This window comes from Mycobacterium pseudoshottsii JCM 15466, from assembly GCF_003584745.1.
Classification (GTDB): domain Bacteria; phylum Actinomycetota; class Actinomycetes; order Mycobacteriales; family Mycobacteriaceae; genus Mycobacterium; species Mycobacterium marinum.
The window spans coordinates 288,358-519,043 of record NZ_AP018410.1 but is presented as its reverse complement, the minus strand read 5'-3'; the positions used below and the strand labels follow the sequence as shown (position 1 = coordinate 519,043).

196 protein-coding genes, 3 tRNA genes, 15 pseudogenes and 1 riboswitch (1 of these 215 cut by a window edge) are annotated in these 230,686 nt (G+C 66.1%); of the genes and pseudogenes, 88 read left to right on the top strand and 126 right to left on the bottom strand.

What is annotated here, in order from left to right; all coding sequences use genetic code 11:
- Positions 1–123: 123 nt before the first annotated feature.
- Complete coding sequence (locus MPSD_RS30390) at positions 124–1,053, top strand: PE-PPE domain-containing protein (RefSeq protein WP_272897061.1); 930 nt, start codon at positions 124–126, stop codon at positions 1,051–1,053.
- On the opposite strand, the gene MPSD_RS02415 is transcribed toward MPSD_RS30390, so the two are convergent.
- On the bottom strand, positions 1,019–2,221 hold the full coding sequence (locus MPSD_RS02415; RefSeq protein WP_420811857.1) for an ISAs1-like element IS2404/ISMul1 family transposase: 1,203 nt from the start codon (positions 2,219–2,221) through the stop codon (positions 1,019–1,021). The genes MPSD_RS30390 and MPSD_RS02415 overlap by 35 nt on opposite strands.
- Positions 2,222–2,586: 365 nt before the next feature.
- Between MPSD_RS02415 and MPSD_RS02405 the strand changes: the two genes are divergently transcribed.
- The gene (locus MPSD_RS02405; RefSeq protein WP_086085757.1) at positions 2,587–4,068 is read left to right on the top strand and encodes a PE-PPE domain-containing protein; all 1,482 of its coding nucleotides are present in this window, start codon (positions 2,587–2,589) and stop codon (positions 4,066–4,068) included.
- A gap of 13 nt (positions 4,069–4,081) precedes the next feature.
- On the opposite strand, the gene MPSD_RS02400 is transcribed toward MPSD_RS02405, so the two are convergent.
- Positions 4,082–4,705, bottom strand: coding sequence for a TetR/AcrR family transcriptional regulator (locus MPSD_RS02400; protein WP_036425926.1), 624 nt, complete (start codon positions 4,703–4,705; stop codon positions 4,082–4,084).
- A gap of 191 nt (positions 4,706–4,896) precedes the next feature.
- Between MPSD_RS02400 and MPSD_RS02395 the strand changes: the two genes are divergently transcribed.
- Positions 4,897–5,022, top strand: coding sequence for a hypothetical protein (locus tag MPSD_RS02395; RefSeq protein WP_012392360.1), 126 nt, complete (start codon positions 4,897–4,899; stop codon positions 5,020–5,022).
- A 44-nt stretch (positions 5,023–5,066) separates the two neighbouring features.
- On the opposite strand, the gene MPSD_RS02390 is transcribed toward MPSD_RS02395, so the two are convergent.
- From MPSD_RS02390 to MPSD_RS02370, 5 genes are all read right to left on the bottom strand, one after another.
- Positions 5,067–6,491 (bottom strand): NAD(P)(+) transhydrogenase (Re/Si-specific) subunit beta, encoded by a 1,425-nt coding sequence (locus tag MPSD_RS02390; protein ID WP_012392359.1) that lies wholly within the window; start codon positions 6,489–6,491, stop codon positions 5,067–5,069.
- Positions 6,488–6,826: an NAD(P) transhydrogenase subunit alpha part 2 gene (locus MPSD_RS02385; protein WP_020785113.1), complete on the bottom strand. Its 339-nt coding sequence runs from the start codon at positions 6,824–6,826 to the stop codon at positions 6,488–6,490. The genes MPSD_RS02390 and MPSD_RS02385 overlap by 4 nt, the downstream gene beginning before the upstream one ends.
- Positions 6,827–6,841: 15 nt before the next feature.
- The gene (locus MPSD_RS02380) at positions 6,842–7,930 is read right to left on the bottom strand and encodes a Re/Si-specific NAD(P)(+) transhydrogenase subunit alpha (protein ID WP_015354153.1); all 1,089 of its coding nucleotides are present in this window, start codon (positions 7,928–7,930) and stop codon (positions 6,842–6,844) included.
- Between the two features lie 244 nt (positions 7,931–8,174).
- Positions 8,175–8,636, bottom strand: a complete 462-nt coding sequence (locus tag MPSD_RS02375; protein ID WP_020785114.1) for a nuclear transport factor 2 family protein — start codon at positions 8,634–8,636, stop codon at positions 8,175–8,177.
- A 74-nt stretch (positions 8,637–8,710) separates the two neighbouring features.
- The gene (locus tag MPSD_RS02370; protein ID WP_036425928.1) at positions 8,711–9,589 is read right to left on the bottom strand and encodes a hypothetical protein; all 879 of its coding nucleotides are present in this window, start codon (positions 9,587–9,589) and stop codon (positions 8,711–8,713) included.
- A 154-nt stretch (positions 9,590–9,743) separates the two neighbouring features.
- Between MPSD_RS02370 and MPSD_RS02365 the strand changes: the two genes are divergently transcribed.
- The 6 genes and pseudogenes from MPSD_RS02365 (at position 9,744) to MPSD_RS02340 (ending at position 19,411) form a co-directional block, all read left to right on the top strand.
- Positions 9,744–10,964 (top strand): acyl-CoA dehydrogenase family protein, encoded by a 1,221-nt coding sequence (locus MPSD_RS02365; protein WP_161628252.1) that lies wholly within the window; start codon positions 9,744–9,746, stop codon positions 10,962–10,964.
- Positions 10,957–11,787 (top strand): tyrosine-protein phosphatase, encoded by an 831-nt coding sequence (locus MPSD_RS02360; RefSeq protein WP_086085756.1) that lies wholly within the window; start codon positions 10,957–10,959, stop codon positions 11,785–11,787. Before MPSD_RS02365 ends, MPSD_RS02360 begins: the two co-directional genes overlap by 8 nt.
- A gap of 124 nt (positions 11,788–11,911) precedes the next feature.
- Positions 11,912–13,565 (top strand): annotated as a pseudogene (locus MPSD_RS02355) (PE family protein).
- A gap of 99 nt (positions 13,566–13,664) precedes the next feature.
- A complete protein-coding gene (locus MPSD_RS02350; protein WP_086085755.1) occupies positions 13,665–15,413 on the top strand; it encodes a PE family protein in 1,749 nt (582 codons plus the stop codon).
- Between the two features lie 169 nt (positions 15,414–15,582).
- Entirely contained in the window at positions 15,583–17,235 is a 1,653-nt protein-coding gene (locus MPSD_RS02345) for a PE family protein (RefSeq protein WP_020785120.1), read from the top strand.
- A gap of 407 nt (positions 17,236–17,642) precedes the next feature.
- Positions 17,643–19,411 (top strand): annotated as a pseudogene (locus MPSD_RS02340) (PE-PPE domain-containing protein).
- Positions 19,412–19,731: 320 nt separating this feature from the next.
- Here the strand turns inward: MPSD_RS02340 and MPSD_RS02335 are convergent.
- Together MPSD_RS02335 and MPSD_RS27960 are read right to left on the bottom strand one after the other, a co-directional pair.
- Positions 19,732–20,934, bottom strand: a complete 1,203-nt coding sequence (locus MPSD_RS02335) for an ISAs1-like element IS2404/ISMul1 family transposase (RefSeq protein ID WP_420811856.1) — start codon at positions 20,932–20,934, stop codon at positions 19,732–19,734.
- 261 nt (positions 20,935–21,195) lie between these two features.
- On the bottom strand, positions 21,196–21,393 hold the full coding sequence (locus tag MPSD_RS27960; protein WP_167470889.1) for a hypothetical protein: 198 nt from the start codon (positions 21,391–21,393) through the stop codon (positions 21,196–21,198).
- A 123-nt stretch (positions 21,394–21,516) separates the two neighbouring features.
- On the opposite strand from MPSD_RS27960, the gene MPSD_RS02325 reads away from it, so the two are divergent.
- From MPSD_RS02325 to MPSD_RS02310, 5 genes are read left to right on the top strand one after another with little or no spacing between them, the layout of a single operon-like run.
- Positions 21,517–22,215, top strand: a complete 699-nt coding sequence (locus MPSD_RS02325; protein WP_020785124.1) for an acyl-CoA dehydrogenase family protein — start codon at positions 21,517–21,519, stop codon at positions 22,213–22,215.
- On the top strand, positions 22,212–26,183 hold the full coding sequence (locus tag MPSD_RS02320) for a non-ribosomal peptide synthetase (protein ID WP_119571695.1): 3,972 nt from the start codon (positions 22,212–22,214) through the stop codon (positions 26,181–26,183). Before MPSD_RS02325 ends, MPSD_RS02320 begins: the two co-directional genes overlap by 4 nt.
- 35 nt (positions 26,184–26,218) lie before the next feature.
- Positions 26,219–30,262 (top strand): non-ribosomal peptide synthetase, encoded by a 4,044-nt coding sequence (locus tag MPSD_RS02315; RefSeq protein WP_265339066.1) that lies wholly within the window; start codon positions 26,219–26,221, stop codon positions 30,260–30,262.
- Complete coding sequence (locus tag MPSD_RS30095) at positions 30,252–31,085, top strand: condensation domain-containing protein (protein WP_262491566.1); 834 nt, start codon at positions 30,252–30,254, stop codon at positions 31,083–31,085. Before MPSD_RS02315 ends, MPSD_RS30095 begins: the two co-directional genes overlap by 11 nt.
- Positions 31,086–31,090: 5 nt before the next feature.
- Positions 31,091–31,816, top strand: coding sequence for a thioesterase II family protein (locus MPSD_RS02310; RefSeq protein ID WP_036426990.1), 726 nt, complete (start codon positions 31,091–31,093; stop codon positions 31,814–31,816).
- A gap of 181 nt (positions 31,817–31,997) precedes the next feature.
- Here the strand turns inward: MPSD_RS02310 and MPSD_RS02305 are convergent, their stop codons facing one another.
- Both MPSD_RS02305 and MPSD_RS02300 read right to left on the bottom strand, forming a co-directional pair.
- Positions 31,998–34,967: a protein kinase domain-containing protein gene (locus MPSD_RS02305; protein ID WP_223161626.1), complete on the bottom strand. Its 2,970-nt coding sequence runs from the start codon at positions 34,965–34,967 to the stop codon at positions 31,998–32,000.
- Positions 34,968–35,161: 194 nt separating this feature from the next.
- Entirely contained in the window at positions 35,162–38,146 is a 2,985-nt protein-coding gene (locus tag MPSD_RS02300) for a protein kinase domain-containing protein (RefSeq protein WP_086084879.1), read from the bottom strand.
- Between the two features lie 608 nt (positions 38,147–38,754).
- Between MPSD_RS02300 and MPSD_RS02290 the strand changes: the two genes are divergently transcribed.
- Both MPSD_RS02290 and MPSD_RS02285 read left to right on the top strand, forming a co-directional pair.
- The gene (locus tag MPSD_RS02290) at positions 38,755–39,330 is read left to right on the top strand and encodes a nitroreductase family protein (protein WP_020785131.1); all 576 of its coding nucleotides are present in this window, start codon (positions 38,755–38,757) and stop codon (positions 39,328–39,330) included.
- Positions 39,331–39,355: 25 nt separating this feature from the next.
- Positions 39,356–39,712, top strand: coding sequence for a DUF6092 family protein (locus tag MPSD_RS02285; RefSeq protein ID WP_015354139.1), 357 nt, complete (start codon positions 39,356–39,358; stop codon positions 39,710–39,712).
- 81 nt (positions 39,713–39,793) lie between these two features.
- On the opposite strand, the gene MPSD_RS02280 is transcribed toward MPSD_RS02285, so the two are convergent.
- From MPSD_RS02280 to MPSD_RS02245, 8 genes and pseudogenes are all read right to left on the bottom strand, one after another.
- Positions 39,794–40,762 (bottom strand): NADPH:quinone oxidoreductase family protein, encoded by a 969-nt coding sequence (locus MPSD_RS02280; protein ID WP_020785132.1) that lies wholly within the window; start codon positions 40,760–40,762, stop codon positions 39,794–39,796.
- Positions 40,763–40,766: 4 nt separating this feature from the next.
- A complete protein-coding gene (locus tag MPSD_RS02275; protein ID WP_011742271.1) occupies positions 40,767–41,627 on the bottom strand; it encodes an SDR family oxidoreductase in 861 nt (286 codons plus the stop codon).
- Between the two features lie 72 nt (positions 41,628–41,699).
- A complete protein-coding gene (locus tag MPSD_RS02270; protein ID WP_020785133.1) occupies positions 41,700–43,184 on the bottom strand; it encodes an aldehyde dehydrogenase family protein in 1,485 nt (494 codons plus the stop codon).
- Positions 43,185–43,333: 149 nt separating this feature from the next.
- Positions 43,334–44,269 (bottom strand): SAM-dependent methyltransferase, encoded by a 936-nt coding sequence (locus MPSD_RS02265; RefSeq protein ID WP_012392340.1) that lies wholly within the window; start codon positions 44,267–44,269, stop codon positions 43,334–43,336.
- Positions 44,269–45,201 carry a class I SAM-dependent methyltransferase gene (locus MPSD_RS02260; RefSeq protein WP_086084892.1) on the bottom strand — a complete coding sequence of 311 codons (933 nt, stop codon included), beginning with the start codon at positions 45,199–45,201 and terminating at the stop codon, positions 44,269–44,271. The genes MPSD_RS02265 and MPSD_RS02260 overlap by 1 nt, the downstream gene beginning before the upstream one ends.
- Positions 45,202–45,223: 22 nt before the next feature.
- Entirely contained in the window at positions 45,224–46,156 is a 933-nt protein-coding gene (locus MPSD_RS02255) for a class I SAM-dependent methyltransferase (protein WP_086084880.1), read from the bottom strand.
- Positions 46,157–46,300: 144 nt separating this feature from the next.
- On the bottom strand, positions 46,301–46,936 hold the full coding sequence (locus tag MPSD_RS02250) for a TetR/AcrR family transcriptional regulator (RefSeq protein WP_086084881.1): 636 nt from the start codon (positions 46,934–46,936) through the stop codon (positions 46,301–46,303).
- Positions 46,936–47,926, bottom strand: a pseudogene (locus MPSD_RS02245) (pirin family protein). Before MPSD_RS02245 ends, MPSD_RS02250 begins: the two are co-directional and overlap by 1 nt.
- A 97-nt stretch (positions 47,927–48,023) precedes the next feature.
- Between MPSD_RS02245 and MPSD_RS02240 the strand changes: the two are divergent.
- On the top strand, positions 48,024–49,469 hold the full coding sequence (locus tag MPSD_RS02240; protein WP_020785137.1) for a chloride channel protein: 1,446 nt from the start codon (positions 48,024–48,026) through the stop codon (positions 49,467–49,469).
- Positions 49,470–49,562: 93 nt separating this feature from the next.
- Here the strand turns inward: MPSD_RS02240 and MPSD_RS02235 are convergent, their stop codons facing one another.
- Complete coding sequence (locus tag MPSD_RS02235; RefSeq protein WP_015354132.1) at positions 49,563–50,474, bottom strand: DNA-3-methyladenine glycosylase family protein; 912 nt, start codon at positions 50,472–50,474, stop codon at positions 49,563–49,565.
- A 72-nt stretch (positions 50,475–50,546) separates the two neighbouring features.
- On the opposite strand from MPSD_RS02235, the gene MPSD_RS02230 reads away from it, so the two are divergent.
- Positions 50,547–50,948, top strand: a complete 402-nt coding sequence (locus MPSD_RS02230; protein ID WP_012392333.1) for a nuclear transport factor 2 family protein — start codon at positions 50,547–50,549, stop codon at positions 50,946–50,948.
- Here MPSD_RS02230 and MPSD_RS02225 read toward each other — a convergent pair.
- The 3 genes from MPSD_RS02225 to MPSD_RS02215 form a co-directional block, all read right to left on the bottom strand.
- Positions 50,935–51,315: a DUF427 domain-containing protein gene (locus tag MPSD_RS02225; protein ID WP_020785138.1), complete on the bottom strand. Its 381-nt coding sequence runs from the start codon at positions 51,313–51,315 to the stop codon at positions 50,935–50,937. The genes MPSD_RS02230 and MPSD_RS02225 overlap by 14 nt on opposite strands.
- A gap of 109 nt (positions 51,316–51,424) precedes the next feature.
- Positions 51,425–52,447 (bottom strand): NAD-dependent epimerase/dehydratase family protein, encoded by a 1,023-nt coding sequence (locus tag MPSD_RS02220; RefSeq protein WP_012392332.1) that lies wholly within the window; start codon positions 52,445–52,447, stop codon positions 51,425–51,427.
- Entirely contained in the window at positions 52,444–52,950 is a 507-nt protein-coding gene (locus MPSD_RS02215) for a nuclear transport factor 2 family protein (RefSeq protein ID WP_020785140.1), read from the bottom strand. The genes MPSD_RS02220 and MPSD_RS02215 overlap by 4 nt, the downstream gene beginning before the upstream one ends.
- Positions 52,951–53,109: 159 nt before the next feature.
- Here MPSD_RS02215 and msrA point away from each other — a divergent pair, with 159 nt between their 5' ends.
- Complete coding sequence (gene msrA / locus MPSD_RS02210) at positions 53,110–53,625, top strand: peptide-methionine (S)-S-oxide reductase MsrA (RefSeq protein ID WP_012392330.1); 516 nt, start codon at positions 53,110–53,112, stop codon at positions 53,623–53,625.
- Between the two features lie 36 nt (positions 53,626–53,661).
- Here msrA and MPSD_RS02205 read toward each other — a convergent pair whose 3' ends face one another.
- Positions 53,662–54,987 (bottom strand): cytochrome P450, encoded by a 1,326-nt coding sequence (locus MPSD_RS02205; protein ID WP_020785141.1) that lies wholly within the window; start codon positions 54,985–54,987, stop codon positions 53,662–53,664.
- 129 nt (positions 54,988–55,116) lie between these two features.
- Between MPSD_RS02205 and MPSD_RS02200 the strand changes: the two genes are divergently transcribed.
- The 3 genes from MPSD_RS02200 to MPSD_RS02190 are packed head-to-tail and all read left to right on the top strand — an operon-like array spanning position 55,117 to position 57,030.
- On the top strand, positions 55,117–55,722 hold the full coding sequence (locus tag MPSD_RS02200; RefSeq protein WP_086084882.1) for a TetR/AcrR family transcriptional regulator: 606 nt from the start codon (positions 55,117–55,119) through the stop codon (positions 55,720–55,722).
- Positions 55,723–55,767: 45 nt separating this feature from the next.
- The gene (locus MPSD_RS02195; protein ID WP_012392327.1) at positions 55,768–55,980 is read left to right on the top strand and encodes a TOBE domain-containing protein; all 213 of its coding nucleotides are present in this window, start codon (positions 55,768–55,770) and stop codon (positions 55,978–55,980) included.
- A gap of 6 nt (positions 55,981–55,986) precedes the next feature.
- Positions 55,987–57,030, top strand: coding sequence for a zinc-binding dehydrogenase (locus tag MPSD_RS02190; protein WP_012392326.1), 1,044 nt, complete (start codon positions 55,987–55,989; stop codon positions 57,028–57,030).
- A gap of 63 nt (positions 57,031–57,093) precedes the next feature.
- Here the strand turns inward: MPSD_RS02190 and MPSD_RS02185 are convergent, their stop codons facing one another.
- Positions 57,094–57,984 carry an alpha/beta fold hydrolase gene (locus tag MPSD_RS02185; protein ID WP_020785143.1) on the bottom strand — a complete coding sequence of 297 codons (891 nt, stop codon included), beginning with the start codon at positions 57,982–57,984 and terminating at the stop codon, positions 57,094–57,096.
- Positions 57,985–58,022: 38 nt separating this feature from the next.
- Positions 58,023–59,264 (bottom strand): sulfotransferase family protein, encoded by a 1,242-nt coding sequence (locus MPSD_RS02180; RefSeq protein WP_036425942.1) that lies wholly within the window; start codon positions 59,262–59,264, stop codon positions 58,023–58,025.
- Between the two features lie 28 nt (positions 59,265–59,292).
- Between MPSD_RS02180 and MPSD_RS02175 the strand changes: the two genes are divergently transcribed.
- Both MPSD_RS02175 and MPSD_RS02170 read left to right on the top strand, forming a co-directional pair.
- Entirely contained in the window at positions 59,293–59,892 is a 600-nt protein-coding gene (locus tag MPSD_RS02175; RefSeq protein WP_020785145.1) for a TetR/AcrR family transcriptional regulator, read from the top strand.
- Entirely contained in the window at positions 59,889–61,001 is a 1,113-nt protein-coding gene (locus tag MPSD_RS02170) for a DUF1214 domain-containing protein (protein WP_020785146.1), read from the top strand. The genes MPSD_RS02175 and MPSD_RS02170 overlap by 4 nt, the downstream gene beginning before the upstream one ends.
- A gap of 1 nt (position 61,002) precedes the next feature.
- Here MPSD_RS02170 and MPSD_RS02165 read toward each other — a convergent pair.
- The 4 genes and pseudogenes from MPSD_RS02165 to MPSD_RS02150 all read right to left on the bottom strand — a co-directional run bounded on the left by MPSD_RS02165 (position 61,003) and on the right by MPSD_RS02150 (position 65,102).
- Positions 61,003–62,051: pseudogene (locus MPSD_RS02165) on the bottom strand (LLM class flavin-dependent oxidoreductase).
- Positions 62,051–62,575: an SRPBCC family protein gene (locus MPSD_RS02160; protein WP_011742291.1), complete on the bottom strand. Its 525-nt coding sequence runs from the start codon at positions 62,573–62,575 to the stop codon at positions 62,051–62,053. The pseudogene MPSD_RS02165 and the gene MPSD_RS02160 overlap by 1 nt, the downstream one beginning before the upstream one ends.
- Positions 62,576–62,844: 269 nt before the next feature.
- Complete coding sequence (locus MPSD_RS02155) at positions 62,845–63,969, bottom strand: fatty acid desaturase family protein (RefSeq protein ID WP_020785149.1); 1,125 nt, start codon at positions 63,967–63,969, stop codon at positions 62,845–62,847.
- Positions 63,970–64,004: 35 nt separating this feature from the next.
- On the bottom strand, positions 64,005–65,102 hold the full coding sequence (locus MPSD_RS02150; protein WP_086084883.1) for a flavin reductase family protein: 1,098 nt from the start codon (positions 65,100–65,102) through the stop codon (positions 64,005–64,007).
- 70 nt (positions 65,103–65,172) lie between these two features.
- Between MPSD_RS02150 and MPSD_RS02145 the strand changes: the two genes are divergently transcribed.
- The 3 genes from MPSD_RS02145 to MPSD_RS28725 all read left to right on the top strand — a co-directional run bounded on the left by MPSD_RS02145 (position 65,173) and on the right by MPSD_RS28725 (position 68,001).
- Complete coding sequence (locus MPSD_RS02145) at positions 65,173–65,841, top strand: TetR family transcriptional regulator (RefSeq protein WP_012392318.1); 669 nt, start codon at positions 65,173–65,175, stop codon at positions 65,839–65,841.
- Positions 65,842–65,971: 130 nt separating this feature from the next.
- On the top strand, positions 65,972–67,780 hold the full coding sequence (locus MPSD_RS02140) for a cyclic nucleotide-binding domain-containing protein (protein ID WP_020785150.1): 1,809 nt from the start codon (positions 65,972–65,974) through the stop codon (positions 67,778–67,780).
- Between the two features lie 35 nt (positions 67,781–67,815).
- The gene (locus tag MPSD_RS28725) at positions 67,816–68,001 is read left to right on the top strand and encodes a cyclic nucleotide-binding domain-containing protein (protein WP_020785151.1); all 186 of its coding nucleotides are present in this window, start codon (positions 67,816–67,818) and stop codon (positions 67,999–68,001) included.
- A gap of 36 nt (positions 68,002–68,037) precedes the next feature.
- On the opposite strand, the gene MPSD_RS02135 is transcribed toward MPSD_RS28725, so the two are convergent.
- Positions 68,038–68,643, bottom strand: coding sequence for a GNAT family N-acetyltransferase (locus MPSD_RS02135; protein WP_086084893.1), 606 nt, complete (start codon positions 68,641–68,643; stop codon positions 68,038–68,040).
- A 161-nt stretch (positions 68,644–68,804) separates the two neighbouring features.
- On the opposite strand from MPSD_RS02135, the gene MPSD_RS02130 reads away from it, so the two are divergent.
- Positions 68,805–70,100, top strand: coding sequence for an acyl-CoA dehydrogenase family protein (locus tag MPSD_RS02130; protein WP_086084884.1), 1,296 nt, complete (start codon positions 68,805–68,807; stop codon positions 70,098–70,100).
- An 80-nt stretch (positions 70,101–70,180) separates the two neighbouring features.
- Here the strand turns inward: MPSD_RS02130 and MPSD_RS02125 are convergent, their stop codons facing one another.
- Entirely contained in the window at positions 70,181–70,636 is a 456-nt protein-coding gene (locus MPSD_RS02125; RefSeq protein ID WP_086084885.1) for a MaoC family dehydratase, read from the bottom strand.
- Positions 70,637–70,672: 36 nt separating this feature from the next.
- On the opposite strand from MPSD_RS02125, the gene MPSD_RS02120 reads away from it, so the two are divergent.
- Together MPSD_RS02120 and ag85C are read left to right on the top strand one after the other, a co-directional pair.
- Complete coding sequence (locus MPSD_RS02120) at positions 70,673–71,170, top strand: metallophosphoesterase family protein (RefSeq protein ID WP_012392313.1); 498 nt, start codon at positions 70,673–70,675, stop codon at positions 71,168–71,170.
- A 352-nt stretch (positions 71,171–71,522) separates the two neighbouring features.
- The gene (ag85C, locus tag MPSD_RS02115; RefSeq protein ID WP_011742299.1) at positions 71,523–72,563 is read left to right on the top strand and encodes a diacylglycerol acyltransferase/mycolyltransferase Ag85C; all 1,041 of its coding nucleotides are present in this window, start codon (positions 71,523–71,525) and stop codon (positions 72,561–72,563) included.
- A 79-nt stretch (positions 72,564–72,642) separates the two neighbouring features.
- Here the strand turns inward: ag85C and MPSD_RS02110 are convergent, their stop codons facing one another.
- From MPSD_RS02110 to MPSD_RS02090, 5 genes and pseudogenes are all read right to left on the bottom strand, one after another.
- Positions 72,643–73,323: a YoaK family protein gene (locus MPSD_RS02110; RefSeq protein WP_020785156.1), complete on the bottom strand. Its 681-nt coding sequence runs from the start codon at positions 73,321–73,323 to the stop codon at positions 72,643–72,645.
- Between the two features lie 114 nt (positions 73,324–73,437).
- Positions 73,438–74,805, bottom strand: a complete 1,368-nt coding sequence (locus MPSD_RS02105; RefSeq protein ID WP_012392311.1) for a maltokinase N-terminal cap-like domain-containing protein — start codon at positions 74,803–74,805, stop codon at positions 73,438–73,440.
- Positions 74,806–76,663, bottom strand: a pseudogene (treS, locus tag MPSD_RS02100) (maltose alpha-D-glucosyltransferase).
- 121 nt (positions 76,664–76,784) lie between these two features.
- Entirely contained in the window at positions 76,785–77,858 is a 1,074-nt protein-coding gene (locus tag MPSD_RS02095; RefSeq protein WP_015354116.1) for a S1C family serine protease, read from the bottom strand.
- Positions 77,859–77,970: 112 nt separating this feature from the next.
- Positions 77,971–78,471, bottom strand: coding sequence for a nuclear transport factor 2 family protein (locus MPSD_RS02090; protein ID WP_011742303.1), 501 nt, complete (start codon positions 78,469–78,471; stop codon positions 77,971–77,973).
- A 61-nt stretch (positions 78,472–78,532) separates the two neighbouring features.
- Between MPSD_RS02090 and MPSD_RS02085 the strand changes: the two genes are divergently transcribed.
- The 3 genes from MPSD_RS02085 (at position 78,533) to MPSD_RS02075 (ending at position 81,762) form a co-directional block, all read left to right on the top strand.
- On the top strand, positions 78,533–78,943 hold the full coding sequence (locus MPSD_RS02085; protein ID WP_011742304.1) for a TIGR03668 family PPOX class F420-dependent oxidoreductase: 411 nt from the start codon (positions 78,533–78,535) through the stop codon (positions 78,941–78,943).
- A gap of 170 nt (positions 78,944–79,113) precedes the next feature.
- Positions 79,114–81,270, top strand: coding sequence for an elongation factor G-like protein EF-G2 (locus MPSD_RS02080; protein WP_086084886.1), 2,157 nt, complete (start codon positions 79,114–79,116; stop codon positions 81,268–81,270).
- Between the two features lie 15 nt (positions 81,271–81,285).
- The gene (locus MPSD_RS02075; RefSeq protein WP_015354114.1) at positions 81,286–81,762 is read left to right on the top strand and encodes a DUF2231 domain-containing protein; all 477 of its coding nucleotides are present in this window, start codon (positions 81,286–81,288) and stop codon (positions 81,760–81,762) included.
- Here MPSD_RS02075 and MPSD_RS02070 read toward each other — a convergent pair.
- Positions 81,759–83,393: a FadD7 family fatty acid--CoA ligase gene (locus MPSD_RS02070; RefSeq protein ID WP_086084887.1), complete on the bottom strand. Its 1,635-nt coding sequence runs from the start codon at positions 83,391–83,393 to the stop codon at positions 81,759–81,761. The genes MPSD_RS02075 and MPSD_RS02070 overlap by 4 nt on opposite strands.
- A gap of 266 nt (positions 83,394–83,659) precedes the next feature.
- On the opposite strand from MPSD_RS02070, the gene oxc reads away from it, so the two are divergent.
- Entirely contained in the window at positions 83,660–85,423 is a 1,764-nt protein-coding gene (gene oxc, locus MPSD_RS02060; protein WP_036425947.1) for an oxalyl-CoA decarboxylase, read from the top strand.
- Here the strand turns inward: oxc and MPSD_RS02055 are convergent.
- On the bottom strand, positions 85,407–86,339 hold the full coding sequence (locus MPSD_RS02055) for a LysR family transcriptional regulator (protein ID WP_036426997.1): 933 nt from the start codon (positions 86,337–86,339) through the stop codon (positions 85,407–85,409). The two genes, oxc and MPSD_RS02055, sit on opposite strands and share 17 nt — an antisense overlap.
- A 415-nt stretch (positions 86,340–86,754) precedes the next feature.
- On the opposite strand from MPSD_RS02055, the gene MPSD_RS02050 reads away from it, so the two are divergent.
- Positions 86,755–87,510: a L,D-transpeptidase gene (locus MPSD_RS02050; RefSeq protein ID WP_036425950.1), complete on the top strand. Its 756-nt coding sequence runs from the start codon at positions 86,755–86,757 to the stop codon at positions 87,508–87,510.
- Positions 87,511–87,561: 51 nt separating this feature from the next.
- Here the strand turns inward: MPSD_RS02050 and MPSD_RS02045 are convergent, their stop codons facing one another.
- Together MPSD_RS02045 and MPSD_RS02040 are read right to left on the bottom strand one after the other, a co-directional pair.
- The gene (locus MPSD_RS02045) at positions 87,562–89,310 is read right to left on the bottom strand and encodes an NRAMP family divalent metal transporter (protein WP_036425952.1); all 1,749 of its coding nucleotides are present in this window, start codon (positions 89,308–89,310) and stop codon (positions 87,562–87,564) included.
- Between the two features lie 107 nt (positions 89,311–89,417).
- A complete protein-coding gene (locus tag MPSD_RS02040) occupies positions 89,418–89,633 on the bottom strand; it encodes a hypothetical protein (protein ID WP_012392300.1) in 216 nt (71 codons plus the stop codon).
- Positions 89,634–89,931: 298 nt separating this feature from the next.
- Positions 89,932–90,102: riboswitch (M-box (ykoK) riboswitch) on the bottom strand.
- 105 nt (positions 90,103–90,207) lie between these two features.
- Here MPSD_RS02040 and MPSD_RS02035 point away from each other — a divergent pair.
- On the top strand, positions 90,208–90,873 hold the full coding sequence (locus MPSD_RS02035; protein WP_015354109.1) for an O-methyltransferase: 666 nt from the start codon (positions 90,208–90,210) through the stop codon (positions 90,871–90,873).
- 3 nt (positions 90,874–90,876) lie between these two features.
- Here the strand turns inward: MPSD_RS02035 and MPSD_RS02030 are convergent, their stop codons facing one another.
- The 7 genes and pseudogenes from MPSD_RS02030 to MPSD_RS02000 form a co-directional block, all read right to left on the bottom strand.
- On the bottom strand, positions 90,877–92,889 hold the full coding sequence (locus MPSD_RS02030) for an SGNH/GDSL hydrolase family protein (protein WP_086084888.1): 2,013 nt from the start codon (positions 92,887–92,889) through the stop codon (positions 90,877–90,879).
- A gap of 237 nt (positions 92,890–93,126) precedes the next feature.
- A complete protein-coding gene (locus tag MPSD_RS02025; RefSeq protein ID WP_012392297.1) occupies positions 93,127–94,347 on the bottom strand; it encodes a CaiB/BaiF CoA transferase family protein in 1,221 nt (406 codons plus the stop codon).
- Positions 94,340–95,275, bottom strand: a complete 936-nt coding sequence (locus MPSD_RS02020; RefSeq protein ID WP_086084889.1) for an SDR family NAD(P)-dependent oxidoreductase — start codon at positions 95,273–95,275, stop codon at positions 94,340–94,342. Before MPSD_RS02020 ends, MPSD_RS02025 begins: the two co-directional genes overlap by 8 nt.
- Positions 95,275–97,130 (bottom strand): annotated as a pseudogene (locus MPSD_RS02015) (flavin-containing monooxygenase). Before MPSD_RS02015 ends, MPSD_RS02020 begins: the two are co-directional and overlap by 1 nt.
- Positions 97,131–97,135: 5 nt before the next feature.
- Entirely contained in the window at positions 97,136–98,317 is a 1,182-nt protein-coding gene (locus MPSD_RS02010) for an LLM class flavin-dependent oxidoreductase (protein WP_012392294.1), read from the bottom strand.
- A gap of 14 nt (positions 98,318–98,331) precedes the next feature.
- Positions 98,332–99,693: an aromatic ring-hydroxylating oxygenase subunit alpha gene (locus MPSD_RS02005; RefSeq protein ID WP_086084894.1), complete on the bottom strand. Its 1,362-nt coding sequence runs from the start codon at positions 99,691–99,693 to the stop codon at positions 98,332–98,334.
- 34 nt (positions 99,694–99,727) lie between these two features.
- The gene (locus MPSD_RS02000; protein WP_020785171.1) at positions 99,728–100,603 is read right to left on the bottom strand and encodes an SDR family NAD(P)-dependent oxidoreductase; all 876 of its coding nucleotides are present in this window, start codon (positions 100,601–100,603) and stop codon (positions 99,728–99,730) included.
- A 136-nt stretch (positions 100,604–100,739) separates the two neighbouring features.
- On the opposite strand from MPSD_RS02000, the gene MPSD_RS01995 reads away from it, so the two are divergent.
- The 4 genes and pseudogenes from MPSD_RS01995 (at position 100,740) to MPSD_RS01980 (ending at position 105,564) form a co-directional block, all read left to right on the top strand.
- The gene (locus tag MPSD_RS01995; RefSeq protein ID WP_036425956.1) at positions 100,740–102,362 is read left to right on the top strand and encodes an SMP-30/gluconolactonase/LRE family protein; all 1,623 of its coding nucleotides are present in this window, start codon (positions 100,740–100,742) and stop codon (positions 102,360–102,362) included.
- A gap of 12 nt (positions 102,363–102,374) precedes the next feature.
- Positions 102,375–103,154, top strand: a pseudogene (locus tag MPSD_RS01990) (GntR family transcriptional regulator).
- A gap of 9 nt (positions 103,155–103,163) precedes the next feature.
- Positions 103,164–104,774 carry an AMP-binding protein gene (locus MPSD_RS01985; protein ID WP_086084890.1) on the top strand — a complete coding sequence of 537 codons (1,611 nt, stop codon included), beginning with the start codon at positions 103,164–103,166 and terminating at the stop codon, positions 104,772–104,774.
- Position 104,775: 1 nt separating this feature from the next.
- On the top strand, positions 104,776–105,564 hold the full coding sequence (locus MPSD_RS01980; RefSeq protein ID WP_020785178.1) for an SDR family NAD(P)-dependent oxidoreductase: 789 nt from the start codon (positions 104,776–104,778) through the stop codon (positions 105,562–105,564).
- On the opposite strand, the gene MPSD_RS01975 is transcribed toward MPSD_RS01980, so the two are convergent.
- From MPSD_RS01975 to clpC1, 9 genes and pseudogenes are all read right to left on the bottom strand, one after another.
- Complete coding sequence (locus MPSD_RS01975; RefSeq protein WP_020785179.1) at positions 105,546–106,007, bottom strand: SRPBCC family protein; 462 nt, start codon at positions 106,005–106,007, stop codon at positions 105,546–105,548. The two genes, MPSD_RS01980 and MPSD_RS01975, sit on opposite strands and share 19 nt — an antisense overlap.
- Before the next feature lie 34 nt (positions 106,008–106,041).
- Positions 106,042–106,911 carry a rhomboid family intramembrane serine protease gene (locus MPSD_RS01970; RefSeq protein WP_036426999.1) on the bottom strand — a complete coding sequence of 290 codons (870 nt, stop codon included), beginning with the start codon at positions 106,909–106,911 and terminating at the stop codon, positions 106,042–106,044.
- A 123-nt stretch (positions 106,912–107,034) separates the two neighbouring features.
- Positions 107,035–108,231, bottom strand: coding sequence for a PE family protein (locus tag MPSD_RS30090; RefSeq protein WP_264000883.1), 1,197 nt, complete (start codon positions 108,229–108,231; stop codon positions 107,035–107,037).
- A gap of 73 nt (positions 108,232–108,304) precedes the next feature.
- Positions 108,305–109,507 (bottom strand): ISAs1-like element IS2404/ISMul1 family transposase, encoded by a 1,203-nt coding sequence (locus MPSD_RS01960; protein WP_420811855.1) that lies wholly within the window; start codon positions 109,505–109,507, stop codon positions 108,305–108,307.
- Between the two features lie 270 nt (positions 109,508–109,777).
- Positions 109,778–110,311 (bottom strand): histidine phosphatase family protein, encoded by a 534-nt coding sequence (locus MPSD_RS01950; protein WP_012396617.1) that lies wholly within the window; start codon positions 110,309–110,311, stop codon positions 109,778–109,780.
- Positions 110,312–110,318: 7 nt separating this feature from the next.
- The gene (locus tag MPSD_RS01945; protein WP_020785181.1) at positions 110,319–111,086 is read right to left on the bottom strand and encodes a CbtA family protein; all 768 of its coding nucleotides are present in this window, start codon (positions 111,084–111,086) and stop codon (positions 110,319–110,321) included.
- A 14-nt stretch (positions 111,087–111,100) separates the two neighbouring features.
- Positions 111,101–111,310: a CbtB domain-containing protein gene (locus MPSD_RS01940; protein WP_015357449.1), complete on the bottom strand. Its 210-nt coding sequence runs from the start codon at positions 111,308–111,310 to the stop codon at positions 111,101–111,103.
- Between the two features lie 179 nt (positions 111,311–111,489).
- A pseudogene (locus tag MPSD_RS01935) lies at positions 111,490–112,416 on the bottom strand (PE family protein); the annotation flags it as partial.
- A gap of 202 nt (positions 112,417–112,618) precedes the next feature.
- Complete coding sequence (gene clpC1, locus MPSD_RS01930; protein ID WP_012396621.1) at positions 112,619–115,165, bottom strand: ATP-dependent protease ATP-binding subunit ClpC; 2,547 nt, start codon at positions 115,163–115,165, stop codon at positions 112,619–112,621.
- 358 nt (positions 115,166–115,523) lie between these two features.
- On the opposite strand from clpC1, the gene MPSD_RS01920 reads away from it, so the two are divergent.
- Positions 115,524–116,726, top strand: coding sequence for an ISAs1-like element IS2404/ISMul1 family transposase (locus MPSD_RS01920; RefSeq protein WP_420811854.1), 1,203 nt, complete (start codon positions 115,524–115,526; stop codon positions 116,724–116,726).
- A gap of 192 nt (positions 116,727–116,918) precedes the next feature.
- Here MPSD_RS01920 and lsr2 read toward each other — a convergent pair whose 3' ends face one another.
- The 13 genes from lsr2 to ftsH form a co-directional block, all read right to left on the bottom strand.
- Entirely contained in the window at positions 116,919–117,260 is a 342-nt protein-coding gene (lsr2, locus tag MPSD_RS01915) for a histone-like nucleoid-structuring protein Lsr2 (protein ID WP_011741818.1), read from the bottom strand.
- A 114-nt stretch (positions 117,261–117,374) separates the two neighbouring features.
- The gene (gene lysS, locus MPSD_RS01910) at positions 117,375–118,871 is read right to left on the bottom strand and encodes a lysine--tRNA ligase (RefSeq protein WP_086085754.1); all 1,497 of its coding nucleotides are present in this window, start codon (positions 118,869–118,871) and stop codon (positions 117,375–117,377) included.
- Positions 118,872–119,019: 148 nt separating this feature from the next.
- Complete coding sequence (locus tag MPSD_RS01905) at positions 119,020–119,811, bottom strand: type III pantothenate kinase (protein ID WP_020785185.1); 792 nt, start codon at positions 119,809–119,811, stop codon at positions 119,020–119,022.
- Positions 119,812–119,813: 2 nt separating this feature from the next.
- The gene (gene panD / locus MPSD_RS01900) at positions 119,814–120,245 is read right to left on the bottom strand and encodes an aspartate 1-decarboxylase (RefSeq protein ID WP_012396624.1); all 432 of its coding nucleotides are present in this window, start codon (positions 120,243–120,245) and stop codon (positions 119,814–119,816) included.
- Positions 120,245–121,192 (bottom strand): pantoate--beta-alanine ligase, encoded by a 948-nt coding sequence (gene panC, locus MPSD_RS01895; protein ID WP_020785186.1) that lies wholly within the window; start codon positions 121,190–121,192, stop codon positions 120,245–120,247. Before panC ends, panD begins: the two co-directional genes overlap by 1 nt.
- A complete protein-coding gene (locus tag MPSD_RS01890; protein ID WP_020785187.1) occupies positions 121,189–122,100 on the bottom strand; it encodes a Rossmann-like and DUF2520 domain-containing protein in 912 nt (303 codons plus the stop codon). Before MPSD_RS01890 ends, panC begins: the two co-directional genes overlap by 4 nt.
- A gap of 102 nt (positions 122,101–122,202) precedes the next feature.
- Complete coding sequence (locus MPSD_RS01885; RefSeq protein ID WP_086085753.1) at positions 122,203–123,555, bottom strand: DUF6779 domain-containing protein; 1,353 nt, start codon at positions 123,553–123,555, stop codon at positions 122,203–122,205.
- A 111-nt stretch (positions 123,556–123,666) separates the two neighbouring features.
- Complete coding sequence (locus MPSD_RS01880) at positions 123,667–124,143, bottom strand: DUF3180 domain-containing protein (protein WP_020785189.1); 477 nt, start codon at positions 124,141–124,143, stop codon at positions 123,667–123,669.
- Positions 124,143–124,670, bottom strand: coding sequence for a 2-amino-4-hydroxy-6-hydroxymethyldihydropteridine diphosphokinase (gene folK / locus MPSD_RS01875; protein WP_011741826.1), 528 nt, complete (start codon positions 124,668–124,670; stop codon positions 124,143–124,145). The genes MPSD_RS01880 and folK overlap by 1 nt, the downstream gene beginning before the upstream one ends.
- Positions 124,667–125,068, bottom strand: a complete 402-nt coding sequence (gene folB, locus MPSD_RS01870; protein ID WP_015357456.1) for a dihydroneopterin aldolase — start codon at positions 125,066–125,068, stop codon at positions 124,667–124,669. Before folB ends, folK begins: the two co-directional genes overlap by 4 nt.
- On the bottom strand, positions 125,061–125,903 hold the full coding sequence (gene folP, locus MPSD_RS01865; protein WP_086085752.1) for a dihydropteroate synthase: 843 nt from the start codon (positions 125,901–125,903) through the stop codon (positions 125,061–125,063). The genes folB and folP overlap by 8 nt, the downstream gene beginning before the upstream one ends.
- Positions 125,900–126,508 (bottom strand): GTP cyclohydrolase I FolE, encoded by a 609-nt coding sequence (folE, locus tag MPSD_RS01860; protein WP_012396632.1) that lies wholly within the window; start codon positions 126,506–126,508, stop codon positions 125,900–125,902. Before folE ends, folP begins: the two co-directional genes overlap by 4 nt.
- 16 nt (positions 126,509–126,524) lie before the next feature.
- On the bottom strand, positions 126,525–128,747 hold the full coding sequence (ftsH, locus tag MPSD_RS01855) for an ATP-dependent zinc metalloprotease FtsH (RefSeq protein ID WP_020785191.1): 2,223 nt from the start codon (positions 128,745–128,747) through the stop codon (positions 126,525–126,527).
- A gap of 242 nt (positions 128,748–128,989) precedes the next feature.
- On the opposite strand from ftsH, the gene MPSD_RS01850 reads away from it, so the two are divergent.
- From MPSD_RS01850 to MPSD_RS01840, 3 genes are read left to right on the top strand one after another with little or no spacing between them, the layout of a single operon-like run.
- Positions 128,990–129,955 (top strand): alpha/beta fold hydrolase, encoded by a 966-nt coding sequence (locus tag MPSD_RS01850; RefSeq protein WP_020785192.1) that lies wholly within the window; start codon positions 128,990–128,992, stop codon positions 129,953–129,955.
- Positions 129,949–131,142, top strand: a complete 1,194-nt coding sequence (locus MPSD_RS01845; RefSeq protein WP_086085751.1) for an LLM class flavin-dependent oxidoreductase — start codon at positions 129,949–129,951, stop codon at positions 131,140–131,142. Before MPSD_RS01850 ends, MPSD_RS01845 begins: the two co-directional genes overlap by 7 nt.
- The gene (locus tag MPSD_RS01840; RefSeq protein WP_020785194.1) at positions 131,142–132,155 is read left to right on the top strand and encodes a zinc-binding dehydrogenase; all 1,014 of its coding nucleotides are present in this window, start codon (positions 131,142–131,144) and stop codon (positions 132,153–132,155) included. The genes MPSD_RS01845 and MPSD_RS01840 overlap by 1 nt, the downstream gene beginning before the upstream one ends.
- Before the next feature lie 31 nt (positions 132,156–132,186).
- Here MPSD_RS01840 and MPSD_RS01835 read toward each other — a convergent pair whose 3' ends face one another.
- The 6 genes from MPSD_RS01835 to MPSD_RS01810 all read right to left on the bottom strand — a co-directional run bounded on the left by MPSD_RS01835 (position 132,187) and on the right by MPSD_RS01810 (position 136,828).
- The gene (locus MPSD_RS01835; RefSeq protein WP_086085750.1) at positions 132,187–133,443 is read right to left on the bottom strand and encodes a PPE family protein; all 1,257 of its coding nucleotides are present in this window, start codon (positions 133,441–133,443) and stop codon (positions 132,187–132,189) included.
- Between the two features lie 12 nt (positions 133,444–133,455).
- On the bottom strand, positions 133,456–133,755 hold the full coding sequence (locus MPSD_RS01830) for a PE family protein (protein WP_012396638.1): 300 nt from the start codon (positions 133,753–133,755) through the stop codon (positions 133,456–133,458).
- Between the two features lie 767 nt (positions 133,756–134,522).
- Positions 134,523–134,807: a WXG100 family type VII secretion target gene (locus tag MPSD_RS01825; RefSeq protein WP_015356960.1), complete on the bottom strand. Its 285-nt coding sequence runs from the start codon at positions 134,805–134,807 to the stop codon at positions 134,523–134,525.
- Between the two features lie 38 nt (positions 134,808–134,845).
- Entirely contained in the window at positions 134,846–135,142 is a 297-nt protein-coding gene (gene esxM, locus MPSD_RS01820) for a type VII secretion system effector EsxM (protein ID WP_012396639.1), read from the bottom strand.
- 131 nt (positions 135,143–135,273) lie between these two features.
- Positions 135,274–136,515, bottom strand: a complete 1,242-nt coding sequence (locus tag MPSD_RS01815; RefSeq protein ID WP_020785196.1) for a PPE family protein — start codon at positions 136,513–136,515, stop codon at positions 135,274–135,276.
- Between the two features lie 13 nt (positions 136,516–136,528).
- Positions 136,529–136,828 carry a PE family protein gene (locus MPSD_RS01810; RefSeq protein WP_020785197.1) on the bottom strand — a complete coding sequence of 100 codons (300 nt, stop codon included), beginning with the start codon at positions 136,826–136,828 and terminating at the stop codon, positions 136,529–136,531.
- 703 nt (positions 136,829–137,531) lie between these two features.
- Here MPSD_RS01810 and MPSD_RS01795 point away from each other — a divergent pair.
- Both MPSD_RS01795 and MPSD_RS01790 read left to right on the top strand, forming a co-directional pair.
- Entirely contained in the window at positions 137,532–138,734 is a 1,203-nt protein-coding gene (locus tag MPSD_RS01795) for an ISAs1-like element IS2404/ISMul1 family transposase (RefSeq protein ID WP_420811853.1), read from the top strand.
- Positions 138,735–139,020: 286 nt separating this feature from the next.
- A complete protein-coding gene (locus MPSD_RS01790) occupies positions 139,021–139,767 on the top strand; it encodes an SIMPL domain-containing protein (RefSeq protein ID WP_086084790.1) in 747 nt (248 codons plus the stop codon).
- 25 nt (positions 139,768–139,792) lie between these two features.
- Here the strand turns inward: MPSD_RS01790 and hpt are convergent, their stop codons facing one another.
- The 4 genes and pseudogenes from hpt to dacB form a co-directional block, all read right to left on the bottom strand.
- Positions 139,793–140,401, bottom strand: coding sequence for a hypoxanthine phosphoribosyltransferase (gene hpt / locus MPSD_RS01785; RefSeq protein WP_020785201.1), 609 nt, complete (start codon positions 140,399–140,401; stop codon positions 139,793–139,795).
- A 53-nt stretch (positions 140,402–140,454) separates the two neighbouring features.
- Positions 140,455–141,426, bottom strand: coding sequence for a tRNA lysidine(34) synthetase TilS (tilS, locus tag MPSD_RS01780; RefSeq protein WP_086084791.1), 972 nt, complete (start codon positions 141,424–141,426; stop codon positions 140,455–140,457).
- Positions 141,405–142,464, bottom strand: a pseudogene (locus MPSD_RS01775) (zinc-dependent metalloprotease). The gene tilS and the pseudogene MPSD_RS01775 overlap by 22 nt, the downstream one beginning before the upstream one ends.
- Complete coding sequence (gene dacB / locus MPSD_RS01770; protein ID WP_051153581.1) at positions 142,461–143,846, bottom strand: D-alanyl-D-alanine carboxypeptidase/D-alanyl-D-alanine endopeptidase; 1,386 nt, start codon at positions 143,844–143,846, stop codon at positions 142,461–142,463. The pseudogene MPSD_RS01775 and the gene dacB overlap by 4 nt, the downstream one beginning before the upstream one ends.
- A gap of 140 nt (positions 143,847–143,986) precedes the next feature.
- Here dacB and MPSD_RS01765 point away from each other — a divergent pair, with 140 nt between their 5' ends.
- Entirely contained in the window at positions 143,987–144,475 is a 489-nt protein-coding gene (locus tag MPSD_RS01765; protein ID WP_020785206.1) for an inorganic diphosphatase, read from the top strand.
- A gap of 8 nt (positions 144,476–144,483) precedes the next feature.
- Here MPSD_RS01765 and MPSD_RS01760 read toward each other — a convergent pair whose 3' ends face one another.
- Entirely contained in the window at positions 144,484–145,560 is a 1,077-nt protein-coding gene (locus tag MPSD_RS01760; protein ID WP_012396648.1) for a DUF475 domain-containing protein, read from the bottom strand.
- Between the two features lie 143 nt (positions 145,561–145,703).
- Between MPSD_RS01760 and MPSD_RS01755 the strand changes: the two genes are divergently transcribed.
- Genes MPSD_RS01755 through MPSD_RS01745 form a run of 3 tightly spaced genes read left to right on the top strand, consistent with a single transcriptional unit; the run spans position 145,704 to position 148,086 of the window.
- Entirely contained in the window at positions 145,704–146,999 is a 1,296-nt protein-coding gene (locus MPSD_RS01755) for an MATE family efflux transporter (RefSeq protein WP_086084792.1), read from the top strand.
- Between the two features lie 35 nt (positions 147,000–147,034).
- On the top strand, positions 147,035–147,748 hold the full coding sequence (locus tag MPSD_RS01750) for a glycosyltransferase family 2 protein (RefSeq protein WP_011741845.1): 714 nt from the start codon (positions 147,035–147,037) through the stop codon (positions 147,746–147,748).
- Positions 147,745–148,086 (top strand): DUF2304 domain-containing protein, encoded by a 342-nt coding sequence (locus tag MPSD_RS01745; protein WP_020785208.1) that lies wholly within the window; start codon positions 147,745–147,747, stop codon positions 148,084–148,086. Before MPSD_RS01750 ends, MPSD_RS01745 begins: the two co-directional genes overlap by 4 nt.
- A 15-nt stretch (positions 148,087–148,101) precedes the next feature.
- Here MPSD_RS01745 and MPSD_RS01740 read toward each other — a convergent pair whose 3' ends face one another.
- On the bottom strand, positions 148,102–149,046 hold the full coding sequence (locus MPSD_RS01740; protein WP_086084793.1) for an NAD-dependent epimerase/dehydratase family protein: 945 nt from the start codon (positions 149,044–149,046) through the stop codon (positions 148,102–148,104).
- A gap of 32 nt (positions 149,047–149,078) precedes the next feature.
- Between MPSD_RS01740 and MPSD_RS01735 the strand changes: the two genes are divergently transcribed.
- Positions 149,079–150,863: a hypothetical protein gene (locus MPSD_RS01735; RefSeq protein ID WP_020785210.1), complete on the top strand. Its 1,785-nt coding sequence runs from the start codon at positions 149,079–149,081 to the stop codon at positions 150,861–150,863.
- A 141-nt stretch (positions 150,864–151,004) separates the two neighbouring features.
- Entirely contained in the window at positions 151,005–152,837 is a 1,833-nt protein-coding gene (locus MPSD_RS30085) for a PE family protein (protein ID WP_119571694.1), read from the top strand.
- A 564-nt stretch (positions 152,838–153,401) separates the two neighbouring features.
- Here MPSD_RS30085 and MPSD_RS01725 read toward each other — a convergent pair.
- The 4 genes from MPSD_RS01725 to MPSD_RS01710 all read right to left on the bottom strand — a co-directional run bounded on the left by MPSD_RS01725 (position 153,402) and on the right by MPSD_RS01710 (position 155,809).
- A complete protein-coding gene (locus MPSD_RS01725; RefSeq protein ID WP_232022723.1) occupies positions 153,402–154,169 on the bottom strand; it encodes an alpha/beta fold hydrolase in 768 nt (255 codons plus the stop codon).
- Positions 154,170–154,350: 181 nt separating this feature from the next.
- On the bottom strand, positions 154,351–154,989 hold the full coding sequence (locus tag MPSD_RS01720; RefSeq protein ID WP_015357480.1) for a Fic/DOC family protein: 639 nt from the start codon (positions 154,987–154,989) through the stop codon (positions 154,351–154,353).
- An 11-nt stretch (positions 154,990–155,000) separates the two neighbouring features.
- Positions 155,001–155,195 (bottom strand): antitoxin VbhA family protein, encoded by a 195-nt coding sequence (locus tag MPSD_RS01715; RefSeq protein ID WP_036427006.1) that lies wholly within the window; start codon positions 155,193–155,195, stop codon positions 155,001–155,003.
- A 359-nt stretch (positions 155,196–155,554) separates the two neighbouring features.
- Complete coding sequence (locus MPSD_RS01710) at positions 155,555–155,809, bottom strand: hypothetical protein (protein ID WP_011741852.1); 255 nt, start codon at positions 155,807–155,809, stop codon at positions 155,555–155,557.
- A gap of 167 nt (positions 155,810–155,976) precedes the next feature.
- On the opposite strand from MPSD_RS01710, the pseudogene MPSD_RS27955 reads away from it, so the two are divergent.
- A pseudogene (locus tag MPSD_RS27955) lies at positions 155,977–156,192 on the top strand (hypothetical protein).
- 10 nt (positions 156,193–156,202) lie between these two features.
- Here MPSD_RS27955 and MPSD_RS01705 read toward each other — a convergent pair.
- Both MPSD_RS01705 and MPSD_RS01700 read right to left on the bottom strand, forming a co-directional pair.
- Positions 156,203–156,278 (bottom strand) — tRNA-Thr (locus MPSD_RS01705).
- A 79-nt stretch (positions 156,279–156,357) separates the two neighbouring features.
- A complete protein-coding gene (locus tag MPSD_RS01700; RefSeq protein WP_036427007.1) occupies positions 156,358–157,563 on the bottom strand; it encodes a DNA polymerase III subunit delta' in 1,206 nt (401 codons plus the stop codon).
- Between the two features lie 155 nt (positions 157,564–157,718).
- Between MPSD_RS01700 and MPSD_RS01695 the strand changes: the two genes are divergently transcribed.
- Positions 157,719–159,308 (top strand): adenylate/guanylate cyclase domain-containing protein, encoded by a 1,590-nt coding sequence (locus tag MPSD_RS01695; protein WP_086084795.1) that lies wholly within the window; start codon positions 157,719–157,721, stop codon positions 159,306–159,308.
- Between the two features lie 10 nt (positions 159,309–159,318).
- Here MPSD_RS01695 and topA read toward each other — a convergent pair whose 3' ends face one another.
- From topA to cspA, 3 genes are all read right to left on the bottom strand, one after another.
- Positions 159,319–162,123, bottom strand: coding sequence for a type I DNA topoisomerase (gene topA / locus MPSD_RS01690; protein ID WP_086084796.1), 2,805 nt, complete (start codon positions 162,121–162,123; stop codon positions 159,319–159,321).
- A gap of 203 nt (positions 162,124–162,326) precedes the next feature.
- Positions 162,327–162,905 carry a hypothetical protein gene (locus MPSD_RS01685; RefSeq protein WP_011741857.1) on the bottom strand — a complete coding sequence of 193 codons (579 nt, stop codon included), beginning with the start codon at positions 162,903–162,905 and terminating at the stop codon, positions 162,327–162,329.
- A 145-nt stretch (positions 162,906–163,050) separates the two neighbouring features.
- Positions 163,051–163,254, bottom strand: a complete 204-nt coding sequence (gene cspA, locus MPSD_RS01680; RefSeq protein WP_007166602.1) for a cold shock protein CspA — start codon at positions 163,252–163,254, stop codon at positions 163,051–163,053.
- Positions 163,255–163,502: 248 nt separating this feature from the next.
- Between cspA and MPSD_RS01675 the strand changes: the two genes are divergently transcribed.
- Together MPSD_RS01675 and MPSD_RS01665 are read left to right on the top strand one after the other, a co-directional pair.
- The gene (locus MPSD_RS01675) at positions 163,503–165,818 is read left to right on the top strand and encodes a DEAD/DEAH box helicase (protein WP_086084797.1); all 2,316 of its coding nucleotides are present in this window, start codon (positions 163,503–163,505) and stop codon (positions 165,816–165,818) included.
- A gap of 491 nt (positions 165,819–166,309) precedes the next feature.
- On the top strand, positions 166,310–167,341 hold the full coding sequence (locus tag MPSD_RS01665) for a PAS domain-containing protein (protein ID WP_011741858.1): 1,032 nt from the start codon (positions 166,310–166,312) through the stop codon (positions 167,339–167,341).
- Between the two features lie 8 nt (positions 167,342–167,349).
- Here the strand turns inward: MPSD_RS01665 and MPSD_RS01660 are convergent, their stop codons facing one another.
- From MPSD_RS01660 to ssd, 7 genes are read right to left on the bottom strand one after another with little or no spacing between them, the layout of a single operon-like run.
- Positions 167,350–167,673, bottom strand: a complete 324-nt coding sequence (locus tag MPSD_RS01660; RefSeq protein WP_020726834.1) for an Rv3654c family TadE-like protein — start codon at positions 167,671–167,673, stop codon at positions 167,350–167,352.
- A gap of 31 nt (positions 167,674–167,704) precedes the next feature.
- On the bottom strand, positions 167,705–167,992 hold the full coding sequence (locus MPSD_RS28700) for a TadE family type IV pilus minor pilin (RefSeq protein ID WP_272890170.1): 288 nt from the start codon (positions 167,990–167,992) through the stop codon (positions 167,705–167,707).
- Positions 167,993–168,027: 35 nt separating this feature from the next.
- Positions 168,028–168,228 carry a DUF4244 domain-containing protein gene (locus tag MPSD_RS01650; protein WP_011741860.1) on the bottom strand — a complete coding sequence of 67 codons (201 nt, stop codon included), beginning with the start codon at positions 168,226–168,228 and terminating at the stop codon, positions 168,028–168,030.
- Positions 168,229–168,252: 24 nt separating this feature from the next.
- A complete protein-coding gene (locus tag MPSD_RS01645) occupies positions 168,253–168,855 on the bottom strand; it encodes a type II secretion system F family protein (RefSeq protein ID WP_020785218.1) in 603 nt (200 codons plus the stop codon).
- A gap of 25 nt (positions 168,856–168,880) precedes the next feature.
- On the bottom strand, positions 168,881–169,684 hold the full coding sequence (locus tag MPSD_RS01640) for a type II secretion system F family protein (protein WP_020785219.1): 804 nt from the start codon (positions 169,682–169,684) through the stop codon (positions 168,881–168,883).
- On the bottom strand, positions 169,681–170,850 hold the full coding sequence (locus tag MPSD_RS01635) for a TadA family conjugal transfer-associated ATPase (protein ID WP_020785220.1): 1,170 nt from the start codon (positions 170,848–170,850) through the stop codon (positions 169,681–169,683). Before MPSD_RS01635 ends, MPSD_RS01640 begins: the two co-directional genes overlap by 4 nt.
- Positions 170,847–171,908 (bottom strand): septum site-determining protein Ssd, encoded by a 1,062-nt coding sequence (gene ssd / locus MPSD_RS01630; protein ID WP_086084805.1) that lies wholly within the window; start codon positions 171,906–171,908, stop codon positions 170,847–170,849. The genes MPSD_RS01635 and ssd overlap by 4 nt, the downstream gene beginning before the upstream one ends.
- A 519-nt stretch (positions 171,909–172,427) precedes the next feature.
- Here ssd and MPSD_RS01625 point away from each other — a divergent pair.
- Positions 172,428–173,285, top strand: a complete 858-nt coding sequence (locus MPSD_RS01625) for an HAD-IB family hydrolase (protein ID WP_020785222.1) — start codon at positions 172,428–172,430, stop codon at positions 173,283–173,285.
- A gap of 492 nt (positions 173,286–173,777) precedes the next feature.
- Here the strand turns inward: MPSD_RS01625 and MPSD_RS01615 are convergent, their stop codons facing one another.
- The 5 genes from MPSD_RS01615 to MPSD_RS01595 are packed head-to-tail and all read right to left on the bottom strand — an operon-like array spanning position 173,778 to position 179,627.
- On the bottom strand, positions 173,778–174,548 hold the full coding sequence (locus MPSD_RS01615; RefSeq protein ID WP_020785223.1) for a hypothetical protein: 771 nt from the start codon (positions 174,546–174,548) through the stop codon (positions 173,778–173,780).
- 11 nt (positions 174,549–174,559) lie between these two features.
- Complete coding sequence (locus MPSD_RS01610) at positions 174,560–176,215, bottom strand: dipeptide ABC transporter ATP-binding protein (protein ID WP_036427009.1); 1,656 nt, start codon at positions 176,213–176,215, stop codon at positions 174,560–174,562.
- Positions 176,212–177,075, bottom strand: a complete 864-nt coding sequence (locus MPSD_RS01605) for an ABC transporter permease (protein WP_020785225.1) — start codon at positions 177,073–177,075, stop codon at positions 176,212–176,214. Before MPSD_RS01605 ends, MPSD_RS01610 begins: the two co-directional genes overlap by 4 nt.
- On the bottom strand, positions 177,068–177,994 hold the full coding sequence (locus MPSD_RS01600) for an ABC transporter permease (RefSeq protein WP_012396670.1): 927 nt from the start codon (positions 177,992–177,994) through the stop codon (positions 177,068–177,070). The genes MPSD_RS01605 and MPSD_RS01600 overlap by 8 nt, the downstream gene beginning before the upstream one ends.
- A 1-nt stretch (position 177,995) precedes the next feature.
- On the bottom strand, positions 177,996–179,627 hold the full coding sequence (locus MPSD_RS01595; protein WP_086084807.1) for a peptide ABC transporter substrate-binding protein: 1,632 nt from the start codon (positions 179,625–179,627) through the stop codon (positions 177,996–177,998).
- 171 nt (positions 179,628–179,798) lie between these two features.
- Between MPSD_RS01595 and acs the strand changes: the two genes are divergently transcribed.
- Positions 179,799–181,781: an acetate--CoA ligase gene (gene acs / locus MPSD_RS01590; protein WP_223161905.1), complete on the top strand. Its 1,983-nt coding sequence runs from the start codon at positions 179,799–179,801 to the stop codon at positions 181,779–181,781.
- An 8-nt stretch (positions 181,782–181,789) separates the two neighbouring features.
- Here the strand turns inward: acs and MPSD_RS01585 are convergent, their stop codons facing one another.
- Positions 181,790–182,488: a chymotrypsin family serine protease gene (locus MPSD_RS01585; RefSeq protein WP_012396673.1), complete on the bottom strand. Its 699-nt coding sequence runs from the start codon at positions 182,486–182,488 to the stop codon at positions 181,790–181,792.
- A gap of 225 nt (positions 182,489–182,713) precedes the next feature.
- On the opposite strand from MPSD_RS01585, the gene MPSD_RS01580 reads away from it, so the two are divergent.
- A complete protein-coding gene (locus tag MPSD_RS01580; protein WP_086084799.1) occupies positions 182,714–183,232 on the top strand; it encodes a phage holin family protein in 519 nt (172 codons plus the stop codon).
- On the top strand, positions 183,233–184,198 hold the full coding sequence (locus tag MPSD_RS01575) for an alpha/beta fold hydrolase (protein WP_015357497.1): 966 nt from the start codon (positions 183,233–183,235) through the stop codon (positions 184,196–184,198).
- Here the strand turns inward: MPSD_RS01575 and marP are convergent.
- From marP to nth, 4 genes are read right to left on the bottom strand one after another with little or no spacing between them, the layout of a single operon-like run.
- Complete coding sequence (marP, locus tag MPSD_RS01570; RefSeq protein WP_086084808.1) at positions 184,191–185,384, bottom strand: acid resistance serine protease MarP; 1,194 nt, start codon at positions 185,382–185,384, stop codon at positions 184,191–184,193. The genes MPSD_RS01575 and marP overlap by 8 nt on opposite strands.
- Positions 185,385–185,389: 5 nt before the next feature.
- Complete coding sequence (locus MPSD_RS01565) at positions 185,390–186,187, bottom strand: NUDIX hydrolase (protein ID WP_036427012.1); 798 nt, start codon at positions 186,185–186,187, stop codon at positions 185,390–185,392.
- A gap of 17 nt (positions 186,188–186,204) precedes the next feature.
- Positions 186,205–186,858 carry a TlpA family protein disulfide reductase gene (locus tag MPSD_RS01560; protein ID WP_086084800.1) on the bottom strand — a complete coding sequence of 218 codons (654 nt, stop codon included), beginning with the start codon at positions 186,856–186,858 and terminating at the stop codon, positions 186,205–186,207.
- Positions 186,859–186,868: 10 nt separating this feature from the next.
- Positions 186,869–187,549, bottom strand: coding sequence for an endonuclease III (nth, locus tag MPSD_RS01555; RefSeq protein ID WP_020785232.1), 681 nt, complete (start codon positions 187,547–187,549; stop codon positions 186,869–186,871).
- Positions 187,550–187,722: 173 nt separating this feature from the next.
- Between nth and MPSD_RS01550 the strand changes: the two genes are divergently transcribed.
- Positions 187,723–188,091 (top strand): hypothetical protein, encoded by a 369-nt coding sequence (locus MPSD_RS01550; RefSeq protein ID WP_051153583.1) that lies wholly within the window; start codon positions 187,723–187,725, stop codon positions 188,089–188,091.
- Between the two features lie 98 nt (positions 188,092–188,189).
- Positions 188,190–188,864 carry a cAMP-activated global transcriptional regulator CRP gene (gene crp, locus MPSD_RS01545; RefSeq protein WP_012396681.1) on the top strand — a complete coding sequence of 225 codons (675 nt, stop codon included), beginning with the start codon at positions 188,190–188,192 and terminating at the stop codon, positions 188,862–188,864.
- On the opposite strand, the gene MPSD_RS01540 is transcribed toward crp, so the two are convergent.
- From MPSD_RS01540 to MPSD_RS01530, 3 genes are read right to left on the bottom strand one after another with little or no spacing between them, the layout of a single operon-like run.
- Positions 188,861–189,667: an MBL fold metallo-hydrolase gene (locus tag MPSD_RS01540; RefSeq protein WP_011741881.1), complete on the bottom strand. Its 807-nt coding sequence runs from the start codon at positions 189,665–189,667 to the stop codon at positions 188,861–188,863. The genes crp and MPSD_RS01540 overlap by 4 nt on opposite strands.
- Before the next feature lie 5 nt (positions 189,668–189,672).
- Positions 189,673–190,128, bottom strand: a complete 456-nt coding sequence (locus MPSD_RS01535; protein WP_011741882.1) for a RidA family protein — start codon at positions 190,126–190,128, stop codon at positions 189,673–189,675.
- A gap of 21 nt (positions 190,129–190,149) precedes the next feature.
- Complete coding sequence (locus MPSD_RS01530) at positions 190,150–190,311, bottom strand: Sp36 family protein (RefSeq protein WP_012396683.1); 162 nt, start codon at positions 190,309–190,311, stop codon at positions 190,150–190,152.
- A gap of 76 nt (positions 190,312–190,387) precedes the next feature.
- Between MPSD_RS01530 and bagA the strand changes: the two genes are divergently transcribed.
- On the top strand, positions 190,388–191,410 hold the full coding sequence (gene bagA, locus MPSD_RS01525) for an ATPase BagA (protein WP_020785234.1): 1,023 nt from the start codon (positions 190,388–190,390) through the stop codon (positions 191,408–191,410).
- Positions 191,407–192,567 carry an ATPase BagB gene (gene bagB, locus MPSD_RS01520; RefSeq protein ID WP_012396685.1) on the top strand — a complete coding sequence of 387 codons (1,161 nt, stop codon included), beginning with the start codon at positions 191,407–191,409 and terminating at the stop codon, positions 192,565–192,567. The genes bagA and bagB overlap by 4 nt, the downstream gene beginning before the upstream one ends.
- A 148-nt stretch (positions 192,568–192,715) precedes the next feature.
- Here bagB and MPSD_RS01515 read toward each other — a convergent pair whose 3' ends face one another.
- Positions 192,716–193,066, bottom strand: coding sequence for a WhiB family transcriptional regulator (locus MPSD_RS01515; RefSeq protein WP_012396686.1), 351 nt, complete (start codon positions 193,064–193,066; stop codon positions 192,716–192,718).
- Positions 193,067–193,426: 360 nt separating this feature from the next.
- Here MPSD_RS01515 and ponA2 point away from each other — a divergent pair, with 360 nt between their 5' ends.
- The 4 genes from ponA2 (at position 193,427) to MPSD_RS01495 (ending at position 198,166) form a co-directional block, all read left to right on the top strand.
- A complete protein-coding gene (gene ponA2, locus MPSD_RS01510; RefSeq protein WP_020785236.1) occupies positions 193,427–195,838 on the top strand; it encodes a transglycosylase/D,D-transpeptidase PonA2 in 2,412 nt (803 codons plus the stop codon).
- A gap of 77 nt (positions 195,839–195,915) precedes the next feature.
- Positions 195,916–196,929 (top strand): metallophosphoesterase, encoded by a 1,014-nt coding sequence (locus MPSD_RS01505; RefSeq protein WP_232022722.1) that lies wholly within the window; start codon positions 195,916–195,918, stop codon positions 196,927–196,929.
- The gene (gene cds1, locus MPSD_RS01500; RefSeq protein ID WP_020785238.1) at positions 196,926–198,032 is read left to right on the top strand and encodes an L-cysteine desulfhydrase Cds1; all 1,107 of its coding nucleotides are present in this window, start codon (positions 196,926–196,928) and stop codon (positions 198,030–198,032) included. The genes MPSD_RS01505 and cds1 overlap by 4 nt, the downstream gene beginning before the upstream one ends.
- A gap of 60 nt (positions 198,033–198,092) precedes the next feature.
- Positions 198,093–198,166 (top strand) — tRNA-Pro (locus tag MPSD_RS01495).
- 36 nt (positions 198,167–198,202) lie between these two features.
- On the opposite strand, the gene MPSD_RS01490 is transcribed toward MPSD_RS01495, so the two are convergent.
- The 8 genes and pseudogenes from MPSD_RS01490 to MPSD_RS01460 all read right to left on the bottom strand — a co-directional run bounded on the left by MPSD_RS01490 (position 198,203) and on the right by MPSD_RS01460 (position 202,576).
- The gene (locus MPSD_RS01490; protein ID WP_020726850.1) at positions 198,203–198,454 is read right to left on the bottom strand and encodes a hypothetical protein; all 252 of its coding nucleotides are present in this window, start codon (positions 198,452–198,454) and stop codon (positions 198,203–198,205) included.
- Positions 198,455–198,524: 70 nt separating this feature from the next.
- Complete coding sequence (locus tag MPSD_RS01485) at positions 198,525–199,895, bottom strand: cytochrome P450 (protein ID WP_086084801.1); 1,371 nt, start codon at positions 199,893–199,895, stop codon at positions 198,525–198,527.
- 39 nt (positions 199,896–199,934) lie between these two features.
- Positions 199,935–200,246 carry a DUF4193 domain-containing protein gene (locus MPSD_RS01480; protein WP_086084802.1) on the bottom strand — a complete coding sequence of 104 codons (312 nt, stop codon included), beginning with the start codon at positions 200,244–200,246 and terminating at the stop codon, positions 199,935–199,937.
- Between the two features lie 89 nt (positions 200,247–200,335).
- Positions 200,336–200,566 carry a hypothetical protein gene (locus MPSD_RS01475; RefSeq protein WP_020785240.1) on the bottom strand — a complete coding sequence of 77 codons (231 nt, stop codon included), beginning with the start codon at positions 200,564–200,566 and terminating at the stop codon, positions 200,336–200,338.
- Positions 200,567–200,736: 170 nt separating this feature from the next.
- On the bottom strand, positions 200,737–201,096 hold the full coding sequence (locus tag MPSD_RS28695; RefSeq protein WP_232022852.1) for an ANTAR domain-containing protein: 360 nt from the start codon (positions 201,094–201,096) through the stop codon (positions 200,737–200,739).
- Positions 201,097–201,102: 6 nt separating this feature from the next.
- Positions 201,103–201,273 (bottom strand): annotated as a pseudogene (locus tag MPSD_RS28690) (PAS domain-containing protein); the annotation flags it as partial.
- A 335-nt stretch (positions 201,274–201,608) separates the two neighbouring features.
- Positions 201,609–202,136, bottom strand: coding sequence for a DUF6328 family protein (locus tag MPSD_RS01465; protein WP_020785242.1), 528 nt, complete (start codon positions 202,134–202,136; stop codon positions 201,609–201,611).
- Between the two features lie 71 nt (positions 202,137–202,207).
- Complete coding sequence (locus MPSD_RS01460; RefSeq protein WP_085981947.1) at positions 202,208–202,576, bottom strand: STAS domain-containing protein; 369 nt, start codon at positions 202,574–202,576, stop codon at positions 202,208–202,210.
- A gap of 159 nt (positions 202,577–202,735) precedes the next feature.
- Here MPSD_RS01460 and MPSD_RS01455 point away from each other — a divergent pair, with 159 nt between their 5' ends.
- From MPSD_RS01455 to MPSD_RS01435, 5 genes are read left to right on the top strand one after another with little or no spacing between them, the layout of a single operon-like run.
- Positions 202,736–203,632, top strand: coding sequence for an STAS domain-containing protein (locus MPSD_RS01455; RefSeq protein ID WP_086084811.1), 897 nt, complete (start codon positions 202,736–202,738; stop codon positions 203,630–203,632).
- Positions 203,633–203,663: 31 nt separating this feature from the next.
- Positions 203,664–204,053: an STAS domain-containing protein gene (locus tag MPSD_RS01450; protein ID WP_012396697.1), complete on the top strand. Its 390-nt coding sequence runs from the start codon at positions 203,664–203,666 to the stop codon at positions 204,051–204,053.
- A complete protein-coding gene (locus MPSD_RS01445; protein WP_036425998.1) occupies positions 204,043–204,453 on the top strand; it encodes an anti-sigma regulatory factor in 411 nt (136 codons plus the stop codon). Before MPSD_RS01450 ends, MPSD_RS01445 begins: the two co-directional genes overlap by 11 nt.
- The gene (locus MPSD_RS01440) at positions 204,446–205,072 is read left to right on the top strand and encodes a SpoIIE family protein phosphatase (RefSeq protein WP_012396699.1); all 627 of its coding nucleotides are present in this window, start codon (positions 204,446–204,448) and stop codon (positions 205,070–205,072) included. Before MPSD_RS01445 ends, MPSD_RS01440 begins: the two co-directional genes overlap by 8 nt.
- Positions 205,069–207,297, top strand: coding sequence for a SpoIIE family protein phosphatase (locus MPSD_RS01435; protein ID WP_086084803.1), 2,229 nt, complete (start codon positions 205,069–205,071; stop codon positions 207,295–207,297). The genes MPSD_RS01440 and MPSD_RS01435 overlap by 4 nt, the downstream gene beginning before the upstream one ends.
- A gap of 19 nt (positions 207,298–207,316) precedes the next feature.
- Here the strand turns inward: MPSD_RS01435 and MPSD_RS01430 are convergent, their stop codons facing one another.
- The 3 genes from MPSD_RS01430 to selD form a co-directional block, all read right to left on the bottom strand.
- Positions 207,317–208,843 (bottom strand): HNH endonuclease signature motif containing protein, encoded by a 1,527-nt coding sequence (locus tag MPSD_RS01430; protein WP_086084812.1) that lies wholly within the window; start codon positions 208,841–208,843, stop codon positions 207,317–207,319.
- A gap of 44 nt (positions 208,844–208,887) precedes the next feature.
- Positions 208,888–209,442: a type 1 glutamine amidotransferase domain-containing protein gene (locus tag MPSD_RS01425; RefSeq protein WP_015357514.1), complete on the bottom strand. Its 555-nt coding sequence runs from the start codon at positions 209,440–209,442 to the stop codon at positions 208,888–208,890.
- Positions 209,443–209,642: 200 nt separating this feature from the next.
- The gene (gene selD, locus MPSD_RS01420; RefSeq protein WP_086084804.1) at positions 209,643–210,656 is read right to left on the bottom strand and encodes a selenide, water dikinase SelD; all 1,014 of its coding nucleotides are present in this window, start codon (positions 210,654–210,656) and stop codon (positions 209,643–209,645) included.
- Between the two features lie 32 nt (positions 210,657–210,688).
- Here selD and MPSD_RS01415 point away from each other — a divergent pair.
- The 3 genes and pseudogenes from MPSD_RS01415 (at position 210,689) to MPSD_RS01405 (ending at position 213,794) form a co-directional block, all read left to right on the top strand.
- Positions 210,689–210,783: transfer RNA gene (locus MPSD_RS01415), tRNA-Sec, on the top strand.
- Positions 210,784–210,832: 49 nt separating this feature from the next.
- A pseudogene (gene selA, locus MPSD_RS01410) lies at positions 210,833–212,091 on the top strand (L-seryl-tRNA(Sec) selenium transferase).
- A pseudogene (locus MPSD_RS01405) lies at positions 212,079–213,794 on the top strand (SelB domain-containing protein). Before selA ends, MPSD_RS01405 begins: the two co-directional pseudogenes overlap by 13 nt.
- Before the next feature lie 252 nt (positions 213,795–214,046).
- Here MPSD_RS01405 and MPSD_RS01400 read toward each other — a convergent pair.
- Positions 214,047–215,129, bottom strand: a pseudogene (locus tag MPSD_RS01400) (MFS transporter); the annotation flags it as partial.
- Positions 215,130–215,281: 152 nt separating this feature from the next.
- On the opposite strand from MPSD_RS01400, the gene MPSD_RS01395 reads away from it, so the two are divergent.
- The 4 genes and pseudogenes from MPSD_RS01395 (at position 215,282) to nrfD (ending at position 221,054) form a co-directional block, all read left to right on the top strand.
- Positions 215,282–215,932 (top strand): TetR/AcrR family transcriptional regulator, encoded by a 651-nt coding sequence (locus MPSD_RS01395; RefSeq protein WP_036426001.1) that lies wholly within the window; start codon positions 215,282–215,284, stop codon positions 215,930–215,932.
- A gap of 82 nt (positions 215,933–216,014) precedes the next feature.
- Positions 216,015–219,208: pseudogene (gene fdnG / locus MPSD_RS01385) on the top strand (formate dehydrogenase-N subunit alpha).
- The gene (locus tag MPSD_RS01380; RefSeq protein ID WP_020785257.1) at positions 219,205–220,095 is read left to right on the top strand and encodes a 4Fe-4S dicluster domain-containing protein; all 891 of its coding nucleotides are present in this window, start codon (positions 219,205–219,207) and stop codon (positions 220,093–220,095) included. Before fdnG ends, MPSD_RS01380 begins: the two are co-directional and overlap by 4 nt.
- Entirely contained in the window at positions 220,092–221,054 is a 963-nt protein-coding gene (gene nrfD, locus MPSD_RS01375; RefSeq protein ID WP_020785258.1) for an NrfD/PsrC family molybdoenzyme membrane anchor subunit, read from the top strand. Before MPSD_RS01380 ends, nrfD begins: the two co-directional genes overlap by 4 nt.
- 10 nt (positions 221,055–221,064) lie before the next feature.
- Here the strand turns inward: nrfD and MPSD_RS01370 are convergent, their stop codons facing one another.
- Positions 221,065–221,529, bottom strand: a complete 465-nt coding sequence (locus MPSD_RS01370) for a GatB/YqeY domain-containing protein (protein ID WP_012396712.1) — start codon at positions 221,527–221,529, stop codon at positions 221,065–221,067.
- Between the two features lie 117 nt (positions 221,530–221,646).
- Between MPSD_RS01370 and MPSD_RS01365 the strand changes: the two genes are divergently transcribed.
- Genes MPSD_RS01365 through MPSD_RS01345 form a run of 5 tightly spaced genes read left to right on the top strand, consistent with a single transcriptional unit; the run spans position 221,647 to position 226,895 of the window.
- On the top strand, positions 221,647–222,789 hold the full coding sequence (locus tag MPSD_RS01365) for a hypothetical protein (RefSeq protein ID WP_020785259.1): 1,143 nt from the start codon (positions 221,647–221,649) through the stop codon (positions 222,787–222,789).
- A gap of 20 nt (positions 222,790–222,809) precedes the next feature.
- Complete coding sequence (locus MPSD_RS01360) at positions 222,810–223,460, top strand: DUF4129 domain-containing protein (protein ID WP_020785260.1); 651 nt, start codon at positions 222,810–222,812, stop codon at positions 223,458–223,460.
- Positions 223,460–224,599, top strand: coding sequence for a DUF4350 domain-containing protein (locus tag MPSD_RS01355; protein WP_036426003.1), 1,140 nt, complete (start codon positions 223,460–223,462; stop codon positions 224,597–224,599). The genes MPSD_RS01360 and MPSD_RS01355 overlap by 1 nt, the downstream gene beginning before the upstream one ends.
- The gene (locus MPSD_RS01350) at positions 224,596–225,573 is read left to right on the top strand and encodes an AAA family ATPase (RefSeq protein ID WP_015357524.1); all 978 of its coding nucleotides are present in this window, start codon (positions 224,596–224,598) and stop codon (positions 225,571–225,573) included. Before MPSD_RS01355 ends, MPSD_RS01350 begins: the two co-directional genes overlap by 4 nt.
- Positions 225,573–226,895 carry a DUF58 domain-containing protein gene (locus MPSD_RS01345; protein ID WP_011741899.1) on the top strand — a complete coding sequence of 441 codons (1,323 nt, stop codon included), beginning with the start codon at positions 225,573–225,575 and terminating at the stop codon, positions 226,893–226,895. Before MPSD_RS01350 ends, MPSD_RS01345 begins: the two co-directional genes overlap by 1 nt.
- A 4-nt stretch (positions 226,896–226,899) precedes the next feature.
- Here MPSD_RS01345 and MPSD_RS01340 read toward each other — a convergent pair whose 3' ends face one another.
- A complete protein-coding gene (locus MPSD_RS01340) occupies positions 226,900–227,892 on the bottom strand; it encodes a stage II sporulation protein M (RefSeq protein WP_020785263.1) in 993 nt (330 codons plus the stop codon).
- 104 nt (positions 227,893–227,996) lie between these two features.
- Between MPSD_RS01340 and MPSD_RS01335 the strand changes: the two genes are divergently transcribed.
- The 3 genes from MPSD_RS01335 to MPSD_RS01320 all read left to right on the top strand — a co-directional run.
- Entirely contained in the window at positions 227,997–228,902 is a 906-nt protein-coding gene (locus MPSD_RS01335; protein ID WP_036426008.1) for an RDD family protein, read from the top strand.
- 133 nt (positions 228,903–229,035) lie between these two features.
- Positions 229,036–229,740, top strand: coding sequence for a PadR family transcriptional regulator (locus tag MPSD_RS01330; RefSeq protein ID WP_012396718.1), 705 nt, complete (start codon positions 229,036–229,038; stop codon positions 229,738–229,740).
- A gap of 282 nt (positions 229,741–230,022) precedes the next feature.
- Positions 230,023–230,686: the 5' portion of an ISAs1-like element IS2404/ISMul1 family transposase gene (locus MPSD_RS01320; protein WP_420811852.1), read on the top strand. The gene runs 539 nt beyond the window's last position; 664 of the gene's 1,203 nt are visible here — the first part of the coding sequence; it begins with the start codon at positions 230,023–230,025; its stop codon lies beyond the right edge, outside the window.

Genomic DNA, 230,686 nt, shown 5'->3' with positions numbered 1-230,686 from the left:
GCTTGCGGAAAATGCCGCGCTGGCCCGCGGATTCGCTCTACTGTCGGTTGCGTACCTCAGCTCCGCCGGTTCCGGGTTTGTCCCGGCCCAGCCGAGCGGCCCCGGTCTAGAAAGGGCGCGGATATGTCGTACGTGATCACGTCGCCCGAGATGTTGACGACCGCGGCAACCGACCTGGACGGGATCGGGTCGGCGATCAAGGCGGCCAGCGCCGCCGTTGCGGGTCCGACCACCGGTGTGGCGGCCGCGGCCGCGGACGAGGTTTCGGGAGCCATCGCAAAACTGTTCGGCATGTTCGGCCAGGAATACCAGTCCGTCGTCGCGCAAGCCGGCGCATTCCAAACGGAGTTCACCCGGTTGCTGGCGACCGCGGGGGATAGCTACGCGATCACCGAAGCTTCCAACGCGCTTGGTGCGCTCAACACGCAAGCCCAGACGTTGCTGGGTGGGGCCTTCGGCACCGCCGCGGTGACTTCGGCGACGGGCCCACTGGCCGCGGGCACCCACGTCGCGTTCGTCATGGGCGGCACCGCAATACCTTGGCCCGACGCGACGTATGTGACGGCGGTCCAAGATCTCTTCATCGATCCCCATTTCCCGGGGTTCACCACACAGGTCCTCTTCACGCCGGAGCAACTCTGGCCATTTACCAGCAATCTGGGCAGCCTGACGTTCGGCCAATCCGTCGCCCAGGGTGTGGCCATATTGCGAGATGCGCTCAGTGCCCAACTCAGCGACCCGGCAAACACCGCCGTCGTCTTCGGCTACTCGCAAAGCGCCACGATTGCCACCAACCAAATACGCGCTTTCATGAGCCAGCTGAATCCGCCCAGTCCCAGCCAGTTGTCGTTTGTGCTGACCGGCAATCCGAACAACCCCGACGGCGGCGTCCTCGAACGCTTCAACGGTCTTTACCTCCCGATTGTGGATGTGTTGTTCAATGGCGCGACCCCGCCGGATTCGCCCTATCCCACCGCCATTTACACCGCCCAATACGACAGGGCTCCGGCGTTGTTGATTAGCAGGCTTGTGAGCTGGGGAATTGTGGATTGAGGAGGTCTAGGCGGCGGTTGGCGGTCAAAGCGGTGATCCGGCAGGCTTCGGCGATGTTGTCGGCGCCGTTGAGGCGGTGCAGATTGATCGCGGTGTTGCGTAGCGTTGCTAGGACCTGTGCGCCGTTTCCGGTATGTGCCCTTTGACGGTCTTCGTCGAAGGTGACGTCGCGTATCCAGTGCAGGCTGTTCTCGATTCCCCAGTGTTGACGCATCCAGGTCATGATCGCGGTAGGGCGGGCGTGCTCGAACGGCAGGCTGCAGATGGCATAGACCACCTCCACGCTGCGCTGGTCGGTGGCGGTGATCAAGCGTTCACGAGTGATCCGGATGATTTGTTTTGCGTAGGGGAAGCCGATTCCTCGTGCAGCGGTGATGATTTGCAGGGTGCGGGTCTCGACACGGCCGTGGCCGCGGGAGTCGTCGGTAGCGGCTGTGGGCACCTCGGCCCAGGGCAGCGCGGTGATACGCGCAAGTATTTTGGCTTGGTTGGACTTGACGATCATCAGGTAGTGCGACTTCAAGGTGGCGCAGATCAACTTCGCGGTGACGACCTGGGTATGCATCGCATCCACGGTGACCAGCCACCGCAAGCTACCCGGCAGCAGCGTGAGCAGGGCACGTACGCAGGGAATTTCATTGCTTTTCTCGGCGACAGCGAGTTGACCGAGCACCAATCGGGCACGGTGGGCGAACACCGACACGAGATGCGTGGCTGTCGCTTTGGCGCGTAAAGCACCACGCAGCATCTTGCCGTCCAACGCGATCGGCACCAATCCACTGGGGTCGCTGCTGGCCACGTGTGCAGTGAAGTAACTGCCCATCCTGGCGTTGAGGTCGGCGGGGTCTAGCCGAGACAAAACAGCGCGGAAGGTCTTCTCACTGGGCCGCCGGAACCGGACCCCTAATTGGGCCAACACATCATCGGGAGCGGTGGCCGCCCATGTGGCAAAACCAGCATAGCCGCGCATCCCCGCGGCAGTGGCCAGAACCGCGATCGCCAACAAAGCCATCAGCGAATACCTCCGACCGCGTGGGTCCCTCGGGTCTGGCACCGAGGCCAACACATCGAGAAACTCCGATCCGATGAGCTCGCTGCGCTCACCAGGACTCCAGCGGTCGAACACCTCTGGAACCGACGACACAGGCAATACTGAAACGGTAGGCACGGGCAACTCCAGACCAACGACGAACAGTAACCAACTCGATCGTTCTCCAGATAGCCCGTGCCTACACTCCGGCCCCAATAGCGCGGCACCAAAGATCATCAACCCAGCTCACAAGCCTGCTAATCAACAACGCCGGAGCCCTGGTCCTGGGATTGATTCCCTCCGCGGTGCGCGGCGGCCGCGCATTCCAGCCGCACCGAAAACGAACGCACAATGTGCCATTGGCGTAAAAGCTTTTTTAAATCGCCCCAACTGTCGACTAGAACCGTTCTACGCTCGCACTAGAACTCAGGTTGCGTGATGACCGGGTTGAGTGTCGTCTCTGAACGACGGTGAAGCGCCCGGATTGCGGGGAAGGCGGCGATATGTCGTATATGCTAACCATCGCTGAATTCTTGAGCACGGCGGCCGCGGATATCGGCGGCATCGGATCGGCGCTCTCCGACGCCAGCTTGGCCGCCGCCGACCCGACGACCAACCTGCTGGCGGCGGCAGCCGACGAAGTGTCGACCGTCGTCTCGAAGGTATTCGGCGGCTACGGGCTGTCGGCCCAGGCGGTCCTGACCCAGGTAAGTGCGTTTCACAACGAATTCACCGAACTGCTGGCCAATGCCGGGGGCATATTCGCCCAGGCGGAGGTCGACAACGCCGAGGCACTGACGAACGCGGTGGGCGAATTCAGCGAGCCGTTCATACAGCTGTGGGACCCGGCTTATACCTATGTCGGCTCCAACATCGCCACCGGACCTAATCCCCAACCAAACGAGCCGTCGCTGACCCCCGAATTCGCGTTGATCATGGGCGGAACCTTCGACCCGCAACCGTTCCCCTTGTACGTGACGACCATCAACAACGCATTCATCCAGCCCTTCTTCCCCGGCGCGACCTCGGTGGGCCTGTCTTATCCCGCACAGTTCTGGCCGCTCACCTCGGGCCTGACGCTCAATCAGTCGGTCGCCGAAGGCGTCATCGACCTGAATAACGCACTCAGCGTGCAGATCAACGGGGGCCAGCACGTCATCAATTTCGGATTCTCACAAAGCGCGGTGGTGGCCACCCAGGAAATGCAGCGCCTGATGGCCCTGCCCGTCGACATGCGACCGGACCCCAGTGACCTGTCCTTCGTGCTGGCCGGCAATCCCGCCACCCCCAACGGAGGGATCTTCATCCGCTTCCCCGGAATGCACATCCCCTTCGTGGACTTGACGTTTACCTCGCCGACCCCGCCGGACACCCCTTACCCGACCACCATCTACGCCACCCAATACGACCCCACCAGTGATTTCCCTCGATACCCGCTCAACATCCTGTCCGACCTCAACACCTTGATGAGCCTCGGCCAACACGAGCTGTATCCGTATCTCGACGTCAGTAACGCCGTCCAGCTGCCAACCTCACCCGACTACACCAGCAACACCACCTACTACATGTTCATGACGAAGAACCTGCCGCTACTCGAACCGGTTCGCGCCATCCCCTTCATCGGCAACCCGATAGCCGACTTCATCCAGCCCGACCTGCGGGTGCTGGTGGACCTGGGCTATTCGGATTGGGGATCCGGCCAGGATTACGCGAACGTCCCCACCCCGGCCACGCTGTTCCCGATACCCAACCCCTTTGTGATCGGCACCGATCTGGTCATCGGGGCCGTGCACGGATCCACCGCCTTGGCGGTGGATCTTGGCCTGCTGCCGGCATCGGCGCTACCGAATGCCTATCCGTATCTTCCGTCCCTGGACACGGATCTGAATTTCTTCCTGGGCCAGCCGGGCGTCACCGACATTTCGTTGGTCACCAATGCCATCGGGCCGGTGCTGCAAAGGCTTCCGGCGATCAACCCCGGCTAGGAACCTGCCGACTTCACGACCCCAGCGGCGACTGGTTGCGAATGGATTCATCGCGAATGAGCCCGCGCAGCAAAGCGGTGCTGAACTCGGCCGCGATCTCTCTGGCCGTACGCCGACCGTGTGGCCGCAGCCAGCGGTAACTACCCAGCGTCATCCCGATATAGCCCAGCGCCACCACGTGCGAATCGCACTCGTAGAACTCCCCGCTGGCGATCCCGCGGTCGATCAGGCCATGCACGTGCTCGTGAACCTGGGCTTCCTTTTCGCGGACCTCGGCAACCTGCTCGGGGGTAAACCACTCGGCGATATAGGGCTGCTCCTGGAAGTACACCGCGGCGCGCTCGGGGTTGTCGGCGATTCCGGTGAGCAACCGGACGGTGTATTGATAGAGCGCCTCGCGAGCCGTCCACGACGGCTCGGCGTGCAACGCGCCCAGGGTGCCCTCGGCGGCCTGGCGGTAGATGTCGAACAGGATCAGCGACTTGCTGGCGTAATAATGGTAAACCGTCGCCTTGTTCAGCCCGATCACGTCGGCGACGTCGTCCATCCGAGTGCCGTGATAGCCCCTGACAGCAAACAACTTAGTCGCTACTGCCAGCAACTCCTCACGACGTGAAAGTCCAGTTTCGGACGGCATTTGCCCTCGCTATCGTCACTGCCTGGCCGAGCCGGGCGGGCCACAGAATCAGGCATTTACCAATCAACTGGTTGGACAGTCTATGCAACGGCTGCACCGCCTGTTGCACCGGCGCGGTTGGGGCTAGACTCGCTAGCGGACGAAGTCGCGAGTCGACTAGCGGACGAAGTCGCGAGTCGAGAGGTGGAGTAATGGATCCGAGTCCTGACTACGACGCTAGCGACGAGATCGAGTTCTTCTTCAACTACCTGACGTGGGGCTTGCGCGGGGTAACCGACGGCAACGGCTACCCGCCACCGGCCTACCCGCCCGTCTAGGCGCCTCGAGAGCCGGGCCCGCCGAGCCCGGCTCTCGAGGCGCGCTACAGCGCCTTGAGTTCTTCGGCGACCTCCGTGACCGACTTCTTCGCGTCACCGAACAGCATCGTGGTTCCCTCGCCGTAAAACAGCGGGTTGTCGATCCCGGCGAACCCGGAGTTCATCGAACGCTTCAGCACGATCACCGACTTGGCCTTGTCGACGTTGAGAATCGGCATCCCGTAAATCGGGCTGGACGCGTCGTTGCGCGCCGCCGGGTTGGTCACGTCGTTGGCGCCGATGACGATCGCCACATCGGTGCGGGCGAACTCGTCGTTGATGTCGTCCATGTCCTTCATGGCGTCGTAGTCGACCTCGGCCTCGGCCAGCAGCACGTTCATGTGCCCGGGCATCCGGCCGGCGACCGGGTGGATCGCGTACTTCACCGCCACACCCTTGTCCTCGAGCAGCGAGGCCATGTCCTTGACCGCGTGCTGCGCCTGCGCGACGGCCAGACCATAGCCGGGCACCACGATCACCTGGTTGGCGTAGGCCATCTGAATCGCCGCATCGGCGGCCGAGGTGGCCTTGACGTGCTTGTCACCGCCGCCGTCAGCACTGGGAGACACGCCCCCGCCACCGAAGCCACCCGCGACGATCGCGGGGATGGAGCGGTTCATCGCCTTGGCCATCAGGTTGGTCAGGATCGAACCCGAGGCGCCCACGATCATGCCGGCGACGATCATCGCGGTGTTGTTCAGCGCCAGACCCGCCGCCGCGGCGGACAGCCCGGTCATGGCGTTGAGCAGCGAGATGACCACCGGCATGTCGGCACCGCCGATCGGCAGCACCACCATCAGACCCAGCACGCCGGCGGCGGCCAGCAGGCCGATCATCCACCACAGCGACACCCCGCCACTGCCCGGATGCGCATCTAGACCGATCACCACCGCTGCCACCACGGCCCCGACCAGCAGCAGCAGGTTGACCGGCTGCTGGGCCTTACCGAAGCCGATCGGCGCGCCGGAGATGAGCTCCTGCAGCTTGCCGAACGCGATGATCGAGCCCCAGAACGAGATCGACCCGATGATCGCCGCAAACAACGAGGCCACCACGATGTGCACGGTCGGCGACTCGCCGTGCTGGAACGCCGAGAATCCCTTGGTCTCGATGAACTCCGACAGCGCGATCAGCGCGACGGTGCCGCCGCCGACGCCGTTGAAGAACGCGACCAGCTGCGGCATCGCGGTCATCTTGGTCAACCGGGCCGGCGGCACACCCAGTGCGACACCCACGACCAGGCCCGCGATGATCAGCACCCACTGATCGGTGTGCCTGATCTTGACCAGCGTGGCGGCCACCGCAATAGCCATGCCCACCGCGGCGATCAGGTTGCCGCGCACCGCGGTCTTCGGCCCGGTCAGGCCCATCAAGCCGTAGATGAACAGCGAAAACGCCAGGATATAGAGGCCGATCACCAAGTAGTTCATTTGGCGGCGGACCCTTCTGCTTTTTCGGCCTTGACGGCCGCGACTTTCTTCTTGCCCTTGAACATGCCCAGCATGCGGTCGGTGACGATGAAGCCGCCGATGACGTTGAGCGTGCCGAACACCACGGCGACGAACAGGATGATCTGTACCGCCAGCGACGGATGCTCGAACTCGCCGAACACCACTAGCGCGCCGAGCACGACGATGCCGTGGATGGCGTTGGTCCCCGACATCAGCGGGGTGTGCAAGGTGTTGGGCACCTTGGAGATGACCGCGAACCCGACGAACCCGGATAGCACCAGGATCGCCAGGTTGGCCAATAGCTCGTCGTACATCGTTGAGCAGTCCTCTCAGTCGTCGCCGCGGGTCACGCAGGAGTCCGCGATGACTTCGTCGTCGAAGTCCGGGGCCAGTTTGCCGTCGGTGAGCAACAGATCCAGCAGCGCGGTGATGTTCTTGCTGTAGAGCTCACTGGCGTGCTCGGGCATCGTCGCCGGCAGATTGAGCGGCGAGGCGATCGTGACATCGTGCTTGACCACGACCCGCCCAGGCTCGGTGAGTTCGCAGTTGCCTCCGGTCTCGCCGGCCAGGTCCACCACCACGCTGCCGGGCTTCATCGCCTCGACGGCGGCGGCGGTCACCAACCGCGGCGCGGGGCGGCCGGGAACCAGCGCCGTGGTGATCACCACGTCGAAACCGCTGATCGCCGCCTCCAGCGCCTTCTGCTGCTGGGCACGTTCCTCGTCGGTGAGTTCGCGGGCGTACCCGCCCTCACCGGCGGCATCGATACCGATGTTGAGCCACTGCGCACCCACCGAGCGCACCTGGTCTGCCACCTCGGGACGCACGTCGTACCCGGTGGTCCGGGCGCCCAGCCGCTTGGCCGTGGCCAGCGCCTGCAGACCGGCCACCCCGACGCCGAGCACCAAGACGGTGGCCGGCTTCACCGTGCCCGCCGCGGTGGTCAGCATCGGGAAGAACCGAGTCGATTCCGAAGCCGCCAGCAGCACGGCCTTGTAGCCGGCCACGTTGGCCTGCGATGACAACGCGTCCATCACCTGGGCACGCGAGATACGCGGGATGGCTTCCAGCGCAAAGGCCTGGACACCGGCTTGCTTCAACGCACCGATTGAGTTGTCGGCATTGCGGGGGGCCAGAAAGCCGATCAGGGTCTGCCCGCTGCGCAGCTTGCCGACCTCGTCGGCGCTCGGCGGTGCGACCTTGACGACTACGTCGGCGGCCCACGCATCACCGATGGTGGCGCCGGCTTCGGTGTAGAGATCGTCGGGCAGCAGCGCTCGCTCACCGGCGCCGGATTCCACCACCACGGCCACCCCGCTGTTCACCAGCGAGCCGACCGCCTTGGGTACCAGCGCGACGCGGCGCTCGTCGGGCGTGGACTCGACCACCACGCCCACCGTCGTCTGCGGATCTGTCATGGCGCGTCTACTTTCCTCTAAACTCTCCGGCGCGATTCATCTGCCGTTTTGCTCGGCTGCGCGCTTGGCTATCTTAACGTGTGCCAGCCGAAACACCGATTTGCGCTGTCCACGGGGAGCTGATCGCGAAGCATCAACTCAACGCTTGATGGTGCGCCGTTCACCCGGCCTCCGGTACCGGTCCAGGTGTTGTGGCGCCACAAGATGGCGTTGTATTTTCCGCCGCGTCACACCGGCTGGCCGCTCACCACATCGGGATCTCTTGGCCGTGTTCAGCGGCCGGTCGCGGGCCGAAGAAGCGTCGCTGCGGTTCGGTGATCGCCACATCGTTGATGCTCGCCTCGCGGCGGGCCATCAGTCCCGAGGGGGTGAATTCCCACAGTTCGTTTCCGTAACTGCGGTACCACTGACCCGTGGCATCACGCGACTCGTACTGGAACCGCACCGCAATGCGGTCCTCACCGAAGCTCCACAGGCTCTTTCGCAGCGAGTAGTCGAGTTCGCGCTGCCACTTGCGGGTCAAGAAGGCGACGATCTGTTCCCTGCCGACGACGTACTCGTCGCGATTTCGCCACCGCGAGTCCACTGTGTAGGCCAGGCTGACCCGCTGCGGGTCGCGGGTATTCCACGCGTCCTCGGCGGCCTGGACCTTCTGGGTAGCGGTTTCGAAGGTGAACGGCGGAAATGGGGGCCGGCTCTCAGTCATGGGGTTCATCGTGCGCCTCGACCGACGCGACACTGAAGCGGTTGCGCGGACACGCCGCAGCAAGTCGCAACCCCTTATGTCTCGCGATGGCCCCGCAGGGCCAGGGCTTGGCGGACCCGACGGACGACGTCTTCGGGTGCGTCCCCGGCGATCACCCGGATGACGATCCAGCCCAACTCGTCGAGCTTGCGCAGCCGCCACTGGTCGCGGGCATATTGCCGGCGGTCGAAGCGATGCTGGTCACCGTCATACTCGGCAGCCACTTGGTATTTCTGCCAGCCCATGTCGAGCACCGCGACCAGACGCCAGTTCTGGTGCACCGGTATTTGGGTGACGGGAACGGGCAGGCCCGCATCGATCAAGACCATCCGCAGCCAGGTTTCCCGGGGCGAGGCGGCGCCCGCGTCGACCAGCGGAAGCGTGGCGCGCAGCCGCCGCAGCCCGCGCGCTCCCGAGTACCGCTTGGCGAGCAGCAGCACATCCTCGCCGGAGAACGCCGTCGCCCGCATCAACGCGTCCAGCCGCGCCACCGACTCGCCGCCGGGTAGCTGCCGCCCCAGGTCAAAGGCCGTCCGCGCCAGCGTGGTCACCGCCAGCCCGGCAACACGCGTCACCTCGTCGGGCTCGATTCGCTGATTGCGCGTGATCACCCCGGCCGGGGGATGGGGGTTTCGCCAGATCAACTCGACCGGCTCGTCGTCGCCGATCCAGTCCGAGCCATGCAACCCGGCGGCCGCAAGCCCGCCCAGCACGCCCCGCCGGCCCGTCCATAGCCACGCCGCCTTGCAGCGCGTTCGAAACGACGGTGCGGCGTGGGCGGGCAGGTAGACGTCGGGGTAGATGGCGCGGAATTCGGTTCGCAGCCGATACGGGCTCAGCCTCCCCCGCCGCACCGCCTCGCTGCCCACGAACACGTCTTCGCTCCTGGCGGCCCTGGCCTCCCTGGCGTCCATGACCAGACCCTGGCAGGACCCGCCGACAGCCCCGCCCAGACTTAAGCCATTGCGATACCCAACGGCGTGTCTTGGCAGGCGTTTAAGTGTCGCGTTGACGACCTCAGATTCGGCGCCGTGACACGTGTCCTATCGTGGCGGAATGGACTTCGCGATGTCGGCCAAGGCCATCGATTACCACCAGCGGTTGTCCGACTTCATGACGGAATACGTATTTCCGGCCGAGGCGGATTACGACAAGTACCGCGAAGACGCCGGTCCGAACGATCACACCGTCCCGCCCGTCGTCGAGGAACTCAAGGCCAACGCCAAGGCGCGCGGCCTGTGGAACCTGTTTCTCCCGGCCGAGTCCGGCCTGACCAACCTGGAATACGCGCCGCTGGCCGAGTTGACCGGGTGGAGTCTCGAGATTGCGCCAGAGGCACTCAATTGCGCGGCGCCGGACACCGGAAACATGGAGATCCTGCACATGTTCGGCACCGACGAGCAGCGCCAGCAGTGGCTGGACCCGTTGTTGCACGGCGAGATTCGCAGCGCCTTCTCCATGACCGAGCCGGCGGTGGCCAGCAGTGATGCCCGCAACATCGAGACCACCATCTCGCGTGACGGCGCCGACTACATCATCAACGGCCGCAAGTGGTGGACGTCGGGTGCCGCCGATCCCCGCTGCAAGATCCTCATCATGATGGGCCGCACCAACCCCGATGCGGCCGCCCATCAGCAACAGTCGATGATCCTGGTCCCGATGGATACCCCGGGGGTGACGATCGCCCGGTCGACGCCGGTGTTCGGCTGGCAGGATCAGCACGGCCACTGCGAGGTGGTCTACGACAACGTCCGGGTGCCGGCCACCAATTTGCTCGGCGAAGAGGGAACCGGGTTCGCGATCGCGCAGGCGCGCCTGGGACCAGGGCGCATCCACCACTGCATGCGAGCGCTGGGCGGGGCCGAACGCGCGTTGGCGCTCATGGTGGACCGCGCCCGCAACCGGGTGGCATTCGGTCGGCCGCTGGCCGAGCAGGGCATGGTGCAGCAGGCGATCGCCAAATCCCGCAACGAGATCGACCAGGCCAGACTGCTGTGCGAGAAGGCGGCGTGGACGATCGACCGGCACGGCAACAAGGAAGCCCGCCATCTTGTGGCGATGATCAAGGCGGTGGCCCCTCAGGTGGCCTGCGACGTCATCGACCGCGCCATCCAGGTGCACGGCGCCGCGGGCGTCAGCAACGACACCCCGCTGGCCCGGCTGTACAGCTGGCATCGCGCGATGCGAATTTTCGACGGCCCCGACGAGGTGCACATGCGATCCATCGCACGTGCCGAACTCGGACGGGAAAAATCCGCGTTCGCGGCGGCGGTCACCTCCCATGGCTGAGACCGGTCCCGAACTTCCGGGCGCCTGGAATTTTCGCGACGTTGCCGACAGCACGGCGGCGCTTCGCCCGGGACGGCTGTTCCGGTCCAGCGAGCTGAGCGGTCTTGACGATCAGGGCCGTGCCGCCCTACGCCGATTCAAGATCACCGACGTCGCCGACCTGCGCTCGTCGCGCGAGGTCGCCCGGCGCGGGCCGGGGCAGGTGCCGGCCGGGGTCGACGTCCACCTGTTGCCGTTTCCCGATCTCGCCGACGACCAAGCCGGCACCGACGACAACGCGCCCCATGAGACGGCGTTCAAACGACTCCTGACCGACGGCGACGCGGGTGAATCCAGCGAGGCGATCGATCAGGTCGCCGCCCGCCACATGGCCGACGAATACCGGCAATTCCCGATGCGCACCGGGGCCCAGCGCGCGGTACACCGCGTGTTCACGCTGCTGGCCGCGGGGCGCCCGGTGCTCACGCACTGCTTTGCCGGCAAAGACCGCACCGGCTTTGTGGTCGCCACGGTGCTCGAAGCCGTCGGCCTGGACCGCGAGGTGATCCTGGCGGATTATCTGCGCAGCAACGACGCGGTTCCGCAGCTGCGTGACCGGATCTCGGAAATGATCCGAGAGCGCACCGACGTCGAACTGACGCCCGAGGTAGTGACCTTCACCAAGGCCCGGTTATCCGATGGCGTCCTCGGCGTCCGCCCCGAATACCTGGCCGCGGCATGGCAGACGATCGACGAGACTTTCGGCTCACTGGATGGCTATCTAGCCGACTCCGGCATCACCGAAGCCGACCGGCACCAGCTGCGCAGCGCGTTGCTCGGCTGACGCACCACGGGTCGGCGCTGATTGCTCCAAAAGCCCGAACGCGAGCGTGGAATCGCTTTACGCTCAACGGGTACCGGCATTGCGGGGTGAGTAACCGCCCCCGCTTGCCAGGAGGGACAGCGCGTTGTCGTACGTAGTTGCGCAACCGCCGGCAATAGCGGCGGCGGCTACTGAGCTGACGGGTATCGGTTCGGTCCTGAGTGAAGCCACCGCCGCTGCGGCGGGCCCCACCACCGCGATCCTGTCGGCGGCCGCCGACGAAGTGTCGACCGCCATCGCGCAACTGTTGGGCACGTTCGGCGCCGAATATCGGCGGGATCAGCACACAACTGGCCGCGTTTCACGCGCAGATCGCTCAGCGGCTGGCCACGGTTGCGAATTACTACATCAATGCCGAAGAAATCAACAACGCCGCCCTGCTAGAAGAAGCGACCGCTGGACTTTATTCGCCGAATTCGCCGCCGACTGTGCCGGCCGTGTTCAACGACTACGTCGCGATCGCCATGGGCGGAACCGGAACACCAATTCCTTCGACCAGTTACCTCGACGCCGTCAACACGCTCTACATTCAGCACATTGCGCCCGGCGCGATCGCCAAAGCGCTGTTCACCCCCGAACAGCTGTACCCGATCACCGGCGTCAAGAGCCTGCCCTTCCAGACCTCGGCACAAGAGGGCCTGAAAATCCTCGACATCTCGATCTGGAACGAAATCAATGCCGGAAACCATGTGACGGTTTTCGGCTATTCCCAAAGCCCGGTCATCGCCTCGCTGGAAATGCAGCATTTCATCTCCCTGGGCCCGAATGCCCCCGACCCCAGCCAGATCAATTTCATCCTGACCGGCAACGAGATGAATCCGAACGGGGGCATCTTGGCGCGTATCCCCGGTCTCAATGTCGCGAGCCTGGGTCTGCCGTTCTACGGGGCGACGCCGGACAATCCCTACTACACGACGACCTACACCCTCGAGTACGACGGCTTCGCCGACTTCCCGCGCTACCCGCTCAACGTCCTGTCCGACGTCAATGCCGTGTTCGGCATTCTCACGGTGCACCGAACCTACCCGGACCTCACTCCCGAACAGATCGCCTCGGCCACGCTGCTGCCGACCGAAGGTCCGACGACGGGCACCTATTACATGATCCGCACCGAGAATCTGCCGCTACTGGACCCGGTGCGCGCGATCCCCGTGATCGGAGAGCCGCTGGCCGCCCTGGTCCAGCCGGACTTGAAGGTGCTGGTCAACCTCGGCTACGGCGACCCGAACTACGGCTACTCAACGAGCCCGGCAAACGTTCCCACCCCATTCGGCCTGTTCCCGGACGTCTCCCTGCAGGTTGTCGCCGATGCGCTGGTCGCCGGAACACACCAGGGCATCAACGACTTTGGCGCCGCCCTGCCGACCGCTTTGAGCACCACACCCCAGATCGCTCCGCTGGAATTCCCGCCGTACGTGCAGTCGGTGCTGCCGCCCGCGCCGCCGCCGATGCCGGCCACGCCGATCAACATCGCCAACACGCTTGCCTCTGTCGTCTCGACCGGCTACTCGGTTCTGCTGCCGACCGCGGACATCGGTCTGGGATTCGTCACCAGCCTGCCCGCCTACAACCTCACCCTGTTCCTGAGCCAGCTGGCGCAGGGTGATCTCCGGGCCGCGATCGAACTGCCGCTGGCCGCCACGTTCGGGCTGGGCGCGCTGGGCGGCATGATCGAGTTCATCGCGGTGATGGAAGCCGCGGCCGAGATCGCCCAGGATCTGCAGAGTCTGTATCTCTAGTGGCCGCTCGGCGCCAAACGCCCGACAGACCGGCGAGACGGACTTAGGCTAGCTGGGCCACCCTTGCCAACCCTGGTTGTTGGGAGGACGAACGAACCCATGACGTACGTGTTCGTTGAACCAGAGACCATCACCACGATGGCCGCGGATCTCGAGGGCATCGGTTCGACGATCGACGCCGCCAGCGCCGCGGCCGCCGGCCCGACGTCAAGGCTGGTGTCCGCTGCCGCCGACGAAGTTTCGACGGCCATTGCCGGCCTCTTCGGCGGTTACGGCCAGCAGTACCAGGCCGTCGTCGCCCACGCCGCCGCGTTTCATCAGCAGTTCACGCAGACCGTGGCGGCCGCCGGGCTGGCCTATGCCCAGACCGAGGCTTCGTCGGTCGCCGCAATCTCCAACGCATTAGAAGCGTTTGGGACACAAGCCCATTCGCTGCTGGGAGGTGGCAATGCCGCGGCATCGGCCACGCCGTCCGCCTCGATCACCACCACCCCACTGACGGGACCCACGGTTTCGTTGGTCATGGGCGGCAGCGGGAACCCGTTGCCCGGGCCCGACTACTTGGCGGACTTCTTCAACTACATCACCCCGCAATTCGGTGTCACCACAAGTCAGGCACTGTTCACTCCCGAGCAGCTCTACCCGCTCACCGGCGAGAAGAGTCTGCCGCTGGCCATATCGGTGAGCCAGGGCGTCCAGATACTGCACAACGCGATCCTGGGTCAGATCGCCGAAGGCAACAGCGTCGTCGGCGGCGGCTATTCACAAAGCGCGATCATCGCTTCTCTGGAGATGCAAAATCTCGCGGCCATGCCGCCCGGCACCGCTCCGACCGCCGACCAACTCGGCTTCTTACTGCTGGCCAACCCGATGAACCCCAACGGCGGCCTGCTATCGCGCTTCGCCGGGCTGGCCCTGCCCAGTCTGGGCGTGGACTTCTACGGCTCCACCCCCGCCGACACGATCTATCCGACCTCGATCTACACCCACGAATACGACGGGTTCGCCGACTTCCCGCGCTACCCGCTCAACATCGTGTCGGATCTCAACGCCATTGCGGGCATAGCGTTCGTGCACACCGATACCCCGACGATCAATCCCGAGACCCTTCCGCCCGGCGACCTGATCAAATTGGACACGTCTGCCGATTACACCGGTAACACCTCGTATTACCTGATCCATACCGAGCGACTGCCACTGTTGGAACCGCTGCGGTTCATCCCGGTAGTCGGAAATCCGTTGGCAGATCTACTGCAACCGGATCTGACGACGATCGTCAATCTCGGCTACGGAGATCCCCGGTACGGCTACTCGACCGCGCCGGCCAACATCGAGACACCGTTCGGCCTGTTCCCGGAGGTCGACCCGAAGGTGGTCGCCCAACAGCTGGTCATCGGTACTCAGCAGGGATTCCACAGTGCCGCACACGATTTGGTCGCACCGCAGCCATCACCACCCACCCCGCGCCTGTTCCTGGACATCCCCAATCCGCTGGCGTCGATCGCGTTGCCACCGCCGCCCAGCTTGGTGGCACCGATGTCAATCGACGGCTTCATCAACGCCCTGCAGACGGCAAACACAACTGTCACCAACGCTTTCACCGACGTCCTGGCAACCAGCTACGCGAAGCTGCTGCCTACCGCTGACATCATCAATGCCGGCCTCACCACGGTTCCGTCCTACAACGTCAATCTATTTCTGGATGGGATCGAGCAGGCGGTCGATGGCGATCCCATCGGACTGATCAACGCCATCGGGTATCCGATCGCGGCCGACACGGCGTTGCTCGGACTGGCGGGCGGCCTTGAAGCCCTGGTGCTCTTGGGCGCCATTGTCACCGACTTCTAGCCGCCTACCAGCGGTAAAGCCCGGGGGCGAGACTCCTCCCGAAAATGCGACGCCGGGGTTCTCGCTCCCGCTAGGCTACTGAAACCGCCCCGCCGCCATTGCGAATTGCCGGCAATTCGCAAGGCAGCAACAGGCCAGAAAGCTTGGGTCGTCGGGAAGGACGAGACCAATGTCGTATCTGCTCGCTGAGCCGGAATTGCTGGCCTCGGTCGCCACCGAGATCGACGGGATTGGATCGGCGATCAGCACCGCCGGCACGGCCGCGGCCGGCCCGACCTCGAGTCTGCTGGCGGCCGCCGGCGACGAGGTATCGGGGGCTATCGCCAACCTGTTCAGCGTTTATGGCCGGGAGTGCCAGGCCGTCCTCGCACAGGTCGAGGCGTTTCGCAGCGAATTCGCCCAGACATTGGCCGCCGCGGGGGTCGCCTACGCGCAGACCGAGGCCGCCAGCCTCGCCGCCCTGCGCGACGCGCTGGGAATACCCAGCGCCGCGCCGGCCGTATCGAGCGCGAGCACAATTCCGCCATTCACGGCAAACCTCACCTCATTGTTCTTGGGGCCCACCGGAGTTCCGATTCCCGACGAATCGTATGTGCAAGCCGCCAACAATCTTTTCGTCCGCTCATCCGATATTTTGCGCCCGCTGTATACACCGGAAGAGCTTTATCCACTCACCGGCGTGAAGAGCTTGACCCTCAACGCCTCGGTGGAGGAGGGCCTGACCATTCTCGACAACGCGATCATGGCGCAGCTCAGCATCCCCGGAAACAGCGTCACCGTGTTCGGCTATTCGCAAAGCGCGATAATCGCATCGCTGGAGATGCAAAAACTCGCCGCCCTGGGGCCAAGCGCACCGACCGCATCCCAACTCAACTTTGTGCTCGTCGGCAACGAGATGAACCCGAACGGCGGAATGCTGGCCCGCTTCCCGGATCTATCCCTGCCGAGCCTCGGTTTGACGTTCTATGGCGCCACACCTTCCGATACGATTTACCCAACCGCGATTTACACCCTCGAATACGACGGATTCGCCGACTTCCCACGCTATCCACTGAATTTCATCGCCGACCTCAATGCGGTGATGGGCATCCCCTTCGTACACGTCAAATATCTGGACCTCACCGCGGCACAGGTCGACAGCGCGATCGAATTGCCGACGTCGCCGGGCTACTCGGGCGTCACCAGCTATTACGTGATCCCGACGGAGAATCTGCCGCTGCTAGAACCGCTTCGAGCGATTCCGGTGATCGGCAACCCGCTGGCAAACCTGATCCAGCCGGACTTGAAGGTCATCGTCAATCTGGGCTACGGCGACCCGAACTACGGCTACTCGACCAGCTACGCCGATGTGCGCACGCCGTTCGGCTTGTTCCCCGACGTCAGCCCGAGCACCATCGTGGACGCCCTGGCCGCGGGAACCCAGGAAGGCATCCAAGATTTCACCGCCGACCTGCAAGCCATGTTCGGACAACCGATTCCGACCCCCGACATCGTGCCGCCAACCCCGGCCGACATCCTGGGCAAGTTGTCAGAGCTGCCGTCACCGGCACAGGTGGTGAATACTTTGACCGCGGTGGTCGCAAACGACTACGCGGTGCTGCTACCCACCGCCGACATCGGGCTTGCCGTTGTCACCACGTTGCCCTTATACAGCACCCAACTTTTCTTCGACCAACTCCTGCAAGGCAACCTCATCGATGCGTTCGGGTACCCGATCGCAGCCACGGTGGGGTTGCTCACGATCGGCGGGGCGGTCGAATTCCTCACCATCGCCGCGGCAGCGCAGACGACTGTGCAAGACATCGGCTCCCTCATCCCCTGAGGCCGGCCACCGGCCCACCGGCACGCACCTCCATGACTTCGCCGGCCATTGTTTCCGCCCCATCTCACAGGTATGACGTCCCGGTTAACGCAAAACCCGGACGCGGGCCCCGGTAGCGCCATAATCTGTCCCTGGCCGCTTCGGCCGAGGTGCGAGTCGCGGCGCGGCCGGAAAAGAGGTCCGCTCGCCGGGTAGGACAACCGCCAGGTAGCTACTCGACAAGCCGCAGCCCATCGGCACCCCAGTTCGGGCCGGCCCAACACATCTGACGCACAACGCGCAGCAACACTCACAGGGAAACACACGATGCGGTCGACCGGACAGATTTACCCCGACAACATGACGAGCTGCGCGACGACCGGCGCGGGACCAGAGCGAAACGCCCTGCATCTGAAGGGAACCAGTCAATGACGTACATGATGGCGCAGCCGCAGCTGTTGACCTCCGCGGCCGCAGATGTGGAAGGTATCCGTTGGGCGCTGACACAGGCCAATGCCGCCGCGGCCGGGCCGACGACGAGTTTCGTTGCCGCCGCCGCCGACGAGGTGTCCACGGCCGCCGCGAAGCTGTTCGGCGGGTACGCCCTGGAATACCAGTCCGTCATCGGCCACGTGACCGCATTTCATGAGGAATTCGTCCGGACATTGGCCGCCGCCGGCACCGCATACGCGGGGGCCGAAGCGGTCAATACGGCAACGATCTCTGGTGCACTGAACGCGCTGAGGACACCCATCCAGTCACTGCTCGGCGGAGGTGCGGCCTCGACGGTCGCGGCGGGAGGTGCGGCGGTGGCGCCCGCGGCACTGGCCGACCCATTCGTCGCGTTGATCATGGGCGGCAGCGGCACGCCGATTCCGCCGCCGGATTACCTGCAGGACGTCGCCCCCTACATCCCCGGCATGCCCACCCAATTGCTGCCGCTGAACACACCTGAGGGGCTGTATCCGCTCACCGCCATCAAGGATCTGCCGCTGAACACGTCGGTGGCCAACGGCGTTCAAATACTGGACAACGCGCTTTTCGGGCCCCAGGGCCTGATCACCTTGGGCAACAACGTCAACGTCTTGGGCTACTCGCAAAGCGCCGTCGTCTCTTCGCTGGAGATGCGCAATCTGCAAGCACTCGGCAGCCCGAACACCGACAATCTCGCTTTCACCCTGCTGGGTAATCCGATGGCCCCCAACGGCGGCCTGCTGTCGCGCTTCCCCGGGTTGTCGCTGCCCGCGCTGGGCCTGGACTTCTACGGAGGGACACCGTCGAACACCGGCTACGAGCTGAATCAGTACACACTGCTGTACGACGGATACGCCGATTTCCCGCAGTACCCACTCAATTTGTTGGCCGACCTCAACGCATTCGCCGGCATCCAATTCGTCCACGGCGACTACCCGGATCTGGATCCAAACAACCTTCCTGCGGGCTACAACCTGGTGCAGTTGCCGGTCTCCCCGGGCAACAACGGCCTCGGGAACTACTACATGATCACCTACCCGGGCCTGCCAATCCTGGAGCCGCTGCGGGCAATCCCGGTGATCGGCAATCCGCTGGCGGATCTGGTCGAGCCCAATCTCACCTATCTGGTCAACCTCGGTTATGGCGATCCCAATTACGGTTACTCGACCGGGTATGCCGACGTAACCACACCGTTTGGCCTGCTCCCCCGATCGACCCGGTGGGCTTCGCCGGTGCCATGGTCAACGGCACCCAACAGGGTGTGACCGCCTTCGTCAACGACATCAGCGCAATTCCGGCGACACTGCCCAGCCTTTCGCTGCCGGACTTTTCGCAGACCGGCGGTTCGCCGGTGCCGTCGACCTTGCCGGCCGTGCCGACCGTCACGAATGCCTCGATCAACGGATTCATCGACGCCCTCCAGGCGGCCAACACGAATATCGCCAACGCCATCACGAATGTGTCCGCCGACACCTATGCCGCGTTGCTTCCGACCGCCGACATCATCAACACCGTGTTGACCACTGTTCCGTCTTACAACGTCAACCTGTTCCTGGACGGAATCCAGCAGTTCGTCAACGGTGACCCCGTCGGCCTGATCAACGCCATCGGCTATCCGATCGCTGCGGATGTGGCCGTGGCGGCGCTCGCCGGCGGCTTCGAGGTCATCGTCCTGGCCGACACCGCCCAGGAGGTGGTCAGCGACATCGTCGGCGCGTTCTAAGCGATTCTCTGCCCATTGTGGGGTCTGCCGTTTGTGTCCGGTTTGTGTTGCCGTGGGCCAGGCGGAAATGGTATGCCCGAACAAAAATTTGACCGCAAGGCATTTATTCGAGCGGTGCCCGCTATCCTCGCGCGGGCGCGGATCACCCCGCGGGCCAACGCGAGCGCCTGCTCCGCCGAGTTGCTCACAACTGACTCCCGCGGCAGGCCGCCACGGCCTTGATGCCGAAGAACGTGTCCGGCGCGGGCAAGGAGATCACCGACGCGCCGGACGGGTTCAATGCGGCGTTGGTGACCCCCCCAGGGCTCCGGCGTTGTTGATTAGCAGGCTTGTGAGCTGGGGAATTGTGGATTGAGGAGGTCTAGGCGGCGGTTGGCGGTCAAAGCGGTGATCCGGCAGGCTTCGGCGATGTTGTCGGCGCCGTTGAGGCGGTGCAGATTGATCGCGGTGTTGCGTAGCGTTGCTAGGACCTGTGCGCCGTTTCCGGTATGTGCCCTTTGACGGTCTTCGTCGAAGGTGACGTCGCGTATCCAGTGCAGGCTGTTCTCGATTCCCCAGTGTTGACGCATCCAGGTCATGATCGCGGTAGGGCGGGCGTGCTCGAACGGCAGGCTGCAGATGGCATAGACCACCTCCACGCTGCGCTGGTCGGTGGCGGTGATCAAGCGTTCACGAGTGATCCGGATGATTTGTTTTGCGTAGGGGAAGCCGATTCCTCGTGCAGCGGTGATGATTTGCGGGGTGCGGGTCTCGACACGGCCGTGGCCGCGGGAGTCGTCGGTAGCGGCTGCGGGCACCTCGGCCCAGGGCAGCGCGGTGATACGCGCAAGTATTTTGGCTTGGTTGGACTTGACGATCATCAGGTAGTGCGACTTCAAGGTGGCGCAGATCAACTTCGCGGTGACGACCTGGGTATGCATCGCATCCACGGTGACCAGCCACCGCAAGCTACCCGGCAGCAGCGTGAGCAGGGCACGTACGCAGGGAATTTCATTGCTTTTCTCGGCGACAGCGAGTTGACCGAGCACCAATCGGGCACGGTGGGCGAACACCGACACGAGATGCGTGGCTGTCGCTTTGGCGCGTAAAGCACCACGCAGCATCTTGCCGTCCAACGCGATCGGCACCAATCCACTGGGGTCGCTGCTGGCCACGTGTGCAGTGAAGTAACTGCCCATCCTGGCGTTGAGGTCGGCGGGGTCTAGCCGAGACAAAACAGCGCGGAAGGTCTTCTCACTGGGCCGCCGGAACCGGACCCCTAATTGGGCCAACACATCATCGGGAGCGGTGGCCGCCCATGTGGCAAAACCAGCATAGCCGCGCATCCCCGCGGCAGTGGCCAGAACCGCGATCGCCAACAAAGCCATCAGCGAATACCTCCGACCGCGTGGGCCCCTCGGGTCTGGCACCGAGGCCAACACATCGAGAAACTCCGATCCGATGAGCTCGCTGCGCTCACCAGGACTCCAGCGGTCGAACACCTCTGGAACCGACGACACACGCAATACTGAAACGGTAGGCACGGGCAACTCCAGACCAACGACGAACAGTAACCAACTCGATCGTTCTCCAGATAGCCCGTGCCTACACTCCGGCCCCAATAGCGCGGCACCAAAGATCATCAACCCAGCTCACAAGCCTGCTAATCAACAACGCCGGAGCCCTGGTGCCCCCCCGAATTCATCAGTGCCGAGAATGCGCGAATCACGCCGTGCCGCTTTCCATTTCGCTACAGCGCACCAACACCCACCCGCGCGGGAGCATAAAGCGACGGCCTACCTGCGTCAGCGCGCCGAATCCCGCCGGCCAACGGATACCTGCGGGTATGGACGAAAGCGATGCGGCTCGTGACAGTGGGCTGAATTCATCCGGTCGGCGTCGACGGCGGCGGTGTGGCCGCGGTCGGCAACCACCGGGTGAATTGTGACGACGACATGCTGCATATCAATTGACATTCCGCAATATTCATCATCTACGCCCATATTCGGGCGCTACCTACTATTCTCGCGAGTGCCACATCGAAAGGCTCCCGCCGTCTTGCAAGTCCAGCACGCCTTGCGGCGTGTGCGGATTGGGTGCTCCACGATCTACCCGAGGGTTCTTGCATGACGGTGAGAGCGGAGACGTCCGTCTCCGACGACGGTGAAAATCCCGAAACGGGTCGCGTGGACGGTCATCAGGTCGGACCGACCGCACCGCTGGACCCGCAGCTTGCCGAGTTCACTGACAGCGTCGCGCACTTCGGGCACGTGTCATCGACGGAACCCGGCGACCGGGTGGATCTCAAGGCCCTGCTGCCGGATGTGGAACGGACCGCCGGCACCGACGTGGGCCATGCCGCCGTCTTGACCGTGCATCACGCCGCTCTGCAAGCCGTCCTTCGGCACGGACACGAGGAGCTGCGGCGGCGCTACCTGGATCAACTGCTCGCCGGCAAGACTCTTGCAGCACTGGCCATCACCGAGCCGGAGGTGTCGAGTTCGAATCCACGGATGTTGGCGAGCAAGGCGACTCGCGATGCTGACGGCTGGGTTCTCGATGCCACGAAATCGTGCATCACCGCGGCCGGTTGGGCCGGCCTGTTGGTCACCGTTGTCCCGTTCACCGTCGACGAGGGCACAGCGCTGACCGCGGTGGCGGTTGCGGCAGACAGCCCCGGGGTGACCATCGCGCCCCGCGAGGACACCATCGGACTGCGGTCGGTGCCAGTGTGTGGCATCCGCTTCGATGGCGTCCGGATCGAACCCTGGCAGATTCTCGGCGAGATCGGCGGGGGCTCGATGTCGTCGGCGAAGGATTCTTGATCGGGCGGATCTGCACCGGCGCAATCTCCGCGGGCGTGATGAAGCGTTGCGCGCAAGTCATGTATCGCTTCGCATCCCGCCGTGAGGTTGCCACCGGCCGACTCATCGCCGACCCGGTGGTAGTGCGCCGAATCGGCCGGATTACTTCGGAGATCACCGCAATCGAGGCGGTGCTGGCCGATATCGCCGCTAATCCCGCGGTGCCCCAGGATGTTTCGCTGGCACTCAAAGTGGCGTCATCGGAATTTGCCTATCGCGCCGCCGACGACGCCGTCCAAATGCTGGGCTGGCGGGGATACGTCGAGAACCATCAGGTGGCACGTCTGCTTCGCGACGCGCGCTTCCTGCGCATTGGCGAGGGCCCGTCGGAGGCCTTGCTGACCGAGTTGGGGGCACGACTGGCAGCCCGCTCCGACACCATCTATCACTGGATTGACGAGCGCACCGCCAACGCGGACCTGATCAGCAGGCTGCGCGAGGCCGTGGACGAGCTTGTCGTCGACGAGTCGGTCAATGCCTTCTATCATCTTGGCTGGCTGTGCGTCTGGGCCGTTCTCGAGGCGGTTGCCGAGCCGGGCTCTGCCGCGATGGCGTTCATCGCCGACGCCTGGCACAGCGAACGGGCGCGCGCGGGAGCCTCGGCAAGGCTCGAGGAGGCATTCGAGCAAGTCTTGCCCACCTACGCCGAGGCGGTCGGCACGCTCGATGAGAATCTGACCTCGCGGGCGGCGGTGGTCGACCACCTGCTGGCGCCGGTGGTCGACCTGGGCCAGCGCGGCGAACCCATAGTCGGCCCGGATCGACCGGGGTGGCACCACACCGTGCATGGGCTGGTCTATCGCCAGATTGACCGCACGCCAGATGCCGTCGCGCTCGAAAGCACGGGCCTGTCGATCACCTACGCCCAACTCGGCGAGCACGCCGACGCACTCGCCGGGCGACTCGCCGAACTCGGCGTGCTCAGCGGCGACGTCGTCGGCGTGTTTCTCAGCAACAGTGTTCATGTTGCGGTGGCGGCTCTGGCCGTTCAACGAGCCGCCGCCGTCCTGCTCATATTGAATCCCGCCCACCCGATCAGCCGGGTGGCCGGCATGCTCGCGGATGCCGCCGCCCGGTGCGTGATCATCGACGCCGAGACCCGCGAAATTCTTCCCTCCGACGCACCGGAATTGATCGAGGTCGACAACATCGGCGAGGTGGCGGTGCCACCGATGAGTACCGACCCAGATGCGCCGACATACGTCAATTTCACCTCCGGCTCCACCGGCCGGCCCAAGGCGGTGATGGGTGCGCACCGTGCCTTCGCAAATCAGCTGCTTTGGCGGCGCGACGAGTTCGACCTCGGCCCCGACGACGCGATTCTGCAGAGCGCTTCCCCCGGTTTTGACATCTTCTTGTGGGAACTGTTCGGACCGCTCGTCGCGGGGGCCCGGTTGGTGTTCATGGATGCGGCTCGGCGGGAGTGGAACCCGTCGACCATCGTCGAACATGTTCTGCAGTTTGAAATCACCGTGCTACAGATCGTCCCCTCGCAGTTGGACGTCCTTCTCGACGAGCCCAGACTCAGCGAGTGCCAGAGCCTTCGGTACGTCTTCTGCGGTGGCGAGCCGCTATCGCTGGCCACCGCACGCCGATTTGCCGAGATCCTCCCCCATGCCCAGCTGGTGAACCTGTACGGTCCGACCGAGACGGCGATCGACGCCCTGTACTGGCGCGCCGACATAACCGATCAGGCATCCTGGGCACCGATCGGTCGACCGATCGCCAATGCGCGGCTCTACATCGTCGACACCGAAGGCGACCTGGCCGTCGAGGGACAGCCGGGCGAATTATGGATCGGCGGCGCCGGGGTTGCGCTGGGCTACTTGGGTGCGCCGGCCCTCACAACTCAACGTTTTCGTCGCGACGTACGCGCGCCCGAGCAGGGCCTGCGGGTGTACCGCACCGGTGACCGAGTGCGCCAGCGCGCGGACGGAACCGTGGAATTCCTGGGGCGCCTCGACCGCCAGTTGAAGGTCCACGGAGTGCGGATCGAGCCAGGCGAGATCGAACGGGCGCTCTGCGGGCACCCGGGCGTCCAACATGCGGTGGTCGACGTACGTGAACGCGCCCCCGGGCAGAAGGCCCTGATCGGGTACGTCGTCGCGGGCACACCCAACAAGATCCTGGACCCGGAATCCGTGCTCGATCATGTCCGCGACAAGTTGCCCACCACAATGGTGCCGGCCGCGCTCGTGCTGCTCGATTCGCTGCCGCGTACCCCCTCGGGAAAGGTGGATCTAGCCGCACTGCCGTCCGCATCGTTCGACGATGCCGGGCCCGGCGCCGGGCCGCTGCCAGAGGACTTGATCCCGCTCGCGCGTGTGTGGGAGGAGATTCTCGGCACCCCGGTAACCAATGCCGACGCCAACTTCTTCAACATCGGCGGGCATTCTCTCGCGGCTCTGCGCGTCATCATGCGGCTTCGGGAACGCATGGGTGTCACGCTTCAGATGCGGGACTTCGTGCGCGCCGGTAGCCTCACCGCCCTGGCCGCGCTCATCGAGGAGAAACGCGGCCAGGCCGAGCCCATCGATGACGCCGCGATCACCGGACCCGTGCCGATCGACCGCACCAAACCGCTGCCGCTGTCGCCCGTGCAGGCGAATCTGTGGTACCTGCAGCAGCTCGTGCCGACCATGGCGGCATACAACATTCCCGAAGCCGTTCGTATCCGAGGCCCGGTGGACGCCAAACGGCTACGGGCGGCGTTCGCCGAGGTGGTCGCTTGCCACGAGGCGCTGCGAACGGTTTTCCCGGCGCGCGAGGGCCAACCGGTGCAGGTCATCCTGCCACCGGGGCCCGTCCAGTTGGAGCATGCCGACCTCACCGACCTACCCGCCGATCAGCGGGAGGCGGCCGGTCAAGAGCGCATCGCCAAGTTGGCCGCGCGCCCGTTCGACCTCTTCCGCGACTCCCCGGTGCGGGTACTTTTGGTCACTCTCGCCGACGACGACCACTACCTGGCCTGGGTACTACACCACATCGTTGCGGACGGCTGGTCGGCCGCGGGCCTGCTGCCCGCCGAGATGAGCAAGGCCTACGCGGCGCTGGATGCCGGCGAGCGGCTACCGAGCCTGGACGTCCAGCCCGTTGACTACGTGGAGTGGGCCGGCCGGCTACTCAGTACCGAGCGGCGCGGCGAACTCGAGGATTTTTGGCGCGACCACCTCGACGGCGCACCACCGGAGATCGAACTCCCGCGCGACTTCCCCCGCCCCGCGCTCGGCAGTTTCCGGGGCGGCCGCGTCCGGATCGCCCTGACCGAGGCCGACCGCCAAGCCGTTCGCGCCCTGGCCCGCCAGCACAGCGCGACTCCCTACAGCGTGCTCGTGGCCGCGTTCATGGTGTGGATCGCTTCCTACGGCAGGCAGCGCGACATGGTTGTCGGGGCAGTGACCGCCGGGCGCAACCACCCCAGCGTCGAGCGCACGATCGGCAATTTCGCCAACATGGTCGCGTTGCGCTGCCAGTTGGGGGACGATCCCACGTTCGAAGAGCTCGTGGTGCGTACCCGCGACGAGATTCGTACGGTGGTCGACCACGCCGCCTTGTCCTTCCCGGAAGTCGTCAACGCGGTCAAACCCGAACGCGTCGGCAGCCGCAATCCCGTCTTCCAGGCCGCCGTCACGCTCTACGACGGTGATGTCACGCCTCTCGAAGTTGAGGGCGCGCACGTGCATAACCTGCCCGTCGACCCAGGATCAGCAAAGTTTGACCTGTTGGCGTCGTTTGTTGACGAGAGCGCCACCCTCAGCGGCTTCCTCGACTACGACGCCGATCTGTTCCGGGCACGTACCGCGCAGCGGCTTGCCGCCGAGTTCACCGCCGCCCTCCGGGAGCTGGTAACGAACTCGGCGTGCACGGTGGAGGAGCACGCCGAGCGTGTCCGGCCGGCCAGGACCGGAGCCAAGAACCGGCGCCGCTGACACAGGCGCAGCGCCGGATCTGGCTGCTCGACCGAATGAGCGGTGGCGGCAAGGAGTTGTGCTCGCAGCGGTACTTCAACCTGCTCGGCGATATCGACGCGGTGCGGCTGCGCAAGGCGCTCGAACTTCTGGCCCGGCGGCATCCCTCGCTGGCCACCATATTTCCCGAGCGCGACCAGGGTGTCGTGCAAATCATCGGGTCGCCGGGCCGGGTGCAGATGCACGACCTGCGTGACCGCGACGCAGCCATCCGCGAACAGCTGGCGCAGGACTTGATCGACGCCGATGCGCGCCGCCCGATCAATATCGCGGTCGATCCGCCGTTTCGGGCGATGATCATTCAAATCGACGACGACCGGCTGATCCTGGGGATGAATTACCACCACATCGTCGCGGATTTCTGGGCCGAAGCCCAATTGTTCGGCGAGCTCTCGGCGATCTACGCCAACCCGCGTCATGGCGCGTCAGGCCCTGGCCGGGACATCACGATGAGTGAGCTGGCTCGGGCGCAGGTTGCGAGATCGGCTGGGCCGCATAACAAGCAGAGCCTGGCGTATTGGGACCGCACCCTGACGGGCATGCCCGCGCGCCTGGAACTACCCACCGACCGGCCGCAGACCACTAGTCCCTCGTTCCGTGGCGCCCGCGTCAGTCTGCAGTTGGAGAATGACGTCCGGATTGAGCTCGATGAGGTTGCCGGCCGCCTGGACGTGGATCGCTCGACGATCATCTTGGCGATGTGGCAATACCTGCTGCACCGCTACACCAGCCAGGACACGGTGGTCGTCGGCGTGCCAACCCCGAACCGGCCGCCTTCGGTGCCGTCGACGACCATCGGATACTTTGCCGACCTGTCGCCGATTCGCGCCGACTTCGCCGAGGGCTTGACGCTGGCGACACACGCCGCCCGCACGGCCGCGCGTCTGGGCGAGGCGCGCGCCCACGGCGATGTGTCTTTCGATGACCTACTGGAGCGGTTCGGCCCGCAACTGGCCAAGTCCGCACAGCTGATCGAGGTGTCCTTCGTACCGGAAATATCGGGCTCGTCGGGCCCGGTGATCGACGGTGTACGAGTAACCGCCGTGCCACACGATCCCGGCCGCGCCTTGTTCAAGTTGGGGCTGAGCGTGGAGCCCGACGCTGCGGGCGGCCTCCACCTGGTCTTCGATTTCAGCGTCGCGCTGTGGAACACCGACACCATCGAGCGGATGGCCGGCCACCTGGTCACCCTGTTGAAGTCCGCGCTGGCTCAACCGCGGATCGCGCTCGCAGGCTTCTCGATGTTGACCGATGACGAGATCGACGAGTTGGAAGTCCTCGACGCACGCCGCGACATTGCTCCGGCCTACCCGACGCTGCACCGCGGATTCGAGGTGCAGGCCGCAGCACACCCGGACGCAACGGCCGTGCGGTTTGCCGGCCGTGACCTGAGCTATGCAGTTCTTGACGCCGAGTCCAATGCCCTGGCCGCCCTGCTGATCGATAGCGGGGTCGCACACGGCGACAAGGTGGCACTGCTGCTGGAGCGAACCGACCGCCTACCGGTCGCGATCCTGGCCATCCTGAAGACCGGCGCTGCATACGTGCCCATCGACCCGAGCTGGCCAGCCGCACGCGTCGAGCTCGTCTTGAGCGATTGTGGTCCGTCGATGATCGTCACCGAGTCAGCCCTGCGGCACGTGGTGTCTGCACATGGCGCGCCAACGATCGAGGTCGACGTCATCAGTGCAACCCCCGCCCCAGCACGGCACGTCGAGGTGTCCGCCGACGACACCGCCTACGTGATCTACACCTCGGGTTCGACCGGTCGGCCCAAGGGCGTTGCGGTGACCCATCACAACGTCGTGCGGCTATTCAGCGCGACCGACGAACTCTTCGAGTTCAACAGCGACGACCGGTGGACGATGTTCCACTCGGTGGCGTTCGACTTCTCCGTGTGGGAGCTCTGGGGGGCGCTGCTGCATGGTGCGTGTGTGGTGGTCGTGCCCTACCTGGTGACCCGCAATCCCGCGGAATTCCGCGAGCTGCTGTCCAACGAGCGGATCACCGTGCTCAGTCAGACTCCGTCAGCGTTTCGTCTGGTCCGAGACGCCGACGCCGACATTGAAGGTGCCGCGAGCAGACTTTTCCTGCGGTATGTGATCTTCGGCGGGGAGATGTTGACGTTCGCGGACCTCATCCCGTGGGTCAAGGCCCACGGTGATGAGCATCCTGAGTTGATCAACATGTACGGCATCACCGAGACCACGGTGCATGTCACATTCCGCCGGCTGATGCGCGCCGACATCTTCGGTGCGCACAGCTCCATCATCGGTCGCCCGGTACCTGACTTGGAGTGTCTGCTGACCGATTCGGTGGGCAACCTGGTCCCCTACGGCGTGCCAGGTGAGATCTGCGTGGGCGGGCCAGGCCTGGCGAATGGCTATCTTGGGATGCCCGAACTGACCGCGCAACGTTTCATCGAGCACCCGTTCCGCGCGGGCGAGCGACTCTATCGGTCCGGGGATAGCGGTCGACGGCTATCCAACGGGGAGATCGAGTATTTCGGCCGCTTGGACCACCAAGTCCAATTGCGCGGTTTCCGCATCGAACTCGGCGAGGTCGAGACGGCGGTCCTCGGACTCGAACAGGTAATGGCTTGCTACGCGATGGTCCGGACCGAGGGCGGCGAACCCCGCCTGGTGGCCTACGTTGTCACGCGTGGGGGCGAGGAACTGCCGGTTGCCCAGACCCGCCGAGCCCTCACTTCGCGTCTCCCCGACTACATGCTCCCGTCGTCCTTCGTCACCTTGGAATCCTTGCCGCTGACGGTCAACGGAAAGATCGATCGAGCGGCCCTTCCAGCGCCCAGAGAACCGCAGGCCCGGACTGGTCCGAGTGCGCCGGCGGCAGGTGACACCGTCGAAGAGCTCACGGTACGAATTGATCTCAACGACACGATCCGGATAGCGCGGGACGCGACCATCAAGCTCATCAAGAAGTCGACGGATGACGTGGGGCCGGTGCTCGACCGGATCTGCGGTGTGTTCGCCGAGGTCTTGGAGCTGTCCTCGGTCGCCGCCGACGACAACTTCTTCGACATCGGCGGCGACTCGATGATGGCCGTGCGGGTATCGGCCAAGGCCAAGGCCCTCGGTCTGCAGCTGTCAGTCCAGGATGTCTTCCGGCACCAGACGCCCGCGGAACTCGCCACGGGGCTGGTACCAACCGAGACACCGCAGCAACCGGCGAGGATAGAACGCAAGGCCAAGCGGCTGCTGGTCCCGGAGGGCCCGGAAGGTGCCTTGCCCGCCGATGTAAGCGACGCCTATCCGCTGTCGGCGCTGCAGGCCGGCATGCTCTTCCACAGCCGCATCGACGGGCCGAGTGTGTACCACGACGTGGTCAGCTACCTGGTGCAGTCGCCGTGGGATGAGAACGCGTTTCGCTCGGCGCTCTTCGAGATGACGCTGCGCCATCCGATCCTGCGCACAACGTTTGATTTGTCGGCTTATTCGGTACCGCTGCAGCTGGTGCACGAGTCCGTGTCGACGCCGCTGAAGGTCTTCGATCTGTCCGGTCTGACCGAGGCCGAACAGGAGGCGTCGCTGTCGGAGTGGATGGAAACTGAGGCCCGTCGCCCGATAGAGTGGCGCACTCGCACGCCGCTGGAGTTGATAGTCCATGTGCGTGGCGAGGACCGGTTCGACATGAGCCTGAGTTTCCACCACGCCTTGCTCGACGGGTGGAGCGTGGTGGAGTTGCAGCGCGACTTGCTCTGCAGCTACGACTCTTTCCGGACCGCCGGGCAGCCGCCGACCCGCGAGCGTCTGCAAACGCACTTCCGTGACTTCATCATGCTCGAGAGCGAGGCAGAGGGCAGCCCGTCGCGGGCGTTCTGGCGACACCAGTTGCAGGGGCTGATCCCGTGTCTTTTCCCGGCCACCCGCTCAGGGACCAGCCGCCTCGAGGTGATATTCCACGAGTTGCCAAGCGAGGCTGAGGGGCGCCTGCGCGATCTGGCACGACAGCGGCGAGTAATCAATCAAGAGCACCCTTCTTGCGGCGCACCTGGTGGTCATGGGCCGGATGGCGGCTAGCGATGATGTGGTGACCGGACTGGTGGTCAACGGCCGCCCCGAGACCGAGGACGCCGAGAGTGTGCTGGGCATGTTCCTCAATACCGTCCCGCTGCGGATCAGATTGAACGCTGCGAGCTACGCGGCGCTCCTCGACGGCGTGTTCGCCGCGGAGCACGATGGCCTGCCCCACCGCCGGGTGCCGCTACGAACGATTCAACGCGACAACGGCATCGGAAGGCTCTTCGATACGGCGTTCAACTACGTGGATTTGGATCCCGCGAAGGCCGAAGACTCCGTAACCGAACAAGCCACGGTGCTGCGCCGCAAGATAATTGAACACACCAATCTGCCGTTCGTCATCGTCTTCAGTCGCGAAGCGGGGGCGCTCGGAATAGGGGTGGAGTTCGATCCTCGATTGCTTGCCGCCGATTACGTCCACATGATCCTCGAGGCCTACGAGGAAGCCATCGCCGCGCTCGCGGACGGGGGATCGGCGCCGCTGCCTGATTTCGCCAGCGAAACACGACTGCACTGCCTGCACGCCAGTCGTCGGGTCGCGCTACGCCAGGCCGCCAACGCGCAAGCCGCGGCCCGCGCACATCTAGGGCGAATCTGGGAGGACGTCCTGGGTAGGCCGGTGGGTGCCCACGACAGTTTGCAGGACAGTGGCGGCGACTCGATTCAGGCGTTGGTGGTCAGTGAGCGCATAGCGGTGGCGTTCGGTTGCGAGCCGCCGCTGCGAGAACTTCTCAATGGAGCCACCGTCGAGCGACTCAGCTATTGGCTGGCACGACCGCATGGTGCACCCCCGAAGGGTGCGACCGCCCGGCGCAGCGGCTGAGCGTGATGCCGCCGGCGCTCCGGGTCTACTGTGTCCCGCACGCGATTGGCAGTGCGTCGCTCTATGGTGAGTGGTCTGACCGGTTGCCGTCCTGGGTTCGGGTGGTGCCGCTCGAGTACCCGGGTCACGGGCGGCGGTTCGGCCAGCCGCCACTGACCGCCATCGGCGAGATCGCCTGCGTGTTTGCTCGAGAGCTCGCGGCTGATCTTGACGGACCGTACGCATTGTTCGGGCACAGCATGGGCGCCCTGGTGACTTTTGAGCTGGCCCGAGAACTGAGGCAGCAACGCGCGCCGCTGCCGGTGAAGCTTTATGCAGCGGCCAGCCGCCCCCCGGTCGTTTTTTGGCCCCCTAATCGTGGGCAATATCTTTCGGCCTTGTCCGACAGTGCGCTGCTCAGCCGCCTCAACAGCTTCGGAGGTACCCCCAGCGAACTCTTGCACAACGCTGAGTTGATGGATCTCATGCTGCCGATCGCGAGAGCCGATCTGACCGCCTGCGAGGAATATCTGTACCGCCCGGCACCGCCGTTATCGTGCCCGATAACAGCACTGGGCGGGGTTGGCGACGTCACCTTCGACCAATCCGAGCTGACCCGATGGGGCGAAATGACCAGCGCGACATTCGAGGTGGTGGCCATGCCCGGTGGTCATTTTTTTGTCCGTACCGCAGCCGCCCTGTTGTCCTGGCTCGCCGAGGACTTTCGACGCGTGCTCGGATTTTCGCGCTGACCGGCCGGGCCGATAAGCATCCAGACTGCGATTGCCGCGAAAGGGATACGCGTATCCCAGGTCTTGGACACCGATCTCGCCGCGGCGCCCACCCGTGATGGAGGCGCCCGCTGCGCCCGGCGAATACCCACCCCATGGCGAGGAGCCGGATCGCCTTGCGGCCGGGAAGGAAAGCTCCGCGCTACGGCTCGGTCAGCGCAACGTCCGCCGCCTCGTCGAAGCTCAGCGACTCACCTTCGACGCAGGCAGCCTCAAAGACGGCGTCGGATAGCTCTTCCCGTGCCGCGCGTTGGCACTGCTGGTGCATGGACCCCACCAGCGCTATGACGGTGGATCCCGCTCCGCTGGAGCGGCTCAGCGCGGCGGCCGCTGCCATCAGCACCACGGCACGTCGCAGGTTTCCGTTGGCCCCGGCGGTCCAGGCCAGCCCCTCCAGGTAGCTGGCCCCCGACCAGGGATCATCGATCACCTGGCACAGTTTCAGGCCCTCCCGCAGGCTGCGCTCGGCGGACCCGGTGTCGCCCAGCATCAGGTGGCTCACCGCCAGGGCGCTCAAGGAGTATGTCCGCATCTGGACTTCGACACGCGATTCGGACACCGAGTGGGCTTTCTCCGCCCAGCGCAGTGCGGGTTCAGGATCGCCAACTGCCAAGTGGCGCAGCGACATCAGCCACATGCCGAGCACTTGCAGCTCAAAGTCGCCCGCGGCCAATCCTTGCTCGGCATCGGTCTGGACCTGCTCAACCTGCCCTTGCAGCAGAGCGCCGAGGCCCCGCGCAACCCCGAGCAGCGATTCGGCAATGGGGTCGGGCACCGCCGCGCCGTGTTCGTGTGCTTGCGCCACACATGATTGTGCGGTCGGCCAGTCAGTCTGTAGGACGGCAAACATTGCGAGGGCGGCAAGGGCGGCGATCCGTGCACCGGATGGCTGAGCGGAGGTCGTCGTGCTCAACGCCCGCTCCACCCAAAGCCTTCCGACCTGTAATTTCCCTGAGGCGACAAAGAGATTGCGGAGCTTGGCCGCCATCAGCAGGACGCTCTCCGGAGCCTTTTCCAGCCCGAACTGCAGCGCCTCCTCGATATTGGGAAGTTCGCTGCGCAGGCGGTGAATCCAGTCGACCTGCTTTTGACTGAACCATTCGAGGTGAGCCTGGGTCACCAGCCGCTCACACCAGTCGAAGTGTGACTGTTGCAGGCCTTGGTACTGCTCAGCGTCGATGCGTGAATTGCCATACTCACGCATCGTGCTCAGCAGCCGAAACCGCACCGCACCATCATCTTCGGTGCGAATGAGGATCGACTTGTCCACCAGTGCGCAAAGTTCGTCGAGCAGGTCGTCGGCGTCCATGTCTTGCGGGGCGACGTATTGGGCCGCGTCGAGGTCGAAGCTGCCGGCGAACACCGATAACCGCGCCCACAACTGTTGTTGGATGGGCGTGCAGTGGTCGTAGCTCCAATCGATGCAGTAGCTCAAAGTTTGCTGACGGGTTGGTGCGCCGCGCTGGCCACGGGTCAGCAAGCCAAAGCGGTCCGAGAGCCGGTCGGCGATCTGCTCGACCGACATGGCACGCAGGCGTGCGGCGGCCAACTCGATTGCCAACGGCAATCCGTCGAGCCGCTCGCAAATACGGGCACCCGCGGCCGCGTTGCGCTGGGTCAAGGTGAAGCCGGGTCGGGCAGTGCGGGCACGCTCCACGAACAAAGCCACGGCGTCATAGCGGGCTACGCTGCTGCGGCTGGAAACGGACGCTGCGTCAGGGTAGGGCAGTGGGGACAGGGCCAGCACCGCCTCCCCGCCGATACCGAGGAGTTCGCGGCTGGTTGCCAGGATGTGCAGCTGCGGGCAGCCTTGCAGCAGTGTGTCAATGAGCTGGGCGGCGTGGTCGATGACGTATTCGCAGCCATCGAAGATCACCAGCGCATCGCGTTCGGCGAGGGCGTCGGTGAGCACCTCGGTCAGCGGTCTTGCACCCTGATCCCGAATACCCAACATGCGCGCCGCCAGCCCGGCCAGTAGCGCCCCGTCGCTGAGCTCGCCGATGTCGACCAGCCACACGCCATCGTGGAAATGGGACACATGTTCCCCGGCAGCCTGCACCGCCAGGGAGGTCTTGCCGACCCCGCCCACCCCGGTCAAGGTGACCAGTCGCGACGTCGAGATCAGGGCACCAAGCTCGGCGAGTTCGGCCTGGCGCCCGACAAAACCCGCGAGCTTCGCGGGCAGATTTCCTCGAGTTTGTCTTGCCGATACGTGCCAGGCTGATTCGCTTGAGACGGAGGTGGACCGCTTGCCGCCCTCCAGCGCCATTGCGTCGACGGCCTGGCCATGGGCGGCCTGCAGACTCTGAATCGCCTCACCAAGCTCGACCATGGTGGGTCGAGCCGCTGGGTCACGAGACAGTGCCCTGTTCACCACCGACGCGACGTCTTCGGCGACGTCATACTCGGCTAGATCGGGAACTGGATCGTTGGCCACCCGGAATATCTGCGCGATCACCGATTCGCCCTTGCGGCGCTCAAAGGGAGCGTGACCGGTCAGCGCGCAAAACAGCGTCGCGCCCACCCCGTATACATCCGACGCACGATCGGGTTCACCGCCGCGAGCCAGCTCGCTGGCGGTAAAGGCCGGGGAGGCGGTGAACAGGCCGGTGGCTGTTCTGAATCCGCCGGCCATGTGGGCGAGCCCGAAATCGGTCAGGGCGGGCTCGCCGAAATCGGTGAGCAACACATTGGCCGGTTTGATATCCCGATGCAGGATATCCAGCCGGTGTGCCGATTCCAGCCCCGCCGCCAGGGCGACGCCGAGCTGCAAGACGTCCGCCAACGATAGCCGGCCCAACCGACTGATTTCGGTTTGCACGGAACCCCGCCGGCAATACGGCATCACCAGGTACGGGTGGCCGTCGCGGGTTTCACCGATCTGGAGCACAGAGACGATGTTGGGATGCCCGGTCAGCTTGGCCATCGCCCGCTGCTCACGCTCGAAGCGAGGCCGGTTCTCGTCAAGGTCGATGGTCAGCACCTTGATCGCCACTACCCGATCCAGATCGACTTGCCGGCAGCGATACACGACACCGAAACCGCCGCGACCGACTTCCGCGGCGTCGGCAAAGCCATCCACGTTGAGCTGCTCAGCCAGAGGGTTGATCAAGCCACACGCCTTGCGTCGAACAGTCTTGCTCGCTAATTGACGAGTGTAGTGATTCTGTGACCGGTTCTGACCGCGATTCACCGATTCGATCGGTGCGCGATGTAGCCGACCCCGACCACTATGAGCGGTCCGATGCGTCGCGGCTTGGTCAGTGCGGCGGGCACGCCACGCATGGGCCGGCAAACTTCAGAGAGCTACCATTCGTGGCCCAACGCAAAAGCCACTGCCTCATCGAAGGTTAGTGATTCTCCCTGAATGCGAGCGCTTTCAAACTCCGTCTCGGATAATTCGGCGCGGGCCCGACGTTCGCAGTCGGCATGAAATGGACCCATCACAGCAAAAAATGTTGTGCTGGAACCGGTAGTTATCTGGCTGATCGTGGCGGCTGCCGTCATCAGGACCACCGCGCGTCGCAGATTGTTGTTGGCCGCCGACGTCCAGGCCATCCCCTCCAAGCATTGGGCGCCAGCAAAGGGGTAGTCGCTGGCGCGGCACAGCTCGAGGGCTTTCCGGAGCGCACTATCGGCGTGTTCAACATCGCCCCGCGTGAGCCAGCCGACTACGAGTGCACTCACAGTGAACGTCCGCATCTGCACCTCGTGGCGTGATTCGGCCAAGGCGTATGCCCGTTCAGCCCAGTGCAGCGCCTGATCGGCGTCACCGACCAGCGCGGAGTGAAATGACATCACCCACATGCGCCCAATTCGGACCTGGTAATCGTCATAATCGCCGGTGATGGCAAGTCCGCGTTCGGCACTGACGCGGGCCTGGTCGATTTCGCCGCGCAGTAAGGTCGAGAACCCGTCGTAGCCGCAGAACAAGCCATCCATCTCGGGATAAGGCTCGAGCTCGAGCAGGTTGCGGGCCTCGGCCAACCACTGCGTCACGGCCGGCCAGTCCATCTGAAAGTAAGCGAAACCGACTCCGGTGGTAAGCCCCCGGATCCGGTTCTTTGTTGAGCTCTCGGGGGTAGCGCTCAATGCCCTATCGAGCCAGCGGCGGCCCTCCTTCAGTTTGCCGGAGACAATAAAGAGCATGCGCAGGTCGGCGACCATTTCCAGGGCGGTGTCGGGGGCATGAGTCAGGCCGAACTGCAGGGCTTCCTGGACGTTGGGCAGCTCGCGGCGCATGCGGCGGATCCAGTTGACTTGGTGCTCGCTGAACCATTCGGCGTGGGCCTTGGCCACTAGTTGCCGATACCCATCGAGGTGGCGTTGCCGTAGGAGCTGGTGGTCGGCCGCGGTCAGGCACGATGCGCCGTATTCGCGCAGTGTGGCCAGCAGTCGAAAGCGCACTTCGGCGTCGTCGTTGTTGTCGATGCGGCTCAGGATCGACTTGTCGACCAGTTCGCAGAGCTGGTCGAGCAGGTCATCGGGGCAGGTGTCGGGGGCGCAGACGTGGTGGGCCAGGTCCAGGTCGAAGCTGCCGGCAAATACCGAAAGGCGCGCCCAGAGTTGTTGTTCGGCAGTGGAACAGCGCTGGTAGCTCCAGTCGATGCAGCAGCGCAGAGTTTGTTGATGCGTCGGCGACCCGCGGTAGCCGCGGCTGAGCAGCGCGAAGCTTTCGGAGAGCCGGGCGGCGATCTGTTGCACCGACATGGCACGCACGCGCGCGGCGGCGAGTTCGACGGCCAGCGGGACCCCGTCGAGGCGCGAGCAGATGAGCGCAATGGCGCCGGCGTTGTGCTCGGTAAGGGTGAAGCCGGGCCGAGCGGCTTGTGCCCGCTCAACGAATAGAGCTACCGCGTCGTAGTCGGCGAGAGCGGCTCGGCTGGTGCCGGTGGTGGTGTCTGGGTAGCGCAGCGGGGAGACGGCGAACACGGCTTCGCCGTCGAGGCTGAGTAGTTCGCGGCTGGTCGCCACGATCTGTAACCTCGGGCAGCCGCGCAGCAGGGTGTCGATGAGCGCGGCGGCCTCGTCGATGACGTGTTCACAGTTGTCGAACACCAGCAACATTTCGCGTTCGCCGATGGCGTCGACCATCACCTCGGGCAGCGCCCTGCTGCCCTGATCGTGGATTCCCAGGGCGCCCGCGGCCAGCCCGGGCAGCAGGGCGCCGTCGCGCAACTCGCCGATGTCGATCACCCACACCCCGGCTGGGTAGTCGGCGGCCCGGGTGCGCGCGGCCCGCAGCGCCAGGGTGGTCTTGCCGACCCCGCCGACCCCGACCAGTGTCACCAACCGCGCGGTCGAGAACAGCTCGGCCAGCGCCGCGAGTTCGGCGGCGCGGCCGACGAACTCGCTCAACGGAGCAGGCAGGTTGCCCCGGACTCGCGGCGGCGGCACGGGTCGGGCGGCGGCGGTCTTGCCCGTGTGCTTGGCGCCCTGCAACGCCATCGCGTCGATAGCCAAGCCGCGGGTGGCCTGAAGCTCTTGCAGCGCCTCGCCGAACTCAACCATGGCCGGGCGGGCAGTGGGTTCGGGTGCGAGCGCCGCGCCAATCACCACGGCTAGGTCGTCGTCAACGCCGTATGCGCGCAGGTCGGGCGCGGACTCGGTGGCGATGCGCAGCAGCTGCGCCATGAGCACTTCCCCGTCGCGGCGGGCAAACGGTGGTTGGCCGGTCAACGCGCAAAACAGGGTCGCTCCCAGCCCGTAGACGTCTGAGGCCTGGTCGGGTTCTTTGCCGCTGAGGACTTCCGGGGCGGTGAAGTCCGGGGTGGCTGAGAAAACGCCGCTGGCGGTGTGGAATCCGCCGACCATGTGGGCGATCCCGAAATCGGTCAGGGCCGGGTCACCGAACTCGGTGAGCAACACATTGGCCGGTTTGACATCACGATGAACGATGCCGAGCCGGTGGGCGGATTCCAGACCCGCGGCTACCGCCACCCCCAGCCGCAGCACCTCGCTGACCGCCAACCCGCCGCACTCGGTGATCACCTCCTGCACCGATCCGCGCGAGCAAAACGGCATCACCAGGTACGGATAGCCGCCGGGCGTGTGCCCCACCTGCAGCACCGAGACGATGTTGGGGTGGCCGGTCAATCTGGCCATCGCGCGCTGCTCACGCTCAAAACGTGGCCGGTTCTGTTCCAGATCAGCGGTCAGCACCTTGACCGCCACCACCCGATCCAATTCCACCTGCCGGGCCCGGTACACCACCCCGAAACCACCACGGCCCACCTCGACCGCGTCGGCAAACCCATCCGCGCCCAACTGCCCGATCAGCTGACTAACCATCCCACGATCCGCAATCGCGCATCCCGCCCTCGTCGAGCAATCACCCTGAGTAAACGCCGGTTAAAGCACTCTACCCGGCCATCGGCCGGTTCCTCGTCTCACCAAACCTTCGTCCAGCAGGTGCGCGCGGATCGGGATGTTGCCGGCTCGGCGATAGAAATTCACGTTCGCCTGGACAACACTCGCGCCGGTCTTGGACGGGCGGATTCCGCCGCGGTGGGCGGTGCTGGCCAACCGACTCTTCAATCTCAGACGGATAGTTGCGATTTCGTGCAGCAACTCCGAGGTCTCTGACCGCTACAGCACTCGGTGGCCCCACCAGAGGCATCAACCATTGCGACGATGACTCGACCGCACCCGGCAAACACCCTCCGCCTGGCGCGTCAGGGTGCCAAGCATCACGGTCTGTGATAGTCAGGAAGCGGACAGCCCAAGGTTCGGCACGAATCCTTGACCTGGTGGCCAGCGGCGACACGTGATGCGCGCGATCTCGATGACGTTATGAGAAGTCATGACGTTTGCGTCGCTGATTATCTGGCGAAGCGCTGTCGGCTTGGCGGGCTGGCGGTGGAGGGGCTCGCTCAGACTTTGGACCGGGCTGGAGGCATATGGGTACCAGTGCTGATCACGACCACAGAGATCTGAAATTGTGGGACGCCTTCCGTAAAAGGCGCACTCACCGCGACTTCGAGCAAACAGAGCTTTCGACTGAAGCAATCGGTGCCCTGGTCGAGGCGGCGGCAAGTGCCCAGACATTCCGGCCGGGAGTTCGTCACATCGTCGTGGTTACCGAGCCCGCCTCGGTCGCAACACTCGGCGACGTCGTGCCCGGCTGGGTCAGCAACGCAACGGCGGCCATTGTTCTGTGCACCGATGTCGACAAGGCGGCTGCATTAGCGGGATCGCGCGCGGTGGACATCTACACGAAACTCGATGCGGGTGCCGCCCTGGCGCATATCACCCTCGCAGCAGTCGGACTCGGCGTCGGAATCTGTACCGTCGGCAGCTTTACCGAGGGCGCGGTCCAAGCGGTACTGGATATTCCTGATCACATTCGGCCAGATGTCGTCATCGGCATCGGTATTCCGATCCGCAACCCACTGCCCGCCCCGCCCCGCGCCGCGTTCCAACCGGGGGTGCATTACAACCGGTTCGGGAAGCCGACCGAGAGCACCGCACCATGAATTGTGTAGAAGGGCGGGGATTTCCGTGAAGAAGCCCACACAGGACGAACTCGTCTCCATCGTCGCGTACCTTCTTGGATCGGCGGCGCTCACAGATCAAGAGGCGCCCGCGATTACCGCACTGCACTTCGTCGGCGCCGGCATGCGAATCCTTGAAATCGTGGCGCAGGAGACCGATGACGATTTCGCACAGGCGAAGATGAAAACGATCGAACAGCGAATACAACAGGTGCTCGGCGATCCGGCCGCGCTGTCGGAATACCTTCACTGCATCGCGAAGGAGTTCGCCAAAGAGGTCGCGAACCGACGCCAAGTAGCAGCGGGTTCCGGGCTGCCCAGCGATCGGGCGACCGAATCGCCCACCGAGCCACCAACCTCATAGCATCGTTGCCTTCGCGGCCTCGTCGTCCCACCTCTGTCCGACGAGCCGCAAATCACGCCGGCACGGGCCGGCCCCCACCCGCTACGGCTCCAGAACGATCTTGCCCAGCACGGCGCCGTCGGCCAGACTCTGCAGCGCGGCTTGCGCCTCGCTGAGCGGAAAACGCTGCGGCGGAGGCGGTCTCAGCCCCAGGGAAACCAGGTGATTGAGCCCCCAGGAGAACAAGTACACCGAACCGGGCACCCGGTTGAGGTATTCGCCCCACGCGACACCCAGCACGCCGACGTTGCGCCGCAGCAAGCGATTGACCGCGAGCGTCGGGATGCTGCCCGCGGCGAAGCCGATCGCCACGAGCTTGCCGTCGATCGCCAGCGCGCGAATCGCATCATCGAAGACCGGGCCACCAATCGGGTCGACCACGATATCCACGCCCCGCCCGTGCGTGTGCTTGTGCACCTCCTCGACCCAGCCCTCGGTCAAGGGCAGCACCACATCGGCTCCCACCGAGGCGACATAGTCGATCGCACCCTCCCGGTGCACCACGGCTATCACCTGGCCGGCGCCCATCGCCTTGGCGATCTGGATGGCCGCCGTGCCAACTCCGCCGGCACCACCGAGCACCAACACCGTCTCACCCGGCCGCATCGCGGCCCGGCGAGCCAGCGCGAAGTACATGGTGTTGTAGTTGACCAGCAATGACACCGCTTCGGCGTCATCGAGTTCGGCCGGGCTACGCACCACGTTGGAAACCGGAACCGCCACTTGTTCGGCGTAGCCACCGAGTACGCCGAACGCCGAAACCCGTTCTCCTACCCGAAAGCCCGACCTCGCGGGCGCCGACCGCACGACACCCGCGGTTTCCAGCCCCGGCACGAACGGCGGCGGCAGCTTCAGTTGGTATTCGCCCTTGGTCAGCAGCAGATCCGGAAAGCACACCCCGGCCGCCCGAACATCGATGACGACGTTGCCGCCGCCATCTGAGACGTCGTCTACCTCGGTGTAGACCAGGCCGGACGGACCAGAAAGCTCTTGTACGACACAAGCTTTCATATAGTTACAGCTTGAATCCGGCTTTTTGCGCGCCGGACAGATCGGTGATCTGAGCCCACTGCGCCGCAATGTCCTGCACCGACGGCGGCGTCTGGAAGTTGGCGCCGTCGTTCTGGAACAGCGCGGCGCGCTGCACCTTGCCGCCGCCGACGATGAACACCGACCCGTTGTCGGCGCACTCCTCGGTGCACAGGTAGGCCACCACGGGCGCGACGAATTCCGGCGTGAGCTTCTCGAGCACCTCGGGGGGCATGATGTCTTGGGTCATCCGGGTGGCCGCGATCGGGGCCACCGCGTTGGAATGGATGTTGTACTTGGCGCCCTCCAGCGCCAGGGTATTGATCAGGCCAACCAGCCCGAGCTTGGCCGCGCCGTAGTTGGTCTGCCCGAAGTTGCCGAACAGGCCGCTGGTGGAGGTGGCAACGACGACCCGGCCGTAGCTCTGCTCGCGAAAGTGTGGCCATGCCGCGCGGACGACGTTGTAGCCGCCGTAGAGATGCACCTTCAACACGGCGTCCCAGTTCTCCGACGTCATCTTGTGGAAGGTTCCGTCACGCAGGATGCCGGCGTTGCTCACCACACCATGCACGGCGCCGAACTCGTCGAGCGCGGTCTTGATGATGTTCGCCGCGCCGTCTTCGGTGGCAACACTGTCGTAGTTGGCGACCGCGCGACCGCCACCCTCGCGGATCTCGGTAACAACCTGATCGGCCATCGCCGATCCGGCGCCCGTGCCGTCGCGAGCCCCACCGAGGTCGTTGACGACCACGCTGGCTCCCTCTCGGGCAAGGGTGAGCGCGTATTCGCGGCCCAGTCCCCCACCGGCTCCGGTGACGACGACGACGCGATCCTGTACTCCGGGCATCAGGTTCCTCTCTGTTGACACGGTCGGGTTCGGCCCGGCACCAGGCCGAAGCCGTTGGGCATGGGCGTCAGGCTAGAACAGCCGGCGAGCCAGCTTGAAGGCCCGCTCGGTGTAGGGCGGGTAGATGATGTTGGAGAGGTCGGGGCGAGTCGGCTTGGTCAACACCGACTTGCGGTGACTGAACTCATCGAAGCCCCACTTGCCGTGGTAGGCGCCCATGCCCGAGGCGCCGACACCGCCGAATGGCAACTTCGCCGTCGACACCTGGAAGGCGAGGTGGTTGACCATCATGCCGCCCGCGGGCACCTCGTTGATCACCCGTTCGCGGATTTCGCGCGACTTGGTGAACAGGTATGCCGACAACGGCTTGGGCCGTGAGTTGACGAAACCGATGGCATCATCCAGCGATTTGACGGTGAGCACCGGCAGGATCGGCCCGAAGATCTCGTTGGTCATCACCGGACCGCTCGGATCGGGGTCGACGACCACGGTCGGCTGAATGCGCAGGCTCTCCGCCGTGCACTTGCCGCCCACCTCAACCTTGCACTTACCCCCGGCCTTGGCTTCGGATTCGGCAGCCGCGATGTAGCCGCTCAACCGGTCGAACTGGCGCCGGTTGACGATCCGCAGCCCGTCGGGGTCGTCTTGGGAGCGGAACTTGGTGACGGCGGCGCCGATCTTGCCCACGAGTTCGTCCCGAATCGTTGCGTCAGCCAGCACGTAGTCGGGAGCAACACAGGTCTGGCCGCCGTTGAGCAGTTTGATCCAGGCGATCCGCTTGGCCGCGACATCGATGTCGGCGTCCGCGGCTACGATCACCGGGCTCTTGCCGCCGAGTTCGAGGGTGACCGGGGTCAGATGCGGCGCGGCGCCTTCGTAGACCTTGCGGCCGATCTCGGTGCCGCCGGTGAACATCACCCGATCCAGGCCCTGCCCAATCAGCTCCTGGCTCACCGCGCCGTCGCCTTCGATCACCGCAATCGCGTCACGGTCCAGATAGCGGGGCACCAATTCGGCCATCAAACGCGACGATGCCTCGGCGATTTCGGAGGGTTTGAGAACGACGGTGTTGCCGGCCGCGATCGCACCGACCGCCGGACCCAGCGTCAGATAGAACGGATAGTTCCAGGCGCCGATGATCAGCACGGTGCCGTACGGCTCGTACTGCACCCAGCCCCGGCCGGGCAACTGCGGCGCTTCGAGCAAGACGTGCTTGCGCCGCATCCACTTGCGTACCTTCTTGGCCGCGTACTTCGCTTCGGCGATGGTCGTTGCGATGTCGGCGATGAACGCCTCTACCGGGTTGCGGTCCAGATCCTCGACCAGCGCTTTGGTGATGGCGTCTTCGTTTTCCTCCATCAACCTTTGCAGCTGCAGCAGTTGCTGTTTGCGCCACTGCACGTTGCGGGTCCGCCCGGAGGCAAACGTCTGGCGCAGCCGGGCGACGGTGGCACCGACATCGGTTGGCTTGGAATCGTCGGACGGGGCTCGAACTCCGCCGGCTCCGTTTGCTCCGCGCTCCTGAGCTTTGGCTGCAACCGATTCGGTGGTCATCATTGTCCTTCCCTTCCGGCGGTGCCCAGGCTACGTCGCGTGGTCGCACACCGGTGATAACCGCGATCCTAGTCACCCGGCCAGCGCAGCAATAGAAAGATCGTGCCGGATCCGGGCATCCGCCCGCACAACGCCAACGGTCGACGGATTCGTCAGGGCTTACCCGCGGTCACGAAACGGTTGACGAACGGCCCTTCCTGCGAGTGCGCCGTCCGGCCCAGCCGGAGGGCTTCCGCGCCCGCCTGGACCGAATCCGTCGTCCAGCCGTGCGCGGCGAACCAATCGGCGGGGTCGGGCTGGCCTTCGTCGTCGAACCACAGGTCAAAGGGATCAAACGAGGTGTCCTGACCGCGGGCCTGGCGCTTGGCGCGCTGCCGGGCCCACCTCTGGGCCCGTTCTTCGGCCGCTCGGCGAGCGTCCTCGTCTACCCCGAACATCTCGACGGCCACCCGGCTGCCGGTCGCACTGTTGGCGTCGATGGCGGTGAACAGCGCGTGTTGGGCGGCCGCCGGCAGAAACGGCAGCAGCCCTTCGGCCAGCCAGGCCGTCGGAAGCGACGTCTGAAAACCCGCGTCACGTAACGCCTGCGGCCAATCGTGGCGCAGGTCGACCGGTACCGCCCGCAGCGCAGCGACCGGTGCGGCGCCATGGCGGGCCAGGGTGTGTTCCTTGTAGTCCAGCACCTTGGGCAGATCGATCTCGTAGACCGTGGTACCGCCCGGCCAGTCCAGCCGGTAGGCGCGGGAATCCAGACCGGCCGCCAGAATGACCACCTGGCGGATCCCGGCCGCTACCGCATCGATGAAGTAGCTATCGAAGAAGTGGGTGCGCACGGCCAGATAGTCGGTCATCTGTTGGGAGTCGACGGTGAAGTCGGGATCATCGTCGTCATCGGTCTGCGCCCACCAGGCGGCGACCTGTTCGCGAACCGCCGCCAGCTCGGGGGTGGAGACCAACGGCTCGGCGAACTGGTCACGGATCAGTGGGGTCTCGCTGGCGGTCTCGGCGGCCCGAGCCAGCGCGACCATCACCGCGGTCGCTCCGACACTGGTCGCGATGTCCCAGGAATCGTCGGCGGTGCGCGGCATTACAGCCGTTTCGCGGTCACGAAGTCGGAGTAGGCCTGCTTGTCGTCGGCCATCGGCACGCCTTCGACCCAGCGCCCCACCCGGTGCATCTCGTCGCAGGCGTTCTGGGCGTTGGCCCGCCAGCCATGCTCGTTGAGCCACTGTCCGAGCAGCGCGCGGTCCGGGTCGTGGTAGATCAGCTCGTGCACGTCGATGGTTTGTTCGAGGCCGAGTGTCTGGGCGACCTTTCTGAATCGCTCCCGCATTTGTTCGCGCCGCTCATCGGCGTGGTTGCCCGCGGTTTCGGCCGCAATGCGGCTGCCCGCGCAGCTGAGTTCGCCAATTTGGGTGAACAGCCGGTCTTGCGCCTCGGCGGGCAGGTACATCAACAAGCCCTCGGCCAGCCATGCGGTTCGCGCACTCGGATCGAACCCGGCGGCGCGCAGGGCACTCGGCCAGTCCTGGCGCAGGTCAATGGCCACCTCACGGCGCTCGGCCGCCGGCGTTACCCCGTTTTCGGCCAGGGTGGCCGACTTGTAGGCCAGCACCTGAGGCTGATCGATCTCGTAGACAGTGGTGCCCGCCGGCCAGTCCAGCCGGTAGGCGCGCGAATCCAGTCCCGACGCCAAGATCACGACCTGCCGGATCCCGGCCGCGACCGCGTCGGCGAAGTAGGTGTCAAAGAAGTTCGTCCGGACCGCCTGGTAGCTGCGCATGTGCTCGACGGTGGCGGCGGTTTCGGCATCGATGGCCTCGACTTTGGCCACCATCTCCTGATCGAGCATCGCTTCCCAGATGACGCCGGCATTGGCGTTGGTGACCAGCATCCTGGCGTACGGGTCGCGGATCAGCGGCTCGGGCTTGCTGGTTTCGACGGCCCGGGCCGCTGCCACCATGACAGCGGTCGCGCCGACGCTGGTTCTGATGTCCCACGTGTCGTCGTGGGTGCGCATTGTGCTCATCGCGTCCTCCGCTCTATCGCGAAATCTCGAGTGATGCTCGTAGCAGTGTGGTCGTGATCGCCTCGTCCACCAGGTCCTCGGGAACCGGCCGACCCAGCCGGGCCATCTCTTCCCGGTTGCTCACGCTGTACACCTGCCAGCCGTGATTGGCCAGCCATTCGGCCGCGTCCGCGCGGCCCGGTTCACGATAGCTCAACGCCTCGACGTTGATGTCCAGACCCAGCCGGTCGCGCATCCGATTCCAGCGTTGCTTGTTGCCGGTCAGGTTCATCGTGAACGACTCGACGGCGATGCGGCTGCGCGGCGCGCTGAGGTCCGTGATCATCTCGAAGAGTCGGTCCTGGGCATCGCCGGGCAGATATGGCAGCAAGCCCTCGGCCAGCCACGCCGTCGGCCGGTCCCGGTCGAATCCGGCGCGCAGCAGCGCGGCCGGCCAGTCCTCACGCAGATCCACCGCGACCCCATGTCGTGTCGCGGCGGCGGTCACCCCGTGTGATTCCAGGATCTGGGCCTTGTACTCCAATACCTTCGGCTGGTCGATTTCAAAGACCACGGCCTCGGGCGGCCAGTTCAAGCGGTAGGCCCGGCAATCCAGCCCCGCAGCCAAGATCACCGCTTGCTCGATCCCGGCACCGGCAGCGGCAGCGAAGTACTCATCGAAGAAGTGGGTACGCACCGCCTGGTAGTCACAGCCGAGCCGGTGCAGACGTTGCCCGTGCGGGTCGTCATCGAGCCAGCCGATGTCGGGATCGGCCAACCGGGCCCACGCCGGGCCGGCCGATGACACCAGGATCGGGGCGAACTCGTCGCGAATCAGGGGATTGGCACCGGCCGTCTCGACCGCCCGGGCGGCGGCGACGCCCAATGCGGTCGCGCCAACACTTTCGGTGACGGTCCAGCTGTCACCATCACTACGCAGGGAGTCGACCTCATCAAGTTCTGTCATGACCAAACCATGCTACCTAGTAAGTTAGGCAACCTATACTCTGTGTGGCCCAGGTCACGGCAAGCGGATCCACCGTTGGGGCTACAACCGGGCCTACACCGGCAATTGGCCAGTAATCCAGCAATTACGCCTGCGACCGCTCCGCTAGGACCGCGGCTTCCACAGCGTGCCGGCCATCATCTTGCACAGCGTGTCCAGGATGTTTTCCATGTCCCGGTAGCTGCCCACAAACCCGGCATAGAAGCCCACGCCGCACAGCAGGAGCAACAGCGCCTCCGCCAACTGAGACGCGTCAACCCCCGCCTCGAGCTCCCCCCGCTGGATCGCATCGCGAACGGCGGTGTCCAGAAATTCGCAGGTGGCCGCGACCGCGTCGTGGTCACTGCGCCGCAATTCCGGATGCCGCTGCGATTCGAGCACGGCCGTGGCCAGGAACGCCGTGGTGGCGGGATGGGAGGCATCGGCCTCCTTCGCCACCATCACGAACGTGCACAGCTGCCCCAGCAGGGTCTGCACCGAGCGAGCCCGTTCAACACCGGCGGCGACGACCAGTTCGTTGGTCTGAACCACCACTTCGCGATACAAAGCCTGCTTGCTGGCGAAGTAGTGATTGATCGCCGGCCGGGTCAAATCGGCACTGACAGCAATCGCCTGGAACGTCGCCCCGTCATATCCGCGTTCACTGAACACTTCGCGGGCAGCACCAACGATGCGCCGGCGGGTGTCGTCAGCTTTCGCGGCGGGGGGACGGCCTGGACCTCGGCTGGCCGTTAACTGCATCACTCAAGTGTGCCACCGCCGCGATGCGGCTCCAGCGCGTTCGCCGGGATGCTACGGAACTTCCCAGATTGATAATCCTCGAAGACCTCGATCACTTCGGCCTTGGAATTCATCACAAACGGCCCGTAGTGAACGACCGGTTCCCGGATCGGACGACCGCCCAAGATGAGCAGTTCAAGAGCCGTACCACGATATTTGTCCGGCGCAGAGTCGGCGACGACGGTAATCCGGTCCCCGGCACCCATGACCGCCAGTTGCCCCAGGTGAATTGGGTGGCCGGCCGGCCCCACCGCGCCACGGCCAGCCAGAACGTACACCAGCGAATTTAGATCACGCTGCCATGGAATGTTCAGCTGAGCACCAGCGTGGACAGTCGCGTGCGCGAGGGTGATCGGCGTATGGGTGATTCCGGGCCCGCGATGGCCGTCGATCTCGCCGGCGATAATGCGAACCAGAGCCCCACCATCCGCGGACGCGAGCAGCTCAACGTCGCCGCCTTCGATGGCCTGATAGCGCGGTGGCGTGAACTTCTTTTTCCGCGGCAGATTCACCCACAACTGAATGCCGTGGAACGTTCCGCCGCGCAAGACGGTATCGACAGGCGGTGTTTCTATATGTAGGACGCCCGATCCGGACGTCATCCATTGCGTCGCACCGTCGGTGATCAGGCCTCCGCCGCCATGAGAATCCTGGTGCACGAGTTTCCCGTCGATCATGTAGGTGACCGTCTCGAACCCTCGGTGCGGATGCCAGTCGGTGCCCCGAGGCTCTCCCGGCTCGTACTCCACTTCGCCGATCTGGTCCATGCGCACGAACGGGTCCAGGTCGGCCATGCCGACCCCCGCAAAGGCCCGGACCACCGGGAATCCCTCACCCTCGTAGCCGCGCGGGCCGGATGTGTGTGATCGAACGGACCGGACGCTCCGTGTCGACGGGCCGGGGCGGACGCACCCGGGGCAACGTGAGCGTGTCTGCGGTAACAGCGGGCATCACTACCTCCTATTCAAACGACTACCGGTATAACCGGACTAGAGTCCGTTTATTCCGGTCTGTCATAGGATGGTCAAATGCTTGTCAGGGCCGTGCTGTGAGCGACCAGAAACCAAACCCCAACGAGTCAACAGAGGTGTCTCCCGCCGCCGCCGGCGGGAGATTCGGCGCCTCGATCAGGAATGCTGGCTACCTACAAAAGTGGTTCCTGTTGGGCATCACGATCGGTGGGATCGCCGGGCTTGGCGCGGTGGTCTTCTATCTCGCGCTGAAATACACCGGCGAGTTTCTGCTCGGTTACCTTGCGGACTACCACATCCCGACGCCGGTCGGGGAGGGCGGCAGCCACGGGTCCAGCGGTTTCGTGCGCCCCTGGGCGATTCCGCTGATCACCACCGGTGGTGCGCTGCTCTCGGCATTCATCGTGGCCAGATTCGCGCCGGAGGCCACCGGGCATGGCACCGCCGAGGCCATCGAGGCGGTACACACCAATCCCCGCAGCATCCGCAGCCGGGCGGTCCTGGTGAAGATGGTGGCCAGCGCGCTGACCATCGGATCGGGTGGTTCAGGTGGCCGGGAAGGCCCCACCGCACAGATCTCGGCCGGCTTTTGTTCCTTTCTGACCCGCCGGTTGGGCCTATCCGACGAGGACGGCCGGACCGCGGTGGCCCTCGGTATCGGTGCGGGCATCGGCGCTATCTTCGCCGCGCCGCTGGGCGGAGCGGTGCTGGCCGCGTCGATCACCTACCGCGATGACTTCGACTACCGCAGTCTGTTGCCCGGTTTCATCACCTCCGGCACAGCGTACGCGGTGCTGGGCGCGTTCATGGGTTTCGACCCCCTGTTCGGCTACATCGACGCCGAGTATCGCTTCGAAAAGGCCTGGCCCCTGCTGTGGTTCGTGGTGATCGGGGTGGTCGCCGCGGCCATCGGCTACCTGTACGCGCGGGTGTTTCACGCGTCGGTGGGACTTGCGCACCGCCTGCCCGGTGGTCCGGTCATCAAGCCGGCGGTCGGCGGACTGCTGGTCGGGCTGATGGGACTCTTGATTCCCCAGATCTTGAGCAGTGGCTACGGCTGGGCGCAGCTGGCGGCCGATCGCAATGCACTCATGGCAATCCCGTTGTGGATCATCATCGTCTTGCCGGTCGCCAAGATCCTGGCCACCTCCCTGTCCATTGGAACCGGTGGCTCCGGCGGGTTGTTCGGCCCGGGAATCGTCATCGGCGCCTTCGTGGGGGCCGCGATCTGGCGACTGGGCGAGCTAACCGGACTGCCCGGTGTGCCAGACGCGCCGGGAATCTTCGTCGTCGTGGCGATGATGACCTGTTTCGGCAGCGTCTCACGTGCCCCACTGGCCGTCATGATCATGGTCGCGGAAATGACCGGCTCCTTCTCGGTGGTGCCCGGGGCCATCCTCGCGGTCGGGATCGCATCGCTGTTGATGTCTCGCACCAACGTCACCATCTACGAAGCGCAGCGGCTCAATCGCGAAACCGCCGAAGCCGAACGCGCAGCTAGGGCCGCCGACCGCGGAAACTGACGCGACACCGCGGGATTGGGCCGCACATCGGCGCCGGTTGCCGGGTCTTCGCGTCTGAGCCTCGATGGGGCCCCGACGGCTGCCACGACATCTTCAGAGCGAGCGGATGTTCTGCACCGGTAGCCGCGGCCCGCGGCGGGGCTCGCGCGCCAGTCCGCTGGCCTCGAGCAACCGAACCACCCGATGCCGGTGAGGCCGCATCGGTTCCAGCAGCTCCAGCATGCCGGCGTCATCGACCGGATGGCCCAGCAACGTCCAGCCGATCATCTTCGGGATGTGGTAATCCCCCACCGATACCGCGTCAGCATCACCGAACGCGCGTTGCACGGTCTCGGCGGCAGTCCACACCCCGACGCCGGGCAAGCTCGTCAGCGCGGCCAGGGCCTCCCCCGCGGGCCGCGTGACAAGCCGTTGCAGTGCCGACGCCCGCTGCGCGCAGCCCACGACCGTCCGTGCCCGCCCGGGATCGACGTTGGCGCGGTGAAACTCCCAGGACGGAATGGCCCGCCACGCATCCGCCGACGGCGGCACCCGCATCCCGTCCGGCGCCGGACCGGGGGCCGGGGTCCCATACCGCGTGACCAACAACCGCCAGGACCGAAACGCCTCCGCGCCGGGCACCCGCTGCTCGATGACCGCGGGAAGCACCGCCTCCAGCACCTGTCCGGTGCGCCCCAACCGCAAATTCGGCAGCCGTCGGTGCGCGGCGGCAACCGTCGGATCCCGCGGTACGAAATCCGCGGCGTCGTCGTCGGCACCCAGCAACGCCGGTAGCTGATCGATGAATTCCTCGGCGCCGCTCCCCCAGGCCTCGCAATGAGCGGTATCGGGCGCGCAGCGGCTGAACCGGGCGGCGACGGGGCCGGAGCCCAGCAGGCTGGTACGCCAGATCGTGCCGTCCCCCGGGACCCGAAAGCACGGGTCCCCGCGGCCGCGGCGAAGCGGCGCCAGGGTGTGCCCGAACCCAGCGGCCCCAGCGAACGTGACCGTGCGCTCAATCTTCACCTGAGAACTCCGTATTCCGACGGCCCGGTCAATTGACCGCAAACTGGCTTCCGAGACAGGATGACTTACGTGATGACGCCGTTCGATGACCCGCAGGCAGAACTGGCGTGGATGTTTCTGCAAAGTATGTGCGAGGGCGGGGATCTAGACGAGGGTTTCGCGCTGCTCAGCGACGATTTCACCTACTGGAGCATCATCACCCGCAGCGCGTTCGAAAAGGATGCGCTGCGCCGCGCGGTGGAACAACGCAAGAAGGTCTTCGAGATCAACATCGACCTGCGGCGCTGCGTCAACGAGGGCGAAACGGTGGTGATCGAGGGACAGTCCGAGGGCATGACGGCCACCGGCGTGCGCTACGACAGCCCGTTTGTCTGCATCTTCGAGACCAAGGACGGGCTGATCGTCTCGCTGCGGGAATACAGCGACACCCAGTCCTTCGCGGCGGTGTTCCCGGCCGGCGCTAATCCGGTATGACGCTGATTTCTGCCTTGTTGGGGTAGAAGGCCACGCGCCCGGCGATCTCGGCAACCGCGGGATAGGGCTGTTCATAAGTCCAGATCACATCCGCGACGGTGTCGCCGGTGCTGGTGGTCACGCTGTAGTAGCTGGCATCACCCTTGAACGGGCAATAGCTGCTGGTGTCGGTGCTGGTCAACCGGTCAGCAACCACGTCAGCACGCGGAATGTATTGCACCGCAGGCAAAGTAGCCTCGCGCAATTCCAGTGCCGCGGCGGTGTCGGCAATGAGCTCGCCGTTGACCCGCACCTGAACCCGTCCCTTGGTCGGCTCGATGGTGATCGGGTGCCCCGCCGAGGGCTCTAGAACTTTTCGATGGCTCATGGTCAGTACCTCCTCGGATCCGAGTCTTTGGTCTGCAACGCTCGATGGCGTTGCAGACTTCCCACCTTTGGTCCGGTGTTCGCACCGCTCGGGCGACGCGATCCCGCGGCTACTCCGACTGTCCCGTCCTGGCGCCTTGGGTGTTCTTGCGCATCGACGCCCAGAACCGCGCTGCCTCGCGTATCGATTCCTCGACGGGCCGCGGCTGCCAGCCCAACTCGCGCACCGCCTTGGCGTGGTCGACCTCGGCCTCGGCGCGCATCATCCGCACCGATTCCAGGCTGAGTTCGGCGTCTTTGCCGGTGAGCCGCGCCCGCAAGCTGCCCAGCGCACCCAGGGCATAGAGCGTCGGCACCGAGATCGTCCGTTGCGGCGGTGCTACCCCGGCCTCGTCGGCCGCGATCCGCACCACCTCTTTCAACGCGATCATCCGCTCGGAGATCAGGTAGCGCTGGCCGCTGCGCCCGCGTTCGGCGGCCAGGATCATCGCCCTGGCCGCATCGTCGACACCCACCACTTCCAGCTTGATGCCGTTCATCAAGAACGGCAGCTTGCCGAACACCGCACCGGCGATGAAGGCGCCGTGTGGGGTGCGACCCCAGTCGCCGCTGCCGTAGGTCGTCGAGACGCACATCGCCACCGCGGGCAGTCCATGTTGGGCCACGTAGTCCATGACGAGATCTTCGGCCTGAACCCGGGATTGGACGTAGGACGAGACCCGCCGTGACCCGATCCGATCCTCCTCGGTCGCCACGTGCCCATGCCGACGATCCACCGTCGCATAGCTGCTGGTGAACACGAAGCGGCGCAGGCCGGCGTTCTTGGCGACGTCGAGGACATTACGCAGGCCTTCGACGTTGGTGTGAAAAAGCGGCGCCGGGTCGCGTAACCAGGCGCGCGCGTCGACCACGCAGTAATAGACGTCGTCACAGCCCTGCATTGCCTCGCGCACCACGGCCGTGTCGAAGATGTCGCCATGGAATCGGGTGACCGGCAGGTCGTCGATGCTGCGGGTGTTGGCGGTGGGCCGCACCATCACCCGTACCTGCGCGCCATCCTCGATCAGCATGCGGGTGACGTGCGAGCCGAGAAACCCATTGGCGCCGATGACGAGTTTGGGCCCGACACTCATTGCGAGCCCCCGTACTGCTGCATCCAGTTCGCGGCGGCTTCATCGATCGTGCCCAGCTCCGCGGCCTTTCGGCACCACTTCAGCCCGGCTCGCAGAAAGCGCAGCGGGTTGTAGATATCTTCTTGACGGCACCACTGGCCGTCGCCGGCATAGGTGATGATCGAAATGCTGGTCGCGCTGATCACGCTGCCGTCACCCGGATCGCGCATCGGGTTGTCCAGTTCCAGAATGATCCGTCCGGTGGACTCGTCGATGACCGACCACAACGACGGGAACGCCACCATGTGACTGCCCGGAAAGGTCGTCATCGTTTGCCAAATCCAGGCGCGCACTTGCTCGCGGCCGTGCATCGTGCCGGCCGCATGTTCGATGTACTCGACGTCTGGCGTGTAGTGCTGCACCCAGGCATCCCAATCCCGCGACGCGGCCGCGCGGACAACGGTGTCCTCGAACTTCTCGAAGGCCGCCGCCAGTTCGCTGCGAGAAAACTCCGGCCCACTCACCACAAGACCATGAATCTGCTGGAAGAGCGAATTTCTTGGCCGGCATCGGATCTCACGTCAAGCTTTCTGACACCGTTACACCACATCGCCGGAGTGTAGCCTGGGAACGGCCTGGGTCCCTGGGGTACCCGGAGTCCCCGGCTGGCGAGGAGGACCACGATGACGAGCCCGCAAAAGGCAATACTGGCCGGTGGCTGCTTCTGGGGAATGCAAGACCTGATCCGCAAGCAGCCCGGTGTGATCGCGACGCGAGTCGGCTACAGCGGCGGCGACGTCGCCAACGCGACGTACCGCAACCACGGAACTCATGCCGAGGCCGTCGAAATCATCTTCGACCCCCAAGCCACCGACTACCGCACGCTGTTGGAGTTCTTTTTCCAGATCCACGATCCGACGACGCCGAACCGCCAGGGCAATGACCGCGGCACCAGCTACCGGTCGGCCATCTATTACCTCGACGACGAGCAGAAACGAGTCGCGCTGGACACCATCGCCGATGTCGAAGCGTCCGGCCTGTGGCCCGGCAAGGTGGTGACCGAGGTAAGCCCGGCCGGGGACTTCTGGGAGGCGGAGCCCGAACACCAGGATTACCTGCAGCGTTACCCCAGCGGTTACACCTGCCACTTCATCCGGCCGGGGTGGAAGCTGCCGCGACGGGCCACCGCCGGCCAATAGCCGCGGCGCCGCTGGCCCTGAAGCCCGGCCCCGGGATCAGCGACGGTGCACCACAATCCGGCCACCGTTCTTGGGGGTGTAGGCCACACCCCGGCAAAACAGCCGCTCGCCGGCAGCGGTGGTCGGTTCGATGGTGAAGTTGCGCAGCACCGTTCGCAGCACCACGTCCATTTCCATGTTGGCGAACGCGGCACCCACGCACCGCCGGGTTCCGCCACCGAACGGGATCCACCCGAAGGTGGACGGTCTACCACCAATGAAACGCTGCGGATCGAAGCGCTGCGGGTCTGGGAAAATGTCGGGATTGGCATGCATATGCGCGATGTTGACGAGGATCGATTGCCCGCGCGGAATCATCCACTGGCCAAGCTGGTATTGCGGCGCATAGACGTGCCTGGCCGCGAAATCGATGACCGTCCTGGCTCGCTGCACTTCCAGGATGGTGGCCTGGCGTAGCTCGCCCCCCGCATCCTCGGCCTCGGCCACCAGGGCCGCCAGCAGATCGGGGTGGCGGGTCACCCGCTCAAACGCCCACGACAACGTGGACGCCGTCGTTTCATGCCCCGCCGCCAGCAATGCCAGCAGCTCGTCGCCAATATCCTTGCGCGACATACGTGAACCATCGTCGTAGGTGCTGCGCAGCATCAGGGCCAGCACGTCGGTCCGATCCGAGAAGTTCGGGTCCGACCGCTCCTGGTCGATCAGCCTGTCGATGATCACGTCGTACTGGCGCCGATACTCGGCGAGCCGACCCCACGGGCTGAAGCGGCCGTATCGCCGCTTCGGCTTCGGCATCGACGCCAGCCGTGAGCCCAGTGTGGTCCAGGGCGGAATGATCCGGCGCAGTTCGTCGAGTTCGGCGCCATCGGCACCGAAGACCGCGCGCAGGATCGCGTTGAGGGTGATGCGCATCATCGACGGCAGCGTCGGGAAAAGTTGCCCCTCGGGCCAATTGGCGGTTTCGCGCAGGGTCTCTTGTTCGATGATGATTTCGTAGTTCTTCATGCTCTTGCCGTGAAACGGCGGCGCCAACAGCCGCCGCCGGCGGCGGTGGTCGTCCCCGTCGAGCCCGAACACCGAGCCAGACCCGAACATCCGACTCAAATTGGGCTGGATGTTGCCCAGGTCCTCCGGGCTGGCGGTGAAGACCTGCTTGGCCAGTTGTGGGTCGTTGACCACCACCATGTGGCCATAGATCGGGACGTTGAGTGCGAAAACGTCGCCGTTGCGGCGGCTCAGCCAGTCCATCATCCGCCGCCGGGAGGTGGCAAAGGCCAGGCCCTGTAACAACTTCGGAATTCGGGTCGCTTGCGCCATTTTGACCGCCGGCACTGCCGGCGCGTCGGAGATCGCTTGATTCATGGGGGTATCGCTCCCAACACTTGCCCCCGAAACGGGGTTGGTACCACCGTGTACCACTCGCTTTTCTAGTACGGTACTCTTTGGTACCAGTCCTGACAAGGAGTTCGGGTCGACCGAGGAGGCGCGCTCGTGACGGCAGCTGCTAGCAGCCCGGCGGCCCTGGACAGCGACCCGTTTCGGCAGCGCCTGCTCGAGGGCTTGGTCGCCTCGATCGGCGAACGTGGCTACCACGCCACCACCGTCGCCGACATCGTGCGCCACGCGCGAACCTCCAAACGCACGTTTTACGACCGGTTCGAAAGCAAGGAACAGTGCTTCCTGGACTTGCTACGGGCGGACAACGAGCGACTCGCCAAGCGGATCCGCGCGGCCGTCGATCCCGAAGCGGACTGGCAGGCCCAGATACGCCAAGCCGTCGAGGCCTACCTGAGCCACATCGAATCCCGGCTGGCAGTCACCTTGAGCTGGATCCGCGAATTCCCCTCCCTGGGACCCATCTCCTACCCCGTCCAAAGGCACGGGATGAACCTGCTGACCAGCCTGCTCGTCGAGCTCAGCGCCAGCCCCGGATTCCGGCGGGCCGGCTTGCCCGCGGTGCCCGGGGCACTGGCGGTGATCCTGCTGGGGGGTTTGCGTGAACTGACCGCGCTGACCGTCGAGGACGGACGAGACATCCGGGAAATCGTCGAACCGGCGGTGGATGCGTCCATCGTATTGGTCGGCCCACGGCACTAGGCGCGGTGCCCGACTGTGTAGCTCTAGTAGACGGAGGACCTAACGATGCGGCTGTCGACCCGAAACCAGCTCAAGGGCACCATCATCGAGGTGGACCTCGGCGCCGTGATGGCGGTTGTGAAGGTGCGGCTCGACGGCGGCGACCAGGTCATCACCTCCTCGGTCACCAAGGATGCCGCGACCGACCTCGGCCTCGCGGTCGGCCAGCCGGCGACGGTGTTCATCAAGTCCACCGAAGTCACAATCGGAGTCGAGTAGTCCGACATGGCGGCCACGATGCGAGCCGAGCGCTTCTACGCCGATTCCAAAACAGTTGTACTCGAAGATGTTCCGATACCGGAGCCGGGGCCGGGCGAGGTCCTGGTCAAAGTGGCCTACTGCGGGATCTGCCACTCCGATCTGAGTCTGATCAACGGCACCTTCCCCACCCAGGCGCCAGTGGTGACCCAGGGGCACGAGGCGTCGGGCACCATAGCCAAACTCGGCCCCGAGGTTGACGGCTGGTCCGAGGGCGACCGCGTCGTGGTGGCCGCCGGCCGGCCGTGCCAGAGCTGCCCGAACTGCCGACGCGGTGACACGGTGAATTGCCTGCGGATCCAGCTGATGGCGTTCGCCTACGACGGGGCCTGGGCGGAGTACACCGTGGCACAGGCGGCCGGTCTGACCCGGGTGCCCGACAATGTTTCGCTCGACCAAGCCGCGATTCTGGCCGATGCGGTGTCCACACCGTTCGGTGCGGTGGTGCGGACCGGCAAAGTGGCCGTCGGGGAATCGGTCGGGGTGTGGGGCGTGGGTGGCGTCGGAACCCACATCGTGCAACTGGCCCGTTTGGTCGGCGCGGTGCCGGTGATCGCCTTGGACATCAATCCCGTGGTGCTCGACCGGGCGCTGGAACTGGGCGCCGACTACGCCTTCGACTCCCGCGACGACCAACTGCACGACAAGCTCGCCGAGATCACCGGCGGCCGCATGCTCGACGTGGCGTTCGACGCGGTCGGTCTCAAGGCCACCTTCGAGCAGGCGCTCGGATCGCTGACCGCCGGAGGCCGGCTGGTCGGTGTTGGCATGAGTGCCGAATCACCGACCGTGGGACCCACCTCGATGTTCGGACTGACCCACAAGCAGGTACTCGGTCACCTCGGCTACCAGAACGTCGATATCGAAACCCTGGCGAAGCTGGTTTCACTTGGGCGCCTGGATCTTTCGCGCTCCATCAGCGAGATCGTCCCGCTTGAAGACCTGCCGTTGGGTATCGAGAAGCTGGAACGCCAGGACGGCAACCCGATCCGCATCCTGGTCCAGCCCTGACGAGCACGCGCCTCCACGACACTTAAACCACGCACCCGACGCGCCGAGAAGTGGCGCAACGGTTTAAGTCTCGATACGAAGGAACGCGCGCAGCCGGTCCAGTACCAGATCCGGCCGCTGCTCGACGATCCAATGGCCCACCCCGTCGACGAACTCGACCTCGAAATCGCTGATGTGGTCCTCGTATCCGCGCAACAGCTGCGGGGTGAGCACCGGGTCGTCGGTGCCGTGTAACCAGCGCACCGGAACATCGACCCGAGCGTCGGCGTATTCGCCGCGCATCCAGGGCAACGCTTCCGAACTCTGGAACGTGCGATACCACCGCGAGCCCGCCACCGCGTGCCCCGGCTGGCGCATGCGTTCGACATACATGCGAACATCCTCGTCAGCAATGGTGAATCCCCCACCGACCCAAGACGTCAGCACCCGAAAGTAGCGAGCCTTGGGATCCGCGATCACCCGGGGGCCGATGACCGGCAGCAAGATGGGGATCTGATACCAAAACCGCCAGATGTCGCGCACCATGCCGAGATCGCGCGGGAACCACGTCGCCGCAGTGTTCATTCCGAAGAATCCGGTCACCTTGGCCGGGTAGCGCAGCATCATGATGAACGCCACCGGGCCACCCCAGTCGTGGGCGACGAGGCGCACCGAGGCGATGCCCAGCCGATCCAGCACACCCGCCAGATCGTCGGCCATCTCCTTTTTCGTGTAGCGCGAGCGCGGAGCCGAACTCCATCCGGCGCCACGCAAGTCGGGACACAACACCCGATACCCGTCCGCGGCCAGCGGACCGATCAGCTCGTGCCATTCCCACCAGTTCTCCGGAAAGCCGTGCACCAGCATCACCGCCGGGCCATCGGCGGGGCCGGCGTCTGCGACATGGATCGTGATGCCACCGTCGAGATCGACAAACCGGTGCTCGACACCGTCGAGGGCGGGAAGAGTGCTCATGTGTTGAGAAGGTAGTGGACGCGGCGGATCCCGGTCGGCTAACTGAGGAACCGCTTCAGGTAGGGCGCAAAGCGAGCCCGCAGACTCTCCTCGGTCAGCCCGAACATCTCGCAGGATGTCTGCACGGTGCCCAGCCGGCCTCGTTGGTGGCCCGCGAGGTAGCCGGCCGTTGCGGTGCGCGCCGAGTCGGTGAATGGCTCGCCGGCCAGCGCGTATATCCGCTCCGCGACGCCGACCTCGTCGGCCATGAAGTCGTCGAACCGAATATCGATCGAGCGCTCGGGACCGATGGTGTCGCGATCGCGCACGAGTGTGGCGAGCATCCGGTCGAGGCGATCGACCCAGTAGTGGGCGATCCGCTCGACCGGGACCGGCCAGCGGTGCATCCGGGCCGAGTAGGTGATCATCGCGAGCATCGACAACGCCACCGGCACCGGGTCACGGTGCGTGAACAACACGATGCTGCCCGGGAACACCCGATCCAGCACCGGAACCTGTTCCAGATGCTGGGGCGACTTGAGCAGCCAGCGCCGGCCGCCACGCAGGAATTGCATCGCCTTGAGCTGGGTAGCCAGGTATTGATAGTGCGGCGTCTGGTCGTGGGTCTGGTAGTAGTCGCGCCAGCGGGGCACGTGGCCAAGCGTTTCGAAGAGCATCGTCGAGAAGTCATTGGCCAGCAGTTGAATCTCTTCGTGGACGTGGTCGGCGGTCATCTCGTGCATCAGCGAAAAGTGCGGCATCACGGTGTTGATGACCCCGACCGCCACATCCATGCGGACCCGCCGCGGGTCCGGCTCCACCCCCGCCTCTTGGGGCAGGGGAAACGGCTCCACGCTCTCCCAGTACGGCATGGTCCGGAATGTGGTCGGCGCCGCGAGCATGTTGTGCAGGTGGGTGGTGCCGGTGCGGGGCAGACCAGCGATCACCACCGGCGGTTGCAGTTCGATGTCGTCGATCTCCGGATGCCGGTGGCGCAGGTCGCTCAACAACAGCCGGTTCTTCAGCAGCTGCAATAGCTGCCCATAGAAGTTGACCACTCCGGCCGGCTGCATCCCGTCGATCTCGGCCAGGGCGGCCAGATAGACGTCGAGCCTTTCCCGGTAGTCGCCTTCGCCGAAATCGTGCAGCCCGGTGTCGGCGCTGGCCTTTGCGTGCAGCGCGTCGGAATCCAACGAACAGTCCGGGGCGAGGGCGGCCATCATGTCGAGGATCTGCTGAGCCTCGACACTGAACTGAGGCCGGGACAGATCGTCGAGGCGCACGAGCGCGGCTTTCGTCATGGCAACTTATGTTACTCTGAGTTTCGTAATGGTAGCTGATTTTGGCCGGCCTCGTGACCCGCGCATCGACGGCGCCGTGCTGCGCGCGACGGTCGAGCTGCTCGCCGAAACCGGATACGCCGGGCTGCTGGTCTCCGCCATCGCCAAACGCGCCGGCACCAGCAAGCCCGCGATCTACCGGCGCTGGCCCAGCAAGGCGCACCTGGTGCATGAGGCGGTGTTCCCGATCGACGCCGCCACCGCAGTCCCCGATACCGGATCACCGGTCGACGATCTACGCGAAATGGTGCGGCGCACGACGGCCGTGCTGAGCACCCCGGCCGCGAAGGCGGCCCTGCCGGGGCTGATCGGCGAGATGGCCGCCGACCCAACGCTGCATTCCGCGCTGCTGGTGCGATTCGGCGAGATCTTCGGGCATGGGCTCACCACCTGGCTGGACAATGCCGCGGCCAGGGGCCAGGTCCGGGCCGATGTCACCGCACCCGAACTGGCCGAGGCGATCGCCGGCATCGTCCTGATCGGTCTGCTGACCCGCCCGGGCGAACTCGAGCCCGGCGTCGGGGACGCCTCGATCGACCGCACGACGACGTTGCTGCTGAAAGGAATCCGGAAAGGAACCCCGCAATGACATACGAGTCGACCGCCGCGTGGCAGGAGCTGCTGGACATCCTGCGCACTCTGGACAGCTCGTTCCTCGAGGGAGAGCGCGCCGTCACCGACGACCGTCACGTCGCCGACGGCTACCGCATGCTCGCCACCACGCTGGGCGTCGCCTTCGACGCCTACCTCTTTCCCGAGCCCGGTCGGCCCCAGTTCGTCGCGGTGAACACGCCGTTTCGCCGCGACCGCAGATGGGGCGGCGACAACACCGACGCCTACTACTTCATGTGCCCGGTCGACCCCGATCGCCGCTACCGCATCAGCGGCAACAAGGGCGACAGCGTGTACTTCTCGGTGACGGCCTACAACGAACCAGCACCGGGCGCGTGGTCAGACCGGATCGTTGCGATCGTTCGCGATAGCGATCTCGACGTCGACGCCGACGGCAACTTCTCCTTCGAACTGGGCCCCACCCCCGACGCGGCGGTGTTGATGACCCGCGACTACCAGGCCAACCCACTGACCGGGCGCCCGATCACCTGGCACATCGAGGCGCTCGACGAGCCCGACCCGATCCGACATGCAGATCCGCAGACCGCTGCCGGCCTGCGGTCGGTTGCGACCTGGTTGCGCACCATGTTCGCCATCATGCCGCTGCCCGTTGGGACACGGGACCAGGACTTGCCAGACGAACACGCGCTTGGGCACAACACCGCCCACGCCGCGAACCAGTTCGCCGACCCCTACCAGGTGCCCGACGCCAACTTCGGCTGGTCGGCACGCGACGCGTGCTACTGCTACGGCAGTTTTGTGCTCGACGACGACGAGGCGCTGGTCATCACGCACCGACCGCCGTCGTGCCGGTTCTGGAACCTGGTGGTGTGGAACCAGTTCATGGCCACCTGTGGCGCCGCCGATGCCCGGTGCTCGGTCAACGGCCACAGCGCCATCGCCAACAGCGATGGCTCGGTGACCGTGGTGCTCTCCCGCGGGGTCACCACACACCCGAACTCGCTGACCACGCTGGACTATCCCCGCGGCAATCTCGCCTTCCGCTGGTTTCTCGCCGACGGCGTGCCGGCGCGGCCGGAGGTGAAGCTGGTGAAGCTCGCCGATGCCCCGACCGAGGTGGCTTGAATCACCCGACCGCACGGACCAACTCGATGGCCCGGCCCAGCGTGGAAAGCTTGGCGTCCATCGTGTCGCCCGCGGGATAGAGCCGCACCGTGTTCACCCCCGCGTCGCGCCACGCCACCAGCCGGGACCGGACCATCTCCTCGGTCCCGATCAGCGTGGTGGCCAGCACCATCTCGTCGGTGACCAGCCTGGCCGCCCCTTCCGGTCGCCCCGTTGCCAGCGCTCGCGTACCGCGGCCGCGACCTCCGACCAGCCCTGCCTGCTGTAGGCCTGGTTGTAGTAGTTGGTGCTCGCCGACCCCATCCCGCCCAAGCTGAATGCGAGTTCCGTCTTGCGCGCCGCGACCATGTCCCGCAGCTCTTCGACACCGGATGCGAACGCCACTTCAGCGCCCTGGCAGAAGTCGATGTCGGCTCGGCTGCGACCAGCAGCGGCCAGCCCGGCATCCAGGTGCGTGAAATACGCGTCACCGGCGCCTTCGGGAACGAAGCTGGTACCCAGCCAACCGTCGGCAATCCGGCCGGTCAGCCGCAACATGGCCGGCGACAACGCGGCCAGGTAGATCGGAATGTCGTACTCGGGACGAGTCGACAATCGCATGGGCCGTGCCTCCCCGCCCCGGCGGGGAATCTGAAACTCACTGCCGGAGTAGCTGACTTTGCCGCCCGCGAACACCTGCCGCACGATCTCGACCGTTTCCTTGAGCCGAGCCAGCGGCCGGTCGAACGCGACACCGTGTAGACCTTCAATCACTTGTGGGCCGGATGCCCCCAACCCGAGTAGAAAACGGCCGCACGACAGATTGGACAGGGTGATCGCCGTTTGCGCGACCAGCACCGGGGATCGGGTACCAACCTGCAGCACCCCCGAACCGAGCTGCATCCGTTCGGTCCGGGCCGCTATGTAGCCCAGCGCGGATGGCGCATCGCTGCCCCACGCTTCGGCCACCCAGCAGGTGTGTAGGCCGAGCTTTTCGGCCTCGACGACGAAGTCGACCGTGTCCTTGCCGTCCTTGCCGCCGGACAGCTCGACCGTCGTCGCCGTACGCATCAACGCACTCCGTGCTCAGCCAACCTCTTGATCGCGGCCAGGGTCTTGTCGATCGCCGCCTCGAACTCCCGCAGTCGCACGAAGACGATCTTTTCTTCCTTGTCCGGCATCGCATCGATGGCGTTGGACAATCCCGAGCGCCCTGGCCCGATCTGCGTCCGGTAAGTCAGGTTGGTGCCACCGTCGCGGGGGACCAGACGAAACCGCCACACCGCGGCCGGATAGTCGGGTTCACCGACGGCCCAAGCGAATTCGCGGGGCGGATCACATCGGACAACTTGGGATGTACTGGTCCATTGCCCGAACGCCTCGTGTTGGTTGTGTCCGATGAACCGGGCGCCGACGCGTGGTTCGCTGACGCCGCCAACCCACTCCACGGCCTGCAGCTCGTTGCTGAGCGTCGGCATCAGCGCGATGTCGGAAATGAGGCTCCAGACCCGTTCGGGCTCGGCGTCAATCCACGTCGAGGCCTCCACGGTCGGCCTGTCCGCATAGCGTGCGCCCGTCCACTCCACGGATCCCATTGTCCTCCAGCGGGAACGTGCAATAGACGTGAGCGTCGCCACCACGGCCGCTCGACGGGGATTTCAGCCCTGCGGGTTCGCCGGCGATGCACGCAACGATCTGCGAGAACTCATCTGGCGTTAGGCAATTCCGCTGCCGGTGACCACGCTTGGGCCCAACGTACCGGTTTGGTCACGATTGGGGGAGCACATCGACAGCTCGCCGATGTCCACTTTCTGGACAAGGCTTGGTGCGGGTGCCGGCGTCGTCGGTAGCCACCGACACGGTGCTAGGCCAACGCGTGCGCTTCCTGTCGATCGGAGCCACGGAATGCCAGTTTGACGATCTTGCGAACAACCGTGCCGAACTGGCGCAGCAGCGGGCCCCGGTTGTAAGGAATGCCGTAGCGTTCGCAGATCTCCTGCACCTCGGGGGCAATCTCGGCGTACCGGCGGGCCGGGATGTCGGGGAACAGATGGTGCTCGATCTGGTGGGACAGGTTGCCCGACAGCAGGTGGAAGGTCTTGCCGCCGGTCAGATTGGCCGAGCCCAGCACCTGGCGGAAATACCACTGCCCCCGAGACTCGTTCTGGGTTTCTTCGACGCTGAACTCCTGGGTGCCGTCGGGGAAGTGGCCGCAGAAGATGATCATGTACGACCACACGTTGCGCATCAGGTTCGCCGTGAGATTTCCGGCGAAAACGAACGGCGCAAACGGCCCGGCCAGCAGCGGGAAGGCGACGTAGTCCTTGAGGGTCTGACGTCTGGTCTTTTTCCAGATCTCCGTCAAGGTCTCACGCTTGTCGCGGAGCGTGATCTCGCCGGAGCGAATGCGCTCGGTCTCCAGTTCGTGCAGCGCGACGCCGTACTGGAACAGCACCATCAACAGGAACGCGTAGACGGGGTTGCCCAAATAGTACGGCTGCCAGGGCTGGTCTTCGCTCATCCGGATGATGCCGTAACCGATATCGCGGTCCATTCCCACGATGTTGGTGTGGGTGTGGTGCATGTAGTTGTGCGAATGCCGCCATTGATCGGCGGGGCAGGCGGTGTCCCACTCGAAGGAGCGCCCGGAAATCGCGGGGTCACGCATCCAGTCGTACTGGCCGTGCATGACATTGTGGCCAATCTCCATGTTGTCCAGGATCTTTGACAAGCCCAGCATTGCGGTGCCCGCCAGCCAGGCCGGTGGCAGTATGCCGGCGAACAGCAGTGCGCGTCCACCGACTTCCAGCGCCCGCTGAGCCTTGATGACGCGGCGGATGTAGTCGGCGTCCGCTTCGCCGAGGTCAGCGATCACGCGTTCCTTGATGGCGTCGAGTTCGCGGCCGAATGCCTCGGCTTGTTCGGGCGTCAGGGCGAAATTTGCGCGGGTTGCGGTTTCTGCAATGGTTGCGATGTTGTTGTTTCCCATGGGTTTCCCCTCCCAAGGTTGATGTGGATTGATGGCTAGAGCGATAGGTCGACGTCACCGACCGGAACCGATACACAGATCTGGACGTCCTCGTCCGGAGCGACCGATACCGCACCGGTGACCAGGTTGCGCACCGTGCCGGAGGTCTTGCGCCTCGTGCAGGTGTGGCAGATGCCCATCCGGCAGCCGTTTTCCGGTGCCAGTCCGGCCGATTCGGCCTGTTCGAGCAGCGAGCGGCCGTCGTCGACGACGTCAATGCCGCTGTCTGCGAACCTCACCCGGCCGCCGGATGGTTGCGCGGGCGCTTCGATCGGCGCCGGCACGAAGCTTTCGGTGAACACGTTTTCACAGTTCTCCCGCACGGCGTCCACCAAAGTGGTGGGACCGCAAACGAACACCGCGTCCGGGGCGTCCATCGCGGCGGCCAGGTGATCCGGGCCGAATCGGCCGACGAGGTCGCCGCCACCCGATTGGGTGTAGCCGTGCAGGACCCGCACCCCGGGCAGTACGGCCAGCTCGGCGCGATAGCAGGCCTCGGCGGGATTGCGCGCGTAGTGGATGAAGGCGATCTCGGCACCGTGAATGTGCAGATGGTGCTGGGCAACCAGGGTGCGCAGCATCGCCAGCACGGGCGTGATGCCGCTGCCGCCGGAGACGAAGAGGATGCGGCGCGGCCGGCGCTGCGGCAGCACGAAGTCGCCGCCGACACCGGCCAGGCCCACCACCATGCCGCGACGGGCATGGTCATAGAGATAGGTCGATACCAGCCCGCCGTCGTGGCGACCGATGGTCAGCTCGAGAGTCTCGCTGCCTTCGGCGTTGGCCGGCGAATAGCACCGGGTGTGACGTCGGCCGTCGATATCGACGGTGAGGTTGACGTACTGACCGGCCAGGGGGCCGGTACCCGCCGCCATGGCCGAGCGGAACGTGTCATTGGGGGCCAGCGTTAGGGTGACGCTGCGCGGCGTGGTGCGCCGCACGTCGATGAGCTTGGCGCGGGCCTCGCCCAGCGTCCACGTCGGCTCCACCAACTCGGTGTATCGATCGATTCCGTGCGGACCGGTGAGCAGGTCGACCAGGCCGGAACCCAGGACCCGCTTTGCCAGAGTTTGGGTCAAAGTTTGAGTGAACATATGTACACGGTGTGACGTGACGGCGCTGGTCGTCAAGGTTTTTCCGCAGCTCTGTGGTAGGGTTCACATAGTGAATGAACGTACTCCTAGCTCACGCCCGCACCGATCGGGCCGCTCCCGGGACAGCCCGTCACGCGAGGAGCGCAAGGAGGCCACCCGGCGTGCCATCATCGCCGCCGCCCTCAAGCTGGTGCATGATCGCAGCTTCAGCGCGCTGAGTCTGCGTGAAGTCACGCGCGAAGCCGGAATCGTGCCAGCCGCGTTCTACCGCCACTTCGAATCGATGGAAGCCCTGGGCTTGGTTCTCATCGACGAGTCGTTCCGAACGCTGCGCGACACCCTGCGCGGCGCGCGGGCGGGCCGCCTGGACCCGAACCGGGTGATCGAATCGTCCGTCGAGATCCTGATAGGCAGCGTTGCCGAACGCCGCGAGCACTGGCGATTCATCGTGCGCGAGCGCTCCACCGGCCTATCGGTGCTGCGCTACGCCATCCGTACCGAGATCCGGCTGATCACCTCGGAACTGGCCACCGACCTGGCGCGGTTTCCCGGGCTCAATGAGTGGAGCACCGAAGACCTCAACATCTTGGCGACGCTGTTCGTCAACGCCATGATTGTCACGGCCGAGGCGATCGAGGACGCGCAGAGCTCCGAGGCGCTCGAGGAGATCCGTAGGATCGCGGTCAAACAGCTGCGGATGGTCGCAATCGGTGTCGCCGGCTGGAAAAGCAGGCCCTGAGTCCGTTTCGGGCTGATGCCGCTTGATCACCCAGGCCCCGAACCGCGTTCGGGCGGCTATCGATTGAGGTGCGCGCTGGCCCCTCGGCAAACGAGCACTGCGCCAGATTCAAGCCGCTATAGTTCTACGCGTGGCTCTGGCCGCGACTCGCAAGTTGGTGCGCGATCCTCAGCTGCGCAGACTAATGGCGGTATGCGCCACCTTTCTCACCAGTAATTCCGCGCACGGCGTGCTGCTCACCGTCTTCGCCTTCTCGGTGGGCGGTGCCGCCACCGTCGGCGTGGTGACCCTGGTCCGGATGCTGCCCAGCGCACTTCTGGCGCCGCTGGCGGCAACGCTGGCCACCAGTCCACGCCCCCAGGTACACCTGGCAATCGGGGTTGGCGCCCGCGGGATGACAACGATCGCCACCGTCATCGTGGTGGTGTCCGGGGCGCCGCTCGGTGTCGTCTTGGTGGTGCTGGGCGTCGACTCGCTGATGTCGGCGGCCGTGCGCTCCCTGCATGCCGCGCTGGTGGTGCGTCTGGCCACCAGCGTGGCCGAGGCGGCAACCGCCAACGCGGCGACCGGGGTTCTTCTCTATGCCAGCGCCCTGGCCGGGCCGGCGCTGGCCGGGGTGATGCTGGCCTTCGTCGGCGTCGGCTGGGCCTTGACCCTGCCGGCGGCGCTCTTCGTCGTCGGCGCCCTGACGGCGCTACGGATCACCGTGGCGCCCATCGATGACATGCCCGATACCGGCGGTGCCCGGCCATCCGGCGGTGTCGCGCGCGTCCAGCTCAGGGCGGTCGGAGCCGGGTTTCGCGCGATCATCGAAAGCCGTCCGGCCGCCGCAGCGGCGACCCTGTTCCTTCTCACCATGACGCTGCTCGACGGCTTCTGGTACGTCGCGAGCGCGCCGTTGGCCGCAGACCAATTTGGGCTCGGCCCAAGCGGTGTCACGACGATCATGACCATCTACGGCGTCGGCGGCCTGCTCGGTGCGGTGGCAATGCTGTCGATCGCGGGACGGGGCGGGCTGGCCCGCATGTTCACCTTGGCCCGGCTCAGCGAGGCGCTCCTGCTCGCGGCGATCGGTGCGGCCAGTCTGCCCGCATTGGGCCTGGTGCTGGCCGCCGGCGTGGGTGGTGGAAGCGCGGCCTCGTGGGCCATCGCACCGACGCTTGTTCAGCGCAACGTCAACAGAGCCTCGATGGTGACCGCGGCGGCCAGTCTGCAGAGCGTGTCACGGCTGGCGATCGCCGCGGGTGCGGGGATCGCGGCGGTGCTGGTCGGCTCGTTGGGGCTGACCGGCGCCCTGGCCATCGTCAGTGGTGCCGCGGCGCTCATCACGGTGCTGGCCTGGCCACAGGTGCGCCGCGCCGACAAGCTCAGCGACGACGACAGCGCCAAGCTTGCGGTGATCCGGGCCACCCCGGTGCTGGCCCCGCTGCCCGCACTTGCTCTCGAGCAGCTCGCGCGCACGGCGACGCGGATGGCCGTGCCTGCGGGCTCCGACGTGATCCGCCAGGGCGACCGAGGCGACCGGTTCTACATGATCGCCAACGGCCTGGCCGACGCCACCGTCAACGGTCGCCGGGTGGCCACCCTTGGTCCCGGCGGGTCGTTCGGGGAGATCGCCTTGCTGCACGACGTGGCGCGCTCGGCCACCGTGACAGCGCGAAAGGACCTCGACCTGGTCGCGGTGGATCGTGCCGAGTTCCTCGCCGCGCTGTCCAGCAACACGGCAGCCGGTCTGCGGCTGGGCGGGCTCGCCCGGACCCGGCTGGGCACCGTGCCCGTCGAGGAGCGCCTCATCGAACTCGGCCCGGATCCCGCACTGAACAGCCAGTCGCTGTCTGAGCTGCTCGCCGCGCAGCCGGCGCTGGCGGGCATCGGCGACGGCGCGCTGCGCGAACTCGCCGACACCGCCAAGGTGCTGGCGGCCCCGACGGTGCGCTGATCACCTGCGAGGGCGACCACGGCGATACCTACTACGTGATCCTCGAGGGCGCCGCCCAGGTCCTCGACGACGACACCGCGGTGCACCACCTCGGCCCCGGCGAGGGCTTCGGCGAGCAGGCGATCCTGCGCGACGTCCCGCGTACGGCGACCGTGCGAGCGGTGGGCGACACCACCCTGGTGGCCGTGGATCGCGAGGCGTTTCAGCGCGCGCGGCGTTGACACCGGCCGCAGCGACGGTGCCGTGACTGGGCCGGCTTACCGCGGGTCACGCCACATCGGCCAGATCGACGGACCACCGTGCGGCAGCGCGATCTCACCGGTAACGGTGAAACCGAAACGCTGGTAATAGGGCACATTTTCGGGCTTGCTCGACTCGAGGTAGGCCGGGCAGTACTCGGCGTCGCAGCGGTCCAGCCGCGACCGCAGCAGCGCCTGACCGAAACCCTGTCCGCGAACCGTCGGGTCGCTGCCGACGGCGGCCAGATACCAGTGTGGTTCTTCGGGGTGTGCGCGCTTCATCGCCGACTGCACGGCACGTCCCACCCCCGTTCGGAACCCGAACACCCGAAGCAAGGCCGGGGTCATCGCCAGTTCCCCGAGCCGTGTCTCGCGCCATTGGTTCGGCGGATCCCACAATGCCGCCGCGCCGATAACCGGTCCGTCGCAGGCCACCTCAACGCCACCGCGGGCCAGATGGTGGTGGCGTGTCATGGCCGCGAACAACCGGCACAATTGCGTGGTCCGGGCCCGGTCACCGGGAAACAGCCACGTCATCACGGGTTCGTCGTAGAAAGCCCAGGCCATGGTTCGGGACAGCTCACGGATATCGGCCTTCTGCGCCGGACGCGCCTGTGGGGTCATCTCAGCGAGGGTATCTGGGACCGCCATGGCATCGCCGGGTCACCGCACCGCCGGGCGGCCCGATCCCGCCTGATACCCAGCAGCTCCACCGCGCCCTTACGATGGGGTGGCTCCATCATCGATGCCGGTGCGGCGCTGCGCCGGGGAACGGTTGGCCTACGGTGTGGGACTTCGAAACAGACCCCGAATACCAGGCGAAGCTGGACTGGGTCCAAGAGTTCATGGTCAACGAACTCGAACCACTGGATCTGGTAGCTCTCGATCCCTATGACAAGAAGAACCCCGAGATGATGGCCGTCCTTCGGCCGTTGCAGCAGCAGGTGAAGAACCAGGGGCTCTGGGCCGCTCACCTGCGACCGGAACTCGGCGGGCAGGGGTTTGGCCAAGTCAAGCTTGCGCTGCTGAACGAAATCCTCGGACGCTCGCGCTGGGCGCCCTCGGTGTTCGGTTGTCAGGCACCAGACTCGGGTAACGCCGAGATCCTGGCGCTGTTCGGCACCGAGGACCAGAAGGCCCGCTACCTGCAACCGCTGCTGGACGGCGAAATCACCTCCTGCTACTCGATGACAGAACCTCAGGGAGGTTCGGATCCAGGGTCGTTCGTCACGGCCGCCACCCGCGACGGAGACAGCTGGATCATCAACGGGGAGAAGTGGTTTTCCACCAACGCCAAGCACGCCTCGTTCTTCATCGTGATGGCCGTGACCAACCCGCAGGCCCGCACCTACGAGAAGATGTCGCTGTTCATCGTCCCTGCGGAGACACCCGGCATCGAGATCGTCCGCAACGTCGGCGTCGGGACCGAGTCGAGCAAGCACGCCAGCCACGGCTACGTCCGCTACCACGATGTTCGGGTGCCGGCCGATCATGTGCTCGGCGGTGAAGGCCAGGCGTTCATGACCGCGCAGACGCGACTCGGCGGCGGTCGCATTCACCACGCGATGCGCACAATTGCATTGGCACGACGAGCCTTTGACATGATGTGCGAACGCGCCGTATCCAGGCAGACCAGACACGGCCGGCTTTCCGACTTGCAGATGACGCAGGAGAAGGTCGCCGACAGCTGGATCCAAATCGAGCAGTTCCGGCTACTGGTGCTGCGCACGGCGTGGCTGATCGACAAGCACCACGACTATCAGAAGGTGCGTCGCGACATCGCGGCGGTGAAGGTCGCAATGCCACAGGTGCTGCACGACGTGGTGCAGCGCGCCATGCACCTGCACGGCGCGCTCGGCGTTTCCGACGAGATGCCGTTCGTCAAGATGATGGTGGCCGCCGAATCGCTGGGCATCGCCGACGGCGCCACCGAACTGCACAAGATGACGGTGGCACGCCGGACACTGCGCCAATACGAGCCTGTTGCAACGCCGTTCCCGTCACAGCACATACCCACCCGGCGAGCGGCGGCCGAAGCGCGGCTGGCCGAGCGCCTGGAACACAGCATCGCGGAGTTCTGACACCGGACGCCGGCCGCTGGGCGTCCGGATGCCGAAAAGTGGTGCGGCGAATGGATTCTCACGGCTCCCGCCCCGACCGGTCAGGTGACGTACCGGACGACGCTTTCTGCCACACAGGCCGGCTTACCGGACCCTTCGACCTCGACGGTCGTGGCAACCGTCGCCTGGACCGCGCCGTTGCCGACGTCTTCAACACCGACCAGCGAACTCTGGGCGCGCACCCTGGAACCGACCGGCACCGGGGCGGGGAATCGAACCTTGTTGAGCCCGTAGTTGATTGCCAGCTTTATGCCCTTGACCGTGTACATCTCGTGCTGCAGGCGAAGTAACAGCGACAGGGTCATGAAGCCATGTGCGATGGTGGTGCCGAATGGCCCTTTGGCCGCTCTTTCCGGGTCGACATGGATCCACTGATGATCGCCCGTCGCATCGGCAAACAGGTTGACGTCTTCCTGCGTGATCGTCACCCAGTCGCTTTGCCCGATGGTTTCACCCGCAGCGGCAGCGAGGTCGGCGACGGATTCGAAGGTGCGCATGGCTGTCTCCTCTGCTCGTGGGTAAGCATAGATGTTGTGAAGCTACTGCTGATCGCCGATACGCACGTCCCCAAGCGTGCCCGCGACCTACCCGACCAGGTATGGAAGCAAGTCGCCCGGGCAGACGTGGTGATCCACGCGGGCGACTGGGTAACCGTCGAGTTGCTCGACGAACTGCAGAGCAGGGCGGCCCGGCTGGTGGCCTGCTGGGGGAACAACGACGGACCCGATCTGCGCAGCCGGTTACCGGAGCGGGCGGACGTCGTGCTGGCGGGTCTGCGCTTCACCGTCGTTCACGAGACCGGCGCGGCGGGCGGTCGCGAGGCCCGGATGTCTCGGCTCTATCCCGATAGCGACGTACTGGTGTTCGGTCACAGTCATATCCCGTGGGACACCACAACCAGCACCGGTTTACGGCTGCTGAATCCGGGGTCTCCCACCGATCGTCGCCGAGCTCCCCATTGCACTTACATGACCGCGACAATCGAAAGCGGCGCGCTTGCCGGGGTCACCCTGCACAACATCGAAAAGTAGCCGCTTCCATCGCACATATTCTTCAAATAGCAACGACTACAATGGTTTTGAGTTGCGCGACAAAGTCACTCGCAAGTGTCGACGACAGGCAATGACCACCCGAAACATCGCGCATTCGCGTTACCGAATTACGAAGCAAATAGTGCATCGCGGCCGAATTCTTCAAGTTTTCAACACCAATCTGAGCATCAATCGTTATCGTGTCGAAACGACTCGGCGCCGATTCTCAATCGTTAGATAACCGCGACATTCTTCTCCGGCCGCGACAGACGAATTGGGCCGCGGCCCTGTGTTTCACTCGCCCAGACAGATTTGACCGTGCCGTGCGGCAGATGAAAGTTGGGTAGGAGCTATGAAGTTCGTTGAGAAGTTGCGTGGCGCAGCGGCCGGCGCTCCGCGCCGGCTGACCATCGCGGCCATAGGGGCTGCCCTGTTGTCCGGACTTGTTGGGGCCGTGGGTGGCGCGGCGACCGCCGGGGCATTTTCCAGGCCGGGTCTGCCGGTGGAATACCTGCAGATTCCGTCGGCTGCGATGGGCCGCGACATCAAGGTTCAGTTCCAGGGCGGTGGAGCGCACTCGGTCTACCTGCTCGATGGGCTACGGGCGCAGGACGACTACAACGGTTGGGACATCAACACTCCCGCCTTCGAGGAGTACTACAACTCCGGGTTGTCGGTGGTGATGCCCGTCGGCGGCCAGTCCAGTTTCTACAGCGACTGGTACCAGCCCTCTCAGGGCAACGGTCAGGGCTACACCTACAAGTGGGAGACCTTCCTGACCCGGGAGATGCCCGCCTGGTTGCAGGCCAACAAGGGCGTCTCGCCAACCGGCAATGCGGCGGTGGGCCTTTCGATGTCGGGCGGTTCGGCGCTTGTTCTGGCTGCCTACTACCCCCAGCAGTTCCCCTACGCCGCGTCCTTGTCGGGATTCCTGAACCCCTCCGAGGGCTGGTGGCCGACGCTGATCGGTCTGGCGATGAACGACTCGGGCGGCTACAACGCCAACAGCATGTGGGGCCCGTCCACTGACCCGGCCTGGAAGCGCAATGACCCGATGGTCCAGATTCCGCGCTTGGTCGCCAACAACACCCGCATCTGGGTCTACTGCGGCAATGGCACCCCCAGCGACCTCGGTGGCGACAACATGCCGGCGAAGTTCCTGGAAGGCCTGACACTGCGCACCAACCAGACCTTCCGGGACACCTACCTGGCCTCGGGTGGGCGCAACGGGGTGTTCAACTTCCCGACCAATGGCACTCACTCGTGGCCCTACTGGAACCAGCAGCTGGTTGCCATGAAGGGCGACATCCTCAAGGTGCTCAACGGGCCTGCCGTCCCGGCGGCTCCGGCTGCCCCGGAGGCTCCCGCCGCCCCGGTCGCTCCGGCCGCCTGAGGGGCTCGCTAGCTCCAAAACCTGCATCGGCAGCAGCGCAACGGCCAGCGCTGCTGCCGATGCTTTTTTGGTGGCGCGGCTACTTCAACAGGGCCCGACGGTCGGAGTGGAAATAGGTGAAGCCGGTTGTCAGCGCACACACCGTTGAGGCGACCGCGAGCATCTGGGTTCCGCTGACCACCAAGCTGATGGTCCCACCCACGGTGGCGCCGAGAATGAAGCTGGCAAGCAACATGAAGTAGCCGAGCCAGTCCGCCGCCTGTCCGCCGGCGATATGGCGTTCGATGCCCTGCCCCATCTTGACCAACGTCCCGGTCACGTAACTCAACGGCACCGACACCTCGCCGTCCTTGACGAACGACGTGTTCAGCGAACCCACACCGAAGACCACGAGCATGATCGGCAGGAAGTCCAGCTGGCTGCCTTCCCATCCACCGATGACGATGTCCAGGGCCGTCGCGGCGACCAGGCTGAAGGTGGTCAGCACGGTCGGGCCGTGCGGGTGATCCACCCAGAAGTGCCGTTTGCACACCGATGCAACCACGACTCCCACCAGGAAACACACCAGGAGCAGCCCCGCCGTGACCGAAAGCCACACGTCGTCCCGAAAGTAGCCCAGCACAGCGCGTTGGGCGTTTCCCGTCATGAATGTCACGAAGTAGCCGGCAGAGTGGGTGAAAGCGGTTGCACCCAGCACGCCGGCCAGCACCGCCAGCACCCAGGACAGTCGCGCCTCGCTGTCGAAAATGTCACTCCTCACCCAGCCATGCTGTCAGACCCGTTCGACGACCGCAGAAATCAGCAGGCCAGACCATGCCCGTTCGGGCGCGCCACAGTCACCGGCCGGGCGCCGGCGGCCGGTGCGCCCGCCGACCTAGGTGGCGGTGAGCCGCGCGATCGAGCGCAGCGGGATCGGCAGCCAGCCGGGCCGGTGCCGCGACTCATAGCCGGCCTCATAGACGGCCTTGTCGAGTTCGTAGGCGGCCAGCAGCAGCTCCGAATCCCGCGGATCGTTTCCCGAGGCGGCCGCATAGCCTTCGCAGAACGCGGTGCGGTTGCGGGTGATCCATTCCCGGGCGCGAGCCGCCAGCTGCTTATCGTCGGCGTGGTCGACCAGCGGCCCATAGGCGGCGTACTCGAACGAGCGCAAGACCCCCGCGACGTCGCGCAGCGGCGAATCGGGGGCCCGCCGCTCCCGCAGCGGCTGCCCCGGTTCGCCTTCGAAGTCGATCAGCACCCAGCTCTCCGGCGTGCGCAGAACCTGCCCCAGATGCAGATCCCCATGCACGCGCTGAACGCTGATCGTCTCGTCGACCAGCTTGACGAACCGTTCTTCGATGGTGCCGGCGTACTGCTGCAGTTCGGGCACCGCCGCAGCGGTCGACGACAACCGCGCCAGCACGTGGTCCACCGGGAAGGTGGCCTGTGCCGTCCCCAGCTGCTCGGCCAGGGTCGCGTGCACCGACGCGACCGCTTCACCGAGCCGGCGGGACTCGCCGGCAAAGTCGCCGCCGACTTCGTGTGCGTACAGGTCGCCCTCGGCGAACAGGTCACGGACGCTGGCGGTGGCCATCGCCCAGCCTTCGGCCGCGTTGGCCGCGTAGGCGGTTGCCATGCCCAGCGGGCACGCGGCCTCCGGGGGCTCGCCGGGGATGCCGATTTCGTAGGTGCCCAGCAGCCGCGCCACGTGCGGATTGTGCGCCCGGCCCAGCACCCGGTTGAGTTCGATGTCGGGATTGATCCCGCTGCTCACCCGGCGGAAGACCTTCAGGATCGCGGCCTGCCCGCGGTCGAATATCACGCTGGTATTGCTTTGTTCGGCGTCAGAGACCCGCGGGTAGGCATCCAGCGGCAGCTCGACATCGGGCTCGCGAGCGAAGCTGACCTGCCCGTCGGACGAACTTCGCACGGCCGACGAGTCGATCAGCGAGAGCAGAACCTGCGGCGCCACCGGGTCATAGAGGGCGTCGAAGCCGGTGTGGTCGTCGGCGGAGCCGATGGTGGCCAGCGTGCTGAATTCCGAGACCGGCCCGGCATCCCAGCGCACCAGCACCTGGTAGCGCTCCGCGGAGCCGTCCGTGTAGCTGACATCCACCAGCACCAGGTCCAGATCATCGCGCAGCGCCACCACCGCACCCGGTTCGGCGGCGGCCAGTTCGCGGTTGCGTCCGGCGTACCAGCGTTGCTGCGGGAGCCATTCCGACCAGGGCAGCTTGGCTGCAAGCGTGGCTGGCGAGTTCATTTAGCGCCGCTCCTTCTCATTGCTTGGTCCCCCGCAAGCGGGCGGTGCCCCCAGTGCATCGTCACCGGCGCGGTCATCGTTCCTCCTCGGATGCGGACAGCTGAAACCAGTAGAACCCGTGCCCCGGAAGGGTGAGCAGGTAAGGCAGGTGCCCGATTTTGGGAAATTCCACTTGCCCGGTCAGCTCGACGGGCGTGTAGCTGTTCCACTGCTGCAGGTTGAGCTCGATGGGCTGCGGGAAGCGCGACAAGTTGTTCACACACAGCACGACGTCCCCGTCTTCGCCGGCCGGTCCCGGGGCCTCGCGCACGTAGGCCAGGATCGACGGGTTGGAGCCGCCCAGCTCCTGGAACGTGCCGACGGCGAACGCGTTGTGGCGGCGTCGTACCGCCAGCATGGTGCGGGTCCAGTTCAACAGCGATGTCGAGGTGTCCCGTTGCGCCTCGACGTTGACCGCCTGATACCCGTAAACGGAGTCCTGGCTTGGGGGCAGGTACAGCCGGCCCGGGTTGGCGGTGGAGAAACCGGCGTTGCGGTCCGGGGTCCACTGCATCGGAGTCCGCACCCCGTCGCGATCCCCCAACCAGATGACGTCGCCCATGCCGATTTCGTCGCCGTAGTAGAGCACCGGCGAGCCGGGCAGCGAGAGCAGCAGCGCATTGAACAGCTGGATCTGGTTGCGGTCATTCTCCAGCAACGGCGCCAGCCGGCGGCGGATCCCGACGTTCGCTTTCATCCGCGGGTCCTTGGCGTACTCCGCGTACATGTAGTCGCGTTCTTCGTCGGTGACCATTTCCAGCGTCAACTCGTCATGGTTGCGCAAGAAGATTCCCCACTGTGCCATATCGGGGATGGGCGGGGTCTTTGCCAGAATCTCCGAGATCGGAAACCGCGATTCGCGGCGGACCGCCATGAAGATGCGCGGCATCAGCGGGAAGTGAAAGGCCATATGGCATTCGTCGCCACCGGTGCTGGCCTCACCGAAGTACTCGACGACGTCGGCCGGCCACTGATTGGCCTCGGCCAGCAACACCCGGCCCGGGAATTCGTCGTCCACCACCTTGCGGACGCGCTTGAGGAAGGCGTGCGTCTCGGGCAGGTTCTCGCAGTTGGTTCCCTCCCGCTCGAACAGGTAGGGAACGGCGTCCAACCGGAATCCGTCGATCCCCAGGCCCAGCCAGAACCGCAGGACGTCGATCATCGCCTCTTGCACGGCCGGGTTGTCATAGTTCAGGTCCGGCTGATGGGAGAAAAACCGGTGCCAGTAGAACTGGCGGCGCACGGGATCGAAAGTCCAGTTGGACTCTTCGGTGTCCACGAAAATGATCCGGGCGTCGGTGTATTTCTCGCTGCTGTCGCTCCAGACGTAGTAGTCCCCGTAGGGGCCGTCGGGGTCGTGCCGAGACTCCTGAAACCACGGGTGCGATTCCGAGGTGTGGTTCATCACCAGGTCGGTGATCACCCGGATGCCGCGCCGGTGGGCCGCGTCTACCAGGGCAACGAAGTCGCCGACGGTGCCGAACTCCGGCAAGACCTTGTAGAAGTCCCGGATGTCATAGCCGCCGTCACGCAGGGGCGAATCGTAGAACGGGGGCAACCAGATGCAATCGATACCCAGCCACTGTAGATAGTCCAGGCGCTGCATCAGGCCGCGCAGATCGCCGGAACCGTCGGCGGTGCCGTCGTAGAACGCCCGGACCAGTACCTCGTAGAAGACCGCGTGTTTGAACCAGGTTGGGTCGGCGGGCAACGCGGCCGCGTTGCCGAAATCCTTGGCATCGGGGTGTTCGACCACACCTCCCTCGACGTGGCTGCCCTCGGCTGGATTGTGCTCGATGGTGTTGGTTGCCTCGTTCATCAATTCCACGATGCCACGGGTACCCGAGGCGCAACCATAAGAATCACGCCAAGATCGATGCGCGCAATCACGCCCGGTGCCATGCGAATTGGCTGACCGACGCGAAGAAGCCGCAGCGAGATCAGGCGGGCGGGCCCTCGGCAAGCGTCACGTTTTCGGTGCGCTGCCCACCCGAACTGGATGTCCAGCTGATCGAGACGATGTCGCCAGGGTGGTGCCCGTTGAGCGCATCCGACATCGCGGTCGCCGAGTTGATCGGGGCGCCGCCGAGTGCGGTGATGATGTCGCCGGTGGAGATGCCGACCACCGCCGCCGGAGCGCTGCCAACCACGCGCGCAACCTTGGCCCCGGTGCCGTTGTTGTCGACGACACCCAGACCGAGGAAGGCGGTGGGCCCGATGTGCACCGTGGGCGACCCGCCGCCGGAGCGGATCTGTCCGGCGATGCCCATCGCCTGTCCGATCGGGATGGCGAAGCCCGTTCCGCCACCGGACATCTGGAAGTTGTCGGAGGCGGCGGTGTTCATGCCGACCACCTGACCCATGTTGTTGACGATCGGCCCGCCGGAGTCACCGGGGGCGATCGCGGCGTCCACCTGAATCAACCCGTTGAGCGTCTCTTCGGCGCCGGTCAGCGCGTCGGATGCCTCGACGGTCTGGTCCAGTGCGACCACGCGTCCGGGCACCGCGCGGGGCGTACCGCCCTGCCCGCCGGTGTTGCCCATCGCCACGATCGGCTCACCAACGGAGACGCCGCCGCCGATCGCGGCGGCGGGAAGGCCACCCGCGCCGCGCATCTGCAGCACCGCGACGTCGCGGGTGCGGTCGTAACCGACCACGTCGACACCGTAGGTGCGGCCGTCACCGACACTGAAGACGGAGATGTCGGTGGCGCCCGAGATCACGTGGTTGTTGGTCAGCACGACGCCGGCGGGATCGATGATGATGCCCGTTCCGGCCCCGACCGCGTTGTTGTAGCCGAGCTTGGTGTTGACGTTGACGACCTGCGGGCCGACCTGCGCGACCATCGCCGAGGGGTCAAGCGGCAGTGTCGGGAAGTCGGCGAACCGATCCAGCGCCAGGTTCGACGGCGCCGCGTGCGCCGGCGCCGGCACGGTGGCCAGGCCCAGTCCCAGCACGGCCAGTACCGCCACTAGCCATGACCACCTCGGTGAGTGGTGGCGCAATTTACTCATCCCGCATCCTCCTGCGTCGGGGTAAGAATCAGAGAATTGTCCCAGCCTTCAGGTCCGGGCAGCAAAACCTAGTCTTACGAGAATAGTCCAAGGATAGCGATGTGTGGCCTTGCTAAGGCCCAGATCGCCGGTTATTCGCCGAGGTCGACGGACCGGGCTCCAGCGCATACCTGAGATGGTGGCTGACGTCACCCACCATGTCGATCAGAGTCAGGTCGCGGTAGGAAAACCGCCATTTGCCGTCGACGCAGGCGAAACGGTCGTGGTAGCGGCCCGTGACGATCGGCTGTAGCGGGAAGTCGTCGACCTGCTGAAAAACGGTGTAGTAGCTGCGACAACGAGCGATTCCGCACTGCGGGTCGATCTCGATGATCGGATTGCTGACCACGTGCTTGGTGCGCGGCGTCCCGTTGGGATACACAATGATCAGGGCCTCCCAGATCTTCAACAATCCCGCCGCATCGACGGTGTCCTGACCGCCGTCCTGATCACCGTCCGCGGCGATTCGGATGCGGGCGTGCTCGAAGAGCGCGGCGGCCGCCGGCAAATCGCCGGCGTCGATGCATTCGGCATAGCGATAGAGCAGGTTGGCGATCTGAGTCTCCGCCCGCATCGAGCAACGGTAGCGCGCCGGCCAGACCGACCGGCCCCACTCCGGGCCGTAGGCTGGGCCGGTGGGCGAAGTGTTCGACCCCGCGGTCAGGTTCACCCAATCCCCGGTGGCGCGGTTGGCAACGGTCACCCCCGAGGGCATTCCCCATGTGGTGCCGGTGGTTTTCGCGGTCGACAACGACCTGATCTTCACTGCCGTCGACGCGAAGCCGAAATCCACCCGCAGGCTGCGCCGGCTCACCAACATTGAGCGCACGCCGCAGGTCAGCCTGCTGGTCGATCATTACGACGACGACTGGACGCAGTTGTGGTGGGTCCGCGCCGACGGAGTCGCCCAAATCCATCCGGCCGGAGCGGTGCTGCACACCGGTTACCGGCTGCTGCGCGCAAAGTACGCCCAATACCAATCGGTGCTGCTGGATGGGCCGGTAATCTGCGTAGCCGTGCGGCGCTGGTCCAGCTGGCACGCGTGACCCGCCCCGCGCGTTGTGGCATCTGGTCTCCGGTCCGCTCCGGTAGGCGCCCGTTACCGACCCTTGTGTTGCGGGGCAGTTGAGAGAAAAGTTGCTACTGCGTCCTATGGGCTGGAACACACCGCGTACGGGAGTGGGCGGACAACCCCGGGAAGAACGGGAGGCAAGTCATGGCCGACAGAGCGGGTAGTTCCTCGGGTTCGGGAACTGCGCCTACCGCCGAAGGTCCGGACGCTATCCGCAACGTGGTTCTGGTCGGACCGTCCGGGGGCGGGAAAACCACCCTCGTGGAAGCGGTTTTGGTGTCCGCCGGAGTGCTCTCTCGCCCCGGCTCGGTAACCGACGGCACCACGGTCTGCGACTTCGACGAAGCGGAGATCCGTCAACAGCGCTCGGTCGGCCTGGCGGTCGCCGCACTGTCACACCAGGGCATCAAGGTCAATCTGGTCGACACCCCCGGCTATGCCGACTTCGTGGGTGAACTGCGCGCCGGGCTGCGCGCCGCGGACTGCGCGCTATTTGTCATCGCGGCAAACGAGGGTGTGGACGAGCCGACGAAGTCGCTCTGGCAAGAATGCAGCCAGGTTGGCATGCCGCGGGCGGTGGTGATCACCAAACTCGACCACGCGCGAGCGAACTACGCGGAGGCGTTGGCTGCCGCCCAGATCGCGTTCGGGGACAAAGTACTGCCGCTGTGTCTACCGACCAGCGACGGCTTGATCGGCTTGTTGTCCCAAACCCAGTACGCCTACGCAAACGGCACGCGCTGCGAGACGGCACCCGGAGCTTCGGACGCGGACCGGATAGAGGAGGCCCGCGGGTCCCTGATCGAGGGAATCATCGAAGAGTCCGAGGATGAGTCGCTGATGGAGCGCTACCTCGGTGGCGAGCAGATCGACGAATCGATCCTGATCGAGGATCTGGAGAAGGCCGTTGCGCGGGGCTCGTTTTTTCCGGTGATCCCGGTGTGCGCCAGCACCGGTGTCGACACGCTGGAACTGCTCGAAGTTGCCACGCGGGGCTTCCCCTCGCCCCGCGAACATCCGCTGCCGGAGGTCTTCACCCCACAGGGCGCCACCCACGCCGACTTGGCCTGCGACGTTGACTCGCCATTGCTCGCCGAAGTGGTCAAGACGACGTCGGACCCCTACGTCGGCAGGGTCAGCCTGGTCCGGGTCTTCGCCGGAACCATCAAGCCCGACGCCACGGTTCACGTGTCAGGTCACTTCTCATCCTTTTTCGGCAGTGCCAACGGGAACGGCGCGGCCGCCAGCACACACCCCGACCACGACGAGGACGAACGCATCGGGGTGCTGTCGTTTCCGCTCGGAAAACAGCAACGTCCGGCCACCAAAGTGGTGGCCGGTGACATCTGCGCGATCGGCAGGCTGAGCCGGGCCGAAACCGGCGACACCCTGTCGGACAAGTCCGAACCGCTGGTGCTGAAGCCCTGGACCATGCCGGAGCCGCTACTACCGATGGCCATTGAAGCCCATGCCAAGACCGACGAGGACAAACTCGCGGTCGGACTGAGCCGGCTGGCCGCCGAAGACCCAACGCTGCGCATCGAGCAGAACCAGGAGACCCACCAGATCGTGCTCTGGTGCATGGGCGAGGCCCATGCCGGCGTGGTACTCGACGCGCTCGCCAACCGATACGGCGTCACCGTCGACACCGTCGAGCTGCGGGTGCCGTTGCGCGAAACCTTCAGCGGCAACGCCAAGGGGCACGGCCGGCACGTCAAGCAGTCCGGTGGGCACGGCCAGTACGGGGTCTGCGACATCGAAGTGGAACCGCTTCCGGAGGGCTCGGGGTTCGAGTTCCTCGACAAGGTGGTCGGTGGAGCGGTGCCACGTCAGTTCATTCCCAGCGTGGAGAAGGGCGTCCGAGCCCAGATGGACAAGGGCGTGCACGCCGGGTACCCGGTTGTCGACATCCGGGTGACGCTGCTCGACGGCAAAGCCCACAGCGTCGACTCATCGGATTTCGCCTTCCAGATGGCCGGTTCACTGGCGCTGCGAGAGGCGGCCGCCGCGACCAGGGTGACGCTGCTGGAACCGATCGACGAGATCGCGGTGCTCGTGCCCGACGATTACGTCGGCACCATCATGGGCGACCTGTCCGGACATCGCGGCCGGGTGCTCGGCACCGACACGGTGGGCCACGAACGCACGGTGGTCAAGGCCGAGGTGCCGCAGGTCGAATTGACCAGGTACGCCATCGATTTGCGCTCCCTGGCCCACGGGGCGGCGTCGTTCACCCGCTCCTTCGCCCGCTATGAGCCGATGCCCGAATCCGCCGCCGCCCGCGTGAAGACTCACGCATAGCGGCCCGGCGGATTCATGTCGACCATCAACGGACTGCCCGCGCACATCCTGCTCAATCACCTGGTCGTGGTGCTGGGTCCGCTGACCGCGATCCTGGCCATCGTGTGTGCCTTGTGGACACCGGCACGGCAGCGATTTGTCTGGCTGACGCTGCTGCTGGCGGTCATCACACTCATCGCGACCCCGATCACCGCTGACGCCGGTGCATGGCTTCAGGCTCGGCTGGGCCCGTCACCGATGGTAGAAAAGCACCAGGAACTCGGTGAGACCCTGACCTATTTCATGGCGGTCCAGGCGTTGGCCGTCGCCCTGCTGGTGGTCATGCATGTTCGCCGGGAACGGGGGCGTGCGGTCAACACCGCGACGCACCTGACGATCACCGCGCTGGTGATCGTTGCCGCCGCGGCCACGCTCGTCGCGACCTACCAGGTCGGCGATTCCGGCGCGCAGGCCGCCTGGGGTTCCATCGCTTCGGCGCTGGGACCCTACTAGGCCTGCCCGCCGAACTGTTGGGCCACCGCGCGCCGGTCCAGCGACCCCTTCGCGGTATGCGGCAGCTCACTGGCCATCTGGAAGGTGGCCGGAATTTCGAAGGACGCCAGCTTCTCCCGGCAGAATTCGGTGAGTTCCTGCGCAGTGGGCGCGGGCTCACGCGGCACGATCACCGCCGCGACCGCTTCGCCGTAGAGCGCGTCGGGGACGCCGAAGACCGCGTTCTCCTGCACCCCGGGGTGGCTGGCCAGCACCCCTTCGACGCGTTCCGGGGAAATCTTCTCCCCGCCCCGGTTGATCAGTTCCTTGATCCGGCCGCGGATGCTGAGGTCGCCCGCCTGCGACAGGGTTCCGAGGTCGCCGGTGCGTAGCCAGCCGTCGGTGAAGTTTGCCGCGGTGATCTTCGGGTCACCGAGGTAGCCGCGCACCACCGTGGGGCCGTGCAACCAGACTTCGCCGACGGCGCCGGGCCCGACCGGATGCCCGTCGGGCCCGACGATCCGGATTTCGGGCCCCGTTGATCGACCGACCAGACCGGTTGACTCAGCGGGGTTTTCGTCGCAGCCGCTGCCCTCGACACCGGTGCTTGCCACCTGGTGGGTGGCCTCGGTCATGCCGAATGCGCACAACACCGGGGCGGAGAACTCGTCATGCAACGCTTGCGCGGTTTCGGGCGTGAGTGGCGCGCTGCAACTGCGGATGAAGCGCAATGCGGCGCGAGTCCGGCCGGACGAGTCGGCTTCCCGTTCCGTCTTGGCGCGCTCCAACAAGATCTGGTGGATCGTGGGCACCGCGGTGTACCAGGTGGCGTGCGCGACGTGAATGTCGTCCCAGAATGTGTGCGCCGAGAATTTTCCGCGAGCCGGCAGCAGCACCGTGCCCCCCGAGACCAGGGTCGACAGCAACGCGGCCATCAGGCCGTGGCCGTGGTACAGCGGCATCACCGCAACCGTCGCGTCCTGTGGGCTCAGCCGGTATCCCGCGATGATGGACCGTATCGAGGTGGCGATGTTGGCGCGCGTCCAGGGAACCATCTTCGGCAGCCCCGTGGTTCCCCCGGTGAACATGATCATGGCGTCGTCGGCCCGCGACCCCTGGGGCGCCGACGCCACCGCGGTGGGCTCGCCGGCGGCGTCCAAATGGACCGACAGAATGCCGGTATCGCGCGCCACACTCACCGCGATCGGCCACCATCGAACCGCCGGTTCATCCCGGTCGCCGGGTCCGGTGCCGTCGATGAGCACCACGCGTGCCCCTGCGGCCCCGGCGCGGGCGCGTTGGTCAGCGACCGGCAGCGCCGGATCCAGCGGAACGACGATCAGATTCGCGCGTGACGCGGCCAGCAGCGCGACCACGAACTCGAGGTTGCTGCCCGAGCGCAACGCCACCCGCTCCCCCTGCCGCAGGCCGGCCCGAGTCAGCTGCCCGGCGAGGTCGTCGACCAGGCGGACCAGGTCGCGATAGCTGACCGCGACACGATCGGCGGTGAAGATGACCGCGGTTGCCTCCGGCAGCTGGGCCGCCGCCAGCTCCACCAGATCCGCCAGCCGAGGGCCGGCGGCCGAGTCGCAGGGTTGGGTCCCGACGTGCGCGGGCACTGCCTGGCCGCCGGTGATCGAGTCCGATGCCATCGCGTGCACTCCCTCCAGGTATTACCGGTGCAGTTGGCACCTGATCAGCACCCTGCCGGTGATCGGTACGCGTTGTCCAATACTGACCGGCTACCAGTCGATAGTCGACGGCTATCGAGTCGCGGTGGTGCCGGCCTACGCCGTAGCCGCCGCTCGATAGACGGAGTGAATCGTCGGATAGAGAACCGGTCTTGGACACAGCGGGGGCACCCGATAAGAGTGGTGATCAAGCCACCGGCCACCAACACACCCGAGGAGTCGCCACCATGACCACACAATCGGCATCTCCCAGCGACGCGACAGCCGCAGGCGGATTGACCGATGGTTTCCATCTGGTGGCCGACGCACTCAAAGCCAACGACGTCGCCACGATCTACGGAATCGTCGGCATCCCCATCACCGACCTGGCGCGCACCGTGCAGGCCCGCGGAATCCGCTACATCGGATTCCGCCACGAAGCCTCCGCCGCCAACGCGGCGGCCGCCGCAGGCTTCCTGACCGCCCGGCCCGGGGTGTGCCTCACCACGTCGGGCCCGGGTTTCCTCAACGCGCTGCCCGCACTGGCCAACGCAACCGCCAACTGCGTCCCGATGATCCAGATTTCCGGGTCCAGCCAGCGGGCGATCGTGGATCTGGCACGTGGCGACTATCAGGAGATCGACCAGCTCAACGCGGCCCGCCCATTCGCGAAAGCCGCGTACCGGATCAATCGGGTCGAAGATGTCGGGCTTGGCATTGCCCGCGCGTTGCGCACCGCGATCTCGGGCCGCCCGGGCGGGGTCTACCTCGACGTCCCCGGCGAGGTGCTCGGTCAGGCGATGGACGCGACGGCCGCCGCGGCGACCGTTTGGCGCCTCGTCGACCCGGCCCCGCGGCAATTGCCCGCACCCGAGGCCGTCGATCGCGCACTGACCATCCTCAGCCAGGCCCAACGTCCGCTGATCGTGCTGGGCAAGGGCGCGGCATATGCACAGGCCGACAACGCGATCCGGGACTTCATCGAGACGACCGGAATTCCGTTCCTGCCCATGTCAATGGCCAAGGGGCTACTGCCGGATTCGCATCCGTGCTCCGCGGGGGCGGCTCGCTCGCTTGCCATCGCCCGCGCCGACGCTGTCCTGCTGATCGGGGCTCGACTGAATTGGCTACTCGGCCACGGCGAGTCACCGCAGTGGTCGGCCGACGCCAAGTTCATCCAGGTCGACATCGCGGCATCGGAGTTCGATAGCAACCGCCCGATTGCCGCGCCACTGACCGGCGACATCGGCTCGGTGATGGCGGCATTGTCCGACGGCCTGGCCCGGCATCCGATCGCGACCAGGGCCCCGTGGACCACCGAGCTCGCCGAACGCAAGGCACGCAACGAAGCAAAAATGCTGCAACGCTTGGCCGAGGATCCGCACCCGATGCGGTTCTACAACGCGCTTGGCGCCATTCGCACTGTGCTGCACGATAATCCCGACGTGTATGTGGTCAATGAAGGCGCCAACGCGCTAGACCTGGCCCGCAATGTCATCGACATGCAGCTGCCGCGTCACCGTATCGACACAGGAACGTGGGGGGTGATGGGTATCGGCATGGGCTACTCCATCGCGGCCGCGGTGGAGACCGGCCGGCCCGTCGTCGCAATCGAAGGGGATAGTGCATTTGGTTTCAGCGGCATGGAGGTCGAGACCATCTGCCGCTACCAGCTTCCCGTCACCGTGGTCATCCTCAACAACGGCGGCGTCTACCGTGGCGACGAGGCCACCAAGGCCCAGGCCACAGACGCCAGTCCCAACGACCCCGCCCCCACTGTGTTGAGCGCCCACGCACGCCACGAGCTGATCGCAGAAGCATTCGGCGGCAAGGGATATCACGTCACCACCTCGACTGAGCTGCGGTCGGCGCTGACCGCGGCGCTCGCATCCAACGGACCCACCGTCATCGACTGCGAACTCGACCCGGCCGCCGGTGTGGAGAGCGGGCACCTAGCCAGCCTAAATCCCACTAGCGCGGCCACCCCAGCGCGGGTCAGCGCCGGCGGCTGATCTCCATCAGCCGCGTTTGGAAGAACTCATCCAACGCGAGCCCCTGGGCGCTGGTCATCAGCGCCCTGGCGACGGGAGATCCAGGCCCGGTGGAACTGGTAGCCAAGGCGACCTGGGCTTTCACCACCGGGCTGACCAGTTGGACCGGGCGTATCTCACCGCCCGCGGGTGTGGTCCATAGCCAGGTGTGCGGCACAATGGACGCCGAATTCCCCGTGGCGACCTGAGCGAACAGCGAAGCAACGGAATCGGTTTCAACCTGCGGACTGACCGTGATGGCGTGGTCGGCGAAGGCCGCGTCGATGATTTGCCGGTCTCGCATATCCGAGGAGAGCAGGGCCAGTGGTAGCTGCGCGGCATCGAGCCAGCTCAGCGTCGACACGCCCGGGGGCAACATCTCCGGCGGCGCCAGCAGCACATGGCGCTCCTCGTACAGCGGCACCAAGTCAACGTCATGACCATCGTCGGAGGACGTATACACGATGGCGGCGTCCAGCTCGAAGTCACGCAGCCGCCGGTACAGCTCGGTGACCGCCAACCGGGAACAGATCTGCGCCTTCACCAACGGGTGCGCCGAGCAGAAGTCCGACAGCACCAGCGACGCAGTTGTCGAGGCAGACGGAACGGTGCCCAAACGCAGCGTTCCGGTGATCCCCGATCGCACCGCGTCCACCTCTGCCTTGAAGGCGTCGTGCTCGGCGATGATCCGCTTGGCCCAGACCACCAACCGCTCACCCTCCGGGGTGAGCCCCTCGAAGCTGTGGCCCCGATTGATCAAGGTGACGTTGAGTTCACGTTCGAGCTTGGCGATTGCCGAGGACAAGGCGGGCTGCGACACATAACACTTCTCCGCCGCCCGGGCGAAGTGGCGTTCCTGAGCTACCGCGACGAAGTACTCCAGTTGACGGAAGAGCACTGACACCTCCTCGGTCATGGGTACCGATTCGCTGAGGCTACCGCCCCCACCGGACCGTTGTCGCCCGCCGGTCCCCGATTGGGCCGCCAGGTCCTGCACCGTCGCGACAAGGTCCGCGCGCCATTGGGCGGTTCTCGTTACCCCGCAGCGCGGTTGGACCGCAGGCGCGGCGCGACGAGCCAGCCCGGACGTACGCGGAATCGGTATCGCTACCAGCGAATCCGACCCCGGAATCTGCGCCAACGTCAATTTCGGATTGATTTTCGGCGCACCGAGGAGTTTCACCCGAGACCCCGAATATGGGCCCGAATCCCGACCCCCTGGCTAACTGAGAATTGTTTGCTACACCCCGCGAGTGGGCACCTAACAACTAGAATGCGTTTAGTTGCTCGCACCATCTCGAAGGGCGGACGCCATGCGTCGAATAATTCGTTATCTATTCGTTATGGTTGCGATTACAGTATTGGCGGTCGTGGCAGCGGGCAGTCCCGCCACCGCGGCCCTGCCGGCCGCAGAGCCGATTCCGGGCGTTACTTCGGTGTTGCCCGCGAACGGAGCGGTGGTAGGAGTGGCGCACCCCGTGGTGGTGACGTTCACCGCGCCAGTGACCAACCGCCGCGCCGCCCAACGGACCATTCACGTCCTTTCACCGAGCAACATGACCGGACACTTCCAGTGGGTCCAAAGCAACGTCGTGCAGTGGGTGCCGGACCGATACTGGCCCACCCACACGCGCGTTTCGGTGGGGGTGCAGGAACTGACCACCGGCTTCGAGACCGGTGACGAGCTGCTCGGTGTGGCCAGCGTCTCCGCGCACACCTTCACCGTCAGCCGCAACGGTGACGTGCTGCGCACCATGCCGGCGTCGATGGGCAAACCCAGTCGCCCCACTCCGATCGGCAGCTTCACCGCCTTGTCCAAAGAGCGCACCGTTGTCATGGACTCCCGCACCATCGGCATCCCGCTGAACTCGTCGGAGGGGTACATGATCACCGCCTCCTACGCGGTTCGGGTCACGTGGAGCGGAGTGTATGTCCATTCGGCGCCGTGGTCGGTGAACTCACAGGGCTACGCCAATGTGAGCCACGGGTGCATCAACCTGAGCCCGGATAACGCGGCGTGGTACTTCGACAGCGTCAACGTCGGCGATCCGATCGAGGTGGTCGGCTAGTCTTTGCGGCGCGCACAACGGTGCTGGCTGCCGGCTGAATCATCCAGCCGGTCAGCCGATCCCGGCCTGCACCACCTTGACAACCACCAGCACCACCGCGACCACGAGGTAGGCCCGCAGGGTGAATAGGCCCAGCCGGTGTGCCGGCGACATGGCCGGGCGGGCAAGGTCGGTCAGATTGGGGGTACACCACTGGGCCCGGTCCTGTTGGCGAATGGCACGCCGTTCGGCACGGCTGAGCAACTTGGCGTCGTTGATCTCATCGACCTCCCCGGGATCCAGCCCGCCGCCCAGGGATTGCGAGATGGCCTCCGCGTCGCGTCGGTCGCTGCGCCGGCGGCCGGTGATGAGCACCGCAGCGCCGCCCATCATGCCGATCGCCGCGCCGGCCACCAGACCTATCTCGATGGCGGCGGTCGACAGGCGCGGAAAGAAGGTCGTTACCGTCAGCGCCAGCGACAGCAAGACCAGACACCAGACCGTGGTCCAAGCAATAATGTTCTGCCGCAGGGTGTTTACCCACGGACCCAGTACCGCATGGTCGTTGCAGAGCAACACCAGAAATACCGTTGCCGACGGTAGCAGGATGCCGGCGAGGGCCTGCACACCCTGGGTCACCAAGCCGAGCAAGTAGTCGGGGCTGAACGCTACCGCGGCTGAAATCGCAAGTAGCGCCGCGTAGCCGCCGTAGAACAGCGGGGCCTCACTGATCTTCCAGTGCAGCGAGTGCCTTTTGCCCATCGCGTCGCCAACGGCATAGGTGGTGGCCAGCCCGATGGCGTTCGCGCCGATCAGCGATGCGTCGAGTAGCACGACTGCGAACAGGATGCCCACGGTGGAGCCGAAGTGGTTGGTCAAACTCGTTGCGACCGCGCCCGCGTCACTGAAGTGGCCGACGTCGGAGGTGCCGGCCAGGCCGAATGCGGTCACCGCCATCAGCGCTGTCGCCCCGACGATCACCACGACGATGCCGAGTACCAGATCCGCTCGTGCGTAGGGAATCCAGCGCGCCGTGATGCGCTTGTCCACCACGTTGGACTGCTGAAAGAACAACTGCCATGGTGCGATCGTGGTGCCGACGATCGCCACGATGAGCAACAGCACCGTGGAGTCCAGTCCTCCGGGGAAGCGTGGCACCAAACCACCCACCGTCCCCGAGAACGTCGGATGCACCAGTAGCGCCATCGGAATGATCACCACGTTGACCGCGATCAGCAGAAACATCATCTGCTCCCAGCGGCGAAATGAGCCGCCGGCGACCACCGCGAACAACAGCACCGCGGCGGCCGGGATGGCGACCGCCTTCGGGCAGCCGAGAAAGCCGAGGGCCATTGATACGCCGATGAATTCGGTGACGATGGTCAGCGCATTGAGGATCAACAGGTCGCCGACGCTGAACGCGCCCCAGAACTTGCCGAAGCGCTCGAAGATCAGCCGCGCGTGCCCGACCCTTACGACCGCACCCAGGCGCAACACCATTTCCTGGTTCACGTATAGCACCGGGATCAGCAAGGCCAGGGTCCAGAGCAGGGTCATCCCGTAGTTCTGGCCGGCCTGAGCGTAAGTGGCGACACCACCGGCGTCGTTGTCGCCGACCATCACGATCAGCCCGGGACCGCTGATGACCATCAGGGTCCGCAGACGCTGCCACCGCCGGGAAGCTACGCCGTCGCCATCCCGCCGGATCCGGCCGAACGCACCAACGATGTCGCCGGTATGGGCCGAATCCAGGACGGCGGCGTCGGCGGAGTGCACAGCGGAATTCGGGGCACCGCGACGCGAAGTGGATATCGAGGTCATCAACGTCTCGCTATCGATACAGAGGTGGCGAACCGGACAGCGCAAGCCACTCCCGGCGACGGACACCGGGTCAGCGTCCGCCGCCGAGTTCGTTGCGGCTCAGGGAATTAGCGGTAGTTGTTGGTGCCCAGATCTGGATGTCCACCCAGCGACGCGGTAACCACCGCGATCGGCATCCTGGACACGTAGCGGTTGGCGCGCTCCTGCGGTGTCAGGACGAAGTGGGCGGACCACTTGTTGGTCAGCCGCCGGCCCGCACTGAGCAGCGAACGTCCCGGAAAACCGGTCATGTAGGGAATACGTTGTGTAGCAACCAAAGCCATGATCTTACTCCTGGTGGGAAAACCGATCGGCTTACGTCATTCAACGCGTCAAGGTGTCCCGGGCCTTCATGGCGCTGGTGCCCCACGGATTGGGCACAGATCCTGGTGAAGGCCCGACAAGGCTTAGGCGGTAGAAGAAATGCCGGAACCGGATCGGGGGAAGACGGATTTCGGATAGGGACTATCGCCCGGACTGATGTCACTCATGTCTCGCCCTCACCTCCTCACGGCCATGACACACGGGGGTGTCGTCACATCACCTATGCAAGAGGGATGACCGTACGGCGACGCATCGTCGAACGCACTCCTCTCGTGGGAGCTTCGGCACTGCACGGCGTATCCGGACTATCCGGAAGCCACTTGGGCTCAACCCTTAGGCCGGGAAGAGCTGTCCTGACCCGGGGCATCTCTCGACGTTCGGGGTCAGTGGCCTGTATCCATGCAGACGCCTCGCCTACCGAGGTGCTTGCGGGAACCATGTTCGCACCGAAACCCGCTGCTCGTCAAACGGCTATTTGGTAACGGCCACCACCAACGATGGCACTGGCGATGGTGGCGGCCTACCCTCGCCGGCATGGGCACCACTTTGCAGGACGCCAAAGTCGCCGCGGCGCTGGACCGGATGTACGCCGCAGCCGCAAACGAAATGACGGCGCTGCGCGAGCGACGCGCTGAAATCGAACGGCTGTGGTCTGGGGATGCGCAGCAACGGGCCGACGCGATGAGCGAGTTCTACATCCCGGTGACACCGGAGGCCGGCCGACTCATGTATGCGCTGGTCCGTGCGATCCGACCCACGACCGTCGTCGAGTTCGGAATGTCGTTCGGCATATCCACCATCCATCTCGCGGCCGCGGTTCGCGACAACGGCAGCGGCCGGGTGGTGACCACCGAACTCAACGCCAGCAAGATCGCCGCCGCCAAGCAGACCTTCGCCGACACCGAGCTGGCCGACGTGATCACCGTCGCCGAAGGGGATGCGCTCGCGACGCTGACAACCGTGCCCGGACCGGTCCAATTCGTGCTGCTCGACGGCTGGAAAGACCTGTACCTACCCGTCGTCAGGCTGCTGGAGCCGGTGCTGCCGGCGGGTGCATTGATCCTTGCCGACAACACCGAGTCCGCCGGTTCCCGGCCGTACCTGGACTACATCCGGGACCCCGCCAACGGCTACGTGAGCTTCAACTTTCCCGCCAGAAGCCGCGACAGCATGGAAATCAGCTGTCGCACGGCCGATTAACGACTAGCGCAACGACTCCTCGAGCCACGGTATCAGCCACTTCACACCCTCTGGGGTGAGGTGAACGCCGTCACTGCGCACCTGAATCCCGTCAACCTTGGCCGTATAAACCCCATCTGGGGACAGCTTCTTGTTGAGGTCGATGATCCCGACGTTTCGGTGTTGGCTAACTGTCTTGCGCAACATGTCGTTCCATTGCCTGACCCGGTCCGGCTGGTCCTCCGGGTACAAGCGGCCATCCGGCTTCTCGCCGCCCCGGCTGTAGGGCACCGTGGCCACCATCACCCGGACACCACTGGATCCGACGATCTTGAGCGCCCGCTGCAATTCGAAGTTGAGATACCCATCGAAGGTCGGGTCTCCGATGTGAGTCCACTTTCCTTCGTTCACCCGGTCCACGGTCTCCCAGCGACCGATGATCAGCAGCGCGACATCGGGCCGGTCTTGACTGACCTGGGCGGACCATCTGCTGGGCCAGGTATCGCACTCCGGCCGTTGCTCCAATGTCTGACCGATGTAGCGATACGGCGTGCCCCGCACCAGGCTGCAACCGATGACGGTGTGGTCGATAAATCGGAATCCGGGTGTGGCGGGCAGGTAATGCATCATGGTCCAGCCGATCGAGTCACCGAACACCGAAACGGTGAATGGCCGGTTCGGATCTCGTGGCGCGGCGGCTGGCCCCGGCGCGGCCGGCTCCGGCGGTGACGGTGAGACCGCGGCGACCGCCGAAACGCCGGGTGGCAGGCCTACCTCACGCAGGCCCGGGCCGGTGCCGACCGGGATAACCAGCATGGTGGCGGCGGCCGCGCTGGCGACGGTGGCCGCCGCCAGGGGTAGCAGCGGTACTCGCGCCGGGCGCCAGCGCCGGATCGGTTGCTCGAACAGCCACCACGACAACGCGGCGATAGCCACGGTGAGGGCACACCGCGCGGCGAACAGCCGCGTTCCGGTCCACCCGGTGCGCTCGCCGTTGAGGGCCAAAAAGATCGGCCAGTGCCACAGGTAGATGCCGTAGGAGATGGTGCCCAGCCAGACCAGCGGGCGCCACGCCAGCAAACGCGCGACCGCTCCGCGTTGTTCCAGCGCAACCGGCGCCACCACGAAGACCGCGGCCAGGGCGACCAGGATCAGCAGACCGTGGCGGAACTCGTTGACGTTTCCGGTGGCAAAGTGGGTGAGCGCCGCCAAGCCCGCCACCCCGATGACCGGCAGAAAGCGGGCGACGCGCCGCCCCCACCGGGTCCAGACCAGGCACCAGCCGTGGTTGAGCGCCGTCCAACCGCGCACCAACAACGCCGCCGCCGCGGCGCCGACCAACAAGGCCTGGGCCCGAGTATCGGTGCCAAAATAGATCCGGTCACGCGTTGACTCGGACGCAAAGACAATGGCCGCCGCGCCAGAGGCCAGGGCCCCCAGGGTGCCGATCACGAATATGGTGAACCGGACGCCGCCGAGGGTGGCCCGCTGGAAATAGCGCCTGGCCCGGGCCGCCAAGAGCAGTGTCACCGCGATCAACAACAGCGGCCATACGATGTAGTACTGCTCCTCCACCCCCAACGACCAGGTGTGTTGCAGCGGCGAGGGGGGCGCGCCCTGGGTGAAGTAGTCGGTCTTCTGTGCGACGAACCGCCAGTTGGCCATCCACAGGAAGGCCGCCAGCGCGTCGTTACGCAGTCCGGTGAGCGCCTGGTAGGGCAACAGCTCGCGGGCCGCGGCGACGGTGAGCACCATCAGCACCAGCGCCGGCAGCAGCCGGCGCGCGCGGCGAATCCAGAATCCGGTCAGATCGATCCGACCGGAGCGACCCAATTCGTCCAAGAGCAGCGAGGTGATCAGGAAGCCGCTCAGGACGAAGAAGACGTCCACGCCGATGAAGCCGCCGCCCACTCCGGGAACGCCGCCGTGCCCGACGAGCACCAGCGCGACGGCCACCGCGCGCAGGCCGTCCAGCGCAGGAATTCCGCGCTGTCGCCCCGCGCGGTCCCAGATTGCGGTGCGGCCCGCACGTCGCACCGGAGCAATCCAACGTTTGCGGGTAGCAGAAGAATCCGGCGCGGGGTCATACCCGCCCGGCTCAGTGCTTGCTGTTAGCGTGCCCGGAGCACCCTGTCGCCCCGCGCCAAAGTTGCTGCCGATACGTCGCTGCCCCTCCTCGTGATCCCAGCAAGCTTAGATGCGGCAGCGGTGGATCCTTTTGCAGACACGCCTAGGTGTAGCAAGGTTTTTCGACGACTTGGCCGCTATTTCGGGCTAGGCCGGGCCGGCCGGTTGCGCATCGGCAGCGTTGATGCCCAGTTCCTCCAACACCGCGCTGGTATCGGCGCCCAACTGCGGGGCCGGACCCGATACCCGGCCCGGGGTCCGGGAGAACCAGGTCGGCACTCCCGGGAAGCGAACCGGTCCGTGGGCAGTGTCGATGGTTTCGAAGAATCCGACGGCATTCAGATGCTGGTTGTCGAACAATTCCGCCGGACTCGACAGCGCTGACGCGGGTATCTCGAGCTCCTCGAGCAGATCCAGCCATTCCTGGGTGGTCCGCGCCGCAAAGGTCTCGGCCAGCAGCGCGTACACGGTGTCGATCTGGCGGGCCCGGCCCTCGAGGGTGGCGTACTGCTCGCTGGCCCATGGGGGCCGTACCGCATCGACGAAAGCGGCCCAGTGTTTGTCGTTGTAGATCAGCGCGGCAAGGTAGCCGTCGCTGGTGCGATACGGCCGCCGATTGGGCGCCACGGTGCGGGGATAGACCGCCGGGCCCAGCGGCGGATCGAACATCGCGCCGTTGGCGTGTTCGACCAGCATGAACGACGCCACGGCCTCGAACATCCCGATCTCGACCTCTTGGCCCTGCCCGGTACGTTCCCGGTGGAACAGGGCCATCATGGTCGCGTAGAGCGCGGTGAGTCCGGCGACCTTGTCCGCCATTATCGTTCCCACGTAGCTGGGCTCACCCGTGAGCTGCTCTTGCACGGACGGCAGTCCGCACGCCGCCTGAATGGTGTCGTCATAGGCCGGCAGATCCCGGTTGGGGCCGCGCCGGCCGTATCCGTAGCAGTTGGTGTAGACGATGGCCGGGTTGATGGCGGCGACCTCGGGGTAGCTCAGCCCAAGCCGGGCGATCGCCTTGGCGCGCATGGAATGGATGAAGACATCGGCCCCTTCGATCAGGGCCCGCACGGCAGCCTGGCCGGAATCGGACTTCAGGTCGATGACGGCGCTGCGCTTGCCCCGGTTGACGTTGACGAACACGCCGCTCATGCCGGCGGCCGGACCAACCGAGACGTACCGGGTGTCGTCGCCTTGCGGGGGCTCGATCTTGATGACATCGGCCCCCATGTCGGCCATGATCTGGGTGCAGTAGGGCCCCATCACCATCGCGGTGAGATCGACGACGCGCACGCCGGACAGCGGGCCGGTGCGCTTCCCGGCACCGGCCCCCAAACTAGAGTCGCAATCGGACCCGCAATTAGACATGGTGCGCGCTTCCTCGATTCGCCCACGCGGCCGACTCGAAACTGTAGCGGATGTGGTCTGGTTGTCCGCTGGGGACCACGGGAAAGACCAGTGGTGCGGCCAGATCTCGGATGGCGTAGAGCCCTTCGGCAACATCTTCCATCGACCAGGACAGGCGCTGCACGCCGGGACTTTCGGCGACCACCGCCCGCGCCACCCGGCCCGCGATGGCGATCAACATCTCACCGTTGACCGGACAGGACTCGTGCGCCAGCAAACCGACCACCGGGGCCACCAGCTCGGTGCCCATCGGCGGGTACGACGAAATATCCAGGCCGTCAGCCATTCTGGTCACCGCGGAGGGAACGATGACGTTGCACAAAACACCACTGGCCGCGCCCTCGACGGCGGCGACATTGGACAAGCCGATCAAGCCGGCTTTTGCCGCGGCGTAATTGGCGACCCCCTGGTTGCCGTACAGGCCGCCGATCGAGGAAGCCAACACGATGCGGCCGTAAAGTTGGTCACACATCAACCCGAAGGCCGGCCGCACGACGTGGAAGGCGCCCCGAAGATGCACGTCGATGACGGCATCGAAGTCTTCGTAGCTCATCTCCTTGAGCGGCGCGCTGCGCACGTTGCCGGCATTGTGGATCAGGATGTCGATCCGGCCGTAGCGCTCGAGCGCGGTTTCGATGATCGCCTGACCACCGGCGGGTGTCGTCACCGAGTCCAGCGACGCGGCCGCCTGCCCGCCGAGCGCGGTGATCTCGGCCACCACCTGGTGCGCGGGTGCGGGGTCGCCACCGGCACCGGCCAGCGAACCACCGGTGTCGTTGACCACGACTTTGGCCCCTCTGGCCGCCAGCAGCAGCGCGTACGCCCGGCCCAGGCCCCGGCCGGCGCCGGTCACCACGGCGACCCGATCGTCGAACCTGAGTTCAGTCATCACGATTCCAGAATGAGGCCATTCAGATCGCCTTTGCTTCGCCATTGGGCAAGCAGATCACCGAATGCGTAAAAACCCGGGCCGTAGGGTTCGCCGATGTGGGAACGGATTCCCTCGCCTTCGGCCGCACCGGGGCCGCCGCCTTCGTTGTTGTAGTAGCCGGGCGTGCACTCGAGATATCGAACTGGGTGTTGTCGATCGCGGTTTCCCGAATGGTCCTGCACCACTGGTCTTGTGCCTGCTGGCTGGGTTCGACGACGGTCGCACCCCGGGCCAGCGCTTCGGCGATGATGTAGGCGATGTGCTCGCCCTGCAATTCGTAGTTGGCGGCGATGTTGGCCGAGATGCCGACCTGGGTGAATCCGGTGAAAAACTGATTGGGAAATCCGCGGCTGGTCATGCCGTGCAGCGTTTGGTACCCATTGCGCCAATAGTCGAACAGCGACACGTTGTCGCGGCCCCTGATCTCGTCGATGGAGTAGCGGCGGCTGATCTGTGTGGTGATCTCAAAGCCGCTGGCGTAGATGATGCAATCGAGCTCGTACTCGGTGTCATTGGCCACCAGCCCCGTTTCGGTGGCCCGCTGGACGCCCCTGGTCTGCGAGACGTCGACCAGGGTCACATTGGGCCGGTTGAACGTCTGCAGATAGTCGTCGTTGGTGCACGGCCGCTTACACAGGAATCGGTAGTAGGGCTTGAGCGCCTCGGCGGTCGACGTGTCATCGACGATGCTCTGGATTCGGCGCCTCAGCCGCTCCAAGACTTTGTAGTCCTCTTCCTCACGGATCGCCATGAACTGCTCGGGGCTGAGTGCGGCCGGATCCTCGAGCGCCAGCACCCGCGCGGCGGTATTGCGACCCAGCTCGGTCCAGAAATCGCACACGTAGTCGGGTTGGCCCAGCGCCATCCCCTCGAAGGTCCAGGAATGGAAATTGCGCTGCCGCTGTTTCTGCCAGCCCGGCTGCAGTGACTTCGCCCATTCCGGGTCGGTGGGTGTGTTGTTGCGCTCCCCCACTGACGAAGGCATGCGCTGAAAGACGTACAGGTGCTTGGCATACCGGCCCAGGAACGGCACGATCTGCACAGCCGTCGCCCCCGTTCCCACGACCGCGACGCGCTTGTCGGCCAGCCCGCTCAACCCCCCGGTGTTGTCCCCGCCGGTGTACTCATAGTCCCAGCGTGCCGAGTGAAAGCTGTGACCACGGAAATCTTTGATGCCCGGGATGCCCGGCAACTTCGGCCGGTGAAACGGGCCCGAGGCCATGACCACAAAGCGGGCCCGGATGTCATCGCCGCGGTTGGTGCCGACGCGCCAGCGCCTGATCGCCTCATCCCAGTGCAGCTCCCGTACCTGCGTGCCGAAGATCGCGGAGTCATAGAGGCCGTAGTGCTTGCCGATGCGCCGGCAATGCTCATAGATCTCGCTACCGTCGGCGAACTTCTTGCTCGGCATGTAGTTCAGCTCTTCGAGCAGCGGTATGTAGCAGTATGACTCGTTGTCACACTGCAGGCCCGGATAGCGATTCCAATACCAGACGCCTCCGAAGTCGCCGCCCAGTTCGATGATCCTGACGTCAGCGACGCCGGCCTTCTTCAGGTGGGCACCGCAGAGCAGACCGCCGAAACCACCGCCGAGTACCAGCACGTCGATGTCGGCCGATATCGGATCACGCTGTAGCGGTGGCGAATAAGGATCGGATTCGTAGTATCCGGCAAAATCGTCAACCAGCTCGATGTACTGCCTGGAACCTTCCGGGCGCAGCCGCTTCTCGCGCTCTTGACGGTATTTCTCGCGCAGCGCGGGAAGGTCGATGTCGCCGGGTGTCTGGCTGGGCGGGCAGTCAGGGGCGGTCATCTCAGTCACGCCAGGGCGTTGGCCGGCAGCGCCGCGGGGTGTAGCGGTGCGTCCATCCGGTGCACCGCGGGTAGCACCTCTTGGGCGAACAGGCGAGTGCTGGCCATCGCCTGCTCGTAGGGCATGGTGCCGAATTGCACAACGATGGTCAGCTCGCAGAACGAGCACGCCGCCTGGGCAGCGGTGATTCGGTGGTAGATCTCCTCCGGCGTCCCGATGAGCAGGTTCGATGCGTGATAACCGGGGGTTTTAGGGGGACCGCCCTTGGCGTCGCCGGTCACCGACGAGGCCAGCACCGCAGTCGCACTGGCCTCACGTGCGGCATAGGCCTCATAGCCCTTGACCCCCTTGAAGTTCGAGGCGTCGGCGAATCCATAGTGCACGGTGACATCGCGATTGGCCGTCCAGATCCACTCCTCGGATTCGGCGGCCTGCTCGGCGCTGGCCGTGCAGTACATGAACATGACATTCTTCGGCTGGCACGGCGGCAGGCCTTCCTCCTGGCGGAAGGTGTTCACTTGCTGCACCTCTCGCCCGGCATCCTCGATCGGCTTGTTGCCCACGAACAGCGGGACCATGCCGCGGCGGGCGAGGATCTCCAGGGATTCCGCGGTCGACGATGAGCTGTAGATCCGCGCGAAGAGGTCGGAGCTGAAGGGTTCGGGGCGAAGGGACATTTCTGGAACGGTGAAGATTTCGCCCTCATAGGCGAACCGCTTTCCACTGAAGGCCAGGGCGAGGATGTCCAGGGTTTCGTTGAACCGCTGCCGGCTTTCTTCACGCGGTACGCCGACCGCGGCGAACTCCCCCTTGGACACCCCGCGCCCGATGCCAAGCGTCGTGTATCTCCCGTTGGAGATGATGTCCAGGTAGGCCATCTGGTGAGCCAGCCGGATGGGATGCCACCAGGGCGCCACGGCCACGAACGTGCCGAGATTGACCCGCTCGGTTCTTCCGGCGAAGTAGCTCAGTGCCTGAATCGGGTTGGGCGTCATGCCATACGGTGTGCCGCAGTGCTCTGGCAACCAGATGCCGTCGAAGCCCAGTGGTTCGGCCAGGTCTCCGAGCGCGAGCGTGGCCTGGACGCATTCCCAGTCCGCAGTGCTGGGCGGGCGATCGTAGTCCTCGGCGAGCACCCGCTCCCAGTCCAGTGAATTGTGGGCGCCAAGTCCGATGTTGACCTTCATTGATCCGATCCCCTTCAGAGTTCTCGTGGTGCGCCGGTGCCCATGTATTCGGCAAGGTTGCGATGCAAGTTGGCGGTGCTGCGCTCCATGTACGGGTTTGGCTTGGGGCCGCCGAAGCCCCCCGACTTCATGCCCTGCTGGACCGCGGCCATGTTGGAGAAATCCTGCGGCAGCACGCTGCGCCAACCCGGGTCATCCGGCGGCGTGTAGACCCACTCCGTTTGCGGCTCTTCACCTTTGGGATACAGCTCGTAGCAGGACGCTTCGAAGACACATTGGTCGGGGTCGTATCCGTGTGGCCGGGCGCTGTAGCACAGGGCGGTGGTGAGGCCTTGACCGATCTGGAAGTTGGGAAAGATCTGCCAGGCGGTGCCGCTTTGGGCCAGGTGTTCGGGATCGATGGTCGGCCAGAGCACGCCGCGGGCGGCGTCGTCACGCCGTGCCGACGTCAGCCAGTGATCGAGTACCTGACCCGCGGGTGCGTCTTCGGGCAACTCCTCGACCAGACGCAGCGCGGCGTCCACCAACGTTCTGGTGGTGGACGCGTTGGTCTCCTCGAGCGTGTAGCGCTGCATTTCGGCGGTGGATACCCGCGGATCGGCTCCGGTTCCGAGCCGGATCTTGGACTTGGTCTGCGCCAGGTCCTTCGGCGCGTCGTAGCCGATGTTGCTGTGGCGGCCGTGGGCGGCCGCCCAGCCGCGGAAGTTGCCGAACTTGTTGAACTGCGGATGGGTGGTTGCGACGTGGTAGGTCTCGTTGAACGCCTCCATCGCCACCTTCCAGTTGCATTGGAAGGTCAGCCACTTTCGCCACTTGCAGCGCATGTCCTGCAACCGGAACGGGTCGAGCATGGTGGCCGCGGGCTCCAGGTACTGGCGCAATGGCTGCGCGGCCGGATCCATATTGATCCAGATCCAGCCGCCCCAGGTGTCGACGTTGACCGCGGCCAGGTGGGTGTTCTCCGGGGTCAGCGCGCCTTGCCAGTCCGGCTTCTCGGGGATGTGGATGCAGTTGCCGTCCTGGTCGTAGGTCCAGCCGTGGAACCCGCAGACGAACGACTTTTTGTGGCCGCAAACGTTTTTAGCTCCCGGGGGGATGTCGACGAGCCGACGGCCTCGGTGCATGCAGACGTTGTGATGGGCCTTGAAGGTGTCGGCTGCGCTGCGTACCACCACGATCGAGTCGTCGAGAATGTCGTAGGTGAGGTAGCTGCCAACCTTGGGAAGATCTTCCACTCTGCCGACTTGCTGCCGTACCTTGCGCCACAGCTTGTCACGCTCGGCTCGGGCGTAGTCCGCGCAGGTGTACGCGTCGACCCCGAAGGTGACCGCACCGGTCAACGTCGCCTCGACATCGTCGTGGCGGGCCGCGTCCATCGGTTCTGCCCTCCCGTCGTTGTGATCGGTCACCTCAGGCCTCGTCCCAGCGTTTGATCGCGGCCCGAAACGACTCGTCCTTGAGGAACAACGAGGTGTTGTCGGCACCCAGATGTCCCCATTTGAGGTTCAGGCCGCCGTCGACCAGCAGCGTCTGGCCGGTGATGTAGCTGGACAGGTCGGAGAGCAGGAACAGGATCACCCCGGCCACCTCGTCCGGACGTCCCCGCCGCCCCATCGCAATAGCGCGGCGATCACGTTCGGGGTCGACGTCGGTATAGGTGTGCGACGCCGGCGTCTCGGTCACCCCGGGTGCCACCGCGTTGACCCGGATCGGGGATCCCGCCGCGGTCTCGTCGCAGGCGAGTTCGAGGGCCATGGTGCGGGTCGCCGCCACGATCGCGGCTTTGGCTGTGCCATAACCGATGTGAAAGGGAGCGGCGTTCATCCCGCTGATGGAGGACAGCGAAACAATGGAACCCGGCCGCTGGCGACTCTTCAGTTCCGCGGCGATCGCCTGGCTCATGAAGAACATCGCCTCCAGATTCCTGGCGAACAGCTCATGCCAGGCGCTGCGCCGGACCCGGGTGCTCGGCATCCAGGTCGACGGGTCGGCGCCGCCGGCGACGTTGACCAGACCGTGCAAGTCGCCGTCGGCACGGCGCACGGCCTCGAGCGTGGCCTCGATTCCCTCATCGGTGCAAACGTCCGCGGCCACCGGCAACACCGCCAGTCCCTCGGCCACCAGCGGACCGACATGGCGGTCCAGATTGTCCTGGCCACGGCTCACCGCGACAACCGTCGCTCCCGCCCGAGCAACCATGCGCGTCACCGCCGTGCCGATACCGCCAGCCGCGGCACCGGCGACCACGACGACGCGCCCGGAGAGGCTCAGCAGATCAACAGTCATTGACCTGGCCGCTATTTGTCCGGACAAGATAATGGCGTGCACTCATTAGAGAGTATGATTCTCTCGTTTTGGCGGCCTCGTCAAGGGCAATGTTCGGCATGGCCGCGGCTATTGTCTGGACCAGATTCCGATTGCTATGGTCCGAGCAGTGATACCCGTAACCCGACGGTTGCAGCACGCGGGCCGCTACCCGGTCACGCGGGCACCCAACGTTGCCGAAGGCTGGACCCTGACCCGGCTCACCGCGCCCAGCCGGCCGTTCGGCGCCAATGGGTTGCGCACCGGTCCGGATGGCAGGGTCTACATCGCGCAGGTGACCGGCAGCCAGATCAGCGCGCTGGACCTGAGCACCGGACGGCTGGACACCGTCTGCCCCAAGGGGGGTGCGATCATCGCGCCCGACGACCTGGCCTTCGACCAGGACGGCAATCTCTACGCCACCGAGGTGATGGACGGCCGGGTGAGCGTGCGCGCGCCCGATGGCCACACCCGGGTGCTTCGAGACGACATTCCGTCAGCCAACGGCATCACCTTTCACCAGGGCCGGTTGTTCGTCGGTGAATGCCGCGACGGCGGGCGACTGCTGGAGCTGGACCTCAACGGCGGGGCACCCCGAGTGCTGGCGCGCAACCTGCCCTCGCCCAACGCCATGGAGGTCGGCCCGGACGGCTTGTTGTACTTCCCGGTGATGGGCGCCAACGAGATCTGGCGCATCGATCCCGACGGCGGTGTCCCGCAGTGTGTGGCCGGCGATCTCGGAGTTCCCGACGCGGTGAAGTTCGACCCCCATGGCCACCTCGTCTCGACCCAGGTGCACAGCGGTGAGGTGCTGCGGATCAATCCCCGCACCGGAGATCGCACCGTGCTCGCGGCACTGCACCCGGGTCTGGACAACCTGACCTTCGTCGGCGAGCGGCTGTTCGTTTCGAGTTTCACCGGCGAGATCACCGAGATCCTCGGTACCGGAGAAACGCGGACCACGCTGCCGGGCGGGTTGACCTGGCCGCTGGGGCTGGCCGTCGACGCGGATGGCGACCTCTACATCGCCGACGGCACCTACTTTTACGTTCTGCTCGCCGACGGCACCCTGCGTGTCGGCGGAATGCTCTTCTCGGCGGGGTACCCGGGGTTTCTGCGCGGAGTGGCCGCGCTGGGATCCGGCGAATTCGCGGTGACCACGTCCAACGGCGAGGTTGCGCGCTACCGTCCCTGGGCGTCCGAAAGCGAGGTGTTGGCCACGGGTTTGGACCAGCTCTACGGGGTGGCCGTGGCGGGTTCGGGCGCCCTGTTCGTGGCCGAGCGGGGCGCCGGACGGGTGCTGTCGGTCCGGCCGGACGGGGTCGAGGTGATGGCATCGGGCCTCAGCGATCCGGTTGGCGTGGCCGTCACGGCCGACGGGAGGTGCGTGGTGACCGAGGCCGACGCCGGCCGGGTGCGCACGCTCGGCGATACCGGCACCTTGTTGGACGGATTGCAGTGTCCGCAGGGCGTGGCCATTTGCGACCGGCAGGTCTACGTCATCGACTCCGGAGCAAAGCAACTCGTCGCAGTCGATCTCGGCTCGCGCACCCGCCACACCATCGCGTGGGATCTACCGGTGGGAGCACCCGCCGGCGTCACCCCCAAGCCGCTGCGCGGAATGCCGCCGTTCTCCGGCCCGCAGGGACCGTTCGCCGCAATCACGCCCGGGCCGGACGCAACCCTCTACATCTCCGCCGACGCGGATGGCAGCGTACTGGCATTGCGCCGGGAATCCTGAAGGCCGCCAAAGTTGTCCGAGCCAAAGATCCTCGATCACCGCTATCTTCAGGTGGCGCGGACGCTACGCAAAGAGATCGTGGACGGTATCTATCCGGTGGGCTCGCAGTTGCCGACCGAACACGAGCTGTGTGATCGGTTTGCCGTGAGCCGGTACACCATTCGGGAGGCGCTGCGCCGGCTGCGGGAAGACAACCTGGTTTCCTCGCGCCCGCGCACCGGGACGCTGGTGGTACCGCGACCGTCGTCGGATTCGTAAGTGCAGCATGTGATGTCGATCAACGATCTGCTGGCCTTCGCCACCGGCACCAGATTCGTGATCGAATCCATCGCCATGGCCACCATCGCCGATGAGGTGAGCGCACAGACCGGGCTGGCCAGCGGCGAGCAGTGGCTGAGCGTCTGCGGGTTTCGGCGGGCCGAGAACGCCGAGCCGGCCGAACCCGCACTTTGCCGCACCCAGTACTACATCAACCGCGCATTCGCGGCGGTCGGCAGGTTGCTACACCGCCACGACGGGCCGATCTTTCCGTTGATCTAGGACCTATTCGGATTGGGCATCGTTGAGGTCCAACAGGAAATCGCGGCCGTGTCAATCTCACCGGCGCTGGCCCACGGCCTCCAGGTCGAACCGGGATCTGCGGCCTTGCAGATCCGACGCGCCTATGTGACATCCGACGAGCAGGTGGCCCAGGTCACGCTCAACACCCATCCGGCGTCCCGGTTCCGTCACTCGATGACGATGCGTCGACTCCGCGGTGAAACCGGATCCTCCGGTGTGACAGACCAATAGCGCCGGCCGATGGGAGGGCCGAAAGTTCCACAACGCAGGCTCATCGATGGGCGCTGGGTTCGCTGGGATGCCGATCGCGCCGCAGGCGCCTACGCGCACCGCTGGTGGGTCCGGCGCACGCTCGCCGATGCGCTGCGCGAGGCCGCGCAGAGCACCCCGCAGCGGGTGGCGCTGGTCGATGCCGATCAGCAACTGGACTGCCAGGAACTGCACCGCCAGGCCATGGCCCTGGCGCAGCACCTGCGCTCCCGCATGCCGGCGGGCAGCGTGGTCAGCTTCATGCTGCCGAACTGGCACGAAGCCGCGGTGATCTATCTGGCCAGCACGCTGGCCGCAATGGTGGCCAACCCCGTCCTGCCCTCGCTGCGCGAGCACGAACTGCGGTTCATTCTCGAAGATGCGGGCAGCCGGATGATCTTTGCCCCGGCAGATTTTCGCGGTCACGACTACACCTCGATGCTGCGGCGGGTGGCCGCACAGTTGCCGTCGCGCCCGGAGGTGATCGAGGTGCGGGGGCAGTGCCCCGATGGCGTTTCGACCTTCCAATCCCTACTCGTCGGCCGGGAGGCCGCTGCGCCCTTGCCCACGGCGGATCCCGATGCGGTACGGATGATCTTGTACACCTCGGGGACGACGGGACGCCCGAAAGGCGTCCTACACAACCACAACTCGATCCACGCACTGATCTGTCAGATCCGGGATCACTGGATGGTGGAGCCCGGTGACGGGTTCCTGGTCGCTTCGCCGATCGCGCACATCGGCGGCTCGATCTACGCCTTCGAATGCCCACTTCTGCTCGGCACTACCGCCGTGCTGCTGGACCGATGGGACGCGGACCGCGCGGTGCAACTCATGACATCGAAGCGGTGTACCCACATGGCCGGAGCGACACCGTTCCTCGAGCAGCTGCTTGCCGCCGCACAGCGGGCGGGCACCAGATTGCCCGACCTGAAATTCTTCGTCTGCGGCGGCGCATCGGTGTCGCCGTCGTTGATTCGTTGCGCGACAGACTATTTCGACAAGGCCGTTGTCACCCGCGTGTACGGTTCCACCGAGGTTCCGGCGACGACGATCGGCGCACCCGACAGCAGTGCGCACGCCGCAGCCACCGATGGCCGGGTCGGTGCCGCCGACGTCAAGCTGGTTGCCGGTGAAATTCGGGTGCGCGGGCCACAGATGCTGGTCGGCTACCGGCACCCCGAGGACGAAGCCGGATCTTTCGACGCGCAAGGCTATTTCCGCACCGGAGACCTCGGACATTGGGTCGACGACGAGTATCTGGTGGTGACCGGACGAGCCAAGGACATCATCATCCGCAACGGCGAGAACATCTCCCCCAAAGAGATCGAAGACATCCTGATCACCCACCCCGGAATCGCCGACGTCGCGATTGTCGGCCTGCCCGATGACCGCACCGGCGAGCGAGCCTGCGCCGTCATCGTTGCCGCGGCTGACCCCCCGCCCGGCCTCCCAGGCGTGCGCGCGTTTCTCGAAGGCGCTGGCGTTGCGCGGTTCAAGATCCCCGAGCAAGTGGTTATCTGGGACCACCTGCCGAAGAACGACGCAGGCAAGATTGTGAAACACCGGATCAAAGCAGCGCTCATGAAGGCAGAGCAGTGACATGCAGGTAGCAATCATCACGGGGGCAACGGGCGGAATCGGATTCGGTTGCGCAGCAAAACTCGCCGAAATGGGTATGGCGGTGCTGGGCACGGGCCGCGACGAGCGCAGGCTTGCCGAGCTGACCCAGCTGCCCGGCGGCCCCGACCGGATAGCCACCCACCCGGTCGATCTCACCGATGATGACGCACCCGGCCAGCTCACCCGCGCCGCCCTGGACCGGTGGGGACGCATCGACTTCCTGATCAACGCCGCCGGGGTGGGCAGCCCCAAACCGGTGCACGAAACCGACGACGAATCCTTGGACTACGTCCTGAGTTTGATGCTGCGCGCACCGTTCCGCCTGACCCGTGAGGTGCTGCCACATCTGCGGCCCGGATCGGCGATCATCAACATCACGTCGACGTTTGCCGTGGTAGGAGGTCTTCGTGGCGGAGCATATTCGGCCGCCAAGGGCGGGCTCACCGCGCTGACCACCCACATCGCCTGCCAATACGGGGCACAGGGAATACGGTGCAACGCGGTGGCCCCCGGCGTGATCCAGACGGCGATGACCCAGCATCGCCTGGCCGATGAGCGATTCCGGCGGATCAACGTTGAAATGACACCGCATCAGCGGCTGGGCACCGTCGACGACGTGGCAAACACGTTGGCATTCCTGTGTTCTGAGGGCGGCGCCTTCATCAACGGGCAGACCATTGTGGTCGACGGTGGGTGGAGCTCCACCAAATACCTTTCCGACTTCGCGCTGACCGCGCAGTGGAGCCCCGCTCAGGACGACTCGAAATAGCTGCGGATCCCGGCCAGCATCGCCGCGTGCGCCTGCACCGCCGCGCGGGTGGTGTAGGAGGCCAGCGGACGGGGCGCGGCCATCGCTATCCGCTCGGTGAGCCTGGTACCAGCGGCGACCGGCGCAAAGGTCACCGTCGCGCGCAGCCGCACGCGTGGGAACTGATCGGCCTCGGTGTGCACCGCACCGTGCACCGGGACGTGCAGCCGGGCCCGGTAGCGCACCTCGAGATTCAACGGTCCCATCGGAATGCGATCTATCACGCGGTAGCTCTGCCGGTAGCCATCCCGGGTTTCGGTTCGGGACAGCGCTTGCACCGCGACGATCAGCGGGTGCACCAGCTTGAGGTTGTCCAGGTCCACATAGAAGTCGCGCACCCGCTCCGGTGGCGCGGGCACATCTTGTGACAGCGCCCGCTCAGCGTGGGCGATCCACCACGTCATGGCGACCAACCTAACCCGGCCCCGCCGCCGGGCGTCAGCCCAAGTTGAGGTGCCCACCGAACATCGCGAGCAACTCGCTGGTGCGCCACCAGATCAGCACCACGAACGCAACCGCAACGGTCAGGGTCACCGCACCTTGGATGAAATTACGGCGTTCTCGAGGCGCGTAGACGTAGGCCGCGGCAACCAGGGCGCCGGTAATCAGCCCGCCGACGTGCCCTTGCCAGCTGATCAGCTGGGAACCAACCGCGGGCGCGACAAACGTGATCGCGAGGTTGATCGCGATCAGGGCGACCACCCAGCGGATGTCGAGATTGAGCCGTTTTGCCACGACAAAGGTGGCACCGAACAGGCCGAATATCGCTCCCGATGCGCCGGCGGTCGCCGTGTTCAGCGGCGCAATCAGGTAAACCAGCACCGAGCCCCCCAGCGCGCTCAGCGCGTAGAGGCCGCCAAACCGCAACCTGCCCAGCCACATCTCCAGCGGCGGGCCCACGATATATAACGCCCACATGTTGAACACCAGGTGCAACGTGCCGTAGTGCATGAATGCCGAGGTAACCAGCCGGTATAGCTGGCCGTCGGCGACCGCCGGTGGCCACAGGGCCAGATCTGGCCCCAGTCCGGCAACGACCAACTGCAGAACGAAAACCAGCACGCTCACCGCGATCAGCGAGAACGTCACCACCGGGGTGACCGAACGCTGTCGGCCGCCGAATTGAGTACGGGGCTGGCGCACCGTGCGGGCGTCCGCGCGCACGCACTCGACGCACTGATGGCCGACGGCGCCCGAACGCATGCAGTCACCACAGATGTACCGATCGCAACGGGTGCAGCGGACATAGGTCGGCCGCCCGGGGTGCCGGTAGCAGGCGGGCGACTCCGGCGGGCTGGGGCCACTCATCGCACCATTGTCGCGTGCGCCGCCCGGCTTGGTATCAATGCGGTCGCCCCGCGCCGCCGCCGAGTAGACCAACGCGCAGGTCGGGGCCGTTGTTACGGCTGCGGGCCCCGGCTCGCGGGGCGATCAGCTGGGTCCGGCAGCGCCGGGGACTCCGGCCAGGGTGCCGCCCTGACCGCCGGTGCCCCCGGCGCCGCCGAAGATGCCGGGTCCGCCGTCGCCGCCGTTTCCGAGCAACCGCGCATTGCCACCGTTGCCGCCGCTGGCCGACTGGCCGATGCTGGTTCCCGCTGCGCCGCCGTCCCCGCCATTGCCGATGATGGCACCGGTGCCGCCGTCACCCCCGTTGCCACCATGGTTTCCGGCGCCCACCGCCGCGCCGCCGGTGCCGCCCGCACCGCCCTGCCCGAACAGGCCGATGGCGTCACCGCCCTTGCCCCCGGCGGCCGCGAGCACCCCCCAGCCACCGACGCCGCCGTCGCCGCCGTTACCGAACAGCGCCGCGTTGCCGCCTTGACCACCGGCGCCACCGGTGGCGCCGCCCAGCCCGCCAACCCCGCCGGCCCCGGCGAAGCCCAGCAGCGCGGCGTTTCCGCCGGCACCCCCGTTGCCCCCGGTGCCGGTGGTGTTCTGGCCGACCCCGCCGGCGCCACCGATGCCCCCGTTGCCGAACAACCCCATCGCGTTGCCGCCCGCACCGCCTGTCCCACCGGTCGTGGTGGTGCCGACGCCCCCGCCGCCGCCGGACCCGCCATTGCCCCACAGCCAACCGCCGGTACCGCCCATCCCGCCCGATGTGCCGGCGAAGTCCGCACCGCCCGCGCCGCCGGAGCCACCGTTGCCGATCAGCCCCGCCGCACCGCCGTTACCCCCGGCCTGCGCCAGCCCACCGGATCCCCCGTTGCCGCCATTGCCGTACAGCAGACCGCCCGCGCCGCCGTCTGCGCCGGTGTTCGGCGATCCGTTGGCGCCGTCACCGATCAGCGGACGGCCCAACACGGCCTGGGTCGGCGCGTTTACCGCGGCGAGCACGTTTTGCCCCAGGTTCTGTACCGCCTGAAGCGGGGACGCGTTGGCCGCCTCGGCCGCGGCGTAGGAGCTGGCACCGGCGTTGAGCATCTGGACAAACTGATCGTGGAACACCAGAGCTTGGGCACTGAGTGCCTGATACGCCCGGGCGTGGGCATCGAGGAGACCCGCGATCAACGCCGATACCTCGTCCGCGCCGGCCGCCATCACGGCCATGGTGAGGCCGGCCGCCGCCGAGTTCGCGGCGCTGAGTACCGACTGCACCCCGGCTAGATCCGTTGCCGCGGCCGCCACCAACTCCGGCGTCGCGAATAGTTACGACATCTGCCCACCTCCACCGTCTGGGACAGGGCTCCGGCGTTGTTGATTAGCAGGCTTGTGAGCTGGGGAATTGTGGATTGAGGAGGTCTAGGCGGCGGTTGGCGGTCAAAGCGGTGATCCGGCAGGCTTCGGCGATGTTGTCGGCGCCGTTGAGGCGGTGCAGATTGATCGCGGTGTTGCGTAGCGTTGCTAGGACCTGTGCGCCGTTTCCGGTATGTGCCCTTTGACGGTCTTCGTCGAAGGTGACGTCGCGTATCCAGTGCAGGCTGTTCTCGATTCCCCAGTGTTGACGCATCCAGGTCATGATCGCGGTAGGGCGGGCGTGCTCGAACGGCAGGCTGCAAATGGCATAGACCACCTCCACGCTGCGCTGGTCGGTGGCGGTGATCAAGCGTTCACGAGTGATCCGGATGATTTGTTTTGCGTAGGGGAAGCCGATTCCTCGTGCAGCGGTGATGATTTGCAGGGTGCGGGTCTCGACACGGCCGTGGCCGCGGGAGTCGTCGGTAGCGGCTGCGGGCACCTCGGCCCAGGGCAGCGCGGTGATACGCGCAAGTATTTTGGCTTGGTTGGACTTGACGATCATCAGGTAGTGCGACTTCAAGGTGGCGCAGATCAACTTCGCGGTGACAACCTGGGTATGCATCGCATCCACGGTGACCAGCCACCGCAAGCTACCCGGCAGCAGCGTGAGCAGGGCACGTACGCAGGGAATTTCATTGCTTTTCTCGGCGACAGCGAGTTGACCGAGCACCAATCGGGCACGGTGGGCGAACACCGACACGAGATGCGTGGCTGTCGCTTTGGCGCGTAAAGCACCACGCAGCATCTTGCCGTCCAACGCGATCGGCACCAATCCACTGGGGTCGCTGCTAGCCACGTGTGCAGTGAAGTAACTGCCCATCCTGGCGTTGAGGTCGGCGGGGTCTAGCCGAGACAAAACAGCGCGGAAGGTCTTCTCACTGGGCCGCCGGAACCGGACCCCTAATTGGGCCAACACATCATCGGGAGCGGTGGCCGCCCATGTGGCAAAACCAGCATAGCCGCGCATCCCCGCGGCAGTGGCCAGAACCGCGATCGCCAACAAAGCCACCAGCGAATACCTCCGACCGCGTGGGCCCCTCGGGTCTGGCACCGAGGCCAACACATCGAGAAACTCCGATCCGATGAACTCGCTGCGCTCACCAGGACTCCAGCGGTCGAACACCTCTGGAACCGACGACACACGCAATACTGAAACGGTAGGCACGGGCAACTCCAGACCAACGACGAACAGTAACCAACTCGATCGTTCTCCAGATAGCCCGTGCCTACACTCCGGCCCCAATAGCGCGGCACCAAAGATCATCAACCCAGCTCACAAGCCTGCTAATCAACAACGCCGGAGCCCTGGCTTTCCAACCAACCTTGGATGGTCGCGACGCACGAAATCCGGCCGCGCAACCGCAGCCACAGCTCCGAACCGATTGTTGGAGTGGCCAATTGCGCAGGGCGGGTAGATCGGGGACTTTCCAACCCGCTAAAGGCGCAGTGTCCAGCGCCGATCGCGGTAATGCAGCGCTATCCGACTTAACGGTGCAACATCGATGCGCCAGAACGACTTCGGGCAGCCGTCGAGGGCAACTAGAATTGCTGCCCTGATTACGGCGGGATGGGTCACCGCGACCGTATTTCCTTGTAACGACGCCAACCATCCGGCGACCCGATCAATCAACTCGAGAATCGACTCACCGCCGTGCGGCGCTTGCCCGGGATCACTCAGCCACGCTGTAAGGTCAGCGGGCGCAATGTCGGCCAGCCTCGAACCGCGCCAATGCCCACAATCCAGATCGGCCAGCCGCGGCTCGGTGACCGCTCGCAGTCCCAGCAGCTCCGCGCTTTGACAGCAACGCCGCTCGGGCCCGGCGTATTGCCGCGAGTCGCGGTTGCTCTCCAATGGCGCCGCCCATCGGCGACCAGTGTGGTTGAGCGGCTCGTCGTCGGGAAAGCGGCCGACGGCCATCGCGTCGGTCATCCCATGCGACACCAGGATCAACCGCGTGACATCGGTCATCGAACAGTCACGCCGCGGCGCTTTGCACCCGTCCGCTATCGGCCCGCTCGTCCAGCCCTCGCCCTACCAGCACCGAGAAGACCAGTCCGATGGATGCCCACAACACCAGTTGGGTTCCCAGCGAGACCAACCTGAACTCGTAGAGGACATCGGCGGGAAAGCCCTGGGGTATCTCGGCAACAGTCGGCAGGATCGCCATGACCACCGTGACCGCAACCAGGTACGCACCGGCCGCAAGCAACCCGGCATTGAACATGTCCATCCGCATCGAGAGCCACCGCACCAGATAGACGGCCACGATTGACAACATCACCGACGCCACCACCATGACCAGGTACCACAGGGTGCGTGCACCGATGGTGTCCGCTTGACCGACCGCCGGCGGGTTAGGCGGATACTTCACGAACGGGACCAGATACACCACGGTGAAGGCCAGCGCCGCTAGCCGAATCGAAAGCACCCGCGGTGCGGGGCTTGCCGACGGGTTTCCCACGCGTCCGTACACCAGACAAAACACAACGGCGAAAAGGGCTCCCACCGCGAGGCCGAAAATCAGGACTCCGAAACCCAATCCAGCGTTGGCCTGCACGCCGCGGCTGAACAATTCCGCACCGTGCTCGTGCACCCCGTGAGCGTGCGCAGCTTCGGTGCGGGCGTCTTCGAATTCGACAGCCCGGCCGATGATGGGTTCGCCGAACAGCCGGGCGAACACGAACGCCAACACGGCACCCACCGCGCCCGCCAGCAGACCTCGTGCGATCAGCCGCCGCTCCACGTTAGCCGCCCGGCTCAGTGGCACGGGAAGCCGAGCAAATGCCTGGCGTCGTGGAATAACTCATGAACGTGGGTATCGCCGCCCACCAGCGATACCGCCCCTTGATCGATGCCGACGAAATAGATCGCCAACAGCGCCAGGACAGCCGTGGCGGCCAGCCACAGCGCTGCGCTTGCCGCCGATAGGTCAACCGAACCGGCCTGGGCGGCCTGAGAGTTCGCCACGGTCAACTCCTTCTGGGGATCTCGCGCCCCACTTGGGTAGCCGATGACGGGCGCCGGGTCTGACTAGACAGTGGCGCGACCGTTCTGGAATTTCACCAGATTCCGTCGCCCATCAACAACAATGAAACAACACCGGCCAGTGTAAACCGGTAGTTCCCAGGGGTCGATCGACAAAATCAGCCCGGCTGGCCGTGCGCCCCGTCCGCGCCTGAACCCCCGGGTTGTCCGTAACTGCCATGGGATCCAGACATGCCCCTGCGCGATCCACTTCCGGGGCCCCCACCGTCGCCCCAATGACCGCCGTCGCCACCACCGCCACCGGTACCGCCCTCGCCGCCAAGCCCGGGGTTACCCGAGTGCCCTAGCAGACCTCCCGCGCCGCCCGCACCACCGTTGCCGCCATCGCCGCCGGCTCCGCCGGTCCCGCCAGTGCCGCCGTCGCCACCGGTATTGCCATTGCCGCCGGCAAATTCCGAGTCTCCGCCGGCACCGCCGGCGCCGCCCAGACCGCCGCTACCGCCGGCCGTGCTGGCGGCCCCGCCGGCCCCGCCAACGCCGCCGTTGCCGTACAGCCAGCCGCCTTGACCGCCGGACCCGCCATTGCCGATCAGGCCCGCGGCCCCGCCGGCACCGCCGCCCACTCCGGAGGTGGCGCTGTTGTAGCCGCTACCGCCGCTGCCGTACAAGAACCCCCCGTCATACCCATCGGGGTGCGATGCGGTTCCCGCGGCACCGTCGCCGATCAGCCCTGGCCCCAGCAGGGCCTGCGTGGGTGCGTTGATCAACCCCAACACGTCCTGCTGCACGGTTTGTAGCGTCGAACTGTTGGCCGACTCCACACCGGCATACCAATTTGCGCCGGCGTTCAAGGCCTGCACGAACTGGTCATGAATGGCCGCCATGTCGGCGCCCAGCACCTGATAAGCCTGGGCGTAGCGGGAGAACAGGGGCGCAACGACCGTCGAGACCTCATCGGCACCGGCGGCAAGCGCTTCGGTGGTCGGAGCCGCCGCCGCGGTGTTGGCCCCGCTGATCGCCGACCCAATCTGCGCCAAGTCCGTTGCTGCGGCCGCGATGATCTCCGGTGTGGCAAAAACTAGCGGCATGGCTCGCCTCCTCGGCACATGACGCAACCCAGCATCGGCCTGATCACTGCCGGATAGATCAATAGAAACGTATCGCCATGTCCCGCCGCGACATGCGGAGCTTCAACGAACTTTCAGGAAATCGGAAGCAGCTCGCAACGTCCGCTTAACATGTGACGGGCCTGCCAGAGGCAAGCCCGTCACATGTTTTCAGAGTGTTCGGTTACTGCTCGGTGGGCCCAGGTCCCCCGGCGCTGTGTGCTCCGGCCTTTGCCAGGTCCGGCTCACTCGGCGGCTTGCGGGTACCGGTGAACGTAAATTTCGCGTCCTCACCGGCGCCCTCGCCGTCCCAGTTGTCGACGTCGACGGTGACGACCTGTCCCGGACCGACCTCCTCAAAGAGGATCTTCTCCGAGAGCTGGTCCTCGATCTCACGCTGAATGGTTCGCCGCAGCGGACGAGCACCCAAGACCGGGTCGAAACCGCGCTTGGCCAGCAGCGACTTTGCCTTGTCGGTCAGCTCGAGCGCCATGTCCTTGCTCTTGAGCTGGTTGGCGACGCGGCCGATCATCAGGTCGACCATCCGGATGATCTCGTCGCGAGTCAGCTGGTGGAAGACGATGATGTCGTCGATGCGGTTGAGGAACTCCGGCCGGAAGTGCTTCTTGAGCTCGTCGTTGACCTTCTGCTTCATCCGCTCGTAGTCGTTCTCGCCGCCAGTCTGGCTGAACCCGAGGCCGACGGGCTTGGAAATATCGGATGTCCCCAGATTCGACGTGAAGATCAGCACGGTGTTCTTGAAGTCGACCGTGCGGCCCTGGCCGTCGGTGAGCCGGCCGTCCTCGAGGACCTGCAACAGACTGTTGTAGATCTCCTGGTGTGCCTTCTCGATCTCATCGAAGAGCACCACGCTGAACGGCTTGCGCCGCACCTTCTCGGTGAGCTGGCCGCCCTCTTCGTAGCCGACATATCCGGGCGGAGCACCGAAGAGCCGGGACGCGGTGAACCGGTCGTGGAACTCGCCCATGTCGATCTGGATGAGCGCGTCGTCGTCACCGAACAAGAAGTTGGCCAGCGCCTTGGACAGCTCGGTCTTACCGACACCGGACGGGCCGGCGAAGATGAACGATCCCGACGGGCGCTTCGGGTCCTTCAGCCCGGCGCGGGTGCGGCGGATCGCCTTGGAGACCGCCTTGACCGCGTCTTCCTGGCCGATGATCCGCTTGTGCAGCTCATCTTCCATCCGCAGCAGGCGGGTGGTTTCCGCCTCGGTGAGCTTGAACACCGGGATGCCAGTCCAGTTGCCCAGCACTTCGGCGATCTGTTCGTCATCGACTTCGGCGACCACGTCGAGATCGCCCGAACGCCATTGCTTTTCACGCTCGGCACGCTGCGCCACCAGTTGCTTCTCCCGGTCGCGCAGGCTCGCCGCCTTCTCGAAGTCCTGGGCGTCGATCGCCGATTCCTTCTCCCGGCGCGCGTCGGCGATCTTCTCGTCGAACTCGCGCAGGTCTGGCGGCGCGGTCATGCGACGGATCCGCATCCGGGCGCCCGCCTCGTCGATCAGGTCGATCGCCTTGTCCGGCAGGAACCGGTCGTTGATGTAGCGGTCGGCCAGCGTCGCGGCGGCCACCATCGCGGAATCGGTGATCGACACGCGGTGGTGCGCCTCGTAGCGGTCCCGCAGGCCCTTGAGGATCTCGATGGTGTGCTCGACCGTCGGCTCCCCCACCTGCACCGGCTGGAAACGGCGCTCCAGCGCGGCGTCCTTCTCGATGTACTTGCGGTACTCGTCGAGGGTGGTGGCACCGATCGTCTGCAGCTCGCCGCGTGCCAGCTTGGGCTTGAGGATGCTTGCGGCATCGATCGCGCCCTCGGCGGCACCCGCCCCGACCAGCGTGTGCAGCTCGTCGATGAACAGGATGATGTCGCCGCGGGTATTGATCTCCTTGAGCACCTTCTTCAGGCGTTCCTCGAAGTCACCACGGTAGCGCGAACCCGCGACCAGCGAGCCGAGGTCCAGCGTGTAGAGCTGCTTGTCCTTCAGCGTCTCGGGCACCTCGCCGTGCACGATGGCCTGCGCCAGGCCCTCGACCACAGCGGTCTTGCCCACGCCGGGCTCGCCGATGAGCACCGGGTTGTTCTTGGTGCGCCGGGAGAGCACCTGCATGACCCGCTCGATTTCCTTCTCGCGGCCGATGACCGGGTCCAGCTTGCCTTCCATGGCAGCCGCGGTCAGGTTGCGGCCGAACTGGTCGAGAACCAGCGACGTGGAGGGAGAGCCGGACTCCCCTCCCCGGCCGCCGGTGCCTGCCTCGGCGGCCTCCTTGCCCTGGTAGCCGCTCAGCAGCTGGATCACCTGCTGGCGCACCCGGGTCAGTTCGGCGCCCAGCTTGACCAGCACCTGGGCGGCCACACCCTCGCCCTCGCGAATCAGGCCGAGCAGGATGTGCTCGGTACCGATGTAGTTGTGGCCGAGCTGCAGCGCCTCGCGCAGGCTGAGTTCGAGCACCTTCTTGGCGCGCGGAGTGAACGGGATGTGCCCGGACGGTGCCTGCTGGCCCTGGCCGATGATCTCTTCGACCTGGCTGCGCACACCTTCCAGCGAGATCCCGAGCGACTCCAGCGACTTGGCCGCAACGCCTTCGCCTTCATGGATTAGCCCCAGCAGAATGTGCTCGGTGCCGATGTAGTTGTGGTTCAGCATCCGGGCCTCTTCTTGCGCCAGGACAACGACCCGGCGGGCACGGTCGGTAAAACGTTCGAACATCGGCGGTTACCTGCTCTCCCTCATCGGTACTTTGGTCGGTCCTGAACCAGTCCAGCTCGGCCCCGCGTACCTGCAGTCCACTGTAATGGTCGGCCTGCCAGGCTTCATAACAACCTTGCAGTGCCGTGCTGTTCCCGGCTGCAACTCCGGTGTGGGGCCCGAATCACCCGAATCAGATACACCCGTGACCCAGACCCGGCGCCCGAGAAGCCGCGCAGGGCTCCGGCGTTGTTGATTAGCAGGCTTGTGAGCTGGGTTGATGATCTTTGGTGCCGCGCTATTGGGGCCGGAGTGTAGGCACGGGCTATCTGGAGAACGATCGAGTTGGTTACTGTTCGTCGTTGGTCTGGAGTTGCCCGTGCCTACCGTTTCAGTATTGCGTGTGTCGTCGGTTCCAGAGGTGTTCGACCGCTGGAGTCCTGGTGAGCGCAGCGAGCTCATCGGATCGGAGTTTCTCGACGTGTTGGCCTCGGTGCCAGACCCGAGGGGCCCACGCGGTCGGAGGTATTCGCTGATGGCTTTGTTGGCGATCGCGGTTCTGGCCACTGCCGCGGGGATGCGCGGCTATGCTGGTTTTGCCACATGGGCGGCCACCGCTCCCGATGATGTGTTGGCCCAATTAGGGGTCCGGTTCCGGCGGCCCAGTGAGAAGACCTTCCGCGCTGTTTTGTCTCGGCTAGACCCCGCCGACCTCAACGCCAGGATGGGCAGTTACTTCACTGCACACGTGGCCAGCAGCGACCCCAGTGGATTGGTGCCGATCGCGTTGGACGGCAAGATGCTGCGTGGTGCTTTACGCGCCAAAGCGACAGCCACGCATCTCGTGTCGGTGTTCGCCCACCGTGCCCGATTGGTGCTCGGTCAACTCGCTGTCGCCGAGAAAAGCAATGAAATTCCCTGCGTACGTGCCCTGCTCACGCTGCTGCCGGGTAGCTTGCGGTGGCTGGTCACCGTGGATGCGATGCATACCCAGGTTGTCACCGCGAAGTTGATCTGCGCCACCTTGAAGTCGCACTACCTGATGATCGTCAAGTCCAACCAAGCCAAAATACTTGCGCGTATCACCGCGCTGCCCTGGGCCGAGGTGCCCGCAGCCGCTACCGACGACTCCCGCGGCCACGGCCGTGTCGAGACCCGCACCCTGCAAATCATCACCGCTGCACGAGGAATCGGCTTCCCCTACGCAAAACAAATCATCCGGATCACTCGTGAACGCTTGATCACCGCCACCGACCAGCGCAGCGTGGAGGTGGTCTATGCCATCTGCAGCCTGCCGTTCGAGCACGCCCGCCCTACCGCGATCATGACCTGGATGCGTCAACACTGGGGAATCGAGAACAGCCTGCACTGGATACGCGACGTCACCTTCGACGAAGACCGTCAAAGGGCACATACCGGAAACGGCGCACAGGTCCTAGCAACGCTACGCAACACCGCGATCAATCTGCACCGCCTCAACGGCGCCGACAACATCGCCGAAGCCTGCCGGATCACCGCTTTGACCGCCAACCGCCGCCTAGACCTCCTCAATCCACAATTCCCCAGCTCACAAGCCTGCTAATCAACAACGCCGGAGCCCTGAGAAGCCGCGCCGGCCTCGTTTTCTTCCTGCTACAACAGAACCGCAACACGTTAACGAGGAAAACCGCCGAAGTGTTTCCCGTGTCGGCCGAAGATCGGTTTCGCCACGAGCGAAAATGACATAGCACCGTCGCCCAGGCTTAGCCTGGGCGACGGTAATAGATCGAGATCGCTATGAACCGGCAGCGTGGAATGCGTCGATGACGTCGGCCGGGATACGGCCACGGGTCGACACATTGTGCCCATTACGGCGTGCCCATTCCCGGATGGCCGCGCTTTGCTCGCGGTCGATAGCGCCGCGGCCACGTCCGGATCCCGAACGCCCACGTCGCCGGCCACCGACGCGCCGACCCGCCGCAACCCATTGCTTCAGATCACCGCGCAGTTTCGCGGCATTCTTGGAAGAAAGGTCAATCTCGTAGGTCACCCCGTCAAGCCCAAATTCAACCGTTTCGTCAGCAGCACCGGCACCGTCGAAATCGTCGACCAAGGTGACGGTAACTTTCTTAGCCATTGGCTTACCCTCGCGTTTCTTCCTATGCGTCGCAATACAGGATGGATAGTCTCCCCGCGCACCAATGTGCCATAAGTAAGCAAAATTCGCAATCCAGACACAACCACCGGCAGTTCAGTTGGAGTGAGGGCGAACAATCGGGAACAAAACTGTCTCCCTAATTGACAGTCCGGTCAAACACATCAACAACCGATCGATGCCCATTCCAGTTCCAGTACACGGGGGCATCCCGTACTCCAGAGCCGTCAGAAAATCTTCGTCAAGTTGCATCGCCTCGTCGTCACCCGCGGCCGCCGCACGGACCTGATCAGCGAATCTGTCCCGCTGGACGACGGGATCGTTTAATTCCGAGTACCCGGTAGCCAGTTCGACTCCGCGCACGTAGAGATCCCACTTCTCGGTTACTCCGGGGATACTGCGGTGCTGACGAGTCAATGGCGTTGTCTCGACTGGGAAATCCTTGACAAATGTGGGCGCCGTCAATTTGTTGCCGACAGCATGTTCCCAGAGTTCCTCGACAAGTTTGCCGTGACCAAAAACACTGTTGTCAATCTCTACGTCAAGTCCGCTTGCGATGTCACGTAAGCGAGCAGCCGTCGTCTCTGGCGTGATCTGTTCCCCCAGTGCCTCCGACAAGGAGGAATACATCTCGATAGTTGCCCATTCTCCGTCGATGTCGTACACGCTGCCGTCAGGCATCGAGAGTTGTCTGGTTCCGATCGCCTCGTCAGCAACTTCTTGAATAAGCTCTCTGGTGATCAAGGCCGAATCGTCATAGGTTCCATAGGTCTGATACGTCTCCAGCATGGAGAATTCCGGGGAATGGGTGGAATCAGACCCTTCGTTTCGGAACACCCGATTTAGTTCAAAGACCCTGTCGAAACCGCCCACGATGCAACGCTTGAGGAACAGTTCCGGCGCGATACGCAGGTAAAGATCGATGTCGAGGGCATTGGAATGGGTGACGAACGGCCGCGCCGCAGCGCCGCCGGCCAAGGTCTGCAACATTGGCGTTTCGACTTCGAGAAACCCGCGCCGCTCCAGCGCATTACGCACCGCACGGATTACCGCAATCCGCTGTCGCGCGACCTCCCGCGCCTGCGGACGCACGATCAAATCGACGTAGCGCTGACGGACCCGCGACTCCTCGCTCATCTCCTTGTGTGCGACCGGCAGCGGCCGCAAGGCCTTGGCAGCCATCCGCCAGGAATCGGCGAGCACCGATAGTTCGCCCCGACGGGAGCTGATCACGGTGCCGTGCACGTAGACGACGTCACCGATGTCGACGTCGGCCTTCCACCTGTCCAGCGATTCGCGGCCCACCTTGTCGAGGCTGATCATCGCCTGCAGCTGGGTGCCGTCGCCGTCCTGCAGTGTCGCAAAACACAGTTTCCCGGTGTTACGCGCGAACACCACTCGACCCGCGACACCGACGATGTCCTCGGTCGCCGAATCTGTCGGTAGGTCGGCATAGGTGGCACGAATCTCGGCCAACGTGTGAGTGCGTTCGATGGCTACCGGATAGGGGTCATACCCCTCTGCCAATAACCGAGCACGCTTGTCCCGACGGATTCGGAACTGCTCGGGAATGTCTGACTCGGCGGAGCTCACGACGTGCCAGCTTAAATGAACTCGCCTGAGCACTCATCGCGCGGGCACCGGGCGCGCGAAACCCGCCCTAAAGATTGCTCCCGGCCGGAATCGGCCGGGACGCATGGTCGCCGGGTGGCGGCTAGCGCGCCGGCTTCAGCCGACCGCGCTAAGCCTCCCGATTGCGCTCGAAGACCAGCCGTAATCCATGCAGGGTCAGGTGCTCGTCGAAGTGTTCGACGCTATGCAGTTCGGGCAGCAGCAGCGGCGCGGTGTGCCCGGTCGCCACCACCGCGACATCGTCGTCGGCTGAAAAACCCTTAACGTCCTCACGAATCCGCGCCACCAGGCCGTCAACCAGCCCGGCAAAACCGAATACCGCACCAGCCTGCATGCATTCCACCGTGTTCTTACCCACCACCGAGCGCGGCCGGGCCAACTCGACGCGCCGAAGTGCCGCCGAACGGGCCGCGGCGGCATCCGAAGAAACCTGAACGCCGGGTGCGATCGCCCCGCCCAGGAATTCGCCTTTGGCCGACACCACGTCCACGCATATCGATGATCCGAAATCGACGACAATGGCCGCCTTTGCGAACTGCTGATATGCCGCCAGGCAGTTGACGATCCGGTCGGCACCCACTTCTTTGGGGTTGTCGACCAGCAGCGGAATACCGGTGCGTACCCCAGGTTCGATCAGCACGTGCGGGACCGACGGCCAATACTGCTCCAGCATGATCCGCACCTCATGCAACACCGACGGGACCGTGGACAACCCGGTCGCACCGGTGAGCCGCTCGGAATCCTCGCCGATCAACCCGTCGATCGTCAGTGCCAATTCATCGGCGGTGACTTCGGATTCGGTCCGTATCCGCCATTGCTGCACGACCTTTGCGTGCTGTTTGGCCCCCGATAGCAGACCGACAACGGTGTGGGTGTTGCGGACGTCGATCGCCAGCAGCACGGTTACCGCGCACCGATCCGCGGATTCAACAGCTCCTCCGCCCCGGGAATGTCGAATGCGGGCACAAAAGCCGGGTCGTGGCCCACGTCGATCTGCTTGTTGTCAGCGTCGACGAACACGATCCGCGGCTGGTAGGCGCGTGCCTCGGCATCCTGCATGGTCCCGTAGGCGATCAGGATCACCAGATCGCCGGGGTGTACGAGATGGGCCGCGGCACCGTTGATCCCGATTACGCCACTACCGCGTTCGCCGGTGATCGCATACGTGACCAAGCGAGCACCGTTATCGATGTCGACGATGGTCACCTGTTCACCTTCGAGCAGATCCGCGGCGTCCATCAAGTCGGCATCGATGGTCACCGACCCGACGTAGTGCAGGTCGGCCTGCGTGACGGTGGCGCGGTGAATCTTCGACTTCAACATTGTCCGTAACATCAATTCCTCCAAGGTGATTGGACACGCCCGTCCGGCCCGACAGGCTGCCCGTCGGTGCCGGCGATACTTTCGATCTCAATTGCCACGTTGTCGAGCAGCCGGGTGGTGCCGAACCGGACGGCGACCAGCAACCGGCCAGATCCGCTGGGGGAAACCGGGCCGAGCTCGCCGTCGCGCAGTTCCACATAGTCGACGACGATCCCGGGGACGGCCTCGAGCACACCGCGCGCCGCATCCAGCGCAGCCTGGACACCGGCGGTCGCCGCATGTGCCCCGGCCGTCAGCGCCGCCGAGAGCGCGATGGCCGCTTCCCGTTGCGCCGGGTCCAGATAGCGATTGCGCGACGACATCGCCAGTCCGTCGTGTTCACGCACGATCGGCACGCCGATCACCTGCACGTTGACGTTGAGGTCGGCAACCATCTGCCGGATGAGCACCAGCTGCTGATAATCCTTCTCACCGAAGAACGCCCGGTCGGGAGCCACGATCTGTAGCAGCTTGAGCACCACGGTCAGCACCCCGGCGAAATGGGTTGGTCGCGAACCGCCTTCGAGTTCGGCAGCCAGTGGGCCGGGTTGCACGGTGGTGCGTAGACCGTTGGGGTACATGCTCGCCGCGGTCGGGGTGAACGCGATTTCCACACCTTCGGCCCGCAGTTTCGCCAGATCCTGATCGAGGGTTCGTGGGTAGGCGTCCAGATCCTCGCCGGCACCGAACTGCAGCGGGTTGACGAACATCGACACCACGACCACCGCACCGGGCGTGCGTTTGGCCGCCCGCACCAGCGCCAGATGACCCTCGTGCAGGGCCCCCATCGTGGGGACCAACATCACCCGGCGGCCGGTGTGGCGCAGCGCCCGGCTGACCTCGCCGACGTCACGCGGCGCCGAGTAGATGTTGAGTTCGCCCGGCTTGAAGACGGGCGCCCGGCCGGCATTCGCTCTCATGGCGTCAAGACCTCCACCACATCCCCCGGTGCATGGGCCCGCATGGCGGTGCGCAGGGCGTTCACCCGATACGCCTGCGCCAGTTGCGGGTCCGCTTCGGTGAGCGCGGCCAGGTGGCCGGCGACCGCGGCGGCGTCACCGCGCGCGACCGGCCCGGTCAGCGCGGCCTGACCCCGCTGCAGCGTGTTTTCCAGGGCCGCTCGGGCTAGCGGTCCGACGATGCGTTCCGCGATACCGCCGGGCTGGTTGTCGACGCATTGCTGGCCGAGCAGTTCTTGTCCACGCAAGGCGGTGCGCAAGGCCTCGAGGGCATCGGCGAGCACGGTGACGAGGTGGTTACTCGCATGTGCGAGGGCCGCGTGGTAGAGCACGCGGCTTTCCTCGCGCACGCAGAACGGTTCGCCGCCCATCTCCAGCACCAGCGATTGGGCGATCGCATACCCGACGTCGTCAGCCGCGGTGATTCCGAAGCAGGTATCGGGCAGCCGATTGATGTCTTCGTCGGAGCCGGTGAAGGTCATCGCCGGATGAATGGCCAGCGGTATGCAACCCTGCGCAGTCAGGGGCTCCAAGATGCCAATCCCGTTGGCGCCGGATGTGTGCGCCACGATGGTGCCCGGCCGCACCGCCGACGTGGCGGCCAGACCCGATATCAGACCCGCCAGTTCACTGTCGGTGACGGCCAGCACCAGCAACTCGGCCGATGCGGCGACATCCGGCGGCGGCAGCACCGGGGTATCGGGCAACCGGCGCTGCGCCCGCTGCAGCGACGCGTGCGAAATGGCGCTGCATCCCACCACGACATGATCGGCGCGCTCTAGCGCGACCCCCAGGGCGGTGCCTACCCGGCCGGCCGAGATGATCCCCACCTTGAGCCTGGCCGGGCGCAAACCGTCGAGCTGCACCATCGCAGACGACCTCACAGGTTTCTTCGTTCGTTCCAGTCCCGTGGATGACCGGGTACCGGACGGTCACTAAGACTGTAGTCGATTTGTTGGTCGACACCCATTTCAGCCGTCACGGCGCCGGCGCCGGCCGCCGCCGGAAGGCTGCACCTGCAACCGTGCCATCAGGTCAGCGACGGACTGACCACCGCTTTGCGAGTCAGAGTCATGCGAGCCCGCCACATCGGGGCGTTCTTCTTCCGGGCGGCGATGACGGGAGGCAAGGTCGGGTGCGGGCGGCGGGGCCAACCGGGGCGCCGCGGGCTCGGCGGGCTGGGGGCCCGGCCACGGCGGTGCAGCGGGTGCCATTGGTGGCGGTTGGGCTGGTCCGGGGCCTGGAGGCGGCCCCGCTCCCAGGCGGCCCACCCCATAGTCGCGGTAGTCGGTGGAATGACGAGATCGCGACCGTCTGCCGCCGTATTCCCGGTCGAACTCACCGATGTCACCTTGGTCCTCGTCGGAATCGTAATGCCGGGCACGGCGGCGTCGACCCGAAGACCGGTCCTGCGTTTCGGCGCCAGCCGCCTCCTCGGCCACCCAGTGGCTGCCCGGAGCGCCGGGGGGCAACCACTGTCCGTCCGCGGCAACCGGTCGCCAAGGCGAGGGTTCGGCATTGGGTACTGGTGGCGCGGGCGGCGGTCGACGATGCGGCTCGTAGTGCAGGTCAGGCTGAACCGGCGCAGCCTCCTGGGGCGGCCCGACCCACTCGGCGGGGTGTTCGGGGCCCGGAGGCGCGGGCGGCGGGGGCTGCAGAAACGGTCCCCTACCCGGCTGCACGTCACGCTCGTCCAGAGGCGGCACGCCTACCTCCGGCACATCGATGATCGCTTCCTCGGCGCGGTTGAGATTTTCGTCTCGACGGGCCATGGCAATCCGGTCACTGGGCAGCCAGTCGGTGGCTGGACTCTCGCCGTTTTGGAGCCGATCGGCGACAGCGCGGGCGGTGCGCGACTCCCTGTCCACCGTCTCCAGCGCCGGGCGCTGTTCTAGGTCCGCATCGAACAAGATTCCCAGACTGGTTCGCAGCGAAGCTAATTCGGCGCGCAACGCTCCCACCTCGTCGGCGGCCGCGCCCCGCAACTCGGCGGCGAGCTCGCGACGCAACTGCGACTCCACCGCCAGCTCGTATTCGCGGCGGGCCGAGATCTCGCGATCCAGCTGCAGGTCGTAGACGAGCTTCATGTCGCGCGCCCGCGCCTGATCCGCTTCGGCCTGGCGACGATAGAGCACGGACACAAACGCACCAGCGACCGCGGCCCACAGCGCGAGGACCACGGCGAGCTTGAGCAGTTCCACCCGATTGGTGAAAACCAGTGCCGAACTAGCTCCAATTGCCAGAACCAGCAACGTCGTCAATAGCACCCAACCCGGCCTGCGGCCGCCGCGCCGGACCCGGGCGCCGCGGGACAGAACGGTCATGGCCTGACTGTACCCGCGCGACCTGCATCCACGTGTCGCGCCGGTCCGGCGATTCTCCCGCAAAGTCCGTGCCGCAGCCAGCAACGCCGGCGGGCCGGGCCGCGGGAGTGGTCAGCCTTCCGCGCCCTCGCCCCGCTCGGGCGGCTCCTGCGGCGACTTGCAGCAATTTTGCAGCCACAAAGCGGCAACGATCAACGCCAGCGCGCCTGCGGCCGCCACCAGGGCGCCGGTCATATCTTCGGCCGCCACCCGCAGCCAGGACCGCCGCGGCAACAGATACACCAAGACCGCAATCCACCAGCCCAGCACCAGCGCACCCACCCAGGCCGATGCCTTGGCGACCATCAGGCTGCGAGCCACCGCCAGAGGATGCAGCTGTCCGGATCCATCCCCTATCTCGCCATCGTTGATCTTGGCTCTTACGAAGCGGGCCCATAGCGCCTCGGCGATCGCAACCCCCAGCAGTGACAGCCCGGTCCACACCGTGAGCGGGGGAAACGACCGGAACAACACCAGCACCATCGGATAGCCGGCGACCGCCGCCCCGATCGCGGCGGCGGCCAGGTCGCGCCTACGGGTCGGTCCCATCAGGCTGCCACGGTCAGCGAGGTCAACCGCACGCTTGCCCGATCGGCCGGCGGCAGCCCGGCCAGCAGCGCGGCGACCGGGCGCGGGCCCTCCGGTCCGGTCAGTTCGGCCGCGGGGTCAACGTCGAGCCAAGGGACCATGACAAAGGCCCGCTGATGCGCCAATGGGTGTGGCAGCGTCAGGATGCTGTCGTTGCAGCGCACTTCGGTACGACCGGCCGGGCCGGCCTGGTAACAGGCGACCAGATCCACGTCGAGCGTGCGCGGCCCCCACCGCTGCAGACGCTGCCGGCCGGCCGCCCGTTCGTACTCCTGAGCTTGGTGCAACCAGGCATGGCCGTCGCGAGCGGGATCGTCTGCGATCAGCACCACGTTGAGGAACGGCTCCTGGGCCACCCCACCCCACGGATCGGTCTCATAGACACGCGACGCCCCGACCAACGTGTCGCCGAGTCCGTCGACCACCGAACGCAGGTTCGCCAGGCGGTCGCCCAGGTTGGAACCGACCGACAGCACTACCGAACTCATACCGCTCGGTCCGCGGGGATCACCGAACCACGCCCCCCGCGCCGCGACCGCCGGGTCACCACCGCCACGTCAGCCAGCGGTTGCGCGATGGCGGCCTGCGGCTTGTGCAGGACCACCTCGACGGCATGTACCCGTTCGTCGTTCATCACCTCGTCGGCGATCTCGGCACCGACCGTCTCGATCAGGTTGCGCGGCGGCCCGCCGACGATCTCGGCCGCGCGCTGCGCCAATTGGGCATAGTCATAGGTGTCGGCCAGATCGTCGCTGCGGGCGCCGTCGGCCAAGTCGATCCACATGGTGATGTCGACGACGAACCGTTGCCCGGCTACCCGCTCATGGTCGTAGACCCCATGGCGGCCATGAACAATCAAGCCCCGCAACTCGATTCGGTCAGCCATCGCGCCCAGTCCTTTCAGCCCGCTGCCACGCGTCGACGACCTTGAGGGCGTCGACGGATGCCCGCACATCATGCACCCGCACACCCCATGCGCCGTGCAGCGCCGCCAATGCGGAAATCACCGCGGTCGCCGTTTCCCGCCCGTCCGGCGGCCGTACCGCACCATCCGGGCTGGCCAGCAACGACCCGAGGAAGCGCTTTCGAGACGCTCCCACCAGCACCGGGATCCCGGTGGCGACCAACTCCGGCAGGGCGTGCAGCAGCGTCCAATTGTGCTGTCCGGCCTTGGCGAAGCCCAGGCCGGGATCGATCATCAGATTCGATGGGCCAACGCCCGCGGCTATCGCATCATCCACGGCGGTGAGCAGCTCGGCGCGCACCTCGGCCACCACATCGCGGTAGTTCGGCACCTGATGTGGGTTGTCGTCGGACACCGGCCGCCAGTGCATCAGCACCCACGGCACACCGGCTTCGGCGACCAGCGGGGCCATTGCCGGATCGGCCCGCCCTCCGGACACGTCGTTGACGATCTGCGCGCCCTTGTGCAGCGCCTCGCACGCTACGGCCGCGCGGGTGGTGTCGATGCTGACCTTGATACCGCGCGCGGCCAGTTCTTTGATGACGGGCAAGACGCGGGACGCCTCGACGGCCGGGTCAACCCGCGCGGCGCCCGGCCGAGTCGACTCCCCCCCGACGTCGATGATGTCCGCACCTTCGGCCGCCAGCGCCAGACCGTGCTCGATGGCCTTGGCCTCGTCGCAGTAGCGCCCACCGTCGGAGAACGAGTCGTTCGTGACATTCAATACGCCCATAACCTGCACAGGCCGCGAACTCACTTACGCAGGATGAGGTCCAGCGCCTCGGCCCGAGAAGCGGCATCGGTCTTGAACTGCCCACGCACCGCCGAGGTCGTGGTGACCGCACCGGGCTTGCGGACCCCGCGCATCGCCATGCACAGGTGCTCGGCTTCGACCACCACGATCACCCCGCGCGGTCCGAGCCTTTTGACCAGGGCGTCGGCGATCTGGCTGGTGAGCCGCTCCTGCACCTGAGGACGCTTGGCGTAGAGGTCCACCAGCCGGGCGATCTTGGACAGCCCGGTCACCCGGCCATCCCGGCCCGGGATATAGCCGACATGGGCCACCCCATGGAACGAGACCAGGTGGTGCTCGCACGTCGAGTACAACGGAATCTCTTTGATCAGCACCAGCTCGTCGTGGTCTTCGTCGAACATGGTGTTCAGTACCGCGTCGGGGTCGGTGTAAAGCCCCGCGAAGATCTCGCGATAGGCACGGGCCACGCGGGCCGGGGTGTCGCGCAAACCGCCCCGGTCCGGGTCCTCGCCGATCGCAAGCAACAACTCGCGGACGGCGGCCTCGGCACGCGGCTGGTCGAACGCCCGGGTGGTCGTTGCCTCGGTTCGGGAATCCAGCTGCGTCATTGCAACTCTCCGTTCGTCAGCCGTGGGCCGGGGGGTTGGACCGGCTTACGTCCCTGTCCTGCTGCTCGGACGACTCGTCGGTGTCCGATGGCTGATCGGGGGAATAGCCCGATGGTTGCGGCCGCTCCGACGGCGGGGGCCACCCGGGAGCGCGCCAGCCCGCCGGGACGCCGTAGTCGGGATGGCTGCCGGGGTTCGCGTCGGCGCCTCGAGAGCCGTTGGGGCCGCGGCCGGTCCCTTCGCTGGCCGACTGCGCCGCCTGGGTAGCCTGCGCGATGGCTTGCTTGAACGCCGGCTCCGGCATCGGCTGCGGCCAGGGCTCACCGCGCTCGATGGCCAGTTCGCCCGGTGTCTTGATCGGCGGCTTGTCCGACGGAATCCGGCCGCCGAAATCGTCGAACATGGTGAGTCGGGGCCGCTTTTCCACGTCGGAGAAGATCGACTCCAGCTCCGGCCGGTGCAGTGTTTCCTTTTCCAGCAGCTGGCCGGCCAGGGTGTCGAGCACATCGCGATATTCGGTGAGAATCTCCCACGCTTCGGTGTGGGCCGCCTCGATGAGCTTGCGCACCTCTTCGTCGATTTCGCGGGCGACTTCGTGCGAGTAGTCCGACTGGGTGCCCATGGAGCGGCCCAAGAACGGGTCACCATGCTCGGTGCCGTACTTGACCGCGCCCAGCCGCGCGCTCATGCCGTACTCGGTGACCATCGCCCGAGCGACCTTGGTCGCCTGCTCGATATCGGACACCGCACCCGTGGTCGGCTCCCGGAACACCAATTCCTCGGCGGCGCGCCCGCCCATCGCAAAGACCAGCTGCGCGATCATCTCCGAACGGGTCCGCAGCCCCTTGTCCTCCTCGGGCACCGCTACCGCATGACCACCGGTTCGTCCCCGGGCCAGGATGGTGACCTTGTAAACGGGATCGATGTCGGGCATCGCCCAGGCCGCCAGGGTGTGACCGCCCTCGTGATAGGCGGTGATCTTTTTCTCGTGCTCGCTGATGATCCGCCCTTTGCGGCGTGGGCCGCCGATGACCCGGTCTACCGCCTCCTCCAAGGCGGGGCCGGTAATGACGGTGCCGTTCTCGCGGGCGGTGAGCAGCGCCGCCTCGTTGATGACGTTGGCCAGATCGGCCCCGGTCATGCCGACAGTCCGTTTTGCCAGCCCGTCCAGGTCAGCGCCGTCAGCGATCGGCTTGCCTTTGGAATGCACCCGCAGGACCGCCCGGCGTCCGGCGAGGTCAGGATTGGTGACCGGGATCTGGCGGTCAAAGCGACCGGGACGCAGCAGCGCCGGGTCCAGAATGTCGGGCCGGTTGGTGGCCGCAATCAGGATCACGCCGGCGCGATCGCCGAACCCGTCCATTTCGACCAGCAGCTGGTTGAGGGTCTGTTCCCGCTCGTCGTGGCCGCCACCGAGGCCGGCGCCGCGTTGGCGGCCGACCGCGTCGATCTCGTCAACGAAGATGATGCATGGGCTGTTCTGTTTGGCCTGCTCAAACAGGTCCCGCACCCGGGATGCACCCACCCCGACGAACATCTCGACGAAGTCGGATCCGGAAATGGTGAAAAACGGCACCCCGGCCTCGCCCGCCACAGCGCGAGCCAGCAACGTCTTACCGGTTCCCGGCGGGCCGTAGAGCAACACGCCCTTGGGGATCTTGGCGCCCAGCGCCTGGTAGCGGGACGGATTCTGCAGGAAATCCTTGATCTCGTAGAGCTCCTCGACCGCTTCATCGACGCCGGCGACGTCGGCGAATGTGGTCTTGGGCATGTCCTTGGACAGTTGCTTGGCACGCGATTTCCCGAAGCCGAAGCCCATCCGGGCGCCGCCCTGCATGCGGGAGAACATCACGAAAAGGCCCACCAGCAGCAGCAGCGGCAGCACGTAAACCAACAGCTCGCCCAGGATGCTGCCCTGGTTGACCACCGTGCTGACCTTGGCGTTCTTGGCGGTCAAGGCATTGAATAGGTCGACCGCGTAACCGGTGGGGTACTTGGTGATGACCTTGTCGGAACCGTCGGTGTCGCTGCTGCTCTTCTTCAAGACCAGCCGCAGCTGCTGCTCACGGTCATCGATTTGCGCGCTCTTGACGTTGTCGGCGTTGATCTGTGACATCGCCACCGAGGTGTCGACCGGCTTGTAACCGCGGGTGTCGTCACTGAAGTAGAAGAACGACCAGCCGAGCACCACCACCACGGCGACCGCCGTCACGGTGCGGATCACGTTTTTTCGGTTCATCAATCTTCGGCCGTGCCGGCCTGGTCCTTCCAAATACGCAGCTGGAAATGTCAAGGCTACCGCTAGACCAACGACCGGTAGTTCCGGATGGTTGCAGTAACACGGCAATCCGGCGAAAGGCATGGCTCACACCGGCGGGTTGCGCAGCGGGCACGATCGGGCAAAGCGGACCGCGGCCGGGCGGCGGCCACCCTCAACAACAAGCCCTTCTCACCGGTGTGGCGTTGTGCTTTGGTGAAATGGTGGCTACATCAACCGAGCGGTTAGTCGACACCAACGGCGTGCGGTTGCGCGTGACCGAGGCCGGCGAGCGGGGTGCGCCGGTGGTGATATTGGCCCACGGCTTCCCCGAACTGGCCTATTCCTGGCGGCACCAGATCCCGGTGCTTGCCGAGGCCGGCTACCACGTGCTGGCCCCCGATCAACGCGGCTACGGGGGTTCCTCTCGCCCCGAAGCGATCGAGGACTACGACATCCACCAGCTGACCGCGGACCTGGTAGGACTGCTCGACGACGTCGGCGCCGAGCGTGCCGCCTGGGTGGGCCATGACTGGGGTGCTGTCGTGGTGTGGAATGCGCCCTTGCTGCACCCCGACCGCGTCGCCGCGGTCGCCGGCCTCAGCGTTCCGGTGTTGCCCCGCGCCCAGGTGCCGCCAATCCAGGCATTCCGCCAGCGCTTCGGCGAGCACTTCTTCTACATCCTCTATTTCCAGCAGCCCGGGGTGGCCGACGCCGAACTCAATGGTGACCCGGCTCGCACGATGCGCCGGATGATCGGCGGCCAACGATCCCCGACCGATCAGGGCGCGGCCCTGCGGATGGTCGCCCCCGGCCCCGAGGGCTTCATCTACCGACTGCCGGAGCCCGACGCGCCGCCCAGCTGGATCAGTCGCGACGAGCTGGATCATTACATCAGCGAGTTCACCCGCACCGGATTCACCGGCGGGCTCAACTGGTACCGCAATTTCGACCGCAACTGGGAAACCACCGCCGATCTCGAGGGCGCCACCATCACGGTTCCGTCGTTGTTCATGGCCGGCACAAAGGATCCGGTGTTGTCTTTCGCCCGTAGCGATCGGGCATCGGAAGTGATCACCGGTCCATACCGCGAAGTGATGGTTGAGGGCGCCGGGCACTGGCTGCAGCAGGAACGGCCGGACGAGGTCAACGCCACACTTCTCGACTTCCTCAAAGGAGTGCAATGGTGACCGATGCGCCGCTGAAATTCGGAGTCTTCATCACACCGTTTCACCCGACTGGCCAATCGCCGACGGTGGCTCTGGAATACGACATGGAGCGCGTTGTCGCCCTGGACCGCCTCGGCTACGACGAGGCCTGGTTTGGTGAACACCATTCCGGCGGCTACGAGCTGATCGCCTGCCCGGAGGTATTCATTGCGGCCGCCGCCGAGCGGACCAAGCACATCCGGCTGGGCACCGGGGTGGTGTCGCTGCCGTATCACCACCCGCTCATGGTGGCCGACCGATGGGTGCTGCTCGATCACCTCACCCGGGGCCGGGTCATGTTCGGCACGGGCCCGGGGGCGCTGCCATCGGACGCCTACATGATGGGCATCGATCCGATCGACCAGCGCCGGATGATGCAGGAATCCCTGGAAGCGATCCTGGCTCTGCTGCGCGCCGCACCGGGTGAACGCATCGACCGCCACTCCGATTGGTTCACCCTGCGCGACGCGCAGTTGCACATCCGCCCGTACACCTGGCCCTATCCCGAGATCTCGACGGCAGCCATGATCTCGCCGTCGGGTCCACGGCTGGCCGGCAGCCTGGGTACGTCGCTGCTGTCGCTGTCGATGTCGGTGCCCGGCGGCTATGCGGCGCTCGAGAACACCTGGCAGGTGGTGTGCGAGCAGGCCGCCAAGGTCGGCCGGGCGGAGCCCAACCGCCGCGACTGGCGCGTGCTGTCCATCATGCACCTGTCGGATACCCGCGACCAGGCGATCCAAGACTGCATCTACGGGCTGCCGGATTTCTCGAAGTACTTCGGCGCGGCCGGGTTCGTTCCGCTGTCCAACGCGACGGACGGCGCCGAAGGCACTCGCGAGTTCGTGGAAGACTATGCGGCCAAGGGAAATTGCTGCATCGGAACCCCCGAGGACGCGATCGCATACATCGAAGATCTGCTCAATCGCTCGGGCGGCTTCGGGACTCTGCTGCTACTCGGGCATGACTGGGCATCATCGCAAGCGACCTTCCATTCCTATGATCTGTTTGCCCGCAAGGTGATTCCGTATTTCAAGGGACAACTCGAGGCGCCGCGCGCCTCGCACGAATGGGCCAGGGACAAGCGTGAGGACTTGATCGGCCGCGCCGGTCAAGCCGTGGTAGCGGCAATTACCGAACACGTGACCGAGCGCGGAGAAGGTCAGACCTGATGCGGGCGTCCGTGCTGCGCAATGGACACATGACCTATCGCGACGATGTGGCCGAACCCACCCCCGGGCCGGGCCAGGTGCTAGTCGGAGTGCGAGCATGCGGAATCTGTGGATCGGACCTGCATTTCGCCGCGCATGGGCCAGAAGTGTTGGCAATGAGTTCGCGACTCTCACACGGCGACGGCTACACAAACACCGACCTGAGCCGTGATGTCTTCATGGGTCACGAGTTCTGCGCCGAGGTGATCGAGGCCGGACCCGACACCGACACCTACCCCGCGGGGACGCTCGTCGCGTCCATCCCGGTGTTGCTGTCCGCCAAGGGAGTCGAGCCCATCTTCTCCAGCAACGACACCATCGGCGGGTACGCCGAGCGGATGTTGCTCTCGGCGCCGCTGCTGCTGCCCGTCCCCAATGGGCTGGACTTCAGGCATGCCGCCCTGACCGAACCCATGGCGGTGGGATTACATGCGGTGAACAAGGCCGGCGTCGACGTTGGCGACACCGCCCTGGTGCTCGGTTGCGGGCCGATCGGCATCGCGATCATCGCGGCCCTGCGGATGCGCGGTGTCGAAACGATTGTGGCATCAGACTTTTCGCAGAAGCGGCGCGAGCTGGCCAGCATCATGGGAGCTCACCAGACGGTCGACCCGGCCGTCTCGTCACCGTTCGAGCACGTCAAGGCCACCGTGGTGTTTGAAGCGGTGGGAGTCCCGGGGATGATCGACGAGGTAATTCTGCGGGCACGTCCGGGCACCCGGTTGATCGTCGCCGGGGTATGCATGCAGCCCGACACCGTGCATCCGTTCTTCGCGATCACCAAAGAGATCAACGTGCAGTTTGTGCTCGCCTATGACCCCGAAGAGTTCGCCACTTCACTGCGGGCACTAGCCGAGGGACTCATAGACGTCAGCCCGCTCATCGCCGGCGAGGTGGACCTGGCCGGGGTCGGCGCCGCCTTTGACGACCTCGCCGACCCCGAACGCCACTGCAAGGTTCTCGTCACTCCGTAGCCCGGTTACCCCGACGTCGCGGCGCGTTGGCCTAGCCGGCGGCCGGCGGGCGCGTCATCACCCTGGGATGAAACCCATATCGGGGAGGGGCCGCCGAGGCGGCGAAGCCGCGCGCGGGTGTGCCATGAGCCGGCAAGCCGCCAAAGACATGTTGGCTGGGGTCGGCGGCCGCGGCGGCAGCGGCAACGGAGCTGAGCGGAACGGTTGCAACGCGGCCCAACCCGGGCATCGAACTCGCCCAAGCGTTGGGTACCGACAGACCCCCGATCTGGGCGGCCCTGCCAATCCCCCCGAGACCACTCGACACGCCCGACAACGGCAGTTTCGGCAGCGCTTGTGGCAGGGCCTCGACCGCCTTGGCGGCTTCCTGGCCCGCGTGCGCGGCAGCCGGGAAGAGACTGTGGGACAAACCGTCGATGTCTTTCAACGCCGTGGTGGTGAGCCGGAAGGGCGAAACCAGCCTGATATAGGTGTTCGATAGCGTGCTGGCATCCAGCGTCGACGACCCGGTGAGACCCGCTATCAGTGCGCCGAGTGCGCCGCTTAACACGATCCCGTCGCCGTTGGGCGTCCACTTCCAGCCGATCAGGCCGAGCGCACGCAAGATCCGTTCCAGCGAGGGCACCAACGCCGCCTCCGAGAGTCCCCGCAGCGCGTTGGGCAGCTGTTCCACCAATTGCTGCAACGATTGCGCATCCCCCGCGAGGAGATCGCCGGTGGCCCGGCCGACTGCGGCGGCCTGAGCGGCCGGTCCGTTCGCGGTGGTAGCGGGCCGAGGCGGAACGAACGAGGTCAGGTCGGCCGCCGCCGCGGCCGTCGCCGCATATTGGTACATCGCATTCGCGTCCTGAGCCCACATTTCGGCGTACTCGGCTTCCACTACCGCGATGGCCGGGGTGTTCTGACCGAAGAGGTTGGTCGCCACCAGCGTCGCCAACATCGCCCGATTGGCGGCTACCACCGCGGGCGGCACCATCCCGGCAAACGCCGCCTCGTAGGCACTCGCCGCCGCCGCCGCTTGCCTCCCGACCTGTTCAGCCTGCGCGGCGGTTGCGCTCAGCCAGGCCAGATGCGGCGCGGCAGCAGCCGACATGGCCGCGGCGGCGGGCCCCGACCATGGTCCGGAAACCAGCCCGGACAGCAGTGAACGATAAGAGTCCGCAGTGCACTGCAACTCGGCGCCCAGCGCCTGCCAAGCCGCCGCGGCGGCCAACATCGATCCTGAACCCGGTCCGGAATACATCAACGTGGAGTTGATTTCTGGCGGTAGGAGCGCGAAATCCAGCATGTGCGGCCTCGCCTAGCTGACCGCGACGGTGTTGGCGGCCTCGGTTGCCGCATACGAACCAGCGGAGATACCCAGCACGGTCACCAGCTGATCCTGTACCGCCGCGGCCTGAGCGCTGATCGCCTGATACACCCTTGCATGCGCGGCGAACTGGGCTGCCGTCAACATCGACACCAGGTCTGCCGCCGGGGGGACCACTCCTGTCGTCGGAGCTACCGCGACCTCGTCCCCGGCGCGCGCCGCCGAGTTGATGGCCTGCAGCTCCAATGCGACTCCAGCCACAATCTCCGGCTGAGCAGTCACGTGCGACATCGCTCTCCTCTCAAGAACCAATTGAGCCAATAACGTCCAGCGACGAACGGCGCTGACGCTGATCGGCAATCAGGCTAAGGGACTCAAGGGGCTCAAGGGACTCAAGGGACTCAAGGGACTCAAGGGACTCAAGGGACTCAAGGGACTCAAGGGACTCAAGGGACTACAAAAACCACGAGAGATGACCAACACCAGGCGTAAACATCTTGTTCAGAATCGGTTTAACAACGATTCAAATTCGGCGGCACATCTGAGCCCTATTTCACAATGCCCAAACGCTTCGCATTCGATGAATTCAAGTCCCCAAGGGGCGCAAAACGCGGCATGAGGGGAATTTTCGGCGCGGCGCGTGTCGTCGCCGACCAGCGGTATTAGCCGACCGGATTCGACCCCACCCGGCCTTTTGCCACCTGCAGCCAGCGCCTCCTCGGGGCAACCCCCCGGTTGACAGCGGAGGGCTCTCCGACGAAATCCGCCCCGCTTGTCCAGATTGTGTACGACGCTTATCAATAGGGATTGTATTTTTGTTGCCGCAGGACATATTGGCCCCGACCAACCGGAGATCAATGACCTAGGGGGCCACCATGGTTTCGGCACCGCAAATGCGGAAATAGGTAAGTGCACGGCGGTCACCCGAACGCGCGTCGACTTCAACACCCAGGTCAACTGCCCCATAAACGGACTTACCCGCCTCCCAGGTATCACCCCCGGGAGGCGGGTAAGCCATCACGCGGCCCGATGAGGGCCGCTGCGTACCTGCCGCGGACTCAGGCCCAGCTGGAGCCGACGGCGCTGTCGGTCTGCGCCATGTTGTTGCCGGCGGCCTGAACCTTCTGGCCGTGCGAGTTGGCCTGCTCGTAGATCACCTGGAAGTTGCGACCCAACTGGGCGATGAACTCCTGGCAAGCCACCGAACCGGCGCCGCCCCAGAAGTCACCGGCAGCCAGCACATCGCGAACGATGGCCTGGTGCTCGGCCTCCAAGGAGGCGGCCTGGGCGCGGATGAGCGCGCCGTGGGCGTCGACATCGCCGAACTGGTAATTGATGGTCATTGGTTTTGTCCTCCTGAGTCGAAAGTGTCGGGCCGGTGCTAGCTGCTGAGGATCTGCTGGGAGGCCTGCTCTTGCTGCTCGTAGTTGTTCGCGTCGCGAACGAGCCCGTCGCGCACCCCGTGCAGCATGTTGACGATGTTGCGGAAGGCGGTGTTCATCTGGCCCATGGTGTCCAGTGAGGTTGCCGAGGCCATACCGCTCCAGCCCGCGCCGGCGATGTTCTGCGAGGACGCCCACATCCGGCGGGCCTCGTCCTCGACGGTCTGGGCGTGCATTTCGAAACGGCCCGCCATGTCCCGCATCGCGTGCGGGTCGGTCATAAAACGTGTGGTCATGCGAATGCCTCTCGTGTACGAGTTGTCAAATCCGTTGCTAGATCAAGGTGAATCGCGAGCCTCGCCCCTTCCCTCGAAGATCCCGCTGTACAGCAGTGCGATCACCTCGCGTTGATCGTATGTGTTCTTCGTCACCCTCCGGCGGGCGGGTGCACGACCATCGTCGGCTTGAAGCCATAGCGCGGCGCGGCGAAGTGCGCCGCCATTCCGCGCCCGACCCCACTGGCGGGCATCAGTGGCACTCCGCCCACCGCCGCCTGCGCCGGCTCGGCCGCGGCGGCCCCGAGGCTGTTGACCGTCACGATCGCCGGGTTCGCCGCGGCACCGACGGAGTTCATCCACGAGGTTGGCACCGAAAGCCCAGTGACAGACGCCGCCTTACCGACGGCTCCGGTAATCCCGCCCAGACCGACGCCCGGAAGCGACGGCAGTACCGCCGGCAATTCCCTGGCGGCCTCGGCCGCCACTTTGGCGCCTTCCTGAGCGAACTTGGGCAGGTCATGGGCCAAGCCCACATAGTCCTTGAACTGAGTTACCGCCAACCGGGCCGGACTCACCCATTTGCTGAAGGTGTCCATGAATACACCGGCATCCACTTCGGCGGAGCCGGTCACTCCCTGGACGATGTCACCCAAGGCGCCGCCCACGATGATTCCGTCACCGTTGGAGTTCCAGGCATGCCCGGTCAGACCGATCGCACCAGTAAGGTCGGTGAGCCAAGGGGGCTCGTTGGATATTCCGGCCAGCTGCGACAGCGCCTTGGGAATCTCCGCCAGTGCCTGTGAGTCCACCGCCCCGTTCAATGCCTGACCGACCGCGGCGGCCTGATTGGCCAGGCCCGCCGCGCTAACGGTCTGCGCCGCCGGGTCGAACGGCGCCAACTGCGCGGCCGCCGCCGACGAGCCGGCATAGCCGTACATTGCCGCCGCGTCCTGCGCCCACATTTCGCCGTACTGCGCCTCGGTGGCCGCGATAGCGCCCGTGTTCTGTCCGAGAAAGTTCGTCGCCATCAGGGCCATCAACAACGCCCGGTTGGCCGCGATCACCGGCGGCGGGACCGTCGCGACAAAGGCCGCCTCGTAGGCCCCGGCCGCGGCCACGGCTTGACTACCGGCCTGCTCGGCAAGTGCGGCTGTGTTTCTCAACCACTCCACCTGGGGCATGGCGGCCGCGACCATGTTCGCCGCGGACGGACCCTGCCAGGGTCCGTCGGTCAGTTCGGTCACCAAAACGTCGTAGGTGGACGCGGTTGCTTGCAGCTCGGCGGCCAACACGTCCCAGGCAGCGGCGACGGTCAGCATCGGCCCGGAGCCGGGCCCGGAATACATCAGCGCGGAGTTGACCTCCGGGGGCAATTGCGCGAAATCCAACATGACCCGGTGTCTCCTAGCCGATGGTGGCCGCTTTGGCGGCCTCGGTGGCCGCGTACGAACCCGCACTGATGCCCAGCGTGGTGGCCAGCTGCTCCTGAACCGCCACCGCCTGGGCTCCAATCTGCTGATACAGCTGGGCGTGCGCGGCAAACTGCGACGCGGTCAGCAGCGACACCAGATCGGCGGCGGCGGGCACCACGCCGGTGGTCGGTACCGCGGCCGCGACGTTCCCGGCCTGCACCGCCACGTTGATGGACTGAAATTCCGCCGCAGTCGCTGCCAGCACATCTGTCTGCGCAAGCATGATCGACATGAGTTTCCCTCTCCCTCAATTCTTAATTGCAGCAACAGCTTTCGGTGACCGATGACTGTCCGTCCCCCATTGCTGAAGCAGATCGCAGGACACGTTAGGGCAGATACGTAGAAAAACCACAGGCTTCATACAGCCTGTTCACTGCTGAGTCGGTAACAATCCAATTGCTGTGCCAAACGCGCAGGTAAATATCTTCTTTTGTATGAAACATATTTGGATCAAATATGATTTGAGTTCGATAGAATTTTGCCCATATCGAGGACAGACGGCTTCTGTCGTGCCTTCCGGGCGAGCGACGGGGCCGCGCCGAAAGCCCCAGCCACCCGCCTCCGACGGTTTGCATCCCCGCCATGCCCCGCCCGCGGCCGCCCTGGACAGCCCCCTGCTAATCAACAAATTGCCGCTAATCAACCTGTTCAGCGGCGGATTCTGGCCGCAGCGCCGGGCCGCGACCCGGCGCTATCACCAAGACCACGGCCCCGGTCGCGCCGCGGCGGCAAGTACCCGGGCGGGGGGTGGTGGCCCAACCGGGGCCCACGGCTCGACGTCGGACTAGCCGACAGGGCTCCGGCGTTGTTGATTAGCAGGCTTGTGAGCTGGGTTGATGATCTTTGGTGCCGCGCTATTGGGGCCGGAGTGTAGGCACGGGCTATCTGGAGAACGATCGAGTTGGTTACTGTTCGTCGTTGGTCTGGAGTTGCCCGTGCCTACCGTTTCAGTATTGCCTGTGTCGTCGGTTCCAGAGGTGTTCGACCGCTGGAGTCCTGGTGAGCGCAGCGAGCTCATCGGATCGGAGTTTCTCGATGTGTTGGCCTCGGTGCCAGACCCGAGGGACCCACGCGGTCGGAGGTATTCGCTGATGGCTTTGTTGGCGATCGCGGTTCTGGCCACTGCCGCGGGGATGCGCGGCTATGCTGGTTTTGCCACATGGGCGGCCACCGCTCCCGATGATGTGTTGGCCCAATTAGGGGTCCGGTTCCAGCGGCCCAGTGAGAAGACCTTCCGCGCTGTTTTGTCTCGGCTAGACCCCGCCGACCTCAACGCCAGGATGGGCAGTTACTTCACTGCACACGTGGCCAGCAGCGACCCCAGTGGATTGGTGCCGATCGCGTTGGACGGCAAGATGCTGCGTGGTGCTTTACGCGCCAAAGCGACAGCCACGCATCTCGTGTCGGTGTTCGCCCACCGTGCCCGATTGGTGCTCGGTCAACTCGCTGTCGCCGAGAAAAGCAATGAAATTCCCTGCGCACGTGCCCTGCTCACGCTGCTGCCGGGTAGCTTGCGGTGGCTGGTCACCGTGGATGCGATGCATACCCAGGTCGTCACCGCGAAGTTGATCTGCGCCACCTTGAAGTCGCACTACCTGATGATCGTCAAGTCCAACCAAGCCAAAATATTTGCGCGTATCACCGCGCTGCCCTGGGCCGAGGTGCCCACAGCCGCTACCGACGACTCCCGCGGCCACGGCCGTGTCGAGACCCGCACCCTGCAAATCATCACCGCTGCACGAGGAATCGGCTTCCCCTACGCAAAACAAATCATCCGGATCACTCGTGAACGCTTGATCACCGCCACCGACCAGCGCAGCGTGGAGGTGGTCTATGCCATCTGCAGCCTGCCGTTCGAGCACGCCCGCCCTACCGCGATCATGACCTGGATGCGTCAACACTGGGGAATCGAGAACAGCCTGCACTGGATACGCGACGTCACCTTCGACGAAGACCGTCAAAGGGCACATACCGGAAACGGCGCACAGGTCCTAGCAACGCTACGCAACACCGCGATCAATCTGCACCGCCTCAACGGCGCCGACAACATCGCCGAAGCCTGCCGGATCACCGCTTTGACCGCCAACCGCCGCCTAGACCTCCTCAATCCACAATTCCCCAGCTCACAAGCCTGCTAATCAACAACGCCGGAGCCCTGGACTAGCCGACTCTTGCAAAGCACAAAAACTGGGTCTGCTATGGAGGTGCAGAATTGTTGAGTCAAACTTGGGTTGGATTGGAATTTTTCAACGTAAAGGTCGTCAATATGACATTTGCTGACAGTCTTTCGGGCACCAATGTCCGGTCACGGGGGCCGGCGCTTTCCCAGGAATCAAAGATGAACAAGAAGTGAATTGAGAACATCTGGGAGCCGACAACGGCGCACCCGCCGGTCGACTCCGCGCGGCGACTAGGGTGCCAGGCATGCCAATCCAATGGAGCACACCGGGATTCGCCCGCAGATTGATCGCCTTGGCCGTGGCCGGTGCGGCCGCCGGCTGCCTGAGCGGGTGCGACTCCCACACCGCGGCGGCGCCCGGCGCAAATCCACGTCAGGTGACCGTGTTCGGGTCCGGGCAGGTGCAGGGCATCCCGGACACCCTGACCGCGCAGGTCGGCATCGAGTTCACTTCTCAGGACGTCACCGGCGCGGTGAGCCAGGCCAACGCTCGGCAGCAGGCGGTCATCGACGCCCTGGCGAACGCCGGGGTGGACCGTAAGGACATTCGCACCACCGAGGTGTCGCTACAGCCCCAGTACACCAGCCCAGAGCCCGGCGCAGCGGCGGCGATCAGCAGCTATCGCGCCGATAATGCGATCGAAATCAAGATCCGTCCACCCGATGCCGCATCACGCCTACTGGAACTGATCGTCAACACCGGCGGCGACGCCACCCGGATCAGTTCGGTGAGCTACTCGATCGAGGACGACTCGCAACTGGTCAAGGACGCGCGCGCCCGTGCATTCGAGGACGCCAAGAGCCGCGCGCAGCAATACGCCCAGTTGTCCAGGCTGCGGCTGGGCACGGTGCTTTCCATATCCGAAGGAGTCGGCACCAGGCCCTCGCCCGGCGAGATGAACACGCCGGCGCCACGCACCTCGATGGTGCCGCTGGAACCAGGCCAGCAGACGGTGAGCTTCTCGGTGACCGCGGTGTGGGAGCTGACCTGAGTTTCAGGTCGGCAGAGCGCGCTCGCTACTGGTAGACCCTGGGATCGAGGGTGCCGATGTAGGACAGGTCGCGATAGCGCTCGTCGTAGTCCAAGCCGTAACCCACCACGAAGTCATTCGAAATGTCGAAGCCCACGTAGGTGATGTCGACGTTGGCCCCCACCGCCTCGGGCTTGCGCAGCAAGGTGCACACCCGCAACGACTTGGGTTGCCGGCTCTTGAGGTTGCGCAACAGCCAGGACAGCGTCAGGCCGGAGTCGACGACATCCTCGACGATCAGCGCGTCGCGACCGGCGATGTCGCGGTCCAGGTCCTTGAGAATCCGCACCACTCCCGACGACGACGTCGAGGACCCGTAGGAGCTGACCGCCATGAACTCAAATTGCGTAGGCAACGGAATCGCACGGGCGAGATCTGTGACGAACAGCACGGCGCCCTTGAGCACCGTGATCAACAGCAGGTCCTGATCGCTGGTGTCGGCCAGCTCGCGATAGTCGTTGCCGATCTGGGCCGCGAGCTCGTCTATTCGACGCTGAATCTGCTCCTCAGTGAGCAGCACGGATTTGATATCACCTGGGTACAACTCGCCTGCATGTCCGGGGGTGATCGCCGAGGAGCTCTGGGCCACGTGCACAGCGTGCCATGTCCGCGCCCGAACAACCAACGCCAGTCCCCATCTTCACCGACTCAGATTGGCTCGGACCGCAAAGTCAGCAGGCCGCCACCTCGTCCGGCGACCAGACGCCGCGCCTTCAAATTCGATCCGACCGCCACCCCGCCCTGGCCTCGCCAGGCCGTGACCAGCGCGTCCACGCCCCTGATCTGCTTGTCGGTCAGCCCGATCGCCCCGCCGGCCAGCAGCCAACTGCGGATCACTCGCCGACGCACTGGGTCGGGCAGCGTAGCCAGCACGCTGGTGTCCAGGCCGAAATCGACGACGGCGGTGGGCAGCGCCTCGGCGGCGATGGCGTCGAGCAGCTCGGTGTCCGCGCGCAGCGCGGTCGCGGTGCGCGCCAACGCCGCGGCCACACCCCCACCCAGCACTTCCTCCAACAGCGGCAGCACTTCGGCACGTAACCGCGTCCGGGTGAAGCGCCGGTCGCTGTTGTGCGGGTCCTGCCATGCGGTCAGACCCAGTTCCCGGCACGCGTCATGGGTCACCCCGCGACGCACCCCCAGCAGGGGCCGACACCATGGTGGATCGTGCGGACGCATGCCGGCGATCGAGCGAGCGCCCGAACCGCGGCCGAGCCCCAGCAACACCGTCTCGGCCTGGTCGTCGAGGGTGTGGGCCAGCAGCACCGGGCCATCGCGGTGGGCGTCCAGCGCGCCGTAGCGGGCGGTGCGCGCCGCCGCCTCCAGCCCACCCCCGGCCCCGGCCGGATTGCCCACCTGGACCCGGAGCACCCGTGCGGCCACGCAACCCAACGAGACGGCCTGGGCCCGGGCGGTTTCGCTGACCGCGGCCGAATCCGGCTGCAGGCCGTGGTCGACGATCAGCGCGGTGGTGGGCCGCAGCCGCGCCGCCACGGCGGTGAGCGCCAGCGAATCCGGACCGCCGGACAGCCCGATACTCCATCGGTCGGTGGCGTCGAGATGGGTCGACGCGAACTTCTCGACGGCCCTGCGCAGTTGCGCTACAGCACCCTGTCGATCCATCGCCGCGGATTCTCCAGCTCAGCCGGCAGGGGCAGCGTCTGCGGACTCGTCCAGATGGTGTTGAACCGCTTCATCCCGACCCGGGCCACCACGTCGTCGACAAACGCTTTGGCGCGCGTGTACTGGTTGAGTTTGGCGCCGAAGCCCAACAACGCGCGCAACAACCGCTGCAGTGGCGGCTGCTTGCGTTGCCGGCGCTCGTCGAAGCGACGACGGATGACGGCAACCGAGGGCACCACCATCGGCCCCACCGCATCCATCACGTGTTCGGCATGGCCCTCCAACAGCGTGCCCAGCGCCAGCAGCTGATCCAGCGCCTGACGCTGCGGCTCGGACTGCACGGCACGCACCACACCGAGAATCCCCGTCACATTGCCCGAATCGTCGCCAGGATCGTCGCGGTTGCGCACGAAGTTCGCCAGCCGGCTCACCACCTGTCCGATGTCGTCGGCGGGTTCGGTGGTGAGCAGACCGAGCGCCTGCTGCATGTAGCCGGCCAACCACGGGTTGGCGGTGAACTGGACCCGGTGGGCGACCTCGTGCAGGCAGACCCACAGCCGGAAATCGGATGGGTCGACCCGCAGTTGTCGCTCAACGGCGATGACGTTGGGATACACCAGCAGCAGACCGCCCATGCCGGCCCCGTCCGCGGCGGCGAACGGATCGTACTGACCGAGAATTCCCGAGGCCACGAACGCCAGCACCGCACCCGTCTGCGCACCGGTGATACGCCCGGTGAGCAGCCCGCGCGGCTTCTCGGCCCCGTTGGTCATGGCCCGCATCGACTCCGCGGCGGCCCATATCCACTCCGGCCGGTCCACAACGCGGGCCGCGGGCACATCACCGGTGGTGATCAAACCGGTGACGTCGCGCACCGGCGGCTCCGCTTGCTCGGCCGCGCGCATCAATTCGTCGACCGCCTGGCGTCGGGTGTAGTCACTGGACGGCGGACCGGGGCGGGCCAGCCGCTCCCCCAACCGTGGCCGCAAACTGCCAGTCGACGGTGTTGCCCAGGGTCACATCCGAGGCCGCGGTCATGTTGTGCACCCGCAAGACCACAGCGTGGTGGCCAACGCGTCCATCGCGTTGCGTCCGTTCGGCCCGGCATCGTTGGAGATGAACGCAAACGTGAGCACGCGTCCGCTGCTATCGGTGACCACACCGACCAAGGAGTTGATGGCGGTCAGCGAGCCGGTCTTGGCCCGCAACCAGCCCGCCGGGCCCAGGTTGGTGGCCCGGTCCAGGAAGCGTTCCCCGAGAGTGCCGCTACCACCGGCGATCGGCAGCAGATCCAGTAGCGGGCGCAACGCGGGCTGATCCGGCCCCGCCGCGGCCTGTATCGCGTCGTCGAGCGTCCGGGCTGTCAGCCGGTCGTCAACCGAAAGCCCACTGGAATCCACCAGCCCCGCGCCGGTGGTGTTGATGTGGGCGGTGTTCAGCCGGGTGGTCACCGCATCGACCGCGCCGCTGAAGCTGCGCGGACGGTTGATGACGGCCGCGACCTCGCGGGCGATGCACTCGGCCATCACGTTGTCCGAGGCGTTCATCATCTGGGAGAGCCGTTCGATCAACGGCGCCGACTGCACCACGGCCAGCTGGCGCGCCCCAGCGGGAGCCGAGGCGATACTGGCCGTTGCGGGATCCAGACCAAGGGCCCTGGCCAGTTCGCGTCCGGCGTCCAACGCCGGGGTCAGCGACCGTCGGGAGTTGACCGTGGTCGGCTGGACGCGACCGGCATCGATCATCGCCGCCTCGATCGGGGCGATGTCACCGTTGCCGACGTCAGCCGGATCCCAGCCCGGGGCCATCGTCGGCCCGGTAAAGGCGGAGATGTCGACTTGCACCGATGTCGGCGTCATGCCACTGCGGCGGATCTGATCGACCAAGTCGCTGATGCGCGCCGCGCCCCGGTACCAGGTTTCGACGCCGGGCGGCGCCGCCGACAGCGTCGGATCCCCGGCTCCGACCAACACCACCGACCCCTGGCCGCTGGGGCTACCGGCCACCACGCGGGTGCTGATCCGGGCCTGACGGTCCAAGGTGAGCAGCGCCGCGGTGGCGGTCAGGACCTTGTTTGTCGATGCCGGCACCAGGGGTACGTCGTCGAGTTGCTGCCAAAGCACCTGCCCGGTCAGCGCATCGCTGACCCGACCGCCCAGCTTGCCCAAGTTCGGATCGGCCGCGGCCTGCGCCAGCGCGGCGGCCATCGCGCCCGAGTTGGGCACCACACCGGTGTCGGCCACGGCGGTGACCGCGGGCTTGACCGTCGGTGGACGCGGCGGCGGCACCACCAACCGCGCACTGGCCGCGCGGCCACCGACGGTGAAGAACGCTGCGGCGGCAACGACGGCGGCGACAAACGCCAGCACGGCCACCCCAAGGAACACCTGGGTGGATTTCCGCCAACGTTTGGGACCCATAACTCTCCTGTCTTTCCGGTCCCATTGTGCCCAACCGGCCACCCAGCAGGCCCACAGGACCGCTGCACTAGGGTGTCACCGGACGCATTTGACCTAATCCCAGGCCTCTTCTGGCCTCACTAAGTCAAAGGAGCCACGCGATGCAATTCGACGTGACTATCGAGATTCCCAAGGGCCAGCGCAACAAGTACGAGGTCGATCACGAGACCGGCAGGGTCAAACTGGACCGCTACCTGTACACCCCGATGGCCTACCCCACCGACTACGGCTTCATCGAGGACACCCTCGGCGAAGATGACGACCCGCTGGACGCCCTGGTACTGCTGCCGGAGCCGCTGTTCCCGGGTGTGCTGGTGGAGGCTCGGCCGGTCGGAATGTTCCGGATGGTCGACGAAAAGGGTGGCGACGACAAGGTGCTGTGCGTCCCGGCCGGCGACCATCGTTGGGACCACATCCAGGACATCGACAACGTTCCGGCGTTCGAGCTGGAAGCCATTAAGCACTTCTTTGTCCACTACAAGGACCTCGAACCGGGCAAGTTCGTCAAGGCGGCCGACTGGGTGGGTCGCGAAGAGGCCGAGGCCGAGGTGTTGCGGTCGGTGGAGCGGTTCAAGACCGACGGCCACTGATTTCCGGCTTAGCCGCCGGCCCGCCGGTTGCGCACCACGCTGTTGGTGAACGCCGCCCCGATGAACACCACGCCGATCGATGCCGTGATCCACTCGGGGATCTGCAGGTGGTGGTCGATGGACATCAGCATGATCACCGCGAGCGCACCGATCGCCCAGTGCGCGCCGTGTTCGAGGTAGACGTAGCGGTCCAGGGCGTCCTGTCGGACCAGATAGATCGTGATCGACCGAACGAACATGGCGCCCACCAAGCCGAGCCCTAACGCGATGACGATCGGGTCGCTCGTGATCGCGAATGCCCCGGTGACCCCGTCGAAGGAGAATGAGGCGTCGAGCACCTCGAGGTACATGAAGAGCATGAACCCGGCCTTGCCCACCGCCCCCTGGGCGGCGAGTTCGCCAGGTCCGGCACCGACCCGAGGCGGCTGCAACGCCCGGCTCAAGCCGTTGACCACGAGGTAGGTCACCAGACCCAGCAGCCCGGCGACCATCACGGTGCCCAGGTCGTCGCTGGAATCCGTCAACCCGGGACCAGCGAAGATCAGCGTCACGCACGCCACCATCACGTGGACCTGACCCAGCCGCCCGATTCGGGCGAACGGCGCCTCAATCCACTTCAGCCACTTGATCTCACGGTCGTTGAACACGAAGTCCAGAAACAGCGTCAACAAGAACATCCCGCCGAACGCCGCGATCTGGGGGTGGGCCGCGCTGATCAGTTTCTCGTAGCTGGGTGAGCCGTCCGGGAAGTCCAGCGCGCCGCCGGGCGGCGGGTTCAGCGCCAACCTCATCGCGCGGACCGGATCGAGACCCGCGGTAACCCAGACGATGGTCAGCGGGAACACCAGCCGCATTCCGAAGACGGCAATCACGATCCCGATGGTCAGGAACATCTGCTGCCAGAACTGGCTCATCTGCTTGAGGATCGTGGCGTTGATGATGGCGTTGTCGAACGACAGCGATATCTCCAGGATCGCCAGCACCACCAGCAGGAACAGCGCGGTCACTCCGCCGTGCCAATACCCGGCAACCAAAGCCGCCGCGGTTACCAGCAGCGACAACCCGAACACGCGGATCGTTGTCATGGGTCCTTTCCAGTGCATTTCATCTATACCCGAGAGCCCCTCAGGGCAAGCCAAAACAACGCCGAACCGGCCTGGCGAGCACCCACGCCCCGCACGCTTAGTATTTGCAAGCGTGGCTGCAAACGTGCCCAGCATCAGGTCGGTTGGCCGTTAGTGCTGCCAGGGTGACCGAAGTAGGGGGAACAACGGGAGCGGCGGGCGCCTCTGGGGGGGCGATCGCGCGAGGCAGCGTGGCGCGCGTCGGCACCGCCACCGCGGTCACCGCGCTGTGCGGTTACACGGTGATCTATCTGGCCGCCCGGGACTTGGCTCCCAGCGGCTTCTCCGTGTTCGGGGTGTTCTGGGGCGCATTCGGCCTGGTTTCCGGCGCCGCCAACGGGCTGCTGCCAGAAGCCACGCGCGAAGTCCGCTCCGCGCAGTACCCAGACGTCGTGCCGGAAGGAGGCCGCACTCATCCCCTGCGGATCGCCGGGATGGCCGGACTGGCCTCGGCCGTGGTGATCGCGGGCAGCTCGCCGCTGTGGAGCGGGCGGGTGTTCGTGGAGGACCGCTGGTTGTCGGTGGGACTGCTCAGTGTGGGACTGGCCGGATTCTGTCTGCATGCCACGCTTTTGGGCATGCTGGCCGGCACCAACCGGTGGTCGCACTACGGATCGTTGATGGTGACCGACGCGATAATCCGAGTGGCGGTCTCGGCGGCAACGTTTGCCATCGGGTGGGGTCTGGTCGGCTTCCTGTGGGCGACAGTGGCGGGCTCGGTCTCCTGGCTGATTCTGCTGCTGGCTTCGCCCGTCGCGCGCGCGACGGCACGCTTGCTGACGCCGGGCAACACGGCAACGTTCCTGCGGGGTGCCGCGCATTCGATCACCGCCGCCGGTGCCAGCGCGATTCTGGTGATGGGTTTTCCGGTCCTGCTGAAGCTGACCTCCAACGAGCTCGGCCCCCAGGGCGGGGTGATCATCTTGGCGGTGACTTTGACCCGTGCGCCGCTGCTGGTGCCGCTGACCGCGATGCAGGGAAACCTCATCGCCCATTTCGTCGACGAGAGCGCGCAGCGACTGCGGGCACTGATCTCACCGGCCGCACTCATCGGCGGTATCGGCGTGATCGGGGTGCTGGCCGCGGGAGCGGTGGGCCCGTGGCTACTGCGTTCGGCCTTCGGGCAGCAATATCAGGCCAGCGGCGCCCTGCTGGCCTGGCTGACCGCGGCCGCCGTGGCGATCGCCATGTTGACGCTCACCGGAGCCGCGGCGGTGGCGGCCGCACTGCACCGGGCTTACTCACTAGGCTGGGTGAGCGCGACAGCGGCATCAGGGTTGCTGCTGCTGTTGCCGCTGCCGCTGGAAGCCCGCACGGTGGTGGCGCTGTTGTGTGGCCCATTGGTAGGGATCGGTGTTCATCTGCTCGCGCTGGCGCGCGCCGGATACGCGAGCAGATGATGGGCCCTGGCCAAGCGTGTAATTTGTGGGCCTAGATGGCCGTGAAAATGGATATTGATACGCATCACCCCGACGTCTGGATCGTCGTTCCCGCCTTCAACGAAGCCACCGTCATCGGCGAGGTGATCGCGCAACTGCGGTCGACCTTCGGCCATGTGGTGTGCGTGGACGACGGCAGTACCGACGGCACCGGCGATATCGCCCTGCGGGCCGGGGCTCACGTGGTGGCTCATCCGATCAATCTGGGCCAGGGCGCGGCCATCCAGACCGGGGTCGAATACGCCCGTAAGCAGCCGGGAGCCCAGATCTTCGCCACGTTCGACGCCGACGGCCAGCACCGCGTCAAGGACCTGGCCGCCATGGTGCATCGGTTGTCGGTCGGCGATGTCGACGTGGTGATCGGAACCCGCTTCGGGCGGCCCGTCGGGAGCCGCCCACCCCTGCTGAAGCGAATTGTGCTGCAGACCGCGGCGCGCCTGAGTCCGCGCGGTCGCCGGTTGGGCCTGACCGATACCAACAACGGCCTGCGGGTGTTCAACAAGACCGTGGCCGATGGGCTGAACATCACCATGAGCGGGATGAGCCACGCCACCGAGTTCGTCATGCTGATCGCCGAAAACCATTGGCGCGTTGCCGAAGAACCCGTCGAGGTGCTCTACACCGACTACTCGAAGTCGAAAGGGCAGCCCCTGCTCAACGGCGTCAACATCATTTTCGACGGGTTTTTGCGAGGGAGGATACGACGATGAACTGGATCCAGGTGCTGTTGATCGGGTCGATCATCGCGTTGCTGTTCTATCTGCTGCGCTCCCGCCGCAACGCCCGGTCGCGGGCATGGGTCAAAGTCGGCTACGTCCTATTCGTCCTGGCCGGTATCTACGCGGTGCTGCGACCGGACGACACCACGGTGGTCGCACACTGGTTCGGAGTGCGCCGGGGCACCGATCTGATGCTCTACGCACTGATCATGGCGTTCAGCTTCACCACGCTGAGCACCTACATGCGGTTCAAAGACCTGGAGCTGCGCTACGCGCGGCTGGCCCGCGCCATAGCGCTCGAAGGAGCTCAGACACCGGAGCCACGCTGAGGCCGGCCCAGCCAATCAGCTGCCGTGGGTTCGCCGGAAGTAGTCGACGGTGCGCCGCACCCCGTCTGCCAGTTCGACTTGCGGACGCCAGCCCAGCACCTCTTCGGCCCGGCTGATGTCGAGGCAGGACCGTGTCAGGTCGCCCAGCCGCGGCGGGTGAAACTCCGGGTCGTCGGGGCCGCCGACGGCCGCGGCCACAGCTGAGTGCAGTTGGCGGTCCGAGGTTTCCACGCCGGTGCCGATGTTGAACCGTTGGCCGCCGCCCACGTCGCTGCCCGCCTTGACGAAGGCATCGACGACGTCGTCGACAAACACGTAGTCGCGGGTGTTGGTGCCGTCGCCGAACACCTTGGTGGGCTTACCCGACAGCAGCGCCTGGGCGAAGATCGCCACCACCCCCGCCTCGCCGTGCGGGTCTTGGCGCGGGCCGTACACATTGGCCGGGGCGATGTGGGAACACTCCAGGCCGTACAGATGCCGAAATGTGTTGAGGTAGATCTCCCCGGCCACCTTGCCGGCGGCATACGGCGATGCCGGGTCGGTGGGCACCCGCTCGCTGGTCGGGTACTGCGGCGGGGTGCCATAGATGGATCCGCCCGAGGAGGTATGCACCACCTTGCGGACGCCGGTGAGCCGGGCCGCTTCGGCCAGCCGCAGGGTACCGATGACATTGACCGAGGCGTCGAATTGCGGATCGGCCACCGAATGGCGGACGTCGATTTGCGCCGCCAGATGAAAAATCACTTCGGGCCGGTGCTGCTCGAAAATTGCCTGCAGGTCGGCGTCCACGATGTCGGCTTCGACGAAGACATGCGCAAGGTTGTCGACCAGATGCTCGAGATTGGTCGCCCGGCCAGTTGCGAAATTATCCAGTCCGACCACCGTGTGACCGTCTGCCAGGAGACGGTCGACCAGTGTCGATCCGATGAAACCGGCCGCGCCGGTGACCAGTGCACGCACCGGCCCACAATACCGACCGGTAAGAAATAACCATGCCCACCCGGACCAGGCCCGTGCCCAAGGTCGCGGTGGCCGCCATCGCGCTGATCATGATTCAGCTGGGGGTCCGCGCCGTGCTGGCGTTCCGGGGGTATTTCTATTGGGACGATTTGATCCTGGTCGGCCGGGCCGGCACCCAGGACCTGCTCTCGGCGACCTACCTGTTCGACGACCATGACGGCCACGTCATGCCCGGCGCATTTCTGGTTGCCGGCATCATCATCCGGCTGATGCCGCTGGATTGGACCGGACCCGCGATCAGCCTGGTGGTGCTGCAGCTGCTGGCATCGCTAGCGCTGCTGCGAGCGCTCTACGTGATCCTGGGCTGGCGCCGGGTCTTGCTCATCCCGCTGACGTTCGCGCTGTTCACCCCGCTGGGGGTGCCCGGATTCGCGTGGTGGGCGGCGGCACTGAACTCGCTGCCGCTGCTGGCGGCGCTGGCCTGGGTGTGCGGTGACGCGATCCTGCTGATCCGCACCGGTAACCAGCGATACGCGGTGAGCGCGGTGCTCGCCTACTTCGCCGGCCTGCTGTTCTTCGAAAAGGCGGCGGTGGTCCCGTTCGTCGCCTTCGCGGTCAGCGCCCTGGTCTGCCATGTCGGCGGCGACAAGCGTCCGCTGCGCACGGCCTGGCAGGCCGGGATCCGGTTGTGGACGGCGGCGCTGGCGCTGACCGCCGGCTGGATGGTGCTCTATCTGGCCGTGGTTGACCAGAAGCGCTGGAGTGGGGATCTGGCAATGACCTGGGACCTGCTGTGTCGATCGATCACGCACGGCATCGTGGGGGGCCTGGCCGGCGGACCGTGGCGCTGGGATCGCTGGGCCCCGGCGTCCCCGTGGGCGACGCCGCCGCCGACGGTGATGGCGCTCGGATGGCTGGTGCTGGCCGGGCTACTCGGCTTGTCGCTGATCCGTAAACGACGCATCGGCGCGGTGTGGCTGACCGCGGCCGGCTACGCCGTCGCCTGCCAGGTGCCGATCTACCTGATGCGCTCATCGCGGTTCACCGCCCTGGAATTGGCGCAGACGCTGCGCTATTTCCCCGATCTGGTGGTGGTGTTGGCGCTGTTGGCCGCCGTCGCCTTGACCGCGGCGAATCGGCCGTCAGATTGGTTGAATGCCTCGCGCGTCCGGGCCAGCACGATCACCGCCGCGGCGATGCTATTCCTGGCCAGCAGCCTCTACTCGACGGCGACCTTTCTGACCAGCTGGCGCGACAACCCGACCAAGTCATACCTGGAGAATGCGGAAGCGAGCTTGGCTGGCGCCCAGATAAATTCGAATGCCCCGCTACTGGATCAAGAAGTCGATCCACTGGTGCTGCAACGGGTGGCCTGGCCGGAAAACCTGGCCAGCCATATGTTCGCACTGTTGCCGAACCGCCCCGATTTCGCGACGGCGACAACCAAACTGAGAATGTTTACCAGCTCTGGAAATTTGGTCGATGCGCGAGTTACCTGGATACGGACGATTGTTCCCGGCCCCATGCCCCAATGCGGCTATTTCGCGCAGCCAGACCAGCCCGCACGGCTGATCCTGAACGGCCCGTTGCTGCCCGCCGACTGGACCGTTGAACTCAATTATCTTGCCAACAGCGACGGGTCGATAACGCTGGCGCTGCCGGAGGGGCCCGAGCGCAAAGTTCCGGTGCATCCGGGCCTCAACCGGGTCTACGCCCGGCTGCCAGGCGCCGGCGATGTGATCACCGTGCGAGCCAATACCACCGCATTGGCGGTGTGTGTCGCCTCCGGTCCGGTGGGTTTTCTGGCTCCCGAATAAGCGGCGCGATAATTCCCTTCCGGATGAATTAGTTGTCTCGAAGTTTTCTCCAAGACAATAACTTTCAGCGAAATTTGGCGGTAGCGTTGGCCCGCAAAGTCAACAACGGTTTTCATACCTTTCATATCTAGGAGTACAGCGGTGTCATACGTGGTGGCGGCGTCAGACCTACTGGCATCGACGGCGACTGAATTGGCACGTATCGACGCCGCGCTCAACACAGCCAATGCCGCGGCGGTGCTGCCGACGACCGTGCTGCAGGCCGCCGGCGCGGATGAGGTTTCGGCGGCGGTGGCCGCCCTGTTCTCCTCGCATGCCCGCGCCTATCAGGCACTCAGTGTCCAAGCCGGGCAGTTTCATCAGTGGTTCACCCAAACGCTGAGCGGCGCTGGACTGGCCTATGCCAGTGCCGAAGCCGCCAATGTCTCGCCCTTGCAGGTCCTCGAACGCGACGTGCTGGGACTGGTCAACGCACCCGCCCAGGCGCTGTTGGGCCGTCCCATCATCGGCAACGGCGCCGACGGCGCACCCGGCAGCGGGGCCAACGGCGCCGACGGCGGCATCTTGATCGGCAACGGCGGCACCGGCGGCTCCGGTGCGCCCGGCCAAAATGGCGGCGCCGGCGGCAACGCGGGGTTGCCCGGTAGCGGCGGCACCGGAGGTGTCGGTGGGGCTGGTGCCACCGGCGGCACCGGCGGCACCGGCGGCCTGTTGTGGGGCAACGGCGGCATCGGCGGCCAAGGCGGGACCGCCATGGTGGGCGTCAACGGCGGTAGTCCCGGGCATGGCGGAAACGGTGGCAACGCGTTCCTGTTCGGCGATGGCGGTACCGGGGGCCAGGGTGGGACCGGCCTGGCCGGGGCAGACGGTGTCAACCCCACCCCCACCGGGACGGCCGGAACCGGTGCCGCCGGCGGCAACGTTAGCGGCAATGGCCCCCTGACCGGGGGAAACGGCGATACCGGTGATACCGGTGGGACCGGCGGTACCGGAGGCGCCGGCGGAAGCGCCACTGCCTCGTCGGGGTCGGCCACCGGGGGCAAGGGCGGGGCCGGCGGTGATCCCGGTGGCGGCGCCAATGGCGGGGCCGGCGGTGCCGGCGGGGACGCCGAGAGCTTCTCGGGGCAAGCCCACGGGGGTACCGCCGGTGGCGGCGGGACCGGCGGCGACGGTGGCCGTGGCGGGCTATTGATCGGCAACGGCGGGACCGGCGGGACCGGCGGGACTGGGGGTACCGGCGACGCGACCGCAGCGAGCTCCGCCACCGGCGGTCATGGGGGCGACGGCGGCGACTCTGACCCTTCTGTCGGCACCGGCGGTAACGGCGGCACCGGGGGCAACGGCGGCAACGGCGGTGCTGGCGGGCAATGGCGGTGGCGGCGGCGACAGCGGTGTTGGTGGGACCGGCGGCACCGGCGGTGCGGGGGGGGCTCGGGCGCCGGGGGCGGCGTCGGTGGAGACGGAAGCTCCCGTGGAGGCATCGGCGGTAACGGCGGCTCCGGCGCTAATTCGATGGCCATCGGTGGTGGGGGCGGCGTCGGCGGTAGGGGCGGTGACGCCGGGACCAGTGGCCTGTTGATCGGCAACGGCGGCGACGGCGGCAGCGGCGGCGCGGGCGGGACCGGCGGCACCGGCGGCGCGGGCGGCGCAGGTGCCGCGGGTGGTGCCGGCGGCAACGGATCCACTCAAATCGCCTTCGGCGGCGACGGCGGCAACGGCGGTGACGGCGGTGACGGCGCCCAGGGCGGCGAGGGCGGCGCCACCGGCTCGGTGGGCGGCATCGGCAGTCAGGGAGGCATCTTGTTCAGCCACGCCGGCGCCGACGGCTCGACGGGGGCCCCTGGCGCTGGGGGCGCGGGTGGTGCTGGCGGCGCCGCCGGCGGCTTCGGTGCCGGCGACAGCGGGGCCACCGCGGGCGCAGACGGCAAAGCGGGCACCGCCGGCACGGCGGGCGCGACCGGCCCGCACGGCTGACCACCACAAACAAACGAGCCGCCTAGGAGAATCGAACTCCTGACCTATTCATGATGGTTAAAGCGGGATCAGGCGTTGTCTCGTTCCCAGGGATTTCAGATCCGCGCAGCTCAGAGCATCGCATGCATGTTCGAGTGCGCCTCTGAGTGCAGGCGCGCGCAGGGTTTTCGCGCCCCGGAACCGAGTTCTCCCGCCCTCTCTCACGCACGGATGCACGCCGCGTGTCCCCGAGAACAATCGCCCCAATGCCCGGCACAATCAGGCCGGCAGTGAGCACGACAACCAACCCCCACCACCACAAAGCGACCCACCCACCTCACGCAACCCACACGAACGGCCAGCCGGAACACGGGCCGGAGCCGCGGACGCCGGTAGACCGCGAGCGCACGCGGCCTGCAAGGCCGCAGGGCGCGAGAGCGATAGGACTTGCCATACCTGCCAGAGTCAAGACAAGGCCGATCTTGTACTTCACGGCTTCCTTCGAGACGGGCACTGGCCGATGCGCAGCGCCTGAAGTGTCGCGGAACCGGAAGCCGCCCGTTGGCCGCCACTGTTGTTGCGGCGTTACACCTGGGGTGCATTCGCTGTCGTCACGCTCAGAATCGTCCGTGCGACTAGTTCGGGATCGTCGACCATAGGGTCATGCCCAACATCAGGCAGAGTTACGAACGTCGCCTGCGGCAGGCGCGCACGCGCACGAGGGCCGTAAGACGTGACGGGAACAATTTCGTCTTTCTCCGACCACGCCACCGTGACGGGGCAGGGCAACGGGTCCAAAGGGGCAATCTGCTCCTCGTCGGTTGAGAATACTTCGTTGGCGACCGTGCATCCGAGGAAGTCGTCAAAGATCTCAACACCCCGGTGCGCGCTTATCCGATCGCCGTGGCACGCGCCATCCTGGAACATAAGTCGGCGGACCCTCGGCGACTTCAACACCAGCGGCATGATGGGTCGCATCAGGCGAGCGATTCCGGCGCCTCCCAGCGCTCGTGACAGCGTCCTTTCTCGCAGCCCGTCACCCGACGCCCAGAAGCCACCTGGCGCAAACACACACACTGTTGCTGCGCGGCCGCGCCGAGCCAATTCGATCGCCAAATAGCCGCCCATCGAATGGCCGACCAGATGCGGGCGTTTAAGTCCTTGCTCGTCGAGGTAGCGCTCATCCGCCGCGGTCGCTGGCCGCCTCTGCACTGGGGGTCCGCCTCGGTGGCCGGGAGCCGTCGGCGCATGCACCTGGTGATATCTCGAAACGACGGGTACCACGTCTTGCCATGCCCTGCCCGACCCAGCCCCGCCGTGCAGGAGCACCAACCCCGTCTTGTCGGTGGCCATGAGGAAGTCTGACACCATCCCCAACCAGGTGGGAAGTCTTTGGAAAGGCTTCGAACCGTGGCCCAAGGAAGTAGTCGAACAGGTCATTCCCACCCAGGAGCCACTCCCCGGCGGGCCGCCGACCAACTCGCACCGATTGAACACGCACCGTTACCAGCTGACAGCAGGAGGTACAGTGCGATCAGAAGTCGTAAGCGGGTTCGGCGTCGAGGATCTTCGTGAACATCGCGACCATGCCTGTGAGATCAGAGTGGGCGCGCGCTGCGTGACAAGCGCCGTACAACTCTTCCAGGTCAGTCTTCCCCCAGTCGAAGCCAGAACCGCGTTCGGACAACAGGAGATCGAAGAACTCGCGGGTGGAGCGGCCGTTGCCCTCGCGGAACGGGTGGGCATAGTTCACGTGGTCGTATAGGTATGCGACCTTGCCAGCGAGATCGCCGTCGTCGATCGCTCTGAGCCGGTCGAGATGGTGGATCTCCGCGGCGACATGCTCCATGGGCCGACTGATGCTACCCGGCGGGCAGAAAGACTCGTCTTCCTTCTCGATGCCGACTGTCCGCAGGTCTCCCGCCCAGACGTAAACGTCCTGGAACAGCTGGCGGTGAATCGCCCGCAGGTATGCAAGATCGTAGGTGCGGTCGCCCAGCAGATTGGGTTCCTCGCGGAGTTCGATCACCCGGGCCTCAACGAGGTCGTTCTCGGCGTCACGCAGTTCGGCATGCGTTCGGGCGCCGACCCGGTTCCGTAAGACGGAAGTACCGGGGATGAAGTAGCCCTGCCAGTTCCGTTCGTGATCGCCGGTGTCCCATGGATGCGGCACTCCAGGCCCGGTTACTGGATGTTGTACCGGCGGCGGACGCGCTCACCTAACTCGGCTGCCGTAATCTTGCCGCGGGCGTAGTCGTCCTGATCGGCACGGGTAGCGGCGGTGCTGCGGGTGCCCTCCAGCTCGGTGTTGCGGCGGGTTGCCCTGACAGTCCTGATGCGCCGCTTCGCCTTCTGCAACTCGGTCACCTGGACAAACACCTCATCTGATTTTACGGGTCTGACCAGCATAGTCGACAGCGCTGACATTGCAGAGAGGCTTGCCCATCAAGGAAACACAGCACGGTTCTCCACCGCTGATGTACGAACATCATGTCTCGTTGGCCATGTAATCGACGGCGTCCCGCAACACGTACCGGGCCGACACTGCTCCGGCCCACACCAACGGCGCCGGGCCGCGCAAAACCGAGGACACGTTCGACGCCTACGCCGGGGTAATCGGCAAGCTGCTCATCCCAGCCCTGCGGACCGTCCGACTGCGTGAACTCACCACACAACGGGTCGACCGGTACCTGCGCTCGGCTACTCCCCCGTCGACGCCCGCGTACACACCACCACGGTCAGCGACCAAACCGCGCGCCCCCACCCCCGACGACGCCGTGGAGATGCGGCGGAGGATCGCTGCATGGCAGAGCGGTCGATCGAATCGCGGACCCGCGCGCGGGTATGACCGGCTGCGCATCTTCGACGTACTGCTGGCCACCGGCGCCCGCATCGGCGAAGTGCTCGCACTCACCTGGGACGACATCCACGGCCTCGACGGTGACGGTCCCGTCACCGTGTACATCGGTAACCGACTCGACAAGAAATCCCACCGGGCACAAGGCCGGCGGCGAGCCCTACACCGTCACGACCCCGGAGTTCGGAGCCGCGACGCTGCGAGAGCACGCCCCGCCGAGGCACGCACCAGCCAGAGGCCAATATCCGCACCCGCTGGCGGGCGATCCGCGGCGAGGACTTCAAGTAGGTTGTGCCGCACTCGATCCACAAGCCCGTCGTCACCGCGGTAGAGCGCGCGATAGGGCTGGAAGCCTCGGCCCGGCAGGCCGGACACAGCAGCAGCGAAATCACCCGGCGGCACTACGTCGAGCAGTCCGTGCCGGTGCCCGACTACACCGCCGCCTAGATGAGTATTCGCGCCCTATCCGCGCCCTTCAAGCCGTCGAACACGAACAGGCAGGGTAATTACCCAGCCTGACCTGTACAGGTGGAGCCGCCTAGGAGAATCGAACTCCTGACCTATTCATTACGAGTGAATCGCTCTACCGACTGAGCTAAGGCGGCGTGCCCTCATTCCGGGCGGCACGAGTCTACGGCAGGCGGGCAGGTCCGCCCAAGTCCGGATCGACCGACCGGCCCCCCGCTACTGCAGTTGTTGCCCAATGGCTGCCACCATGGCGTCAACCGCAAATTTTGGCTTTACGTTGATCGACAGCGCTTCACGGCAGTTCAGCACGGCCTCGATGCAACGCAACAGCCGCTCCGGAGTCGCGTGTGCGGCCAGCGCAGCGACCCGGTCAGCCATGTCCGGATGGTTGGCCCGCGGCTGGTCGGCCTTCGCCGAAACCAGCAGCGCATCCCGAAAATAGGTGGCCAGGTCGATCAGGGCCCGGTCCAGCGCATCGCGCGCGGCCCGGGTGTGGCGGGACTTCTGCCGCCGTTCCAGGTCCTTGATCGCGCCGGCGGAGCCACGCATCGTGCCGGCAGTCCCTTTCCCGGTGCCACCAGCCCCCAGTGCGGTACGCAGCTCCTCGGTTTCGGCCTCGGCGCGATCGGAAGTCAGCGCCAGCGCCTCGGCCTCGGCGGCGGCGACCAACTCCTCGGCCGCGGCGTAGGCCCGCGCCGGCGTCGCGGCGTCACGAACCAGCCCCAACGCTCGCTCGCGTCGCTGCCGCGCCTCCGGGTCGGTGGCCAGCCGCCGCGCCCGGCCCACATGGCCACCGCTGACCGAAGCCGCCCAATTCGCCGTCTCGGCCGCCAACCCATCGTTGTCGATCAGTACCTGGGCAATCGCGGTGGTCGGCGGCGTCACCAGCGCGACATGGCGACACCGGGACCGCAACGTGACCGCGATGTCCTCGGGATCCACCGATGGTGCGCACAACAGAAACACCGTCGATGCGGGCGGCTCCTCGACCACCTTGAGCAGGGCATTGGCCGCACCTTCGGTCAACCGATCGGCGTCTTCGATCAGCACGATCTGATGGCGCCCGGTGGTTGGGCGGCGCGATGCGATCTGCACGATCGCGCGCATGTCGTCAACTCCGATAGAGAGGCCTTCGGGAATCACCCGCCGCACGTCCGCGTGAGTCCCCGCCATGGTGGTCAAACAGGACCGACAACGTCCGCACCCCGGATCGCCGTCTGACGTGCACTGCAGCGCCGCGGCGAAGCACAATGCGGCGATTGACCGCCCCGAGCCCGGGGGCCCGGTGATCAGCCACGCATGTGTCATATCCCCGTCAAACCCCGAACTGTGAGTCGAATCACTGCGAGCTGACCTCGCGGCCGCGAGCAGCTCCGATTCCACCGCCCCCTGGCCTACCAGCCGCGCGAATACCCCAGACATCACCGTGGACACTATTAGCCCCCGCCGACAGATACCGATTGGCTACCGTTTCGCGACATTTCCGTTATCTTTCCCGTCTCGAGTCGACTCGGTAACGACTTGCCGAGTCCCACGTAGGTTTCCGGCGAGTCCCCCCATCCGGATACGGTGGGCTGGTGGCTACCGTGGCAACCCTGCCCGGGCGGATCAACGGGTTCGCCCGGTGGGTAGTGCGCACTCCGTGGCCGGTGTTTTCGCTGAGTATGTTGCAGGCCGACATCATCGGCGGCCTATTCGTTCTGGGCTTTCTGCGCTATGGCTTGCCACCCAACGATCGCATCCAGCTGCAGGATCTACCACCACTGAATCTGGCGATCTTCCTCACCTCCGTGATTACCTTGTTCCTCGCCGGGTTCGCATTGAACCTCAAGCTGCTGGTGCCGGTCTTCCGGTGGCAGCGCCGCGACAATCTGGTTGCGGCGGCCGACCCGTCCGCCACCGAGCTGGCCCGCAGCCGGGTGCTGCGCATGCCGTTCTATCGCACCTTGATCAGCGTCGGTTCGTGGGCGATCGGCAGCGTGATCTTCATCGTCGCCAGCTGGTCGGTGGCTCGCTATGCGGCGCCCGTGGTGGCGATTGCCACCGCCCTGGGCGCCATCGCCACCGCGATCATCGGCTACCTGCAGTCTGAGCGGGTGCTGCGGCCGGTCGCGGTGGCCGCGCTACGCAGTGGGGTACCGGAGAACTTGCGGTCGCCCGGGGTCATCTTGCGGTTGATGCTGGCCTGGGTGCTGTCCACCGCGGTACCGCTGTTGGCGATCGTGCTGGCCGTGGTGGCCGACAAGATGGCGATTCTGCACGCCACCCCGGACAAGCTGTTCAATCCCATCCTGCTGCTCGCGCTGGCAGCGTTGGCGATCGGTTCGGCCAGCACGCTGCTGGTGTCCATGTCGATCGCCGATCCGCTGCGCCAGCTGCGTTGGGCGCTGTCGGAGGTGCAGCGCGGCAACTACAACGCGCACATGCAGATCTACGACGCCAGCGAGCTGGGCCTGCTGCAGGCCGGGTTCAACGACATGGTCCGCGACCTGTCCGAGCGGCAACGCCTGCGCGACCTGTTCGGTCGATATGTCGGCGAGGACGTGGCCCGGCGCGCCATCGAACGCGGTACCGAGCTTGGCGGGCAGGAACGCGATGTCGCGGTGCTGTTCGTCGACCTGGTGGGCTCGACCCAGCTGGCGGCGACCCGACCACCGGTCGAGGTGGTCGGCCTGCTCAACGAATTCTTCCGGGTGGTGGTCGACACCGTCGCGCGCCACGGCGGATTCGTCAACAAGTTCCAGGGCGATGCCGCCCTGGCGATTTTCGGCGCACCGATCGAACACCCCGACGGCGCCGGCGCCGCGCTGCGCGCCGCGCGCGAGTTGCACGACGAACTCATTCCGGTGCTGGGATCTGCGGAGTTCGGCATCGGGGTGTCGGCCGGCAGGGCCATCGCCGGCCACATCGGCGCGCAGGCCCGCTTCGAATACACCGTGATCGGCGACCCGGTCAATGAGGCCGCCCGACTCACCGAGCTGGCCAAGCTCGAGGAAGGCCACGTGCTGGCCTCGGCGATCGCGATCAGCGGGGCGCTAGACGCCGAAGCCTTGTGCTGGGACGCCGCCGAAGTCGTCGAACTACGCGGACGGACCACACCGACCCAGCTGGCCCGCCCGCTGAACCTCGCTGTAGCCCAACAGGTCTCCACCAAAAGCGGTAGCTAACCGGCCCCGGTCACGCGCGTTTGACGGCCTTTTTCGCCGGCGATTTGCGGGTGGTCTTCTTGGCGGCTCGCTTCACCGGCCCTCGGGCCCGGCGGTCAGCCAGCAATTCCGAGGCCCGCTCGTCGGTGATCGACGCGACCTCGTCGCCCTTGCGCAGACTGGCATTGGTTTCACCGTCGGTGACGTACGGACCGAACCGCCCGTCCTTGATCACCATCGGCTTGCCCGACGCGGCATCGGTCCCCAGCTCACGAAGCGGCGGAGCCGAAGCGCTCTGCCGGCCAGAACGCTTGGGTTCGGCGTAGATCTTGAGCGCTTCGTCAAGGGTGATGGAGAAAATCTGGTCTTCGGTGGCCAGCGAGCGAGAATCGGTGCCGCGCTTCAGATATGACCCATAGCGCCCGTTCTGCGCGGTGATCTCTTCGCCGGAAGCGGGATCCGTGCCCACCACGCGCGGCAGCGAGAGCAGCTTGAGCGCGTCCTCGAGGGTGATCGTCTGCAGGTCCATGCTGCGCAGCAGCGAACCGCTGCGGGGTTTGGGCCCGGTGGCCTTCTTGCTCTTCTTGGCGGGGGCCTCGGTCCCGGCTTCGGGTGCGGGAGGTTCGGGAAGAATCTCGGTCACATACGGCCCGTAGCGCCCGTCCTTGGCGACGATCTCGTGGCCGGATTCCGGGTCGATGCCCAGCACGCGACCTTCCTGCGGCGTGGCGAATAGCTCTTCGGCCAGCACCAGGGTCAGCTCGTCGGGTGTCAGCGAGTCATTGAGGTTGGCGCGCTGCGGGGTCGGCTCACCGTCTTCACCGGTTATGGTGCGTTCCAGGTAGGGACCATTCTTGCCCACCCGAACGTAGATGGGACTCCCCTGCTCATCGTCAAACAGCTTGATGGAGTTGACTTTTCGCGCATCAATGCCTTCGAGGTTGACACCGACGAGCTTCTTGAGCCCCCCGGCGCGCGCCACCGAATCAGACACGCCGTGGTCGCCACCGAAGTAGAAGTTGTTGAGCCAGTCGGTGCGCCGCTCCTGACCAGATGCGATGGCATCGAGCTCGTCTTCCATCGCCGCGGTGAAGCCGTAGTCGACGAGGTGCCCGAAATGTTGCTCCAATAATCCGGTGACCGCGAACGCCACCCACGACGGCACCAGGGCGCTGCCCTTCTTGTGTACGTAGCCGCGGTCCTGGATCGTCTTGATGATCGGGGTGTAGGTGGACGGGCGTCCGATTCCCAGCTCCTCGAAGGCCTTGACCAGCGAGGCCTCGGTGTAGCGGGCAGGCGGGTTGGTGGTGTGCCCGTCCGGGGTCAGCTCGACCGCGTCGAGCCGCTGGCCCGGCGTCAGATTCGGCAGGCGCCGCTCGGCGTCATCGGCCTCGCCACCGACCAGTTCGTCCACCGTCTCCACATAGGCCTTGAGGAACCCGGGGAAGGTCAGGGTGCGACCGCTCGCCGAGAACACCACCTGCTGCTCACCCGCGCTACCACCGATCCGCAGGCTCAGCGTGGTGCCGCGGGCATCCGCCATCTGGGAGGCCACCGTGCGCTGCCAGATCAGCTCGTAGAGCCGGAATTCGTCGCCGTCGAGTTCACGACGCACGGCGTCGGGGGTTGCGAACGTCTCACCCGCGGGGCGGATGGCCTCGTGCGCCTCCTGCGCGTTCTTCACCTTGCGGGTGTACTGGCGCGGAGATGAGGCCACATACTCTTCGCCGTAGAGCTGGCGCGCCTGGGTGCGCGCGGCGTTGATCGCCGACTCCGACAGGGTCGTCGAGTCGGTTCGCATGTAGGTGATGTAACCGTTTTCGTAGAGCCGCTGAGCGATGCTCATCGTCCGCTCACCGGAAAACCGCAACTTGCGGCCGGCCTCCTGCTGCAGCGTCGAGGTCATAAACGGTGGGTACGGACGGCGGCTGTAGGGCTTTTCCTCGACCGAGGCCACGCTCAGCTGCGCGCCGTGTAGGCCGGTGGCCAGCGCGGCCGCCCGGGCCTCGTCGAGCACGGTGACCTCGTCGGCCTTGCGCAACGTGCCCAGCGAGTCGAAATCGCGACCGGTGGCCACCCGCAAGCCGTCCACACTGGTCAGTCGGGCGACAAAGGTGGGCGGCGCGGCCTTCGGGTCGGACACGCTGGCGTCCAGCGTGGCGACGATGTCCCAGTAGGACGCGCTGCGGAACGCCATCCGGTCGCGCTCTCGCTGCACGATCATCCGTGTGGCCACCGACTGCACCCGGCCGGCCGACAGCTTGGGCGCGACCTTTTTCCACAGCACCGGACTGACCTCGTAGCCGTACAGCCGGTCCAGGATGCGCCGGGTCTCCTGCGCATCGACGAGGTCCATGTCCAGGTCACGGGGGTTTTCCGCGGCTTCGAGGATGGCCGGTTCGGTGATCTCGTGGAAGACCATCCGTTTGACCGGCACGCGCGGTTTGAGGGTTTCCAGCAAGTGCCAGGCGATCGCCTCGCCCTCGCGGTCACCATCAGTGGCCAGGTAGAGCTCGTCGACGTCTTTGAGCAGGTCTTTGAGCTCGCTGACTGCGCTCTTCTTCTCCGGGCTGATGATGTAGAGCGGTTCGAAGTCCGCGTCGACATTGACGCCGAGGCGCGCCCACGGCTCGGACTTGAACTTGGCGGGCACATCCGCGGCGGCCCGCGGCAGGTCGCGGATGTGGCCACGCGAGGATTCGACTATGTACCTGGGCCCCAGGTAACCAGCAAGTTTGCGCGCCTTGGTGGGCGACTCGACTATGACAAGTCGCCGGCCGCTCCCATTTCCACCGCTGCTACGGCTTCCAGGGCCCTTCGTTTTCGGGTCAGCCAACTGCGGTTACGCTCCATCTCTCATCCCAGCCCCGCTGGCGGGGCCACCCTTGCAGAAGGGTGCCAGGCCGGCTGCTGAATTTCAGGCGAAATCCAATAGCCCGACATTCCCACCTGCGGGCAACAGACAATTTCGCACCCTAAGGCGGGCCTGCGCAAACTGGCTGCAATTCAGCTCCCCGGAAAACCGGGGTCCACAGGCGCCTAGCCCCGGGGCCATTGAGCCAACGCTTCGGCACCGGGCGGGGGTTCCCCCACGTTCTCTACCAGGCGCGATAGCCTTCGTCGCCCGCTTATCCGCAGCGCCGGGTGGCCCCCTCGGGTGCCGATCAAAGTGGGTGCAATGCCCACTCGCATCAGAGCCGACGCCAACGGCGAATGTGTATCGGGTGCGTGCGGATCAAGCCCCAGCAGATATCGGTCGGCCTCGGGACTGCCGGCGGCCAGCGCCCAGGCGCGCAGCTCTCGCGGACCTGGCAGCCATCGCGGCGGAACCGTCTTGACCGCACCACGGGTCCACTCCGCGGCGATTGCGCGCAATCTGGGGTCTACGGCGGTACGCACCAGCGGCGTGTCCTCGTCGGTGTGGGTGATCTCAGGCACCAGGCCCGCCTCCCGCATCATCTCGGCGAGAGCTTCGGCTCGCCAGGACTCCCCGACCACCACCGACAGCCGCGCACCAGCACCAACCATCACGACCTGGCCGGATGCTGCCAACACTCCGGATAGGTCCTCGACCGCGGGCGGCACCGACTCCGCGGCAAAGAAGGACAGCTGACTCACGCCACCGACAGTAGGCCAGTAACCCGGTCCGCGGGTTCTCCCCGTCCGGCGCGGCGACCAAGGCGCTCACGGCAGAAACGAAAACCCCCCCGCCGGACCCGCTCAGCGGGATCACGTCGGGGGGATTCGTCAGAATCTGCTCGGATCAGACCGAGCGGACTCCGGTGGCCTGGGGGCCCTTAGGGCTGTGGCCGATCTCAAACTCGACCTTCTGGTTCTCTTCAAGGGTGCGGAAGCCCGAACCCTGGATCTCCGTGTAGTGGACAAAAACATCCGCGGAGCCATCCTCGGGGGCGATGAAGCCGAACCCCTTCTCCGCGTTGAACCACTTCACAGTTCCCTGTGGCATCTCTCGATCTTTCCTTTTCTTCTGGGTGCGGTGCACCGCCTCTCGGTGCCCCGGGCCAAGCCGCGACCGCCATACCTCGCAGAGTCGCCGGAACTTCACCCGACCGATAACCTCGCAGGAACCGCGGCCGCAACGTCGATCCTGCGAAAGTTTGACACGAACACAGAAGCTACGACCGCGATTAGTCAATCATGTTCATGGCGTCGGCGACAGCCCGTTGTCGTCGATGAATTGTGAAGGGTTTGCAAATGATAAGTTTCGGGCGCGAATTGCTTGCCGTCGCGCTCGCCGGTACCCCGACCGGAGAACATCCTTTACACCATGTCGCCGAGCTGCCGCCGCGTGCGGGTCAGCCGAGCGCCTGGCCGCAATGGGCCGAGCCAGACGTCGTGCGCACCTTCACCCAACGTGGCATCACCGCCCCCTGGTCACACCAGTCCACGGCCGCGGAGTTGGCCCATGACGGCCGTCACGTGGTGGTGAGCACAGGTACCGCGTCCGGCAAGTCGCTGGCCTATCAACTTCCCGTCCTCGCGGCGCTGGCGGCCGACCCCCGCGCCCGGGTGTTATATCTGTCGCCGACCAAAGCGCTGGGCCACGACCAGTTGCGCACCGCGCAGGCGCTGGTTACCAACGTTGAACGACTTAGGGATGTCGCGCCCACGGCTTATGACGGCGACAGTTCCGATGAAGTGCGCCGCTTTGCCCGCGAGCGTTCCCGATGGTTGTTCTCCAACCCGGACATGATCCATCTGTCGATATTGCGCAACCATGCCCGCTGGGCGGTCCTGTTGCGAAATCTTCGATATCTGATCGTCGACGAATGTCATTACTATCGGGGTGTTTTCGGCTCGAATGTGGCAATGGTGCTACGCCGTCTGCTGCGATTGTGCGCACGCTACTCGGCGCACCCGACGGTCATCTTCGCCAGCGCGACGACGGACTCACCGGGTGCCACCGCCGCCGAATTGATCGGCCAGCCGGTTGCGGAGGTCACCGAGGATGGGTCGCCCCAGGGGGCCCGCACCGTGGCACTGTGGGAACCCGCGCTGCGGACCGACCTGACCGGCGAAAACGGCGCCCCGGTGCGGCGCTCCGCCGGCACCGAGGCGGCGCGAGTGATGGCCGATCTGATCGTCGAGGGAGCGCAGACCTTGACCTTCGTCCGGTCACGGCGGGCCGCTGAGCTCACCGCGCTGGGCGCGCAGGCGCGGCTGCAAGACATTGCGCCCCAGTTGTCGCACACGGTGGCGTCGTATCGGGCCGGTTATCTGCCCGAGGACCGCAACTGTCTCGAACACGCATTGACGGAGGGCCGGCTGCGCGGTCTGGCCACCACCAATGCGCTGGAGTTGGGCGTCGACATCGCCGGGCTGGATGCGGTGGTGCTGGCCGGATTCCCCGCAACCGTCGCATCCTTCTGGCAGCAGGCGGGGCGGTCCGGCCGGCGTGGCCAGGGTGCGCTGGTGGTGTTGATCGCGCGCGATGATCCGCTCGACACGTATCTGGTGCACCATCCCGCGGCGCTCCTGGACAAGCCGGTGGAGCGGGTGGTGATAGATCCCGGCAATCCCTACTTGCTGGGGCCACAGTTGCTCTGCGCGGCAACAGAACTTCCGCTCGATGCGGTAGAAGTCCACGAGCTTCGCGCCGTCGAGGTGGTCGAAACGCTCGTCGATGACGGTCTGCTGCGCCGGCGCGGCGACAAGTACTTTCCGGCACCGGGGGTGCAACCGCACGCCGCGGTGGACATCCGGGGTTCCATCGGTGGGCAGGTCGTCATCGTGGAGGCCGACACCGGCCGGCTATTGGGCAACGTCGGAGCCGATCAGGCGCCGGTATCGGTGCATCCGGGTGCCGTTTATCTGCATCAGGGCGAAAGCTACGTCGTCGACTCCCTGGACACCGAAGAAGGGCTCGCCTTCGTCCACGCCGCCGATCCCGGCTATGCGACCTTTGCGCGCGAGCTCACCGACATCGCGGTAACCGGATCCGGCGAGCGCTTGGAGTTCGGGCCCGTCACCGTCGGCTTGGCGCCGGTGACCGTCACCCACCAGGTGGTGGGCTACCTACGGCGCCGGCTTTCCGGTGAGGTGATCGATTTCGTCGAGCTGGATATGCCCGAACACGTGCTGCCCACGACCGCGGTCATGTACACCATCACCGCAGAAGAGCTGTTGCGAAATGGTGTCGACGCCGTCGCGATTCCCGGTTCGCTGCACGCCGCCGAGCATGCGGCGATCGGGCTGCTGCCACTGGTGGCCAGCTGCGACCGCGGCGACATCGGCGGCATTTCCACCGCTATCGGGCCCGAAGGACTGCCCAGTGTCTTCGTCTATGACGGCTATCCGGGTGGGGCGGGATTCGCCGAACGCGGCTTTCGACGGGCGCGCACCTGGCTGGGAGCCACTGCGTCGGCGATCGAGGCCTGCGAATGCCCGAGCGGATGCCCGTCCTGCGTGCAGTCCCCCAAATGCGGCAACGGCAACGATCCCCTCGACAAGGCGGGCGCCATGCAGGTACTGCGACTGGTGCTGTCGCAAGTCGGTGACGATTTACTCTAGGAACACCGGGGCCCGGCCAGGCAGGACTGGCATACCGGCTGTTCGCGAGTCATCTTGCACACCCGGCGGACGGCGACCGACCCCTCGACGGTCGACCTCCACCGATCTGGATGATGAGCCATCATCCCGTGCAGCGAACGGCTGGACGTACACAATCCGCTCACACCCCCGACGGTGCGGGTGCAGCAGAAAACTACCCGGATGTCACTAGGCGCGCAAATCACCACGCGCAGCGGCTTCCTTCGTTGCGGCCGTGCGGCGCCGCGGCCAACGAGCCGCTCAGCATCGGCGAGTTGCATTGCCGGGTAGCGGCATACGTTGCAGTTTCGCGCTGGTCAAAGGCCGGCTGGGCACGTCCGGGGGCAACCGGGACAGCGTGGTGGCGTTTGCCCGGATATGTCAGCAGGTATGCGCTGTGCGGCAACGGGATTCCAATATCGTTGGATACCCACCGACTCGTGGCCGCCTCTAGCGAACAGTAGACTGCGCCTATGACCCACGACTGGCTGCTCGTGGAGACCCTGGGGGACGAACCCGCGGTGGTGGCGCAGGGGCGTCAACTCAAAAGTCTCGTTCCGATCACCAAGTTCCTGCGCCGCAGCCCCTACCTTTCCGCAGTTCGCACCGCGATCGCCGAATCGCTACAGACTGGGCAGAGCCTGACCAGCATCACTCCCAAGAGTGACCGGGTGATCCGCACCGAACCAGTCGTGATGTCAGACGGCCGCATTCATGGTGTGCACGTGTGGACCGGTCCCGCCAACGAGGAGCCGCCCGAACGGCCAACGCCAGGCCCCCTCAAGTGGAATCTGACCCTGGGAGTGGCAACCGACACCCGGGAGTCGTTGGCCAACAGCGGCAAGAATCCGGACCTCGAAGTCACCTACGGCCGGGCCTTCGCCGAAGATCTGCCGTCCCGGGAGCTCAACCCGAACGAGACCAAGTTCCTGGCCATGGTCGTCAAACCGGAGCCAGGTCAAACTTTGTGCAGCACATGGGATCTAACCGACTGGCGCGGGAAGCCGATCCGAATCGGATTTGCCGTACACAGCGCCCTGGAAGAGGGCCCAGACGGCCGTGAACACCTGGTCGCACGAGCGATCAATTGGCGGGCCGAGCAGAAAGAACCGGTGGTGCCGATCGACGATCTGGCCCGGCGGATACTGAACGGACTTGCGCAAGTCGGAGTTCACCGCGCACTGGTTGACCTGAACAATTGGTCGCTGCTCAAGTGGCTCGATGAGCCGTGCTCCTTCTACGACTGGAGGCGAAGCGAGGAAGACGGGCCGCGGGTTCATCCCGACGACAGGCCTGTGATCACTTCCATGACAGATAAATTCGCGAAAGGGGCGGCCAGCGCGGTGCTACGGCTACCCGGGCGCGGTGCTGACGAATGGGTGCCGGTCCACGTCACGGTCAACCGAATCGAACTCGAACCGGAGACGTTCGCCGGACTGATTTCGCTGCGATTGCCCAGCGAGGAAGAACTCGCCGAGGCCGGCCTTCCGGCGGCCGCAGAGTAGACCCGATTTCACTGTCGATGAATTGAGTGGGCCCGCTCTGGCGTATCGATCGGCCCGGCCCTGGCAACCGCGCGCGCGGCGCCCGCAATGCCGATCGGCACCTCGACCGTGACGACCACGTCAAGCTCACGCACCACACATCCGACGTCACCGACCCGCATCGCCCGGGCCACCGCCGCTGCACGCGCGCAGGCCTGCGCCGCACCGGAGCTTAGCCGTGCCGCGCCGGCCAGTGCGGCAAGATCCGCCGACGTCTGAGCCCGGTGCCGGGCCACCATCGCCGCACCCAGGTACACACCGGTGCCGGCAATGCACAGCAAGACGGCAATCATCGAGGCCGCGAGCAAGGTAGCCGAACCGCGGTCATCCCGGCTCTGCGACGGCGACCGCCTCAGCGGATATAGCCAATTCCGGCAATAGCTTTGAACGTGCAACCACCGAGACGAGCACCAGCTCACCGTCTCTTCGCAGCCGAACCCGCGCGGCCGGCGGCGCAATCGCTCGAGCGACCCGCAGGGCCGTGCCAGTGTCGCCACGCGCGGCCAACCGGGCCGCCTCGCGAGCGGCATCCACGCAGCGCAATTGCATTGACAACGCACAGATCCCGGCCAGACACAGCGCCAGTACCACGACCAGCGAGGCGATCGCCAGGGCCGCTTCAACACTGCTGAACCCGGCATCGGTACCTAGACCTTGGTGCTCAGCGCCCGGGTGATGATGCGGGTCAACGCGGACACGACCGAATCTCCGGTCACAACCGTGTACAGGATGGCGCCGAAAGCGGCCGCTGCGATTGTGCCCAAAGCATATTCGACGGTGGACATGCCCGAGTCGTCGGTCGCCAGAAGTGTCAGGCGAGCCAGCATCACCCGAAAAATGTTGTTCATCAATATCTTCCCTTCCCCGGATCGTCACAGCAGACCGGAATCCAGCACCTTGGCGGCCAACCCGGCCAGCACCGGAACAATGCCCAGACACACGAAGGCCGGTAGAAAACACAACCCGAGGGGACCGGCAATGAGCACACCGGCACGTTCGGTGGCCGCCGTGGCCGCGTGCGTCGCATCGTGGCGTGACTGCGCGGCCAGTTCGCCGACAGCATCGGAGAGTGCGGCACCGGAGCAAGCCGAGCGCCGCGCCAAGCGCAGCAACGCATCTACGTGGCCGTCGACCGAACTCAGCGGCAACTCCGGCGTGGCCGACCAGGCTACGGACGGGTCGGCGCCCAACATCAGCAACTCGGCCGCGCGCGACAGCACCCGCGCGAGCCCCGGTGGCGCCGATCGGGCGGTCGCCGCGGCGGCGGCCGACACCGCCATGCCCGAGGCCAGACAAGTGGCGAACACATCCAGGCACGATGCGAACGCCAGTGGATCCTCACCACGCGCTGGCCGGGTTGGCTGTTCCACCCCAAGCGCACCCGGGTGCGACGGCGTGCTGGGCCGTGCCCGCACCACCGCGCGCCGGCCCCCCACCGATAGGGCCATGGCCAACAAGATTGCGGCAACGCTCATGGGCGCGCTGCCAATCGGGGCCTGCTCATGGCATCACCCGGTCGGTGATCCGGTCCGACCACCACAGACCACCGGCCGCCAGGGCCAGGCCGACCACCAGCAGCCAGCCGCCCAGATGCCCGCCGAGCAAGAAGGCCAACGGCTGGGCTCCGATGAGCTGCCCCAGCACTAACCCGAGTACCGGCAGCCCAGCCAGAATGCCCGCGCTGGCGCGGGCGCCGGCCAGTCCCGCCGAAACCTTTGCCGAAAATCGTTGACGTTGCGCGACATCACGTTGGGCGGCCCGCATCAGGGTGGCGATGGCCAGACCGTGGTCACTGGCCAATTGCCAGTACACGGCTAGTCGTTCCCAATGCGCGGGCAGGGCCGACCGCCGGGCGGCCGCACGCAGGCCACCGGTGACGTCAGCACCCAATCGGGCGTGTGCCGCCACACCACGCATGGCCGCAGCCACCGGACCATCGGTTTCGTCGGCGGCGACGCCGAATGCGCGCACCGGATGGGCACCCACGCGCAGCTCACCGACCAAAATCTCGAGTGCCGCCTCCAACGCCCACCCCTCCCGCACGCCGCGGGCACGGACCAGGCGCCGGCGACGACGCCGGCTCGCGGTCCCCGCCACCACCGCGACCGCAAGCACGGTTGTCAGTGGCATCACCAGGACGGCGCCCGCCAGCACGCAGGCGAGCAGACAGCCGAGCCATCGCGTTGCGGATAGCCAATTCGAGTGCCCACGAACATCGTTGACGCTGATCCGGCGCCGCACCGGAACCGACAGCACGGCGATCGCGGCCGCAACCATCAGCGCGGCCAGCACCAGACCGGTCATGGCGTCCCCCGCCCGCTGAGCAGGCCGCGCAACACGGCGCCGCCGTCTTGCGCCATGCCCCGGTCCGCGTGCCACGCGGTCAGCGCCGCAACGAGACCGTCTTCGGCCCTGTGTAGAACGGCAATCTCGCTGAGCCGGCGCCGCCCACCCTGATCGCGGGTGACGTGCAGCAGCACCTGCACCGCCGCGGCAAGCTGGCTGTGCAGCGCCGCGCGGTCCAAGCCCCCCAGGGCGCCCAGCGCCTCCAGCCGAGCCGGAACCTCACCGGGGCTGTTGGCGTGCACGGTGCCCGCGCCGCCCTCGTGTCCGGTGTTCAGCGCCGCGAGCAGGTCCACCACTTCGGCTCCCCGAACCTCGCCGACGACGATGCGGTCGGGCCGCATCCGCAGCGCCTGGCGGACGAGTTGGCGCAGCGTGACTTTGCCGGCGCCTTCGACATTCGCGCAGCGGGCCACCAGTTTGACCAGGTGTGGGTGCCTCGGAGCCAATTCCGCAGCGTCTTCGACGCACACGATCCGCTCCGAGCCGGCGACGGCTCCCAACATCGCGGCGAGCAGGGTCGTCTTTCCGGCACCGGTACCCCCGCACACCAGGAATGCCAGACGCGCGGCAAGGATTTCACCGACCAGCTCGGCGGCTTGCTCGGCGATCGCGCCGGCGGCGATGAGCGCCGCCAGATCCACTGTGGTGGGCCGCAGCACGCGCAGCGACAGGCAGGTGCCGGCGGCGGCCACCGGTGGCAGCACGGCGTGCAGCCGCACCGTCAGTCCACCGGTACCGATCCCACCGAGATGTCCGTCCACCCAGGGTTGCGCGTCATCGAGCCGGCGTCCCGCCGCCAACGCCAGCCGTTGCGCCAGCCGCCGCACCGCCGCCTCGTCGGCGAATCGAACCCCTCTGCGGCGCAGCCCGTTTCCATCGTCAACCCACACCGCGTCGGGCGCGATGACAAGGACGTCCGTGGTGCCGTCGGCACACAACAGAGGCTCGAGAATGCCGGCACCGGTCAGCTCGGTCTGCAGCACCCGAAGATTGGCGAGCACCTCCGTGTCGCCAAGCATCCCGCCAGACTCGGCGCGGATCGCCGCCGCCACCACGCTGGGTCTCAGCGGCCCGGGTTCGGTCGTCAGCCGCTCACGGACACGTTCGATCAGTGGTCCGTTCATGCGGCCCGACCGCCCGGTACCGCCGTCGAATTCGGCAGTAGCGCGAGCACCCGGCGGGCCGCGGCGGCCAGCGGCGATCGCCTCCGCAATCGCAGTCCGCCGTGTTCGAGTTGCTCGACCAACCGAGGCTGCACTCGCATCGATGCAAGCAAAGGCACCCCGGCAATATCGGCCACCTCCGCCGCCCGCAACCCGCCCGGCGACGGCCCGCGCACCACCAGTCCCCGGTGGGGATTGATCGCGGCAAGCACCGGAACGATCGTTGCGGTGGCAGCGCAGGAGCGTACGTCGCAGGGACAGACCAGCACGACGAGATCGGCGCGGTCCAGTGCGACCTGCACGGCGTCGGTCAGCCGTCGGGGAAGATCACAGACCACGGTCACTGCACCGCGGCGACCGGCGTCGATGAGCGCGCCAACCGCACCGCAATCCAACTCCTGGCCGCGCCGGGTACCCGACAGCAGGCTTATCCCCCGGTGCCGCGGCAGGCCATCGCGCACGGCCGACCAGGCCAACCGTCCGCCCTGCAAGGACAGGTCCGGCCAGCGTAGGCCGGGGAGGTTTTCGCAACCCATCAGCAGATCGATGCCCCCACCCCAGGGGTCCAGGTCAACCAGCAGAGCATCGGCGGCACTTTGGGCCAGGGCGGCCGCGAACAACGAAACCCCCGCTCCGCCACTGCCTCCGATGACGGCAATCACCTGGCCGACCTCGCCGCCAAGACCCTCGTCCCGCGCTGCCTCGACCGCTTCGGCGAGTTCGCGGATCAATTCACCCTCTTGTTCGGGCATCTGCAACACGGCGCCGGCGCCGATCGCGACGGCGGTCACCCAGGTATCGGTCCCGGCCTCAGCTCCGGTCAGCAGGCAGACGAGGGCGCGCCGGGGCAAGGCGGCTTGGTTCAAACCCCGCGCTGCCGCGGGATCGAGCACCACGGCGCCAGCGGCCGACCATGCCTTTCGCGTCACCGGTTTGCGACCGTCGCCATGGACGATCCGAACGCCCACGGCCGCGGCGACTCGATCCAGCTCGTCACGCAGCTTCGGGTCGACAAGCATCGACAACACGCCGGCGCTGTCGGTCGCGGCATGAAGTGGCTTGGTCACCCAGCTACCGTGCCGGCCGAGCGCCCGTGCCCACCAGGGTCAATCGCGAATTTGTGGAAAGAGACGCAGCTGTGCACAATCGCGCGGGCCGCCCGGCTCCGAGCCGGCCCGGACCACCAGGACTTCGAGAATCTCCGCAACTCCCCGGAGGGCGCCAAAACGGGTGCCGCAAGGCATTGGAGTGACGGAGGCGAAAATTTTTTACCCCACAAAAGGGACGACCCCCGCCAGGGGGGAGGCGGAGGTCGTCGTGCTTCAGCCCCGGGGGGTCGGACTGATGCACCCTCGGCTCATGGCCGAGTAATGCTTACTATACACATGCCAGACTGGATTAACGCAAGTATCGGTGCAAATCGAAAAATACGGCTTGAGCCGTACAAATAAGGGCAACACGTCGACAACATTCATTGTCAATCGCCGTCGCGGACGGCGCGATCACGGCTCGACAGACCGCACACCTATGCTGGTCTGGTGACCGTCTCCGACCCGGCCGCGCAGCAACAAGACTCACCGCAGTCACCGGAAAAGCCTCCTGCGCGCGCCCGCACCGCGGCGTTTTTCGACCTGGACAAGACGATCATCGCCAAATCCAGCACGCTGGCGTTCAGCAAACCTTTCTTCGCGCAGGGCCTGATGAACCGACGAGCCGTGCTCAAATCCAGCTATGCGCAGTTCATCTTTCTGCTTTCCGGCGCCGACCATGACCAGATGGACCGGATGCGCACCCACATGACCAACATGTGCACCGGCTGGGACGCGGAACAGGTGAAGTCGATAGTCAACGAGACGCTGCACGACATCGTGACGCCGCTGGTGTTCGCCGAAGCCGCAGACCTCATAGCCGGCCACAAACTGTGTGGACGTGACGTCGTGGTGGTCTCCGCCTCCGGCGAGGAGATTGTGGGCCCGATCGCCCGCGCGTTGGGCGCCAACCACGCGATGGCGACCCGGATGGTCGTGCCGGACGGTAAGTACACCGGCGAGGTCGCCTTCTATTGCTACGGCGAAGGCAAGGTTCAGGCGATTCGCGAGCTGGCCGCCCGTGAGGGCTATCCGCTGGAACACTGCTACGCCTACTCCGACTCGATCACCGATCTGCCCATGCTCGAGGCCGTCGGCCACCCCTCGGTGGTCAACCCCGACCGCGGCTTGCGCAAGGAAGCCATGGAGCGGGGTTGGCCGGTGTTGTCCTTCTCTCGCCCAGTGTCTTTGCGTGATCGCCTCCCGGCACCGTCGGGCGCCGCGATCGCCACTAGCGCCGCGGTCGGAATCAGCGCACTGGCCGCCGGAGCGGTCAGCTACCTGTTGCTGCGCCGCTTCGCTTTCTAGCACCGACGTCCCGGCGCCAGCAGCTACCTCTCGAGCAAACGTTTTGCGCGCCCGAAAAATAAGTCGTTGCAGAACTTTCATGAATTAGGCCTTGCTGCGCCCAGGCTCCAGTAGTAGAAATGGAGTCACGGCAGCCCGGTGAAGCCAAGGTCGAACCGGAAGAGAAGGTTCGTCCTCCCGACCCGGGCACCCAGCACGGCCCCCGGAACCCACGCGGAGTCATAGCCGCGATAATGGCAGAAGTGTTGCGGGCCTGCGTAATTGCGCAATTCAGATGGTACCGACGGCCCTTTGGGTGGGGCTGCAGCCAGAAGGGTCGCAAAAGCGCCGAGGCCAACCCACGCAGCCCACAAATGCACGCTTGGTAACCGAGATCCGTGTTGGCGGGCGGCGACTCGAAAATCCTTTCGGTCGCCGCCCGCATTGCATTTCTGGAACAATTCCTATTTCGGTGCGATTGCGACGCAAATGCGGGACGCCAGCTATCAACGGCTAGCTACGCGGCACCGAGTTTGCGATCGCCAGAGCCTCCTGCGCCCCGGCCTCCATCGCTCGGCAACACAGCACCAACCAGGCCGCCCGCCCGGCGGGCGTGCCCTCGGCGAATCGATCCGCGGCATCGCGGTAGCCAACGGGCTGTCGCATCCAACTCACCTCGGGCACCCCGAGTCCGTGCGGATCCAGTCCGGTCGCAATGGTCACCAGCCGCGACACCCCGCGGGCGACGACGCCGTCGGCGGTGCCAAACGGCCTCAGCGTCAACAGCTCTCCATGGGCGACCGCGGCGATAACGGGCGCCGACGCTCGCGTCGGTCGTGTCACCAGATCCGCAAGCAGTTCCAGACGAGGCCCGATGCCCGCGTCGGCTCGCGGGCGGCCCAACCCGCCGTCGGCCGCCAGGTCAGCGGCGGCCAGCATGTGCAGACGCGCCAGCGCCTGCAGCGGCGCCTTCTGCCACACGCCGACCAACGGCCCCGCGCCGCCTTCGAGCGCCTGCGCCACTCGCAGCGCGCCCCCGAAGACCGGATCATTGACAACGGGGTAACCAGCGGACGCGTCCACCAAATCTTCCAGTCGCGTGGGGCCACCGTCGAGCACCGAGGAGGCGCGGGCCCCGCGCAGCGCGGCCTCGGCAGCGGTCACCGGCCAGCCACGCAGGTTGGCCCGATGCCGGTGCGCCTGCCCCAGCGCCTCGCGGGCGCGGTCGCTGGCGTCACCGACGCCGGGGAGCTCCATCAGCGCGGCCAGCGGGTCAGCAGTCACAGCATGTCAACCTAGCGGGGAGCCACCGGGCCACCTGGAATGGACTCCAGCAGGCGCTGCGTGTACTGCGCGCCGGGCCGGGTGAACACTTCCTCCGTCGGGGCATGTTCCACCACCTGACCGGCGCGCATGACCAGGACGTCGTCGGAGATTTGCCGCACGACCGCCAGATCATGGCTGATGAACAGGTACGCCAGGCCCAGGTCCGCCTGCAATTCGGCCAGCAGATCCAGAATCTGGGCCTGCACCAGCACATCGAGCGCCGAGACCGCCTCATCGCACACCAGCACGTCGGGGCGCAGCGCGAGCGCTCGGGCGATCGCCACGCGTTGCCGCTGGCCACCCGACAGCTCCCGGGGCAGCCGACCCAACACCGACGACGGCAGCGCCACCTGGTCGACGAGCTCGGCCACCATCTGCCGGCGCTGCGCACGGTCGCCGACGCGGTGGATGCGCAGCGGTTCCTCGATGGCGCGAAACACCGAGTACATCGGATCCAGGCTGCTGTACGGGTTCTGGAACACCGGCTGTATCCGGCGCCGAAAGGCCAGCTGCGCGTCGCGATCCAACTTGTCCGGCTGGATTCGGGCTCCGTCGAAGGACACCGTGCCCGAGGTCGGTTGCAGCAGACCCAGCACCATGCGCGCGACCGTTGATTTGCCCGATCCCGACTCGCCCACGATGGCCAAGGTGCTCGCCCGCCGCAATCGGAACGACACGCTATCGACGGCCCGAAACTCGCCGCGCCGCCAGGGCGCGCCCCGGGATTCCCGATAGATCTTGGTCAATTCCGAGACGCTCAGGATGTCGCCGCAACCACCGGCGGGCTGGTCCGCCCCGCCAGGAACCGGGCCCCTCGCCGGCGCTCGGCGCGGGTCACGCACCGTCAACGACGGTGCGGCGGCCACCAGTCGCTTGGTGTATTCGTGCTGCGGACTGCGCAGAATGTCGCTTGCGGTACCGGATTCCACCACCACGCCGTGATGGACAACCAGCACCGACTCGGCCCGTTCGGCCGCCAGCGCCAGGTCGTGGGTGATCAGCAGCAGCGCGGTGCCGAGCTCGTCGGTTCGGCGCTGCAAATGGTCGAGCACCTGACGCTGCACGGTGACGTCCAGTGCCGACGTCGGCTCGTCAGCGATGAGCAAAGCGGGCCGGCCGGCCAGCCCGATGGCGATCAAGGCGCGCTGGCACATGCCGCCGGACAGTTGATGTGGGTAGCGCTGGGCGTGCTTGTCCGGGTCCGGCATCCCGGCCTGGGCCAGCAGCTCTACCGTGCGCCGTCGCGCGTCGCGCCCATCGGTGTTGGCCCGCAATGCCTCCCGGATCTGAAAGCCGACCTTCCAAACCGGGTTGAGATTGGTCATCGGGTCCTGGGGAACGTAGCCGATCTCGCGGCCCCGAATGGTGCGCATCACGCGCCGGTCCGCCGAGGTGATGTCACGTCCGTCGAAAATGATGCGGCCAGCGGTAATTCGGCCACCGGGGGCCAGCAGCCCCAGGATGGCCGCGGCCGCGGTGGACTTACCGGATCCCGACTCTCCCACCACCGCAACGGTTTGCCCGCGATAAACGCTCAGATCCATGCAGGCAACCACGGGTTCGTCGGTGCCGAACCGGACCTGCAGGCCGTGCACCGACAACAGCGGGGCCGCCGCGGTGCTCATGCCCGCCACGCCCGTGATGCCGGATCCAGGGCGTCGCGTAACGCGTCACCCATCATCATGAAGGCCAGCACGGTCACCGCCAGCGCACCGGCGGGATAGAACAGGATGGGCGAGCCGGCCCGCAGTCGCATCTGCGCCACGTTGATGTCGCCGCCCCAGGACACCACCGTCGGCGGCAGACCCACCCCGAGGTATGACAGCGTGGCTTCGGTGACGATGAAGATGCCCAGGGCCACCGTGGCTACCGCGATCACCGGCCCGATCACGTTGGGCAGCGCGTGGCGCAACAGGATCTGAAACCGGCTCATTCCCAATGCTTTGGCGGCCAGAACGAAGTCGCTGCCGCGCACCTCGAGCACCGAACTGCGGGCGATCCGGGCTATCTGCGGCCAACCGAACAACGCCAGGATGGCGATCACGGTCCACACCGTGCGGTGATGCATCACCTGCATGAGCACGATCGCGGCCAGCAGCAGAGGCAGACCGAAGAAGATATCGGTGATGCGCGAAACCACGGCGTCCAGCCAGCCTCCGTAGTAGCCGGCCAGGGCCCCCAACGTCACGCCGGCAATGAACGCGGCCGCCGTCGCACCCAGTCCCACCACGACCGAGGCGCGGGCTCCGTAGACGGTGCGTGCGTAGATGTCATGGCCCTGCAGGTCGGTGCCGAACCAATGCGCCGTAGACGGGCTCAACATGCTCTGGCTGGGATCGGCGTAGCTGGGGTCGATCCCGGTGAACAGGGACGGAAACGCGGCGACGACGAGAATGAACACGATCAGGACGGCCGCGATGACGAACTTGGGCCGCCGCCGCAAGCCGCCGAGGATATCGAACCAAAAGCCCCCGAGCTCAGCCATATCTAATCCGTGGGTCCAGCGCCGCGTAGAGCAGATCCACCAGCAGATTGGTGAGCAGATAAACCATGACAAGCACCGTCACGATCGACACCACCGTCGGCGCCTCCTGCCGGGTGACCGCCTGATACAGCACCCCGCCGACACCGTGGATGTTGAAAATGCCTTCGGTCACCACCGCGCCGCCCATCAGCGCGCCCAAATCCGCGCCCAGAAACGTCACCACCGGGATCAGTGAGTTGCGCAGAATGTGCACCGTCACCACCCGGGGCCGCGACAACCCCTTGGCCGTCGCGGTGCGGACGTAGTCGGCATGGGCGTTGGCGGCCACCGCGGACCGCGTCAGCCGCACCACGTAGGCGAATGACACCGCGCCCAACACCATCCCGGGTAACAGCAACCGGTCCAAAGTCGTCCTGGCCCCGACCGTGACCGGCGCCAGCCCCAGTCGCACACCGAAGAGGTATTGCGCCAGGAAGCCCAGCACGAAGATCGGCACCGCGATGATGATCAGCCCGGTAAGCAGCACCGTGGCGTCGAAGATGCCGCCTTGGCGCAATCCGGCGATCACCCCGAAGCCGATCCCCAGCACGGCCTCGACCGCGAGCGCGATCAAGGCCAGCCGAATGGTCACCGGGAATGCATGCGCCAGAACAGCACTGACCGGCAGCCCGGAATATGCGCGGCCCAGGTCGCCGTGCAGGACACCACCCAGGTAGTGGGCATACTGCACCAGAAATGGGTCGTCGAGGTGATAGCGCGCGCGCAGCTGCTGCGCCACCGCGGGCGTCAACGGCCGATCGCCGGCGATGGCCGCCAACGGATCCCCGGGCAGCAGGAACACCATGCCGTAGATCAGCAGTGTCGCGCCGAGAAACACCGGCACCATCGCCAAGATCCGGCGAGCTACGTACCAAACCATGTCAGGCCTTGACGAGGTTCTCGTAGTCGGGCAGACCGTTCCACGTCACCTGCACATTGCTGACCTCGGTGGACCACCCGACAACGGCGATGTAGTCCCACAGCGGGATCGTTGGCATGTCGTGAAACAGGATTCGCTGCGCGACGTTGGCCAGCCGATCGGCCTCCTGAAGGGTGGGCGCGGCCGCGGCAGCCGCCAGGGCGTCGTCAAACTCCTGGTTGGAATAGCCGACATCATTGGATCCCGCACCGGTTCCGTACAGCGGAGCCAGGAACTCGATCATCGAGGGAAAGTCGCCCTGCCACCCCGCGCGAAATGCGGTGTCGATGGTTCGGTTGGTGATCTGGGTGCGCAAACCCGCGAAGGTGGGCTGCGGCGCACCCATCGCCTCGATTCCCAGCACATTCTTGATGCTGTTGGCCACCGCGTCCACCCATTCCTGATGGCCGCTGTCGGCGTTGTAGGCGATGGCGTAGCTGCCGCTCCACGGTGAGATCGCGTTGGCCTGCGCCCAAAGTTGCCGCGCCCGCTGCGGGTTGAAGTCCAGGGCCTCGTTACCCGGAATGTGGGGGTCGAATCCGGGCAGTGACCGGGCCGTGAAATCGCGCGCGGCGCTGCGGGTTCCGTTGAAGATCTGCTGGCAGATCTGGGGCCGGTCGATAGCCGCCGACAGCGCCAACCTGCGCAACCGCCCCTCCTCCCCACCAAAATGTGCCAACCGCAACGGGGTATCCAGGGTCTGATTTATCGCGGCAGGGCCGCTGGTGGCGTTGTCCCCGAGGTCGCGCCCATAGACGGTGAGCGCGCTGGACGGAATCGTGTCCAGGACATCGAGATTGCCGGACAACAGATCGGAGTAGGCGGTTTCGAGGTTGGCGTAGAACTCGAAGCGCAGACCTTTGTTGCGGGGTTTGCGATTGCCCCGGTAATCCGGATTGGGCACCAGGTCGATCTTGACGTTGTGTTCCCACGCCGGTTCCTCGCCGCCACTGTCCAGCCGGTATGGGCCGTTGCCGATCGGGTTGCGGCCAAACGCGGCCATGTCCTTGAAGGCGGCCTCGGGCAGTGGATAGAACGAGCTATGTCCCAGGCTCAACATGAAATCGATGGTCGGCGCGCGCAGCCGCACGGTGAACTCCCGGTTGTTGACCACATGCAATCCCGACATCGTGGTCGGCTTTCCTTCCCCCGGCTCACCGGCCACCTCCTCGTATCCCTCGATCGGGCTGAAGAAGTGTTGTTGCAGTTGTGCATTCGTGCTCAGCGCCCCATAGTTCCAGGCGTCGACAAATGAATGCGCGGTTACCGGTGAGCCGTCGGTGAATCTCCAGCCGGGTTTGAGAAGGATCCGGTAGTTGACGTTGTCGATGGTGTCGATCGACTGCGCCACCTCCAGCGACGGCTTGCCCTTGGCGTCATAGGACACCAGGCCGGCGAACAGGCGGTCGATGATGCGACCGCCGTAGCTGTCGTTGGTGCCGGTCGGGATCAGGGGGTTCGGCGGCTCCCCACCGTTGACCAGCACCAGATCGGGGCTGAGCACGCCGCCGCCGCAGGCCGCTACCGGTGAGACCGCCAGCAACGCGGCGACGACTGCCAGGGTGGCCCGCATCCGCCGCATGACAGCGACCATACTGGCCCCCGCGGCGCCGCCGAGTAGAGCGCCGGGCACCCGGCTCATTGTCATCGGTGCCGTCCTGATGGCGATCGGCGCGTTGGCGATATCGCGGCGACGTTCCCCCCAGGCCATCAGTGGCATTTACATCCTGGCGAGTTAGGCTCACGCCGAGCGAAGAAGAGCTCGATGAAGCTCAACATAGGAGACACGCCAGTGACCGCCACCAGTGCTGAAGAACCGTCGTCCTACCCTCCCCCGGCCGAATTCATCGAGCAGGCGAACGCCCGCGCCGAGTTGTACCGCGAGGCCGAAGAGGACCGGCTCGCATTCTGGGCCAAACAGGCCGACCGGTTGTCCTGGGCCACCCCATTCGGTGAGGTGTTGGACTGGTCGGATGCGCCGTTCGCCAATTGGTTTGTCGGCGGCAAACTCAACGTCGCTTACAACTGCGTGGATCGCCATGTCGAGGCCTGCAACGGGGATCGCGTCGCGATCCACTGGGTGGGCGAGCCGATCGAGGACAGCCGCACGCTGACCTACGCCGATCTGCAGGCCGAAGTATCCAAGGCGGCCAACGCGCTGACCGGCCTCGGCCTGGTGGCCGGCGACCGGGTCGCCATCTATCTGCCGTTGATCCCCGAGGCCGTGATCGCGATGCTGGCCTGCGCGCGGCTGGGAATCATGCACAGCGTGGTCTTTGGCGGTTTTACCGCCAACGCTCTGCACGCCCGGATCGTCGACGCCCAGGCCAAGCTGCTGATCACCAGCGACGGGCAGTTCCGTCGCGGCCATCCGGCTCCGCTCAAGGACGCGGCCGACGAGGCGGTCAGTCAGCCGGACAGCCCCGTCGAGCATGTCCTGGTGGTGCGGCGCACCGGAATCGACGTGTCCTGGAACGACGAACGCGACCTGTGGTGGCATGACGTCGTCAACTCGGCGTCACCCGAACACACACCGGAGCCCTTCGACGCCGAGCAGCCCTTGTTTCTGCTGTACACCTCGGGGACCACGGGCAAGCCCAAGGGCATCGTGCACACCAGCGGCGGCTACCTCACCCAGTGCTGTTACACGGTGCACACCATCTTCGACGTCAAGCCCGAGACCGACGTGTTCTGGTGCACCGCCGACATCGGCTGGGTCACCGGCCACACCTATGGCGTGTACGGTCCGCTGGCCAACGGCATCACCGAGGTCCTCTACGAGGGCACACCCAATACGCCCGACGAACACCGCCACTTCCAGATCATCGAAAAATACGGTGTCACAATCTATTACACCGCCCCGACGCTGATTCGCACCTTCATGAAATGGGGCCGCGCGATCCCGGACGCGCATGACCTGTCCAGCCTGCGGCTGCTGGGCTCGGTCGGCGAACCGATCAACCCCGAGGCCTGGCGCTGGTACCGCGACGTCGTCGGCGCCGGACACACGCCGATTGTGGACACCTGGTGGCAGACCGAGACCGGCTCGGCGATGATCTCACCGCTGCCCGGGATCGCGGCGGCCAAACCCGGGTCGGCGATGACTCCGCTGCCCGGCATTTCGGCCAAGGTGGTCGACGCTCATGGCGATCCGCTGGCGCCGGAGACCGATGAGGGCACGCACGTCACCGGCTACCTGGTCCTGGACCAGCCATGGCCATCGATGCTGCGCGGCATCTGGGGCGACCCCGCGCGATTCCACTACACCTACTGGTCGAAGTTCGAGGACAAGGGCTACTACTTCGCCGGGGACGGGGCCCGCCTCGACTCCGACGGGGCGATCTGGGTGCTGGGCCGTATCGATGACGTGATGAACGTGTCCGGGCACCGCATCTCCACCGCGGAGGTGGAATCGGCACTCGTCGGTCACCCGGGTGTGGCTGAGGCGGCGGTCGTCGGGGTGGTCGACGACACCACCACGCAGGCCATCTGCGCGTTCGTCGTGCTACGCGGCAACTACGAGCAGCACGACGGGACCAGCGAGGAGTTGCGCGCCGAGGTGGCCGAGGCGATCTCGCCCATCGCCCGCCCACGGGAGGTCCACGTGGTGCCGGAGCTGCCCAAGACCCGCAGCGGCAAGATCATGCGGCGGCTGCTGCGTGACATCGCCGAAAAGCGCGAACTCGGCGACACCTCGACACTGCTCGATCCCACGGTGTTCGACGCGATTCGCAACGCCGCCAAATAGCTGAGGCCTCAGCCCGGTACTGGGACGAACCCCGATCCGGGCCGGTTCTTGGCCGCGATGTCGTCCAGGTCGGCGTTCATCGACATCACCACGGCGGGGGTGTGCAGCGGGATGTATTTGGTGATGCAGGTGGGCAGGCTGTCACTAAACGCGCCATGAATCATCCCGACCAGCATGTTGTTGACCGTCACCGGCGCCCCGGAGTCGCCGGGGCCGCCACAGACCTGCATCAGGATGGTTCCGGGATCCTGGCCCGGCCCCCAGGTCACCCCGCAGGAGTTGCCCGTAGTGCGGCCCTGCTTGCACGCGATCTGCCCGAAGGTGGGGTCCGGGCCGATGCCGTTGATCGCAAAGTCGTTGAAGTTGGCCACCGGTGTCACCTTGGCCGGATCGAACTTGATCACCGCATAGTCAAGGCTGTCGTTGCCGGCAACCATGGTGCCCACCACGCCCTTGTCTTCGGCCCCTTCGGCGGCGACCGGGGCGCCGGGACCCCCGCAGTGCGCGGAGCTGAAACCGATGAGATCGCCGTTCTTGTCGTGCCCGATGGTGGTCAGGGTGCACAAAGTGCCCCCGTTGACGACGATGCCGGCACCGCCACCCAACGGAACCTTGTCGTCGGCAGCCGCAGCGTTGGCGGGCCCGAACACAAGGGCCAAGAGCACGGTCACGATCGCCGACGAAATGCGGCGGTGTGCCGTCTGCAAAGTGGTACTCCCGTCGGCTGGTCAAACATCAGAACAGATGCGCCAGTGTAGATGATCGCGGGACCTGCCCCGTTGCTGTTGGAATGGTGCGCAAGCGTCAATTAACGGGCTTGATCCGGCCCCGTCCCGCGCGGTGATCGACTCGCCTCGTACGGCACCGAAGCGCATGGCAACATAATCCGCGACGACCGCCAAACCGCGGCCGTCAAATCGAGAGGACCGTCTGTGAGCAAACCTGATCGCAAGAACGATGTGCCCAGCACGCTGACCACGATTCCGTTGGCGGACCCGCATGCCATGCCGGCTGAGCCGTCGATCGGCGACCTGATCAAAGACGCGACAACTCAGATGTCGACGCTGGTGCGGGCCGAGGTGGAACTGGCGCGCGCCGAGATCACGCGTGATGTCAAGAAGGGCCTGACGGGCAGCGTTTTCTTCATTGCCGCCCTGGTGGTGCTGTTCTACTCCACCTTTTTCTTGTTCTTTTTCCTCGCCGAGCTGCTCGACACCTGGCTATGGCGTTGGGTGGCGTTTCTCATTGTGTTCGGCCTCATGGTTTTGACCACTGGCATGCTCGCCTTGCTGGGTTTCTTGAAAGTCCGCCGGATCCGAGGACCACGACAAACCATCGAGTCGGTCAAGGAGACCCGCACCGCGCTGATCCCGGGCCACGACAAGTCCACCGCGGTCGAACCCTCCGCCCCCGCGCCCGGCAAGCCGGTCACTGATCCTTCGGGTTGGTAAATGCCCGCACCAGATCCGTCGATCACCCGCATCGACGGGCCATGGCGCCATCTGGACATCCACGCCAACGGCATCCGGTTTCATGTGGTCGAGGCCGTCCCGGCCGGCCAGCGCGATAACGCACCGAGCACCACCCAGCCCCTGGTGATGCTGTTGCACGGGTTCGGGTCGTTCTGGTGGTCCTGGCGTCATCAGCTGCGCGGGCTCACCGGTGCCCGGGTGGTCGCCGTCGACCTGCGCGGTTACGGCGGCAGCGACAAACCGCCCCGCGGCTATGACGGCTGGACCCTGGCCGGCGATACGGCCGGACTGATCCGTGCGCTCGGACATTCCTCGGCCACCCTGGTCGGCCACGCTGACGGCGGGCTGGCTTGCTGGACCACCGCGCTACTGCATCCCCGATTGGTGCGTGCCATCGCGTTGATCAGCTCACCGCACCCGGCCGCGCTGCGGCGATCCACCCTGACCAGGCGCGATCAGGGGCGCGCGCTGTTGCCGACGTTGTTGCGCTACCAGGTGCCGCTGTGGCCCGAACGTTTGCTGACCCGGGATAACGCCGAGGAAATCGAGCGGCTGATCCGCAGCCGCACCAGCGCCAAATGGGCGGCCTCGGAAGATTTCTCGCAGAGCATCGGCTATCTGCGGCGGGCCATCCAGATCCCGGCCGCCGCGCACTGCGCACTGGAGTACCAGCGCTGGGCGGTGCGCAGCCAGCTACGCGGGGAAGGCCACCGATTCATGCGCTCCATGAATCAACGCCCCGGCGTCCCCATCTTGCACCTACGCGGCGACGCCGATCCCTACGTCCTGGCCGCCCCGGTGGAGCGCACCCAACGTTATGCACCGCACGGACGCTACGTGTCGGTCGCCGGCGTGGGCCATTACAGCCATGAGGAAGCGCCCGAAGAGATCAACCGGCACCTGATGCGGTTTTTCGAGCAGACCCGCGACGCGCGGCTCAGCTGACGCAGGATCCGGTGGCGACTCGCTCGGTAGCGCCGATCCTGGCCAGCTGACTGGCCACCTCGCCGGAGGTGAGGACAAACCCGGTGTCCGGGTCGTCGACCGCCGCGCCGAACACCACGCCAAGCACTTGGCCGTTGAGATCAATCAGCGGCCCGCCCGAATCACCTTGCTCCACGTTGGCCCTGATGGTGTAGACGTCGCGGGTCACCGGCTGCGGGTTGCGGTAGATGTCGGGGCCGCTGAGTCGGATGGCCTCGCGAATCCTGGCCGGAGTCGCGGTGAAATTCCCGCCGCCGGGATAACCCAGCACCACCACGTTGGTACCGGTTGGCGCTTCCCGCTCGGCGAAGATCAGTGGTGGCGGCGGCAAACCCGGCACAGCCAGGATCGCGATGTCCACCGAGGGGTCATAGGAGACCGCCGTGGCATCCAGCGGCTTGCCGCTGGCAAACACCTGCACACTGTTGGCCCCCGCCACCACGTGGGCATTGGTCATCACCCGGTCCGGCGCGATCACGAAGCCGCTGCCTTCGAGCACCTTCTGGCAACTCGGCGCCAGGCTGCGGATCTTGAGCACGCTTGGCGCGGTGGCCTCGACCACCGTATTTCGCGCCAGCGCCGGATCTGGCGAGGCGACCGGAATGACCGGGGTGCGACTGAACGGCTCCAAGACGGCCGGCAGACCCGACGTGCTCAGCAACCCCGAGAGTCGCTTGGGCACCGTCTTGAGCCAGGTGGGCGCCACCTCGTTGACCTGAGCCAGTACCCGCGAACCACGAACCGCCGCCGCCAGCTCCGGTTGATCCTTGGACTGTGTCAATGGCGTCGCCAACAACCACGCCGCGGTCAGCACCACAACGAGCTGCACTCCGACCCCGATGACGGAGTCGATCACTCGAATCGGCCGGTTACGGATCGCGCCGCGGACGGCCCGTCCCAGCACCACGCCGGCGACCTCGCCGACCACCACCAGCCCCAAGATCAGGAACAGCGCGGCGAAAAGTTTGGCCCGCGGGGCGTTGATGTGGCTGACGATATGGGGCGCCAGCAACACACCCGCGATCGCACCCAGCAGCACACCGGCGAAGGACAGCATCGAGCCCAGCGCGCCGGAGCGCCAGCCGGAGACAGCGGCGATGAAGGCGACCGCCAAGACGGCGATGTCCAGCCACTGTGACGGGGTCATCGAGTTCATCTCAGCCCACCCTGCTCGCCGACCAGCGCCATCGCGTCATCCAGCTCACGCAGGTCGCTGGTATCCCAGGGCTCCGACCACCCCGCAACATCAAGCACTGCCGAAATCACCTGGCCAGTGAATCCCCAAACCAGCATTTGATTCAGCAGAAACGCCGGTCCGGCCCAGCGCCGGCTCAACGTACGCCGGTACACCATCAGCCGGTTGGCCGGATTGATGAAGGCTCGGACCGGAACTCGCGCCACGATCGCCGTTTCGGCCTCGTTGATGACGTTCACCGGACCGGGATCGGCCGAGTAGGCCAGGACCGGAACGACGTGGAAGCGCGAGGGCGCAATGAAGGTCCGGCCCATGGTGACCAGGGGATGAAGCCTGCTGACGTCGAGCCCGGTTTCTTCGTGGGCCTCACGCAAGGCGGTGGCAACCGGCCCGTCGTCGCCGGGATCGGACGCACCTCCGGGAAAGGCCGCCTGACCGGCATGGTGGCGCAACGTCGACGCTCGCACCGTCAGCAGCAGGTCGGCATCGGTGGGCACCCGGCCGTCGGCCGACTCCGGACCCGAGAACAGCACCAGAACCGCGGCATCGCGCTCGTCGCGACGCAACGATGCGGTCGAGCTGGCTGCGGTCACCATCGCCAACACGTCGGCCGGCAGCCGCCGCCGAACCGCATCGGGCACCCGATCGATGTTGTCGACCAGTGGGCGCAGCCAGGACGGACCGACCTCGGGAGTCAGGGCAACGGTCGCGTTCACCGGTGCCTCCTTGTCGGGCTGGTCGGGCCGGTCGGGCAGGTTAGGCCAAGCGCTCGTCACGCCGGGTTTCCGACCGCAGCCGCAATCTCGTCGGCGCTGCCGATAGCTCGCGGCAGGGTTTGGGCCACGCTACCGTCCGGCCGCAGGAGCACAGTCGCGGGCATCACATTCGCGACCCCCAGCGCGGCCGCCACCTTGCGGCGGCCATCTTGCAGGGTCGGCAACCGAACGCCGAGGTCGGCCAATTCCACCAGTGCGGCGGCTTCATTCTCGTCCTGGTGAACGGTCAGCACGGTCACCTCGGATCCAACGCGTCGCTGGTACTCGGCCAACGCCGGCAATTCGGCCGTGCACTCCGCGCACCAATACGCCCACAGATTGAGCAGCACCCGGCGGCCGGCCACGGCGGAGGCGACATCGACGGGCGCACCGTTGGCCGCACATTCCACCACCACGCCCTGCAACCGGGCCGGGCCGGGACCAGCGCCGCCGGCCGGACAGGGCGGCAGGTTCGAGCGCCGTCGTGGCCCGGCCAGGGCAGCCGGCGTGTCAGCATCACGATGTTCGCGCGCGACCGGCGCACCGGTGTGCCCCGCCGGCCCGGAACCCTCTCGCAGCTGGGCGGCCAACGCGATTATCAGCGCGACCACTACCGCCAGCACCGCAATGGTCCAGCGAGCCCCAGGTGTCAGCCGCGTCAGCTCCGGCACTAGCGCGCGGTCACAGCCCGGCCATGGCCAGTAGGTGCTCGGTCTCCGGACCCTGCACGAGTGGTGCGGCGAGCAGCGGCTCCGTAGGACCGAGCCCATAGGAGGGGCAATCCTTGGCCAGCACGCACACGCCGCACGCCGGTTTGCGAGCGTGGCAGACGCGGCGGCCGTGGAAGATCACCCGGTGGCTCAACAGCGTCCACTCCTTGCGCTCGATCAGCTCGCCGACCGCGTGTTCCACCTTGACCGGGTCTTCTTCGGCGGTCCAGCGCCACCGTCGCGCCAGTCGGCCGAAGTGAGTGTCCACGGTGATCCCGGGAACGTCGAAGGCATTGCCCAAGATGACGTTGGCCGTCTTGCGCCCGACCCCGGGCAGCGTCACCAGCTCCTCCATGGTGGCCGGCACCTGGCCGTCGAACCGCTCGACGAGAGCTTGCCCGAGGCCGATGAGAGAGTTCGCCTTGTTACGATAGAAACCAGTGGGGCGGATGAGGTTTTCCAATTCGGCGCGATCGGCCTGGGCGTAATTCAGCGCCGTCTGGTATTTCACGAACAAGTCCGGCGTCGTCAAATTCACCCGCTTGTCCGTGCTCTGCGCCGAAAGAATCGTGGCCACCGCCAACTCCAGCGGCGAGGTGAAGTCCAGCTCGCAGTACACGTGGGGAAACGCTTGTGCCAGTTTGCGATTCATCCGACGCGCCCGCCGCACCAAGGCTGTCCGGGTCTCTTCGGACCAGCGCTTGGGTAACTTGGGGGTGGACGCATTCGCGGTGGGCTTGGACCCCCCAGACACCTTTGCCACGCTCACCTACGACAGAGTACTGATTTCGTGATCTCGCTGAGACCTGGTGTTGATTCGAAGCCGTGTTTACTCTCCTTGTGTCATGGTTGCTGGTCGCGGGTATTCCGGCGTTGCTGATTCTGACGACGCTCGGTCTGGGTCGGCTGGAGGTAGCGCTGTCCGACGACACCGTGAGCGCTTCCGACGTCGCCGAGTTTCTCGACCACGCTCGGGCCGTCGACGTACGCACGTTGGCCCGCGAGGGGATGCCCGAAGCATTGGAATATCTGCATCGGCGCCAAGCGCTGGCTCTCAGCGACGCCGCGGCGCCAAGGGCCCTGACCGGGAAGCATCACGCCGTACCTGGGGTGGAAGGCGCGTTCAACCACCTGCACGCCCAGTTGCGGACCAATCCGCAGTTTACGTCGACCCGACACGTGAATCGTGTGTAGCGTTGGCACGTCGTACTGATTGGCATAACCTTTAGACTCGGCAACGGTCAACAGATTGGCCCGCCCATATCACTTCGTTGGAAAGCTGAAGAGGCAACGTGGACGAGATCCTGGCAAGGGCAGGAATCTTCCAAGGGGTTGAACCCGGCGCGGTCGCAGCATTAACCAAACAACTGCAGCCCGTTGACTTCCCCCGCGGACACACGGTTTTCGCTGAAGGTGAGCCCGGTGATCGGCTGTACATCATCGTCGCCGGCAAAGTGAAAATCGGACGTAGGTCGCCGGACGGCAGGGAGAACCTGCTGACCATCATGGGACCGTCCGACATGTTCGGTGAGCTGTCGATCTTCGACCCCGGACCTCGGACCTCCAGCGCGACCACAATCACCGAGGTGCGGGCGGTGTCAATGGACCGCGACGCGCTGCGGGCATGGATCGCCGATCGGCCGGAGATCGCCGAGCAGCTGCTGCGGGTTCTGGCCCGCCGGCTGCGCCGGACCAACAACAACCTGGCCGACCTCATCTTCACCGACGTGCCCGGCCGGGTGGCCAAGCAGCTGTTGCAGCTCGCGCAGCGCTTCGGCACCCAAGAGGGCGGCGCCATGCGGGTCACCCACGACTTGACTCAGGAGGAGATCGCCCAGCTGGTGGGCGCTTCCCGGGAAACGGTCAACAAGGCGCTGGCCGACTTCGCACATCGGGGCTGGATCCGCCTGGAGGGCAAGAGCGTGCTCATCTCGGACTCCGAACGGCTGGCCCGCCGAGCCCGCTAGGACTGGCTCCCGGCTTGGTGCAGATGGTTCAGCTGCACCTGAACCGACCACTCGGCGGCATCCCAGAGCTTCTCGTCGACGTCGACGTAGACGTGTTCGACGATCTGGCGAGCGCTGGCTTGCTCGCCGAGTTCCCGTAGCGCCGAGCGAACCTGCTCGAGCCGCTCCTGGCGGTGCGCCAGGTATCCCTGCGCGACGATCCGAATGTCGGCCAGGTCCGGCCCATGGCCGGGCAGGACCATGCGCGGCCCCAGACCGCGGAGCCGATGCAGCGATTCCAGGTATTCGGACAGGCTGCCGTCCTGCTTGTCCAGGACGGTCGTCCCCCGCCCCAACACGCTGTCGGCGGTGAGCACGGCATCCTCGAGCACGAACGACAGCGAGTCCGCGGTGTGTCCCGGGGTGGCCAACACGGTGATTTTCAGCCCGCCGGCATCGATGACCTCGCCGTCGCTCAACGCCACCGGGTCACCGCGCAGGAACTGGGGATCGGCGGCGCGCACGGGCGCACCGGTGCGCTCGAACAGCTTGTCGATGCCGTCGGTGTGATCGCCATGGCGGTGACTGATCAGCACCAGCGCGATGCGGCCCAGCGCGGCGATTCGGGCAATGTGCTCGTCGTCGGCCGGGCCGGGATCGACGACAACCAGTTCGTCACTGCGTGGGCCGCGGAGCACCCAGGTGTTGGTGCCCTCCAGGGTCAGCAGACCCGGGTTATCGGCAACCAGGACCGAGGCAAGGTCGGTGACCGGCCGTAACCGGCCGTATGCAGGATGCGTCAGCGACCCGGCTGTCTCGGACACGGCGGCTAGCCGACCTCCACGATCAGCTCGACCTCCACCGGGGCGTCCAACGGCAACTCCGCGACACCGACCGCCGAACGCGCGTGCACGCCCTTGTCGCCAAACACCTCGGCAAGCAGATCCGAGGCACCGTTGATGACGTTGGGCTGACCGTGAAAGCCCGGCGCGGAGGCGACGAACCCGACGACCTTGACCACCCGGGTCACCGAATCGATGTCCACCAGGGAGTTCACCGCGGCCAGCGCGTTGAGCGCGCAGACACGCGCCAGCGCCTTACCTTCCTCCGGTGTGACGTTGGCGCCAACCTTGCCGGTGCCGAGGAGCTTTCCGGCTTCCAAGGGCAGCTGCCCCGCGGTGTAGATGAGATTGCCGGTTCGTACCGCGGGGACGTAGGCCGCCAGCGGCGCCGCCACCTGCGGAAGCGTGATACCCAGTTCGGCGAGCCGGGATGTAGCGTTCATCAGAATCAAGACCCTTTACTTCTACTTCGGACGCTTCAGGTAGGCGACGTGCTGCTCACCGGTTGGGCCGGGCAGCACCGCCACCAGCTCCCAGCCATCGGCTCCCCATTGATCGAGGATCTGTTTGGTGGCGTGCGTGAGCAGCGGAACCGTCGCGTACTCCCATGTGGTGGATTGGGTCATAGCGCGAGCTTATCGGTCGAACTTGAAAACCTTCGGCCAGGCCGGTTCTCATACGGGCCGGTAGGGCTAGCATGCGATGGTGGCAAACACATCTAGCGGCAGCGGTTCCGTCGGGTGGCCATCGCGCTTGTCGAAGGCCCGCTTGCACTTTGTAACCGGCAAGGGCGGCACCGGAAAGTCCACGATCGCGGCGGCTCTCGCACTTACCCTAGCAGCGGGGGGCAGCAAGGTCCTTCTCGTCGAAGTCGAAGGGCGCCAAGGCATTGCGCAGCTCTTCGACGTTCCGCCGCTGCCATACCAAGAAGTCAAGATCGCGACCGCCGAACGTGGCGGTCAGGTCAATGCACTGGCGATTGACATCGAGGCCGCCTTCCTGGAGTACCTCGAGATGTTCTACAACCTGGGCATCGCGGGCCGGGCAATGCGCCGGATCGGTGCCATCGAATTCGCCACCACGATCGCACCCGGCCTGCGTGACGTGCTACTCACCGGAAAGATCAAAGAGACGGTGGTCCGCGTCGACAAAAACAGGCTGCCGGTCTATGACGCGATCGTTGTCGATTCGCCCCCGACCGGCCGGATCGCGCGCTTCCTCGACGTCACCAAGGCCGTCTCCGACCTGGCCAAGGGCGGGCCGGTGCATTCGCAGGCCGAGGGCGTGGTGAACCTGCTGCACTCCGACCAGACCGCCATCCATTTGGTGACCCTGCTGGAAGCGCTGCCCGTGCAGGAGACGCTGGAAGCCATCGAAGAACTGGCCGAGATGGAATTGCCGATCGGCAGCGTGATCGTGAACCGAAATATTCCGGCCTATCTGGATCCCGGGGACCTCGCCAAGGCCGCCGAGGGAGACGTTGACGCGGACTCGGTGCGGTCCGGGCTGGCAATGGCCGGAATTGAGCTCGCGGATGCCGATTTCGCCGGGCTGCTGACCGAAACCATCGAACACGCGACCCGAATCACCGCGCGTGCCGAGACGGCGCAGCAACTCGACGCCCTGCAAGTGGCGCGACTGGAACTACCGACAATCTCCGATGGAGTCGACTTGGGCAGCTTGTACGAGCTTTCGGAATCACTCGCACAGCAGGGGGTTCGATGAGTAGCGTGCCGAAAACTCTTGACATGGCGGCCATCTTGGCCGACACCGCCAACCGTGTGGTGGTGTGCTGCGGGGCCGGAGGCGTCGGCAAGACCACCACCGCTGCGGCGATCGCGTTGCGAGCGGCCGAATATGGCCGCACCGTGGTCGTCCTGACCATCGACCCCGCCAAGCGACTGGCACAGGCGCTGGGCGTCAATGATCTCGGCAACGTGCCCCAACGAGTGCCGTTGGCCCCCGAGGTCTCCGGTGAGCTGCACGCGATGATGCTCGACATGCGCCGAACGTTCGACGAAATGGTGATTCAGTACTCCGGATCCGAACGGGCACAATCGATTCTGGATAACCAGTTCTATCAAACCGTCGCTACGTCCCTTGCCGGCACGCAGGAATACATGGCAATGGAAAAGCTGGGACAGCTGCTGGCCCAGGACCGGTGGGACCTGGTGGTGGTGGACACCCCGCCGTCGCGCAATGCTCTTGATTTCCTGGATGCACCCAAGCGCCTGGGCAGCTTCATGGACAGCCGCCTGTGGCGGCTACTGCTCGCTCCCGGCCGAGGCATTGGCCGCTTGGTGACGGGCGTGATGGGCCTGGCCATGAAGGCCATGTCGACGGTGCTCGGTTCGAGGATGCTCGGCGATGCGGCCGATTTTGTGCAGTCACTGGATGCGACCTTTGGCGGCTTTCGGGAGAAGGCCGACCGGACCTACGCCCTGCTGAAGCGCCGCGGCACCCAGTTTGTGGTGGTGTCGGCGGCCGAACCCGACGCGCTGCGCGAGGCGTCGTTCTTTGTGGACCGACTCTCGGAAGAAAGCATGCCGCTGGCCGGACTGGTGTTGAACCGCACCCATCCGACCCTGTGCGGGCTGCCGGTCGAACGGGCCATCGACGCAACCGAAACTTTGGACGAGGAGCACGCCGATTCGGAGACGGCCGCGCTGACGGCGGCGGTGCTGCGCATCCACGCCGACCGGGCACAGACAGCCAAGCGCGAGATTCGGTTGCTGTCCCGATTCACCGGGGCCAATCCGCATGTGCCGATCATCGGCGTGCCGTCGCTGCCATTCGACGTTTCCGACTTGGACGCCCTGCGCGCACTCGCCGATCAGATCACCGCCGCCGGCAATGGCGGGGGCGCTACGCCAGCCCGTTAGGACCGACCGCGACGGTCGGGCCAATTGGGCACACGCCAGTTCCTATTGGGAACAAGACAATTAGAGTGCATCCAACCGGCGCGTGTAACAAAAAAGTAATCAGGAAGGGACTGCCCGCCGTTGCACTGACCCCCCGGTCACGTGCGCTCTATCCGACGCTGCGGCGCTTGCGCTTCTCGAAGTAGTCCGACCACGAGACCACCTCGGGATGCTGCTTGAGCAGCGCCCGGCGTTGCCGCTCGGTCATGCCGCCCCAGACGCCGAACTCGACCTTGTTGTCGAGCGCGTCGGCGCCGCATTCCTGCATCACCGGGCAGTGCCGGCAAATCACCGCGGCCTTGCGCTGTGCGGCACCACGAACAAAGAGTTCGTCCGGGTCGGTAGCCCGGCAGAGCGCCTTTGATACCCAGTTGATCCGTTCTTCAGCCTCGCCAGTGCTCAGTAGGTTCTGAGCCGACGTTAGGTTTGCCCTTCCATCAACAGGACGAATTCCCGACACGAGCTGATCCCTTCCTCCCAGCCGCTTACGCGACCGCCCACCTCGGGTACCAGCCGATGTTGCGACGAACGACACACTGTCCACATCGGCGTTACCTGAATCTCACTGCGTATATAAGTTAGGTGGTCAGCTGGCAATTGCGCAACAGTCCGATAACGGATTTTTTGGGACGATCGTCCCGAGTTGTGCCAATCGGCCGGGGGAAACAGTCCGCCTTGGTCCCCGTTTTTGCCCCTGACCTGTGACGCGAGCGCAAATATTGGCTCTCCCCCCGGCGACACGCCGGCCCACCTCGGGCAAAAAGTTTTTTTCGATCGCGCGGCGCGGAGGCGTGACAAGGGGGCCGCTACTGTAGTACGCATGTCCGAGCGTCCCCCGGCCGCACTCACCCTGCTCAAGCTCTCAGGGTTCTGTCTGCTCGCCAGCATCGTCGCCGCGGCGCTGATGTTTCCCTTTGCCGGCGGCATCGGTCTGATGTCCAACCGGGCCTCCGAAGTAGTGGCCAACGGGTCGGCGCAGCTGCTGCAGGGCGAAGTCCCCGCGGTATCGACCATGGTCGACGCGAAGGGCAACACGATCGCGTGGCTGTATTCGCAACGCCGCTTCGAGGTCCCCAGCGACAAGATCGCCAACACCATGAAGCTGGCGATCGTCTCGATCGAGGACAAGCGCTTCGCCGAACACAACGGCGTCGACTGGAAAGGCACCCTGACCGGGTTGGCCGGCTACGCCTCGGGCGACCTCGACACCCGGGGTGGGTCCACGATCGAGCAGCAGTACATCAAGAACTACCAGTTGTTGGTGACGGCCCAGACCGACGCCGAGAAGCGGGCGGCCGTCGAAACCACCCCGGCGCGCAAGCTGCGCGAGATCCGCATGGCCCTCACCCTCGACAAGACCTTCACCAAGCCCGAGATCCTGACCCGCTACCTGAATCTGGTGTCCTTCGGGAACAACTCATTCGGCGTGCAGGACGCGGCCCAGACCTACTTCGGCATCAACGCTTCGGAGCTGAACTGGCAGCAATCCGCGCTGCTGGCGGGCATGGTGCAGTCCACCAGCACGCTCAATCCCTACACCAACCCCGACGGTGCGCTGGCACGGCGCAACCTGGTCCTCGACACCATGATCCAGAACATCCCGTCGGAGGCCGACGCACTGCGCGCCGCCAAGGCCGAGCCGCTGGGGATCCTGCCGCAACCCAATGAGCTGCCCCGGGGCTGCATCGCCGCGGGCGATCGCGCCTTCTTCTGCGATTACGTCCAGGAGTACCTATCGCGCGCCGGAATCAGTAAGGAACAGCTGGCCAGGGGCGGCTACCTGATCCGCACCACGCTGGACCCCGACGTCCAGGTCCCGGTCAAGGCGGCCATCGACAAGTTCGCCAGCCCGACCCTGCCCGGCATCTCCAGCGTGATGAGCGTTATCAAGCCTGGCAAGGAGTCTCACCAGGTGCTCGCGATGGCCAGCAACCGTAAGTACGGCCTGGACATCAACGCCGGCGAAACCATGCGACCGCAGCCGTTCTCCCTGGTCGGCGATGGCGCCGGGTCGATCTTCAAGATCTTCACCACGGCCGCCGCCCTGGACATGGGCATGGGCATCAATGCCCAACTCGACGTACCGGGCCGGTTCCAGGGCAAGGGCCTGGGCAGCGGTGGGGCCAAGGGCTGCCCCCAGGACACCTGGTGCGTGATCAACGCCGGTAACTACCGAGGTTCCATGAGCGTGACCGACGCGCTGGCCACCTCGCCCAACACCGCCTTCGCCAAGCTAATCTCGCAGGTCGGTGTGTCGCGCACCGTGGACATGGCCATCAAGCTCGGACTGCGCTCCTACGCCAATCCCGGCACCGCCCGCGACTACAACCCGGACAGCAACGAGAGTCTGGCCAACTTCGTCAAGCGCCAGAACATCGGTTCCTTCACCCTGGGCCCGATCGAGGTCAACGCGCTGGAACTGTCCAACGTCGCGGCCACCTTGGCCTCGGGTGGCGTGTGGTGCCCACCCAACCCGGTCGACAAGCTGATCGACCGCAACGGCAACGAGGTTGCCGTCACCACCGAAACATGTGACCAGGTGGTGCCCGAGGGCCTGGCCAACACGCTGGCCAACGCGATGAGCAAGGACGCGGTGGGCGGCGGCACGGCGTCGGGTTCGGCCGGCGCGGCCGGCTGGAGCCTGCCGGTGTCCGGTAAGACCGGCACCACCGAGGCCCACCGGTCGGCCGGATTCGTCGGCTTCACCAACCGGTACGCGGCCGCGAACTACATCTACGACGACTCGACCAATCCGACGGATCTGTGTTCGGGGCCGCTGCGCCATTGCGGCAACGGCGACCTGTACGGCGGCAACGAGCCGGCCCGTACCTGGTTCACCGCGCTGAAGCCGATCGCCACCGACTTCGGCGAGGTGCAGCTGCCGCCCACCGATCCGCGCTATGTGGACGGCGCGCCCGGCTCTCGGGTACCCAGCGTGGCGGGTCTGGACGTGGACCAGGCACGCCAGCGCCTCAAGGACGCGGGATTCCAGGTCGCCGATCAACCCAACGCGGTCAACAGCAGCGCCCGATATGGCGAGGTGGTCGGCACCTCCCCGAGCGGCCAGACCATCCCCGGGTCGATCATCACGATCCAAATCAGCAACGGCATCCCGCCGGCACCGCCGCCGCCGCCGGAAGGTGAACCGCCGCCCCCGGTCGGGTCGCAGGTCGTGGAGATTCCCGGCTTGCCGCCGATCACGATTCCGCTGCTGGCACCGCCGCCTCCCTAAGGGCCTCCCGAGGGCCTCCCCGGGGGATCTGGTGGCGGCACGAGCGAGCAGTCGGCAACCGGCAGTATCCTGCCTGCATGGCTTATGCCCAACCACCGATCACCAAGCTGCTCCCCGGGCCGCTTAGCGGCCGGCATCGGGCCGCATCCGTCCTACTGCGCGGCAGTGCCGTAGCACTCGGCACGACGGTCGCCGGGATCGGCTATGCCTCGCTCATCGAACGCAACGTGTTCGTGCTGCGCGAGGTCACGATGCCGGTCCTGAGCCCGGGCTCCACGCCGCTGCGCGTGCTGCACCTCAGTGACCTTCATATGCTGCCCAACCAGCGACGCAAACAAGCCTGGTTGCGCGAGCTGGCCAGCTGGGAGCCCGATCTGGTGGTCAACACCGGAGACAACCTGGCCCACCCCAAGGCGGTGCCCGCGGTCGTGCAAACCCTGGGCGACCTGCTGTCCCGGCCGGGGGTGTTCGTTTTCGGCAGCAACGACTACTTCGGGCCGCGCCTGAAGAACCCCGCGAACTACTTGATCAACCCCGGCCACCGGGTTCGCGGCGAACCCCTGCCCTGGCAGGATCTGCGCGCGGCGTTCACCGAGCGCGGCTGGCTCGACCTCACCCACACCCGACGCGAGTTCGAGGTGGCCAGCCTGCACATCGCGGCGGCGGGGGTGGATGACCCGCACATCAATCGGGACCGCTACGACGCGATCGCGGGCCCGGCGAGCCCGGCCGCCAACCTGCGGCTGGGGCTCACCCACTCTCCGGAGCCCCGGGTGCTGGACCGCTTCGCCGCCGACGGCTACCAGCTGGTGATGGCGGGCCACACCCACGGCGGGCAGCTGTGCCTGCCGTTCTACGGGGCCCTGGTAACCAACTGCGGGCTGGATCGCACCCGGGCCAAGGGCGCATCCCAGTGGGGCGCGAACATGCGCCTACACGTCTCGGCCGGGATCGGCACGTCCCCGTTTGCCCCGGTTCGCCTCTGCTGCCGGCCCGAGGCGACCCTGCTGACGCTGATCGCCGCCCCGATGGGCGGCCGAGATTCCAGCAGCAACCTGGACCGCTCCCAACCAACCATGTCGATCCGTTGAGCGGGCAGGCTCGCGTTGCGGTCCGCAGTCTGGCCCGGGATTGGACGGACAATGCTGTCCGGCTGATCGAGGCAGACGCCCGCCGCAGCGCCGACACACACCTGCTGCGCTACCCGCTGCCCTCGGCGTGGAGCAACGACGCGAACGTCGAGTTGTATCTCAAGGACGAGACGACTCACATCACCGGCAGCCTCAAACACCGGCTGGCTCGGTCGCTGTTCCTGTACGCGTTGTGCAACGGCTGGATCGGCGAGGGCACCACGGTCGTCGAGGCGTCCTCGGGTTCCACGGCCGTCTCCGAGGCGTATTTCGCGGCCCTGCTGGGTCTGCCGTTCGTCGCCGTGATGCCGGCCGCGACCAGCGCCTCCAAGATTGCGCTGATCGAGGCGCAAGGCGGCCGGTGCCATTTCGTGGAGAACTCCAGCCAGGTCTACGCCGAGGCCGAGCGGGTCGCCAAGGAAACCGGCGGCCACTACCTGGACCAGTTCACCAACGCCGAGCGTGCCACCGACTGGCGCGGCAACAACAACATCGCCGAGTCGATCTTCGCCCAAATGGGCGAGGAGCAGCACCCCATTCCGAAATGGATCGTGGTGGGGGCGGGCACCGGCGGCACCAGCGCGACGATCGGGCGCTACATCCGCTACCGCCGGCACACGACCCGACTGTGCGTGGTGGACCCGGAGAACTCCGCATTCTTCCCCGCCTACGCCGAGGACCGCTACGACATCGTGATGCCCAAGTCTTCTCGGATCGAGGGCATCGGCCGCCCGCGGGTTGAGCCGTCGTTTCTGCCCGGTGTGGTCGACTGTATGGTCTCTGTCCCCGATGCCGCCTCAATCGCGGCAGCACGCCACGTGAGCGCCGTTCTGGGCCGTCGGGTGGGTCCGTCCACGGGCACCAATCTGTGGGGCGCGTTCGGCCTGCTGGCCGAGATGGTCGCCGACGGCCGCAGCGGCTCGGTGGTCACCTTGCTCGCCGACAGTGGCGATCGCTACGCCGAGACCTATTTCAACGACGAATGGGTCAGCGCTCAGGGGCTGGATCCGACCGATCCGGCCCAGGCCTTGGTCGAGTTCGAGCGCTCGTGCGCCTGGAACTAGCCTCTGGCCAGCTGTTTAGTGAGTTGGTGGGCCGGTGCGATAGGCTGTCGTGGCTTCAAGCGGGGTGTGGCGCAGCTTGGTAGCGCGCTTCGTTCGGGACGAAGAGGCCGTGGGTTCGAATCCCGCCACCCCGACTCAGGTCATCGCAGGTCTGTCTCGGCTCTTAGCCACTAGACGACATGCCAGTGGGCCAGTGCGAATAGCACCGCGACCCAGCCTGCCGACATGACCAGGCCGGCGATCGCCTCGGCTCGGCCCTGATCCGATTTCTTGCTGTCGACCAGCGCGGCGATCGCGCAGATGACGCTCAAAACGACCGCACCGACCATGCCGAAAGCCAGCGCGGCCGAAGCATAGACGTTCGTCTCGCGGACCGGCGCCGCCGGCGAAGCGGATGCGGACTGCAGGTCGATGGTGGTCATGGCTGCTGTTCCCTTCATGGCGGACGGTTCCGTTGCTGTCACCAGACTCGGGGCCCGCGCTTGGAGGGTTCTAAAAGGATTCTTGGAGCCGGGGCCGGAAGCGCACTCGGGTGCCGTGGCGGGGGGCCAGCATGATGGAGCGCCGCACGATGCGCTCGGGCGCCTCGTCAACGGCCGTGAACTGCCCCTCCCGCAACAACACGTGCAGCACGGTCACCAACTCCCGCATGGAGAAAGCGGCGCCCAGACAGCGTTTGGCGCCCCCGCCGAACGGAACCCAGGCATAGGTTTGCGGCCGCGTGCCCAGAAACCGCTCGGGACGAAACCGGTTCGGCTGCTCATACATGTCGGGGTTGCGGTTGATTGCGATCATGTGGACGACGATTCGGGTGCCGAGGTCGATGAGGTAGCCCCCGAGCCGGAACGGGCGCGCGGCAACGCGGGCCGTGAAAGGGGCTGGCGGCCGGACCCGCAGCGTCTCGTTGATCACCGCGGTGGTGAAGGTTTCCGTGCCGCCCTCGGCCTCCTCCTGGACGCGCCGCAGCGCATCGGGATGGTGTAGCAGCAGGTCGAAAACCCATGCCAGCGTCGTCGCGGTGGTTTCGTGGCCCGCCAGCATCAACGTGATGAGGTCGTCACGTATCTCTTGGTCAGACAGTTGCTCACCGTCATCGCCCCGGGCGCTGATCAGCAGCCCCAGGATGTCGCGCTGTTCGGTGCGGCCAAGGTCACTGCGCCGCTGCGCGATCAGCGGCATGACGACGTCCTCGATCTCCCGGTAGGCGCGCGCCCGCTGTGGCCATACCCGCAACGCTCCCGCTCGGCGCAGCGCATAGCGGACGGTCAGTTGCTCGGAAACCCCAAGGTCCAGGAGGCGTTCGAAAGGCCGGCCCAGCCGCCGCACCTCGTCGGGATCGTCGACACCGAAGATGACCTTGACGATCACATCCAACATCAGCGCCCGGGCCGCCCCAAGCAGCTCAAAGGGACGATCGACGGGCCAATCGCGCATCGCCGCGCGGGTGGACTCCTCGATGATCGGCACGTAACGGCCCAGCGCCGTGCCGTGCAGTGGCGGCGTCAGGAGCTTGCGCCGCCGCAGGTGTTCGGGCTCTTCCTGGACGAACATCGAACCCGCCCCGTAGATCGCCGCCGCGGGTCCCACTCCCTCACCGCCCAGGAGCACGTCGGGCGGCGCGGTGAAGACTTCTTTGACCAGTGCCGGGTCCGAGACGATCGCCACGTCTCCCAGGCTCAGGATGGGCATCGTCATGATCGGCCCGTAGCGCCGGATCAATCGCAGCATTCGCCGCTCGCCACCAACCAGGTATGCGACCGCGTAGGCGGCGGCGAACACCGTACGCAAGCGGCGCGGGGCAGGTAGGCCGGGCGGTCGGCGCAGAGCCGGCGGTGTGCGCGCCGAGGGACCGGATGCAGGCACCCTAACGACCCAACACGGCGCCTACCGCGGGGTCAAGAATCACACACAGTCGGCGCAGACCGGGAGCTGACCGATCGAACTGCGCAACCGGCTGCGATGCTGCACCAAATAGCAGCATGAGCCGATGAACTCGTCGCTGCGTTGCGGAATCACCGCGACCGACAGTTCCTCGCCGGACAGATCCGCACCCGGGGGTTCGAAGACGGGCGCCGCATTGGGGTCGTCGTCGACGGCATCGATGGTCGCGGTCGACGACCTCGGCAAAGTGGGTGCCAGCTCGCGCAGGCCGGACGGATCGGCGGCGTCGGAATCGGGTATGCGGCGGGCATCGTAATCGCTGGCGGCCGGCATCGGCGGTCCTTCCTGCAGAGTGACCGGGCTACACACCGGATGTGATTACCCGTGGCACATGCAGTACCCCGATCGGCCGCGGGCCACACCTAGGCGCGTACGCGCGCCGGAGTGCGGCGGCTGCGCGACGCCGCAGCCAGCCCGAGCCAGGGGGCCACAATCGCAACGCCGAGCGTTGTGGACGCGATCCCCACCTGCCCGATTCCCAACGCGATCAGGCCGATCACCAGGCCGATCACCCAAACACCTGCCGCAACCAAGCCCGACACGCTCGTGGCGGTCTCGCCGGGGGCCGGCTCCAGCCGGTCATCAACCCGCACAACGCTATTCCCGGTGCAAATCATGCTCACTCCCAGCAGGGACGATCAAACGCGGACCATGGGCAGCGCACATCGACGGGCAGCTTACATATCCTATGGACACTATTGCCGCATAGTCCAATCTGAGACTGGTCTATACGCCGGCTGTGATGTCGCTGAACTGCAACAGGTTAACCATGCCCGTTGCGGGCGGCGCGCAGCAGTTCCCCGACCGTGTCCGCGGCCTCGTTGAGCAGCACGTTTCGCCCGTCGGGGTCGCCGACGACACGCTCGGCCAACAGCCGCAGCTTGGTGTTGGATTTCTGCGACCACTTGGCCAGCACCTGGAAAGCGGACTCGGCATCCAGCCGGTACTCATGCATCAGCATCCCGATGGCCTGATTGATGACCGCCCTTCGGGCGTTGACCACGGTGACCGCTTGGGTCAACCGCTTTTGCATGTCGACCTCATATTGTTCGGTGATGTCGACATAGAACCCGGCAGTGCCGGCCAGCGACCCGTGACCGTCATAGAGCGGATTCGCCAGCACCACGACGATGTGTACGACGCCACCCGTATCGATAATGCAAAACCGATTGCTGCATGGCTTTCCATAACGACACACCTGGTCTACCAGTTCAGCGACGACCGCTTTGTCATCGGGATGTTTGTGCGCAACCAGCAGATCGGCGGTCGGCCTGACCCGACCCGGCTCATAGCCGTGCATCCGAGCCAGCTCATCTGACCATTCCCAGCGATCATCACGAGCGATGTAGCGGAAGCGCCCCACCCTTGACCAGCGATTCCACCGTAACGACGTACCCGCGCGCACCGGCTCAATCCATTCCGGAGCGCGCCATCAGCGGCCCACATCGCTGGACTGCTGCGCCCTCCGCATTTTTCATTCCGGCCCCGCCGGCGTCTGCGCCCCAGATGGTCGCTCCCCCTTCTCCATTCGGCCAGCCAAGCCCCAAACTGGCCGTTCCCCGGATCTTGCCCTTGCTTCTTCTATTCCCCCTGAGACCGGTAGCTCAACCGGAAATTACCCACCAAGGCGACAACTCACACGCAAGGAAACGACCAGTAGTCGGGAAGCTGCACGTCGCGGGTGCGCAGCAGCAGCGGGACCAGCACCCAGAAGAGCGCAAAAAGTACCAGCGCGCACGACCCGGCGATGATGGCCGCGGTACGTCCTGACACCGCATCGAAGATGAGGGCGGTAACCCCGGTCAAAGCCAGCCCCAGCAGGACCAACCCGGCATAGGCGCAGCGATGTGCCGCCGAAACCAGCACCACAAGACGGTGTCGCCGGAACAGTAACCGGTGCATGCCCACCGGGGCGACCAACAAGATCGTCGCGCCCACCGAGAACGCCACCGTCGCCAAATACACCGTGTGTAGCCCCAGAACCTCGAAGCGCTGCTGGAACGGCAGCATCAGCAGGAACCCGGTAAGCAGCTGAACCCCGGTCTGCACCACCCGCAGCTCCTGCAGCAGGCTGGTCCAGTTGCGGTCGAGCCGTTCCAGTTCGGTTTCCCGCCGCCGACGGTAATCCCAGCGTTGATCTCGTTCCGGATGATCGACATCCATGTTCGTGATCATCGCACCTGAGGGAACCCTCGGTGCCCGAAAACGCAAGTAGCCGAAGCGAAAAGCAGGCGCTAGCGGTTGAGCTTGCCGTCCCGCACGCCGGTCAATGCGTCATCGAGGGCGGGGTAGAGCGGGAAAGTCTTGTCCAGACCGGTCAGGTGAATCGGCCGCCTGGTCGCGGGCCCCTGCGCGACCACGCCGAACTCGGCCGCAGTGCCGAGCTTCTCGTAGGTCGCGGCCAGGATCTTCAGCCCCACCGAGCCGAGGAACTCCACCCCGGAAAGGTCGATGACCAGCGCCGTCGGGTTATCGGCAACGACAGCGCCGATGGCTTCTTCGAGGGCCGGAGCAGTAACCAAATCAATTTCGCCGCCGATACTGAGCACGGTGACTCCATCGTGATCGGTGACCACGGCGGTGATCGAATCGGGAGCTGACAATGGCGGTCCTTTGTCCGAGCCTTCGGTGTGCTGCAAGCCTAACCTGCCTCACGAACTGCGAGAAGAAGAAGACCTCAACGCGTTCCACAGCGGCCTCCAGGCTAGTCTCGCCATATGACCAGCGCCCTGCGGAGCGCGGCGCGGCACTTGGGAGGCCAAATGTCAGATTCGCCGTCCGTCTTCAGCAGCAGCATCATTACCAGCTCTGGGCCGATCGGCGTGTCTAGCGAAGGTTTGCTGCCGCAGCTGGTCGAGCATCTGCGGCAAAATCGAACCGCGTTGCGCGAGAAGTGGGCCCGCAGCATAACCGAGGCGCGGCTGCTCACGGCGATGACGCCCGACGAGATCTTTTCCGAAGCGACCGCGGTGTACGACAACTACGTCGAGGTGCTCGAGACCGGAAGCGTCGAGGCGTTGCAGGCCTACGCACGTGATCTCTCCGAACGCATCATTCCCAGGGGCGTGGAAACCGATGAGGTCGTCGGCATCGTCCTGTTGCTGCGCGACGTGCTGGCCCGCTCGCTGTTCGAGAAGTATCAGACGGACTTCGAGATGCTCAGCCGAGTTCTGGACGCTTACGAACCGGCGGCCAACCGCATCGCCAACACCGTCGCGGTGAGCTTCGTGCAGGAGCGTGAGCGCATCATCCGGCAGCAGCAGGAGGCGATCCGGGAGCTGTCCACGCCCGTGCTGCAGGTGCGCGAGCAACTGCTGATTCTGCCGATCATCGGAGTGCTGGACAGTCAGCGCGCCCGACAGGTCACCGAGCAACTGCTGCGGGCCATCCGGGCCAACCGCGCCAAGGTCGTGGTCATCGACGTGACCGGGGTGCCCGCCATCGACTCGACGGTGGCCAACCACCTGGTCCAAACCGTCGACGCATCCGGATTGATGGGCGCGAACGTGATCATCACCGGCTTGTCCTCCGAGATCGCACTGACGCTGGTGACCATCGGACTCGACCTTTCGAAGATGAATGCCGTGGGCAATTTACAAGGGGGAATAGAGGAAGCCGAGCGGCTGCTGGGCTACGCAGTCACTCGCACCGGCGACTAGTCCGCACAGGTCGAGCCATCGAGGGTTTGTCATGCCAGTACCGATCTTGAAACAGGGTCCGATTCTGATCGCGACGGTTCAGTCCGCACTGACCGACAGCGACACCGAACGCCTCCGGCATGACCTCATGGAGCGGGTCAGCCGCTTTCGCGCCCAGGGCATTGTGGTCGACGTGACCGCCATCGACGTGATGGATTCGTTCGCGGCGCGTTCGTTGCAGACCATCGCCCACATGACCCGATTGCGTGGTGCTACCACCGTGATCGTGGGCCTGCAGCCAGAAGTCGCGTTTTCAATGGTCCAATTGGGCCTGACCTTCGACGACATGAAAACCGCCCTGGACCTCGAAGAGGGCGTGGCGCTGCTGAACAAGCAACTGGGACTACGGAAGTCGACGATCGGGCCCGACGGTGGCGGATGAGAGCGTGGTCGGGATCAACCATCCCGACGACATCGTCACCGCCCGAAAAGCCGGTCATCAACTCGCCCTCGACCTCGGATTCTCGCTGACCGACGTCACCATGATCGCCACCGCGATCTCCGAAATCGCGCGCAATATCACCAGCTATGCCGGTCGCGGCGCGGTTCGGGTGGCCGTGCAGGACCGGGAGGGCCGCAAGGCCCTGGTGGTGCGCGCCGAAGACGACGGTCCCGGCATCGCTGACATCGAGCGCGCGATGGAGGACGGCTACTCGACCGGGCGCGGTCTGGGCATGGGCTTGCCGGGATCGCGGCGCCTGATGGACCGGTTGATCGTGGAGTCTGTGGTAGGCCGCGGAACGATCGTCGAGATGTGGAAATGGGTTCCGCCTCGTGCGTGATAGTGGCCGATTCGGGCCAATCGAGTGGGCGACGGCCGGTCGCCCGCGGCCCGGTGAGCACGCTCTCGGCGACCAGCCGATCGCCGTCGAGACCGAGGACGACTCCGCACTCTTCGGGGTGATGGACGGGCTGGGGCACGGCCCGGCCGCCGAAAGCGCCGCGTTGCGGGCCGTCGAGGTGGTCAAGAATGCGCGCGGCGAACGTCTCGAGGTGTTGATCCAGCTCTGTCATCGGGTCCTGACCGGCAGCAGGGGGGTCGCGATGACCCTGGCCAGGATTGATCTGCCCACCGGCAAACTGGTGTGGACGGGGGTGGGAAATGTCAGCGCCAACCTGGTTGCCAAGGCGGTAAGCGGCGTGCAGGTCCGATCCAGCGTGCGACTGACCCCCGGCATTGTCGGCTACCGGATCCCGGAGATCACCCCGGCCAAAATGGTTCCCATGCGCGCGGGCGATCTACTGGTCATAGCCAGCGACGGCGTCGCCGAGGACTACCTGGATCACATCGATTTTGCGGCGTCCGCCCCGGTGATCGCCGAACAGATTCTGGTCAAGCACGCCAAAGAAAACGACGACGCCCTTGTCCTCGCCGCACGCCACCGGGGCGTATCGACATGACCGAGACCGGAGACTTCGGCGCCGTCGATGCGTTCCAGACCCAGTACGCCGACGCGCTGCGCGCGTATCTGGACACCCGCGACGAGAACAGTCTGGCCGTCGGGCATGAGTTCGGCCGCCGGGCCCTGCAGGAACAGATCAGCATTCTCGACATCATCGAGAACCACTTCCGGCTGCTCGACGAAATCTCGCCGAACCCTGGGTCCGACCGGTCGGTCGCGCTGGAGTTCTTGCTGCAGACATTGGCCGCGCTGGACGTTGCGACGCGCGGATTTCTGGACGGCACCAAACGCTACGAGGAGCAGCGGGCCCGCGCCGAGGATCTCGCGCACCGCGACAAGTTCCGCAGCGCCCTGGTGAACTCGTTACAGGAAGGGTTCTTCGTCGCCGACCATGAGGGCGCCGTGATCGACATGAACAACGCCTTCGCCGAGATCCTGGGCTATCCGCCGGAAGGCTTGCCCTACCGGTGGCCACACCCGTGGCTGGTGGACCGCAAATCCGCGGCACAACAGCAAGAGCGGGTTCGACATGAGGGCAGCGCCGACTACGAAACACCGATTCGCCATCAAGATGGCCATCTGTCCTGGGTTGCGGTGAGTATCAACGCGGTTCACGGATCCGGCTCGGACCGGGACGTCTACGTCGGCACCGTTCGCGACATCACGGCCGAACGCGCCTTCGCCGCCCGGGAAAGCGCGGTGCTGCGATTGGCAACATCGGTGAGCGTAGCCAAGAGCGTTTCCGAGGTGCTCTCGATTACCCTGGACGAGTGCCGTACCGCGGTCGACGTGCAACGTGTGGTCGCGGTGATGTGGCCACCAAGTGACGGCGAACCTACCGTGCAGGTCGCCGGGGAACCGGCGGAATCGTCCTGGCGTGCCCTGGATCCGCAGCTGCGCGAGACGTTCCTGGGCGCCCGTGCCCAACTCCCGCTGACCGCCAGACCGATCGAGTGGCCAAACTCCCCGGGCAGGGCACAGGGGCTGGTCGCGGTGCTCTCCGGCACCGCGGACGTCGCTTTGTGGCTGGAACTTGGGGCACCGCGCTGGGTGACCGCCGAGGATCGGCTGCTGGTCACGGTCCTCGTCGGTCACCTCAGCCTGGCGATCGGGCACGTCCGGCAGTTCGAGAGCGCCCGGGAAACATCGTTGACCTTGCAACGGGCCATGCTGCCGCCGGTGAAACCACCGCCCGGTTTTGCGGTGCGCTATGAGCCCGCGGTGCCGCCGCTCGAGATCGGCGGTGACTGGTACGACGTATTGCCGATCGGTGAGCACCGCATCGGCATTGTCGTCGGCGACTGCGTGGGGCGCGGGTTGCCGGCCGCCGCGATCATGGGCCAGCTGCGCAGTTCGGCGCGCGCACTCTTGCTCACCGGTGCACAACCGGCGCTGTTGCTCGAACAACTCGACGCGGCGGCATCGCTGATTCCCGATGCCTATTGCACGACGGTGTTCCTGGCCATCCTGGACACCGAATCGGGCATCCTCGACTACAGCAATGCCGGCCATATGCCCGCGGTGCTCGCCGAGCCGAAGTCCGGGCCCGTCCTGCTGACCGATGCCCGGTCCGTGCCGCTGGCGGTGCGCCGGGTGGAGCCCAGACCCGAAGCGACTCAGGTGTTGCCGCCAGGGTCGACGCTGCTGCTGTTTACCGACGGCTTGGTCGAGCGAAGGTACGAGTCGATTGACGAGGGGCTGGGCCGGGTGGCCGATGTGGTGGCCGACTCCGTGATGCTGCCGATCGATGCCGTCGCCGACGCGGTGCTGAGTCAGCTGGCCCCCACCGGGGGTTACGACGACGATGTCGCGATGGTGGCCTATCGGTACCAGCACGGGCCGCTGCGGATTGAAACCAGTGCTACCCCAGACCAATTGGTCATTGTTCGGCGCCAGTTGCTGTCGTGGCTGCAGGCCGCCGAAGTTCCCGACGAGCAGGCGGGTGACATTGTGCTGGTGGTCAGCGAGGCGTGCACCAACTGCATCGAGCACGCCTATCGCGGGCAGAGCGTGGGGACGATGCTGCTCGACGTTGAAGCCGCCGACGGGGCAATTCACGCCCGGGTCGTCGACTCCGGTTCCTGGAAGAAGCCCGCGGCCGACCCGGGCAACAGCGGTCGAGGCATGACGCTGATCAGGGCCATCAGCGATGAAGTGGAAATCGACAACAGTCCGGGCGGCACCGCCATCGACATGACATTTCGGTTGCCCGCGGAGGACTGACGCACCGCAGCCGGGGGTCTCAGAATGGCGGTGGATGGGACTGGGGCTCGGGCTGCGGCGGCGTCGGCGGCGCGGCGGATCTGGCTTGCCCGCCCGGCTGGGTGCTGCGGGCGTGGTGGTTCTGACGACGTTCGGTGGCGACGCGGCGGGCGCGGTCTTGTGCCCGGGTGCGCTGACGTCGAGGCATCATCGCGCTGCGCTGGTCGCAGTAGTCCGATGGTGGGTCGACCTGGGCTGCCGGCAGTCCGCCGGTGGAACGGCACAGGCTGGGGAATAGCAGGGCGCTACCCGGGGTGGTGACGTAGGTGTGTCCGGCCGGCGAGGTGAGGATCAGGGTTCCGTCGGGCAGTTGCTGGTCATGCCAGCCCCAAAAGGTCTTGACCAGATGGTGGGTGCGGCAGTAGCACTTCAGGTTCGAGGCGTGAGTGGGCCCGCCCTGCGCGTACGGGATCGTGTGGTCCAGATCGCAGTTCAGCGCGGGCTGGTCGCAGCCGGGCCAACGGCAGGTCAGATCCCGGCACCGCACGAAGTCCGCCAACGCCTTCGAGGGCACATATCCCGGTTCCGGCGGGACATCGCCGGGGTGACGCAGCGGCACCAGCTTGGCCGACTTCGCCAGCTCGGCAACCAATTCCGGAGTGACAAGTCCGTCAGCCCCCACCTCCCAGGCCGGAGCCCCGCCGTCGCCGTCGAGTGTGGCCCGTTCGGCGATCACATGGATCACCACCGACTGGGCAGCGGGCCGGGCACCGGCCGCACAGTCCGGGAGCCCGCAGCGACATCCCAACCGGTCTCCACCGGCGGCCAGCACCCCGAGCGCATCCGCGCGCCGCTGTTCCCGGCTGCGGGGATCCTGCGCGCACACCGTGGCCGCCAGCGCCGACAGCCGCCGGTCCAAGGCGTGCGCGTCGATGGTGAACATGCTGCCGTCGATGCGAGAGATTCCATCCGCGTCCTGCCCTATCCAGATCTCCCGGTCGGCGTGGCGTTCCTTACGGCGGCGCACCGCATCGGCATCGGCGCGGGCCACGATGGCGTCGACCTGTCCGGACAGACGGGCCTTCGTCATCGATGGCCACCGCCCCACGTTGAGGGCCACCAGCTCATCCACGGCGGCCATCACCTGCGGGTCAACGATCAGATCGGTGCGGAACACGATGGTCTGAAACGCCCGCAGGTCAATCTGACCCGCCGCGAATACCGCGCCGGTCTTGGGCAGCCGCTCACCCAGGGCCCGGGCATAGCGCAGCCGGCTGGCCGCCAAACCCTGACTGATCCGCAGCCCCGCGGCCACCTCCGCCGCCACCGCCTCCATGGTGTCGACCGCCCAGTCCTCGGTCTCCGAACACCGCGACAGCCGGTAGGCAAACAATTGCCCGATCTCGATCAGCTGCGCGGCCGCGGCGCGGTTCTCGGCCCGCGCGGCCGCACCGATCCGCTGCACCCAACCCACCGACTCTGCCGTCGGGGTGCGCAACTGGCGCCGCTCGGCGAGCGCATCACAGGGGTGGTCGGTGCGCGTGGCCGCCCCCATCGATTCGAACATACATTCGATACTAGCGGCGGTGTCCGACACTCGCGCACCCAATTTCAGTGGCATGCCCCGGCCGCGAATTGCTTGACGATCGCCGCGCAGAACACCGGTAGATCCGACGGTGAGCGGCTGGTCATCAGATTGCCGTCAACCACGACCTCTTCGTCGACCACGTTGGCACCCGCATTGCGCAGGTCGGTGCGAATACTCGGATATGAGGTGATCGTTCGCCCTCGGACCACACCGGCCTCCACCAGCATCACGGGACCGTGACAGATTGCCGCAACAGGCTTTCCGGATTCCACAAAGTCGCGGACGAAATCGACCGCAGCTTTGTCCATCCGAAGCTTGTCCGGGTTCACCGTTCCGCCCGGTAGCACCAAACCGTCGAATTCGGCGACCGACGCGGCCCGCACCGGACGGTCAACCGCGAATCTGCCCGCCGGTTCGAGATCGTGGTCACGGGCCTGGATGTCACCTTCTTGCAGCGACAGCACCTCGACCCGCACGCCTTCTTGCAGCAGGGCGGCGCGCGGTTGCTCGAGTTCGACTTTCTCGACTCCGTCGGCGGCCAGCATGGCAATACTCTTGCCGTTCAATTCGTCGGACATATGTGAATACTCCTTCATAGGTTTCATAGGTCATGGCCTTGCCCTGGTTGTCAGCCCGAGGCCGCCCGTAATGCGTGCAGCAACGGTTGGCGAGAAGTGGCCGCTGCAGACCAAGACGTCAAGACCGCACTGTTTCGGCCGAAACCACATACCGGGTTACCCAGGTCGGCACCGGGCAAACTAGCGTCAGGCGCGCAAACTCAGCGCACCACAATGGTGTGGTCGGCGCGGGCGACCAGCTCCCCGATGACGGGTGCACCGGGGATCTCCCCCGCGATCAGGAGCCCACCGGAGGTCTGCGCGTCGGCGAGCAGCAACGCCTCGGACTCATCGACCGCGGACAGGTCGACGTGTGGGCCCACCCACTCGAGATTGCGGCGCGTGCCGCCGCTGACGTATCCGGCGGCCAGCGCCTGGCGCGCCCCGTCCAGGTAGGGCACCGCGGTCGAGTCGATCACTGCGGTGACCCCGCTCGCCCGCGCCAGCTTGTGCAGATGCCCGAGCAACCCGAAACCCGTAATGTCGGTTGCACATTCGATGCCGGCGGCCACCGCGGCGGCGGCCGCGTCGGCGTTGAGGGTGGTCATCGCGTCAATGGCTTGCGCAAAGCGCTCCCCGGTGGCCTTGTGCCGACTGTTCAGCACCCCGATTCCGAGTGGTTTGGTCAGCGAAAGCGGAGTTCCTGGCCTACCGGAGTCGTTGCGCAACAGACGATTCGGGTCTGCGATCCCGGTCACGGCAAGCCCGTACTTGGGTTCCGGGTCATCGACACTGTGCCCACCGGCGAGATGACAACCCGCGCTGGCGCAGACGTCGCGGCCACCGCGCAGTGTCTCGGTCGCCAACTCGAAGGGCAGCACATCGCGCGGCCATCCCAACAGGTTCACCGCTACCATCGGCCGTCCGCCCATCGCGTACACGTCCGAAAGCGCGTTGGTGGCGGCGATTCGGCCCCAGTCGTAGGGATCGTCGACGACCGGGGTGAAGAAGTCGGTGGTGGCGATCAGCGCGGTGCCCTCGGCAATCAGCACCGCGGCCGCGTCGTCACCGCTTTCCAGCCCGACCAATAGCTCGCCGACCGGATCACGTGGCGCGGCCGCGCCCAGGCCCCGAACCACCTCCTCCAGCTCGCCAGGCGGAATCTTGCAGGCGCACCCGCCGCCATGGGCGTACTGAGTCAGTCGGTAAGTCCCTTGGTCTGTCACCATTCCCATAATGGTCGCCCATAATTGTCGCTATGGCCCAGGGAGGCGTCTCCGGTCTGGTGACCGGCGCGGTCTTCAAAACCGTCGAGCGACAGCTGCTGCCGTTGGCGGGTTCGATTCCCGTCCGCCTCCGCCACCGCGCCAATCGCCATGGGTGACGGCAGCGACCGGCGCCGCGCACCGACGTGCTGCTCGCCCATCCCAAGCTGGCCGAGGCCCAACGCACGCTCGGGCGCACCCTGGTGAAATCGGTGATTCTGCAGGCCCAGCAGCGCGCCCGCGCCGGCGAGATCGAGCCGGACCAAGTCGCCGAGCACGCGATCGACGCGCTTCCCGGCACGGCATCGAGCTTGCGGCCGGTCATCAACGCCACCGGCGTCGTGGTCCACACGAACCTCGGGCGAGCGCCGCTATCGCGGGCCGCACTGGACGCGGTGGTGACCGCCGGCCGGGCCACCGACGTCGAGTTCGATCTGGCCACCGGCCGGCGTGCCCGCCGCGGCCGCAGCGCGCTGGCCGCTTTGGCCCGCGCGGTGCCCAGCGCGGCGGGCGTGCACGTGGTGAACAACAACGCCGCCGCCCTGCTGCTGACCGCCCTCACGCTGGCGGCCCCGGGTAAGGAAATCGTGCTCAGCCGCGGCGAGCTGGTCGAAATCGGTGACGGCTTCCGCATCCCGGAACTGCTGGCGTCCACGGGTTCGCGGCTGCGTGAGGTCGGCACCACCAACCGCACCAGCCTGCGCGACTATGCCGAGGCGATCGGCCCGAACACCGGCTTTGTACTCAAGGTTCATCCGTCCAACTTCCACGTCACCGGGTTCACCTCGGCGGTCGGCGTCGGCGAACTCGCGCAGCTGGACGCCCCGCTGGTGGTCGACATCGGGTCAGGGCTGTTGGCGCCACATCCACTGCTGCCCGACGAGCCGGATGCGACAACGATGCTGCGCGACGGTGCCAACCTGGTCACCGCCAGCGGTGACAAATTGCTCGGCGGCCCACAGGCCGGCCTGCTGTTCGGCGATGCCGACCTGATCGAACGGCTACGCCGCCATCCGGCGGCGCGGGCCCTGCGAGTGGACAAACTCACGCTCGCGGCCCTGGAAGCCACCGTGGTGGGCCCGCCGACGCCGGTCGCCCAAGCGCTGGGCGCCGACCTGACCGATCTGCGCGCGCGGGCCCAGCGGATCATCGCACAGCTGCCCCAGAGCGTGGGGGCGACGGCGGTGGACTGCATCGCGGCCGTCGGCGGAGGTGGGGCCCCCGGTGTCGAGTTGCCCAGCGCCGGGCTGAGCCTGCCCGAGTCCTATGCGGCGACATTGTGCGCACCGGTAGCCCGCCGGTCGTCGGCCGCCTCGAGGCCGGCCGGTGCCTGCTGGATCTGCGTACCGTGGCTCCCGAGGAGGACGAGCTGCTGTTGGCAGCGGTGCGGGCGTGTTTGTCATAGCCACCGCCGGGCACGTCGACCACGGTAAGTCGACGTTGGTGCACCGGCTCACCGGCATGTGGCCGGACCGGCTGGCCGAGGAACAGCGCCGTGGGCTGACCATCGATCTGGGTTTTGCCTGGACCGAGCTGGATGGGCGCCAGCTGGCATTCGTCGACGTACCGGGCCATGAACGATTCGTCACCAACATGCTCGCCGGCTCGGGGGCGATGCCGCCGGATAGCCCGGTCTTGTTCGTGGTGGCCGCCACCGAGGGCTGAATGCCGCAGTCCGAGGAGCATCTGGCCGCCCTCGATGCGCTGCGGGTTCGGCACGCGCTGCTGGTCATCAGCAAGGCCGATCTGGCCGACCCCGGTCCGGCCATTCGAGCGGCATCCGAACGGTTCGCCACCACATCGATGGCTGACCCATTGGTCGCGCTGGGCACCGAGTTGGACCAGGTGCGCACCAAACTGCTCGCGCTCACCGATCGGCTCCCCGAACCCGACCGCGACGCCGATGTGCGGCTGTGGGTCGATCGCGCCTTCACGGTCCGCGGTGCGGGCACGGTGGTCACCGGGACGCTGAGCGCCGGCACCATCCGGGTGGGCGACGAACTCGAACACGCCGGACAGCGCGTCACCGTCCGCGGCCTGCAATCGCTGGGCCGCGATCACACCGAGGTCGCGGCGGTGGCCCGGGTCGCGCTGAACCTGCGAGGCGTCGATCGCCGGCACATCGCTCGCGGCGATACCGTGCGCACTCCGGGGGCCTGGCTGGACACCACCGAGATCGACGTGTCCCTGCGGTCCGCGGTCAAGCTGCACCGTGAGCTGGTGGCACACCTCGGCTCGGCGGCGGTGCCGGTGTACGTGCGCGCGCTGGGAGCCGAAGCGGCACGGTTGCGGCTGAGCCGGCCGCTGCCGTTGCGGGTCGGCGACATCGGACTGCTGCGCGACCCCGGGCAACATCGGATCGCGGCCGGAATCGAGGTCCTCGACGTCGCCCCGCCCAGCCTGCGCCGGCGCGGTGCGGCGCGCGAGCGGGCCCAGGAACTGGCGGGCGGGCGGATCCGGCCGCCACAGTGTGCGCGGGCCGCGGTGCTGCGCGCGATGGGGCTGCCGCTCGCCGGATTGCGGGTGGGCGATTGGCTGGTCGATCCGCAGTGGTGGGCCGCCAGACGCGAACACGCCGCGGCAACGGTCACCCACTGGGCCGCCGACCACGATGTCGCGGCGGGGATGCCATTGGAAACGCTGCGCCAGCAAGTGGGACTACCTGCCGCCGAGCTGGTTCCCCCGCTGCTGGTGGGAACCGGGCTGGACGTGGCCGACGGGCTGGTGCGACCGCCCGGCACGGGCCTGCCAGCGCGGGTCGACGCGGCGGTGCGCACCCTCGAAGGACGGCTGGCCGCCGAACCGTTTCGCGCCCCGGAAGCCGACGAATTGGGTGAGCTGGGGCTCGGAGCGCGTGAGCTGGCCGCGGCGGTACGCGCCGGCCGGCTGACCCGGGTCGCCGACGCGGTCATGCTCGGTCCGGACGCGTTCGAGCGGGCGGCCGAGATCCTCGCGACACTGCCCCAGCCGTTCACGGTGAGCCAGGCGCGTCGGGTCCTGGGAACCACCCGCCGAGTCGCGGTGCCGTTGCTGGAACAGCTCGACCCGCTTCGGATCACTCGCCGCGGTGAAGCCGGCACGCGCACGTTGCCGACCACGCCAGGCTGAGCGGGACCGCCGGTGGCGGCCGGGCCGGTGGGGCCGGCGTAACAGCGCGGCCACCGCTATCGCGGTGGCAACGATGGTCAGGGCGGCGCCGGTCAGGGAGACGTGCAGGCCGGTGCAGAACGCCGAGACGGCCCCGGCGGTGGGGAGATGATTGCGATACGTCGCGGTCAGCAGGCTGCCCAGCACGGCAATACCCAGCGCGCCGCCGAGCTCACGAGCCAAGTCGTTGACGGCCGAGCCGACGTTTTGCAGACGCGAGGGCAGCGCGCCGGTGATCGCGGTCGTGGCCGGAGGCATCGCCAGCCCCAGCCCGGCCCCCAGCGGGATCAATCCGCTGGCGATGTGCCAGTAGGGGTCGGCGCTGTCCAGGTGCGCCAGCACCATCAGCCCCTCCGCCACAATGAGCAGGCCGGCGACCCAGGGAAGCCGGATGCCGAATCTTTCCGTCAGGTAAGGGCTGAGCCGGGAACTGGGAATCATCCCGATCGGCATGGTCAACAGGCCCAGTGCGGCGGTCAGCGCGCTGTAGTGACGAACCGATTGCAGGTACTGCATGATCACGAACAGAAAGCCGAACAGCGCGAAGAACTGCAGGGTGATCGAGAGCGAGCCGGCCGCAAAGCGTCTGTTGGTGAACAGCCGCGGGTCGAGCAACGGGTAGCGGCGCCCCATCTCGATGACGACGAAACCGGCCAGGATGAGCAGGCCCAGCGCGATACCGCCGACCGTGACCGGATCGGTCCAGCCGTACGCCGGAGCCTCGATCACCGCGTAGACCAGCACCGCGATGCCCGCGGCCGCCAGCACCGCGCCAACCACGTCAAGCGGGAGCGGATCGCGCTCGGCCGACTCCGGCACAAAGAGCAGCGTGCCGGTCAGCGCCACCGCGGCCAGCACCACGTTCAGCCAAAAAATCGACTGCCAGGACCACCACTGCAACAACAGCCCCGAGGCGAGCAAGCCCACCACCCCGCTGGCACCGGCGACGGCGGTCCAGATGCTGACCGCAGCGGCGCGTCGCTGCGCCGGAAAGCTGCTGGTGATGGTCGACAGCGTGGCGGGCATGATCAGCGCGGCGCCGACTCCCAGCAAGGCACGCAGCCCGGCCAGCGCGGTGGGGTCGGTGGTCAGGGTGGCCACCCCGGATCCGGCGCCGAACACAACCAGGCCGACCAGCAGCGCCAACCGTCTGCCGTAGCGGTCCCCCACCGCGCCGGCGGGCAGCAGCAAGGATGCGAACACCAGGCTGTAGGCGTCCACAATCCAAGCCTGCTGGGTCTGGTCGGCATGGGTCTGCCGGGCGATATCGGGCAGCGCCACATTCAGCGAGGCCATCGCCGCGACCACCGTTCCCAAGGCCAGGCAGGTGACGGTCAAGACCAGACCCTGATGCCTGGGCCTGCGAACCAGCGGGGTCTGCGGCGGGGTTGGCAACGTGGTGAGCATCCGCCCACCGTGACCCGCGCGCCGGTAATATTTCAACGGTGATGAATTACTCGAGGGCCAGGGGGCGCAGGGCCGGCAAGCCCGATACGCGGGCCAAGATCCTCCAGGTCGCGCGGCGACGTTTCCTAGCAGGCGGCTACCAAGGGGTGAAGCTGCGGTCGGTGGCGGCCGAGGCCGGCGTCGACCTCGCACTGATCAGCTACTACTTCGGGTCGAAAAGGGGGCTCGTCGGCGAGGCTCTTGCCTTGTCGGCAAACCCCGCCGATGTGCTCGATCGGGCGGTCGCCAAAGGCGACCCGACGACATTTCCCCAGCGTGTCCTGGCCGGGCTGCTGGCATTGTGGGAAGACCCGGCCAGCGGCGCATCGCTGCGGGCGTTGGTGGCCGGCGCCGCCCACGATCCGACGCTGGCAAACCGGGTGAAGGAAACGGTCGAGCGCGAGCTGATCGACAAGATCGCGGCACAGCTCGGCGGAACAGACGCGCGCAAACGCGCCTCGATGTTCTGCAATCAGATTGCCGGTCTGATCGTGACCCGCTACATCCTGTGCCTGGAACCCGCCTGCTCGATGACCCACGATGAAATAATTCGCCAGTACGCACCCCTGCTGCACCTTGCGTTGAGATCAACCACTGCGAACGCCCGCCGGCCTGCGCCAAACACACTGTCCGGCAATACAACCGGACGATAGTTGGCAGCGCCGCCGAAGGTAGGCGACACCGGGTCCCATCGCGTAGTCTCAGCAGAGCCGGGGCCGGAGAAAGGTGACGCTGATGAGCCGAAACAAGGACGTCGGCAAGTTGATCCAGTCCTGGCCGATCTACCGGCAGCTCACCGGCGCCGATCCGCTGGGGCGCGGCCAGGCCGCCCAGTCCAAACGGTCCGCGCAGCTGCAACCACGAACCGCATCCGCCGACGAGGTCGCGCATTCGGTGTGCCCGTTCTGCGCGGTCGGCTGTGCGCAAAAGGTGTACGTCAAGGACGGAAAAGTCGTTCAGATCGAGGGCAATCCGGATAGCCCCATCAGCCGAGGACGGCTGTGCCCCAAGGGATCCGCCAGCAAGCAGCTCGTCACCGGTGCGCAACGGGAAACCACGGTGCGCTACCGGCGCCGTACGCCACCGAGTGGCAAGACCTCGACCTCGAAACCGCCATGGACATGGTGGCCGACCGGGTGCTGGACGCCCGCAGCAAGGGCTGGCAGGACTTCGATGCCGACCGGCACACCCTGCGCCGCACCCTGGGAATCGCCAGCCTCGGTGGTGCCACCCTGGACAACGAAGAGAACTACCTGATCAAGAAACTCTTCACCGCGCTGGGCGCGCTGCAGATCGAGAACCAAGCCCGTATTTGACACAGCGCCACGGTTCCCGGTCTGGGAGCCTCCTTCGGTCGCGGCGGGGCGACGGACTACCAGCAAAACCTCGCCACTTCGGACTTCATCGTCATCATGGGTTCGAACATGGCCGAAGCCCATCCGGTGGGGTTCCAGTGGGTGATCGAAGCCAAGACACGCGGCGCCCAGGTCATCCACATCGACCCGCGCTTCACTCGCACCAGCGCGGTCGCCGACCGGCACGTGCCGCTGCGCGCCGGCAGTGACATCGCGTTCCTCGGCGGGGTGATCAACTACATCCTGTCCAACGATCTGGACTTCCGCGAATACGTGACCGCCTATACCAACGCGCCGTTCCTGGTCGACGAGGACTACTGCGACGCCGAGGATCTCGACGGTCTTTTCAGCGGTTACGACCACGCCAGCGCCTCCTACGATCCGGCCACCTGGCGGTACCAACCGGGCGATCACGCCGATCCGACGCTGCAGCACCCGCGCTGCGTCTACCAGATCCTCAAGCGGCACTACGCCCGCCACACCCCCGAGATGGTCGAGCGGGTCTGCGGAGTGCCAGCCCAGAGTTTCCTACAAGTAGCCCGGGCCTGGACGGAAAACTCCGGCCGGGAGCGCACCACCGCACTGGTGTACACCGTGGGGTGGACCCAGCACTCGATGGGCGCCCAGTTCATCCGCGCCGGGTCGATCATCCAGCTGCTGCTGGGCAACATCGGCCGGCCCGGCGGGGGCATATTCGCCCTGCGCGGACACGCGAGCATCCAGGGTTCCACGGATGTGCCGACGCTGTTCAACCTGCTGCCGGGCTACCTGGACATGCCCTATGCCGGCCAGGCCACCCTGTCGGACTACCTGGACAACATCAAGAGCCGAAACCAAAAGGGCTTCTGGCACAACGCCGATGCGTACATGGTGTCCCTGCTCAAGGAGTACTGGGGCGAGCACGCAACCGCCGACAACGACTACTGCTTCGACTACCTGCCCAGGATCAACGGCGACCACAGCACCTACCGCACGGTGATGGACATGATCGACGGCAAGGTGTTCGGCTATTTCCTGCTCGGCCAGAATCCGGCCGTCGGATCCGCCCACGGCCGCATGCAGCGGCTGGGAATGGCCAACCTGGACTGGCTGGTGGTGCGTGACCTGGTGATGATCGAAAGCGCCACCTTCTGGAAGGAGGCGCCGGAGGTGGAGACCGGTGAGATCTCGCCGCAGACCTGCCGCACCGAGGTGTTCTTCTTCCCGGCGGCCTCCCACGTCGAGAAGGCGGGCACCTTCACCCAGACCCAGCGGCTGCTGCAGTGGCGGGAGAAGGCCGTCGATCCGCCCGGCGACGCCCGCTCGGAGCTGTGGTTCTTCTACCATCTGGGCCGCAAGCTGCGCGAAAAGCTCTCCGGCTCAACCGATGAGCGCGACCGGCCACTGCTTCAGCTGGCCTGGGACTACGCCACCGAAGGCGACGAGCCGTCCGGTGCAGATGTGCTGCGCCACATGAACGGGATCGATCTGGGCACCGGCCGGACCATCGACGGCTACCCGAGTCTGAAGGCCGACGGCAGCACCGCCTGCGGTTGCTGGATCTACTCCGGTGTCTACGCCGACGAGGTGAACCAGGCGGCGCGGCGCAAACCGCGCGACGAGCAGCGCCCCTATGAGAACGAGTGGGGTTGGACCTGGCCGTTGAACCGCCGGGTGCTCTACAACCGGGCATCCGCCGACCCGCAGGGCCGGCCGTGGAGCGAGCGTAAGAAGCTGGTGTGGTAGGATGCCGAGCTGGGCGAGTGGACGGGCCACGATGTGCCCGATTTCGAAAAGCACAAGCCGCCGGGCTACCGCCCACCCGAGGGTGCCGTCGGCGTCGAGGCGCTGCGCGGTGATGACGCCTTCGTCATGCAGGCCGACGGCAAGGGCTGGCTGTTCGCCCCCAGCGGCCTGGCCGACGGCCCGCTGCCGACGCACTACGAGCCGCACGAATCGCCGGTACGCAACACACTGTATGCCCAGCAGGGCAACCCGACGCGAATCGTGTTCGGGCGCAAGGACAACCCGTCCAACCCTTCCCCACCGGAAGCACACGGCGAGGTGTTCCCGTTCGTCTTCACCGCGGCCCGGCTGACCGAGCACCACACCGCCGGGGGGATGAGTCGTCAGCTGCCCTACCTCACCGAGCTGCAGCCCGCGCTGTTCATGGAGGTGTCACCGGAGTTGGCACGCATGCGCGGGCTGACCCATATGGGCTGGGCGCACGTGATCACCAGCCGCACCGCGGTGGACGCCCGGGTGTTCGTCACCGACCGGATGCGCCCGCTGCGCATTGAAGACCATGTAGTGCAACAGGTTTGGATGCCATACCACTGGGGATACACCGGGCTGGTCGAAGGTGACGTGGTCAACGATCTGTTCGGGGTGGTCTTGGACCCCAACGTTTTCATCCCGGAGAGCAAGGTCGCCACCTGCGATGTCCAGCCCGGCCGGCGCCCCCGCGGACCGGCATTACTGGACTACATCGCCGAATACCGCCGCCGGGCCGGGATTACCACGGAAACCGGCACGCATCTGGACACCACCCGCGACGACGGGATCGCGCACCCGGATCCGGAGGAAAGCCCATGAGCAGCAACACCTTCTACGGCCCGCTCGATGATCCCGCCGGCGACGCCGGGTACACCGACCATCCACCCCGAGTGGGATTCTTCACCGACACCTCGATTTGCATTGGCTGCAAGGCCTGCGAGGTGGCTTGCAAGGAATGGAACGAGGTTCCCGACGACGGCTTCAATCTGTTGGGGATGTCCTTCGACAACACCGGGATGCTGGGGACCAGCACCTGGCGCCACGTCGCATTCATCGAACAGGCCCGCCCCCCGGTAGATCTCGGGGTTCCGAAGTTCGAGCGGCCCGGGCAGGCGAGCGGCCCGCAGGACCGCACCGATTTCCGCTGGTTGATGAGCTCGGATGTGTGCAAGCACTGCACCCACGCGGGTTGTCTGGACGTGTGCCCGACGGGCGCGTTGTTCCGCACCGAGTTCGGCACGGTGGTTGTGCAGCAAGATATTTGCAATGGATGCGGCTACTGCGTGTCGGGCTGCCCGTATGGAGTCATCGAGCGGCGCGAGGGCGACGGACGGGCCTGGAAGTGCACGCTGTGCTACGACCGGCTGCGCGACGGTCTGGAACCGGCATGCGCTAAGGCCTGCCCCACCAACTCGATTCAGTTCGGCCCGCTAGAGGAACTGCGCGAGCGCGCCGCACACCGCGTCGAGCAGCTACACGACCGCGGGGTGCCCGAAGCCCGGCTCTACGGCCATGACCCCAACGACGGGGTCGGCGGCAACGGCGCCTTCTTTCTGCTGCTTGACGACCCGGAGGTCTACGGGTTACCCCCGGACCCGGTGGTGCCCACCCGGGACACGCCGGCGATGTGGCGCTACGCCGGAATGGCGGCGTCGGCCCTGGTTGCCATCGCCGTGTCGGCGTTCGCCGGGCGAGGGCGGCCATGACGGGCAGCCGGGAGCAGCTCGCGGTGCCGCGGGCGCAATTCCGTTCCTACTACGGGCGCCCGGTACTCAAGACACCCGCCTGGGAGTGGAAGATCGCCGCCTACCTGTTCTCCGGAGGCCTGTCGGCGGGTTCGGCGCTGCTGGCCGCGGGAGCCGATCTCAACGGCCAACCGGCACTGCGCCGGGTGAGCAGGGTCGGCGCCCTGGCCAGCATCGCGGCCGGCTCCTACTTCCTGATCGCCGATCTGGGCCGCCCGGAACGGTTTCACCACATGCTGCGGGTGGCCAAGCCGAGTTCGCCGATGAGCGTGGGGACCTGGATCCTGGCCGCCTACGGGCCCGGCGCCGGGCTGGCCGGGGCCGCCGAACTGATGCCGGCGCGGCTACGGCGCACCTGGCTCGGCGCGCTGCTGGCCCGGTTGGCCCGGCCCGCGGGCCTGTCGGCGGCCGCGGTGGCTCCCGGTGTCGCGTCCTATACCGCCGTGCTGCTGTCCCAGACGGCAGTCCCGGCCTGGCACGAAGCCCATCCGTACCTGCCCTTCGTCTTCACCGGCTCGGCCGCGGCCAGCGGCGGCGGATTGGGCATGCTGCTGGCACCGGTCGCCGAAGCCGCTCCGGCACGGCGGATGAGCGTCGCGGGTGCGGCGCTGGAGGTGGCGGCGTCGCGGCTGCTCGAGCGGCGGCTCGGCCTGGTCGGCGAGGCCTATACGACAGGGCCGGCGCACCGGACCCGCAAGTGGGCCGAATACCTGACCGTCGGCGGGGCGCTGGGCACGCTCGCCGCGGGCCGCAACCGCCTTGGCGCCGCGCTGTGCGGCCTGGCCCTGCTCACCGGCAGTGCGCTGCAGCGGTTCGGGGTGTTTGAGGCCGGGGTGGAATCCACCCGCGATCCCAAGTACGTGGTGGTGCCCCAGCGCGAGCGGGTCGACACCGGCCGGGCCGCGCGCGGCGGGAGTTGAGCCAGGCGCGCTACAGGCGTTCTTTGACCGCGGTGGAGAGCCGGGCGCCGTCGGCCTTGCCCTCGGCGATCTCGGTGGCGACCTTCATGACCATCCCCATCTGCTTCATGTGGGGCCGTTGTCCCAATTGCTCGGCCACCTGAGCAATTGCGGTGTCGACGACATCGGCCAATTCCGCCTCGGTGAGCGGAGTCGGCAGGTATTCGTCGATGATTCGTGCCTCGGCATGCTCGTTGGCGGCCATCTCGCCACGCCCGTTCTGGGTATAGATCTCGGCGGCCTCACCGCGTTTGCGGGACTCGCGGGCCAGCACCTTGAGCACCTCGTCATCGGTGAGCTCTTTGGCCTGCTTGCCGGAGACTTCCTCGGTTTGAATCGCGGCCAGCACCATACGCAACGTCGCTGTACGCAACTTGTCCTGCGACTTCATCGCCTTGGTCAGATCCGACCGGAGCCGGGATTTGAGTTCCGCCATGGGAGAAACGCTACGCGCCAATGGGCGGGGCGCCCGACACTACATGCCTACATTGAGAATTACCCCAACCGCCGACAGGATGGAGCACATGACCATCGACGACAGCCGCTGCACCCGGTGAGCACGCTGCCGCCGCCGGGATATCCGGTCGAGCCGAATTCGGGAGCTCCCGGGTACGAAGCAGCCGGCTACCCGCCATCGGGGTATGCCGACCCACCGCCGGCCTACGGACCACCACCCGCCTACGGACCACCACCCGGCTACGGGCCGCCGCTGGTTCCCGGCGCCGTCAAACCCGGGATCATCCCGCTGCGCCCCTTGACGTTGAGCGACATCTTCAACGGCGCGGTCGGCTACATCCGGGCCAATCCGAAAGCGACGCTCGGCCTGACCGCCATCGTCGTGGTGGTCATGCAGGTCATCACATTGCTCGCCACGATCGGCCCGCTGGAAGCCGCCAGTCGCTTCGACACTCACCCGTCCGAACTGAGCTGGGGCGTGGTGGGCGCGTGGACCGGCTCCGCGGCGGCCGGCCTGCTGGTGAGCTGGCTGGGTGGCATGCTGCTCAGCGGAATACTCACCGTCGTCGTCGGGCGGGCCGTATTCGGGTCGCCGATCACCATCAGCGAAGCCTGGGCCAGGGTCCGTGGGCGGATCCTGGCGCTGATCGGCCTGGCGCTGCTGGAAGGCGCCGGACTCGTTGCGCTCGCGGGCCTGGTGGTCGTCATCCTGGTCGGGGTGGCCGCCGCCGCCAACGGAGCGACCGCGGCACTGCTGGGCTTCCCGCTGGTGCTGCTGGTCGGGTTGCTGGTGGCCTACCTGTACACGGTGCTGATGTTCGCGCCCGTGCTGATCGTGCTGGAGAGGCTGCCGCTGGTCGACGCGATCACGAGATCGTTTGCGCTGGTAACCGGCGGCTTCTGGCGGGTTCTGGGCATCCGACTGCTGACCGCGATCGTGGTCGGCCTGGTTGGTGGCGCGATCTCGGCGCCGTTTGGCATCGTCGGCCAGATACTGCTGGGCGCCACCGCGAGCGAGGGTTCCACCGGTATGTTTCTGGTGGGCATGACCCTGTCGTCCATCGGCTCGGCGATCAGCCAGATCATTACCGCGCCATTCACCGCCGGGGTTGTCGTGCTGCTTTACACCGACCGGCGGATGCGGGCCGAGGCATTCGATCTGGTTCTGCAAACTGGGGCCGCCGGCGGCCCCGCCGCCGTGGAGTCCACCGACACCCTCTGGCTCACCCGGCCGCTCTAATGGACTCGTGAGGACGGACAGTGCCTTCCATCGACATCGACCGCGATGCCGCGCACCAGGCCGCACAGCGCGAACTCGATAAACCCATCTATCCCAAGAGTTCGTTGTCCCAGCATCTCAACGACTGGATCAACGAGTTGCTGTATCGGCTGCTGGAGAAGGGCTCGTCGGTGTCCGGCGGCTGGTTCACCATCACCGTATTGGTAATCCTGCTGGTGATCGTCGTGGTTGTCGCGATCAACATCGCACGTCGCACCCTACGTACCAATCGCGGCGGCGATTACCAGCTCTTCGATGCCGGCCAACTCACCGCCGCCCAGCACCGGGCCACGGCGCAAGGTTATGCCGCCGACAGCAATTGGGCCGCGGCGATCCGGCACCGGCTGCGCGCGGTCGCCCGCGAATTGGAGGAGACCGGTGTGCTCAACCCCGCGCCCGGGCGCACCGCCAACGAGTTGGCCAACGATGCCGGCGATGTGTTGCCGTATCTGGCCGGCGAATTGGCGCAGGCGGCGGCCGCCTTCAATGACGTGACCTACGGTGAGCGGCCCGGCACCGAAGCCGCCTACCAGCTGATCGCCGACCTCGACGACCACTTGCGCTCACGTTCCACCGCATCGCCGAGCGTGGGGCGACCCGCCCCCAGCGACTCCTGGGCGCAGGTCCGGTGATGCCCGCACGCGCCGAGTCGGCGCACACCCCCAGCCGGAAACGCAAACCATGGCGTGGCGTGCTGCTCACCCTGGCCGCGGTCACCGTCATCGCCTCGATTGCCACCTACCTGACCGCGCCGCGCCCCGGCGGCACGATGGACCCGGAATCGACCAGCGGCTCGGGTGCTCGTGCGCTGGTGACACTGCTGCGCGAAGGTGGGGTCGAGGTGGTGGTCGCCAACACCGTCGCCGACGTCGAGAACGCCGCCCGCGCCGACACGCTGCTACTCGTGGCGCAAACCCAGTATCTGGCCAACAACGCCCTACTCAACCGGCTCTCACGCGTCCCCGGCGACCTCTTGCTGGTGGAACCCACGGCGCGCACCCGCAGGGTGCTGACGCCGAAGCTGCGCGTCGGTGCCGCAGAGACGCTCGCCATCCGGCCGGATTGCCCACTGCGTGAAGCTGATCGAGCCGGCACGGTGCGTTTTGGGCCGAGCGACGCGTATCGGGGCAAGGGCGAACTCGCGATGATCAGTTGCTACGGCGGGGCATTGGTTCGCTACCAGGACGTCGGGCGAACCGTCACCGTGGTGGGCAGCAATCACTTCATGACCAACGACGGATTGCGGGAGCAGGGCAATGCGGCGCTGGCGATGAATCTGGCGGGCGCCCGGCCCCGTCTCATCTGGTACGCACCTCACCTCGTCGAGGGTGAAACATCATCTCCCAGTTCGCTTTCCGATCTCATCCCGGCCAACGTCAGCTGGATCGTCTGGCAGCTGTGGCTGGCCGTGATCTTGGTGGCGCTGCGGAAGGGCCGCCGGATGGGCCCCCTGGTGGCCGAGGAGATGCCCGTGGTGGTGCGGGCATCGGAGACGGTCGAGGGGCGCGGCCGGCTATACCGGTCCCGTCGGGCCCGCGATCGCGCCGCGGATGCGCTGCGCACCGCGACATTGCAGCGGCTACTACCCCGACTCGGCATCGGCTCCAGCGCGGACCCGCAAGCGGTCGCGATCACCGTTGCCCAGCGCAGCGGCGCCGACGCGGGATACGTCTGGTATCACCTGTTTGGCCCCCCACCGGCGGACGACCACGATCTACTGCAGCTTGCCCGCGCACTCGACGACATCGAAAGGCAGGTCACTCACTCGTGACACATCCGGCTCCCACCCAGTCCCCGACCACGGATCCGGCCCGCGAAGCATTGCTGGGATTACGTGCCGAGATCGCCAAGGCCGTGGTCGGCCAGGAGGGGGTGATCAGCGGCTTGGTGATCGCGCTGCTGTGCCGGGGCCACGTGCTCCTGGAAGGCGTCCCCGGGGTGGCGAAGACGCTGATGGTCCGCGCCCTGGCCGCCGCACTGCAGCTGGAATTCAAGCGGGTGCAGTTCACTCCCGACTTGATGCCCGGCGACGTCACCGGTTCCCTGGTCTACGACGCGCACAGTGCGGAGTTCGCCTTCCGCCCTGGCCCGGTGTTCACCAATCTGATGCTCGCCGACGAGATCAACCGCACCCCGCCCAAGACGCAGGCGGCGCTGTTGGAGGCGATGGAAGAGCGCCAAGTCAGTGTGGAGGGCCAGGCCAAGCCGCTGCCGGACCCGTTCATCGTGGCCGCGACGCAGAACCCCATCGAATACGAGGGCACCTATCAGCTGCCCGAAGCCCAGCTCGACCGTTTTCTGCTGAAGCTGAACGTGGGTCTGCCCTCGCGGGAGTCCGAGATCGCCATTCTCGGCCGCCACGCACACGGCTTCGATCCCCGCGACCTGTCCGCGATCAAACCGGTGGCCGGCCCGGCCGAGCTGGCCGCCGGGCGCGAGGCCGTCAGCCGGGTGCTGATCGCCGACGAGGTGCTGGGCTACATCGTGGACATCGTGGGAGCCACCAGGTCCTCCCCCGCCCTACAGCTGGGTGTGTCACCGCGTGGCGCGACCGCACTGCTGGGCACCGCCCGATCTTGGGCGTGGCTATCCGGACGCAACTACGTGACCCCCGATGACGTGAAGGCCATGGCTCGCCCGACGTTGCGCCACCGGATCATGTTGCGCCCGGAGGCCGAGCTCGAAGGCGCCACCCCCGACGGGGTCCTAGACGGAATTCTGGCCTCGGTTCCGGTGCCCCGCTAGTGATCCTGACCGGACGAACCGGACTGATGGCGCTGATCGGCGTGCTGCCGATCGCGCTGTCCCCCTGGCCGCCACGGGCTTTCGGAATGCTGCTGCTGGCATTGGCGGTGGCGGTGGCCATCGACGTCGCGCTGGCGGCCAGCCCCCGCAAGTTGAGCTACACGCGCGGCGCAAACAGCTCGATCCGGTTGGGCCAGCCCGCCGATGCCGCCCTGGTGATCCACAATGTGGGGCGCCGCCGGTTTCGCGGCCTGGTCCGCGACGCCTGGCCGCCCAGTGCGCGTGCCCAGCCCCGCACCCACCCGATCAATATCGCCGCCGGTGAGCGCCAGCAGGTGAACACCGCGCTGCAACCGGTGCGCCGCGGTGACCAACACTGCGCCGCCGTCACAGCCCGCTCGATCGGGCCGCTGGGCCTGGCCGGGCGGCAGCGTTCCCAGGTGGTGCCGGGCCAGGTCCGGGTGCTGCCGCCGTTCCTGTCCCGTAAACACCTGCCGTCGCGGCTGGCCAAGCTGCGTGAGATCGACGGATTGTTGCCCACGCTGATCCGCGGGCAGGGCACCGAATTCGATTCGCTGCGTGAATACGTCGTCGGCGATGACGTGCGGTCGATCGACTGGCGCGCCTCCGCACGCCGCGCCGACGTCATGGTCCGCACCTGGCGCCCGGAGCGCGATCGACGCGTGGTGCTGGTGCTCGACACCGGGCGCATGGCGGCGGGCCGGGTTGGCGTGGACCCGACCGACGCCGATCCCGCGGGGTGGCCGCGACTGGATTGGTCCATGGATGCCGCGCTGCTGTTGGCCGCACTGGCGTCGCGGGCCGGCGATCACGTCGACTTCCTCGCCCATGACCGGGTGAGCCGCGCGGCGGTGTTCGGCGCATCGCGCACCGAACTGTTGGCCCAGCTGGTCGACGCGATGGCCCCGCTGCAGCCGGCGCTGGTCGAATCCGACTGGCGGTCAATGGTTGCCACAATTGCGCGGCGGACTCGCCGGCGCTCCTTGGTGGTGTTGCTGACCGACCTCAACGCGACGGCCCTCGACGAAGGCCTGCTGCCGGTGCTGCCGCAGCTATCGGCCAAACATCAGGTGGTGGTGGCCGCGGTCGCCGACCCTCGGGTCGATCAACTGGCCATCGGGCGTTCCGACGCGGCGGCAGTGTATGACGCGGCCGCCGCCGAACGCGCCCGAAATGACCGGGGCACAATCGCCGCTCGCCTGCGCCGCAGCGGCGTGGAGGTCGTCGACGCGCCGCCCACCGAAATTGCGCCGGCACTCGCCGATCGCTACCTGGCGATGAAAGCGACCGGCCGGCTGTAGGGGTTCAGCTGGTGGGCACCACGTCGGGTGCGTCCTCGATATCACCGGTCTCTCCGGCTTTGGCCGCGCGGCGGCCGAAGTAGACGATGTAGCCCAAGAACGCCGCCTCGGCCATGACGCCGATGGCGATCCGGACGAAGGTCGGCAACGGCGCCGGCGTCACCATGGCCTCAATCAGCCCGGATACCAACAGCACACCCACCAGACCCACGGCAACCGACACCACCCCGCGGCCCTGCTCGGCAAGAACCTGCCCGCGCGGCCGGTCGCCGGGCGCAATCACCGACCAGCCCAGCCGCATCCCAACCGCACCGGCCAGGAAGACCGCCGTCAACTCCAGCAATCCGTGCGGAATCAGCAGGCCCAACAGCACCCCGCCCTTGCCGGCCGCAAACATCAGGCCCGCGATCACTCCCACGTTTGCCGCATTCTGAAACAGCACCAGCGGGATGGGCACCCCCAACACCACCGACATCGCAATGCACTTGGCGGCCACCCAGGAGTTGTTCACCCAGACCTGCAGCGCAAACGCGGTCGCGGGGTGGTCGCTGTAGTAGGACTCGACGTCGTGGTTGACCAATTCGTGGATCTCAGCGGGGGTTCCGATGACGGACTGCACCTCGGGGCTACCGGCAACCCAGAACCCGACGAGCGCCGCCACCGCGAAGAATGCCACCGCCGTCGCCAACCACCAGCGCCAGGCACGGTAGGCCACCACCGGAAAGGACACCGTCCAGAACCGAACAAACGTGCTGCTCAGCGGCGAGTGCGCACCGGTGACCGCGGCGCGGGCACGCGCAACCAGACTCGAGAGCCGGCCGGTCACCAACGGATCCGACGACACCGACCGCAGTATCGACAGGTGCGTGGATACCCGCTGATAGAGCTCAACGAGTTCATCGATCTCGGCGCCGGTCAGCGAGCGACGTTTTTTGACTAGGTGGTCGAGCCGGTCCCAGGTGGCGCGGTGGGTCAGCAAGAACGCGTCGACATCCACCCGCGCAGCCTATCCCGCCGGGGGTTCGCCCAGTTCACGGCGGGCATCCGGTGCGACACCGGCAGCCATCCCGCGGGATCGGGCTGCCTGTACCGTTCCCAGGTATGTCGGAGGTGGTAACCGGGGACGCGGTGGTGCTGGACGTGCAGATCGCCCAGCTGCCGGTACGCGCGGTGAGCGCGATCATCGACATGACCGTGATGTTCATCGGCTACATCATGGGGTTGACGCTGTGGGCAGCCTCGCTGAGCGAACTCGACGAAGCATTGACCATCGCGTTCCTGATCATCTTCACGGTGCTGGTGCTCGTCGGTTATCCCGTGATCATGGAGACGGCGACCCGGGGCCGTTCGTTGGGCAAGATTGCCATGGGCCTGCGCGTGGTGTCCGATGACGGCGGCCCAGAACGCTTCCGCCAGGCACTGTTTCGCGCGCTGGCGGCGGTGGTGGAGATCTGGATGCTGCTGGGCAGCCCGGCCGTGATCTGCAGCATGCTATCGCCGAAAGCCAAACGTGTCGGTGACATCTTCGCCGGCACAATCGTCGTCAGCGAGCGCGGCCCCCGGCTGGCGCCACCGCCGGCCATGCCACCGACCCTGGCCTGGTGGGCATCGTCGCTGCAGCTCTCCGGCCTCAGCGCGGGCCAGGCCGAGGTCGCGCGCCAATTCCTTTCCCGAGCGCCACAACTGGATCTGCGGTTGCGCCACCAGATGGCCTATCGCATCGCCGGGGACGTGCTGTCCCACATCGCCCCGCCACCGCCTCCGGGCACGCCTCCACAGCTCGTGCTTGCCGCGGTACTCGCCGAGCGACACCGCCGCGAGCTGGCCCGGCTGCGCCCCGCGGGAGCAGGCGGGCCAGCGGGATGGCCGCCGCAGACCCCGCCGGCTCCGGTCTGGTGGCCCGGCCAGCCCGCGCCCCAGCCCCTAATCCAGCCCCCGTTCGCACCCGACCCGGCCCCGAGCCCGCCGCAGGGCCCCGTCGGCGGCGGGTTCTCGCCACCGAGCTGACGACGCGCGCAATCCAGATCGGCCGGCCGATCCGGGCATTGTCTTACGTTCGATCACGATATATCGTGATGTGTATTCGATATACCAGTCGTCCATCGTGGCGACCTTCCAAAAGACACGTAAGGAACACAACATGAACAACCTGTTCACACCCCCCGGCGGACCGTTCGGCCCGCGACCCGGGTTCGGCTTCGGACCCGGACCGGCACAGCGGCGTGCCCTACACAGCGCCAGGCGGCACGCCCGGCGCGAATTCTTCGAACACCTCCGCGACCACGACGCCGACCATGACGGACCGCTCGGGTTCGGCGGCGGGTTCGGCCCCGGCTTTGGCCCCGGGCTCGGTTTCGGCTTCGGCCCCGGTGGCGCACGAGGCGGTGGGCGCCGCGGCGGCCCCGGCCGTGGACGGCGCGGTGACGTGCGCGCGGCCATCTTGGTGCTGTTGAGCGAACAGCCCATGCACGGCTACGAGATGATCCAGCAGATCGCCGACCGCAGCAACGGCCTGTGGCGCCCCAGCCCCGGCTCGGTGTATCCCACCCTGCAGTTGCTCGATGACGAGGGCCTGATCGCGGCCAGCGCATCCGATGGCAGCAAGAAACTTTTCGAGCTGACCGAACAGGGACGCGAGGCCGCCGACAAGATCGAAACCCCACCGTGGGATGAGATCGCCGAAGGTGTCGACCCGGCACACATCAACCTGCGCACGGCGATGCGCCAGCTGATCGGCGCGGTTATGCAAACGGCCCACGCCGCCAGCCCCGAGCAGCAGCAACGCGTCATCGACATCATCAACAACGCGCGCCGGGAGATCTACGGCATTCTCGGCGAGGAGTGATCACTACCATCCGGTTGGTTACTCAACCAACTTAAATATCGCAAACATCTATGAAAACCGGGATTCCCCAACCCAGATCGGATTACGTCTGATTCGCTGACTATAACGTGAATGATTGGGCGCCAGTTAGATCGTGCGCCAGGGCTCCGGCGTTGTTGATTAGCAGGCTTGTGAGCTGGGTTGATGATCTTTGGTGCCGCGCTATTGGGGCCGGAGTGTAGGCACGGGCTATCTGGAGAACGATCGAGTTGGTTACTGTTCGTCGTTGGTCTGGAGTTGCCCGTGCCTACCGTTTCAGTATTGCCTGTGTCGTCGGTTCCAGAGGTGTTCGACCGCTGGAGTCCTGGTGAGCGCAGCGAGCTCATCGGATCGGAGTTTCTCGATGTGTTGGCCTCGGTGCCAGACCCGAGGGACCCACGCGGTCGGAGGTATTCGCTGATGGCTTTGTTGGCGATCGCGGTTCTGGCCACTGCCGCGGGGATGCGCGGCTATGCTGGTTTTGCCACATGGGCGGCCACCGCTCCCGATGATGTGTTGGCCCAATTAGGGGTCCGGTTCCGGCGGCCCAGTGAGAAGACCTTCCGCGCTGTTTTGTCTCGGCTAGACCCCGCCGACCTCAACGCCAGGATGGGCAGTTACTTCACTGCACACGTGGCCAGCAGCGACCCCAGTGGATTGGTGCCGATCGCGTTGGACGGCAAGATGCTGCGTGGTGCTTTACGCGCCAAAGCGACAGCCACGCATCTCGTGTCGGTGTTCGCCCACCGTGCCCGATTGGTGCTCGGTCAACTCGCTGTCGCCGAGAAAAGCAATGAAATTCCCTGCGTACGTGCCCTGCTCACGCTGCTGCCGGGTAGCTTGCGGTGGCTGGTCACCGTGGATGCGATGCATACCCAGGTCGTCACCGCGAAGTTGATCTGCGCCACCTTGAAGTCGCACTACCTGA

Coding starts and splice junctions, on each gene's coding strand:
- MPSD_RS30390 (WP_272897061.1), top strand. CDS start 124: ATGTCGTACGTGATCACGTCGCCCGAGATGTTGACGACCGCGGCAACC.
- MPSD_RS01760 (WP_012396648.1), bottom strand. CDS start 145,560: ATGACAACGATCCGCGTGTTCGGGTTGTCGCTGCTGGTAACCGCGGCG.
- folE (WP_012396632.1), bottom strand. CDS start 126,508: ATGACGCAGCTGGATTCCCGAACCGAGGCAACGACCACCCGGGCGTTC.
- MPSD_RS02035 (WP_015354109.1), top strand. CDS start 90,208: ATGGGCACCACTTTGCAGGACGCCAAAGTCGCCGCGGCGCTGGACCGG.
- MPSD_RS01505 (WP_232022722.1), top strand. CDS start 195,916: ATGGCTTATGCCCAACCACCGATCACCAAGCTGCTCCCCGGGCCGCTT.
- MPSD_RS01660 (WP_020726834.1), bottom strand. CDS start 167,673: ATGATTGCCGTCTTGCTGTGCATTGCCGGCACCGGTGTGTACCTGGGT.
- MPSD_RS02180 (WP_036425942.1), bottom strand. CDS start 59,264: ATGACGAAAGCCGCGCTCGTGCGCCTCGACGATCTGTCCCGGCCTCAG.
- nrfD (WP_020785258.1), top strand. CDS start 220,092: ATGACGGGCAGCCGGGAGCAGCTCGCGGTGCCGCGGGCGCAATTCCGT.
- MPSD_RS01975 (WP_020785179.1), bottom strand. CDS start 106,007: ATGACGTGGTGGATCGCCCACGCTGAGCGGGCGCTGTCACAAGATGTG.
- ponA2 (WP_020785236.1), top strand. CDS start 193,427: ATGTCCGAGCGTCCCCCGGCCGCACTCACCCTGCTCAAGCTCTCAGGG.
- MPSD_RS02395 (WP_012392360.1), top strand. CDS start 4,897: ATGGATCCGAGTCCTGACTACGACGCTAGCGACGAGATCGAGTTCTTC.
- MPSD_RS27960 (WP_167470889.1), bottom strand. CDS start 21,393: ATGGGCGTAGATGATGAATATTGCGGAATGTCAATTGATATGCAGCAT.
- MPSD_RS02135 (WP_086084893.1), bottom strand. CDS start 68,643: ATGACCCCACAGGCGCGTCCGGCGCAGAAGGCCGATATCCGTGAGCTG.
- MPSD_RS01435 (WP_086084803.1), top strand. CDS start 205,069: ATGACCGAGACCGGAGACTTCGGCGCCGTCGATGCGTTCCAGACCCAG.
- MPSD_RS01885 (WP_086085753.1), bottom strand. CDS start 123,555: ATGACCGTTCTGTCCCGCGGCGCCCGGGTCCGGCGCGGCGGCCGCAGG.
- MPSD_RS02370 (WP_036425928.1), bottom strand. CDS start 9,589: ATGGACGCCAGGGAGGCCAGGGCCGCCAGGAGCGAAGACGTGTTCGTG.
- MPSD_RS01765 (WP_020785206.1), top strand. CDS start 143,987: ATGCAATTCGACGTGACTATCGAGATTCCCAAGGGCCAGCGCAACAAG.
- MPSD_RS01665 (WP_011741858.1), top strand. CDS start 166,310: ATGACCCACGACTGGCTGCTCGTGGAGACCCTGGGGGACGAACCCGCG.
- MPSD_RS01790 (WP_086084790.1), top strand. CDS start 139,021: ATGCCAATCCAATGGAGCACACCGGGATTCGCCCGCAGATTGATCGCC.
- MPSD_RS01455 (WP_086084811.1), top strand. CDS start 202,736: ATGTCAGATTCGCCGTCCGTCTTCAGCAGCAGCATCATTACCAGCTCT.
- MPSD_RS02095 (WP_015354116.1), bottom strand. CDS start 77,858: ATGAGTAAATTGCGCCACCACTCACCGAGGTGGTCATGGCTAGTGGCG.
- MPSD_RS02375 (WP_020785114.1), bottom strand. CDS start 8,636: ATGACTGAGAGCCGGCCCCCATTTCCGCCGTTCACCTTCGAAACCGCT.
- MPSD_RS02000 (WP_020785171.1), bottom strand. CDS start 100,603: ATGACTGTTGATCTGCTGAGCCTCTCCGGGCGCGTCGTCGTGGTCGCC.
- MPSD_RS01845 (WP_086085751.1), top strand. CDS start 129,949: ATGGTGACCGATGCGCCGCTGAAATTCGGAGTCTTCATCACACCGTTT.
- MPSD_RS02275 (WP_011742271.1), bottom strand. CDS start 41,627: ATGCCCGGAGTACAGGATCGCGTCGTCGTCGTCACCGGAGCCGGTGGG.
- MPSD_RS01745 (WP_020785208.1), top strand. CDS start 147,745: ATGAACTGGATCCAGGTGCTGTTGATCGGGTCGATCATCGCGTTGCTG.
- MPSD_RS01650 (WP_011741860.1), bottom strand. CDS start 168,228: ATGAACAACATTTTTCGGGTGATGCTGGCTCGCCTGACACTTCTGGCG.
- MPSD_RS01970 (WP_036426999.1), bottom strand. CDS start 106,911: ATGAGTGGCCCCAGCCCGCCGGAGTCGCCCGCCTGCTACCGGCACCCC.
- MPSD_RS01840 (WP_020785194.1), top strand. CDS start 131,142: ATGCGGGCGTCCGTGCTGCGCAATGGACACATGACCTATCGCGACGAT.
- MPSD_RS02010 (WP_012392294.1), bottom strand. CDS start 98,317: ATGAAGGTCAACATCGGACTTGGCGCCCACAATTCACTGGACTGGGAG.
- MPSD_RS01575 (WP_015357497.1), top strand. CDS start 183,233: ATGCCCGCACCAGATCCGTCGATCACCCGCATCGACGGGCCATGGCGC.
- bagA (WP_020785234.1), top strand. CDS start 190,388: ATGGTGGCAAACACATCTAGCGGCAGCGGTTCCGTCGGGTGGCCATCG.
- selD (WP_086084804.1), bottom strand. CDS start 210,656: ATGGGAATGGTGACAGACCAAGGGACTTACCGACTGACTCAGTACGCC.
- MPSD_RS02005 (WP_086084894.1), bottom strand. CDS start 99,693: ATGGACGCGGCCCGCCACGACGATGTCGAGGCGACGTTGACCGGTGCG.
- MPSD_RS02205 (WP_020785141.1), bottom strand. CDS start 54,987: ATGAATCAAGCGATCTCCGACGCGCCGGCAGTGCCGGCGGTCAAAATG.
- ssd (WP_086084805.1), bottom strand. CDS start 171,908: ATGCTTGTCGACCCGAAGCTGCGTGACGAGCTGGATCGAGTCGCCGCG.
- MPSD_RS02350 (WP_086085755.1), top strand. CDS start 13,665: ATGACGTACGTGTTCGTTGAACCAGAGACCATCACCACGATGGCCGCG.
- MPSD_RS02280 (WP_020785132.1), bottom strand. CDS start 40,762: ATGAAAGCTTGTGTCGTACAAGAGCTTTCTGGTCCGTCCGGCCTGGTC.
- MPSD_RS01675 (WP_086084797.1), top strand. CDS start 163,503: ATGATAAGTTTCGGGCGCGAATTGCTTGCCGTCGCGCTCGCCGGTACC.
- lsr2 (WP_011741818.1), bottom strand. CDS start 117,260: ATGGCTAAGAAAGTTACCGTCACCTTGGTCGACGATTTCGACGGTGCC.
- MPSD_RS01480 (WP_086084802.1), bottom strand. CDS start 200,246: ATGCCGGCCGCCAGCGATTACGATGCCCGCCGCATACCCGATTCCGAC.
- MPSD_RS01640 (WP_020785219.1), bottom strand. CDS start 169,684: ATGACCGGTCTGGTGCTGGCCGCGCTGATGGTTGCGGCCGCGATCGCC.
- MPSD_RS30095 (WP_262491566.1), top strand. CDS start 30,252: ATGGCGGCTAGCGATGATGTGGTGACCGGACTGGTGGTCAACGGCCGC.
- MPSD_RS01830 (WP_012396638.1), bottom strand. CDS start 133,755: ATGTCGCACGTGACTGCTCAGCCGGAGATTGTGGCTGGAGTCGCATTG.
- oxc (WP_036425947.1), top strand. CDS start 83,660: ATGACCACACAATCGGCATCTCCCAGCGACGCGACAGCCGCAGGCGGA.
- nth (WP_020785232.1), bottom strand. CDS start 187,549: ATGAATCGCAAACTGGCACAAGCGTTTCCCCACGTGTACTGCGAGCTG.
- clpC1 (WP_012396621.1), bottom strand. CDS start 115,165: ATGTTCGAACGTTTTACCGACCGTGCCCGCCGGGTCGTTGTCCTGGCG.
- MPSD_RS02345 (WP_020785120.1), top strand. CDS start 15,583: ATGTCGTATCTGCTCGCTGAGCCGGAATTGCTGGCCTCGGTCGCCACC.
- MPSD_RS02160 (WP_011742291.1), bottom strand. CDS start 62,575: ATGGGATCCGTGGAGTGGACGGGCGCACGCTATGCGGACAGGCCGACC.
- MPSD_RS01980 (WP_020785178.1), top strand. CDS start 104,776: ATGCAGGTAGCAATCATCACGGGGGCAACGGGCGGAATCGGATTCGGT.
- MPSD_RS01395 (WP_036426001.1), top strand. CDS start 215,282: ATGAATTACTCGAGGGCCAGGGGGCGCAGGGCCGGCAAGCCCGATACG.
- panD (WP_012396624.1), bottom strand. CDS start 120,245: ATGTTACGGACAATGTTGAAGTCGAAGATTCACCGCGCCACCGTCACG.
- MPSD_RS02070 (WP_086084887.1), bottom strand. CDS start 83,393: ATGGCATCGGACTCGATCACCGGCGGCCAGGCAGTGCCCGCGCACGTC.
- MPSD_RS02155 (WP_020785149.1), bottom strand. CDS start 63,969: ATGGGAAACAACAACATCGCAACCATTGCAGAAACCGCAACCCGCGCA.
- MPSD_RS01610 (WP_036427009.1), bottom strand. CDS start 176,215: ATGAGCACCGCGGCGGCCCCGCTGTTGTCGGTGCACGGCCTGCAGGTC.
- MPSD_RS02190 (WP_012392326.1), top strand. CDS start 55,987: ATGGCGGCCACGATGCGAGCCGAGCGCTTCTACGCCGATTCCAAAACA.
- MPSD_RS01635 (WP_020785220.1), bottom strand. CDS start 170,850: ATGAACGGACCACTGATCGAACGTGTCCGTGAGCGGCTGACGACCGAA.
- MPSD_RS01950 (WP_012396617.1), bottom strand. CDS start 110,311: ATGACCGATGTCACGCGGTTGATCCTGGTGTCGCATGGGATGACCGAC.
- MPSD_RS02310 (WP_036426990.1), top strand. CDS start 31,091: ATGCCGCCGGCGCTCCGGGTCTACTGTGTCCCGCACGCGATTGGCAGT.
- dacB (WP_051153581.1), bottom strand. CDS start 143,846: ATGGGTCCCAAACGTTGGCGGAAATCCACCCAGGTGTTCCTTGGGGTG.
- MPSD_RS01735 (WP_020785210.1), top strand. CDS start 149,079: ATGCCCACCCGGACCAGGCCCGTGCCCAAGGTCGCGGTGGCCGCCATC.
- bagB (WP_012396685.1), top strand. CDS start 191,407: ATGAGTAGCGTGCCGAAAACTCTTGACATGGCGGCCATCTTGGCCGAC.
- MPSD_RS01330 (WP_012396718.1), top strand. CDS start 229,036: ATGAACAACCTGTTCACACCCCCCGGCGGACCGTTCGGCCCGCGACCC.
- MPSD_RS01535 (WP_011741882.1), bottom strand. CDS start 190,128: ATGAACGCTACATCCCGGCTCGCCGAACTGGGTATCACGCTTCCGCAG.
- MPSD_RS02225 (WP_020785138.1), bottom strand. CDS start 51,315: ATGAGCCATCGAAAAGTTCTAGAGCCCTCGGCGGGGCACCCGATCACC.
- MPSD_RS01645 (WP_020785218.1), bottom strand. CDS start 168,855: ATGAGCGTTGCCGCAATCTTGTTGGCCATGGCCCTATCGGTGGGGGGC.
- MPSD_RS01355 (WP_036426003.1), top strand. CDS start 223,460: ATGCCCGCACGCGCCGAGTCGGCGCACACCCCCAGCCGGAAACGCAAA.
- MPSD_RS01995 (WP_036425956.1), top strand. CDS start 100,740: ATGGTCCGAGCAGTGATACCCGTAACCCGACGGTTGCAGCACGCGGGC.
- MPSD_RS02105 (WP_012392311.1), bottom strand. CDS start 74,805: ATGAACTCGCCAGCCACGCTTGCAGCCAAGCTGCCCTGGTCGGAATGG.
- MPSD_RS01815 (WP_020785196.1), bottom strand. CDS start 136,515: ATGTTGGATTTCGCGCAATTGCCCCCGGAGGTCAACTCCGCGCTGATG.
- MPSD_RS02290 (WP_020785131.1), top strand. CDS start 38,755: ATGGGTACCAGTGCTGATCACGACCACAGAGATCTGAAATTGTGGGAC.
- MPSD_RS02325 (WP_020785124.1), top strand. CDS start 21,517: ATGACGGTGAGAGCGGAGACGTCCGTCTCCGACGACGGTGAAAATCCC.
- MPSD_RS02385 (WP_020785113.1), bottom strand. CDS start 6,826: ATGTACGACGAGCTATTGGCCAACCTGGCGATCCTGGTGCTATCCGGG.
- MPSD_RS01370 (WP_012396712.1), bottom strand. CDS start 221,529: ATGGCGGAACTCAAATCCCGGCTCCGGTCGGATCTGACCAAGGCGATG.
- MPSD_RS02265 (WP_012392340.1), bottom strand. CDS start 44,269: ATGCCGCGCACCGCCGACGATTCCTGGGACATCGCGACCAGTGTCGGA.
- MPSD_RS02365 (WP_161628252.1), top strand. CDS start 9,744: ATGTCGGCCAAGGCCATCGATTACCACCAGCGGTTGTCCGACTTCATG.
- MPSD_RS01465 (WP_020785242.1), bottom strand. CDS start 202,136: ATGGATGTCGATCATCCGGAACGAGATCAACGCTGGGATTACCGTCGG.
- MPSD_RS02050 (WP_036425950.1), top strand. CDS start 86,755: ATGCGTCGAATAATTCGTTATCTATTCGTTATGGTTGCGATTACAGTA.
- MPSD_RS02020 (WP_086084889.1), bottom strand. CDS start 95,275: ATGACTGAACTCAGGTTCGACGATCGGGTCGCCGTGGTGACCGGCGCC.
- MPSD_RS01335 (WP_036426008.1), top strand. CDS start 227,997: ATGTCGGAGGTGGTAACCGGGGACGCGGTGGTGCTGGACGTGCAGATC.
- ag85C (WP_011742299.1), top strand. CDS start 71,523: ATGAAGTTCGTTGAGAAGTTGCGTGGCGCAGCGGCCGGCGCTCCGCGC.
- MPSD_RS02040 (WP_012392300.1), bottom strand. CDS start 89,633: ATGGCTTTGGTTGCTACACAACGTATTCCCTACATGACCGGTTTTCCG.
- MPSD_RS02220 (WP_012392332.1), bottom strand. CDS start 52,447: ATGAGTGTCGGGCCCAAACTCGTCATCGGCGCCAATGGGTTTCTCGGC.
- MPSD_RS02185 (WP_020785143.1), bottom strand. CDS start 57,984: ATGAGCACTCTTCCCGCCCTCGACGGTGTCGAGCACCGGTTTGTCGAT.
- ftsH (WP_020785191.1), bottom strand. CDS start 128,747: ATGAACCGAAAAAACGTGATCCGCACCGTGACGGCGGTCGCCGTGGTG.
- MPSD_RS02075 (WP_015354114.1), top strand. CDS start 81,286: ATGTCGACCATCAACGGACTGCCCGCGCACATCCTGCTCAATCACCTG.
- MPSD_RS01890 (WP_020785187.1), bottom strand. CDS start 122,100: ATGGTGCAGCTCGACGGTTTGCGCCCGGCCAGGCTCAAGGTGGGGATC.
- MPSD_RS02390 (WP_012392359.1), bottom strand. CDS start 6,491: ATGAACTACTTGGTGATCGGCCTCTATATCCTGGCGTTTTCGCTGTTC.
- MPSD_RS02380 (WP_015354153.1), bottom strand. CDS start 7,930: ATGACAGATCCGCAGACGACGGTGGGCGTGGTGGTCGAGTCCACGCCC.
- MPSD_RS01835 (WP_086085750.1), bottom strand. CDS start 133,443: ATGCTGGATTTCGCGCTCCTACCGCCAGAAATCAACTCCACGTTGATG.
- MPSD_RS01750 (WP_011741845.1), top strand. CDS start 147,035: ATGGCCGTGAAAATGGATATTGATACGCATCACCCCGACGTCTGGATC.
- MPSD_RS02195 (WP_012392327.1), top strand. CDS start 55,768: ATGCGGCTGTCGACCCGAAACCAGCTCAAGGGCACCATCATCGAGGTG.
- MPSD_RS01605 (WP_020785225.1), bottom strand. CDS start 177,075: ATGGCTGAGCTCGGGGGCTTTTGGTTCGATATCCTCGGCGGCTTGCGG.
- folK (WP_011741826.1), bottom strand. CDS start 124,670: ATGAGTTCGGTAGTGCTGTCGGTCGGTTCCAACCTGGGCGACCGCCTG.
- MPSD_RS02045 (WP_036425952.1), bottom strand. CDS start 89,310: ATGACCTCGATATCCACTTCGCGTCGCGGTGCCCCGAATTCCGCTGTG.
- acs (WP_223161905.1), top strand. CDS start 179,799: ATGAAGCTCAACATAGGAGACACGCCAGTGACCGCCACCAGTGCTGAA.
- MPSD_RS02175 (WP_020785145.1), top strand. CDS start 59,293: ATGGTAGCTGATTTTGGCCGGCCTCGTGACCCGCGCATCGACGGCGCC.
- MPSD_RS02250 (WP_086084881.1), bottom strand. CDS start 46,936: ATGCAGTTAACGGCCAGCCGAGGTCCAGGCCGTCCCCCCGCCGCGAAA.
- MPSD_RS01450 (WP_012396697.1), top strand. CDS start 203,664: ATGCCAGTACCGATCTTGAAACAGGGTCCGATTCTGATCGCGACGGTT.
- MPSD_RS01810 (WP_020785197.1), bottom strand. CDS start 136,828: ATGTCGATCATGCTTGCGCAGACAGATGTGCTGGCAGCGACTGCGGCG.
- MPSD_RS02255 (WP_086084880.1), bottom strand. CDS start 46,156: ATGACAGAACTTGATGAGGTCGACTCCCTGCGTAGTGATGGTGACAGC.
- MPSD_RS01725 (WP_232022723.1), bottom strand. CDS start 154,169: ATGGCCACCGACAAGACGGGGTTGGTGCTCCTGCACGGCGGGGCTGGG.
- MPSD_RS02025 (WP_012392297.1), bottom strand. CDS start 94,347: ATGTCTAATTGCGGGTCCGATTGCGACTCTAGTTTGGGGGCCGGTGCC.
- MPSD_RS02150 (WP_086084883.1), bottom strand. CDS start 65,102: ATGTTCACTCAAACTTTGACCCAAACTCTGGCAAAGCGGGTCCTGGGT.
- MPSD_RS02125 (WP_086084885.1), bottom strand. CDS start 70,636: ATGCGCACCTTCGAATCCGTCGCCGACCTCGCTGCCGCTGCGGGTGAA.
- MPSD_RS01425 (WP_015357514.1), bottom strand. CDS start 209,442: ATGTCCGACGAATTGAACGGCAAGAGTATTGCCATGCTGGCCGCCGAC.
- MPSD_RS02170 (WP_020785146.1), top strand. CDS start 59,889: ATGACATACGAGTCGACCGCCGCGTGGCAGGAGCTGCTGGACATCCTG.
- MPSD_RS02260 (WP_086084892.1), bottom strand. CDS start 45,201: ATGCGCACCCACGACGACACGTGGGACATCAGAACCAGCGTCGGCGCG.
- MPSD_RS01530 (WP_012396683.1), bottom strand. CDS start 190,311: ATGACCCAATCCACCACATGGGAGTACGCGACGGTTCCGCTGCTCACG.
- MPSD_RS01825 (WP_015356960.1), bottom strand. CDS start 134,807: ATGACCATCAATTACCAGTTCGGCGATGTCGACGCCCACGGCGCGCTC.
- MPSD_RS01595 (WP_086084807.1), bottom strand. CDS start 179,627: ATGGTCGCTGTCATGCGGCGGATGCGGGCCACCCTGGCAGTCGTCGCC.
- MPSD_RS02300 (WP_086084879.1), bottom strand. CDS start 38,146: ATGGTTAGTCAGCTGATCGGGCAGTTGGGCGCGGATGGGTTTGCCGAC.
- panC (WP_020785186.1), bottom strand. CDS start 121,192: ATGAGAGCGAATGCCGGCCGGGCGCCCGTCTTCAAGCCGGGCGAACTC.
- esxM (WP_012396639.1), bottom strand. CDS start 135,142: ATGACCACACGTTTTATGACCGACCCGCACGCGATGCGGGACATGGCG.
- MPSD_RS01490 (WP_020726850.1), bottom strand. CDS start 198,454: ATGACCACCATCGACCTGCAGTCCGCATCCGCTTCGCCGGCGGCGCCG.
- MPSD_RS01985 (WP_086084890.1), top strand. CDS start 103,164: ATGGGAGGGCCGAAAGTTCCACAACGCAGGCTCATCGATGGGCGCTGG.
- MPSD_RS02360 (WP_086085756.1), top strand. CDS start 10,957: ATGGCTGAGACCGGTCCCGAACTTCCGGGCGCCTGGAATTTTCGCGAC.
- MPSD_RS01600 (WP_012396670.1), bottom strand. CDS start 177,994: ATGGTTTGGTACGTAGCTCGCCGGATCTTGGCGATGGTGCCGGTGTTT.
- tilS (WP_086084791.1), bottom strand. CDS start 141,426: ATGGATCGACAGGGTGCTGTAGCGCAACTGCGCAGGGCCGTCGAGAAG.
- MPSD_RS01380 (WP_020785257.1), top strand. CDS start 219,205: ATGAGCAGCAACACCTTCTACGGCCCGCTCGATGATCCCGCCGGCGAC.
- MPSD_RS02405 (WP_086085757.1), top strand. CDS start 2,587: ATGTCGTATATGCTAACCATCGCTGAATTCTTGAGCACGGCGGCCGCG.
- MPSD_RS02090 (WP_011742303.1), bottom strand. CDS start 78,471: ATGCGGGCGGAGACTCAGATCGCCAACCTGCTCTATCGCTATGCCGAA.
- marP (WP_086084808.1), bottom strand. CDS start 185,384: ATGACCCCGTCACAGTGGCTGGACATCGCCGTCTTGGCGGTCGCCTTC.
- MPSD_RS02400 (WP_036425926.1), bottom strand. CDS start 4,705: ATGCCGTCCGAAACTGGACTTTCACGTCGTGAGGAGTTGCTGGCAGTA.
- msrA (WP_012392330.1), top strand. CDS start 53,110: ATGACGAGCCCGCAAAAGGCAATACTGGCCGGTGGCTGCTTCTGGGGA.
- MPSD_RS01700 (WP_036427007.1), bottom strand. CDS start 157,563: ATGTCTGGGGTATTCGCGCGGCTGGTAGGCCAGGGGGCGGTGGAATCG.
- folB (WP_015357456.1), bottom strand. CDS start 125,068: ATGGCTGACCGAATCGAGTTGCGGGGCTTGATTGTTCATGGCCGCCAT.
- MPSD_RS01430 (WP_086084812.1), bottom strand. CDS start 208,843: ATGTTCGAATCGATGGGGGCGGCCACGCGCACCGACCACCCCTGTGAT.
- MPSD_RS02270 (WP_020785133.1), bottom strand. CDS start 43,184: ATGATGACCACCGAATCGGTTGCAGCCAAAGCTCAGGAGCGCGGAGCA.
- MPSD_RS01880 (WP_020785189.1), bottom strand. CDS start 124,143: ATGGGACCGACCCGTAGGCGCGACCTGGCCGCCGCCGCGATCGGGGCG.
- cspA (WP_007166602.1), bottom strand. CDS start 163,254: ATGCCACAGGGAACTGTGAAGTGGTTCAACGCGGAGAAGGGGTTCGGC.
- MPSD_RS02230 (WP_012392333.1), top strand. CDS start 50,547: ATGACGCCGTTCGATGACCCGCAGGCAGAACTGGCGTGGATGTTTCTG.
- MPSD_RS02080 (WP_086084886.1), top strand. CDS start 79,114: ATGGCCGACAGAGCGGGTAGTTCCTCGGGTTCGGGAACTGCGCCTACC.
- MPSD_RS02315 (WP_265339066.1), top strand. CDS start 26,219: ATGAGCGGTGGCGGCAAGGAGTTGTGCTCGCAGCGGTACTTCAACCTG.